The sequence below is a fragment of the Salinibacterium sp. ZJ450 genome, assembly GCF_011751885.2.
Taxonomy (GTDB): domain Bacteria; phylum Actinomycetota; class Actinomycetes; order Actinomycetales; family Microbacteriaceae; genus Ruicaihuangia.
Genome location: NZ_CP061771.1, coordinates 1,249,121 through 1,479,806, shown reverse-complemented (window position 1 = coordinate 1,479,806; position 230,686 = coordinate 1,249,121). Strand labels below are relative to the sequence as shown.

General features: G+C 64.6%; 210 protein-coding genes, 1 tRNA gene and 5 pseudogenes (2 of these 216 cut by a window edge). 89 read left to right on the top strand and 127 right to left on the bottom strand.

Features of this window, described 5'->3' with window-relative positions:
• Positions 1-229, top strand: partial view of an alpha/beta hydrolase gene (locus HCT51_RS07030; protein WP_166872531.1) — the 3' end only. It extends 932 nt beyond the left edge of the window; the window shows 229 of its 1,161 coding nt (coding positions 933-1,161); its start codon lies beyond the left edge, outside the window; the stop codon is at positions 227-229.
• A 30-nt stretch (positions 230-259) separates the two neighbouring features.
• Here the strand turns inward: HCT51_RS07030 and HCT51_RS07025 are convergent, their stop codons facing one another.
• Positions 260-1,315 carry a zinc-dependent alcohol dehydrogenase family protein gene (locus HCT51_RS07025; RefSeq protein WP_166872534.1) on the bottom strand — a complete coding sequence of 352 codons (1,056 nt, stop codon included), beginning with the start codon at positions 1,313-1,315 and terminating at the stop codon, positions 260-262.
• A 130-nt stretch (positions 1,316-1,445) separates the two neighbouring features.
• Between HCT51_RS07025 and HCT51_RS07020 the strand changes: the two genes are divergently transcribed.
• The gene (locus HCT51_RS07020; protein ID WP_166872537.1) at positions 1,446-1,739 is read left to right on the top strand and encodes a DUF503 domain-containing protein; all 294 of its coding nucleotides are present in this window, start codon (positions 1,446-1,448) and stop codon (positions 1,737-1,739) included.
• A gap of 42 nt (positions 1,740-1,781) precedes the next feature.
• Here the strand turns inward: HCT51_RS07020 and HCT51_RS07015 are convergent, their stop codons facing one another.
• The gene (locus tag HCT51_RS07015) at positions 1,782-2,675 is read right to left on the bottom strand and encodes a coiled-coil domain-containing protein (RefSeq protein ID WP_166872540.1); all 894 of its coding nucleotides are present in this window, start codon (positions 2,673-2,675) and stop codon (positions 1,782-1,784) included.
• Between the two features lie 586 nt (positions 2,676-3,261).
• On the opposite strand from HCT51_RS07015, the gene HCT51_RS07010 reads away from it, so the two are divergent.
• The gene (locus HCT51_RS07010) at positions 3,262-4,365 is read left to right on the top strand and encodes an NAD(P)-binding domain-containing protein (RefSeq protein WP_224760761.1); all 1,104 of its coding nucleotides are present in this window, start codon (positions 3,262-3,264) and stop codon (positions 4,363-4,365) included.
• 127 nt (positions 4,366-4,492) lie between these two features.
• Here the strand turns inward: HCT51_RS07010 and HCT51_RS07005 are convergent, their stop codons facing one another.
• Complete coding sequence (locus tag HCT51_RS07005; RefSeq protein ID WP_166872546.1) at positions 4,493-4,675, bottom strand: hypothetical protein; 183 nt, start codon at positions 4,673-4,675, stop codon at positions 4,493-4,495.
• A 134-nt stretch (positions 4,676-4,809) separates the two neighbouring features.
• Here HCT51_RS07005 and HCT51_RS07000 point away from each other — a divergent pair, with 134 nt between their 5' ends.
• On the top strand, positions 4,810-5,862 hold the full coding sequence (locus HCT51_RS07000) for an ATP-dependent DNA ligase (RefSeq protein ID WP_166872549.1): 1,053 nt from the start codon (positions 4,810-4,812) through the stop codon (positions 5,860-5,862).
• Positions 5,863-5,874: 12 nt separating this feature from the next.
• On the opposite strand, the gene HCT51_RS06995 is transcribed toward HCT51_RS07000, so the two are convergent.
• The 4 genes from HCT51_RS06995 to ligD form a co-directional block, all read right to left on the bottom strand.
• Positions 5,875-6,675, bottom strand: coding sequence for an ABC transporter permease (locus HCT51_RS06995; RefSeq protein WP_166872959.1), 801 nt, complete (start codon positions 6,673-6,675; stop codon positions 5,875-5,877).
• Between the two features lie 94 nt (positions 6,676-6,769).
• On the bottom strand, positions 6,770-7,738 hold the full coding sequence (locus HCT51_RS06990; protein WP_166872553.1) for an ABC transporter ATP-binding protein: 969 nt from the start codon (positions 7,736-7,738) through the stop codon (positions 6,770-6,772).
• Positions 7,735-8,766: a LolA family protein gene (locus HCT51_RS06985; RefSeq protein ID WP_166872556.1), complete on the bottom strand. Its 1,032-nt coding sequence runs from the start codon at positions 8,764-8,766 to the stop codon at positions 7,735-7,737. Before HCT51_RS06985 ends, HCT51_RS06990 begins: the two co-directional genes overlap by 4 nt.
• Before the next feature lie 98 nt (positions 8,767-8,864).
• On the bottom strand, positions 8,865-9,887 hold the full coding sequence (gene ligD, locus HCT51_RS06980; RefSeq protein WP_191413811.1) for a non-homologous end-joining DNA ligase: 1,023 nt from the start codon (positions 9,885-9,887) through the stop codon (positions 8,865-8,867).
• A gap of 103 nt (positions 9,888-9,990) precedes the next feature.
• Here ligD and HCT51_RS06975 point away from each other — a divergent pair, with 103 nt between their 5' ends.
• Positions 9,991-10,677, top strand: coding sequence for an SOS response-associated peptidase (locus tag HCT51_RS06975; RefSeq protein ID WP_166872559.1), 687 nt, complete (start codon positions 9,991-9,993; stop codon positions 10,675-10,677).
• Positions 10,678-10,686: 9 nt separating this feature from the next.
• On the opposite strand, the gene HCT51_RS06970 is transcribed toward HCT51_RS06975, so the two are convergent.
• The 6 genes from HCT51_RS06970 to HCT51_RS06945 all read right to left on the bottom strand — a co-directional run bounded on the left by HCT51_RS06970 (position 10,687) and on the right by HCT51_RS06945 (position 14,422).
• On the bottom strand, positions 10,687-10,977 hold the full coding sequence (locus tag HCT51_RS06970; protein WP_166872561.1) for a hypothetical protein: 291 nt from the start codon (positions 10,975-10,977) through the stop codon (positions 10,687-10,689).
• Between the two features lie 99 nt (positions 10,978-11,076).
• Entirely contained in the window at positions 11,077-11,505 is a 429-nt protein-coding gene (locus HCT51_RS06965; protein ID WP_166872564.1) for an NUDIX hydrolase, read from the bottom strand.
• 32 nt (positions 11,506-11,537) lie between these two features.
• Positions 11,538-12,233 carry a glycoside hydrolase family 25 domain-containing protein gene (locus HCT51_RS06960; protein ID WP_166872567.1) on the bottom strand — a complete coding sequence of 232 codons (696 nt, stop codon included), beginning with the start codon at positions 12,231-12,233 and terminating at the stop codon, positions 11,538-11,540.
• Positions 12,234-12,334: 101 nt separating this feature from the next.
• Entirely contained in the window at positions 12,335-12,862 is a 528-nt protein-coding gene (locus HCT51_RS06955) for a hypothetical protein (RefSeq protein ID WP_166872570.1), read from the bottom strand.
• Between the two features lie 73 nt (positions 12,863-12,935).
• Complete coding sequence (locus HCT51_RS06950; protein ID WP_166872575.1) at positions 12,936-13,733, bottom strand: ZIP family metal transporter; 798 nt, start codon at positions 13,731-13,733, stop codon at positions 12,936-12,938.
• 47 nt (positions 13,734-13,780) lie between these two features.
• Positions 13,781-14,422 (bottom strand): LON peptidase substrate-binding domain-containing protein, encoded by a 642-nt coding sequence (locus HCT51_RS06945; protein WP_166872578.1) that lies wholly within the window; start codon positions 14,420-14,422, stop codon positions 13,781-13,783.
• Positions 14,423-14,781: 359 nt separating this feature from the next.
• Here HCT51_RS06945 and HCT51_RS06940 point away from each other — a divergent pair, with 359 nt between their 5' ends.
• From HCT51_RS06940 to HCT51_RS06925, 4 genes are read left to right on the top strand one after another with little or no spacing between them, the layout of a single operon-like run.
• Positions 14,782-15,423, top strand: coding sequence for an ABC transporter permease (locus HCT51_RS06940; RefSeq protein WP_166872964.1), 642 nt, complete (start codon positions 14,782-14,784; stop codon positions 15,421-15,423).
• Positions 15,416-16,690, top strand: a complete 1,275-nt coding sequence (locus HCT51_RS06935) for an ABC transporter ATP-binding protein (protein ID WP_166872580.1) — start codon at positions 15,416-15,418, stop codon at positions 16,688-16,690. Before HCT51_RS06940 ends, HCT51_RS06935 begins: the two co-directional genes overlap by 8 nt.
• The gene (locus HCT51_RS06930) at positions 16,690-17,535 is read left to right on the top strand and encodes an ABC transporter permease (RefSeq protein WP_166872583.1); all 846 of its coding nucleotides are present in this window, start codon (positions 16,690-16,692) and stop codon (positions 17,533-17,535) included. The genes HCT51_RS06935 and HCT51_RS06930 overlap by 1 nt, the downstream gene beginning before the upstream one ends.
• A complete protein-coding gene (locus tag HCT51_RS06925; RefSeq protein ID WP_166872586.1) occupies positions 17,536-18,552 on the top strand; it encodes a glycine betaine ABC transporter substrate-binding protein in 1,017 nt (338 codons plus the stop codon).
• On the opposite strand, the gene HCT51_RS06920 is transcribed toward HCT51_RS06925, so the two are convergent.
• The gene (locus tag HCT51_RS06920; protein WP_166872589.1) at positions 18,536-18,898 is read right to left on the bottom strand and encodes an iron chaperone; all 363 of its coding nucleotides are present in this window, start codon (positions 18,896-18,898) and stop codon (positions 18,536-18,538) included. The genes HCT51_RS06925 and HCT51_RS06920 overlap by 17 nt on opposite strands.
• A gap of 194 nt (positions 18,899-19,092) precedes the next feature.
• Between HCT51_RS06920 and HCT51_RS06915 the strand changes: the two genes are divergently transcribed.
• The 4 genes from HCT51_RS06915 (at position 19,093) to HCT51_RS06900 (ending at position 22,812) form a co-directional block, all read left to right on the top strand.
• Positions 19,093-20,031: an ABC transporter ATP-binding protein gene (locus tag HCT51_RS06915; protein ID WP_166872590.1), complete on the top strand. Its 939-nt coding sequence runs from the start codon at positions 19,093-19,095 to the stop codon at positions 20,029-20,031.
• Positions 20,028-20,852: an ABC transporter permease gene (locus tag HCT51_RS06910; protein WP_166872593.1), complete on the top strand. Its 825-nt coding sequence runs from the start codon at positions 20,028-20,030 to the stop codon at positions 20,850-20,852. The genes HCT51_RS06915 and HCT51_RS06910 overlap by 4 nt, the downstream gene beginning before the upstream one ends.
• 62 nt (positions 20,853-20,914) lie before the next feature.
• Positions 20,915-22,123, top strand: a complete 1,209-nt coding sequence (locus tag HCT51_RS06905) for an ATP-binding protein (RefSeq protein WP_224760719.1) — start codon at positions 20,915-20,917, stop codon at positions 22,121-22,123.
• Positions 22,120-22,812, top strand: a complete 693-nt coding sequence (locus HCT51_RS06900) for a response regulator (RefSeq protein ID WP_166872596.1) — start codon at positions 22,120-22,122, stop codon at positions 22,810-22,812. Before HCT51_RS06905 ends, HCT51_RS06900 begins: the two co-directional genes overlap by 4 nt.
• Here the strand turns inward: HCT51_RS06900 and HCT51_RS06895 are convergent.
• Both HCT51_RS06895 and HCT51_RS06890 read right to left on the bottom strand, forming a co-directional pair.
• On the bottom strand, positions 22,796-23,524 hold the full coding sequence (locus HCT51_RS06895) for a response regulator transcription factor (protein ID WP_166872599.1): 729 nt from the start codon (positions 23,522-23,524) through the stop codon (positions 22,796-22,798). The two genes, HCT51_RS06900 and HCT51_RS06895, sit on opposite strands and share 17 nt — an antisense overlap.
• A 102-nt stretch (positions 23,525-23,626) precedes the next feature.
• Positions 23,627-25,786 carry a heavy metal translocating P-type ATPase gene (locus tag HCT51_RS06890; RefSeq protein WP_166872602.1) on the bottom strand — a complete coding sequence of 720 codons (2,160 nt, stop codon included), beginning with the start codon at positions 25,784-25,786 and terminating at the stop codon, positions 23,627-23,629.
• 66 nt (positions 25,787-25,852) lie between these two features.
• On the opposite strand from HCT51_RS06890, the gene HCT51_RS06885 reads away from it, so the two are divergent.
• The 3 genes from HCT51_RS06885 to HCT51_RS06875 are packed head-to-tail and all read left to right on the top strand — an operon-like array spanning position 25,853 to position 28,777.
• Positions 25,853-26,152 (top strand): metal-sensitive transcriptional regulator, encoded by a 300-nt coding sequence (locus tag HCT51_RS06885; protein ID WP_166872605.1) that lies wholly within the window; start codon positions 25,853-25,855, stop codon positions 26,150-26,152.
• Between the two features lie 37 nt (positions 26,153-26,189).
• On the top strand, positions 26,190-26,519 hold the full coding sequence (locus HCT51_RS06880; protein WP_224760718.1) for a heavy-metal-associated domain-containing protein: 330 nt from the start codon (positions 26,190-26,192) through the stop codon (positions 26,517-26,519).
• A 5-nt stretch (positions 26,520-26,524) separates the two neighbouring features.
• The gene (locus HCT51_RS06875; protein ID WP_166872607.1) at positions 26,525-28,777 is read left to right on the top strand and encodes a heavy metal translocating P-type ATPase; all 2,253 of its coding nucleotides are present in this window, start codon (positions 26,525-26,527) and stop codon (positions 28,775-28,777) included.
• A gap of 145 nt (positions 28,778-28,922) precedes the next feature.
• Here HCT51_RS06875 and HCT51_RS06870 read toward each other — a convergent pair whose 3' ends face one another.
• The 4 genes from HCT51_RS06870 to HCT51_RS06855 all read right to left on the bottom strand — a co-directional run bounded on the left by HCT51_RS06870 (position 28,923) and on the right by HCT51_RS06855 (position 32,413).
• Complete coding sequence (locus HCT51_RS06870) at positions 28,923-29,564, bottom strand: response regulator (RefSeq protein ID WP_255523554.1); 642 nt, start codon at positions 29,562-29,564, stop codon at positions 28,923-28,925.
• A 19-nt stretch (positions 29,565-29,583) separates the two neighbouring features.
• The gene (locus HCT51_RS06865; protein WP_166872615.1) at positions 29,584-30,864 is read right to left on the bottom strand and encodes a sensor histidine kinase; all 1,281 of its coding nucleotides are present in this window, start codon (positions 30,862-30,864) and stop codon (positions 29,584-29,586) included.
• A 78-nt stretch (positions 30,865-30,942) separates the two neighbouring features.
• A complete protein-coding gene (locus HCT51_RS06860) occupies positions 30,943-31,569 on the bottom strand; it encodes a DnaJ family domain-containing protein (protein ID WP_166872618.1) in 627 nt (208 codons plus the stop codon).
• A gap of 172 nt (positions 31,570-31,741) precedes the next feature.
• A complete protein-coding gene (locus HCT51_RS06855; protein ID WP_166872621.1) occupies positions 31,742-32,413 on the bottom strand; it encodes an NUDIX hydrolase in 672 nt (223 codons plus the stop codon).
• 68 nt (positions 32,414-32,481) lie between these two features.
• On the opposite strand from HCT51_RS06855, the gene HCT51_RS06850 reads away from it, so the two are divergent.
• On the top strand, positions 32,482-33,162 hold the full coding sequence (locus HCT51_RS06850; RefSeq protein WP_166872624.1) for a YdeI/OmpD-associated family protein: 681 nt from the start codon (positions 32,482-32,484) through the stop codon (positions 33,160-33,162).
• A gap of 51 nt (positions 33,163-33,213) precedes the next feature.
• Here the strand turns inward: HCT51_RS06850 and HCT51_RS06845 are convergent, their stop codons facing one another.
• A complete protein-coding gene (locus HCT51_RS06845; RefSeq protein ID WP_208322687.1) occupies positions 33,214-35,553 on the bottom strand; it encodes a glycoside hydrolase family 3 protein in 2,340 nt (779 codons plus the stop codon).
• 209 nt (positions 35,554-35,762) lie between these two features.
• Between HCT51_RS06845 and HCT51_RS06840 the strand changes: the two genes are divergently transcribed.
• Genes HCT51_RS06840 through HCT51_RS06830 form a run of 3 tightly spaced genes read left to right on the top strand, consistent with a single transcriptional unit; the run spans position 35,763 to position 39,588 of the window.
• Positions 35,763-36,149: a DUF2255 family protein gene (locus tag HCT51_RS06840; RefSeq protein ID WP_191413808.1), complete on the top strand. Its 387-nt coding sequence runs from the start codon at positions 35,763-35,765 to the stop codon at positions 36,147-36,149.
• Positions 36,150-36,177: 28 nt separating this feature from the next.
• Entirely contained in the window at positions 36,178-37,764 is a 1,587-nt protein-coding gene (locus HCT51_RS06835; RefSeq protein ID WP_166872630.1) for a Na+/H+ antiporter, read from the top strand.
• Positions 37,765-37,785: 21 nt separating this feature from the next.
• Complete coding sequence (locus tag HCT51_RS06830) at positions 37,786-39,588, top strand: DEAD/DEAH box helicase (protein ID WP_166872633.1); 1,803 nt, start codon at positions 37,786-37,788, stop codon at positions 39,586-39,588.
• 163 nt (positions 39,589-39,751) lie between these two features.
• Here HCT51_RS06830 and HCT51_RS06825 read toward each other — a convergent pair whose 3' ends face one another.
• The gene (locus tag HCT51_RS06825; protein ID WP_166872636.1) at positions 39,752-41,272 is read right to left on the bottom strand and encodes an HNH endonuclease; all 1,521 of its coding nucleotides are present in this window, start codon (positions 41,270-41,272) and stop codon (positions 39,752-39,754) included.
• A gap of 301 nt (positions 41,273-41,573) precedes the next feature.
• Between HCT51_RS06825 and HCT51_RS18965 the strand changes: the two are divergent.
• Positions 41,574-42,691, top strand: a pseudogene (locus tag HCT51_RS18965) (multidrug effflux MFS transporter).
• Here the strand turns inward: HCT51_RS18965 and HCT51_RS06815 are convergent.
• On the bottom strand, positions 42,657-45,350 hold the full coding sequence (locus HCT51_RS06815) for a PEP/pyruvate-binding domain-containing protein (RefSeq protein ID WP_166872639.1): 2,694 nt from the start codon (positions 45,348-45,350) through the stop codon (positions 42,657-42,659). The pseudogene HCT51_RS18965 and the gene HCT51_RS06815 overlap by 35 nt on opposite strands.
• A 113-nt stretch (positions 45,351-45,463) precedes the next feature.
• On the opposite strand from HCT51_RS06815, the gene HCT51_RS06810 reads away from it, so the two are divergent.
• The 3 genes from HCT51_RS06810 (at position 45,464) to HCT51_RS06800 (ending at position 46,740) form a co-directional block, all read left to right on the top strand.
• On the top strand, positions 45,464-45,967 hold the full coding sequence (locus HCT51_RS06810; protein WP_166872642.1) for a SixA phosphatase family protein: 504 nt from the start codon (positions 45,464-45,466) through the stop codon (positions 45,965-45,967).
• Between the two features lie 61 nt (positions 45,968-46,028).
• The gene (locus HCT51_RS06805; protein WP_166872645.1) at positions 46,029-46,439 is read left to right on the top strand and encodes a YybH family protein; all 411 of its coding nucleotides are present in this window, start codon (positions 46,029-46,031) and stop codon (positions 46,437-46,439) included.
• Between the two features lie 82 nt (positions 46,440-46,521).
• Positions 46,522-46,740, top strand: a complete 219-nt coding sequence (locus HCT51_RS06800; RefSeq protein ID WP_166872648.1) for a PLD nuclease N-terminal domain-containing protein — start codon at positions 46,522-46,524, stop codon at positions 46,738-46,740.
• Positions 46,741-46,793: 53 nt separating this feature from the next.
• On the opposite strand, the gene HCT51_RS06795 is transcribed toward HCT51_RS06800, so the two are convergent.
• The 3 genes from HCT51_RS06795 to HCT51_RS06785 form a co-directional block, all read right to left on the bottom strand.
• Positions 46,794-48,053, bottom strand: coding sequence for an MFS transporter (locus HCT51_RS06795; RefSeq protein WP_166872976.1), 1,260 nt, complete (start codon positions 48,051-48,053; stop codon positions 46,794-46,796).
• A 68-nt stretch (positions 48,054-48,121) separates the two neighbouring features.
• Complete coding sequence (locus HCT51_RS06790) at positions 48,122-49,297, bottom strand: NAD(P)/FAD-dependent oxidoreductase (RefSeq protein WP_166872651.1); 1,176 nt, start codon at positions 49,295-49,297, stop codon at positions 48,122-48,124.
• Positions 49,298-49,299: 2 nt separating this feature from the next.
• Positions 49,300-49,491, bottom strand: a complete 192-nt coding sequence (locus HCT51_RS06785) for a ferredoxin (RefSeq protein WP_166872654.1) — start codon at positions 49,489-49,491, stop codon at positions 49,300-49,302.
• A 168-nt stretch (positions 49,492-49,659) separates the two neighbouring features.
• Here HCT51_RS06785 and HCT51_RS06780 point away from each other — a divergent pair, with 168 nt between their 5' ends.
• The 4 genes from HCT51_RS06780 (at position 49,660) to HCT51_RS06765 (ending at position 52,800) form a co-directional block, all read left to right on the top strand.
• Entirely contained in the window at positions 49,660-50,142 is a 483-nt protein-coding gene (locus tag HCT51_RS06780; RefSeq protein WP_166872657.1) for an HtaA domain-containing protein, read from the top strand.
• Positions 50,135-51,067 carry a LysR family transcriptional regulator gene (locus HCT51_RS06775; RefSeq protein ID WP_166872979.1) on the top strand — a complete coding sequence of 311 codons (933 nt, stop codon included), beginning with the start codon at positions 50,135-50,137 and terminating at the stop codon, positions 51,065-51,067. Before HCT51_RS06780 ends, HCT51_RS06775 begins: the two co-directional genes overlap by 8 nt.
• Positions 51,068-51,209: 142 nt before the next feature.
• Positions 51,210-52,388 carry a cytochrome P450 gene (locus HCT51_RS06770; protein WP_166872660.1) on the top strand — a complete coding sequence of 393 codons (1,179 nt, stop codon included), beginning with the start codon at positions 51,210-51,212 and terminating at the stop codon, positions 52,386-52,388.
• 52 nt (positions 52,389-52,440) lie between these two features.
• Positions 52,441-52,800, top strand: a complete 360-nt coding sequence (locus tag HCT51_RS06765) for a hypothetical protein (RefSeq protein ID WP_166872663.1) — start codon at positions 52,441-52,443, stop codon at positions 52,798-52,800.
• A 24-nt stretch (positions 52,801-52,824) separates the two neighbouring features.
• Here HCT51_RS06765 and HCT51_RS06760 read toward each other — a convergent pair whose 3' ends face one another.
• Together HCT51_RS06760 and HCT51_RS06755 are read right to left on the bottom strand one after the other, a co-directional pair.
• Entirely contained in the window at positions 52,825-54,357 is a 1,533-nt protein-coding gene (locus HCT51_RS06760) for an MFS transporter (protein WP_166872666.1), read from the bottom strand.
• Positions 54,358-54,475: 118 nt separating this feature from the next.
• A complete protein-coding gene (locus HCT51_RS06755) occupies positions 54,476-55,123 on the bottom strand; it encodes a trimeric intracellular cation channel family protein (protein ID WP_166872669.1) in 648 nt (215 codons plus the stop codon).
• Between the two features lie 88 nt (positions 55,124-55,211).
• Between HCT51_RS06755 and HCT51_RS06750 the strand changes: the two genes are divergently transcribed.
• A complete protein-coding gene (locus tag HCT51_RS06750) occupies positions 55,212-56,447 on the top strand; it encodes an amidohydrolase (protein WP_166872671.1) in 1,236 nt (411 codons plus the stop codon).
• On the opposite strand, the gene HCT51_RS06745 is transcribed toward HCT51_RS06750, so the two are convergent.
• The 4 genes from HCT51_RS06745 to HCT51_RS06730 are packed head-to-tail and all read right to left on the bottom strand — an operon-like array spanning position 56,441 to position 60,240.
• Positions 56,441-57,196, bottom strand: a complete 756-nt coding sequence (locus HCT51_RS06745; RefSeq protein ID WP_166872674.1) for an iron ABC transporter ATP-binding protein — start codon at positions 57,194-57,196, stop codon at positions 56,441-56,443. The two genes, HCT51_RS06750 and HCT51_RS06745, sit on opposite strands and share 7 nt — an antisense overlap.
• Entirely contained in the window at positions 57,193-58,221 is a 1,029-nt protein-coding gene (locus HCT51_RS06740; protein ID WP_370626963.1) for an iron chelate uptake ABC transporter family permease subunit, read from the bottom strand. Before HCT51_RS06740 ends, HCT51_RS06745 begins: the two co-directional genes overlap by 4 nt.
• A 28-nt stretch (positions 58,222-58,249) precedes the next feature.
• Complete coding sequence (locus HCT51_RS06735) at positions 58,250-59,233, bottom strand: ABC transporter permease (protein ID WP_166872681.1); 984 nt, start codon at positions 59,231-59,233, stop codon at positions 58,250-58,252.
• A gap of 17 nt (positions 59,234-59,250) precedes the next feature.
• On the bottom strand, positions 59,251-60,240 hold the full coding sequence (locus HCT51_RS06730; protein ID WP_166872684.1) for a siderophore ABC transporter substrate-binding protein: 990 nt from the start codon (positions 60,238-60,240) through the stop codon (positions 59,251-59,253).
• 131 nt (positions 60,241-60,371) lie between these two features.
• Between HCT51_RS06730 and HCT51_RS06725 the strand changes: the two genes are divergently transcribed.
• Complete coding sequence (locus HCT51_RS06725; RefSeq protein ID WP_473964520.1) at positions 60,372-61,451, top strand: DNA polymerase IV; 1,080 nt, start codon at positions 60,372-60,374, stop codon at positions 61,449-61,451.
• Positions 61,452-61,490: 39 nt separating this feature from the next.
• The gene (locus HCT51_RS06720; RefSeq protein ID WP_166872687.1) at positions 61,491-61,946 is read left to right on the top strand and encodes a GNAT family N-acetyltransferase; all 456 of its coding nucleotides are present in this window, start codon (positions 61,491-61,493) and stop codon (positions 61,944-61,946) included.
• Here HCT51_RS06720 and HCT51_RS06715 read toward each other — a convergent pair.
• The 3 genes from HCT51_RS06715 to HCT51_RS06705 form a co-directional block, all read right to left on the bottom strand.
• A complete protein-coding gene (locus tag HCT51_RS06715; protein ID WP_166872690.1) occupies positions 61,939-64,503 on the bottom strand; it encodes an ATP-binding protein in 2,565 nt (854 codons plus the stop codon). The genes HCT51_RS06720 and HCT51_RS06715 overlap by 8 nt on opposite strands.
• 140 nt (positions 64,504-64,643) lie before the next feature.
• Positions 64,644-65,222 (bottom strand): LURP-one-related family protein, encoded by a 579-nt coding sequence (locus HCT51_RS06710; protein ID WP_166872985.1) that lies wholly within the window; start codon positions 65,220-65,222, stop codon positions 64,644-64,646.
• A 71-nt stretch (positions 65,223-65,293) separates the two neighbouring features.
• Positions 65,294-66,889 carry a metallophosphoesterase family protein gene (locus tag HCT51_RS06705; protein ID WP_166872694.1) on the bottom strand — a complete coding sequence of 532 codons (1,596 nt, stop codon included), beginning with the start codon at positions 66,887-66,889 and terminating at the stop codon, positions 65,294-65,296.
• A gap of 205 nt (positions 66,890-67,094) precedes the next feature.
• Between HCT51_RS06705 and HCT51_RS06700 the strand changes: the two genes are divergently transcribed.
• A complete protein-coding gene (locus HCT51_RS06700) occupies positions 67,095-69,221 on the top strand; it encodes an elongation factor G-like protein EF-G2 (RefSeq protein WP_166872698.1) in 2,127 nt (708 codons plus the stop codon).
• 55 nt (positions 69,222-69,276) lie between these two features.
• Here the strand turns inward: HCT51_RS06700 and HCT51_RS06695 are convergent, their stop codons facing one another.
• Positions 69,277-69,924 carry a response regulator gene (locus tag HCT51_RS06695; RefSeq protein ID WP_166872701.1) on the bottom strand — a complete coding sequence of 216 codons (648 nt, stop codon included), beginning with the start codon at positions 69,922-69,924 and terminating at the stop codon, positions 69,277-69,279.
• Positions 69,921-71,987 (bottom strand): sensor histidine kinase, encoded by a 2,067-nt coding sequence (locus tag HCT51_RS06690; protein WP_166872704.1) that lies wholly within the window; start codon positions 71,985-71,987, stop codon positions 69,921-69,923. The genes HCT51_RS06695 and HCT51_RS06690 overlap by 4 nt, the downstream gene beginning before the upstream one ends.
• Positions 71,988-72,097: 110 nt before the next feature.
• Between HCT51_RS06690 and HCT51_RS06685 the strand changes: the two genes are divergently transcribed.
• Together HCT51_RS06685 and HCT51_RS06680 are read left to right on the top strand one after the other, a co-directional pair.
• Complete coding sequence (locus tag HCT51_RS06685) at positions 72,098-72,532, top strand: hypothetical protein (protein ID WP_166872707.1); 435 nt, start codon at positions 72,098-72,100, stop codon at positions 72,530-72,532.
• 54 nt (positions 72,533-72,586) lie between these two features.
• Positions 72,587-73,438 (top strand): alpha/beta fold hydrolase, encoded by an 852-nt coding sequence (locus HCT51_RS06680; RefSeq protein WP_166872710.1) that lies wholly within the window; start codon positions 72,587-72,589, stop codon positions 73,436-73,438.
• Between the two features lie 18 nt (positions 73,439-73,456).
• Here HCT51_RS06680 and HCT51_RS06675 read toward each other — a convergent pair whose 3' ends face one another.
• Entirely contained in the window at positions 73,457-74,239 is a 783-nt protein-coding gene (locus tag HCT51_RS06675; RefSeq protein WP_224760715.1) for a thioesterase family protein, read from the bottom strand.
• Positions 74,240-74,317: 78 nt separating this feature from the next.
• On the opposite strand from HCT51_RS06675, the gene HCT51_RS06670 reads away from it, so the two are divergent.
• A complete protein-coding gene (locus tag HCT51_RS06670) occupies positions 74,318-75,268 on the top strand; it encodes an NAD(P)-dependent alcohol dehydrogenase (protein ID WP_166872713.1) in 951 nt (316 codons plus the stop codon).
• 36 nt (positions 75,269-75,304) lie between these two features.
• Positions 75,305-75,697, top strand: coding sequence for a VOC family protein (locus HCT51_RS06665; protein WP_166872716.1), 393 nt, complete (start codon positions 75,305-75,307; stop codon positions 75,695-75,697).
• Between the two features lie 50 nt (positions 75,698-75,747).
• Here the strand turns inward: HCT51_RS06665 and HCT51_RS06660 are convergent, their stop codons facing one another.
• Positions 75,748-76,464 (bottom strand): GyrI-like domain-containing protein, encoded by a 717-nt coding sequence (locus tag HCT51_RS06660; RefSeq protein ID WP_166872719.1) that lies wholly within the window; start codon positions 76,462-76,464, stop codon positions 75,748-75,750.
• Positions 76,465-76,471: 7 nt separating this feature from the next.
• Positions 76,472-76,585 (bottom strand): VOC family protein, encoded by a 114-nt coding sequence (locus HCT51_RS18960; RefSeq protein WP_370626953.1) that lies wholly within the window; start codon positions 76,583-76,585, stop codon positions 76,472-76,474.
• 83 nt (positions 76,586-76,668) lie between these two features.
• Here HCT51_RS18960 and HCT51_RS06655 point away from each other — a divergent pair, with 83 nt between their 5' ends.
• The 5 genes from HCT51_RS06655 to HCT51_RS06635 all read left to right on the top strand — a co-directional run bounded on the left by HCT51_RS06655 (position 76,669) and on the right by HCT51_RS06635 (position 79,987).
• Positions 76,669-76,959: a hypothetical protein gene (locus HCT51_RS06655; RefSeq protein WP_166872722.1), complete on the top strand. Its 291-nt coding sequence runs from the start codon at positions 76,669-76,671 to the stop codon at positions 76,957-76,959.
• Positions 76,960-77,060: 101 nt separating this feature from the next.
• The gene (locus HCT51_RS06650) at positions 77,061-77,672 is read left to right on the top strand and encodes a hypothetical protein (protein WP_166872725.1); all 612 of its coding nucleotides are present in this window, start codon (positions 77,061-77,063) and stop codon (positions 77,670-77,672) included.
• A complete protein-coding gene (locus HCT51_RS06645; RefSeq protein ID WP_166872728.1) occupies positions 77,669-78,529 on the top strand; it encodes a 3-hydroxyacyl-CoA dehydrogenase family protein in 861 nt (286 codons plus the stop codon). Before HCT51_RS06650 ends, HCT51_RS06645 begins: the two co-directional genes overlap by 4 nt.
• A 95-nt stretch (positions 78,530-78,624) precedes the next feature.
• Positions 78,625-79,179 carry a hypothetical protein gene (locus HCT51_RS06640; RefSeq protein WP_166872731.1) on the top strand — a complete coding sequence of 185 codons (555 nt, stop codon included), beginning with the start codon at positions 78,625-78,627 and terminating at the stop codon, positions 79,177-79,179.
• Positions 79,180-79,249: 70 nt separating this feature from the next.
• The gene (locus HCT51_RS06635; RefSeq protein WP_166872734.1) at positions 79,250-79,987 is read left to right on the top strand and encodes a hypothetical protein; all 738 of its coding nucleotides are present in this window, start codon (positions 79,250-79,252) and stop codon (positions 79,985-79,987) included.
• On the opposite strand, the gene HCT51_RS06630 is transcribed toward HCT51_RS06635, so the two are convergent.
• On the bottom strand, positions 79,988-80,605 hold the full coding sequence (locus HCT51_RS06630) for a dihydrofolate reductase family protein (RefSeq protein WP_166872737.1): 618 nt from the start codon (positions 80,603-80,605) through the stop codon (positions 79,988-79,990).
• Positions 80,606-80,715: 110 nt separating this feature from the next.
• Between HCT51_RS06630 and HCT51_RS06625 the strand changes: the two genes are divergently transcribed.
• Positions 80,716-80,940 carry a hypothetical protein gene (locus HCT51_RS06625; protein WP_166872740.1) on the top strand — a complete coding sequence of 75 codons (225 nt, stop codon included), beginning with the start codon at positions 80,716-80,718 and terminating at the stop codon, positions 80,938-80,940.
• An 80-nt stretch (positions 80,941-81,020) separates the two neighbouring features.
• Here the strand turns inward: HCT51_RS06625 and HCT51_RS06620 are convergent, their stop codons facing one another.
• On the bottom strand, positions 81,021-82,322 hold the full coding sequence (locus HCT51_RS06620) for a PucR family transcriptional regulator (protein ID WP_166872743.1): 1,302 nt from the start codon (positions 82,320-82,322) through the stop codon (positions 81,021-81,023).
• A 159-nt stretch (positions 82,323-82,481) separates the two neighbouring features.
• Here HCT51_RS06620 and HCT51_RS06615 point away from each other — a divergent pair, with 159 nt between their 5' ends.
• The 3 genes from HCT51_RS06615 (at position 82,482) to HCT51_RS06605 (ending at position 85,012) form a co-directional block, all read left to right on the top strand.
• Positions 82,482-83,087, top strand: a complete 606-nt coding sequence (locus HCT51_RS06615; RefSeq protein ID WP_166872746.1) for a DUF1269 domain-containing protein — start codon at positions 82,482-82,484, stop codon at positions 83,085-83,087.
• Between the two features lie 204 nt (positions 83,088-83,291).
• The gene (locus HCT51_RS06610) at positions 83,292-83,762 is read left to right on the top strand and encodes a hypothetical protein (protein WP_166872750.1); all 471 of its coding nucleotides are present in this window, start codon (positions 83,292-83,294) and stop codon (positions 83,760-83,762) included.
• Positions 83,763-83,791: 29 nt separating this feature from the next.
• Positions 83,792-85,012 carry an AI-2E family transporter gene (locus tag HCT51_RS06605; RefSeq protein ID WP_166872753.1) on the top strand — a complete coding sequence of 407 codons (1,221 nt, stop codon included), beginning with the start codon at positions 83,792-83,794 and terminating at the stop codon, positions 85,010-85,012.
• 318 nt (positions 85,013-85,330) lie between these two features.
• Here the strand turns inward: HCT51_RS06605 and HCT51_RS06600 are convergent, their stop codons facing one another.
• From HCT51_RS06600 to HCT51_RS06575, 6 genes are all read right to left on the bottom strand, one after another.
• A complete protein-coding gene (locus HCT51_RS06600; RefSeq protein ID WP_166872756.1) occupies positions 85,331-86,872 on the bottom strand; it encodes an MFS transporter in 1,542 nt (513 codons plus the stop codon).
• Positions 86,873-86,968: 96 nt separating this feature from the next.
• Complete coding sequence (locus HCT51_RS06595; protein ID WP_166872759.1) at positions 86,969-87,352, bottom strand: nuclear transport factor 2 family protein; 384 nt, start codon at positions 87,350-87,352, stop codon at positions 86,969-86,971.
• Positions 87,353-87,413: 61 nt separating this feature from the next.
• The gene (locus tag HCT51_RS06590; RefSeq protein ID WP_166872762.1) at positions 87,414-88,934 is read right to left on the bottom strand and encodes a deoxyguanosinetriphosphate triphosphohydrolase family protein; all 1,521 of its coding nucleotides are present in this window, start codon (positions 88,932-88,934) and stop codon (positions 87,414-87,416) included.
• Positions 88,915-89,415: a hypothetical protein gene (locus HCT51_RS06585; RefSeq protein WP_224760714.1), complete on the bottom strand. Its 501-nt coding sequence runs from the start codon at positions 89,413-89,415 to the stop codon at positions 88,915-88,917. Before HCT51_RS06585 ends, HCT51_RS06590 begins: the two co-directional genes overlap by 20 nt.
• Positions 89,416-89,431: 16 nt before the next feature.
• A complete protein-coding gene (locus tag HCT51_RS06580) occupies positions 89,432-90,361 on the bottom strand; it encodes an RNA polymerase sigma-70 factor (RefSeq protein WP_166872765.1) in 930 nt (309 codons plus the stop codon).
• Positions 90,358-91,290, bottom strand: coding sequence for an NAD-dependent epimerase/dehydratase family protein (locus tag HCT51_RS06575; protein WP_166872768.1), 933 nt, complete (start codon positions 91,288-91,290; stop codon positions 90,358-90,360). The genes HCT51_RS06580 and HCT51_RS06575 overlap by 4 nt, the downstream gene beginning before the upstream one ends.
• A 172-nt stretch (positions 91,291-91,462) precedes the next feature.
• Between HCT51_RS06575 and HCT51_RS06570 the strand changes: the two genes are divergently transcribed.
• Positions 91,463-92,230 (top strand): SDR family oxidoreductase, encoded by a 768-nt coding sequence (locus tag HCT51_RS06570; RefSeq protein WP_166872771.1) that lies wholly within the window; start codon positions 91,463-91,465, stop codon positions 92,228-92,230.
• Positions 92,231-92,265: 35 nt separating this feature from the next.
• Positions 92,266-92,400 carry a hypothetical protein gene (locus HCT51_RS18850; protein WP_255523550.1) on the top strand — a complete coding sequence of 45 codons (135 nt, stop codon included), beginning with the start codon at positions 92,266-92,268 and terminating at the stop codon, positions 92,398-92,400.
• Between the two features lie 67 nt (positions 92,401-92,467).
• Here the strand turns inward: HCT51_RS18850 and HCT51_RS06560 are convergent, their stop codons facing one another.
• Entirely contained in the window at positions 92,468-93,034 is a 567-nt protein-coding gene (locus HCT51_RS06560) for a dihydrofolate reductase family protein (protein WP_166872774.1), read from the bottom strand.
• Between HCT51_RS06560 and HCT51_RS06555 the strand changes: the two genes are divergently transcribed.
• A complete protein-coding gene (locus HCT51_RS06555) occupies positions 93,033-93,587 on the top strand; it encodes a VOC family protein (RefSeq protein ID WP_224760713.1) in 555 nt (184 codons plus the stop codon). The two genes, HCT51_RS06560 and HCT51_RS06555, sit on opposite strands and share 2 nt — an antisense overlap.
• 50 nt (positions 93,588-93,637) lie before the next feature.
• Here the strand turns inward: HCT51_RS06555 and HCT51_RS06550 are convergent, their stop codons facing one another.
• From HCT51_RS06550 to HCT51_RS06535, 4 genes are all read right to left on the bottom strand, one after another.
• Positions 93,638-94,084 carry an SRPBCC family protein gene (locus HCT51_RS06550; RefSeq protein WP_166872777.1) on the bottom strand — a complete coding sequence of 149 codons (447 nt, stop codon included), beginning with the start codon at positions 94,082-94,084 and terminating at the stop codon, positions 93,638-93,640.
• A 99-nt stretch (positions 94,085-94,183) separates the two neighbouring features.
• A complete protein-coding gene (locus HCT51_RS06545; RefSeq protein ID WP_166872780.1) occupies positions 94,184-95,035 on the bottom strand; it encodes a DUF6999 family protein in 852 nt (283 codons plus the stop codon).
• Between the two features lies 1 nt (position 95,036).
• Entirely contained in the window at positions 95,037-95,738 is a 702-nt protein-coding gene (locus tag HCT51_RS06540) for an iron-containing redox enzyme family protein (RefSeq protein ID WP_166872783.1), read from the bottom strand.
• A complete protein-coding gene (locus HCT51_RS06535; protein ID WP_166872786.1) occupies positions 95,735-96,874 on the bottom strand; it encodes a 3-oxoacyl-[acyl-carrier-protein] synthase III C-terminal domain-containing protein in 1,140 nt (379 codons plus the stop codon). The genes HCT51_RS06540 and HCT51_RS06535 overlap by 4 nt, the downstream gene beginning before the upstream one ends.
• 113 nt (positions 96,875-96,987) lie before the next feature.
• Between HCT51_RS06535 and HCT51_RS06530 the strand changes: the two genes are divergently transcribed.
• The 6 genes from HCT51_RS06530 (at position 96,988) to HCT51_RS06505 (ending at position 103,173) form a co-directional block, all read left to right on the top strand.
• Positions 96,988-97,410 carry a DUF1801 domain-containing protein gene (locus HCT51_RS06530; RefSeq protein ID WP_166872789.1) on the top strand — a complete coding sequence of 141 codons (423 nt, stop codon included), beginning with the start codon at positions 96,988-96,990 and terminating at the stop codon, positions 97,408-97,410.
• A 211-nt stretch (positions 97,411-97,621) separates the two neighbouring features.
• Positions 97,622-98,131, top strand: a complete 510-nt coding sequence (locus HCT51_RS06525; protein ID WP_166872792.1) for a methyltransferase family protein — start codon at positions 97,622-97,624, stop codon at positions 98,129-98,131.
• Between the two features lie 185 nt (positions 98,132-98,316).
• Positions 98,317-99,825 carry a PxKF domain-containing protein gene (locus HCT51_RS06520; protein WP_166872795.1) on the top strand — a complete coding sequence of 503 codons (1,509 nt, stop codon included), beginning with the start codon at positions 98,317-98,319 and terminating at the stop codon, positions 99,823-99,825.
• Positions 99,826-100,227: 402 nt separating this feature from the next.
• Positions 100,228-101,304 (top strand): aminopeptidase P family protein, encoded by a 1,077-nt coding sequence (locus HCT51_RS06515; RefSeq protein ID WP_166872798.1) that lies wholly within the window; start codon positions 100,228-100,230, stop codon positions 101,302-101,304.
• Between the two features lie 154 nt (positions 101,305-101,458).
• Positions 101,459-102,196 (top strand): collagen-like triple helix repeat-containing protein, encoded by a 738-nt coding sequence (locus HCT51_RS06510; protein ID WP_166872802.1) that lies wholly within the window; start codon positions 101,459-101,461, stop codon positions 102,194-102,196.
• A 251-nt stretch (positions 102,197-102,447) separates the two neighbouring features.
• Complete coding sequence (locus tag HCT51_RS06505; protein ID WP_166872807.1) at positions 102,448-103,173, top strand: NYN domain-containing protein; 726 nt, start codon at positions 102,448-102,450, stop codon at positions 103,171-103,173.
• Between the two features lie 77 nt (positions 103,174-103,250).
• Here the strand turns inward: HCT51_RS06505 and HCT51_RS06500 are convergent, their stop codons facing one another.
• The gene (locus tag HCT51_RS06500) at positions 103,251-103,754 is read right to left on the bottom strand and encodes a DUF1801 domain-containing protein (protein ID WP_166872813.1); all 504 of its coding nucleotides are present in this window, start codon (positions 103,752-103,754) and stop codon (positions 103,251-103,253) included.
• A 235-nt stretch (positions 103,755-103,989) separates the two neighbouring features.
• Between HCT51_RS06500 and HCT51_RS06495 the strand changes: the two genes are divergently transcribed.
• The gene (locus tag HCT51_RS06495) at positions 103,990-105,156 is read left to right on the top strand and encodes an IS481 family transposase (protein WP_191413787.1); all 1,167 of its coding nucleotides are present in this window, start codon (positions 103,990-103,992) and stop codon (positions 105,154-105,156) included.
• Between the two features lie 338 nt (positions 105,157-105,494).
• On the opposite strand, the gene HCT51_RS06490 is transcribed toward HCT51_RS06495, so the two are convergent.
• From HCT51_RS06490 to HCT51_RS06470, 5 genes are all read right to left on the bottom strand, one after another.
• Complete coding sequence (locus HCT51_RS06490; protein WP_166880916.1) at positions 105,495-107,909, bottom strand: hypothetical protein; 2,415 nt, start codon at positions 107,907-107,909, stop codon at positions 105,495-105,497.
• Between the two features lie 550 nt (positions 107,910-108,459).
• Entirely contained in the window at positions 108,460-109,146 is a 687-nt protein-coding gene (locus HCT51_RS06485) for a hypothetical protein (protein WP_166880919.1), read from the bottom strand.
• Between the two features lie 547 nt (positions 109,147-109,693).
• Positions 109,694-110,146 carry a hypothetical protein gene (locus HCT51_RS06480; RefSeq protein WP_166880921.1) on the bottom strand — a complete coding sequence of 151 codons (453 nt, stop codon included), beginning with the start codon at positions 110,144-110,146 and terminating at the stop codon, positions 109,694-109,696.
• Between the two features lie 433 nt (positions 110,147-110,579).
• Positions 110,580-110,930: a hypothetical protein gene (locus HCT51_RS06475; RefSeq protein WP_166880923.1), complete on the bottom strand. Its 351-nt coding sequence runs from the start codon at positions 110,928-110,930 to the stop codon at positions 110,580-110,582.
• Positions 110,931-111,306: 376 nt separating this feature from the next.
• Positions 111,307-114,957 carry a YobI family P-loop NTPase gene (locus HCT51_RS06470; protein ID WP_166880926.1) on the bottom strand — a complete coding sequence of 1,217 codons (3,651 nt, stop codon included), beginning with the start codon at positions 114,955-114,957 and terminating at the stop codon, positions 111,307-111,309.
• Between the two features lie 978 nt (positions 114,958-115,935).
• Here HCT51_RS06470 and HCT51_RS06465 point away from each other — a divergent pair.
• Complete coding sequence (locus HCT51_RS06465; protein WP_191413787.1) at positions 115,936-117,102, top strand: IS481 family transposase; 1,167 nt, start codon at positions 115,936-115,938, stop codon at positions 117,100-117,102.
• Between the two features lie 330 nt (positions 117,103-117,432).
• On the opposite strand, the gene HCT51_RS06460 is transcribed toward HCT51_RS06465, so the two are convergent.
• Positions 117,433-118,200, bottom strand: a complete 768-nt coding sequence (locus HCT51_RS06460) for an MBL fold metallo-hydrolase (protein ID WP_166880486.1) — start codon at positions 118,198-118,200, stop codon at positions 117,433-117,435.
• A 342-nt stretch (positions 118,201-118,542) separates the two neighbouring features.
• Between HCT51_RS06460 and HCT51_RS06455 the strand changes: the two genes are divergently transcribed.
• Entirely contained in the window at positions 118,543-119,328 is a 786-nt protein-coding gene (locus tag HCT51_RS06455; RefSeq protein ID WP_224760712.1) for an SDR family NAD(P)-dependent oxidoreductase, read from the top strand.
• A 28-nt stretch (positions 119,329-119,356) separates the two neighbouring features.
• Positions 119,357-120,823: an aldehyde dehydrogenase family protein gene (locus HCT51_RS06450; RefSeq protein ID WP_224760711.1), complete on the top strand. Its 1,467-nt coding sequence runs from the start codon at positions 119,357-119,359 to the stop codon at positions 120,821-120,823.
• Between the two features lie 201 nt (positions 120,824-121,024).
• Here HCT51_RS06450 and HCT51_RS06445 read toward each other — a convergent pair whose 3' ends face one another.
• Entirely contained in the window at positions 121,025-121,858 is an 834-nt protein-coding gene (locus HCT51_RS06445) for an IclR family transcriptional regulator (protein WP_191413805.1), read from the bottom strand.
• 72 nt (positions 121,859-121,930) lie between these two features.
• Here HCT51_RS06445 and HCT51_RS06440 point away from each other — a divergent pair, with 72 nt between their 5' ends.
• Genes HCT51_RS06440 through HCT51_RS06430 form a run of 3 tightly spaced genes read left to right on the top strand, consistent with a single transcriptional unit; the run spans position 121,931 to position 124,544 of the window.
• Positions 121,931-122,707: a CoA transferase subunit A gene (locus HCT51_RS06440; protein WP_166880492.1), complete on the top strand. Its 777-nt coding sequence runs from the start codon at positions 121,931-121,933 to the stop codon at positions 122,705-122,707.
• Between the two features lie 2 nt (positions 122,708-122,709).
• Positions 122,710-123,363 carry a CoA transferase subunit B gene (locus HCT51_RS06435; RefSeq protein WP_191413802.1) on the top strand — a complete coding sequence of 218 codons (654 nt, stop codon included), beginning with the start codon at positions 122,710-122,712 and terminating at the stop codon, positions 123,361-123,363.
• Complete coding sequence (locus HCT51_RS06430) at positions 123,360-124,544, top strand: acetyl-CoA C-acetyltransferase (protein ID WP_166880494.1); 1,185 nt, start codon at positions 123,360-123,362, stop codon at positions 124,542-124,544. The genes HCT51_RS06435 and HCT51_RS06430 overlap by 4 nt, the downstream gene beginning before the upstream one ends.
• A 6-nt stretch (positions 124,545-124,550) precedes the next feature.
• Here the strand turns inward: HCT51_RS06430 and HCT51_RS06425 are convergent, their stop codons facing one another.
• The 7 genes from HCT51_RS06425 to HCT51_RS06395 all read right to left on the bottom strand — a co-directional run bounded on the left by HCT51_RS06425 (position 124,551) and on the right by HCT51_RS06395 (position 132,261).
• Complete coding sequence (locus HCT51_RS06425) at positions 124,551-124,949, bottom strand: TIGR03618 family F420-dependent PPOX class oxidoreductase (protein WP_166880496.1); 399 nt, start codon at positions 124,947-124,949, stop codon at positions 124,551-124,553.
• A 185-nt stretch (positions 124,950-125,134) separates the two neighbouring features.
• Complete coding sequence (locus tag HCT51_RS06420) at positions 125,135-126,154, bottom strand: extracellular solute-binding protein (RefSeq protein ID WP_191413799.1); 1,020 nt, start codon at positions 126,152-126,154, stop codon at positions 125,135-125,137.
• 156 nt (positions 126,155-126,310) lie between these two features.
• On the bottom strand, positions 126,311-127,447 hold the full coding sequence (locus HCT51_RS06415) for an ABC transporter ATP-binding protein (RefSeq protein ID WP_166880501.1): 1,137 nt from the start codon (positions 127,445-127,447) through the stop codon (positions 126,311-126,313).
• Positions 127,448-127,451: 4 nt separating this feature from the next.
• Entirely contained in the window at positions 127,452-128,240 is a 789-nt protein-coding gene (locus HCT51_RS06410; protein WP_166880504.1) for an ABC transporter permease, read from the bottom strand.
• Positions 128,237-129,166, bottom strand: coding sequence for an ABC transporter permease (locus tag HCT51_RS18705; RefSeq protein ID WP_224760710.1), 930 nt, complete (start codon positions 129,164-129,166; stop codon positions 128,237-128,239). Before HCT51_RS18705 ends, HCT51_RS06410 begins: the two co-directional genes overlap by 4 nt.
• Positions 129,167-129,488: 322 nt before the next feature.
• Complete coding sequence (locus tag HCT51_RS06400; protein WP_166880506.1) at positions 129,489-130,544, bottom strand: phosphotriesterase family protein; 1,056 nt, start codon at positions 130,542-130,544, stop codon at positions 129,489-129,491.
• A 463-nt stretch (positions 130,545-131,007) separates the two neighbouring features.
• The gene (locus HCT51_RS06395; RefSeq protein WP_166880508.1) at positions 131,008-132,261 is read right to left on the bottom strand and encodes an MFS transporter; all 1,254 of its coding nucleotides are present in this window, start codon (positions 132,259-132,261) and stop codon (positions 131,008-131,010) included.
• A gap of 159 nt (positions 132,262-132,420) precedes the next feature.
• On the opposite strand from HCT51_RS06395, the gene HCT51_RS06390 reads away from it, so the two are divergent.
• Positions 132,421-133,173, top strand: a complete 753-nt coding sequence (locus HCT51_RS06390; protein ID WP_166880510.1) for an SDR family NAD(P)-dependent oxidoreductase — start codon at positions 132,421-132,423, stop codon at positions 133,171-133,173.
• Between the two features lie 23 nt (positions 133,174-133,196).
• On the opposite strand, the gene HCT51_RS18955 is transcribed toward HCT51_RS06390, so the two are convergent.
• Entirely contained in the window at positions 133,197-133,673 is a 477-nt protein-coding gene (locus HCT51_RS18955) for an NAD(P)H-dependent oxidoreductase (protein WP_166880512.1), read from the bottom strand.
• Between the two features lie 58 nt (positions 133,674-133,731).
• Here HCT51_RS18955 and HCT51_RS06380 point away from each other — a divergent pair, with 58 nt between their 5' ends.
• From HCT51_RS06380 to HCT51_RS06365, 4 genes are all read left to right on the top strand, one after another.
• On the top strand, positions 133,732-134,514 hold the full coding sequence (locus tag HCT51_RS06380) for an SDR family NAD(P)-dependent oxidoreductase (protein WP_166880514.1): 783 nt from the start codon (positions 133,732-133,734) through the stop codon (positions 134,512-134,514).
• Between the two features lie 22 nt (positions 134,515-134,536).
• Entirely contained in the window at positions 134,537-135,355 is an 819-nt protein-coding gene (locus HCT51_RS06375) for an enoyl-CoA hydratase-related protein (RefSeq protein ID WP_370626952.1), read from the top strand.
• 91 nt (positions 135,356-135,446) lie between these two features.
• Positions 135,447-136,763, top strand: coding sequence for an aspartate aminotransferase family protein (locus tag HCT51_RS06370; RefSeq protein WP_166880524.1), 1,317 nt, complete (start codon positions 135,447-135,449; stop codon positions 136,761-136,763).
• A 58-nt stretch (positions 136,764-136,821) separates the two neighbouring features.
• Positions 136,822-137,763 (top strand): phosphotransferase, encoded by a 942-nt coding sequence (locus HCT51_RS06365; protein ID WP_191413793.1) that lies wholly within the window; start codon positions 136,822-136,824, stop codon positions 137,761-137,763.
• A 62-nt stretch (positions 137,764-137,825) separates the two neighbouring features.
• Here the strand turns inward: HCT51_RS06365 and HCT51_RS06360 are convergent, their stop codons facing one another.
• The 7 genes from HCT51_RS06360 to HCT51_RS06330 all read right to left on the bottom strand — a co-directional run bounded on the left by HCT51_RS06360 (position 137,826) and on the right by HCT51_RS06330 (position 146,742).
• Positions 137,826-138,989: a sugar ABC transporter substrate-binding protein gene (locus HCT51_RS06360; RefSeq protein WP_166880529.1), complete on the bottom strand. Its 1,164-nt coding sequence runs from the start codon at positions 138,987-138,989 to the stop codon at positions 137,826-137,828.
• Positions 138,990-139,130: 141 nt separating this feature from the next.
• Positions 139,131-140,444, bottom strand: coding sequence for a flavin monoamine oxidase family protein (locus HCT51_RS06355; RefSeq protein ID WP_166880532.1), 1,314 nt, complete (start codon positions 140,442-140,444; stop codon positions 139,131-139,133).
• A gap of 136 nt (positions 140,445-140,580) precedes the next feature.
• Positions 140,581-142,125, bottom strand: a complete 1,545-nt coding sequence (locus tag HCT51_RS06350; RefSeq protein ID WP_166880535.1) for a class I adenylate-forming enzyme family protein — start codon at positions 142,123-142,125, stop codon at positions 140,581-140,583.
• A 20-nt stretch (positions 142,126-142,145) separates the two neighbouring features.
• Positions 142,146-143,315 (bottom strand): acyl-CoA dehydrogenase family protein, encoded by a 1,170-nt coding sequence (locus HCT51_RS06345; protein WP_166880538.1) that lies wholly within the window; start codon positions 143,313-143,315, stop codon positions 142,146-142,148.
• 190 nt (positions 143,316-143,505) lie between these two features.
• Complete coding sequence (locus HCT51_RS06340; protein WP_224760709.1) at positions 143,506-144,105, bottom strand: carboxymuconolactone decarboxylase family protein; 600 nt, start codon at positions 144,103-144,105, stop codon at positions 143,506-143,508.
• Complete coding sequence (locus HCT51_RS06335) at positions 144,102-145,160, bottom strand: ABC transporter permease (RefSeq protein ID WP_166880541.1); 1,059 nt, start codon at positions 145,158-145,160, stop codon at positions 144,102-144,104. The genes HCT51_RS06340 and HCT51_RS06335 overlap by 4 nt, the downstream gene beginning before the upstream one ends.
• Positions 145,153-146,742 carry a sugar ABC transporter ATP-binding protein gene (locus tag HCT51_RS06330; RefSeq protein WP_166880543.1) on the bottom strand — a complete coding sequence of 530 codons (1,590 nt, stop codon included), beginning with the start codon at positions 146,740-146,742 and terminating at the stop codon, positions 145,153-145,155. Before HCT51_RS06330 ends, HCT51_RS06335 begins: the two co-directional genes overlap by 8 nt.
• A 256-nt stretch (positions 146,743-146,998) precedes the next feature.
• Here HCT51_RS06330 and HCT51_RS06325 point away from each other — a divergent pair, with 256 nt between their 5' ends.
• The 5 genes from HCT51_RS06325 (at position 146,999) to HCT51_RS06305 (ending at position 154,430) form a co-directional block, all read left to right on the top strand.
• The gene (locus tag HCT51_RS06325; protein WP_224760708.1) at positions 146,999-148,552 is read left to right on the top strand and encodes an aldehyde dehydrogenase family protein; all 1,554 of its coding nucleotides are present in this window, start codon (positions 146,999-147,001) and stop codon (positions 148,550-148,552) included.
• A gap of 473 nt (positions 148,553-149,025) precedes the next feature.
• Entirely contained in the window at positions 149,026-150,180 is a 1,155-nt protein-coding gene (locus tag HCT51_RS06320) for a CaiB/BaiF CoA transferase family protein (protein ID WP_166880545.1), read from the top strand.
• A 14-nt stretch (positions 150,181-150,194) separates the two neighbouring features.
• Positions 150,195-151,373 carry an acyl-CoA dehydrogenase family protein gene (locus HCT51_RS06315; protein ID WP_166880645.1) on the top strand — a complete coding sequence of 393 codons (1,179 nt, stop codon included), beginning with the start codon at positions 150,195-150,197 and terminating at the stop codon, positions 151,371-151,373.
• Positions 151,374-151,893: 520 nt separating this feature from the next.
• A complete protein-coding gene (locus HCT51_RS06310) occupies positions 151,894-152,958 on the top strand; it encodes an extracellular solute-binding protein (RefSeq protein ID WP_166880549.1) in 1,065 nt (354 codons plus the stop codon).
• Positions 152,959-153,110: 152 nt separating this feature from the next.
• Positions 153,111-154,430 carry a flavin monoamine oxidase family protein gene (locus HCT51_RS06305; RefSeq protein ID WP_166880551.1) on the top strand — a complete coding sequence of 440 codons (1,320 nt, stop codon included), beginning with the start codon at positions 153,111-153,113 and terminating at the stop codon, positions 154,428-154,430.
• A gap of 515 nt (positions 154,431-154,945) precedes the next feature.
• Here the strand turns inward: HCT51_RS06305 and lhgO are convergent.
• A complete protein-coding gene (gene lhgO / locus HCT51_RS06300; RefSeq protein ID WP_224760707.1) occupies positions 154,946-156,151 on the bottom strand; it encodes an L-2-hydroxyglutarate oxidase in 1,206 nt (401 codons plus the stop codon).
• A 112-nt stretch (positions 156,152-156,263) separates the two neighbouring features.
• Positions 156,264-157,757, bottom strand: coding sequence for an APC family permease (locus tag HCT51_RS06295; protein WP_166880557.1), 1,494 nt, complete (start codon positions 157,755-157,757; stop codon positions 156,264-156,266).
• A 312-nt stretch (positions 157,758-158,069) separates the two neighbouring features.
• Here HCT51_RS06295 and HCT51_RS06290 point away from each other — a divergent pair, with 312 nt between their 5' ends.
• Positions 158,070-158,972, top strand: a complete 903-nt coding sequence (locus HCT51_RS06290) for an NAD(P)-binding domain-containing protein (RefSeq protein WP_166880559.1) — start codon at positions 158,070-158,072, stop codon at positions 158,970-158,972.
• A 46-nt stretch (positions 158,973-159,018) separates the two neighbouring features.
• On the opposite strand, the gene HCT51_RS06285 is transcribed toward HCT51_RS06290, so the two are convergent.
• The 3 genes from HCT51_RS06285 to HCT51_RS06275 are packed head-to-tail and all read right to left on the bottom strand — an operon-like array spanning position 159,019 to position 161,581.
• Positions 159,019-159,954 (bottom strand): amidohydrolase family protein, encoded by a 936-nt coding sequence (locus HCT51_RS06285; protein WP_166880562.1) that lies wholly within the window; start codon positions 159,952-159,954, stop codon positions 159,019-159,021.
• Positions 159,951-160,376 (bottom strand): Zn-ribbon domain-containing OB-fold protein, encoded by a 426-nt coding sequence (locus tag HCT51_RS06280; protein WP_166880564.1) that lies wholly within the window; start codon positions 160,374-160,376, stop codon positions 159,951-159,953. The genes HCT51_RS06285 and HCT51_RS06280 overlap by 4 nt, the downstream gene beginning before the upstream one ends.
• Positions 160,377-160,378: 2 nt before the next feature.
• Complete coding sequence (locus tag HCT51_RS06275; RefSeq protein WP_166880566.1) at positions 160,379-161,581, bottom strand: thiolase C-terminal domain-containing protein; 1,203 nt, start codon at positions 161,579-161,581, stop codon at positions 160,379-160,381.
• A 339-nt stretch (positions 161,582-161,920) separates the two neighbouring features.
• Here HCT51_RS06275 and gabT point away from each other — a divergent pair, with 339 nt between their 5' ends.
• Together gabT and HCT51_RS06265 are read left to right on the top strand one after the other, a co-directional pair.
• A complete protein-coding gene (gene gabT / locus HCT51_RS06270) occupies positions 161,921-163,288 on the top strand; it encodes a 4-aminobutyrate--2-oxoglutarate transaminase (RefSeq protein WP_166880568.1) in 1,368 nt (455 codons plus the stop codon).
• Between the two features lie 545 nt (positions 163,289-163,833).
• Positions 163,834-165,471 (top strand): PucR family transcriptional regulator, encoded by a 1,638-nt coding sequence (locus HCT51_RS06265; RefSeq protein ID WP_166880570.1) that lies wholly within the window; start codon positions 163,834-163,836, stop codon positions 165,469-165,471.
• Here the strand turns inward: HCT51_RS06265 and HCT51_RS06260 are convergent, their stop codons facing one another.
• From HCT51_RS06260 to HCT51_RS06210, 11 genes and pseudogenes are all read right to left on the bottom strand, one after another.
• Positions 165,472-167,052 carry a class I adenylate-forming enzyme family protein gene (locus HCT51_RS06260; protein ID WP_166880573.1) on the bottom strand — a complete coding sequence of 527 codons (1,581 nt, stop codon included), beginning with the start codon at positions 167,050-167,052 and terminating at the stop codon, positions 165,472-165,474.
• A 312-nt stretch (positions 167,053-167,364) separates the two neighbouring features.
• Positions 167,365-168,999: a hydantoinase B/oxoprolinase family protein gene (locus HCT51_RS06255; RefSeq protein ID WP_166880576.1), complete on the bottom strand. Its 1,635-nt coding sequence runs from the start codon at positions 168,997-168,999 to the stop codon at positions 167,365-167,367.
• Positions 168,996-171,074 (bottom strand): hydantoinase/oxoprolinase family protein, encoded by a 2,079-nt coding sequence (locus HCT51_RS06250; protein ID WP_166880578.1) that lies wholly within the window; start codon positions 171,072-171,074, stop codon positions 168,996-168,998. The genes HCT51_RS06255 and HCT51_RS06250 overlap by 4 nt, the downstream gene beginning before the upstream one ends.
• Before the next feature lie 61 nt (positions 171,075-171,135).
• Positions 171,136-172,749, bottom strand: coding sequence for a GMC family oxidoreductase (locus HCT51_RS06245; protein ID WP_224760706.1), 1,614 nt, complete (start codon positions 172,747-172,749; stop codon positions 171,136-171,138).
• Positions 172,746-173,111: a cupin domain-containing protein gene (locus tag HCT51_RS06240; protein WP_166880581.1), complete on the bottom strand. Its 366-nt coding sequence runs from the start codon at positions 173,109-173,111 to the stop codon at positions 172,746-172,748. The genes HCT51_RS06245 and HCT51_RS06240 overlap by 4 nt, the downstream gene beginning before the upstream one ends.
• 151 nt (positions 173,112-173,262) lie before the next feature.
• Positions 173,263-173,748 (bottom strand): gluconate 2-dehydrogenase subunit 3 family protein, encoded by a 486-nt coding sequence (locus HCT51_RS06235; RefSeq protein ID WP_166880583.1) that lies wholly within the window; start codon positions 173,746-173,748, stop codon positions 173,263-173,265.
• 59 nt (positions 173,749-173,807) lie between these two features.
• The gene (locus tag HCT51_RS06230; protein ID WP_166880585.1) at positions 173,808-174,581 is read right to left on the bottom strand and encodes an SDR family NAD(P)-dependent oxidoreductase; all 774 of its coding nucleotides are present in this window, start codon (positions 174,579-174,581) and stop codon (positions 173,808-173,810) included.
• 137 nt (positions 174,582-174,718) lie between these two features.
• Entirely contained in the window at positions 174,719-175,534 is an 816-nt protein-coding gene (locus HCT51_RS06225) for a nitrilase-related carbon-nitrogen hydrolase (protein WP_166880587.1), read from the bottom strand.
• Between the two features lie 71 nt (positions 175,535-175,605).
• Positions 175,606-175,905 carry a Dabb family protein gene (locus tag HCT51_RS06220; protein WP_166880589.1) on the bottom strand — a complete coding sequence of 100 codons (300 nt, stop codon included), beginning with the start codon at positions 175,903-175,905 and terminating at the stop codon, positions 175,606-175,608.
• Positions 175,906-176,255: 350 nt separating this feature from the next.
• Positions 176,256-176,600 (bottom strand): annotated as a pseudogene (locus HCT51_RS18950) (LLM class flavin-dependent oxidoreductase); the annotation flags it as partial.
• A 78-nt stretch (positions 176,601-176,678) separates the two neighbouring features.
• On the bottom strand, positions 176,679-177,740 hold the full coding sequence (locus tag HCT51_RS06210) for a polysaccharide deacetylase family protein (RefSeq protein ID WP_166880591.1): 1,062 nt from the start codon (positions 177,738-177,740) through the stop codon (positions 176,679-176,681).
• Between the two features lie 253 nt (positions 177,741-177,993).
• Between HCT51_RS06210 and HCT51_RS06205 the strand changes: the two genes are divergently transcribed.
• From HCT51_RS06205 to HCT51_RS18945, 3 genes and pseudogenes are all read left to right on the top strand, one after another.
• Positions 177,994-178,293 carry a Dabb family protein gene (locus HCT51_RS06205; protein ID WP_166880594.1) on the top strand — a complete coding sequence of 100 codons (300 nt, stop codon included), beginning with the start codon at positions 177,994-177,996 and terminating at the stop codon, positions 178,291-178,293.
• 129 nt (positions 178,294-178,422) lie between these two features.
• Positions 178,423-179,346: an NAD(P)-dependent oxidoreductase gene (locus tag HCT51_RS06200; RefSeq protein ID WP_166880596.1), complete on the top strand. Its 924-nt coding sequence runs from the start codon at positions 178,423-178,425 to the stop codon at positions 179,344-179,346.
• A 158-nt stretch (positions 179,347-179,504) separates the two neighbouring features.
• Positions 179,505-179,861: pseudogene (locus HCT51_RS18945) on the top strand (transposase family protein); the annotation flags it as partial.
• A 207-nt stretch (positions 179,862-180,068) separates the two neighbouring features.
• On the opposite strand, the gene HCT51_RS06195 reads toward HCT51_RS18945, so the two are convergent.
• The 5 genes from HCT51_RS06195 to HCT51_RS06175 form a co-directional block, all read right to left on the bottom strand.
• A complete protein-coding gene (locus HCT51_RS06195; RefSeq protein WP_166880598.1) occupies positions 180,069-180,851 on the bottom strand; it encodes an SDR family NAD(P)-dependent oxidoreductase in 783 nt (260 codons plus the stop codon).
• On the bottom strand, positions 180,848-182,383 hold the full coding sequence (locus HCT51_RS06190; RefSeq protein WP_166880601.1) for an APC family permease: 1,536 nt from the start codon (positions 182,381-182,383) through the stop codon (positions 180,848-180,850). Before HCT51_RS06190 ends, HCT51_RS06195 begins: the two co-directional genes overlap by 4 nt.
• A 224-nt stretch (positions 182,384-182,607) precedes the next feature.
• Complete coding sequence (locus tag HCT51_RS06185) at positions 182,608-183,717, bottom strand: cytochrome b/b6 domain-containing protein (protein WP_224760705.1); 1,110 nt, start codon at positions 183,715-183,717, stop codon at positions 182,608-182,610.
• 394 nt (positions 183,718-184,111) lie between these two features.
• Positions 184,112-185,098, bottom strand: a complete 987-nt coding sequence (locus tag HCT51_RS06180; protein ID WP_166880604.1) for an electron transfer flavoprotein subunit alpha/FixB family protein — start codon at positions 185,096-185,098, stop codon at positions 184,112-184,114.
• Positions 185,099-185,109: 11 nt separating this feature from the next.
• The gene (locus HCT51_RS06175) at positions 185,110-185,883 is read right to left on the bottom strand and encodes an electron transfer flavoprotein subunit beta/FixA family protein (RefSeq protein WP_166880607.1); all 774 of its coding nucleotides are present in this window, start codon (positions 185,881-185,883) and stop codon (positions 185,110-185,112) included.
• Between the two features lie 220 nt (positions 185,884-186,103).
• On the opposite strand from HCT51_RS06175, the gene HCT51_RS06170 reads away from it, so the two are divergent.
• Entirely contained in the window at positions 186,104-186,979 is an 876-nt protein-coding gene (locus tag HCT51_RS06170; RefSeq protein WP_191413790.1) for a 3-hydroxyacyl-CoA dehydrogenase family protein, read from the top strand.
• A gap of 37 nt (positions 186,980-187,016) precedes the next feature.
• Here the strand turns inward: HCT51_RS06170 and HCT51_RS06165 are convergent, their stop codons facing one another.
• The 3 genes and pseudogenes from HCT51_RS06165 to aceB all read right to left on the bottom strand — a co-directional run bounded on the left by HCT51_RS06165 (position 187,017) and on the right by aceB (position 191,284).
• A complete protein-coding gene (locus HCT51_RS06165) occupies positions 187,017-187,928 on the bottom strand; it encodes a LysR substrate-binding domain-containing protein (protein ID WP_166880609.1) in 912 nt (303 codons plus the stop codon).
• Between the two features lie 20 nt (positions 187,929-187,948).
• Positions 187,949-189,232, bottom strand: a pseudogene (locus HCT51_RS06160) (ATP-binding protein).
• Positions 189,233-189,613: 381 nt separating this feature from the next.
• Complete coding sequence (gene aceB, locus HCT51_RS06155; RefSeq protein WP_166880611.1) at positions 189,614-191,284, bottom strand: malate synthase A; 1,671 nt, start codon at positions 191,282-191,284, stop codon at positions 189,614-189,616.
• A gap of 170 nt (positions 191,285-191,454) precedes the next feature.
• On the opposite strand from aceB, the gene HCT51_RS06150 reads away from it, so the two are divergent.
• On the top strand, positions 191,455-192,936 hold the full coding sequence (locus HCT51_RS06150) for a helix-turn-helix transcriptional regulator (RefSeq protein WP_166880613.1): 1,482 nt from the start codon (positions 191,455-191,457) through the stop codon (positions 192,934-192,936).
• Positions 192,937-193,478: 542 nt separating this feature from the next.
• Positions 193,479-194,258 carry an SDR family NAD(P)-dependent oxidoreductase gene (locus HCT51_RS06145; protein ID WP_166880616.1) on the top strand — a complete coding sequence of 260 codons (780 nt, stop codon included), beginning with the start codon at positions 193,479-193,481 and terminating at the stop codon, positions 194,256-194,258.
• A 154-nt stretch (positions 194,259-194,412) separates the two neighbouring features.
• On the opposite strand, the gene HCT51_RS06140 is transcribed toward HCT51_RS06145, so the two are convergent.
• Positions 194,413-196,005, bottom strand: coding sequence for an isocitrate lyase (locus HCT51_RS06140; protein WP_166880618.1), 1,593 nt, complete (start codon positions 196,003-196,005; stop codon positions 194,413-194,415).
• Between the two features lie 189 nt (positions 196,006-196,194).
• On the opposite strand from HCT51_RS06140, the gene rraA reads away from it, so the two are divergent.
• Positions 196,195-196,671: a ribonuclease E activity regulator RraA gene (gene rraA / locus HCT51_RS06135; RefSeq protein WP_224760758.1), complete on the top strand. Its 477-nt coding sequence runs from the start codon at positions 196,195-196,197 to the stop codon at positions 196,669-196,671.
• 1,855 nt (positions 196,672-198,526) lie between these two features.
• Here rraA and HCT51_RS06130 read toward each other — a convergent pair.
• The 4 genes from HCT51_RS06130 to HCT51_RS06115 all read right to left on the bottom strand — a co-directional run bounded on the left by HCT51_RS06130 (position 198,527) and on the right by HCT51_RS06115 (position 206,396).
• Positions 198,527-198,913: a sulfate permease gene (locus HCT51_RS06130; RefSeq protein WP_166880620.1), complete on the bottom strand. Its 387-nt coding sequence runs from the start codon at positions 198,911-198,913 to the stop codon at positions 198,527-198,529.
• Positions 198,914-199,061: 148 nt separating this feature from the next.
• The gene (mobF, locus tag HCT51_RS06125; RefSeq protein ID WP_166880658.1) at positions 199,062-202,601 is read right to left on the bottom strand and encodes a MobF family relaxase; all 3,540 of its coding nucleotides are present in this window, start codon (positions 202,599-202,601) and stop codon (positions 199,062-199,064) included.
• A 622-nt stretch (positions 202,602-203,223) separates the two neighbouring features.
• Entirely contained in the window at positions 203,224-205,542 is a 2,319-nt protein-coding gene (locus HCT51_RS06120; protein ID WP_166880622.1) for a DEAD/DEAH box helicase, read from the bottom strand.
• On the bottom strand, positions 205,539-206,396 hold the full coding sequence (locus HCT51_RS06115; RefSeq protein WP_224760704.1) for a DNA methyltransferase: 858 nt from the start codon (positions 206,394-206,396) through the stop codon (positions 205,539-205,541). Before HCT51_RS06115 ends, HCT51_RS06120 begins: the two co-directional genes overlap by 4 nt.
• 128 nt (positions 206,397-206,524) lie before the next feature.
• On the opposite strand from HCT51_RS06115, the gene HCT51_RS06110 reads away from it, so the two are divergent.
• Both HCT51_RS06110 and HCT51_RS06105 read left to right on the top strand, forming a co-directional pair.
• A complete protein-coding gene (locus tag HCT51_RS06110) occupies positions 206,525-206,791 on the top strand; it encodes a single-stranded DNA-binding protein (RefSeq protein ID WP_166880625.1) in 267 nt (88 codons plus the stop codon).
• Positions 206,792-206,800: 9 nt separating this feature from the next.
• Positions 206,801-207,397 (top strand): hypothetical protein, encoded by a 597-nt coding sequence (locus HCT51_RS06105; RefSeq protein WP_166880628.1) that lies wholly within the window; start codon positions 206,801-206,803, stop codon positions 207,395-207,397.
• Between the two features lie 49 nt (positions 207,398-207,446).
• On the opposite strand, the gene HCT51_RS06100 is transcribed toward HCT51_RS06105, so the two are convergent.
• Together HCT51_RS06100 and HCT51_RS06095 are read right to left on the bottom strand one after the other, a co-directional pair.
• Positions 207,447-208,640 (bottom strand): tyrosine-type recombinase/integrase, encoded by a 1,194-nt coding sequence (locus HCT51_RS06100; protein WP_166880636.1) that lies wholly within the window; start codon positions 208,638-208,640, stop codon positions 207,447-207,449.
• 4 nt (positions 208,641-208,644) lie between these two features.
• On the bottom strand, positions 208,645-208,875 hold the full coding sequence (locus tag HCT51_RS06095) for a helix-turn-helix domain-containing protein (RefSeq protein ID WP_166880638.1): 231 nt from the start codon (positions 208,873-208,875) through the stop codon (positions 208,645-208,647).
• A gap of 252 nt (positions 208,876-209,127) precedes the next feature.
• On the opposite strand from HCT51_RS06095, the gene HCT51_RS06090 reads away from it, so the two are divergent.
• Entirely contained in the window at positions 209,128-210,294 is a 1,167-nt protein-coding gene (locus HCT51_RS06090; RefSeq protein ID WP_191413787.1) for an IS481 family transposase, read from the top strand.
• 55 nt (positions 210,295-210,349) lie between these two features.
• Here the strand turns inward: HCT51_RS06090 and HCT51_RS06085 are convergent.
• A tRNA-Pro gene (locus tag HCT51_RS06085) sits at positions 210,350-210,426 on the bottom strand.
• Between the two features lie 206 nt (positions 210,427-210,632).
• Between HCT51_RS06085 and HCT51_RS06080 the strand changes: the two genes are divergently transcribed.
• The 3 genes and pseudogenes from HCT51_RS06080 to HCT51_RS06070 form a co-directional block, all read left to right on the top strand.
• The gene (locus HCT51_RS06080) at positions 210,633-211,442 is read left to right on the top strand and encodes a phosphotransferase (RefSeq protein WP_166880861.1); all 810 of its coding nucleotides are present in this window, start codon (positions 210,633-210,635) and stop codon (positions 211,440-211,442) included.
• A 171-nt stretch (positions 211,443-211,613) separates the two neighbouring features.
• A complete protein-coding gene (locus HCT51_RS18700) occupies positions 211,614-211,889 on the top strand; it encodes a MerR family transcriptional regulator (RefSeq protein ID WP_224760703.1) in 276 nt (91 codons plus the stop codon).
• A 55-nt stretch (positions 211,890-211,944) separates the two neighbouring features.
• Positions 211,945-212,256, top strand: a pseudogene (locus HCT51_RS06070) (GNAT family N-acetyltransferase); the annotation flags it as partial.
• On the opposite strand, the gene HCT51_RS18845 reads toward HCT51_RS06070, so the two are convergent.
• A complete protein-coding gene (locus HCT51_RS18845; RefSeq protein ID WP_255523549.1) occupies positions 212,137-212,394 on the bottom strand; it encodes a hypothetical protein in 258 nt (85 codons plus the stop codon). The pseudogene HCT51_RS06070 and the gene HCT51_RS18845 overlap by 120 nt on opposite strands.
• Here HCT51_RS18845 and HCT51_RS06065 point away from each other — a divergent pair.
• Positions 212,393-212,983 carry a GNAT family N-acetyltransferase gene (locus HCT51_RS06065; protein ID WP_166880864.1) on the top strand — a complete coding sequence of 197 codons (591 nt, stop codon included), beginning with the start codon at positions 212,393-212,395 and terminating at the stop codon, positions 212,981-212,983. The genes HCT51_RS18845 and HCT51_RS06065 overlap by 2 nt on opposite strands.
• On the opposite strand, the gene HCT51_RS06060 is transcribed toward HCT51_RS06065, so the two are convergent.
• The gene (locus tag HCT51_RS06060) at positions 212,980-213,474 is read right to left on the bottom strand and encodes an NUDIX domain-containing protein (protein WP_166880866.1); all 495 of its coding nucleotides are present in this window, start codon (positions 213,472-213,474) and stop codon (positions 212,980-212,982) included. The two genes, HCT51_RS06065 and HCT51_RS06060, sit on opposite strands and share 4 nt — an antisense overlap.
• A gap of 41 nt (positions 213,475-213,515) precedes the next feature.
• Between HCT51_RS06060 and mgrA the strand changes: the two genes are divergently transcribed.
• Positions 213,516-214,544, top strand: coding sequence for an L-glyceraldehyde 3-phosphate reductase (gene mgrA / locus HCT51_RS06055; protein WP_166880869.1), 1,029 nt, complete (start codon positions 213,516-213,518; stop codon positions 214,542-214,544).
• Positions 214,545-214,549: 5 nt separating this feature from the next.
• Here the strand turns inward: mgrA and HCT51_RS06050 are convergent, their stop codons facing one another.
• The 17 genes from HCT51_RS06050 to HCT51_RS18695 form a co-directional block, all read right to left on the bottom strand.
• On the bottom strand, positions 214,550-215,869 hold the full coding sequence (locus HCT51_RS06050; RefSeq protein ID WP_166880871.1) for an FAD-binding oxidoreductase: 1,320 nt from the start codon (positions 215,867-215,869) through the stop codon (positions 214,550-214,552).
• 110 nt (positions 215,870-215,979) lie between these two features.
• A complete protein-coding gene (der, locus tag HCT51_RS06045; protein ID WP_166880873.1) occupies positions 215,980-217,488 on the bottom strand; it encodes a ribosome biogenesis GTPase Der in 1,509 nt (502 codons plus the stop codon).
• Between the two features lie 24 nt (positions 217,489-217,512).
• Complete coding sequence (cmk, locus tag HCT51_RS06040; RefSeq protein ID WP_166880876.1) at positions 217,513-218,196, bottom strand: (d)CMP kinase; 684 nt, start codon at positions 218,194-218,196, stop codon at positions 217,513-217,515.
• Entirely contained in the window at positions 218,193-219,284 is a 1,092-nt protein-coding gene (locus HCT51_RS06035; protein WP_166880879.1) for a prephenate dehydrogenase, read from the bottom strand. Before HCT51_RS06035 ends, cmk begins: the two co-directional genes overlap by 4 nt.
• Positions 219,281-220,054 carry a pseudouridine synthase gene (locus HCT51_RS06030; protein ID WP_166880881.1) on the bottom strand — a complete coding sequence of 258 codons (774 nt, stop codon included), beginning with the start codon at positions 220,052-220,054 and terminating at the stop codon, positions 219,281-219,283. Before HCT51_RS06030 ends, HCT51_RS06035 begins: the two co-directional genes overlap by 4 nt.
• On the bottom strand, positions 220,044-220,610 hold the full coding sequence (gene scpB / locus HCT51_RS06025; RefSeq protein ID WP_166880883.1) for an SMC-Scp complex subunit ScpB: 567 nt from the start codon (positions 220,608-220,610) through the stop codon (positions 220,044-220,046). The genes HCT51_RS06030 and scpB overlap by 11 nt, the downstream gene beginning before the upstream one ends.
• A complete protein-coding gene (locus tag HCT51_RS06020; RefSeq protein ID WP_224760702.1) occupies positions 220,600-221,427 on the bottom strand; it encodes a segregation and condensation protein A in 828 nt (275 codons plus the stop codon). The genes scpB and HCT51_RS06020 overlap by 11 nt, the downstream gene beginning before the upstream one ends.
• On the bottom strand, positions 221,411-222,316 hold the full coding sequence (locus HCT51_RS06015; RefSeq protein ID WP_166880885.1) for a ParA family protein: 906 nt from the start codon (positions 222,314-222,316) through the stop codon (positions 221,411-221,413). Before HCT51_RS06015 ends, HCT51_RS06020 begins: the two co-directional genes overlap by 17 nt.
• A 105-nt stretch (positions 222,317-222,421) precedes the next feature.
• The gene (xerD, locus tag HCT51_RS06010; RefSeq protein WP_166880887.1) at positions 222,422-223,348 is read right to left on the bottom strand and encodes a site-specific tyrosine recombinase XerD; all 927 of its coding nucleotides are present in this window, start codon (positions 223,346-223,348) and stop codon (positions 222,422-222,424) included.
• A complete protein-coding gene (locus tag HCT51_RS06005; protein ID WP_224760701.1) occupies positions 223,332-223,901 on the bottom strand; it encodes an NUDIX domain-containing protein in 570 nt (189 codons plus the stop codon). The genes xerD and HCT51_RS06005 overlap by 17 nt, the downstream gene beginning before the upstream one ends.
• Positions 223,894-225,588, bottom strand: coding sequence for a CTP synthase (locus tag HCT51_RS06000; protein WP_191413784.1), 1,695 nt, complete (start codon positions 225,586-225,588; stop codon positions 223,894-223,896). Before HCT51_RS06000 ends, HCT51_RS06005 begins: the two co-directional genes overlap by 8 nt.
• 54 nt (positions 225,589-225,642) lie before the next feature.
• Positions 225,643-227,358 carry a DNA repair protein RecN gene (gene recN / locus HCT51_RS05995; RefSeq protein WP_166880890.1) on the bottom strand — a complete coding sequence of 572 codons (1,716 nt, stop codon included), beginning with the start codon at positions 227,356-227,358 and terminating at the stop codon, positions 225,643-225,645.
• Positions 227,355-228,281, bottom strand: a complete 927-nt coding sequence (locus tag HCT51_RS05990) for an NAD kinase (protein WP_224760700.1) — start codon at positions 228,279-228,281, stop codon at positions 227,355-227,357. The genes recN and HCT51_RS05990 overlap by 4 nt, the downstream gene beginning before the upstream one ends.
• Positions 228,282-228,319: 38 nt before the next feature.
• Positions 228,320-229,114, bottom strand: a complete 795-nt coding sequence (locus HCT51_RS05985) for a TlyA family RNA methyltransferase (protein ID WP_166880902.1) — start codon at positions 229,112-229,114, stop codon at positions 228,320-228,322.
• On the bottom strand, positions 229,107-229,313 hold the full coding sequence (locus HCT51_RS05980) for a hypothetical protein (protein WP_166880859.1): 207 nt from the start codon (positions 229,311-229,313) through the stop codon (positions 229,107-229,109). The genes HCT51_RS05985 and HCT51_RS05980 overlap by 8 nt, the downstream gene beginning before the upstream one ends.
• Positions 229,314-229,369: 56 nt before the next feature.
• Positions 229,370-230,386 carry an HAD-IIA family hydrolase gene (locus tag HCT51_RS05975; protein ID WP_224760699.1) on the bottom strand — a complete coding sequence of 339 codons (1,017 nt, stop codon included), beginning with the start codon at positions 230,384-230,386 and terminating at the stop codon, positions 229,370-229,372.
• Positions 230,373-230,686, bottom strand: partial view of a tetratricopeptide repeat protein gene (locus tag HCT51_RS18695; RefSeq protein WP_224760698.1) — the final stretch only. Its footprint extends 409 nt past the window's final position; 314 of the gene's 723 nt are visible here — the last part of the coding sequence; its start codon lies beyond the right edge, outside the window — the gene reads right to left on this strand; the stop codon is at positions 230,373-230,375. Before HCT51_RS18695 ends, HCT51_RS05975 begins: the two co-directional genes overlap by 14 nt.

Sequence of the window (230,686 nt, the reverse complement as noted above, 5' to 3'; positions counted from 1 at the left end):
CGAATCACACGCCGACCTGCCGCCGGCCTACATCCTCACCGCAGAGTACGACCCGCTGCGCGGCGACGGGGCAGCGTACACTGCCGCGCTGCGGCGGGCCGACATCGACGCGAGCGCCGTGCAGTACCTGGGCGTGACGCATGACACCGCGATCTTCACCGCCGTGCTGCCAGCCGCGCGGCGCTGGCACCGCGACGTGGTCGAGATCCTGCGCTCGCTGCACGACTGACCGCGGCGCCGGTCGGTCAGTCGTTGATCATCAGGCGTTGATCATCACCTTGAGCGCCTTGGTCTCGGCCGCGCGGCCGAAGACGTCGTACGCCTCGAGGATGTCCTGCAACGCGAACGTGTGACTGATGAACGGGTCGGCGGCGATCTTGTTCTGTGCCACCAGCTTCAGCAGTGTGCCCAGCGTGTTGGTGTTCACCAGGCCCATGCTGATCGTGATGTTCGAGATCCAGAGGTTCTGCAGCGGCAACTCCACCGGCTTGCCGTGCACGCCCACGTTGGCGACGTGGCCGCCCGGGCGGGTGATGTCGAGGCACATCGTGAAGGTCTGCGGGATGCCGACTGCTTCGATCGCGACATCCACCCCCAGCCCATCGGTCAGGGCCAGCACCTGGTCTTTCCAATCGGCTGCGCTGGAGACCACGGCATCCGTGGCGCCGAACGCTTTCGCCTGCTCGGTACGGTTGGCGTCGATGTCGATCGCGATGATGCGGGATGCCCCGTACAGCCCGGCAGTGGCGATCGCGGCGAGCCCCACCGGTCCGGTGCCGATCACCGCAACCACGTCGCCGGCTTTCACCTGCCCATAGACCACGCCGATCTCATGGCCGGTGGGCAGGATGTCGGAGAGCAGCGCGCCATGCTGGGTGCTGACTCCGGCCGGCAGCGGGTAGACCGAGGTCTCGGCGTACGGCACGCGTACGTACTCGGCCTGGGTGCCGTCGATCAGGTGCCCGAAGATCCAGCCGATGCCGGATGCCCCTTCCTCGCCCAGACAGTGCGAGGCCATGCCCTGCTTGCAGTAGTCGCAGTGCCCGCAGGACGAGATGCAGGCCAGGATGACCTGATCGCCGACTTTCAGGCTTGTCACCGCGGAGCCCACCTCGGTGATGGTGCCGACGCCCTCATGGCCAAGGATCCTGCCGGGAGTGACCGCGGGAACGTCGCCCTTCAGGATGTGCAGGTCGGTTCCGCAGATGGTGGTGGTGTCGATTTTCACGATCACGTCGGTCGGCTGCTGGATGACCGGGTCGGGCACGTCTTCCCACGCCTTCTCGCCCGGTCCCTTGTACACGAGTGCCTTCACGGTGTCTCCTCTGCTCGGCTGAATCCCTGCTGCCGAGGGTAGGTTCGGCGTTCCCGCTTGGGAAGGGGCAGACGACGGGGTGCGGATGCCGGGGTGCGGATGCCGGGGTGCGAGTGGCACCCTGATCAGTATGTGGATCGGCTGGATCGAATTCGACGTGCTGCTCGGCGACGTGCGCTCGCTGAAGGAGAAGCGCGCGATCATTCGGCCGCTGGTCACCGAGCTGCGGCAGCGGTTCCAGGTTTCTGCCGCCGAGGTTGACCACCTCGACCTGCACCGTCGCGGTGGGGTCGGTGTGGCCGCGGCGTCGGCGGATGCCGCGCATCTGGTGGAGCTGCTCGACTCGATCGAACGATTCGTGGCCGGCCGGCCAGAGCTGGAGCTGCTCTCGGCCCACCGGCGGATGCTGACCTCGGAGGACTAACCGTGACGCTTGGCGGTCACGCCTGGCGGCGACACCTTGCGGTCATCCCAGTCGGTCAAGTGCCTTCCTGGCTTGCTCCTCGCGCCGTTTCGCGTCGCCCGCCCGGCGTTCAGCGGCCGCCCGGTCGCGCTCGGCGGAGCCCTGGCGGCGATCCAGGTCGGCGATTGCATCACGGATGTCGCTGAGCTCCTGCTCGAGCGGCTCCCGCCGCGAGCCGAGCTCGCCGAGCAGCCGGACCGCCTCGTCGAGCTGCTGCTGTGCCTCGGCGGCACGTTCGGTCGCGGCATCCGCCCGCTGCTGCGCCTCCACCCGCTTTCGCCGGTCGGCCGCCCGGTTGGGGGCGCGGTGGGCGGCGCGGTCGCGGTCGGTCTTCCGGCCGGCGCGGACCGGCGCGTCGTCGTCCTGCGGTTGGCGCAGGCCAGACAGGTCGACCGCTCCGGGAATCGCCACCGCCCCGGCGAGATCGGTCGGCTGCAGCGGCGAGGACAGTGCGGTGATCAGCAGGCCGGTGCGCACGGCGGCGGCCGCGGTGGCGTCCACCGTCGCCGTCTGCAAGGTCTGGGTCACGTCGTCGAGCACGGCGGCGCTTGCCCGGCTGCCGAGTTGTTCGGCGAGTTCGCTCGCCTGCCGACTCACCGACCTCAGCTGGGCCTGACGCTGTGTGGTCAGTTCGCGCATCGTCGGTGCGTCGAGTTGCTCCTGCGCCCTGTGCAGCGACTCCCCCAGCCGAAGGATCGCCGCCACGTCATCCGCGCGGTGGCGAACCAGCATGTTGACCAGCCACGCCGCCGTCGACGGTTTGCGCAGACGCTGGATCTCGGCGGCAAGCGTCTTGTCGCCGTGCGCGCGGGCCTCGGCCACCTGCTGCCCCCGGGCGGCGGTGAACTGGTCGGGGGTGAGCCCGTACAGCTCTGCGGCGATCGCGTCGAGTGGCATGCTCCTCCGACCGTCGAAACCGGCCGTACCGACGCGCGGCCGTACAGGCTCAGCCTAGCTAGGCCGATCGGGGTGCCGTCTCCGGAGATCCTTCGTTCCGGCGTGGTGCCGCTCCGGCGTGGTGAGGTCTGGCATGGTGAGGTCTGGCGTGGTGAGGTCTGGCATTCGGCCCTAAACCTGGCTCGCGAAGGACCAAAGAACAGACTTCACCCGGCGACGACGAGCGCCGCGACCGGACGCTCACCTTCGCCAGCATCCTGCTCACCTTGTGACGGCCCGCGCACGCTGAGGTCTGCGTTTTGGTTCTTAACCTGGCGCGCGAAGGGCCGAATGCCAGACCTCACCGTCTGCCCGGCGGCGGCACCGGCGCACGAGAATGCCTGACGGCGCAATTCAGGGCAGAGTGACGGATGCCGCGGCGAATCCATCGACGGGGATTGGCGAGCGCGACCCTTCACCGCCCCTCGGGGGAAGTTGCCGCCCCTGTTCGACGTTACAGCAGGGTGTGACCATCAGCACCGACCCTGCCACCAGCACCGCCTCCCCCAGCACAGCGTCCCCCAGCACTGACCTCCCGACCAGCAGCATCCCGGTACGCAGCGCGGACGTGGTGGTGATCGGGGCGGGCCAGGCCGGTCTGTCGGCGGCGTACCATCTGCGGCGCCGCGGCTTCAGGCCTGCCGACGGCTTCACGCCTGCCGACCCGGCAATTCCCGCCGACGCTCCCGGCAGTTACATCGTGCTCGACGCCGAGACGGGGCCCGGCGGCGCCTGGCAGCACCGCTGGCAGAGTCTCAGGATGGGCACCGTCAACGGCATCAATGACCTGCCCGGCATCCCGCAGGCGGAGGCCGACCCGAACGAGCCCAGTTCCGAGTTCTTGACCCGGTACTTCGGCAATTACGAGCAGCAGCTGGAACTGGCGATCGAACGGCCGGTGAAGGTATCCGCCGTTCGCCGCGACGACGATCCCGACGGGCTACTGAGGGTGGAGACATCCGGTGGCACCTGGTCGACCCGTGCGGTGATCAATGCCACCGGCACCTGGACCAAGCCGTTCTGGCCGATCTATCCCGGGCAGTTCGCCTTCACCGGCCGGCAGCTGCACGTGGCGGACTACGTATCGGCTAACGAGTTCGTCGGGCAGCATGTGCTCGTGGTGGGCGGCGGGATTTCCGCGGTGCAGTTGCTCGACGAGATCTCCCAGGTCACCACGACCGGGTGGTTCACCCGCCGGGAGCCGGAGTGGCGCGATTCCGAGTTCGACAAGCAGGCTGGACACGACGCGGTCGCGCTGGTCGAGGAGCGGGTACGGCAGGGGCTGCCACCGCAGAGTGTCGTCTCGGTCACCGGCCTGCTCTGGACACCGGCGTTGCGGGCCGCCGCCGCCCGCGGTGTTCTGCAGCGGCATCCGATGTTCACCGCCATCGAGCCAGACGGCGTGCGGATGTCGGATGGCGGGTTCCAGCCTGCCGATGTGATCCTCTGGGCCACCGGCTTCCGGGCGGCGCTCGACCACTTGGCGCCGCTGCACCTGCGGGCGCCCGGCGGCGGCATCGTGATGGACGGCACCCGGGTCGCCGCCGAGCCGCGGGTGCATCTGATCGGGTACGGGCCGTCTTCCTCGACCATCGGCGCCAACCGGGCCGGTCGCGCCGCGGTCACCGAGATTGTTCGGCTGCTCGGCTGACCCCGCGGCGTGCCGGCTGGCGGTCCGGGGCTGACGGTCCGGGGGCTGACGGTCCTGGGGCTGACAGTCTTGGCCTGGCGGCCCCGCGTCTGACAGCGGGCCTGGCGGCTACGCGGCAGGCCTGGGGCTACGCGGCGGAGTGCGCGCGCACGCTCGACACGGTGGCCGGCAGCTCCTCGTCGACGCCGACCCAGCCGCACGCGTCATCGGTGCACCCGATGATGGCAACGGGCTCGTCGATGCCCGGCCAGAACGCCAGGCCGGTGTTGATGGTGTCTTCGCCGCAGTCCGGGCAGTTCCTGATCTCCATGTGGGCAGAGTACGTCGCCCCTCCGACATGGCATCGATTGAGACCGGCGTGGCCGAACTGGCACAGGCGGTGTCGGGCGGGCAGTGTCGTGCCAACACTGTCGCGCGCACCCCTGTCTGCCCCAGAATCGACGCATGGACGTTTCGGCAGCATCCCCGGTCGCCCCCATGCTCGCAAAAGCGGTCGCCGCCGTGCCAGAGCAGGACAGCATCGACGGCGGCCTCAGTTACGAACCGAAGTGGGACGGCTTTCGCGGCATCGTCTATTTCGATGGCGAGAACGTGGAGATCGGCAGCCGCGGCTCCAAGATGCTCACCCGGTACTTTCCCGAGCTGGTCGCGGCGTTCGCCAGCCAGCTTCCCGGACCGTGCGTGCTCGACGGCGAGATCGTGGTGCGCGCCGGGCAACCGGGGCGGGAGAAGCTCGACTGGGAAGCGCTCTCGCAGCGCATTCACCCCGCCGACAGCCGGGTGCAGAAACTCGCCGATGAGACTCCGGCGATGTTCGTGGCGTTCGACCTGCTCGCCCTGGCGGACCAGAGCTACCTCGCGGTGCCGTTCGCCGAACGCCGAGCAGCACTCGAACGGCTGGCGGCCGGCCTCACCCACCCGGTCTATCTGTCCCAGGTCACCCGCGATGTCGAGCTGGCGCGGCAGTGGCTGGTTGAGTTCGAGGGGGCAGGCCTCGACGGGGTGGTGGCCAAGCCGCTGGCCGCCGCGTACTCCCCCGGCAAACGCGTGATGTTGAAGACCAAACACCATCGCACTGCGGATGTCGTGTTGCTCGGCTACCGCGTGCACACCAGCGGTCGCGGCGTCGGGTCACTGCTGCTGGGGCTCTACGACGACGGTGGGGTGCTGCGCAACGTCGGCGGCGCATCGGCGTTTAGCGACAAGCGGCGGCTGGAGCTCATCGACGAGCTGGCGCCGCTGGTGCTGCGCGACGACGCCGGCGACATGGTCACCGGCGCGACCGAGCGCAGCCGTTTCTCCTCGGCCAAGGATGTCTCATTCGTGCGGCTCGAGCCGAGCCGGGTGCTTGAGGTGCGCTACGACCAGATGGAGGGCATGCGGTTTCGGCACACCGCGCAGTTCGAGCGCTGGCGGCCCGACCGTGACCCGCGCTCCTGTACCTTCGAGCAGCTGGAGCGTCCGATCGCGTACGACCTGAGCGCGGTGCTGGTCTGAGCGCCGCACCGGTTAGGAGAGCACGTCTTTCGTGGTGAACCGGCCGTACGCGAGCGCACCGAACAGCACGAAGTAGCCCAGCTGCAGCAGGGCATTGTCGCCGAACGACTGCCAGGAGATCGGCTGCCGAAGTAGGTCGGCGAATCCGAGCCAGTAGTGGCTGAATAGCCACGGATGCAGCCACTCCAGTTGCGGGATCGAGTCGAGCACCTGCGACACCACCGACAGCACGATCGTGGCGGCCATCGCCCCGACCGGCACATCGGTCAGCGTCGAGATGAACAGGCCGATCGCCGACAGGCCGAGCAGCGACACGGTGACGTAGCCGGCGACGAGAAGCACCCTGACCAGGGATTCGCCGATCTCGATGGTGTCACCGGAGAGCAGCGTGACCGGGCCGATCGGGAACAGCGCCATCCCGCTCAGCACCCCGGCGATCGCCACGGCGAGAGTGGCGGTGACGCAGAACACCGCAGACGCCACGTACTTCACCACCAGCAGCCGCAGCCGTCCGGCGGGAGCGACCAGCAGGTAGCGCAGGGTGCCCTGGCTGGCTTCACCGGCGATGGTGTCGCCGGCCACCACCCCGACCGTCAACGGCAGGAACAGCGGGATCGAGACGATCAGCCCGGTGATCGCCACGAACAGGCCGTTCTGCGTGATCCGGTCCAGAAACGCCGGCCCACGCCCGGCGGCCGGGGTGCCGGTGGTCAGCCGCACAGCGACCGCGATCAGGATCGGAACCGCGGCGAGCGCGGCGAGCATTGCCCACGTGCGCCAGCGCCGATACAACACCGACACCTCTGAGGCCATCAGCGCCCACCCGGCGGCCGGCCGCGTGCGACGGGCCACGGTCGCCGCCTGCGCCGGGATGCTGGTCGCCGCCTGCTCGGCTGACGCCGCCTGTTCAGCTGACAACGTCGAACCCCTCCCCGGTCAGGGCAACGAACCGCTCCTCGAGGGTGGCGTTCTCCAGCAGGAACCCGCGCACCCGCACGCCGCGGTGCACCAGGGTCTCCACGATCTGCTCTGCCGCGACCTGCCGCCCGCCGAGCACGGCACGCACCTGATCTGATGGCGTGTCGCCGGTCGGAGCGGTCGGGAGCAGGCCGAGCTCCCGCAGTACCTGGCGCGCCAGCGCGACATCCGGAGTGCGCACCAGCACATGCGACTCCCCCACCCGTCGCAGCTCGTCGAGCGTGCCCTGGGCGACCAGGCGTCCCACGCTCATGATGGCCGCGTGGGTGCACATCTGCTCCACCTCCGAGAGCAGGTGGCTCGACACGAACACGGTGGTGCCGGCATCGGCGAGCGACCGGACCAGGCTGCGCACCTCGCGGGTGCCCTGCGGGTCCAGCCCGTTGGTCGGCTCGTCGAGCACCAAGAGTTCCCGCGGTGACAGCAGTGCCCCCGCGATGCCGAGGCGCTGCTTCATCCCGAGCGAATATGCCCGCACTCGCTTCGACCCGGCATGGCTGAGGCCGACCCGTTCCAGGGCGGTCTGCACGCGCGCTCGCCTGGTGGCGGCTGGCGCGTAGCGGTCGGCGGAGTCGAGGCGCATCAGGTTGGCCGCGCCGGACAGGAACGGGTAGAACGCCGGACCTTCCACCAGGGCGCCGACCCTGGGCAGCACCGCGGCGAGCGCGCGGGGCATCTGTTGGCCGAGCACTCGCATGTCTCCATCGGATGCCGCGGCGAGTCCCAGCAGCATCCGGATGGTGGTGGTCTTTCCCGAGCCGTTCGGTCCGAGGAATCCGAACACGGCGCCGCGCGGCACGGCCAGATCCACCTGGTCGACCGCGGCTCGGTTACCGAACCGCTTGGTCAGGTTGCTCGTCTCGATCGCCAGTTCCGCGACCGGGTGGGCGCCGCTCACCCGGCGGCCGCAGCCTGCAAGACCTCCGCAGGAACCGCCCCCACGAACACGCGCCCATCATGCGTGACCAGCACGTTCAGCAGGGAGGTGCTGAGCAGCTGCCCCTCGGCGACGGGGCTGGTCAGCTCCGCCCACACCGGCGAGTTCGTCAGTTCGGCCGGCGCCGTTCCGGCCGGGAACTCGAGGACGGTAGTCCAATCGCTGCCGCTGACCTGCGGCATCGGGTGCTCGGCGGGCGGGCCGGACTTCTCGGGCAGCGCGTGCTCCGTGACATCCGTCCCCTCCGGCGGGGTGAAGGCGAAGGTGTCGGCTGGCGGCGCTCCGATCGTCAGCGAGGTGAAGGCCACCTCGATGGCGGGATCGTCTTGGCCGTCTGCCTCGACCGTCACCGCGAGCGGCAGGCCGGTCTCGGCATCCACCGCGATGGAGATCTGCTCAACCAGGGTCTCGGAGGTGCGCGGGGTCAGCACCAGCTCGTACGCGTCGCGTCCGGCCACGCTGGTGTCCTCGCCCACCGTCACCTCGGTGCTCGGCGTGACGTGGTCGAGGAGCTTGTCAGCCAGGTCGGCCGGGGAGTAATCGCCGGCGTGATCCCCCGTTGCGTCCTTCTCGGGCACCGTCAGGTGCACCGCTGTGGCCTTCGAGGAGTCGTACAGCCAGACGTCCTGCCCGTTGACCACAACGTCGCGCTCGGCGAGCTGATCGAGCACCTGCACTCGGGCTTTGTCGTGGCCGTCGACGAAGATCCGCGCGGTGTGCGAACCGGTCAGGAAGTCAAGCGCCGACCCGACGTCGGCGCCACCGAACTTGTCCGCGCCAACCGGTAGCTCTGGCAGCCCGAGGTTAGTGGACTTCTCGACTGTTCCGCTGAAGCCATCCAGTGAGTGCCCGGCGACCAGCGCCAGCACCTCTCTCGGGGACTTGTCTGGCAAGTCGACATCCGGTGCCGCGGTGGCGGCGACCGTTCCGCCCGCGATGACCACCGCCGCAACAACGGCAGGCACCCAGCGCGCCCAAACACGAGTCATGGTGAGACCTCCCACGGTGGAGTTTGCTCTTCAGCCGAGGCTACGCCACCCCGACGCTGTTGGCACCGATCTAAGCTCACAGATCGGTGTGAAGACGATCACGCGTCCTTGCGCGCCCGGCTCGGCTGCACCCGCGACGGTTCACCCGGCATCTTCGGGTAATCGGGCGGGAACGGCAGCTCGCCGAGGCCAGCCGCGAGATCCCGCTCCCACCAGCCGAGCAACTGATCGATCGTGCCCGGATTCTCATGCATCCGCGCCCAGGGGTCGCCCGTGCTCTTCAGCCTGTCCGGCACGGTGAGGATGGTGAACTGCCGCGGGTCGGTGCTCTCCAGCTCATCCCACTCGATCGGGGTGGAGACCGGCGCGTGGCCGAGCGCCCGAGGGCTGTATGCGCCGGCCATGGTGCGGTCACGGTTGGCCTGGTTGAAATCGACGAACACGCGCTCGCCGCGTTCCTCCTTCCACCAGGCAGTCGTCACCTTGTCCGGCATCCGCCGTTCCAATTCTCGGGCGGCCGCGATCACCGCGTGCCGCACGTCGAGGAATTCACGGGTGGGCTCGATCGGCGCGAACACGTGCAGGCCACGGTTGCCTGAGGTCTTGATGAACGTGGTCAGCCCGACCTCGTCGAGCACCTTCCGCAGTTCCAGCGCCGCGGGAATCGCGTCGTCGAAGTCGGTGCCGGGCTGCGGGTCGAGGTCGATGCGCAGCTGGTCCGGGTTGTCGGAGTTCTCGGCGCGGGACGGCCAGGGGTGGAACACCACCGTGTTCATCTGCACCGCCCAGACGGCGGCGGCCGGCTCGTCGATCACCAGCTGCGGATGCGTCCGGGCGCTCGGGTAGACCACCATCACGGAGCGCACGAAGTCTGGCGCGCCCTTCGGCGGATTCTTCGAGAAGAACTGCTCACCGTCGATGCCGGCCGGAAACCGTTGCAGCGAGAGCGGCCGGTCGCCGTTGGCCGTGACGAACGCCTCGCCGACCTCGACGATGTAGCGGGCAAGATCGAGTTTCGTGATGCCCGGTTCCGGCCAAAGCACACGATTGGGGCTCGAAATTCGGATGTCGCGCTGCCCATGTGGCCCGTCAATGGGCAGGAGAACTGCGTCGGTTGCCATAGCGACAACCTTCCCAGCGGCGAGCGCCCCGTGGCAAGTGATGGCGCAGGCACGAGTGCGGGGGCCGATTGTGCCGCTGCCCGTGGCGGGCGAAGATGGGGGCATGTGCGGACGCTTTGTGGTCAGCGACACGACCGCCAACGAATTGGCCACCCTCATCGAGGGACTGGGCGACCTCCGGCCGAGCTACAACGTGGCGCCGACAGACGACGTGGCGGTGGTGCGCGAACGCCACGGGCAGCGGCAGATGCCCGGGGTGCGCTGGGGCTTCGTGCCCAGTTGGTACCCCGATCTGAGGAAGAAGCCGCAACCGATCAACGCCCGGATCGAGAACGTGGCGACGAGCGGCATGTTCCGCAAGGCATTTGCGCAAGCCCGCTGCCTCGTTCCCGCCGACGGGTACTACGAGTGGGTGCTCGAGCAGGACGGCGGTAAGCAGCCGTACTTCATCCACGACCCGGCCGGCGCGATCACCATGGCGGGAATCATCTCGGCCTGGCCTGATCCGGCGAAAGACGAGAACGATCCAGCCAAGTGGACGCTCAGCATGGCGATCATCACCCGCGATGCGCACGTCGCACCCGGTGAAGTGCACGACCGGATGCCGGTGTGCCTCACCCCGGAGAGCTACAACGACTGGCTCGGCGGTCACCTTGATGCCGAAGAACTGCTGAAACTGTTGGATCGCAGTTCGCTCGAGGTGGCGCACCGGCTGGAGGCGTATCAGGTGTCGAAGGACGCCAACTCGGTGAAGAACAACGGCCCGCACTTGATCGAACCGCTGCGCTGAGCAACCCACTCACCGGGTGAGTTTGCTGCGCAGAACCTCGAACTCTTCTGTCGAGAGGATATCCATGCCCATCTTCTCGCTCAGCTCGGAGCGGATCGGGTTGACGGCTTCCCTGCTGGATGTCATGGCATCGCGGGATTCCCACAGCGAGATCGTGAGCGCCGTGGTGGAGTCTGTTGCATTCAGAAAATAGACGCCGCGACATTCCGGTAGCGCGAGAACCTGGTCCATCGTCTCCTCCGGCATCGACGTCGCGGTGAAATCCGGACCGGTTTGATAGGTGCTGACTCGAGCGAACATTGCTCCTCCTTGTGGGACTGCAACTTGCTCTTTCAGTGAGAACCCACTTGCCCCAAAACGCAAGGGGCGTAGGGCTCTTCTCCCAGCTCGATCCGAGGGTCAGAGTCCGGCGGCCGGAAACACGTGCTCGGTGGTCAGCGGTGCAATGATCGCCGAACCGGTGTCGGACGGGTCGAACCACCTCGCCTCGGCGATCTCGGCGGCGGCCTGCACCGGCGAATCGGTCGTCACGGTGAACACCTCGCAGTCGACCGTCCAGCCGGGTTCGTTCGCCGCGGCCGCCGCGAACCGGCCCAGATAGCCCAGATCGGCCGGCGTGAGGCGCAGCGTCAACTCCTCCTCGAGCTCCCGCACGATCGCCTCGAGGGCGGTCTCGCCCGGCTCCACCTTGCCGCCCGGTTGCATGAACGCATCCGTTCCCCGCTTGCGGACAAGGAGTGCCCGGCCACGGCTGTCCAGGATGAGCGCGGCCGCGAGGGTGAAGACCCCGGTCGTCGCCCGCGCGGCCGTGCCGTCACCGTTCGTCATGGCTCCAGCGTAACGAAGCGGCCGCGGCCGGTTCAGCGTAGGAAGGTTGCGTCGAACGAGTTGAGGTCGACGTAGATGCCGTTCAGCTCGTGCTCGAACGCCTGCTGCACGCCGATGCGCATGGTGAGCGGCGTGTTCCATCCGCCGAAACGGTCGGGTTTCGGGGACTCGAAGTCGGCCTCCCAGGTGTCGTAGTCGATCGGGCCGGATGCGGCATCCCAGAGCGGGACATCAGTGAACGCGATCGAGTACTGCATTTCTTCCGGCCACATGCCTGATCCCGAATAGATGACGGGTCGCACGCCCATCCGCTTCACGCCATCGATCATCTCGCGGGTGACTTGCGCGCCTCCCGGCTCGACATCGATGGCAAAGAACTGCAACTGGCTCCGGTACGGGCCGGCGGCCACTATTCCCCCCTCCCAACAGCGAGGGTCACGGGTGTACACGGCGATCATCAACCCGGCGTTCAGCGCCATCTTCAGTTGCAACTGGGTTCGGTGCCACGGTTCGCAGGTGCCCCACGAGGTCGCATGCATCACGTACAGCCGGAACCCCGCGTCGTAGGCAGCCTGGAACCAGGCCGGATCCTCGATGGTGTTGGCCGAGTCGATGGCCTTCACGCTCGCGCGGTTCGGAGCGTGCGCGGCGGGGCCGGCCACAAGGGCGCCTGCGGTGAGCAGAACGCCGAGCACGCCGGAGAGGGCAGCCACAATGCGCGCTCTCACATCGGCCCCCTAAAACCCGGGTATCCGCCCGAAACCTTCCTGGTTCCGGATGAGATCTCCAGTCTTCCACCGAGCGGCAGATCTGCAAAGGGCAGACGGGACTAGTACGTGTCGCGTGACTCTTCGCTGAGGGTGGCGAGGTCGACCGTGATCAGGGTGCGCAGTCGCGACTGCTTCTCCCGCTCGTAGTCCGGGTCACGGCCGGGTTCCCCGGCGCGGGCGAGTTTGGCGACGATGGCGCTGCCGACCTCGTTCCAGGCCTGTTCGCGGGCCTGCTCGACCACCCCAGCCACCTTGTCGGTGTCGTCTGCGGCCTTCCGCAGCGCCTCGGCGAGTGACCGGTGGATGTCGATATACCGGTCTTCGGTTTGCTTGTAGGCGAAGCTGTCGTTCTGCTTCGCGAGCACCTCGAACTCATCTCTGGCGACGGCGGCAAGATCGATCGGGTCGTACTCGGTGTTGCGCTGGATCGCGTCCATGATGATGTGGTTCTTCACCTGCATCCGCACCGCGGTGGTCGCGATCAGCAGGCCTTCCTCCACAACCCGCTCGATGGGGGCAGGGGGAATGGCTTCCGCCGGCTCATAAGTGCCGACGTCGACCCGCTGTTTTCGCCGAAGGAATCGCACGCCTCAATTGTCTCGCTCCGCGCGCGAGGTCGGGGTGCCGCCGCACCGCGCGGGGTAAGAGATATGACGCGGTCTAGGCCAGGGACAGCACGAACGACAGCACAAACCCGGCCGCAGTGCTGAGGGCGACCGCCGGTCCTCCGTTCTCATACGCCTCGGGCATGATCGTGTCGGACAGGGCGGCGATCACGGCCCCAGCAGCAAACGCCAGCGGCAACGAAATCGTCTTCGGGTCAGTGTCCGCCAGGAGGCTCGCACCCACCACGACCGCGACCACCAACAGAACGAAGCAGGCGAACCAGAGCGCCATGATCTTGACGGTCGACCAGCCCTGGCTACGCATCGACGCGGCGCTGACCAGCCCCTCCGGAAAGTTGGCGACGAATATCGCGATCAGCAGCGCCAACCCGCCCGCGCCCCCTCCCTCGCTGAGCGATACTCCCAGCGCCAGGTTCTCCGGCACCCCGTCCAGAGTGGCGGCGGCGAGCAGGGCAAGCCCGGCGGCACCCTGCGTCGACGCAACGGTGGGCGCCCTTCCCAGGGCGGCGGCATCCGTGTCGAGCTTGGCGCTGCCATGGTATTCCGCGGCAGGCTTCGGGCGTGGCCCCGCTTGCGCCCACCGGTCGAGCAAAGCACTCAGCACGATGAACACTCCGGCGCCGACGAACAGGCCGATGGCGGCGCGCACAATTCCCCCGCGGTGGTACGCGTCTTCAAACAGCTCGAAGGTCAGCGCGGAGATCAGAGCGCCGGCCGCGAACGACAGCATCACCGCGAGCAACCGCTTGGGGAGTTGGAACCGCGCGCCGACGAACGCGCCCAGTAACAGGGCACCGGATGCCACCACACCGAACAGCAACGACGTTGCCATGCCGCCAGTATGGGACTGGGCGCCACGGCGCGGAAGATGGTTGACGGTCAGTCCGCGTCATCCGCCGGCGGCATATCCTCGTCCCAGGACATGGCGATCACCTCGGCGGCGTCGGTGGTCGCCTCGATGACGCCGCGCAGCAGCTGCTCGGTCGTTGCCGATTGCAACAGATGGATCTGATCGAGCGGGCCGACCGGTGCGATTCCGGCGAGCTGCCAGGACGAGTCGATCGGGTTCTCTGACAGTCCGACATCCGCGGGCCACGATTGTTCGGTGAACTCGCTGGCCTGGGCGAGCGTGCGACGCACCAGGCGTTCCGCCTCGTCGTGCAGCGGCTGCAGTTCATCTGACCACTCGAGCTCTGGCACGTCGCGCACCTCGGCCTGCGGGTGCGGGTCGTCGGCAAGCCACCTGGTCACCTCGATGCGACGTTCGCCCCTGGCCAGCAGCCCGACCGTGCCGTCGTCGGACCGCAGCTGGGTGATGCGCGCCACCGTGGCGATGCCGAACCGCTGCTCACCGCCGCCGGCTTCCGAGCCGCGCTCGATCAGCACAATGCCGAACTCCGGCCGCTCCGCCTGCAGCACCCGGGCCAGCATGACGAAGTACCGCTCCTCGAAGATGCGGAGCGCGGTGGGCATCGCCGGGAACAGCACCGACGCGAGGGGGAACATCGGCATCGTCGTCATGACAACCACTCTGCCCCCGGAAGGCGAAACGCGCCTGAGATTTATCACCGTGGATCCGGCATCCGGGCACCCCGGCGACGTGCCATCCCGAAACTGGATTGGGCGGATGCGGGTACAATTGCCCCGGACCCTCGCCCGCCCCGCGCCCGCGACCGCGTCTAAGCCTTGGCGAATAACGCCGTCGTTTGAGCAGTGATCTGTGACCGGAAACCTGCCAAACCACATCGACGGGATCGCCCATCAACTGAATTCGCGTTCAGACGACCACGAGAGTCGCCGATCCTTTGGGACGGACAGCGGAGCCGCCTGCTTCGCGTGCGACGCGATCGATCGATTAACCCGCGAAAGTGAGCTTGTTTGTGCTGGATTTCATATCGGACAGGCTCAACCAGATCCTGTTCGCGAGCTGGCAGCATTTCAGCCTGGTGGTGCAGTGTGTGATTCTCGCCACCATCATCGCGATGGTGCTCGCGGTGCTGGTGTACCGCAATAAGGGACTGGTGGCGGCGGCCAACTCGATCTCGGCGGTCGGGCTGACCATCCCCTCGTTCGCGCTGATCGGTCTGCTCATCGGTCCGTTCGGTTTCGGGGTGACTCAGGCCGTGATCGTGGTGGCGTTCTACGCCACGCTACCGATCCTGCGCAACGCCGTCGTCGGGCTGGCCAGCATCAAGCCCACCGTGATCGAGTCCGCTCGCGGCATCGGCATGAGCCGATTCCGCACGCTGCTACAGGTGGAGATTCCGATCGCTTGGCCGGTGGTGCTAGCCGGGGTGCGGATCTCCGCCCAGATGGTGATGGGCATCGCCGCCATCACGGCATACGCCCTCGGCCCCGGCCTCGGCGGCTTCATCTTCTCCGGTCTGTCCCGCCTGGGTGGCGCCAACTCCATCGAGTCCGTCGCCGTCGGCGTCATCGGCGTCGTCATTCTTGCGCTCATTCTTGATTTCCTACTGGTCGGCCTTGGCCGCCTGACAATCCCGCGAGGTATCCGTGTCTGAACCAACCGTCTCCCCTGCACCCCGCGCTGACGGCGTGACCGGTGCCAGCATCCTGCTCGACCAGGTGACCAAGCGTTACCCCGGCCAGCGCAAACCCGCGGTGGGCGGGCTGACCCTGGAGATTCCGGCCGGAAAGATGGTGATGTTCGTCGGGCCCTCCGGGTGCGGCAAGACCACCACGCTGAAGATGATCAACCGGCTGATCGAACCGACAGAGGGCCGCATCGTGATCAACGGTGAGGACGTCACGAAAATGGACGGCGACAAGCTCCGCCGCAAGATCGGCTACGTCATCCAGGCCGGCGGGCTGTTCCCGCACATCACGGTGGGCGCCAACATCGCGGTCGTTCCCAAGATGCTGGGCTGGGACAAGGCGCGCATCGCCGCCCGCGTGGATGAGCTGCTCGAACTGGTTTCGCTGGACCCCGCCGTGTACCGCAATCGTTTCCCGAAGGAGCTGTCTGGCGGTCAGCAGCAGCGCGTGGGTGTTGCCCGGGCGCTGGCCGCGGACCCGCCGGTGCTGCTGATGGATGAGCCGTTCGGCGCCGTCGACCCGATCACCCGGCTGCGGCTGCAGGACGAGCTGCTGCAGGTGCAATCGGAACTGCAGAAGACGATCGTCTGCGTGACGCACGACTTCGATGAGGCGGTGAAGCTCGGCGACTGGATCGCGATCTTCAACGAGGGCGCGCAGCTGGTGCAGTACGACACTCCGGAGCGCATCCTCGCTGAACCGGCCAGCGAGTTCGTGGAGAACTTCATCGGATCCGGCGCCGGACTCAAACAGCTGACCCTGTCCAGGGTCAGCGATGCGCCACTGGCAGACGCGGTGATCGGTCGTCCCGGCGAGGCGGCTAGCGTCGTGCTGGCGCGCGTCACGGCGGCCGGGCACGGCCACGCGGTGATCGTGGACGAGCGGCAGCGTCCGCTGCAGTGGCCGTCGCGCCGTCAGCTGGAGCGCCAGCAGATCATCAGCGGAGAGCTCGACCCGAAGCTGCCGGTCGTCGGCAACCGGGCAACGCTCAACGACGCCCTGGACACCATGCTGGTGTCCAGCGCCGGTGCCGCGCTCGTCACCGGACGCCGGGACGTCTTCGAGGGGGTCATCGACGTGAAGACGGTGATGGCCGCCATCACCAAGGCGCATGAGGCAGCGGCGATCGTGCCACAGGATGCCCCGGTAGGCATCAACACCGCCGCTATCCAGACAGTCGGGCTGACCGATGACACCGCCGCCGTGGTGTCCGAGCAGCGAGCCGAGCACTGATGGCTGAGAGAATCGGCGCCTCGTCGAACGATCCGGCTGTGGACCCACCAACGGTCGACACCGAATCCCTCGACGAAGAAACGCTCGCTGAGGCGGAAGCGGACCTCGAGAGCCAGGTTGCAGGCCGCTCCTGGAAGGCACTGTGGATCCAGCTCGGGGTCATCATTGCCCTGTTCGTCGTCGTGGTCGTGTGGCTGTCCCTGGCGGACCTCTCGCCCACCGAGCTCACCACTCTCTCCCCGGCCGCGCTCTGGGGATACACGGTAGAACACCTGCAACTGACCCTGGTCGCCACCCTGATTGTGCTGATCATCGCCGTGCCTCTCGGAATCGGGTTGACCCGGCGCCGGATGCGGAAGTTCAGCGGCCCGGTGCTCGCGATCGCGAATATCGGGCAGGCAGCACCGTCGATCGGCCTCATCGTGCTGCTGGCCTTCTGGATGGGATTCGGCTTCTGGGCCGCCGTGATCGCTCTCGTGCTCTACGGCGCGCTGCCCGTGTTGCGCAACACCATGGTGGGATTGCAGCACGTCGACCAGAGGCTGGTGGAAGCCGGACGTGGAATGGGGATGACCTCCCGCGCGGTGCTGCTCAAGGTGGAACTGCCGATGGCCGTTCCGATCATGCTCGCCGGCATCCGCACCGCTCTGGTGTTGATGGTGGGCACGGCCGCGCTCGCCGCATTCATCAACGGCGGCGGCCTCGGAGTGCTGATCACCACCGGCATCCAGCTGGCCCTACCGGCGGTGCTGATCACCGGATCAGTGCTCGTGGCGCTGTTGGCCTTGTTGATCGACTGGCTCGGACGGGTGGTAGAACACGTGGCCAAGCCGAAGGGACTGTAGATGCTCGACCGCCTGAAGCGGAACGGTGCGAAGAGCACTCGGCGCCTCGGCGTCGGTGTCGCGGCGCTGGCGATCGTCGGCACGCTCGCCGGATGCGGCCTGGAACCGGCGACCTCGTATGTGCCGGATGCCGCGCCCGGCAGCATCCGGCCGATTGAGGGAGCATCCGAGGCCGAGGTGACGGTCACCGGCCGCAACAACACCGAGGGCCTCATCCTCGGCAAGATGGCCGTACTGGCGGGGAAGGCCGCCGGGTTCACCGTGTCTGACCTGACCAACGTGCCGGGCAGCCAACCGACGCGAACCCTGATGCTGGAGGGCGACGCCGACATCATCTGGGAGTACACCGGAACCGCATGGCTGTCATTCCTCGGTCACACCGAGGGAATCCCGGATCAGGACGCCCAGTGGCAGGCGGTGCACGACGAAGACCTGCAGAACGGTCTGACCTGGGGCGCGAAGGCACCGCTGAACAACACCTACGCCCTCGCGGTCACCAATGAGACGGCGGCTGAGTACGGCCTTAGCACCCTGTCGGACATGGCCAAGGTCCCGGTCGACCAACGCACCTACTGCGTGGAGCCGGAGTTCAACTCCCGTCCAGACGGCTTCACACCGATGCTCGCGCACTACGGCCTCGATCGGGGCACCCCGGATGGCGTACCCGAAAGCAACATTGGGCTGTATGACGTCGGCGCGATCTACAGCGCCACCAACGCTGGGGAGTGCACGTTCGGCGAGGTCTTCGCCACCGACGGCCGCATCGACGCGCTCGGGCTTACCGTGCTGGCCGACGACCAGAAATTCTTCCCCGCCTATAACGTCGCGCCGGTGTTCAACACCGAAACGCTCGAGCAATTCCCTGAGCTGGCCGGCATCTTCGAACAGTTCTCCCCACTGCTCACCGATGAGGTGATGCGGTCGCTGAACCTGCGCGTGGACGTGGACGGCGAGGACCCCGCCGATGTGGCGTTCGACTGGATGGCCGAGAACGGATTCATCACCGCTGCCCCGTGAGCGCCGCGTCGATCTCCCGCAGCCGATCGAGCACAATGCGATCGAACACGGCATCCGGAATCGGCGCCTGATCGGTGAAGCGGATGCCGCCCTTGGTGGAGGCGAAGCCGGGGAGCTCGGTGATGGCGTGCGCGACGACGTCGGAGCTGAACGGGAAGAGCGAGTACCCGCTCTTGGTGGCCATCACGCTGAGCAGCGGCCGCCCACGATAGCGCAGCGCCGGCATCCCGTAGCTCATCCCCTGCTCGGCGTCGGGAACCAGCCGGACGGTGCGCTCGACGAATCGCTGGATCAGCGAGCGCGCCGGCTCATCGAGCCCCGCAATGTAATCGGTGACCTCGGCCATGGCAGCACTCTATGCCCGCGCACGTCACTGCCGCAGTGTCAGCCATCTGGCGCAGCGGGTACGACTTTTGGCGTACCCGCTGCCGGTGCCGCAATGACCTCTTGCGGCCGATCCGCCCGGCCCGTGCGCTTTCTACTGTCGAAGTATCAACCAAACCGACACCGGTTTGGACCTTCCAACAGATAGAGGACCACGTGATCGAGGCAATCCGCCTGACCAAGAGATACGGCGAGAAGACCGCCGTCGATGATGTGACGTTCACCGTTCACCCCGGTCGCGTTACCGGCTTTCTCGGCCCGAACGGCTCCGGCAAGTCGACCACCATGCGCATGATCGCCGGGCTGGACTACCCGACTTCCGGCAGCGTCACGCTGAACGGCAAGCCGTTCGCCGAGCACCGCGACCCGCTGCGCCAGGCCGGTATCCTGCTGGACGCCAAGGCCGTGCACACCGGCCGCAGCGCATACCACCACCTGCTCGCGCTCGCCGCGACCCACGGCATCCCCACCAGCCGGGTGCGCGAGGTCATCACCATGACCGGTCTCGACTCGGTGGCGCGCAAGCGGGTCGGCGGGTTCTCGCTCGGCATGGGGCAGCGCCTCGGCATCGCCGCCGCCCTGCTCGGCGACCCGAGCACGGTCATCCTGGACGAGCCGGTGAACGGACTCGACCCGGAAGGCGTGCTCTGGGTGCGCCACCTGCTGCGCCACCTCGCCAACGAGGGCCGCACCGTGCTGCTCTCCTCGCACCTGATGAGCGAGATGGCCATGACCGCAGACCACATCATCGTGCTCGGCCGTGGCCGGATCATCGCCGATGCCCCGGTCGGCGACGTCGTGGCGATGGCCAGCACCGCCACCGTGCGGGTGCGCACCCCTCAGCCCGACGCGCTGGTCAACGCGCTGCGAGGACCGGATGTCACGGTCACGCAGACCGCGGACGCGAACGTGCTCCAGGTCGCCGGCCTCGACGCCCCCGCAATCGGCGAGATCGCCGCGCGCAGTGGTGTGATCGTGCACGAACTCAGCACCGTCACGGCATCCCTCGAAGAGGCGTACATGTCTCTCACCCAAGATGACATCGAATACCGAACCAGCACGCCATCCGGCGCTACCCAGGAGACCCGCTCATGACCGCCATCAGCCCCGCACCCGTCCTCAGCTTCGGCCGCGTGGTGCGCAGCGAGTGGATCAAATTCCGCTCCCTCCGATCCCCCGCCTGGACACTGTCCATCGCCGCCGCGCTCGTCGTGGGCTTCGGCATCCTGCTCGCCATCGGCTTCACCGAGGCCGCCCGTCTGGGCGGCGCGGCCGAGGCGACCGCCGAGTTCGGCGTCAGCGGCGAGCTGGGTCTCGGCGTGTCAACCGCCACGATGGGCGTGTTCATCGCCCAGCTCGCGGTCGCCACGCTCGGCGTGCTCATCATCTCCGGCGAGTACAGCACGGGCATGATCCGCTCCACGCTGGTGGCCGTGCCGCGCCGCACCCCGATGCTCGCGGCGAAGGCCATCGTCTTCGCGGTCGTCGCCTTCATCGTTGGGGTAGCGACCACGCTGGCCACGTTCCTCGCCACCAACCCGATCCTCGCCACCGAGCAGCTCGAGTCCACCCTGACCGATCCCGAGGTGCTGCGCATCCTGCTCGGTAGCGGCCTGTACCTCGCCGCGATCGGCGTGCTGTCGATGGCCGTCGGTGCCATCATCCGCAGCACCGCCGGCGGAATCGGCACCATCGTCGCCATGCTGCTGATCGTGCCGATCATCCTGTCGATGCTCCCCTGGGAGTGGGCCTCCACCATGGCGACCTACCTTCCCGCGCAGGCCGGCGAGCAGATCATGATGGAAGCCACCGAGACCGCTACCCTTGGGCCGTGGCAAGGCTTCGGAGTTCTGCTCGTCTGGGTGGCGGCGGCGTTGACCGCAGCGGTGATCCTGCTCCGCAAGCGGGACGCGTGACCCTTTCTCCACCCCAGTTCCCGGGTGCCTCGCCGACGCGGCAGGCACCCGGGGATTTGCCGTTGCCGACACCGCCGGGCGCGATCCGGCGATTCTGGGCCCGCCACCCGCGGCTGGCCGACATCCTGCTCGCCCTGCACGTGGTGCCCGTCATGCTGACCACGGTCGTGATGGCCATTGTCGAACCGGGCAGATATCCGTGGCCGGAGGCCGTGCTGCAGGTGCTCCTGCTCGCGGTGGTTGGCATCGCGCTCCTGTACCGGCGCCGACATCCGGTCATCGTGGTCACGGTGATCGCCGCGATGACAGCGATCGCGAGTTGGCAGCAGGCCCAGGACTCCACCTCCCTCGGCCTGCTGATCGCGCTCTACTCGGTGGCCGTGTACGCCTCCAGCCGCGGCGCCTGGATCGCCTACGGGCTCAGCTTCGCCGGTGTCGTGCTGCCGTCATTCTTCTGGATCCCCTTGAACGACTGGGTGTCCTTTGCCATAGCGTTCGCGGTGCTCATGCTCATCGCGACCCTGATCGGCAGCAACGTGGGCAACCGCAGGCGGTACACCACTGCGCTGATCGACCGTGCCGAACAGCTCGCGCGCGAACGCGATGCGCAGGCGCAGCTGGCCAGCGCGGCTGAACGCTCGCGGATCGCCCGGGAGATGCACGACATCGTGGCGCACAGCCTCACGGTCGTCGTCGCGCTCGCGAACGGCGCCGAGGCGGCGGCCGATCGATCCCCCGACCAGGCGAAGCAGGCGATGCGCGAGGTACGGGATGTCGGCCGAAGCGCCCTCGCCGACATGCGTCGGCTGCTCGGCGTGCTGCGCGACGGTGAGGACGCGGCACCGGATGACGCGGCCTCGGCACTGCGCCCGCAGCCGGGCAACGAGGACCTGGCGAGCCTCGTCGACAGCTACCGGGCGGCGGGCGTGCCGGTGACGCTCACCCTCACCGGCGAGCCACCGAGCTCAGCCGGTCTGCAACTCACCGTGCACCGCATCGTGCAGGAATCCCTCACCAACGTGCTGCGCTATGCCCACGAACCCAGTAGGGTCAGCGTCGCCATCGTGTCGAGCAGTACTCAGGTTACGGTGGATGTGCGCGACAATGGCCACGGCGTGGGCGACAGTCCCGTCGAGGGCGCCGGCCAGGGGCTGATCGGCATGCGGGAACGCGTGGCGATCTACCGGGGCACCCTCGAGGTGGGACCCGGCCCCGCCGGGGGCTGGCATGTGCACGCGGTGCTGTTCGCTGATCCGGAGGAGACGACGTGACCGATCCCACGACCCCGCAACTGAGCGTGTTGCTCGTCGACGACCAGCCGCTGTTGCGCATGGGCTTCCGGCTCGTCATCGATGCCGAGCCCGATCTGCGGGTGGTCGGCGAGGCGGGCGACGGCGCCGACGCGGTGGCGGCGGTGCATGAGTTGCGGCCCGATGTGGTTCTGATGGATGTGCGGATGCCGGGAACCGACGGGATCGAGGCGACCCGCCGCATCGTCGAGGCGCTGCCGGAGACCCGGGTGATCATCCTCACCACGTTCGACCTCGATGATTACGCCTTCGCCGGCCTGCGCGCCGGGGCGAGCGGGTTCCTGCTGAAGGACGTGCTGCCGAGCGAGCTGCTGTCCTCGATCCGCACGGTCGCCGCCGGCGACGCGGCCCTCACCCCACGGATTGCGCATCGCATGCTGGAACTGTTCGCCCCGCACCTGCCGGTGAAGTCCACCGCGGCGGGCAACGGCGCCGACCCGCGGCTGTCCACCCTCACCCCTCGCGAGATCGACGTGCTGAGGGTGCTGGCGCGCGGGCACAGCAACGCCGAGATCGCGACGCAGCTGTTCCTGTCGGAGGCGACGGTGAAGACGCACATCGGCCGCATCCTGACCAAACTGGGCCTGCGCGATCGCGTGCAGGCGGTCGTGCTCGCCTTCGAAACCGCGTTGGTCACCCCGGGCGAGTAGGGCCTGCCCCGGCATCCGGCGCAGTCGCGGCATCCGGTGAATCCGCCGCGATCGTGTAGCCAGATCCGCGTCGGGTTTCGATGATGTCGCGCTCCCCCGCCGCCGTAAGTTTTTGCCGGATGTAGCGGATGTAGGTCTGCACGACGTTGCTGAAGCCCTCATAGTTTTGATCCCAGGCGTGGTCGATCAGGGCAGTCGAGCTCACGATGGTGCCGGCGTTGCGCATCAGGTACTCCAGGACCGCGTACTCCTTCGCGGTGAGGGTGATCTGCCGTCCACCGCGTTCGGCGCTCCTGGTGGCCGGGTTCAGCCGCACGCCCTGCGCCTGCAGGATCGGCGGGTCGGCGTGCGGGGCGCGGCGAAGCAGGGCACGCACCCTGGCCAGGAACTCGATCTCGTGAAACGGCTTCACCAAATAGTCGTCGGCTCCGGCATCCAGCACGCGCGCACGCCGTGACGGCGAGTGCAGGGTGGTCAGCATGAGAATCGGGATGTCGGTGTCGATTCCGCGAATCGCCTGGCAGAGGGCGGTCTCGGTGCCCTCATCCTCCGGAGCGACGTCGAGGATGACGAGGTCATGCACGCCCACCTGAAACGACAACAGTCTCGGGTCGTCGCCGTCGGCGGTATCCACCGCGTAACCGGCCTCCGCGAGTGATCGCGCCAGAAGATTCGCGATCCTCGTGTAATGCTCGACAACCAGAATTCTCACTGGCGTTCAGTCGCCCTGCCCGCAAACAAGCATGTCGGTCCGATTCGGTTCGCCACCCACTGTGAGCCGCGAGCCTGAAAATTCGCCGTGTTGCCCGCGCCGCTACTGCGCCGCGGCGCTCACCGGCTGCCGCTTGCCGCTCGCCTCGCGGGCGAGCGCCGTGCGGGTGGTCGCCTGCGGTCGCAGGTCGAGCCGGCGCAGCAGCTGCGCGTTCAGGGCCACGACGATCGTGGACAGCGACATCAGGATGGCGCCGACCGACATCGGCAGCACGAATCCGATCGGCGCGAGTACGCCGGCGGCGAGCGGCACCGAAATCAGGTTGTAGCCGGCCGCCCACCACAGGTTCTGCTTCATCTTGCGGTAGCTCGCCCGGGACAGCTCGATCACCGACAGCACCGATCGGGGGTCGGAGGAGGCGAGGATGACGCCGGCTGAGGCGATCGCGACATCCGTTCCCGCCCCGATGGCGATGCCGACATCGGCCTGCGCGAGAGCGGGAGCGTCATTGACACCGTCACCCACCATCGCAACTCGGCGCCCGCCGGCCTGGAGTTCGGCGACCTTCGCGGCCTTCTCCTCCGGCCGCACGCCTGCGAGCACGAGGTCGATGCCGAGGTCGGCGCCCACCTTATTCGCGACCGCCGCGGCGTCGCCGGTAATCATCACCACGTCGATGCCGAGGTGGTGCAGGGCGTTCACGGCCTCGCGGGACTCCTCCCGCACCTCGTCAGCGAGCTTCAGCGCGCCGATCACCCGTCCATCCGCGAAGACGTGCAGGATGATCGCGCCCTCGCGTGCCCACTCCTCGCTCTCGGCGAGCGGTTCGACACCGTGCCGGCCGAGCAGGTACGGCCCGCCGACGCTGATCCGCTGGCCGTCGATGGTCGCCACCACGCCCTCCGCCGGGGCGGACTGGAACGCCGTGGCGGCCGACAGGGCGAGCCCGCGGGCGTCGGCTGCGGCCAGGATAGCGCGGGCGAGTGGATGCTCGCTGTCGCTCTCGGCCGCGGCCGCGAGGGCGAGTACCTCGTCTTCGGTGCGGCCGTCGGTGGTGGCGACCGCTGAGACGATCGGCTCCCCCTTGGTCAGGGTGCCGGTCTTGTCGAACAGCACGGATGTCACGTTGCGCATGCTCTCAAGCGCGAGGCGGTCGGTGATGAGCACCCCTCCCTTGGCGGCCCGCTCGGTGGCGATGGAGACGACGAGGGGAATGGCCAGCCCGAGCGCGTGCGGGCAGGCGATCACGAGCACCGTCACGGTGCGCACGACCGCGTCATCGGGCAGGCCGAGCATCACCCAGACGATGGCGGTGATCACGGCGGAGCCGAGGGCGAACCAGAACAGCCAGCCGGCGGCCCTGTCGGCGATGCGCTGCGCCCGGGAGGTGGAGTTCTGGGCGTCCGCCACCATCCGTTGGATGCCGGCGAGGGCGGTGTCGTCTCCGACCGCCGAGATGCGGATGCGCAGGGCGGTGTCGGTGGAGACCGTGCCGGCGACCACGTGTGCGCCGGGTCCGCGGCTGACCGGGCGTGATTCACCGGTGACCATCGACTCATCGACATCCGCGGTTCCCTCGACGATGTCGCCGTCGGCGGGGATGCGCGCACCCGGTCGCACGATCACCAGGTCGCCGACACGCAGCGCCGAGGGTGCAACGGTGACGATCTGATCTCCCTCGATGCGCTCGGCCTCATCGGGGAGCAGGGCGGCCAGGGATTCCAGCGCGGACGACGTCTGTGCGAGCGATCGCATCTCGATCCAGTGGCCGAGCAGCATGATCACGATCAGCAGGGCGAGTTCCCACCAGAAGTCGAGCTCATGATCGAGCAGGCCGAGGCTGGCGCCCATCGAGGCGATGAATCCGACCGTGATCGCGGTGCCGATCAGCAGCATCATGCCGGGCTTCCTGGCCTTGAGCTCGCTGACGGCGCCGGTGAGGAAGGGGCGGCCGCCCCAGACGAAGATCACCGTGCCGAGGATCGGCGAGATCCATTCGACACCGGCGAAGTCGGGCAGCTGGTAGCCGACGATGCCCGCGAACATCGGGCTGAGAAGCACCACCGGGATCGCGATCACCAGCATGATCCAGAACAGCCTGCGGAACTGGGCGACGTGATCGCCGTGCCCGGCGTGGCCCTGGTGCCCCATGGCGCTGTGGTCCATGGCGCTGTGGTCCATCGCGCCGTGGTCCATGGTGCCGTGGTCCATCGTGCCGTGATCCATTTTGCTGTGGTCCATTCCCCCATGCGAGTCGCTCATATGCCTAAGATATACCCCATAGGGGTAATACCGATACCCCCGCCCGGTATATTCAGGAGGCCCGGAATGAACCACGACGTCACGCCCCACGGCTACGTGAACAACAAGGACGAGCTGCTCAAACGACTCCGTCGCGCCGAGGGCCAGGTCCGCGGCATCCAGCGCATGGTCGACGAAGACGTCTACTGCATCGACATCCTGACCCAGGTCTCCGCGGCCACCAAGGCGCTGGAGACCGTAGCTCTGCAGCTACTCGATGACCACCTAAGCCACTGCGTGGCTGCGGCCACCCGCGAGGGCGGAGACGTTGCCGACGCCAAGATCAAGGAAGCGTCGGCCGCCATCGCTCGGCTCGTCCGATCCTGACCACTCACCCATCACCCACCACACCAGGAGTACAGCAATGTGCGGAACCAATGCCTCGAACGACCTCGGCCTCACCGACAGGAACGGCGGCTGCGCCTGCGGTCACGGTCACTCCCCCGCCACGACTGCTGCGGCAGCGGGAAATGACCTGGTCACCACGAACCTTCCAGTGACCGGCATGACCTGCGGGCACTGCGTGTCGAGCGTGACCGAAGAACTCAGCTCGCTCGACGGAGTGGAGTCGGTCAGCGTGCAGCTGAACGTCGGCGGCGTCTCAACCGTGACGGTTGCCAGCACGATGCCGCTTGACCCAGCGGCCATCCGCGCTGCCGTCGATGTGGCCGGATACGCCCTGGCGCAGGCGTAATTCTCATGGCGGATCTCGTACTGGACATCGGGGGCATGACCTGCGCGTCGTGCGCGAATCGGGTTGAGCGCAAGCTGAACAAGCTCCCCGGGGTGCAGGCGACGGTGAACTATGCCACCGAGAAGGCCCGCGTCACCGTCCCCGACGAGGTCACGGTCGACCAGCTGGTCGCCACGGTCGAATCCGCCGGATACACCGCGGAGTTGCCACCACCGCCACGCGCCGAACCAGAGTCGGATGCCGCGGCCACGGTTCCGGACACGCTCGCGTCCCTCCGGCTGCGGCTGATCCTCTCAGCGGCACTGACCGTTCCGGTGGTCGCGCTCTCGATGATCCCCGCTCTGCAGTTCACCAACTGGCAGTGGCTGGCGCTCACTCTCGCCGCCCCGGTGGCGGTCTGGGGCGCGTGGCCGTTCCACCGGGCCGCGTGGGTAAACGCCCGCCACGGCGCCGCCACCATGGACACGCTGGTGAGCGTGGGGGTGCTCGCCGCGTTCGCGTGGTCGCTGTACGCGCTGTTCTTCGGAACGGCCGGCATGCCGGGGATGCAGATGACGTTCAGCCTGATCGCTGAACCGGGCTCCGGTGCCAGCGAGATCTACCTCGAGGTGGCAGCCGCCGTCACCGTGTTCATCCTCGGCGGCCGCTACATCGAGGCTCGCACCAAGCGCGAGTCCGGGGCGGCCCTGCGTGCCCTGCTTGAGCTCGGAGCTAAAGACGCCAGCGTGCTGCGCGACGGTGTCGAGGTGCGCGTGCCTGTCGCAGCCTTGGTGCCCGGCGACCAGTTCCTGGTTCGACCGGGCGAGAAGATCGCCGCTGACGGCCTCGTGCTGGAGGGTGCCTCGGCGGTGGATCTGAGCATGCTCACCGGTGAGTCGATGCCGGGTGAGGTGGGCGTCGGCGACCGAGTCGTCGGCTCCACCGTGAACGTCGGGGGCCGACTGGTCGTCGAGGTAACCAGGGTCGGTGCCGACACGGAGCTCGCGCGTCTGGCTCGCCTGGTTGAGGAGGCGCAGACCGGCAAGGCCGAGGCGCAGCGGCTCGCCGACCGGGTGTCGGCGGTCTTCGTACCGGTGGTGATCGGTTTGGCGCTGCTCACACTGCTCGGCTGGCTGCTCATCGACGGGTCGGTCGAGGCCGCGTTCACCGCAGCCGTCGCGACCTTGATCATCGCCTGCCCGTGCGCGCTCGGCCTCGCGACACCGACCGCCCTGCTGGTCGGTACCGGACGTGGCTCCCAATTGGGAATCCTGATCCGCGGCCCTCAGGTGCTGGAGTCCACGCGCAAGGTCGACACCATTGTGCTCGACAAGACCGGCACCGTCACCAGTGGACGGATGCAACTACTCGACGTGCTGACAACGGATGAGGCCGACCGGGCCACTGTCCTCATGCTGGCCGCAGCGGCGGAGCACGGCTCCGAGCATCCGATCGGTCGTGCCATCGTGGCGGCGGCTGAACTGGAGGGGCCCGTTCCGCCCGCAAGCTCCTTCGCTTCTGAGCAAGGCAATGGCGTCACCGCAACGGTCGGCGATCAGGCCGTGATCATCGGCCGGGCGTCATGGGTTGAAGCCCGGTGGGCGCTCGCCCTTCCGGACGGCTTGCGCTCGGCGGTTGACACGGCGGAGGCCGGTGCGGGCACGGCCGTGGTTGTGGGCTGGGACGGCGCCGTGCGTGGTGCCCTTGTGGTCGGCGACAGGGTGAAGCCCACCAGCGCGGAGGCGATTCGGCGTTTCCGCCGACTGGGGCTGGCCCCGGTGCTCCTCACCGGTGACAACAGTGGAGCCGCCCGGGCGGTCGCGACATCCGTTGGGATCACCGATGTGCGGGCCGAAGTCACCCCGGCCGGAAAGTTGGCGGCGATTCGCTCACTGCAGGCCGAAGGTCGAGTGGTGGCGATGGTCGGCGACGGGGTGAACGATGCCGCAGCGCTCGCGGCAGCCGACCTCGGCATCGCCATGGGGGCCGGAACCGACGCCGCGATCGCCGCGAGCGACCTCACGGTGATGAGCGGCGATCTGCTCTCCGTCGCCGACGCCATCCGCTTGTCACGACGCACCCTCGGCACCATCAAGGGAAACCTGTTTTGGGCGTTCGCCTACAACGTCGCCGCTATTCCGGTGGCGATGCTGGGGCTGCTGAACCCGCTGCTTGCCGGAGCCGCGATGGCGTTCTCGTCGGTGTTCGTGGTGACGAACAGCCTGCGGTTGCGCAGGTTCCGAGCGGAAGCGGTGGTTTCTCACGCCGCACGTCAGTGACGAGCTGTCATGCTTCACGTGATGCAGACAGCATGGCCTCGACGATGTCAGTCACATCGTGCTGCACAGTCGGTGGCAGAACTATTCCACTCGGATCAATAGAGCTGAATCCCACGCCCATCATTCCTCCCGGTCGGTCACGCTGTCAGAGCGCGACGAGGTTGTTCTCATACGCGAACACGACAACTTGCGCTCGGCTTCGCAGATTGAGCTTTTGGAGCACTCCCCTGACATGGCTTTTGACCGTGGCTTCGCTGATGTAGCCGGCATCGGCGATCTCCGCATTGGTCAACCCGCGGGCGAGGAGCAGAAACACCTCACGCTCCCGTTGCGTGAGCGGTTCGAGGACGTCCAGGTGACGGTCTCGTGGTGCAGGTCGGCCGAAGTCGTGCACGATCGCGAGGGTTTCTCTCACGTCGGGAATCGCATGCCCGCCGTGCACATCTCGAATGGTTCCGATCACCTGATCGGGCGTGGCGTCCTTGGTGAGGAAGGCGCTCGCCCCCGCTTGGAAGGCGTCGTAGACGGCGAGGTCGTGCTTGATGGTGGTGAGCACGATCACGCCGGGCGTTTCGTCCGCGTGCCCGCTGGCGCTGATTCGTCTCGTCGCGTCGAGGCCGTTCATGACCGGCATCCTCAAGTCCATCAGCATGATGTCTGGCCGTTCCTTGTCGTTCAAGGCGACGGCCGCCTCACCGTCGAGCGCAGTCCCCACACAGTCCATGCCGTCCTGAGCTTCAATCAGCATGCGCAAGCCAGCGGAGAACAAGGGCTGGTCGTCGACCACCGCGACGCGGATGCGGGCGTCAGACACGGGTGAGCTCCCTGAGGCGAGGCACCGAACCGGTCGCACTGACCTCATCGGTGGGCACGAACGCGGTAACGAGGAAGGTGTCATCCTCAGGCGAAGTCGCCGCGGTGAGCCAGCCTCCCGCCAGGTGTGCGCGTTCCTTCATGCCGTCGATCCCGATGCCGCGGCTGCGTGTCATCGACCCGTCTACCAGCGGCGTTTCGCCGTGAGAGGAGGCGTGAGAGGAGATAAGTATTGCGAGCCCCGGGCCCTGCCAGTCCAGGACTACCCTGACGGCGCCTGTGGGGCCACCATGTTTGAGCGCGTTGGTCACGCTCTCCTGCACGATTCGATAGACCGCCAACTCCTGCGATGGCGTCAGAACGCCCGGGTCGCCAACGACCCGCAACGACGCGTCCATTCCGATCTCGCGCATCCGCGCGATCAGCGGAGGGATGTCGCTGACATTCTGGTGTGAGGCAGCGACGTCGCCGTCATTGTGAATGCGCTCCACCAGCCGTCGCACCTCGACCAGAGCCGCCCGCCCCACCTCGGCGATGTTGTTCAGTGATTCGCCCGCCACATGCGGTTTGTCTGGCTGCAGTGCCAGCGCTCCCTGCGCCTGCGACACGATGACGGCAAGGGAATGTGCGAGAGCGTCGTGCACATCGCGGGAGATACGGGCGCGATCCTGAGCAAGCCGCAACTCGAAGTCGGTCTCAGCGAAACTCACCTCTCGGGCCCGCAGCGTCTCGCCAATCAGCCAGGTGCGACGGATGGCGGCGCATGCGAAGCCGATTCCCCAGGCCGCGACGTAGATTCCGAAGGCAGCGAGTGCCAGGGTGACCAGGTCTTCCCACTGCGAGCCCGGATAGCTCGGCTGCCCGATCCACGACGACCATTTGTACGGCTCAGCTGCCCTCGGCCTCACCATCGCGATGGCGACCTCTGCAGAGAACAGAGCGCCAAGGGGAAGCGCGGCATATCTCACGATGCCCTCGGGACGGTTGGCGACAATGAACGCGACGACGGCCGCCGCGAGGTAGGTAGGCCACGTCGTTGACCCGAGCGCGGTGAGCACTCCGAGAATCTGCAGCGCCGGCACCAGCAGGACGATTCCGACAGCCGCGTGAGGAAGGACTACCGAACACCCAATCGCGACGGCGAACAGGGCGAAGACAACCATGTTGCCAGCCAGATTCGACCTGCCTGCCTCGGCGATAACCCACAGCGTGAAGAAAATGGCGCCGCCGACCGGTGGCACCCACCAGCTCAAGCCCGTACGAGTGATCTTCATGTCGTCAGAATAGGTGGCTACAGGAGCCCGTCCCGGCGAACGCGAGCCGTTTTCATCCGAAAGGATGACGAGACAGCATTACCGGCCGCGTTTCGCCCTGCGGCGTTCTCGCCAGGTCATCGCGGCGCGGGCAGCCTGCTCGTGCTCTCGTTGCTCCTGGATGGCGCGCAGCCGGGCATCGCGACGCTCCCGCCACTTCGCGATCTCCTCGTCGATGTCGCGAATGGGCGTGACGACGGGTGGTCCTCCGAGCAACTGCCGGCGGGCGTCGATGACGCGTGTGTTGAAGTCCTCCAGGATGCCGCGGACGACGACATCCGATGTCTCCTGATCCAGCCGGTCGTCCAGGCGAGCGTTCTCGGTACGCAGTGTCAGCGCCGGCGGACCGAGTCCGGTGAGGTTTTCGCGCTCGATTTTCTGGCGCACCCACCAGTCGGGGTCGTACACCCGGTCGAGGTTCTTCAGCGGCTTGCCGGTGCCGGGAAGGTTGTCGAACTCGCCGCGGCGGATCGCCTGCTGGATGGCGGTCTCGGCGATCTGAGCACGTTGCGCCGCGGTCGGCGGGTCCAGCTTGGGCTTGTCAGCGTCTGCCTCATGCCCGTCTGCCTCATGCCCGTCCAGGTCTGGCCCGTCCGGCAGCAACCGGTCGACCACGTACCGCGCCGCGCGGAGCTGCGCGTCCTCCGGCGAGTCCTTCCCCGTCATGTTTCGAGCCTAGGTTTCCGCGACAGGCTTCGAAACGCAGCCGACCGCTTCAGTAACCACTCGGCAGGTAATAGCGAGCTCGGGAGGAAGATTTTGCCAGAAACCGTCCTTCCGAGCGCCCGAACTCCGACCGAGTTGTCGGGATTCAGCAGCTCCGTGGGCTGCCGCGGGCTCAGCTCAGGTCGACCGTGCGCTGCCGGTCCCACGGCACCGCCCAGTCCAGAGCGTCGAACATGCGGTCGAGGACCAGCGCGGTGAACCCCCACACGAGTACTTCGCCGACCTGGAACGCCGGCGAGCGGTACTCCCGGCCATCGCGATGAAACACCGCGGTCACCCGGTGGCCCGGATCCAGCAGGTCGGCCACCGGCATCCGGAACACGTCCACCGCCTCACGGTGGTCCACCGCGGCGACCTCTGACACCCGCGTCCACCATGCCAGCACCGGGGTCACCAGATTGTTGCTGACGGGCAGGCCCAGCTGGGGCAGCGTGCCGAGCACCTCCACACCGGTGGGGTCGAGGCCGGTCTCCTCGACGGCCTCACGCAGGGCCGTCGCGGTGATGTCACGATCGGATGCCTCGACTCCCCCTCCCGGGAAACCGATCTGGCCCGCGTGGTGCCCCATCGTGGCGGAGCGGCGTTGCAGCAGCACGTCGAGGTCACCGGCAACCGGCGCGCTGGATCCGGCGGGAGTCGAATCGAGCACGCCGAACAGCACGAGCACGGCAGCCTGCCGGGCATGAGCCGGGTCCAGGAGCGTACGGCTCGGGGCCGCCCAATCCACCCCGCGAGCGCCCAGCGCGAGCAGTTCGGCGCGCGCGTCGCGGGGGGAATGCATCATGCAGCCAGCCTATTCACTCGTGTGAGCGAGGTCGCCGTCCTGTCGGTGCCTGCTGGCAGACTTGCGCCATGACCAAGACGTTTGGCACGCCGGGCGGCACGCCCGAGCGGCCTGCCCTCTTCTTCTCGGGGCCGGTGGAGTTCCGTGCCTGGCTCGAGGTCAACCACGCCACCGAGACCGAATTGTGGATGGGCCTGTTCAAGAAACACGTGCCCGACCGCGGACTCACCTGGGAATCGGCGGTCCCCGAGGCGTTGTGCTTCGGCTGGATCGACTCGGTAAGCCAGCGCATCGACGATGACACGCGTCGCCAACGCTGGACTCCGCGCAAGCCTTCGAGCGTCTGGTCGAGCGTGAACATCGCGCTCGTCGAGCAGCTCACCGCCGAGGGGCGCATGCGCGAGGCCGGCCTCGCCGCGTTCGAGCGTCGGCGGGAAGACCGGTCCGGCGTGTACTCGCACGAGAATCCCATTCAGGATTTGCCGCCGGAGGCTGCGGCGCGGATGGCAGCGGATGTCGCGGCATCCGCCTTCTGGCACGCAGCGACGCCCACCTACCGACGGCAGGTGACCCACTGGGTGCTGTCCGCCAAGCAGGAGGCCACCCGCGAACGGCGGCTCACGCAGGTCATCGAAGACAGCGCGGCGGGTCGGCTGGTTGCCCCCATGCGTTTCGGTGAGACACCCAAGTGGGTGGCTCGGGCCGCGGAGGCTGCGCGAGAGGCACAAGGACCGCGGCCAGCACAGTGAAACGGCGGGCCACCGTCCGGTGGCCCGCCGCCTCAGTGGGGAGAAGAAGCGTTACTCCGCGTAGCTGAGACCGAAGCCGTAGCGGAAGAGCGCCCCGTCGTCGGTCTCGTCATAGCCCGGTGTGTCGCTGTTCTGCTGGATGATCGCCTCACGGGTTCCGGCCAACGCGAAGGGCATGCGGCCCTGCGGGTTGAACTCGCCGGAGACGACATCCATGAGCGCCGTCGTGCTGTTGCCGAAGTTGGCAAGGATCGCACCTGCGTCGAGCAGGCCGCTGGCCTCGTCGAGCACGAACGGCTGGCGGAAGTAGATGTCGAGAACGACGTTCTCGGCACCGACCTCGGCCATCACCTGCTGCACCTTGTCGAGGGAGGGGGTGACCTCCCACGACTGGGCGTCTGCCATGCCGCTGAAGTCGATGATGCTCGACTCCCACGGGAAGGAGCCACCGAAGCGCAGCCCGTTGTCGGTGCAGGCACCGCCGGTGTGGACACACGCGTCCGCAGCGCCGTACGGGCTCTGCCCGTCGAGGCCGTCGTAGCCCTCGATGACGCTCGGGTTGATGTGCTCGGGGTTGAGCCCCGTGGCCGGGCTGTTGCTAACGTAGGAGCCGGTGTTTACGTTCCGCGCGGTCATCGAGATCAGCGCGACGTCGGCGTCTGCGGCAGTGCGCTGCTCGGCCGGGTTGTTGCCATTGATGACGTCGTAGCCGGCGGCCGCAACCTGCGCGGCATCGACGTTGCCGAGCACGTACACGGTCTCGCCCCCGTCGAGCGGCAGGACGGTGTCACCGTTGATCTCCTGGTTCTGCAGCAGCACGGTGGACTTGCGCTGCATGTCGACGGCCGCCGCACGGTTCTCGTCGTTGCCGACGGTGGCCGTGGCGACTGCGGGGTCGACGTACGGGTCCTCGAACAGGCCCAGCTCGAACATCGGGGCGAGCAGCCGGTTCGCGGCGAGGTCAACGCGCGCCTCGCTCACGAGGCCGGCGTCGACCAGGTCGATGATCGTCTGCACCTGGTTGAAGCCGGAGAGCGTGTCTGTGCCGCCGTTGATCGCAGCGGCGACGCGCTCAGGGATAGTAGCGTCCTCGAGGCCCCACGCGCGGTCGTTGATGATGCCGGTGTCGGAGTTGACGTAACCCTTGAAGCCCATCTGGTCGCGCAGCAGCCCGTTCACGATTTGGTCGGAGAAGGCCATGCCGACCTCGTCATAGTCCACGCCTTCGTAGGTCACGTCCACCGGGACGCCGTAGTACGGCATGATCGAGGCCACACCTGCGTCGATGGCTGCCTGGAAGGGCTTGAGGTGGTAGCCGAAGGCATCCCCGGGGTAGACCTGCGCCTTGCCGAAGGCGTAGTGCGGGTCAAGGCCCAGTTCCTGCGGGCCGCCGCCCGGGAAGTGCTTCATCGTTAGCGCGACCGACGTGTCGGGGCTCAGTGAGTTGCCGTCCTTCCCGATCGGGCCCTGCAGGGTCTGGACGAGTTCGCCCATGATGTTCGCGCCCAGGTCGGCGTCCTCGGTGAATGTCTCATGCGTGCGGTACCAGCGCGGCTCGGTCGACAGGTCGGCCATGTAGCCGTACATGCCACGCAGGCCGATGGAGGCCCACTCCTCACCCATGACCTCGGAGAATTCCTCGATGACGGACATGTCGCCGTCGGTCGCCTCACCGGTTGCCTTGGCCTGCTCGCCCAGCGCGGCTGCGGCGAGGCCTGCTTCCTTCGGGAAGGCCGAGAAGGCGCCCGGGGCCTCGTTGATGCCGACCCTGGCCTGAGCGTCGATGTGGTTACGCGCGTTGGACTTGTACAACACCGGGATCCCGAGACGTGTGGCCTCGCTCAGCGCCTGGATGCTGTTAGTGAAGGTGGCGGCCTCTGCCGGCGTGATCGCGGGCGTGCCGGTGCAGGTGGCCTTGTCCTCGCTGGTCACCACGTTGCGGAAGATGAATCGGTGCATCTGCTGGTTGTTGATGAAGTCGATTCCGTTGGCAGGCACCGTGCCTCGCTGTCCGGTGGGCGAACAGGCCGCATTGACCGTGTCGATGAGCATGAGGCCGGCCTTCTCCTCGAGCGTCATCTGTTCGACGAGATCGGCGACTCGCGTCTCGACCGGCTTCCGCCAGTCCTCGTAGACATCAAGTGCGCCGTTGCCGTTCAGGTCCTTGAACTGGCGTCCGTTGACCTTGATGATCTGCTTGGCACGGGCCTCCAGCGTCGGGGGCTTTCCGTGGTTGCCCTGATTCGTGGCCGACGCGGCGACCGCGCGCTCGTTGTCTTGCTTGGGGGCGGCGGCGACGGCGCCGGCGCCCATGATGAGGGTCAGCGGCAAAGCGACGGCGAGGCCCACCAGGCCTCGCCGTCGCATCGCACGCGAATCTGATCTGGTCATGACAGTTCTCCCTTGAACGCATATCGGAGGCGCCGTGGCGCCTCCCCACTGCACCGACGACCGATTGCGGTCGCCGATACCCGGGCCACCCCGGTTGCCCCCCAGTTTGGGGGAGCCGCGGTCGCATCGAAAGCGGTTGCCGTCTGTTGTCGCCCTCTTCCCTCTGACACCGACGCGAGCGCACCATGGAAATACGGGAAGGAGCAACCGTGAGCGAATGGACCACCGATGAGCTCGACCGGATCGGCCGTGCAGAAGAGCTGAAGCTTGCCTCGCTCCGCCCCGATGGCTCGCTGCGCCCGTACGTCACCATGTGGGTGGTGCGCGCGGGCGACGACCTCTATGTGCGTTCCGCGTACGGCCCGGACAATCCCTGGTACGTGCGCGCGAGAGCCAGCGGAGCCGGCCGCATCCGTGCCGGCGGCGTCGAGCGTGACGTGAGCTTCGCGGACGCGGCTGGCGGGGTCCACCCGGCCATCGACGCTGCCTACCACGCCAAGTACGACCGTTATGGTGCGTCGACCGTGGGATCCATGGTCGGCGATCGGATCGCGCCGCTCACCATCCGCCTGCTGCCCAGAGCCCCGGCGGGCTAACGGACCCCATCCGGGCAGGGGATGACGGATGGTCGGCCTCGAACTTGTCGTACTGCTGGGCGTGGCGGTGCTGGTCAGCAGCGTGCTGGGGCGGCGACTTCGGATCGCCCCTCCGCTGCTTCTGCTGGCGAGTGGCGTGCTGCTCGGGTTCATCCCAGCCCTGCGCGACATCCACCTGCCCGGTGAAGTGGTGCTGCTGTTATTCCTCCCGGCGCTGCTCTACTGGGAGAGCCTGACGACGTCGCTTCGCGAGATCCGGGCGAACCTCCGAGGCATCATCCTGATGAGCACCGGGCTGGTGGTCGCCACCGCGGGGGCGGTGGCGGCCACCGCTCACGCGCTGGGCATGCCGTGGGGACCGGCGTGGGTGCTCGGCGCAGCCGTGGCGCCCACCGACGCGACCGCTGTGGGCGTGTTCGCCCGGTCGCTCACCCGCCGACCGACCACGGTGCTCAGAGCCGAAAGCCTCATCAACGACGGCACCGCCCTCGTGATCTACGGCGTCGCCGTGGGGGTCACGATGGGCGACGTCGAGCTCACCGCGTTGACCGTATCCGGCCTGTTGGCTCTCGCGTACGTCGGCGGCGTGCTCGCCGGCATCGTGACCGCATGGCTCGCGATCCAGGTGCGCCGGCGGCTGGATGACCGGATGCTGGAGAATGTCGTGTCCGTGCTGACGCCGTTCAGCGCGTTTCTGCTCGCGGAACTCGTGCACGCATCCGGCGTCCTGGCGGTGGTCGTGTGCGGCCTCATCCTGAGCCAGGCGGGGCCGCGGCTGGTGCGCGCCGACACTCGGCAGCAGTCGCAGGCGTTCTGGTCGTTGTCCACATTCCTGCTGAACGGCTCCCTGTTCGTTCTGGTCGGGTTGGAACTGCAGTCCGCGGTGCGCGGTGTGACCGCCGGTGACCTGATCGACGCGCTGATCGCCGTGGGTCTGGTGACCGCGGTGGTGGTTGCGGTGCGTTTCGCTTTCCTGTTCGGCACGACCTACCTGATCCGGCTGATCGACCGTCGCCCGCAGCAGCGGCTGCGCCGGGTCAGCAACCGTTCCCGTGTGGTCAGCGGGCTGGCAGGCTTTCGCGGTGCGGTGTCGCTGGCCGCCGCCCTGGCGATCCCCGCGGTTGACGAGCAGGGCCTACCGTTCCCCCAGCGCAACCTGATCATTTTCATCGTCTCCGGTGTCATAGTGGTCACCTTGGTCGTGCAGGGATTGCTGCTGCGGAGAGTCGTGACATGGGCGCGGCTGCCGCGCGATACCTCGGTGGATGAGGAACGCGAGTTCGCTGAGCGCAGGGCCACCGAGGAAGCCCTGGCAGCCATCCCAGAGGTTGCGTCGGGTCTCGGCATCGACTCCGAGGTCGTCGACCGGCTGCGTCAGGAGTATGAGGAACACCTGCGGGTTCTGCAGGCCCGCGGCGACGATGTCGACGATGAGCAAGCCCTGCGGCAGGACGAGCAGTACACCGCGTTGCGTCTCGCTCTCCTCGGGCGCAAGAGGGCGACCATCGTCAGGCTCCGTGACGAACGCCGCATCGACGACACCGTTCTCCGCCAGGTGCAGAGCAAACTCGATATCGAGGAAGTCCGACTGTCCAGACGGGACATCGACGAGTGAGCGACAGGCTACCGTTAGAGGATGACGCCTCCTGACACGACCGCGCAGACCGAGGCAGACACCACTGCCGACGCGGCGATAACCTTTTCTGATCTCGGCCTCTCCGATGCGGTGCTGAAAGCCATCCGCGATGTCGGCTACGAGACCCCCTCGGCCATCCAGGCCGCAACTATTCCTCCGCTCCTCGCTGGCCGCGACGTCGTCGGCCTCGCGCAGACCGGGACCGGCAAGACCGCCGCGTTCGCCCTGCCGATCCTGTCGCGTCTTGACGTGTCGCAGAAGAAGCCGCAGGCCCTCGTCCTCTCCCCCACCCGTGAGCTGGCGCTGCAGGTGTGTGAGGCGTTCGAGCAGTACGCCGCTCACATGCGCGGCGTGCACCTGCTGCCCGTGTACGGCGGACAGGCCTACGGCGTGCAGCTGTCGGCACTGCGCCGCGGCGTGCACGTGGTCGTCGGCACCCCCGGCCGCATCATGGACCACCTCGCCAAGGGCACCCTCGACCTGTCCGAGCTCAAGTACCTGGTGCTCGATGAGGCCGACGAGATGCTGAAGATGGGCTTCGCCGAGGATGTCGAGACGATCCTCGCCGACACCCCGGACGACAAGCAGGTCGCCCTGTTCTCCGCGACCATGCCAGCGCAGATCCGCCGGATCTCGAAGAAGTACCTGCACGACCCAGAAGAGATTACGGTCAAGGCGAAGACCACGACATCCGCCAACACGACGCAGCGCTATCTGATGGTGTCGTACCCGCAGAAGGTCGACGCGCTCACCCGCATCCTCGAGGTGGAGAACTTCGAGGGCATGATCGTGTTCGTCCGCACCAAGAACGAGACCGAGACTCTCGCCGAGAAGCTGCGGGCCCGCGGCTACTCCGCGGCGGCGATCAGCGGCGATGTGGCGCAGGCGCAGCGCGAGCGCACCGTCAACCAGCTGAAGACCGGCAAGCTCGACATCCTGGTGGCCACCGATGTAGCGGCGCGCGGTCTCGATGTCGACCGGATCAGTCACGTCGTGAACTACGACATCCCGATCGACACCGAATCCTACGTGCACCGCATCGGCCGCACCGGCCGGGCCGGGCGCAGCGGCGCCGCGATCAGCTTCGTGACCCCACGCGAGCGTCGCCTGCTCGTGGCCATCGAGAAGGCAACCCGGCAGCCGCTGACGCAGATGCAGTTGCCGAGCGTGGAAGACGTGAACGTCACCCGCTTGGCGCGGTTCGACGACGCGATCACCGAGGCGCTCAATAACGAAGATCGCATTGCCGTGTTCCGCGACATCGTCGGTCACTACGTGGCACATCACGACGTTCCCGAGGCGGATGTCGCTGCCGCGCTCGCCGTCGTCTCACAGGGCGACACCCCGCTGCTGCTCTCCCCGGAGGAAGAGCGAGCGCAGCGCTACGCCGAGCGCGAGGCCGGAGCCGAACGCGGCGGCCGCTCGGACCGTGGTGACCGGGGCGACCGCGGGGACCGGGCTGAGCGGGGCGAGCGCCCCGAGCGCCGACCGCGCTCGACCAAGCCGATGACGCCGTATCGGATCGAGGTCGGCAAGCGGCACCGGGTGGAGCCGCGACAGATCGTCGGAGCGCTCGCCAACGAGGGTGGCCTCAGCCGCGACGACTTCGGCGCCATCCAGATCCGCCCGGACTTCTCGATCGTGGAGCTTCCCGCCGACATGTCCGGCGATGTGCTCGACAAACTGCAGGACACCCGCATCAGCGGCAAGCTGATCGAGATCCGGCCGGATCGCCGGAGCGCCCCACGATTCGACGACCGCGGTAACCGCGGTGACCGGCCGGAGCGCAAGCCCCGCAGCTAGCTGACTGACCGTGTAGGGACGCAGACGAGCTTGGAGTTTGCGTCCCTGCACGTGTTTGTGACCATTAGTGGAACACGTGTTGTGACCGTTACCGGAACACGTACTTATGACCGCTACTTGAACACGTACCTGTGACCGTTACGGGAATACGTACTTGTGACCCTTACTCGAATCTGACGGGGGTGTCGGGGTAGTCGGTGGCGACGATGCCGTGTGGGCTGGTCCATTCCAGCACGCCGGGGCTGGTTTGTTTCACGGTCCAGCCGGGTAGGTGTTTCAGGGTGTGGCAGGGCGGACACAGACTGGATAGGTTGTCGGCTTTGGTTTTGCCGTGGTATTGCCAGTCGAGGGTGTGGTCGATCTCCGCGCGGGCGGCGCTGCGGTTGCAGATCGGGCAGCGACAGCGGCCGTCCCTAGCGCGCAGGAACCGGGCCAGCTGTTTGGAGGGCCGGTAGGTGTCGACGGCGAGGACCTGGTCGCTGACCGGGTGAGTGAGCACCCGGACCAGGGTGGGGGCGTCGGCGGCCAACCGGATCGCCTCCTGCAGGCCGATCGGGCCGGACCCGGCGATGGTGGCCGGTTCGTCGCTCTTGCCGAGCAGGGTGAGCACCGGGATCAGGATGGACACCTCGGCGCGGATGCCGACCCCGGCCTGGTGTGGAGCGTCCGGGCAACCGGAGGGCTGCCCGGTCAGGAACAGTTCGGTCGCCAGATCCGCCCGTACCTGGTCCAGGCTGCGCGGGTCGTCGGGGTTTGCCTTCTTGATGGCCTTGCCCTGTTGGGTGAGCCGGTCCCGGATCGCGACCGCGTGCACGGTGGCGATGGTGTGGATCACCTCGGACATTCCGTCGCCGATCTCTCCGATCCGCACCGACCGGTCGGCGACCGCCTTGGTGTGCCGGTCCTCGAAGGTGACCTCGCCGAGCTTTGCGGCGGCGACCTGCGTCAGTTTCCGCAGCCGTCCCGGGGTGATGTTCCCGGCCCGTTCCAGTACCGCGTGTTCGTAGCGGGCCCGCAGTTCCGGGTCGCCGATCACTTCGCCGCTTTCGACGATCACGCGGGCATGACCGATGCCGATGCTGCCGGTTTCCAGCGCGGTCACCGTTGCCGGGAACTTGTTGACCAGGGTTTCGGCGGTGTTGATCCGGGTTTGGAAGGTGCGGTCGGACAGGTGCGCGGCCATTGCCAGTTCGGCGGTCAGCGACCGGTAGACGATGGCCAGGTCCGGGCGGGGCCCGGCCTCGGTGATGGCCAACTGGACCAGGTTCGCCAGCGCCCGCGCCTGTTCGGCCTCCAGCGCGGCGCGGTCCTGTTCCAGTCGGGCCACGTGCTGGATGCCCGCCGCGATCGGATCGACAGGTTGCTCCTCGAACGGATCGGCAGGTAGCCGCTCAGGGCTCGGGTCTACCGGTCGCCGTTCCGCGCGCGGGTCGACCGACAGCCATGCCGCGAACGGGTCGACCGGGATGACCTCATCGAACAGATCGGGCGGCTGCGTTTCATCGATCGGGTCCAGGTACTGCATCTCTGCGAGCAGCGCCTGGATGATGGTGTCGTAGTCCTCCGCCGACAACGGATCGCGAGGCAACATCGCTTCCCAGTCCTCCGCCAACTGCGGATCCGGAGGCAAGTCGTCCCAGTCGGCGGCGTCCGGATCGCCCCGCTGGTCACTGGTTCTTTCCATGACCACAGGGTGAACCCCGCCACCGACATTCCAGAGGGCCCTGGGAATGCATTTCAGAGGCCCTGTGAACTAGCGATCCGGCGGCGTTCGGCGACGCGTCGCGTCGCATGGCAGGTGATGCGACGCCCCACTAATCTGAGATGCGCGGCGGGGCACCATCAGGCAGCGCAGCGTCTCGCCTGCCCTCTCGTCACCGGTGATCCAGGAGTACAGCATTCGTCGTCCACGTCTCGGCCCGATCGGTGGCAGTAACCGCATTCTGCTCATCGTGGCGCTGGGCATCCTGAGCGGTGTGAGCCCGATGGCCACCGACATGTACCTCGCCTCGATGCCGCGGCTGGTCTCCTATTTCGAGACGTCGGCCTCCGCGGTGCAGCTGACCCTGACCACATACATGGTGGGCATGGCGCTCGGTCAGTTCCTGCTCGGACCGGTCTCGGATGTGCTCGGCCGACGTCGGCTGATGATCGCCGGCAACGTGCTCTTCCTCATCACCTCCGCGGCCATCGTCTTCGCCCCGAGTATCGAGGTGGTGATCGCCATCCGTGGCGTCCAGGGCGTGGCGGGCGCCGCGGGAGTGGTGATCGCGCGTGCCGTCGTCTCCGACATCGCAACCGGCCGGGACGCGGCGAAACTGTTCTCGATCCTGGCAACCATCAGCTCGCTGGCGCCGGTTGTGGCGCCGCTGCTCGGCGGCGTGATCGCCACGGTCGCGCCCTGGCAGGTGGTCTTCTGGGCGCTGACGGGGTTCGGTCTGTTGATGCTCGCCTGCTCGGTGTTCGTGCTGCCCGAGACGCTTCCGGTCGAGCTGCGACACGGCGGCGGGGTGCGCTCGATGGCCGCATCCTCGTGGACGGTCATGCGCTCCCCGGGTTCATGGCGTACGCGCTGACCTACGGACTCGCATTCGGGTCACTGTTCGCCTACATCTCCGCATCGTCCTTCGTGGTGCAGAACGTGCTCGGCATCGCACCGCTGGGGTATGCGGTGATCTTCGCGGTGAACGCCGGCGGCATGATCACCGGCGCGCTCGTGAATGCCCGGTTGGTGAACCGGATCGACCCCGGCGCCATTTTGCGGATGGTGGTCGTGGTGGCCTGCCTGATCAACCTGGTGGGGCTCGGCCTGATCCTGGCCGGGATCACCGGATGGCCGACCCTGCTGCAGTTCTTCCTGTTCCAGTCATGCATGGGATTCATCAGCGGCAACGCCATCGCGTTGGCGCAAGGTCGTGCGCGGGGCCGAGCCGGCGCGGGCTCGGCCGTGATCGGGCTGGTGCAGTTCCTGTTCGGCGGCCTGGTGAGTCCGCTGACCGCACTCGCCGGCGAGCACTCCGCGGTACCGATGGCAGTGGTCATGGCCCTCTGCTCGACGCTCGCGGTGGTCACCGCGCTCGGCGCGCATCGCGAGCGACGGTAACCGTACCGGCGTCGCCATCGACCCTGATGACCTGACCGCTGGTGAGGCGTTGGGTTGCCACGCCGGTGCCGAGCACGGCGGGGATGCCGTACTCCCGGGCGACGATCGAGCTGTGACTGAGGGGGCCACCGACATCCGTCACCACAGCCGACGCCATCGCGAACAGCGACGTCCACGCGGGCGTGGTCATCCGGGCGACCAGCACCTCGCCCGGCTGCATCTGCCCGAACTCCTCCGGCCCGGCCAGCACCCGCGCCGGCGCGCTAACCTGCCCGGCACTCGCTCCCACCCCGCTGATCACCTCACCCTGCTGGTCTTGGGAGCCCGCGGGCATCCACCGCACCGACAGCCGCGACACCAGCCCCTTCTGCGGCAGCAGCTGCGGCGGGTTGGCGCGGCGCCTGCCACGCCAGAGCATCTTGCGCTTCTCGATGGCGTCAGCGCGCACCGGTCTCGGTGCCCCACTGATCGATACCGGCGGTGAGGCTGCGACATCCGTTTCTGGCCCGGCCACTCCCCCGCCGCTCGGATTCGCCAGCCCGAACGCGATCGCGCTGACCAGCTCGGTGCGACGCAGCCAGAACACGTCGGCGGGCGCGCCGATCACGCCGGAGCGAGCCAGCCGGCTGCCCAACTCGAGCAGCATCCGACGCATCAGCGGCCAGCCCAGCCCGATGTCAGCCAACGCGTCCTCCCGCATCGGCGCCGCCCGCTGCGCCCAGCGCATCAGCCGGCCAAATGCCGTGCGACGCACCCTGCCGAGCCTGCGGCGCATCACCCGGGTGTGCGCGGCGCGACGCGCTGCCGATGCCGCCTGACGCTGATGCGGGTCGACTCCCTGCCCGCTGAGGTAGAACCGCAGGGTGGCGAGCAGCGTCGACGGGTTGTCGGCGGGAACCGGGCTGGCGAAGTCCAGGTTGTAGACCGCATGGCCGAACCGGTCGAGGTGGCTGCGGAACCGGGTGTGCCACTGCTGCCACGCCTCGGCGTCCACCCCGGCGGGCGCCGCCCCGGATGCCAGCGCCTCGGCCAGGTCGGCTTCCGGCGCCGCCAGGATGGCGGAGGCCAGGCCGGGCTCGTCGCGGGTCCAGGCGGCGAGGTCCCAGAGCGATTCCTCGGCGCGGATCGGCTCACTCTCGTAGCCGAGCAGGAAGGTCAACGCGGGCGGGTCGCCCGGGCGGCGCACGAACCGCTCGTAGAAGGCCCGGAACAGTCCCTCGCTGGTGGCCGCAACCGGGATCACCGACTGCACCGCCGTGTAGTACGAGGTGCCGGCGTCGAGCAGCGCGAGCACCCCGTCAAGCAACCGCTGCGCGGGCATGGCCTGCACCGGCTCTGCCGCCCACTGCTCGACCACGTGCACGTAACGAGGGTGCGCCTGCTGCTGCCAGCCGGCCAGCCCCATCTCCGCGCCGCCGCGGAACAGCACCCCGAGCGCGGCGGGCGATTTGAGCAGCAACCCCCAGAAGAACGCCGGCCGGTAGTAGTAATAGGCGTACCCGTTGACGGTCGGCAGCCCGAGGTCTCCGCCACGCGGGCCTCCGCTCGCGAACACCCTCGACAGCAGCGATTCCAGCGACCGGGTCACCGAGCTGTCGATGAGGTCAGCGAACAGCGGCGACAGCGGATCGGGTAGCTGCTCCACGATGCTCGCCCGAAAGTACAGGCCGCGTCGCGCTGGCGTCCACGTGGTCGGCGTCTCGGCCGCGGGCTCCGGCAGGGCGGTGATCGGCCTGGCCTGGACCACCTGGAACTCGGCATCCGTCAGCGCCCATTCGATGTCCTGTGGGGCGCCGAAATGGTCGGCAATGCGGGTGCCGAGCTGGGCCAGCCGGGCCGCAGCGCGGTCGTCGAGCACGGGTTCGCGGCGGCGTGCGTCCGGCACCGGCTGCTCCCGGGTGCCTTCGTCGGCGAGCACGGTCATCACCTGTTTGTCTGCGGTCCGCCGCGACAGCACGGCGCCGGTGTCCGCGGCGATCACCAGGTCGTCGGGGGTGACCGATCCGCTGACCACCGACTCTCCCAGCCCCCACGCAGCGGAGATGACCACCTGGTCGCGACGTCCGCTGGTCGGGTTCGCCGTGAACATGACTCCGGATGCCGCGGACTCAACCATCTGCTGCACCACGACGGCCAGCGACACGGTGTCGGGAGCGATGCCTTCCCGTGCGCGGTAGGCCATGGCGCGGGCGGTCCACAGCGACGCCCAGCAGTTGACCACCGCGTCGGTCAGCGCCCGGATGCCGCGAATGTTGAGGTAGCTGTCTTGCTGGCCGGCGAAACTTGCCGTCGGCAAATCCTCGGCGGTCGCCGAGGAGCGCACCGCCACCGCGACATCCGCTCCGGTCAGCTCCTCGTACGCCTGGCGGAGCTCGGCCGCGATCGCCTCTGGCATGACACCGGCGGTGAAGAGGGCGCGGATTTCGGCGGACGCCGCAGCGAACGCCTGCGGTTCGGCGGTCGGCGCCACGACTGCCAACGCGCGGATGTCGGGTTCCAACGAGTTGGCATACACGAAGGCCTCGTACGCGTCGGTGGTCAGCACGAAACCGTCGGGCACCGCGAACCCGGCGCCCACCAGCTCACCGAGGTTGGCGCCCTTGCCACCGGCCAGCGCGACATCCGCTCGCCCCAACTCGCCGAATCGTGTGATGTACATGCCACCCATCCCTCGTCATTTTGAACCTAACCCGGCTCGCACCCGAGCGATAGGGACCACCGCACCCCGCAAACACCAGAGCGCTGGCGCGCTTCAGGGGGCACACTGGCAAGATGACGAAACATTCCGAGCGCACTCTGATTTTGTTGCGGCATGCCAAGTCCGACCGGTCGGGCAACGAACCGGATGTCGCGCGCCCGCTGGCCAAGCGCGGACAGCGGGAGGCTCCGGAGGCCGGGCGCTGGCTGGCCGAACAGGTCGACAGCATCGATCTGGCAATCGTCTCCCCCGCCACCAGGGCTCGCGACACCTGGGAGCTCGCCTCGGCAGAGTTCGACACCCCGCCGTCGGTCAGGTTCGACGAGCGCGTGTACGCGGCATCCGCCAAACAGCTGCTCGGGGTGGTGCGTGAGCTGCCCGACGACGTGCACACCATCGTCCTGGTCGGCCACAACCCGGCGATGGAGGAGCTCGCCTCCTTGCTCGCCGGGGACGACGTGTCCATGCCGACGTCAGCCCTCGCGGTGTTCCGGGTGCGGGCCTCGTGGGCGGCCCTCGATTCCGACGCGACGACTCTCACGGCGTCGGGCCGGGCGGACGGGTCAGCGCTGACTTGAGCGTGCTGACCTGAGCGTGCTGAGCTGAGCCATATCTCACCAACAACCGTGGAGGTGCAGCGTGAGTGACCGTGATGATTTTGTTCAGTGGGTTAATACCCATCTCAGGGATGCCGAAATCGCCATACACAACGGCGATGCGGCACCCCGGCGCGCGATCTGGTCTCGCCGCGATCCCGTCACAGTTCTGGGCGCGTGGAAGTCGGCGACTGGTCAGAGTGAGGTGAAAGCGCTCTTCGCCGATTTGGAAGCCAGTTTCTCTGACTGCACGTCGTACACGTTCGAGCTAGTGGCCGCTGACGTGATCGGGGACATGGCGTACACCGTCGGATATGAGCACACGCAGGCGTCGGTCAACCACGAACCGCGCGCGTACACGCTTCGCGCCACACAGGTGTACCGCCGCGAGGACGGCGAGTGGAAGGTAGTCCACCGGCACGCCGACACCGTTCCAGACACAGAGTCGTCGTAACGCTGCCGTCCGCGTTTTGGGTGTTGCTGGCGGTTCAGCGCCGGCGGTTCCGCGCGGACGCGTCTGCGCGCACAATGGGCGCATGACGAAAAAGATGACATGGAACGAGATGAGCCCGTCCCAGCAAACCGGCGTGCTCGTGACCGGCTCGATTCAACTGGCGCTCGCAGCCACGGCGTGGATTGACCTCGCCAAGCGTCCGGCGGAACGCGTGAACGGGCCGAAGGCCCTGTGGGCGGCGATCATCGGGATCAACTTCGTGGGCCCGATCGCCTGGTTCATCTGGGGTCGCCGCCGCTGAGCACACCGATCGAGCGCAGTGCGGTCGAGGCTCCGGATGTCGTCGGCCGAGGTTCAGTGCGGCGACGGCGTTTGGCGGGCTTGCGCCGTGTCTGCCTTGTCATGCTGGCGCCGGCTGGCGAAGAGCAACGGGACACCGATGAGCTCGACGATGCCGCCGATCACCAGGGATGCGCCGTAACCGCCGATGTCTGCGGCGCGGCCCAGCGCCGGTTGAATGAACACGCCGCCGAGGCTGCCGAACAGCGAGTCGAACGACAACACGGTCGCGCGCTGCTTGGAGGGGATCATGTCGTTGAGGTAGGCCTTCCGCACCGGCTCGGCAACGGCGAAGACGAAGCCCCACACCACCAGCAAGACGAGCGCGAGCCAGAACACGCTGTTGATTCCGAGTAGCACGAGCGTGGCGACGCTGGTGAGCGACGCGACGATCACCGTGGTCGTGCGCCTGGCGAACAGGCCGCGAATCCGGGCCGCCAGCACACCGCCGGCAACCTGCGCCAGGGACAGGATGGCGGCGGCCAGACCGGCGATGGAATAGGCGGATGGGTCGCCGTACAGCTCGAGCAGGTAGGGCTGCAGGGCGTAGAACGCGTAGATTCCCACCCCGGACGCGAACGGCGCGGCGAGAATCACGTAGCGCACCGAGCGGCGCTTCAGCCCGTGCTCGACGGACTGGGTCAGCACGGTGCGGGTGGCGGTCAGCGGTCCGGTCGAGCGATCCGGGGTGAAGCCCAGGTCCTTCATCACGACGAACGCGAACACGAACATGACGATGAGCACGCCGGCGCGAACCAGGAACGGAACGCCCAGGTTCGTCGCCTGGGCGATCACACCGCCCAGTACCGAGCCGGCGAACATGGCGATGCCGGTGACCACCAGCCCGCGGCCGAACACGGCCTCCAGATCGCCGGTGTACCCGGTAAAGGTGAGCGCGTCGACGAGCCAGGCCTCCACCGCGCCGGAGAAGAAGGTGAAGCCGAGGCCGAGCAGCACGGACACCAGCGCCCACCAGCCGAACGGGGCATGCCAGACCCACAGCATCCAGTACAGCGCCGTGGTGACCGACAGGGTGATCGTGCCGAGCAGGTACGACGCCTTCCGCCCCACCGTGTCGGCGACAACCCCGGTCGGGATCTCGAAGATCACCATGCCCACGGTGAAGAAGGCGTTCGCGGCGAACGCCTCGAAATTCGACAGTCCCGCGTCGAGCAGGAACAGGGTGTTGATGCCCCAGATGAAGGATGCCGCGAGCGTGTTGCCGAGCAGAAGGATCAGGTAGATGCGCTGCACGCGCCGCGCCGCCGGGTTCATCGCCCGGGACCGATCGGCACGCGGCATCTCGTCACATCAGCAATCATCGACCCGATCGGGGTGGATGGCTAGGCGGCAGGCGACACAGCCACGGGTTCGGGGTTGGCGAGGCGGCGCAGCTTGGGTATCGGGATCCGGTAGTTGATCGCGACCGCGGTTCCTGACCCGTCGTCGTGCGACCAGCGCATCAGCGCCGGGTTGCCGTGAGCATCGCCCTCGATGAGTTCGGGCTGCCCGGTCAGGGGCAGGTATCCGCTGGCCTTCAGGCTGAGTCCGAACTGCTCGGTCCAGAAGTACGGCTGAAGATCGAGCTCGGGGGCCTCCTCGCCTCGAATCAGCGTGTGCGCGACGGCCTTGCTCTGCTCGATGGCGCTGGTCCAGAGCGGAATACGACGGATGCCGCGTCTGGTCGGGAACGCGGCGACATCGCCGGCGGCGAAGATGTCGGGTCGCACTCGCCCTCGGGTGTCCACCTCGAGGGTTCCGTCCGTCAGCAGACCGCTCGTCGACAGCCACTCGATGTTCGGGGCGTCGCCGACCGCGCTGATTACGAGTTCGGCCGCGATGACCGAGCCGTCACCGAGCACGACCAGCGGGTGCCCGTCGGCGTCACGCAGTTCGACCGCGTGCGACGACGCCACTCTCAGTCCTGCCGCTTCGGCTGCGGCGACGAAGACCTCGGAGAGGTGACCGCCGAGCTGGGTGACGAGGGGCCGATCGCGGGAGACGAGGGTGACCGGGCAACCCGCGGCGAGGCATCCGGAAGCGATCTCCATGCCGAGGGCACCGCCGCCGAGCACCACGACCGACGGCTTTCCGGCAAGCCGGCGCCGCAGGGTGAGCGCGTCTTCGAGGGTGCGCAGCGTCAACTCTTCCACCCCGCCCGCGGTCCGACCCGTGTCGGCCAGGCGGCGAGCGCGCGAGCCTGTGGCGATGACGAGGGCGTCGTACGGCACATCGGAACCATCGTTCAGGAGCACCAGCTTGCGGGAGGCATCGAGCCCCGTGGCGCTCACGCCCAGCAGTTCGGTCGCCTGGTGAGTCGGGTCCGGTAACCGGTGCGACGTCATGTCGTCGGCGTCCAGAAGCGCGGCCTTCGACAGGGCGGGCCGGCTATACGGAGCATGATGCTCGTCACCGACGATGGTGAGTTCGCCGTCGAAGCCGGCGGCCCGCAACGAGTCGGCCGCTGTGAGACCGGCAATGCCGTTGCCGACGACGACCACACGACGCAGCTCAGACATGGTCAGGCGAGCCGGAGTGCGGCGACCGGGCAGATCCGCACGGCGGCCTGTGCGGCAGCGAGGTCAGCGTCGTCAATGGTCGCGACATCCAGAATCAGTTCGCCGTCATCGTCCAAGTGCATCAGTTTGGGCGCGGCCTCTTCGCACAGGCCGTGGCCCTCGCAGCGTGGTCGATCGAGGATGATGTGGTTCATGGTGTGCCTCCGCCGAGTTCTGGAGTGGCTACGGCGCCACCCTGGCTATAACCGAGTTTGATCGAGGCCATAACCTTCGTCAAATGAATCTCGGTTATCCTGTGCATGCACGAGATGAATCGACATTGGCGGCCGGTCCACGGCCGCCCTGAGAACTGCGGAGCGGCAATGACGCCACAACTGACATGGTCCATCAAGGACACCCTGCTGGCCTACATCGAGGCTCTCGACGATGGGGTGGTCGAAGCACTCGCTCCCGCATCCCGCGACGAGGCTGGCTTCTTGTTTCCCGTGGACGAGGCAGCCTCTGATTTCGACGCCAGCAACCTCACCGGCATCCTGCAATTCGTCGGCACCGTCAAGCTCACCGGTCACTGGGGCATGCTCGACGTGGAGCTGCGGGATCCCCGCATCGAGCTGACCGGCCAGAGCGGCACGCTGCTGGTGCGGGAGCGCGGGGGTCGCAACCCCGGCACGATGCTTCCGTTCGCCAGCCTGGAGCTGGATTCGGCGAGCGCGACCGATGCTCCAGGACATATCGACGCGGCGGCGTCGCTCACCGGCCACGGCCAATTGCTGCTGGGCGGTCAGTACCGCGTCGGCGAGCCACTCAGCCGTCTTCGCATCACCTTCCCGGCGAGTGATGAATAGCGGCGCATCCGCGACGGACGCGGAGCTTGCCCGACTGGCCTCGGTCAATCTCAACCTGCTGGTCCCCCTGATGGCGCTTCTCGAAGAGCGGTCGGTGACACAGGCCGCCGCGAAAGTCGGTCTGTCGCAGCCGGCCATGAGCCACGCCCTACGCCGGATGCGCACGCTGCTCGGTGACGAGCTCATCGTGCGGCAGGGAGCCACGATGGTGCTGACTCCCCGCGCGTCGGAACTCATCGCGCCGCTCCGTCAGGCGCTTCAGCAGACCGCGCGCATTGTCACGTCCTCGTCATTCGACCCTGCCGTCGACCGCCGGGTGATCACCGTCGCGTGCACCACCAGTACCTCGTTCGTCATCGGGAGCGCGCTTGCGCGCCTTATTGCCGAGCGGGCGCCGAACACGGAGCTTCGACTGAAAACCACGAACATGACCTCGCCCACCGTGTTCACCGACGACGGTGTCGACGTGGTGCTGCTCTCTCAGAAGTTCCCCACGCAGCTTGCCCGAGAACGCCTGTATGACGACCGCTGGGTGGTCCTTGCCCATTCCAGCGCGCCAGAAGGGGCCAGCGGCCTTGAATTGTTGACGACGCTGCCGCACGTCGCGTTCGATTCGTCGCCCCACCGCATCCGCCCGTATGAGGTGCTCGATGAGCAGGGCGTTCAGTACGGGGTGCGCGACCGCATCACCGACAACCTCATGGTCCCGCACCTGGTCGCGCATGCAGGCGGAGTTGCCGTGCACCGGTACCGGATCGCCGCCGCGTTCAGCAGCTACCTCGATCTGCGGGTCGAGGAGTTTCCCTTCCCGCTGCCGGAGCTGGGCGTCGACATGGTCTGGAATCCCTGGCTCGCTGACGATGATTTCCGAAGCTGGATGCGCGACATCCTGGTGGAAACCGCGGTATCTCTTCAGATCCGCTAACGGTTATTCATGCAGTGCATACTCCCCATGCTCAGGATTCACTTGCGCCATAGATGTTCGATCCCGTTTACTGAGGCTCGATAACCACTCGCGACGGCGCGGGCCGTCCCGCCGTCGCGAACCCCGAGCCGTGAGGTGCCCGATGACGACGGAAACGTTGGCTGCGTCCGATATTGACCTGTTCTCCGACGAGGTTCTACTGAACCCGTATCCCTTCTTCGCCGAGCTTCGCGAGCAGGCATCCGTGGTTCGCCTCGACACGAACGGGCTCTGGGCGCTGACCCGATACGAGCCGCTCCGCGACGCCCTCGGAAACTGGGCGGTGTTCTCCTCGAACGCCGTCGCCTTCAACGACGCGATGAACGGAGCCCTCGCCGGAACCTCGCTGGCGACCGACCCGCCGGCCCACACGGCACTTCGAGCCGCGCTGACCGAGAACCTCTCCCCCCGTGCGCTGCGCCGGCTGAAGGCCAGCATCGACGAGAAGGCCGACGCGCTGGTGGCGAGCCTGGTCGAACGAGGATCGTTCGACGCGATCGATGACCTCGCCAGGGAACTGCCGCGGCAGGTCGTGGCCGACCTGATCGGGGTGCAGGGCGACGCCCGCGACAACATCCTGCGCTGGGGTGAGGCGGCGTTCAACGTGCTCGGCCCGATGAACCAGCGAACCGCCGAAAACTTCCCCGTAGCCGGGGAGCTGTTCCAGTGGGCCAGCACCCTGCAGGGCAAGGACCTGACCGAGGGCAGCATGGGACGCGCCATCTTCGACGCCGGGGAACGCGGTGACATCCCGAAGGAGAGCTGCGGGCAGATCATCCACCAGTATGTTGCCGCCGGAATGGACACGACGGTTGCCGCGATCGGTAACGCCATCGCGCAGTTCGCGGCGCATCCCGATCAGTACCAGCTGGTGCGGGATGACCCGTCGCTGATCTCGTCGGCGTTCAACGAGGTCGTGCGGTACGAGGCACTGATGATCGCGCAGGGGCGACTCGTCAAGGAGGACATCGAGGTCGACGGAACGGTCATTCCGGCTGGCGCGCACGTGGCGCTGCTGTTCGGGTCGGGAAACCGCGACCCCCGCCACTATGAGGACCCGGATACGTTCCTGGTCAAGCGCAACCCGGTCGACCACCTGTCATTCGGCTACGGGGTGCACGCCTGCGCCGGGCAGGGCCTCGCCCGCCTGGAGGCGTTCGCGGTGATCGACGCGCTGGTGCGCCGGGTGCGGTTATTCAGCGTCGGGCAGCCGGAGCGCAAGATCAACAACTCCAGCCAGGGCCTGGACAAGCTTCCGGTGATCGAGCTCGAGGCCGCCTGACCCTTCTCGAGACAGGGATGGTCGCCCCGGGTGGGCGACTATCCTTGTCTGAATGATCAGCAGACGTGACGCGGCACTGCGTCTCGACATCCCGCTCGAGATGGCGACCCGTCATGGCCTTCCCACCAGGATGACCGAGGACGAGATCGCGGACCTCGACAAGAATCCCCCGCCCTGGCTGGCGCAGTCCCGCGCCAATCGCACCGGCAAGCCGGTCTGGGTGCAGCTCACCTGCGACATCTGCGGATACACCGAAGCTGCCCGCCCGAAGAAGTGGTGGCCAGAGTTCACCTACCTCAGTTGCGATGACCACGACCTGCTGGAGCTTCCTGAACCCGCCGCCGGGCTCGCCCGCGAGGAGGTCTACGGCATCGGTTCGCGTTTCGTCGGGATCGTGGACCGAACCCCGTAGGGCGGCGCGAAGCGGGAGGTGCGCTCAGTTGCCGATGGGCGGCGGCGCCGGAACCTCCGGATGGGCTTCTTCCTCGGCCTTGGTCCGGTGGCGAGGCACGGTGAGGATGACGGAAATGACGGCGACCATCACCATGAGCAGGTTGAACAGCAGTCCCACCGCCCCGCCGAAGCGCAGCCCCAGGTTCTCCTGATTGCCGACGAACAACCCCAGGCTCTGAACAAACTCCGGGTCCACAGACTGGGCTGCCACGTACAGCGCCGCGGAGATCGCCACACCGATGGCGTTTCCCAGCGAGGACGCCATCTTGTAGATACCCGCAGCAGCGCCCGCCTGGTCGGCCGGCACGTTGGCCAGCGCCGCGTCGGTGGACGGGGTGGCATAGAACCCGAGGCCGATGCCGAACAGGGTGAATCCGATGAAGGCCAGGATGACGTACTGCTCGACCAGCACGAACGTCATCGAACACATCAGGATGCCGAACCCGGTGATCAGGCAGCCCCAGATCATCGGCTTGCGCGGCCCGAGCCGTTGCAGCAGCTTCTCACCAACCCGGATGGTGGACAGGATTGCGATCAGGTAGCCGAGCGTCAACAGACCCGACTGCAGAGAAGAGAACCCGGCGGCGACCTGCACGAGTCCCAAGGCAACGATGAGCGTGCCCGCGGCACCGTTGAGCAGGAAGTTGGACACCGTCGCGCCGGTGAAGGTCAGGTTGCCGAACACCTTCAGATCCACAAACGAGTTGCTCTTGGTCGACTCCAGCTGGAAGAACAGGATGCCGAAGACCACGAATAGCACGAGCAACACGATGCCGGTGATGCTCAGCCAGCCGATGCTGGGCCCCTGTGAGATGTACACGTTCAGCGCCACCAGGGCGATGATGAAACAGATCAGCCCGGACCAGTCGAAGCGTTTGTGTTCCCCGCCGGGTGCGGCGGGCGCCTTGGATTCAGGTGTGCCGCGGAGCAAGAATATCGCCACGATCGAGAGCACGATCGAGATCCAGAAGATGGACCGCCAGCCGAGGAACGACGTGGCCATCAGACCGCCGAACAGCGCACAGAACCCGGAACCGCCCCACGACCCGATGGACCAGAAGGACAGGGCACGCTGACGCTGCTTGTCCTCGTAGAAGGCCTTGATCAACGCCAGGCTGGAAGGCATGACGCAGGCGGCCGACAGTCCCTGGACAGCGCGTCCGACCAACAACATGATCGAGGTGACGACGCCGCCATCGGCCGGGGTCAGGGCGATCAGCAGGGAGCCGATGATGCTCAGGACGATGCCGGCGTTGAGGATCTTGACGCGACCGATCCGGTCGGCGAGGCCGCCGGCGACCACGATGAAGATCCCGGAAAACAGTGAGGTCACGGCCACTGCAAGGTTTCCCACGGTGCGCTCAATGCCGAGCTCATCCTGTATCCCGGGGATGACGTTGAGCAGGGTCTGGGCGAATAGCCAGAAGTTGATAACCGCCAGAACGATTCCGAAAAGCCACCGATCGGTGGGCTTCCAGCCGGTTGCGGATTTCACTGCCGCCGTGTTGCTGCTCATGTCAGTTCGTCTCCCGTAGATCGTGACGAGACCAGCCCCCGGGTCGACTGTGGAGTCAGCATACGTCCGGCCCCGCCGCGGCGAAAGACGCAAGATCCGAGCAGAAACCACACGCCGATTACGAGTCGTTATGCCCCTTGTGCGGCTCCACGCCCGACGCGGCAAGGGGCACATGCCAGCGGAAGCGCAACCCGACGACCCGGAACGCGAACACCACAGCGGCCACGGCGAACCCGGTCCAGAAATTCAGCAGTCCCAGCGTCCAGAGCACCGCGGTCGCCGCCGCCCCGAGCATCGCCGGCACCGCATACAGGTCCCGCGGATTGAACAACTGAGGCACCCGGTTCGCCACCACGTCGCGCATCAGCCCACCGCCGACCCCCGTCGTCACGCCGAGCACCGCCGCCGACACGGGGTTCACACCCGCCTGCAAAGCGATGATGGTTCCGGTGGTGCAGAACAGGGCGAGCCCACCGGCATCGAACACCAGCAGTGCTCGGCGAAAGCGCTGGAAAGCATGAAGAAGAAAGAACACCACCAGTGCAGCGGCCACCGGCGGGATGAAATACACCGGTTCCGCGAAGGCGGTGGGCACCCGCCCCAGAATCGCGTCCCTCAGCACACCACCGCCGACTCCCGTAAGAGTTCCGAGCAGCAGCGAGCCGATGATGTCAAACCCTCGTTGGGCGGCCAGCAGGCAACCGGACACCGCGAAGAAGAATGTGCCGAACAGGTCTGGGACGAGGGCCCACACATCGGATTCCATGCCGTAACTGTACGGCGAGGCGCTCCCCCGCGGCCGGTGGACAGCATGCGGGGCCGGGCGTACGTTGGGACGGCGAGAAGGGCAGAACATGACGAACGCGCAGGACATCCTTCGACCCCTCGACCAGGAACTGGTCTGGCAGCGCGAGCTGTACAAGCAGTTGCACCGGCATCCCGAGCTCAGCTCGCAGGAAGAAGGCACCGCTTCGCAGATCGAGCAGAAGCTGACCGAGTTCGGCTACGCGGTACAGCGGATCGGCGGCACCGGTGTGGTGGGCGTGCTGTCCAACGGAGCCGGCAGCACCGTGTTGGCCAGAGCGGATGTCGATGCCCTGCCCGTCACGGAAAACACCGGGCTCGAATACGCCTCAACCGTCGCCGGGGTGATGCACGCGTGCGGGCATGACATGCACATCTCCTCCCTGCTGGGCGCCGCGAAGCTGATGGCGGATGGCCGGGCCGCCTGGTCCGGCACCTACATCGCGCTGTTCCAGCCCGCAGAGGAGACGGCAGCAGGATCCCAGGCGATGGTCGACGATGGACTGGTCACCAAGGTGCCGCGCCCCGACGTGGCATTCGCCCAGCACGTCATGCCGTCGGAGGCCGGCCGGATCGGAACCACCGCGGGCCCGGTCCTCTCCGCCGGCGACTCCCTCAAGATCACCGTGTACGGTCGCGGCGCGCACGGCTCCATGCCGCACCTCGCGATCGACCCGGTGGTGCTCGCCGCCTTAATCGTGCTGCGGCTGCAGACCATCGTCTCGCGCGAGACGCAGCCCGGCCAGTTCGCGGTGCTCACCGTTGGCGCATCCAACGCGGGTACCAAGTCGAACATCATCCCCGACCGGGCGGAGTTGCTGCTGAACCTGCGCACCTATGACACCGACCTGCGCACCCGGATGGTGGCATCGATCGAGCGGATCGTCAGGGGAGAATGCGCCGCAGCCGGCTCCCCCCAGGACCCCGACTTTGAGTTCTATGACCAGTACCCGCTCACCACAAACGACGCGGCCACCAACGAGCGGGTGACGGCGGCGTTCACGGAGCATTTCGGCGCTGATGCCGTCTTCCACGCGACGCCGATCACCGCCTCCGAGGACTTCAGTCGGATTCCGGATGCCTTCGGTGTGCCGTACACGTACTGGACCGTGGGCTCGGTCCCCTCTGAGAAGTACCGCCGCGCCGTCGCCGACGGCACGGTGTCGCGGGATATCCCCGCCAACCATTCACCGTTCTTCGCCCCGGCCATCGACCCGACGCTCGGCGTGGCCACCGCGGCTCACGTGGTTGCCGCCCTCGCCTATCTGAACAGTCCCGGTCAGTAGTAGACGGCGAGCGCGCCGTTCGGGCCATCGATGACCTGCACCGGGGTATCGAAAACCCGGGTGAGCACCTCGTCGGTCATGATCACGTCGGGAGTTCCGAACTCGACGACCCGACCGTCTTTCACCGCGCAGATGTGGTCGGCATAGCAACTGGCGAAGTTGATGTCGTGCATCACGATGATGATCGTGCGGCCGAGTTCTGCAGCGGCGGTACGCAGGTGCTGCATCATCTGCACGGAGTGCTTCATGTCGAGATTGTTGAGCGGCTCGTCGAGCAGCACGTACTCGGTGTCCTGGGTGAGCACCATGGCCACGTAGGCACGCTGCCGCTGGCCGCCGGAGAGCTCGTCGAGGTAGCGGTTCTCCAGCTCGGTGAGGTTTAGGAAGTCGATCGACCGGCTGATGATCTCCTCGTCGGCCTTGGTCAGCCGTCCCTTCGAGTAGGGGAAGCGCCCGAAGCCGACCAACTGCCGAACCGTCAGCCGGGTCACGTAATGGTTCTCCTGCCGCAGGATCGAGAGCACCTTGGCGAGGTCCTTCGACTTGGTGCCCGCGACGTCGTACCCGGCGACCTCGATCGCGCCCTCGTCCAGCCCGAGCAGACGCCCGATCATCAACAGCAGCGTGGACTTGCCGGCCCCGTTGGGTCCCACGAGAGCGGTGATGCCGCCGGCCGGGATCTGCAGGTCGACCGGGCCGATGGAGACCTCGTCGCTGTAGTTCTTTCGTACGCCGGTGAGCGTGATCACAAGCGCCCCTTTCTCAGAATCACGAAGAGGAAGACGCTGCCTCCGACGATCTCGATGATGATCGAGACCACTCCCTGCGCGTAGAAGATGTTCTTCATCACGAAGTAGGCCCCGGAGAGCACCACGAAACCGACCAGCACCGCGATCGGGAAGATATAGCGGTGGTCGTAGGTGTTCGCCGCCTGATACGCCAGCGTGGCGACGAGGAACCCGAGGAACGCCATCGGCCCGACCAGCGCCGTCGATACCGCCATCAGCACGGAGACGAGGAGCAGCACTCGCATGATCTCGAACCGGTGGTGCAGCCCGAGGTTCATGCTGGCATCCCGGCCGAGCGCGATGACGTTGAGACGTCTGGCGCTTGTCCAGAGCAGAACACCGGCCACGAGACACAGTGGGATGGCGACCGGCAGGTAGCTGGCATCCGCATTCGCCACCGATCCGAACATCTTCGCGGTGAGGATGTCGAACTCGCTGGGTGTCAGCAGACGTTGCATGAAGGTGGAGACTGCTCCGAGCCCGCCACCGACGATGATGCCGACGAGCAGCATGATCTGCAGATTGCCGTACTTGCCAGACAGCAGCCAGCCGTAGAGGGCCAGGGACAGCCCGACCATGATGGCGATTTGCAGCACGAACTGCGGGAGCCCCTGCAACGAGACCAGCCCGGTGACGCCGAGGAAGTACACCGCGCCGGTCTGCACCGCAACGTACAGCGACTCGAACCCCATGATCGACGGCGTGATGATGCGGTTGTTCGTCGCGGTCTGGAAGCCCACGGTGGCCAGCGCCTGACAGAAGGCGACGATGGCCATCACGATGACGGATGTCGCGCGCAGTTCGGCGATCCGCCAGAAGCCTTCGCTGCCCACCGGCATCGGGTTGTCCCAGGCCAGCAGACCGAACGCGAACCCGAGGGCAAGGACGAACAGCGCCGACAACACGATCCAGTAGCGGCGACGCACCCGCGACGACGCGAACGGACCGGCCCCGTGCCGACCGGCAGGCCGCTTCACCTGGGAGATCGCGGGCGCCCGCGTGTTGATCGTCGCGTCAGGCACGACGGCGCTGCCGCAACAGGAGAGCGACGAAGACGACGGCGCCGACCACTCCGAGGATGAGTGACACCGGGACTTCAAAGGGCATGATGATGGTTCGTCCGACCAGGTCGCAGACAGTGACAATGGCGATGCCCAGCAGACACACCCACGGCAGATTGCTGCGCAGGTCGTCGCCGCGGAACATGGACACGATGTTGGGCACGATGAGGCCGAGGAACGGCAGCGCCCCCACGACGACCGTGACCACGCCGGTGGCGACGGCGATGAGTCCGGTGCCGAGCAGGATGATCCGGTTGTAGTTCAGCCCGACGTTGGTCGACACCTCCTCGCCCAAGCCCGCCACGGTGAATCGGTCGGCTGCGATGAAGACGGCGATTCCGACAAGGGCCACAATCCACAGCGCCTCGTATTGGCCGCGCAGCACCGAGGTGAAGCTTCCCGCGAACCAGACTCCGAGGCTCTGCAGCATGTCGGTCTGCAGCGCGATGAACGTCGACACCGAACCGACGACCGCACCGAGCATGATCCCCACGATCGGCACGATCAGCGAGGAGCGCAGCGACACCCGGCGCAGGAAAAGGAAGAACACCATCGTTCCGATGAATGCGGCGACGATGGCGCCGGTCATCCGTGCGACGATGCTGGCGTCGGGCATGAGGATCATCACCGTGAGCAGTCCGAGGCCGGCCCACTCGGTGGTTCCGGTTGTCGTGGGCTCGACGAAGCGGTTCTGGGTGAGCAGCTGCATGACCAGACCAGACATCGCCATCGCGGCGCCCGCCAGCACCAGCGCGATGGTGCGCGGGATGCGGGTGATCGCGAACATCTCGCCGCCGTTGTCTGCCCCGAAGATGTCGTAGACACCCGTGAACAGGGACAGGACGAGGAGGACGCCAACGCCGAGAACCCCGAGAAGCAGCTTCCAGTCGAAGAGCCTCTCGGGCGAACGGGTGCGTTCAGCGGTGGTTACGGTCATTGACTAGAGGAGCGGATTCAGTTCTTCTGCTCGAGCGCGTCCGCGAGCGTGTTGAAGAATTCCGTGTAGGTCTGGATGCCCTCGTTGGTGTAGGTGTCGGCGGGCATGTAGACGATGTTCGCGTCCTTGACCGCGGTGACATTCTTCAGCGCCTCGGAGCTCTCGAGGATCTCGCTCGCCGGAGAGAACGCGGGGTCGCCGGCCGCAACTGCCGCGTCGCGGTCCATCACGATGATCCAGTCCGGGTTGGATTCGGCGATGGCCTCGACCGAGATGTCATCCCCCTGGTGGTCGTCGCTGCCCTCGGGGATTTCGAGCGCGGGTGCGAAGCCGAAGATGTCGAACATCGGGCCGATCGTGCGGCCATTGCTGGGCGCGACGTAGCCGATCTCCCCGCCGGAGGTGTTGACACCCATCACGGTCTGGCCGGATTCGTAGGCGGCCTTGACCCGCTCGATGGCGGCGTCGAGTTCGGCGTTCAGCTTCTCGGCCTCGTCCTGCTTGCCGAAGATCTCGCCGAGCACCGTGGTCTGTCGCTTGAGTTCGGCGTCGAGTGGCTCGCCTTCACGGGGGTCGAGCTCGAGGATGGTGGCGTCGGGCGCGAGGTTCGCAAAGTCTTCGTGGAACTGGGCGAAGCGCTGACCGTTGATGATGAGGTCGGGTTCGACGGCGACGACCGCTTCAAGGTCGGGCTCACGGTGGTTTCCGAGATCCACGATCGAGTCGTCCGTGGTGTACGCGATCGTGTCCGGCATCAGGCTCACGGCCGCGGCGCTGAGCTCGATGCCCCAGTCGGACAGCGTCTCGAACGTGCGGTTGTCGGTCGCGACGACCGACCGCGGCGGGGTGGCGATCGTGTGCGTGCCGGTGTTGTCCACGACTTCGACGGACGCGCTCTGACTGCTGTCCGGCGCGGTGGCGGCGGGTGCTGAACTCGACGCGCACGCGGTCAGAGTGAGCGCGAGCCCCACCACAAGGGCTGCAGAGCGAATGGATGTCGCGGTCATTGTGTCCTTTTCGAAAATCGCCGAGCCCCCGAACAGGTCGGACTTATGCAGTTAGGTAAGACTAACCTAATCATCCAGAGTGACAAATCAGCGTGCTTGGCCAAGCGGGATCCGGCGGTCAGACTGGTCGCGTGAACCAACGGCCGAATTCGTGGGTGCTGCACGTCGACCTCGATCAGTTCATCGCGGCCGTCGAGGTGCTGCGACATCCCGAGCTCGCGGGCAAGCCGCTGATCGTCGGCGGGCGGGGTGACCCGACCGAGCGGGCCGTGGTCTCGACCGCGTCGTACGAGGCGCGCGAGTTCGGTGTGGGCTCCGGGATGCCGCTGCGCATTGCCGCGCGCAAGGCGCCGGACGCCGTGATCCTGCCGGTCGACGCCGAGGCCTACCTCGCGGCATCCGATGAGGTGATGGCCACCCTGCGGGCGCAGCCGGGAGCCACCGTGCAGGTGCTGGGCTGGGATGAGGCGTTCATCGGCGTGCAGACCGCGGACCCGGAGGGCTATGCCCGGCAGCTGCAACAGGCGGTGCTCGACCGGACCCGGCTGCACTGCAGTGTCGGCATCGGCGACACGCTCGTCCGGGCCAAGGTGGCCACCGGGTTCGGCAAACCCGGCGGAGTGTTCCGGCTCACCGCCGACAACTGGCTGGAGGTGATGGGCTACCGGCCCACCATCGACCTATGGGGCGTCGGCACCAAGATTTCGCAGCGTCTGGCCCGGCACGGCATCAGCACGGTCGCCGAGCTGGCCGCCGCCGATCCGAACGGTCTGGTGGCCGAGTTCGGCCCCAGAATGGGCCCGTGGTACGCCCAGCTCGGCCGGGGCGAGGGCGCGTCGGTCGTCGATGACACCCCGTGGGTGGCGCGCGGTCACAGTCGCGAAACGACGTACCAGCAGGACCTCACGACGTCCGGGCAGATCGAGGACGCGGTGCGGGAACTCGTGGAGCGGGTGCTGCAGGATGTCGCGGCCGAGGGCCGCCCGGTCGTCGGGGTGACCCTCAAGGTGCGCTACGCCCCGTTCGTCACCAAGATCTTCACCAGGAAGATCGCTGAGACCTTCGACGGAGAGGTCGTGCTGACCCAAGCGCTGGAGCTCCTCGGCAAGACAGAACGGGACCGGCCCATCCGACTGCTGGGGTTCCGGGCGGAGATGACCATGCCGGACCAGGCCCGGGACGGACACACACCGACACGCAGCGGCTGGTGAGGTCGCGGCATCCGCAATGCCCGCTGTCAGAATGGCCGCATGCATCCTCAGGTTCAGGTCCGCGAGCTGACGGCCGACGACGCGTCCGTCGGCGCGCCGCTGTTCGCGCTCTACCGCGAGTTCTACGGGCAGCCGTACGACGAGGGCGTGGCGGAGCGATTCCTGCGCGCTCGTCTGGACGGTGCGCAGTCGGTGGTGCTGATCGCCGAGTTGGATGGCGACCCTGTCGGGCTCATCCAGCTCTACCCCGGATTCTCGTCGATCGCGGCGGCACCGTCCTGGCACCTGAACGACCTGTATGTGCTGGACTCGGCGCGGGGACACGGCGTGGCCACCGCGCTGATGGCGGAGGCGGAGCGACTGGCGCGTTCGGCGGGAGCGGTCGAGCTGGTTCTGGAGACCGCGCACACGAACACCGTCGCGCAACGCCTTTACGAGCGCGAGGGGTACCGGCGCGATGCGGAGTACATCACGTACGAGAAGCCGCTCACCTAGCGCCCAGAACCAGGTCTAGGGCGGCGCGGCGCGACAGGGCGCGGCCCCGCGCACGCGCCGCCTCGAACTCCGCGGCTCGGTCCGAAGCGAGCATCCGATCGACGAACGGCTGGTAGGTGATGTATGACCGCTGCTCAATCAGGCCGGTGCGTTGCCGCGCCGTCTCGGCCGCACCGAGCAGCACTCCGGCGCGGTCGACGTCGCTGAGCAGGATCGCGCAGGCAGCCAAGCCCTCGAACGCATACCCGACGCCGTCCTCGTTGCCAAGCCGCAGCGAGAGCTCCAGATGCCGCGCGAACACCTCGGGATGCGCCTCGCCGAGCGCCAGGCGCGCCCAGCCGGCGTTCGTGAGGGTGACGCTCTCGACAAAGGGGTCGCCGATCCGGATCGCGTGCTCGAGCACGGCAAGGAAGATGGTGAGTGCTTCGTCGGCCCGTCCTTGAAAGAGCAGCACGCTGCCGAGCGCGCCGCGGAACAGACCCTCGAACGACGCGTCACCGTGGGCGACCACCAGCTCGATCGCCTGCCGCTCGAGCTGCTCGGCGCGGTGGAGGTCGGGTGGCGACGCCGAGGTGCAGGCGAGGCTCAGCACGGTACGGGCGCACGCCTCGCCGAATGTCTCGCCGGCGGCATGGAACAGCGCGATGCTCTCCTCGACAGGCCCCTGATCGACCCGGCTGCCAGGTTGCAGCAACGCTACCCACGACGAAAAAGCGAGCGCGATCGCCCGGGTCCGGCCCGATAGCGGCACGCCAGCTTCGAGGATCTGCTCCATCCACCCTTTCGCCTCCGGGAGGAGGGTGCGGATCCACCAGTAGAGCAGGAGGCGCCACACCGCGTCGGCCACGATATCCACCTCGCCGAGAGAGATCAGATGGCGGTATCCGGCGCGCAGGTTATCCCGTTCCGCCTGCAGCCTCGCGAGGGCGGCCAGCTGCGTGGTCCCGCGCAGCAACGGCTCGGTCTCGACCGACAGCCGCGCGTAGTGGTCGGCATGCGCACGACGGATGACCGCGGCATCCGCGCCCAGTTCGAACCGGGCGGTGGCCACCTCACGCACCGGGGCGAGCATCGAAAAGAAAGGCATGCCGGCCTCGTCGTGCTGGCGCAGGAGGCTGCTGTCTACGAGCTCGAGGAGCGTTTCGAGCAGGTCGGCCGTCCATGACCCGACCGCTTCAATCGCCTCGACCGCCTCAAGACTGAAGTCGCCCGCGAATACGCCCAAGCGCACGAACAGGGCCCCGGCGTCGGCCCCCAGCAGGTCGATGCTCCACTGAACCGTGGTCTCAATTGTGCGTTGGCGTTCCGGCACGTCGCGAGCGGCGGTTGTTAAAAGGGGAAGCACACGATCGAGCTTCGCGAGCATCACGCCCGGCGTGAGCGCACGGACACGGGCGGCCGCGAGCTCGATTGCCAGCGGCACCCCCTCAAGCGCCCGGCAAATGCGCGCGACATCCTCAGCGTTCTCTGCGGTCAGCGTGAACCGTGGGTCGGCGGCCTGTGCGCGATCGCCGAACAGCCGGACCGCTGGTGCATCGAGGATCTCGTCCACGGATCCTTTCGCCGGATCTGAAGGGACGCCGAGGGGTTCGACATCGAAGACGTACTCACCGCGCACCCGCAGCCTGGCGCGGCTCGTCACCAGGAAGGTCGCGTCGGGCAGATCAGCGAGCAGTGCGGCGATGACCGGTGCGGCGGCCATGACCTGCTCGAAGTTATCCAGCACGATGAGGTCACGATGGCCGGCCCGCGCGTTGGCGATGAGATCGGCCAGGGGGCCATCGCTCATCTCGCGAACGCCGAGCGCCCGCGCGATCGCGGGCACCACTTCGTCAGCGTCGCGCATGTGTTCAAGCGCCACGAAGGCCACTCGATCGAACCGTTCCCGGGCGAGCCGCGCGACCTCGATGGCGAGGCGGCTCTTGCCGATTCCGCCGGGGCCCGCCAGCGTGATGAGCCGCCGCGCGCTGTCATCGAGCCACGCGAGCAGTTCGGCGACCTCGCGTTCTCGGCCGATGAGTTGCGTGTACGGCGCCGGAAGGCGGTCCGTCGCCGCGGTGTCTGCGGTGTCTGCGGGGCTTGCTGCTGGCGCGCGCGACCTGTCGAATCGCTCCGCCAGGAGCGTCGCCAGGTCAGCCTCGATCAGTTCCGCGAGTTCCTCTGCCGTCGAGAACGGCTTGTATGAGGCGGTGTCGTCGTGTTGGATCCGCTCGAGGAGCGCGTGGAGCCGCTCCTGCCGCTCCCCCGGCTGCTTCACATACAGCAGCTTCGGCATGTCTGCCCGCGCCATCCGATACTCGTCTTCGAGGCCGGACACGTCCTCGCCCGGCGCGATCCAGCCGTATTGCTGCCAGTAGACGCCGACGAACACGTCGCTCTGCTGGAGGTAGGCCCGGTACAGCTCCCGCGGTGGGTGCGGCCGCGCACCGAGTTCGAACATGACGGGCGCGAGGCGCAACCGTTCAATCGCGCCGCGGGCTGCGCGCCGCTCGGGTTCGAGTTCGCGCAGGGTCGAGCTGACGAACACGCGCAGCCGCTGGTCGGGTGTGCGAATCACGGGCGAATCGGCCGGGCCGTTCACGGTGGCTCCGGCCTCAGCACGCATCCAACGCGGCGCAGCATGCTGCCATTCTCGGATGCGGCAAGCGCCGCCGTCCATGGGGTGGCTCGGGCGTGCGTCGGGCTGGCGTAGCGCTGTTAGCGCGCCAGCAGGGCATCGAGCCCGACTGCCATGGCCGCGGCGAGTCGGAAGTCGAGACGCGGGTCGGCCACCTTGACCGTGTACCGGTCGCGCAGCGTGAACTGGCGCTCGCTTGACATGACGGTCGCGCCGGACTTCTTGTCGGTGAAGTCGAAGTGGAACGAGAACGGAAGGTCAACGAACCGGCGGATGATGCCGACCACCTGGTTGCGCTCCTGCCCGTACGCCTCGACGCCCGGCCCGACCAGGTGGAAGCTCGAGCGCAGCAGGCTGGCACCGAAGTCCTTCTGGAACCAGCCGAGCGGCTGGCCCGCGCCATCGGTCACGTCGTACACGGCGGCGAGATCCAGCGCCTGTCGGGCCTTGAATGAGAACACCGCCTGGGTGCGCGCCTCGTCGGCGTAGAAGGTGACCTGCTCCTTCATCGCCATGCGCTTTTGTTGGGCGATCGCCACCAGGCGGCCCTCGGAGCCGTCGGGATTCGCCTCGCGCACCTCGTACCGGTTCACCATCATGGTGATGCGCTGCTTGATGAAGAATTGGCCAAGGTGCTGGAGCGTTCCGCTCGGCGGCATGTCGGTCACGCGCCGATCCTAGCGGCGAAGTATGGCCGGGCCGAGGATTTCTCCCCCGCCCGGCCAGGTCATCAGTCGCGGGTCTTCTTGGGCGTCGGGAGATCGACGTGCTTGATCATCTCCCCGCGGACGAAGTCCCACGCCTCCACGCGAACGCGGTCCTCGTACACCTTCACCCGCAGGCCGGTTGAGTGGTCGCCCTCGAGCCGGTCGCCCTCGTGGTCACTGCCATCCGGAACCGTGTTGTACGTGATGGCGCCGGTGTTCACCACCGGGAAGCCGCGGGCGTTGTCTGTGCCTACGGCGCGGTAACGGCCCCACCAGTCCTCGAGCTCGAGCGACATGTGGGTGTGGCTGGTGAAGAAGACGACGTTGGAGTACTTTCCGACGACCTCGGCGAACGATTCGAGGTCGTAGTAGTCGTGCTGGTTCCACGCGCTGTAGCTTGACGAGACGGTGTCCGGCAGCACGTGGTGGTTGAAGACCAGCGCCGGCTTGCCCTGCTTTGCCCAGTACGCCAAACGGGTATCCAGCCACCCGAGCTGCTCGTCCGAGATCTTGACGTACGGCTCAACCCCACCGCGGTCGGCGTCGCTGTAGTACTCGGTGTTGACGAGGATGATCGGCACCCCGTCGACAACCTCCTCACGCCAGACCTTGTCCTGCCCGGTGAACTCGAGGTAGCGGTCGATGTATGTCTCCGACCCCTCCGCGCCCAGCATCTCGTGGTTGCCGATCGTGAAGTACGTGCGGCCGGAATCGTGCGGCACTTCATTCGTCGCTGCTTCGAACTCGTCGTACAGCGCCTCGGAGCCGAGGTCGACGTAGTCGCCGTTGACGACCATGGCGCCGGCCGGGTCCTGCATCTCGTTGAGCTGAGCCACTGCCGACTTGTACTGCGGGATGGCGCCCTGGATGTCGCTGATCACATCGACGACGGCGTAGGCCTCGCCCTCGACCTTCCCCATCGGTTCGGTCACCTCGACGTTGTCGATTGCCCAGAACCAGTCGTTCTGCGAGTCGTTGTATGACCAGCTGAAGCTCGCGGTGCGCGCGCCGTCTGGCACGTCGACGGTAAGCAGTTCATGCGAGCTCATCTTGTCTGCGGTGTACCGCGAAAGCTCCTGCGCGGGGCCCCCGTCGAAGGAGACGCTGACGGTAGCGTGCTGCGGGGCGGCGCCCTGGCGGTAGTGGGAGTCGAAGCGCAACTCCACGACATCCTGTTTCTTCACGTCGATCTGCGGCGACTGGAGCGCCGTGGTCATCCGGTCGTGCTCGGCCAGGCGCTGGTGGCGGCTCTCCGCCACAGCGAAGGTGCCGTGACCCCGGGTGAAGTAGTGGCGCTGTTCGGTGCCCACCGCCCAGGTCCAGTCACGGACGTTGGTGAAGGCCCAGCCCGCCCAGCGCTCTTCGCCGGTGCTGAACTCCGAATTGCGGATGCTCCAATCCTCTGGCGCATCGCGGGCAAAGCCGGTCGGCGTCTTGACTGACTCGAAGTCCTCACTCCACAGCGTGGTGCGGGTCAGCTCCACGGCATCCTTACCCAGCTTGTCGGTCTGGCCTGCTGGCTCTGCGTTTGCGGCAGAGATGTTCGCCGACGCCAGCCCGACAAGAGCGAGGACGGAGGCTGCCGCGATAGTTCGTGATCGTGTTCTGGTGGGTTTCATGCTTTCCTCCGGTTCCGAGTTTTCCTTGCCTTACCAACGTATGCACGAGGGATGGCCCCAACACGTCCGCCGGGTGGCCGCCCGGTTACGTGACGGCAAACCCCCACATCGGGGGACATCACGTCGCCCTTGCTGTGGGGTCGTGTCAGGGTGTCAAATCGACTCATACGATGCGGGATCACGCATGCGACGTCGGGAGTTCCTCATGTCGGCTAAAGGCGCGAATGGTTCGTCGAAAAGCTCGGGCCGAAGCAGTCCCGAGCGTCGTCGAGCCGATGCGGGGATGGGAACGCCCGTCGATCACCCCGAGAGCATCCGCAACATCGCGCTGGTCGGTCGCTCGGGGGCGGGCAAGACGATGCTCGCCGAAGCTCTGCTCGCCGCCACGGGCGCGATAAACCGGATGGGTTCGATCGTGGACGGCACGACGGTGAGCGACTCAGACCCGTCGGAGATCCATCAGCAACGCTCGGTGTCGCTCGCCGTGCTGCCGCTGACCGTTGACGACGTCACGGTGAACCTGCTGGATACGCCGGGCTACGCCGATTTCATCGGCGACCTGCGCGCCGGGTTGCGCGCGGCGGATGCGGCGCTGTTCGTGGTGTCAGCCGTTGACGGGGTCGACGTGGCAACCACCGCGCTGTGGTCGGAATGCGAACGGGTCGGGATGCCGCGGGCCGTCGTGATCAGCAGGATCGACCATCCCCGGGCTCACTATGAGGCCGTCCTGGCAGCCTGCCAGGAGGCCTTCGGCACCGCGGTGCTGCCGCTCTACCTCCCGATTCGCACCGACGGCGCGATCACCGGATTGCTCGGATTACTGTCCGGCACGGTGCCCGAGGGCGAACATGCCGACGCCGAGGCGGCACGCGGAGCGCTCATCGAGGGCATCATCGCCGAGAGCGAGGATGAAACGTTGATGGACCGCTACCTCGGCGGGGAAGAGATCGGCCTCGACATCCTGATCAGTGATCTGGAAACCGCCGTCGCCGGCGGTTCGTTCTTTCCGGTGCTGGCCGCCTCCGCGGAGGCAGGCGTGGGGATCGCGGAATTGCTGGAGATTATGACGCGGGCGTTCCCGTCGCCGCTGGAGCGTGCGCTGCCCCGGGTGACGGATCTTGACGGCAACCCGGCGGGGCCGCTGACCTGTGATCCCGCGGGGCCGCTCGTCGGCGAGGTGGTGCGCACCACCATCGATTCGTTCCTCGGCAGGGTCTGCCTGGTGCGGGTGTTCTCCGGCACCCTGAGCGAGAACCGAACGGTGCACATCGCCGGGCACGGGCTGTCCGATCGCGGTCACCAGGATCACGACAGCGACGAACGGGTCACCCACCTGCAGTCTCCGCTCGGCGCTAGCCTGCGACCGGTGCCGTACAGCGTGGCGGGTGACATCTGTGCGCTCACCAAACTGGTCAGCGCCGAAACTGGCGACACCGTGTCCGATCGGGAGTCGCCGCTGCTGGTGGAGACCTGGGAGATGCCCGAACCACTGATGCCGGTTGCGGTGCAGGCGGCGGCGCACGGCGATGAAGACGCCCTGGCCAGGAGCCTGGGCAAGGTCGCCGCGGTCGATCCCACGCTCCGCGTCGAACGGAATTCTGAGACACATCAGCTGGTGCTGTGGTGCATGGGCGAGGCGCACGCCGAGGTGGTGCTGGACCGGCTGCGCGCCCAGGGCGTCAAGCTGCGCACGGTGGAGGTGATCACGCCACTGCGGGAGACGTTTGCCGCGGCATCCGCTGCCCGTGGCCGGTACGTCAAGCAATCCGGCGGTCATGGTCAATTTGCCATCTGCGACATCGAGGTCGAACCGCTCGAGCGCGGTGCGGGCTTCGAGTTCGTCGACAAGGTCGTCGGCGGGGTGGTTCCCGGGCAGTACATCGGGTCGGTCGAGAAGGGTGTGCGGGAGCAGATGCAGAAGGGCGTCTCCGCAGGATTTCCCGTCGTGGACATCCGGGTCAGGCTCGTTGGCGGCAAGGCACACAGCGTGGACTCTTCGGATGCCGCGTTCCAGGCTGCCGGGGCGCTGGCACTGCGCGAGGCGGCGTCGGGCACCCGCATCCAGCTGCTGGAACCGGTCTCTGCCGTCACCATCAGCGTGCCGGACGACTATGTGGGGGCAGTGATGACCGATTTGTCGACTCGGCGGGGCCGCATGACCGGAACGACGTCGTCGGGCGAGGAGCGCACGGAGATCAATGCCGAGATTCCGGATGACGAGCTCAAGCGGTACACGATCGAGCTCCGCGCCCTGACCGCGGGTACCGGGCAGTTCCGCCGCACCTACCTGCGGCACGAACCGGCGCCGGCCAGCGCCGCCGTGCACGCCTGAGCGCGGCTGAGCGCGTCGGAGCGCGCCGGCGGTTGCGCTGCGCCAGAAACGCAGGTTACCCGGCACCCAGGCCAGCATCGCGGGCCCGCGCGACCGCCTCGGCGCGGCCGGCGACGTGCAGCTTCGCGAAGACGTTAGACACGTGGTTCCGCACCGTCTTGTCGCTGACGAACAGGCGGCGGGCGACCTCAGCGTTGGTGAGCCCGCGAGCGACCAGGTCGAGCACCTCATGCTCGCGCGCGGTGAGCGCCGAGAACGGTCCGGCATCGGCCCGTGAGTTGCCTCCGGCGAAGAATGACAGCACCCGCTCGGCGATCGCCGGCGAGAACACCACCTCGCCGCGTGAGGCGGCCGCGAGCGATCGTTCGATCTCGGCGCGGTCGGCGCCCTTCAGCAGGTATCCGCGCGCACCGGCGCGCAACGCCGCGAAGATGGAGTCGTCTCCCTCGAGCATCGTCAGCACGAGCACCGCGATGCCGGGCGCCGCCTCGGTGATCTGCCGGGTGGCCTCCACCCCGCTCAGCAGCGGCAGGTTCAAGTCCATGATGACGACATCCGGCTGCAGCTCGTTGGCAAGCCGTACCGCCTCGACGCCGTCCGCCGCCTCACCCACCACCTCGGTGCCGGGCATGGTCGCGATCACGGTCACGAGTCCCTCCCGGTACAGCGGATGGTCGTCGACCACCAGCACGCGCGCGGTCATGCGAGGCGCCCTGCGGGTTGAGTGTCCGCGAGCCGGTCAACCGGGAGTCGCGTGGGCACTGGCCGCTCGGCGGGAACCTGCGTGGCCAGCGGAATCCGGGCGCTCAGCCGGGTGCCCAGTGCACTCGTCGCCAGGCAGAGCTCACCGCCGAGTTCCTCGGCGCGCAGTCGCATCGAGGTGAGGCCCAGCCCGGGCACCGGCTCGGCGGGCAGTCCGCGCCCGTCGTCGAAGACCTCGATCTCGAGGTTGCCGCCCGCCACCGCCAGCCGCACCTGCACGGAAGATCCGCCGGCATGACGCACCGCGTTTGTCACCGCCTCGGCGACGATCCGGTAGGCGGCCACATCAAGGGCTGCCGACAGCCCGGCCAGGTCCGGGACATCCGCGGTCACCGGCACAGCGGGGGTCGACATGCGCGCCGCGAGCTCGTGCACGGATGCCGCGAGGCCGAACTCGTCGAGGGTGGGCGGGCGCAGCTCATGCACCAATGCGCGCACGTCGCCGACTGCCTGGTTCAGTCGCGGCGCGAGGCGCGCGATCAGGGCGGCCGCAGCATCCGGATCATCCACGGCAAGCTTCAGCGCGGCTTCCGCCTGCAGTGCGACTGCGGCGAGCGCGGGTCCGATGTCGTCGTGGAGGTCGCGCCGCAGCTGTCGCCGCTCCTCCTCCCGGGCGACGACGACCGCCTCGCGCGCCCGCTGCACCTCGTGCGCGAGCAACACGGTGTGCGCCGCGACGCCGGCCTGCGTCGCCAGTCGCGCGAGCACGAGGTGATCGGAGGCATCCAGCCCGCCGGGGCGGTGCACCATCAGTTCACCGGTGGGCAGGCCGCCGTAAGTGAGCGACACCCGGGCGACGCCGGTCGCGACATCCGTCTCGATGGAATCTCCGAACACCGCTGTGTTTCCGAAAACCGCCGTGGTGCCGTCGACGAGAACCAGCCGGGCACCGGATGCGCGCAGCGACCGGGTGACCTGCTCGACGACGGCGGGCAGCACCCGGGTCGACAGCTCTTGCGGGTCGGATGCCGCGGCCAACCGGTCCCCCAGGCGGGCCAGCGCCACATGCGGTTCCTCGACATCCCCATGCACCCGCAGGTTGACCCAACGCTGCAGGCGAGCGTGCAGCGGCAAGGCGACCAGCGCCGCCAGTGCCGTCGCGACCACCGGGGCGCCGGTCCAGTCGCCGAGGATGCTGCCGAGCAGCCACACACTCGTCAGGTAGACGACGATCACCGCAGCCGACAGTGCGGCATAGGTGATCGAGCGGGAGATGACGACATCGATCTCCCACAGCCCGTGGCGGAGCACCGCGATGCCCAGGGCGATCGGCACCGGCAGCATGGCCAGACCGGCGATCACCTCGGTGGGTCCGGCGGGGAACGCGCGGGCAAGGCCCGCGAGCACTAACGTGCCGGCGGCGCCGAGCAGCAGCCATTTGAGCTGCTGCCGGGCCAGGCCGCCGGAGCGGCGCCAGCGGGCCGCGAGCGAGGCGATCGCCAGGGCCGTGGAGACGAGGAGCAGCACTCCGACACCGATCACCGTCACCGGATGGGTGGCCAGCGACATCCCGATCGGGTTCACCAGCTCGCGCAGCTCCAGCGGGAAGTCCTGCTGGTCGTATGGCGTGATGGCCCAGACGGTCGACGCGACGACCAGCGTGGCGACGGAGAGCCACAACGCCGGGCGCCACCGCGGCGAGGTGACCTCACCACGCGGCAGCACGTGCGGCAGCACCGAGAGGATGGCAACGTAAGCGACCACCCACAGCCAGGAGCCGATCCAGAGCGCGAAGCCGGCGAGCGGAACAGCACCGAGCCACGCCCACTCCATCGCCAACAGGGCGAGCCCCGAGGACGCTCCGATGGCGGCCGTGACCCGGCGGATCCACACCGCGTCGCTGCGGCGCAGCACCACCGACACGGCGCCATAGGCGATCGCTGTCGCCAGCCCCATGAACCAGAAGGAGGGCGTGTGCACCCGATCTGCGGCCGCGTTGACCGCATGGAGCAGCCCGCCGAGTATCCCGGTGACGACGGCGACAAGGCCTCCTACGGCTCCCATCCGCCCAGTATGGCGGCGATCAGGCGCATCGGCACGGGACAGGAAGTCCCAATCGAAGACGGGACGGGTGCCCCTCGCCGCTGGGACAGGTCCACCGCCAGCGTTATGCCATGACAACTCAGACCAACTCAGAAGTCCTGTCCCCCGAGCGCCGGACGGCAACGCGCCGTCCGCCGGCTACTGTGATCGTCGCCTCCGTTCTCACCGTCCTGCTCGCCTCGGTGGGCACCTACGGTGCGATCTACTTCTCCGGCCTCGACGGGTACGGTCCGGTGGATGCCACGTTCCTGTCCATGTACGGCTACTTGTCCCTGATCGGGATTGTGTCGGTGATCGCGCAGTTTAGGGGCAGCGGCATCGGCCAGGCCGGCGTGATCGCCTGGGGAATCTTCATGGCGCTATTCACCCTGGTGAAGCTGGTCACCATCCAGGAGACCGAGGCGATCAGTTTCGGCGTGGTCGCGCTCATCGTGGTTGCTCTGGAGCTCTCTCCCCCGACGCGACGCTTTGTCCGTTCGCGACAGGCACGGGCCGCTCGCTCCTGATCACATGACACCATCGGGATAGGAAGGCCCAGATATACACCAAGGGGTGTCACGATGACCGGGATGGCTGCTGTGCTGCACGACGGCTCCACGATTGACGTGGTGGCGGTGGGCGACGGCCGGGCGGTGCTGCTGCCGATCCGAACCGTCCCGTACGACTCGGCGACCGCGGAGACGATGCGGGCCTGGGGCGCCGATCCGGATGCCGGCCCGACCGTGATCGCCGGCCTCCGTGACGCGGGCTTCCGGGTGATCGCGGCCGATCTGGAAGGCCACCGGATGGCGCATCCCGCCGCCAAGACGTTGACGCCAGAGTCGCTGAGCCAGGACCTGCTGGCGATTGCGGATGCCGCGGACGTTGACCGTTTCGCGTACGCCGGCTACTCCTGGCTGGCGTTGTGCGGGCTGCAGCTCGCTATCCGCACCGATCGACTGTGGGCACTGGCGATGGGCGGGTATCCGCCGATGGGTGGACCGTACCGCGAGATGCTGGCCGTGACTCGCGCCGCGCACGCCGAGTCGACCGCGCCCCAGTCAACCGCGCCCGGCAGCCCCGTCGACGTCGAGCCGGGCGACTGGGATTCCGCTCAGGTGACGACGACTCCTTCACAGACCCGTCAGTTCGTCACCTTGTACGAAGCACTGCAGGACTTCGATGACGCCCGGGCGGCGCGTGAGCTGACGATCCCCCGCCTCGCCTATGCGGGCGCCGGCGACGAGATCTCCTACAGCCCGCGGTGGGGTGGCGTCACCGTGCGTATCGCTCCCCCACTCCGCGAGCATCAGGCCGAGCTGGAAGCGGCCGGCTGGACCATACGGCTCCTTCCCGGCCGCGACCACATCGGCGCGATGCGCAGCGACGTGACCCTGCCACTGCTGACAACGTGGTTGAGATCCGTCGCCTAAGACAGCCGAACGCTGCTGTCAGGACTGCCGGATCGTGAGGATCTGCTCGGCTCGCCCGACCGGACCGCGCGCGTCGTGCAGCACGGTGGAGGTGAGTCCGATGCCGTCCGGGCCGAAGCTGACCGAGTTCGCCAACCCGAGCCACTGGCCGGCCGGCTCCCGATACAAGTGCACCTGCAGGTCGACGTTCGGGAACAGGTAGTCACCCGGCCCCGGCTTCACCCTGCTGGCGATCCCATTGCTCGTGTCGACCATGCCGATCAGGCGGGCGACATCCGAGTACGACGCGTTGCCGACCAACGGATGCGCGGTGCGCAACCACACTCGTCCGCGACCGGTCGCGTGGCCGGGCGCCGGACGCGCGTCGATCGACCGGATGTAGCCGCCCGGCCACTCGGACAGATCCAGCGGTTCCGCAAACTCGTCGGGTCCCGGCATCCGCTCGTCTTCGATTGCCGCGACCGCAGTCGTGTCGGAGCGCTGCAGTCGCCAGGCCGTCGCCCGCACCGCCGTGCGACCGTCCGACACCAGTTCGGCCTGCAGCAGCTCGATCGTGCGACCGGGGCGCAGCATCGTGGTGCGCACCTCGAACTCGCCGTCGGGAATCAGCCCCAGGATGTCGAAACTGATCCGCGCCATCCGCAACTCTGGCCGCGGCTGGAACTGCTCGAGGCAGTGCGTGAGGATGCCCGACACCGGTGCCATGTGCTGCTCATGCGCATTCCATGCCCCTTGAGCGTGCACCGTGGACTCGAAACGGCCATTCCCGCGCGCAAAGTAGTAGGGCTCAGGACTGGTCACGCTGCACAGCCTAGCCACCGGCCCCTATGCTGATCGCGTGTCCCGGTGCCCTCGCTCCGCCGTTCGGAGCCAACCCGCATGAGAGCCGTCGTCTATGACCGCTATGGGCCGCCCGATGTGCTGAGGGTCGAGGAGATTCCGGTGCCGGTGCCGCGGGCGAATCAAGTGCTGGTACAGGTGGCCGCGACATCCGTCAACCTGTCGGATTGGGAGGGGCTGACCGGAAGTCCGGGGTATGCGCGAATGGGCGGTTTTCGCGCACCGCGGCGTCGGGTGCTTGGCTCCGATATCGCCGGACGGGTCACCGCGGTCGGCGCTGGCGTCACCCGGTTCCGCGTCGGCGATGAGGTGTACGGCGACAACCTGAGCCTCATGGGCGGCTTCGCCGAGTACGCGGTCGCACCGGAAGCCTCGCTCGCGCACAAACCTCAGCAGTTGACGTTCGCGGAGGCGTCGACCCTGCCGCAGGCGGGCGCGATCGCCCTGCAGGGAACCGCCCGCGCTCGCCGCGGGCAGCGCGTGCTCATCAACGGGGCGGGTGGCGGAGCGGGTTCGTTCGCGATCCAGCTGGCCAAGCTCGCCGGGGCGCACGTAACCGGCGTCGACAACGCGCGCAAGCTCGACTTCATGCGCCAGCTCGGCGCCGACGAGGTGGTCGACTATCGCCGTGAGGACTTCACCCGGCTGGAACCGTATGACCTCGTGCTCGATCTCGTCGCGCACCGATCCGTGTTCGCCTACCGCAGGGCGTTGGCGCCCGGCGGCCGATACCGCTGCGTCGGTGGAACCGTGCGGACGCTGCTGCGAGTTGTGACGGTCGGCGCCGCGGTTGGCTGGCTCACCGGCCGTTCGCTGGGGGTTCTCCTCGTGAAGGCGGGGCCGGCGCACTTCGAGCCCGTCGCCGAGCGCTGCGTCGCCGGCGACCTGCGCATCCACCTTGACCGCACCTTCTCGCTCGAGGAGGTGCCCCAGGCTCTCGCCTACGTCGGCGAAGGTCGTGCGCTCGGCAAGGTGGTCGTCACCCCCTGAAGTCGTCACCCCCTGAAACAACCGTGAGGAGTTCCCATGCGCGCCAGAATCAACGTGACAAGCGTCTTCGTCGATGACCAGGCGAAGGCTCTCGCCTTCTACACCGAAAAGCTCGGGTTCGTGCTCAAGAACGATGTGCCGGTGGGGCAATTCCGCTGGCTCACCGTGGTCGGCGCTGACGATCCGGATGGGGTCGAGCTGCTACTCGAGCCGGATGACCACCCCGCGGCCAAGGCTTACAAACGTGCGCTCGTGCAGGACGGCATCCCCGCCGCCTCGTTCGCGGTGGACGACGTCGCCGCCGCCCACCGTGAACTCGAAGCGCAGGGCGTTACCTTCACCCAGCCACCGACCCCGATGGGCCCCGTGGTCACCGCGGTGCTCGACGACACCTGCGGCAACCTCATCCAGCTGGCGAGTCCCGCGTGAGCATGGCCGGGTAACGCTGAAGCCGGTCACGCACCCCGTGGGCAGTACAGCTAGGCCAGCGGGAACACGATTCGGGTGCGCCAGGTCGCGGGGTCTGGGTTCGCGTCCGGTCCCGTGAGGTAGTCCTCCCACATCGGCTCGGCGGGAGTGAGCTTCTGGTCCTGCATCCACGCGGTGACCTTGGCGTAGGTCTCGGTCATCGAGTCATAGCTTCCGATGTGGATGATTGCGACCGCCGGGCCAGCCGGCAGCTCCTCCACCTCAAGTCCGGGTGACCGTGCGACTGCGCCCGCCACCGGGAACCCCGCAAGCACGTCGAACCCGTGCTCCGGATCGCCTCGATACACCGCGACCGGCGGCCCGGCCACCTCAGCACCCTGTTCCTGCAGCGCCGAATACGCCTTGTCGAATGCGCGGCCGAAAAACTCCGGCATGTCCTCGGGCATCACCATCTCGCGAACTCCGAGCACCGTGCGCGGGGTGACGCTGATGCGTTCGATGTCCATGCCGCTCTCGTCCGACGCGGCCCCGCCCGTTTCCTGGAACAGACCTATGACGTTGCCTTCGGGGTCGCGGAACCGGGCCATCCATCCAATGGTGGGGATCGCCTGTTTCTCGGTGAGCGTCTCGCCGCCGGCCGCACGAATCTTCGTCAGTGCTTCGTCGATGTCCGGAACACCCACGTAGACGAGCACACCGTCGGGCGCTTCCGAGCGAGGCGTGAGCGCCCCCTCCGCTCCCGGTCCGGCTGGAGCCCCGGTGGTCATCGTCCAACTAGTCCACAGGACCCCACTTGCTCACGGTCCAGCCGCAGACCTCGGCGTAGAACCGGCTGGCGCGGTCAGAGTCATCGATCGGGATCTCGAAGTGCATCACACGGCTGGTCATGCTCGAATGATAGGAACGCCGGCAACATGAATCCAGTGCCAAGAGTCCCCGGTGCCGGTACCGGGCTGACCGAAGGGTGGACGATGACGTCGAATGATTCACCAACGCAGTCTGGGGGTAACGAAAGCGTTGGGGAGATCTCATGGTCCGATGCTGCCGTCCTCGTCGGGGTGCTCGGGCATCTTCAGGTGATCGTCGATCAGGACGATCCAGCCTTGATCGACCCGCTCCTGAGGCGCCTCCGACGCGACCTCGTGCGATACGGCCTTGTCCAGTCGGATGCGCGGGATGACCTAGTCACCGGCATCGACCAGCTCATCGTGCGGATTCGAAAGCGCGCACTGCATGAGCAATGGCCAGAGCACGATTCCTGACGAACGGACGCATCCCTCATGCTCGTGCAACACTGTGACGAGTGAGGGAGGGTTCGATGCGTTCTTCTGAGCCGAAACCGGGGAATCCGTGGCCGCACGACATGGTCATCACCATCGAGAACGCGCCGCACATGCTCCACGAGCTTCTCTGGATCCGCGAGGCGTGGAACCTGCGGGTGACGGGAGCGGATCTGCCACCGCTCCTGACCAACACTCCCGCACCCGCGGACGCCGATCGTCCAGCCTCCGTTGCTGAGTGGCGCGACGGCTGGGCCGAGCTCTGGCGAGAGTGCCTGGCCCATGCGGGAGAAGTTCACGACCCGTTGATGTTCGATCGGCTTACGCAGAGCGCTATCGGGTCCGATGACCGGACGACATTGCTCGGGAAGCTGCGCGGGCCGTCGTGGCGCGACCGGTTCGGCGATGAGGCACTCACAGAGGCTTTCGACGACTGGAATCGCGCGCAATTCGAAACACTGACGTCAGGGCTGCCACTGCCCTATGACGAGTCACCCGAGCGAAAGTCGCTCGACGTGCTCATCACCGCGTGGCGCGGGGGGTTGACGAAGCTGGTTCTCATTCCCTGTCGCGGGACGTTCACGCGGCCGATCGGGCAGTCATCTCTCTTGCTCACGGACGAGACCCGTAACGACCCGATCCGGTACTCCGAGGCGCTCCGAAGCGTCGGATCTGCTACGAAAGAGTCGAGATGACCACTCTCCCGTCATTGGTCGGCGTGATCGGCGGAGGCCGGATGGGTGCCGGGATCGCTCAGGTATTCGCGCAGGCGGGAGCCTCCGTCATCGTGATCGAGCGCGACGCTGCCGCCGTAGATCAGGCACGCGCTCGCCTCGATGATGGGGTTTCGAAGGCAGCTGCGCGCGATTCAGCGGTGGACGCCGGCGCCGTTCTCGGTCGACTGGTTGTCAGCGCCGACTATGAAACGTTGGCGACGGCGGGGCTGGTGGTCGAGGCTGTTCCGGAGGTGTTCTCGCTGAAAGTCGAGGCGCTAGGGAAAGCGGAGCAGATCGTCGGGGAGTCCTCGTGGCTTGCGACGAATACGTCGTCCCTGTCGGTCACGGGGCTGGCTGATCGACTCCAGCGACCCGCCCGCCTCTGCGGCCTGCACTTCTTCAATCCCGTGCCTGGCTCAGCGCTCGTGGAGATCGTCCTGACCGGTAGCACTGAGCCAGAGCTGCGACTACAGGCCACGACCTGGGTCGAGGCTCTAGGCAAGACTCCTATCGTCGTCAAAGACGCGCCGGGTTTTGCGAGCTCCCGGCTGGGTGTGGCGATCGCCCTGGAGGCGATGCGGATGCTCGAGGAGGGAGTGGCGAGCGCGGAAGACATCGACACGGCGATGGTGCTCGGCTATCGGCATGCGACCGGACCGCTGCGCACCTCGGACCTGGTGGGACTGGATGTGCGCCTCGGGATCGCCGAGTACCTGCACGAAGCCCTGGGCGAACGGTTCGCTCCCCCGCAGATCCTGCGCGACAAGGTCGCCGCAGGCGAACTCGGACGCAAGACCGGTCGCGGGTTCTTCGACTATTCCGCCGATCCGCGGTAGTGAACGCCATGCGCGATGAGAGCAGAAACCCGTTTCTTCCACCTTCTGAGCCTCGCATCAGGGTCCGGCTCATAGCCGGGTTAACGCTAGGTGTCGTGGCCCTTGCCGCAGCGATCACGTTTGCCGTGATTGCGCTTGCCCCACCCGCCGATCCAACACCCAGCGGGCCCGCAACCGCGCTCCCTGACGTTGCCGCGGAGCAACTGGCCTTACCGCCGATCGGCGTCGAGATCTACGACTGGTTGAACGGGTTGCAGATGTCCCTCGATGGTGACGCCCGCTATGGAACCGTTGCGATCTCAGAAGATCGGGAAACCGTGACAATCACCTGGCATGGCGAACCCAGCGACGAACTCGCCGCCATCATCGACGAAGCGCCAGACACCATTACCGTTGCCCTTCAGCACGCGGAGTTCCTACCCGGAGAACTCAACGCGCTCGTCGTGCGAACCCCGGGGCTGATCCCGGACTTCCAAGTGGCGATGGCCGGCATGGAGAACGACGGCTCAGGGATATGGGTCGGCATCGTGGAACTCCCCGATGGAAACAGCCTGGCCGACGTCGGCACCGCATTCGCCGAGGCACTCGGACGCCCCGACGTGCCTGTGCGCGTCGAGCTGTCTGGTGCGGTTATGCCCATCAACGGCTGACAGGCGCCAACTCCACTGTTGTGTCCCAGGTTCCATCGCTGATTTTCGACGTTGCCGCTAGTGTGAGCGCATGTCGGCCATTGAAGCTTCCGATCACCGTACGCGCCCCGTTCGTTTCCGATGGACTTCGGTCAGTGTGTCACTCATCGTGGCCGGACTGTTTCTCGGGTCCGCTGTACTGCAGCTCGTGGCCTCGCTCCAGCGGTGGGGAGGCTCGTGGATGCGCGACGGTTTATCGATCGAAGACCATCTCTTTGATTACTCTTTTCCTTCGGCTCCGTGGGAGCCCATCGGCACGGCGGCTGAGCTCTTTGGTGTTGGCACCCTGCTCCTGGCGTTCGGCGTCTTGGTGATGCCACTCGGCGTCTTGGCTGAGACGCGTGCCGACTCACGTCGCGGTCTGGCCGGCTTCGTGGTCGTGGTCGAGGTCGTGCTTGCCTTCCTTGTCGCCGGATCGTTCGGCGTCCACGGAGCGCATGCCCTCGTCTCGGGGCTGACCGGCACTCCTTCTCCGCTGCAACACTCATCGGCGCTGGGCTTAGTCGGGCTCGTCGGTCTGATCGCCCTCATTTTGCTGTGGGGGCGCAAGTCGCAGGCGGCGGCGGTGGCCTGCGTGTTCCTGATCGGCTCTACTGGGCTGGGCCACATCTTGGCTACCTATGTGATCGCGCCTCTCATCGCCGGCATATCGCACGACACGACCCCGTGGAGCGAGACGGTCGTTGCGGCGTCGACGGCCGCGGCGGGGGTCGCGATGCTCATCGCGGCCGGGGCGACGGTTCGTCGCAGGGCGCCACGCGCGGCCTGACTACATCTGCGAGATGTCGATGCCCGTGACGGGCTTGCCGGCCCGCTCGTACACGAGCCAGCTCGCGCCCTTCGGGAAACCCTGCGGCGGCTGCGCCAGCCTGAACGCCGCCGGCACGCCGGTGCCGTCGGCGAAGAGCCGCTTGCCCGAGCCGAACGTCACCGGGTAGAGGAAGAGGTTCAGCCGGTCAACCAGGTCGGCCTCAAGGAGTGACCGCACCAGGTTGCCGCTGCCGATCACGTGGATCTCATCGAATCGGTCCTTCAGCGCGCGCACGTCTGTCGCGACATCCGAAAGCGCAGTCGTGCCCTCCCACGCCGGGTCAGTCAGCGAGTGCGACACGACGAACTTCGGCAGCGCGTTGAAGGTCGACGCGATCGGGTCATCGTCGCCCTGATTCGGCCAGTAGGACGCGAAGATGTCGTAGGTCTTGCGGCCGAGCAGCAGCGCGTCCATGCGCTGGATGCCGGCGCCGATCGCCTCGCCCGATTCCGTGTCGAAGTATGGGGCCTGCCAGCCGCCGAATTCGAAGCCGCCCTCGCGGTCCTCGTCGGGGCCGCCGGGCGCCTGGTAGACCCCGTCGAGGGTGATGAACAGGTCAACCGAGAGGATTCCCACGATTGGCTCCTTCCGTCGTTCCCCCAATCTCTCGTGGCGTCATCGCGACGTCAACCACTGGCTTTTGGCGTTGAGGCGCATTATGGGTCGGCTATCGGTACCCTCGCACTATGGCCTCAGTCGATGATGATGATGTGCCCACAGCGGATGCTCGTGTCCTTCAGCCGGAACAGCCGGAAGGTCCGCTTCAGGCTTACCTGCCGAATCTGGATAAGATCTCGCGGTCGTCGTTCCGGAAGGGAACGGTCAGCCGACGCCGCATCAATCGTGCGCTCGGCACGCTCGGCCTCGTGATTGTTGTGATTGCGCTACTCATCCTCGGCAGCACATTCTGAGCCTGCCGTTCCGTCGGACCTAAGCCGCCGACCTGAGAGCAACCACCGTCGTCGATCGGACTTGGCCATGATCTTGCCGGTTAAGCACCGAACTCGTGGCGCCCGGTGGATGGATCTTCGGGACGCCGTGTGAAGAGTTCCGCGAGCACCAGCGCTGCCTGGGTCTCGGCCGGGCGTTCGGCGACGCCGTGTCCCAGGACGGCCTGAATCCGGTCGAGCCGGTTGATCAGCGTATTGCGGTGCAGAAAGAGCCGTTCAGCTGCCGGAGCGATGCGCATCCGCGTGTCGAAAAATGTCCGGAGTGTGTTGCGCAGGTCGGCCATTTCTGGGCTGTCCGTGGCGAGATCACGAAGCTCATGCTCGACAAACCAGCGGGCGCGTTCCTCGTCCCGGCTCAGGACGATCGCTAACGCAGCGTCGCCGTAGGAGACTCCGCCGTTGTCGCCCAGACTGCCGGCCAGCCGCAGCGCATCGGACGCTTCCAGAAAGGTTCGCCGAAATCCGTCGGGCCCCGGGTGTGGTTCGCCAATGCCAACGAGCAGTGGTGCCGGCACGCGTAGATCCTCGACTCGTGGTGTGCGCGCCGGGCGATCTGTGGTCACCCAGAGGTGAACCGTCCCAGCGCTCGTTTCATATCGCAGCATTCGTTCGCTGCCGACTACCCGAGCAAACAAGTGCACGAGGCCATCCAAGACTCGCCGTTCGACCGTGCCTCCCGGAGGTACTCCGATGGCACAACTTAGATGCCAGCCGATCAGCGGGATCCGCAGCAGCTGTGTGACCGCTTCGACATCCACGGGCTCTGCCGTCACCAGCAATTCAATCGCGCTCCGAATGCGAACCTGCTCAGCCAGGTAAACACGCCGGCGCTCCTCGACGATCGCATCGGTTGCTGCGCCGATCCACGCATCCATCGTTCCGGTAACCGATGTCGCCAAGGCCGGGACGACGCCGATGCCATCTGGACGCACGCCTAGGGCGGCATCTATCAGGAGCGACAGCCACTCACGCTGCATGCTCCGCAATGCTTGGGTGATATCCGACAACGGGATACCCCGCGCAACGATGTCTTCGGCGAGATCACGATCGATCGCCCCCGTGTCTACTGGCAGCCTGTCCTGGTCCGCGAGGCGGAGCAAGGTGGCGGTGAGAACGTGCCGGGTAAACGTTCGAATGATCGGCCACGGTGCGAGCGAGTCGTGAATCTGCCCGTGCAGTGCGGTGAGGGACTGTTCCACGGCGCCGGCCACCCACCGGGTTGCACCGTCTCCCAATCGGGATCGTAGTTGCTCGGCCTCGTCCACTGCCAGCGAAGCCGGTCCGAGGTCACCGTCCCAATCGAGCGTGGCGATGACCTTCGCCAGCGAGTCTGCGGTCGACACACGGTCAGCCTAGCCGCAGGAGTGCAGAGTGCACATGGTTGCGTCGAGGGCCGCGACAGAGCGCACGATGACCCGAATACCGATCCACGGGAGGGTTGATGAGTCGCGGAAAGCCGCGCAAATCCAAACAAAAAACCAACGTGATCTGGAGGTCACACTATGTCCGAACACAATGTTATCGCCGTCCCCTTCGAGGACCGCAGCAGCGCGTACCAGGCGCTCAGCGAGCTCAAGGGCGCCGGTCTGGAGGGGCGAGTCGAGGTGCTCGCCGCGAGCATCGTCACCCGTGACGAGCAGGGCCGACTCGACGCCCCTGAGGGAGGCGACACCTTGGGTGGCGCCGCCACTTTGGGAGGCAGCCTGATTGGGAGCATGATCGGCGTCATCGGCGGCCCGATCGGGATGCTGTTCGGGTGGACCGGAGGCCTGATGGTTGGAGGGGCCTTCGACATCCGTCGTGCGGATGCATCCGACAGCGTGCTCGAAGAGATCAGCCACTACATCCCCCTGGGCGGCACGGCCGTCGTCGCGGAGGTCAACGAGTACGCCGCCGAGGTCGTGGACAAGCTGATGACTGAGCAGGGCGGGACCGTGTATCGGCGTCCCGCCGAGGTGGTGCTCACCGAGCTCGAGGCCGCAGAGGACGCCTACCGGAAGGCGCAGAAGGAAGCCGACCGGGCAGCGCGCGAACAGTGGAAGGCGGAGCGCCGCCAGAACGCCGAGGAGCGCAAGGCGGCCCTCAAGGAGAAGCTCGACATCCACTAAGGCGCCCGGCCGATCGGGGCACCGAGCGCGTTCCGACGCGCACGGTCGCCCCGATCGCCGCTCCTTGGGGCCATCGGCGAGCAGTTGCTCTGTTGGCTCACGACAACCGAAACCAAACCGAACGGATTCGCAATCATGGAAACCGAACGACGAGTGCTCGTAACCGGCGGCCTAACCGATGGACACGGCATACGAGCGGCGCGGATGACGCAGCAAGTCCGGGAGGCGCTGTACGCGTCCATCACTGGCGTCGCCACTCTGTTGGTCATGATCCCGTTGTCTGAGGCGTTCACCGGACGATCCGCCGCGAGCAGCCTTGTCGGCACCATGGGCGGACTGTTTGCCGCGAGCCTTGTCGCCGAAACGATCGCGCACGCCAGCGAGCGCGGAGGAGCAACGCGGCGTAGCACGATGCGCCGCATCCTTGTAGCGTCGATCCGCGCTCTCGAAATCACCGTCGTGCCCGCCGTTCTTCTGCTGCTCAGCGACACCGGCATCTGGAGTCTGAGGACGGGGCTGACTCTCTCGATTGCGGCTCTCACCCTCACCCAGCTCCTGCTCGTTCTCTGGGGCTTGCGCGGGAGCGCCACCACGAAGGGGCAGAAAGTGGGCTACCTGCTGCTCCAGCTGGCCGCCGTCGGCGGAGTCGTCCTGCTCAAGGTCGCCGTCCATTAGCCCACCCATCCAACGAACGAAGGAGCAGCATGCGATCCCGAAGTAGGTACCTGGACCGACCCACGACCGAAATAGTCCAAAGCGGGCAGCAGGATCACGCGAATTTGGAGACTTCCGGCTCCGCGCCCGCCAACACGCCTCGGGCATCCCGTTCGCGGCTTTGGAGCGACGGTCTTGGGCGCGCCGGGACCCGCGGAGCGCAGATACTCCTCGTCGGCACGGTCGTCGTGGCACTGGTCTGGCTACTCAGCCGCCTGTCGATCGTCACGATCCCTCTTGTGCTGGCGCTCATTTTCGCAGCCGCGTTCACACCGTGGATGGAGTGGACGCGACGACACAGCGTCCCGCCCGCCCTTGGCGCCGCGCTCACACTCTTGTTCCTCCTCGCGGTGATCACCGGCGCTCTCGTCTTCGTCGTGGGATCCGTCAGCGACGAATGGCGCGAGCTCACGGTCAAGGCCGAGGATGGCTTCCAGCGCGTTCTGGCCTGGGTGCAGACTCTGCCGTTCTCACCGGACCAGCGTCAATTGAAGGACTTTGGCGAGCAGATCAGCGGTTTCGTCACGAGCGCCGAGTTCGGATCCGGAGCACTCGGCGGAATCGGCGCCGTTAGCGAAGTCAGCGCGAGTCTCGGGATGATGGCAATCATCCTCTTCTTCCTACTCAAAGACGGCCCGCAGATGTGGGAGTTCCTCGTCCGACCCTTCGAGGGAATCGCCTACGACCGCGCAGAGCGAATCAGGCGCAAGACGGACAATGTCTTCGGTGGCTACATCCGCAGCACCGCCGCCGCTGCACTGTTCGACGCCGTGGGAATCTTCATCGGTTTAGCCATTCTGCAGGTCCCCCTCGCGGTACCGCTCGCGATTCTCACGCTCCTACTCGCCTTCATCCCAATTATCGGCGCTGTGAGCGGGGGTGTTGTCGCCGCCTTGGTTGCCCTTGTCAGCAACGGACCGCTCAACGCGGCACTCGTCGTGCTGGCCGTTATCATCGTCAATCAGCTCGAAGGGAACGTCCTGAAGCCGATCCTGATGGCCAGGACCGTCAGCCTCCATGCATTGGTCGTGCTCGTCGTCATCGCCGCGGGCACGGCCGTCGGCGGAATCATAGGAGCCCTACTCGCCGTCCCGGTTACTGCCGCCGCCTGGGGCGTCGTGCAAGTGTGGGACGGCGACAACGTCCCGGCACGCTGGGCACGCCCGAAGACGCGCGATCGGCCAGCACCCCGCTCGGGCGAAACGCAGTGACCCGTTGCTGCCCATTTAGGTCCGGCATCTGGCCTGCGAGCGAAGGAGACACGATTCAGGCTGCGCTGAGCTGTGGCGCCCATCAATGGCGAACCCGGCAGCGGCGATCCCGACAACAGTTAGAGCGTCTGCAAGAAACTAGTCCCGCTCCGAAGGTGGCGACTCCGCTGATGATTGCCACACGTCGTTTGAACGGGCTGGTCTTGGTCCAAGGATCGTGACGGCGGTCAGGTGAACTGCTCCCCTGGAGTTGGACTGAGAAATTCAGTTCCATCTCTCGGGGAGCAGTTCAGCGAGGAGGGGCCTTCACGTTGCAGGTTAGAGGTGGCCGGCTTCGCCTTCGACGGTTTCCTCGAGCACCGTCTCGAAGTCGTGGCGCTTAGGCTCGCGCACCGCGATGATGACCAGGGCGGCAACAACCGTGCAGAGGGCCGCGGCGACCCATAGCCCGATCTGCATGCCGTCGATGAAGGCCCCGTTAACGCTCGGGAATCCTTCGAAGACCACTCCGGCGGATGCCGCTTCGACCGCGTCTGCGGGAAGTGTGGTCGCCCCCACGGCGGGGATCACCTGGGCGGCGACGATCGCGGACAGAACGGCGGTGCCGATGGCGCCGCCAACCTGGATGCAGGTGGTCTGGAAACCGCTGGCCACGCCGGCAAGGTGCACCGGCGCGCCGCCGACGATGAGGTCCGCGCCCGACGGGATGGCGAAGCCGGAACCGAACGCAATGATCACGAACGGGATGGCCATCAGCCAGTAGGACGTGTCAACGTCGACCAGCGTCAGCATCGCGAGTCCGATCGCCATCAGGCCGAGACCCATGGCGGCGACCTTGCGGGGGCCGATCTTCGAGGTGAGCAGCGCGCCGATGGGTGCGGACGGGATCGCGAAAGCGCTCATCGGCAGCATCATCAGCCCCGCCGTGGCGGTGCCGTTGCCGAGCGAGTTCATCAGGAACAGGGTCAACAGGAACGTGACGCCGAGGATCGCGAAGAAGTTCGCCAGGAAGACGAGGCCACCGACGCTGACGCCGGCCGTTTTGAAGAGGCCCAGCGGGATGAGCGGGTTCGCCACGCGGCTCTCGACGATCACGAACAGCGCAAACAGCACGACGGCGGCGGCGAAAACACCGATGGTCGCAGCACTCCCCCAGCCCCAGCTCTGAGCCTGAACCACTGCGAAGACGACGGCGAACAGCGCGCCGGCCAGCAGGATGATGCCGAGGATGTCGATGCCGCCATCCTTCTCGACAGCCGTCTCACGGATGACCATGGCGGCCATGACGACGCCGAGGATCGCGATGGGGACATTGATATAGAAGACCCACTCCCAGCCCAGACTCTGCACCAACAGACCACTCACGAGCGGGCCGCCGGCGATGGACACCGAGGACACGCCACCCCAGATGCCCACAGCCATGCCGAACTTCTCACGCGGGAAGGTAGACCGGAGCAGAGCAATCGTCTGCGGCATCAGCAGTGCCGCGCTCACACCCTGCAGAGCACGGAAGACGAGCACGCCTTCGATGCTTCCAACAAGGCCGATCGCGACGCTGGTGATGCCGAAGAGGATGACACCAAGGATGTACATCTTCTTGCTGCCGAAGCGGTCACCGAGCTTGCCTGCCGGAATGAGGCAGACGGCTAGCGCGAGCAGGTAGGCGTTGATGATCCACTGCAGCTCGCCGAAGGTGGCGCCGAGATCTGCCTGGATGGCCGGGTTGGCGATGTGCACGACGGTGGAGTCGAGCCCGACCATGAACAGGCCGAAGCACACGGCGATCAGGGTGAGCGCGGGATTGCCCTTGCGCGTTGAGGGCGGAACGTCAGTTCCGGGACGGGTGGAAACGGAGGCCACAGGCAGCTTCTTTCAACAATCAGAACAATATGATTGCATAATCATAATTGACTGATGAGATGCGCAATGCCAACCCTGCTCGGCGAGTGCGGGCGACTAGTCGCGTTGTGGCACGACTGAGCCGTGCGCCGCGACGATGGTCCAGGCAGCCCCTTGTTTGTGCCAAGTGCGGGTGTAGGCAAGCTGGGCGTCAAGTGGTTCGCCACCGACCTTGCCCGCAAGGTGAAGCGTCACGCGGGTGATCCCCACCGAGTCGAACACTTGCACGTCGCGCTGCAACTCGTGCACCTCGGTAAAGACAAGCGAACCTGACCGGTGTGCCGCCATATCTGCCGCTTTGTCGATCGTCAGCCCATCCGGCCCGAGAAAACGCACGTGGTCGTGGAGTAGGCCATCCAATTCGTCGATGTCGTTTCGCCGAAGGGCATCCTGAAAGCGCGATTCGGCTGCACCGAGGGCAACGATCTCATGGTCAGTCACGCGCCAACAGTATCGGCCGTTCCCCACGACTGCTCCATAGTCGCCATTGTCGTGCCGTCGATTACAAACTCTTCCCGATGTCCCAGAGTCGGTCCGGGCGACCATCGATAGCCTCGGAGACGGCCATCGCCTGTCCATCAGACAGCGACGCGACATAGTCGAGCACGCCCCGGCCCGTTCCAAGCCGGCGCTCATCGCCCGGGAGGATCGGTGGCGTGCCGTCGTCGGGCGGGCTGCGACGTAGCTGGTCATACCCGTCCGTGGCGATCTCGACGAGCTCCTTGAGCCTGAGCGGTACCCGGTACTGGTCGTGCGGATCCTCAAACCAGGCCATCAGACCTTTCACCGCGCGCACGAGCACTCTGCTCAGCCCTCGCTGATACATCGCGATGTCTGACCGATTGAGCACGAAGTGCCTGTGCACGAACTTCAGTACCTCGACCTCGTGCCATGCCAGCCGATCCAGGGTGACAAGACCCGTCCGAGGATTGTCGGCTGGCGCGAGCACGACGGAGCCCTGCAAATGACGAATCCAACGGCTGGTGAACGACGAGAGTGCCCGCTCGGATGCGATCGAGCCGTCGAATGCCTCGGCCAGCAGCCCGCTGACGAGATCGTCGGCGACGTTGTTCACCGCATCCACGAAGGCATCATCGTCGGCGATCCACGGGTCGTCCCGCCGCAGCTTCCTCCGCAACAACTCGAGCGCGCTCCCGGATCGGGCGCGTCGGGCGAGCAGCTGACCCTCGTACATGGCGCCGAACTCCGCGGCATGACTGATCCATTCCCGGAACTCGCGCGCGACCGCCCAATGGCTGAGCAGCCCGGCACGGTGGAAATCGTCGATGTCGTGAATCGAGTAGGCGATGTCGTCTGCAATGTCCATCACCGAACCCTCCAGAGACTGTTGCAACGGCAACACACCACGCGAGGCCGTGCGCGCGTCCGCAAGATCGGAGGCGTCGAGGTAATACGCCGAGTACTTCCGCACGCTCAGTTCTCCATCGATCCACCGGAGCCCCGGGGGGAGCGCTCCCGCATCCAGTTCGGAGATGTCGACGGCCGGGGTCCAGGGGTACTTCGCCACCGCGGAACGGGTCGCCGCGGTAAGGTTCAGCCCCCTCGATGGCCCGTGGCACACGTCAAGTGTGGCGAGGATGCGGTACGTCTGGGCGTTGCCCTCGAAGCCGTCGAGCAAGCCGAGCGACTCCCGCGCCAGCCGGTCGAGCACGTCCTCCCCCAGATGGCCGAACGGCGGATGACCCAGGTCGTGCGCGCTCGCGGCGGCCTGCGCGACCACGGTATCGCACACATACTCCGGCGGAAGAGTGGGCGATGATTTGAGAAGCGCGCCCACCTTGACCGCGACCGAGCGGGCAACCGCCGTCACCTTCAAGGAGTGCGTGAGACGGTTGTGCACCAGAGGTCCGGCACTGGTCTGGCCGACCACTTGGGTCACTGCCGAGAGCCTGGCGTAGTACGGCGAAAAGCGGATACGTTCCAGGTCGCGACGGAAGGGTGTGTCACCGTCGATCTGCTGCGAATCGAACGTCTCGATTTCCCTACGATGTGTCCGCGTCATCAAGCTCCTCCGACAACAGCTTGGCAGCACGTGCGACCTCGCGTAAGTCGAGTCGACGGGTCTTTCTCTCGATGGCCCGCAGGATGTGACGGGTCGCGAGTCGGTGACAACCCGTGCCGATCACCGCAAGGCGGTACATACGGCCGTAGAGGCCGGGAACGGCCGCGCACGACTGGGCGCGCAGCAGTGTGGGACCTTTCGGTGTTCCGGAGAGCACGAACGTGAGGGCATAACGGGAGAACCGGTGCCGACCGATCAGCCTCATGAGTTCGGAAGGCACTGCGGCGTCCACCGCGAAGCCGGAGCGCGGCTCGGTGCCGAGTATCCACGCCAGTGGATGGCGGTCGCGGAGGTTCAAGGACGACTCGACATGGCTCCGCAACGCGGCCCACACCAAGGCCCGTGAGGCGTCGATTCTGATCATGTGCTCGTCCACGAAGGGCAAGCGGCCACCGCCGTCCCTAGCCACGTCTTGAATCATCGTCCCTTCCTGCGGTCTACGGTTCACCCGTGGAACGTCGGGCCTGGTTCGCCTCGCGCATAACCGCCCAGGCGTCCGCGACCGGACCCAGATGTCCGAGCTTGTCTGGGTTGAGCACCGCGCGGATCGTCTGGATCCGCCCGTCGAGGATGTCGAGCGCCAAGGCGTTGAGGACCTTGCCGTCCCGGTCACGGAAGATCGCGCCCGGCTGACCGTTTAGCTCGTGCAGTTCCACGACGACGCCGATCCGGGCGAACGGCGGAACGATCGCGGCCAGCACCCGGGCCACGTTATCGGCGCCGAAGACGCCCTTGCCCCAGAGTGGGGCCTTGCCGCCGCTGTCGCCGACCATCTGAACGTCAGCGGTGAGGAGCTCCCGCAGCCCGTCGACCTCCCCTTTTCTGAAGGCGTCAAAGAATCGCTCGGCGAGTTCTTCTCGCTCCCGACGGTCGGTCTCAAACCGAGATCGTCCGGCGTCCATGTGGCGGCGCGCCCGCACCGCGAGCTGGCGGCACGCCGCCTCCGACCGCCCCACCGCCGACGCAACCTCCGGAAAGCTGAAGCCGAACACCTCCCGCAGCACGAAGACCGCCCTCTCCAGTGGGCTCAGCCGCTCAAGCAGCAGCAGGGCCGCCATCGATACCGAGTCGGCCAGCTCCGCCGAGCGCTCAGGGTCCTCATACGGGTCGGTCAGCAACGGCTCGGGGAACCACGAACCGACGTACTCCTCCCGCCGGACGCGGGCCGACCGCAGCACATCGATCGAGATGCGGGTCACCACAGCACACAGGAACGCCTTGGTCGAAATGGGTTGAGTCGGGCTGGCCTGGTAGCGCAGCCAGGTCTCTTGGACTGCGTCGTCGGCCTCGCTCACGCTGCTCAGGATCCGGTAGGCGATCGAGAACAGCAGCGGCCGCAGGTCCTGGAACTCCTCGGCCCGGATCACGCGAGCTCCTCCTTAAAGCCTTGACGCCAGGAGGGGTAGCGCAGTTTCCAGCCGAGTTCCCGCTTGGCCTTGGCGTTGGAGAAGCCGCGCCCGTCGGTCATCATCGTCGTCGCCACTTCCCCGGCCAGCGGCCGGGCCAGCCAGGCGGGCACGCGCATGGGCCGCTTCGCTCCCGCGCACGCGGCCAGGTAGGGCAGCCACTCGCTGGCCGGGGCCGGTTCGTCGTCGACAATGTTGAACACGCCCCTCGCCTGCTGCTCCACAGCCAGCAGGGTACCGCTCGCCGCGTCGTCCAGATGCACCCACGAGCAGTAGCCGGTGCCGCCCCCGACGATCGGGAACTGCCGCTTGCGCACGGGCTCGACCAGGCCATCGGTGGCGCCGGGCCCGTAGAACCAGCCGTAGCGCAGCACCGCACCGCCGGCCTTGACGACCGCGTCCTCAACGTGACCGAGAGCAGCCATCCCAGGCTCCGCCGGCGTCCCCGTCATCGGGTCCACCGAGTCCTGCTCAGTCTTCACCCAGCCGCCCTCCCGGATGCCGTTCCAGGCGGCGTAACTCTGCGCGACGAAATGCTCGACGCCTGTCGCCTCGGCGGCGGCCAACAGGTGGTCCGTCCCCTCGGTACGCAGCCGGTTGGTACCGGCGAACCACCGATCCATGTGTTTCATATCCGACTTGCCGGCGTGTGCCACGGAGATCGCGGTCATCTGATGCACGATCACGTCCGGCCGGGCGGCCGCCACCGCCTCACCGACCGACGCCGCATCCAATCCGTCCATCACGACGCCCCCAGCTCCCATTTGCTCCAGCAGACCCAGCTTCGCCGCGCTCGTCGTCGTAGCCGTCACCTCGTGTCCACTCTCTATCAGTCGCGGCACCAGCCGCCGCCCCAGAACTCCGGTCCCACCTGCCACGAATACTCGCATGACGATCACCTTCCTGATCAGAATCTGCCTTCGAAAGACAAGACGAGGCAGCCCGACCCTCTGTGACATGTCTGCCTGCATGTCACAGAGGGGCGGACTGTCTCGTCTCAGGTTTCACAGGCAGGAAGACACGTTCTGAGAAGAACACACCATCCCATCGAAGGAGCTAGTCGTGAGCGAGTACACCACACACCACAAGATCGCGTTGATTACCGGGGCAAACAAAGGGATCGGCCGTGCAGCTGCCGAACAACTCGCCGCGCTGGGAATGACGGTCCTGATCGGCGCCAGAGACCCTCGGCGCGGCGAGGAGACCGCTGCTGCGCTGCGCGCCGTAGGCAGCGACGCGTACGCGGTCACCCTGGACGTCACCGACCCGACCACCGTTCAGGAGGCCGCGAATCAGGTCGAGCAGCGCTTCGGCCACCTCGACGTGCTAATCAACAACGCCGGCATCACGGGCTCCGGGCAAGTCTCACCTGAAGACGCCTACGATCAGATCCCTAGCTCCGTCGATCTCGACATGGTCCGGGTGGTGTTCGAGACCAACGTCTTCGGGGTGATCGCGGTGACCAACGCCATGCTGCCGCTGCTGCGGCGGTCACCGGCGCCGCGCATCGTGAACGTCAGCAGTCACGCCGCATCGCTGACCATTTTCAGCGACCCGGACGGCCCCATGGCAACACTGCTACCGTCGGCCGCGTATTCGCCGTCCAAGACCGCGCTGACAGCACTGACAGTGCAGTACGCCAATGAGCTGCGGAAGGATGGCATCCTCGTTAACGCCGCCGCCCCCGGCTACGTCGACACGGAGAGCAACAACCACAGCGGTTACCTTTCGGTCGCGCAGGGCGCCACGGTATTGGTACGCCTGGCCACGCTCGGCGCGGACGGACCGACGGCCGGGTTCTTCAGCGAAGACGGCCCGGTGCCCTGGTGATGGTGCCGCTGATAACCCTGCAAGGAGAAACCCTCATGAACCTGGCTCTATGGATCGTTGCCGGACTGCTTGCCGCCGAGTTCAAGTTCATGGTGGCGGACCTGGTCTATCTCGCTCTGGCCGCCTTCGTGGCGTGGGGCCGCTTCGGACCCGAGGCGTTCAGCGGCTGACCTGATAGCTGACTGCTGTCGCCGATGCCGCCGACAGTCAACAGAAGGGTAACGCGCGCTTCTACGGTTACTTCTTGATCTCGTAGCGCAGGAGTACCACGCCGTTTTCGAACGGGGTGGCCTCGAGCAGCTTCAGGTCTTGCTGATCCTCGAACATGCGCGTTCCCTTGCCGCGTGACACTGGGCAGACCCGCATCTGGACTTCGTCGACGACGCCGGCGTCCAGCAGGGAGCGCATGAGTGTCAAGCTCCCCCACAGCCAGATGTCCTTGCCGCTCTGCTCCTTGAGCTCCCGGATGGTGGCGGCCGGGTCGCGCGTCACGGTGGCGGCGGAAAAATCGCCCCAGGGGGCGTCATCCAGCTTCGATGAGGCGACGAACTTGGTGAGATTGTTGAGCTTCTCGCCGTACTCGCCCTGCTCGTCGGCGGACGGCCAGTAGTCCTTGGACTGGGCGTAGGTATTCGCGCCGAGAATCATCGTGTCGACCGAGTCGATGAATCCCATCACGCTTGCCTTGAACGCACTGGTGTCGGTCTCGGAGAAGGGCTCCCCTGACACGAAGCTGAGCCCGCCGTCCTCCTCCGCTGCGATGTTGTCGACGGTAACCCACTGCTGGACTATGAGTTTTCGCATGGCGCCAACCGTAGCCCGCTGGCGCGCGGTCGACGAGCCCCAGCTCGTAGTGCTGGTCGGGGCCGGCGCGGTGTTCGTCAGTGGCGAGAATCCTCGGTCGCCTACACTGCGTGGCATGACGATCTACCGGATGGATCACGTCGGCGTTGTCGTCGAGGATCTCGCGGCTGCTATCGCGTTCTTTGTCGAACTGGGCCTGGAACTGGAGGGCGAGGCAGCAGTCGAGGGTGAATGGGTGGACCAGCTCCTTGGGCTGGACGGCGTCCGAGCGGACATCGCCGTCGTGCGGACGCCGGACGGTCACAGCCGAGTCGAGCTGTCGACGTTCCACACGCCGGTGGCCACCCGTAATGCGCCGAGGGCGCCGATGAACACCCCGGGCATCCCTCGCATCACGTTCGTCGTCGACGTCCTCGACGACGTCCTCGACCGCCTACGCACCCACGGCGCCGCACTCGTGGGCGAGGTGGCGCAGTACGGGAACATCTACCGGTATTGCTACGTCCGCGGCCCCGACGGCATCATCATCGGGCTGGTCGAGGAGCTCAGCTGAACGACGCTCCGAGCATCGGCATCACCGTGTCCGGCCCCTCAACGGGACTCCTAGCGCGATTCGCAGACCCGCTTCAGGTCGACCAGGTCCTGGTGCAGTGCCTTCTTCGCGGCACCGGCGAACAGCACGCCGATGATGCTTGCAGCGCGGGCGCCCATTGAGATCGGAATGCCCTCGAAGGTCATGTCGACGCGGGTGCCACTGCGCTCGGCTGTGAAACGGTACTCGCTGCGATAGTGGGTGCCGCGGGACTCCGCCTCGGCCACGTAGGACGCATCCTGCTCATACCCGGTGACCCACATCTCCTCGGTCGCCTCCTTGCCGAACATCGTGCGGGTTTCCCGCCATCTGGTGCCCACGTTGAGCTGCGCGGGACCGGCGAGCACCTCGAGCTCCGTGATGGCGCCGATGTTGGCCGCGGCATTCTCGAGGTCGCAGAAGACCTCGAATACCCGTGCACGGTCGGCGTCGATGTTGATGCTGTCCTGGATTTTCATGCACTCCCCTGTGGCGGTCCGCCCATCCCCGCGGGGTAAGGCTGTGCCAACCGTAGCTTGCACGGCAAGCGTTCGGCCGCATTTCACACAGCGAACGCGTCAGTCGAATTCGACGCTGGTCTGGCGCGGATAGGCTCCGCCGGCCAGCTTCACGAGGCGGGCGTGTGCGTATTCGCACACGAGCGCATGACGATAAACCATCTGCGGCACATCCACGTTGGAGTCCATCCAGAGGCTCAGTCCCCCGACCTTCCAGTGCCGGAAGGTGTCGTCGTCGCAGACGAGCGCGAGGATCTCGAGCAACGAGTCGTCGAACCGGATGGAGTGCACCGCGCGGCGGTACTCCTCGACCGTGAGCGCCATCGAGAAAGGGATGTTCATGAAGCACAGGGCCGTCTGGATGTCGAGGCGGAGCAGCCGGCGGCGCTGGCGTTCGGCGTCGAGTGGCGGGATGTCGAGCTGGGTGAAGTTAAGCGTCGCCGGTCGCGTTAGCGGCGTCGCATCGAGGGCGATGAGCACGTCGTAGACGTTGATGTCGTGCTCGACGACGGCGTGGTCGCCGAGCCCGGCGAGGGCCTCGGGTCGCAGCGTGACAGGCTCCATCGCGACCGGTGTGTTGCGGATGATGAAGTTGACGAGGTTGGTTTCGATGACGAAGTGCCGGATGAGCAGGTCGACGGCATCGGGCGAGACGAACCGCCGCAGGAACCACACGCACAACCAGTCCATCGTGCCCAGCGACATCCACCGGAACGGGAGCACGCGCTTGACGATCGAGATGAGCGCGACTAAGACGCGGGAGAACACGCGCGCGATCGGGTAGAGCCACCGCCGGGACAGGCGCCGCTGGTCGTCGATGATCTGCCGCACCACAGCGCGGTCGAGGGGCACGGAGGGATCGGCGTACACCGCCTCCCACATGCTGGGGTCGGAGCGCACGAACTCCGCCACGTCAGCGGTCCAGCTCTTCTAGCTGCAGCGCGTAGAGCCGGGCGACCACCTGCGCGCAGCGGACGATCTCGTCGGCTGCCGCGTCATTGATCATCCCGGAGGTCAGGATCGCCTCGAGGTTGCCGGTGTGCTCGCCGTCCGCCTCTTGGTGGTACTGCATGAAGTGCACCTGATTGTCGGCGAGCCCGAGCACCTCCTGGAATCTGGCGGCCCACCCCCAGGCGCGCTTCGCGCCAAGCCCTTCGATGATGAACATCGCGCCGAGCAGCCCGACCGGGTTCGGCCGGTCCGCGTAGTGGAACATGTACCCGGAGAGTGCTTCGGAGCCGATGTTCTTGCGGCCGCTGCGCAGTTCATCGAGGGAGCCCCCGATCGCGACATAGTCGCGTTCGAGCATGAGGTAGTCGCGGTGCTCCTCCTCGGCGTGGCGGATCGCCGCCGCCCGCAGCTCGAAGTGGTCGATGTCGAAGCTTGATGCAGCCCGGGAGATCCACGGCGACCCATCGACGACCTGCTGGCGCAGGTTGAAGAGCAGCCGCCTGTAGTCATCGATGGTCACCGTGCCGTCGGCGAGCCGGCTCAGCACGGGCACGTGCGCGAGGCGCTCTTCGAGCTCGATCCACACGTCGGCAAGCCGGTCGGAAAGACTCTCCCCGCCCGCGGTCGGCATGGTGGCGGGGGCGGTCGTCGTGTTGGTCGTCATGTCGATGCTCCTTGTTGAACGGGTGGGGCGACCACGGTGAGGTGGGCGAAAGCGAACGAGAATCGTCCCGACTCGGGGACTGCCAACAGCACCGTCTCGCCGGGGGCGAATCGGCCCGTGCGCCAGGCCTCTTCGAGGGCGATGAAGATGCTCGCTGACCCGGTGTTGCCGCGGGTCTCGAGGTTCGAGAACCAACGGTCGGTGTCAAGCGTTGGGATGCGGCGGCGCAGCGCATCGAACGCGACATCCCGGAACATGTTCGTGCTGTAGTGGCATATGACGTGGTCGAGGTGTTTGACGTCGACGAGTCCGATGTCAACAAGTTCCTCGAACTGCCGAATTCCGGCCTCGGCGAGCTCGTCCAGCATTCTCACGTCCTGCCGCAGCACGAACATGCCCCTTGCCTCGGCGTCGGCGACGCCGACATCCTGCCAGGTATTGCCGACGGTCGACTCGGCACCGTCCATGCCGGAACGCATGCACACGTCATGCTCATGCGCGAGGGAGACCTGCCGCACCCAGTCGACGCGCAGCGATGGCTTGCTCGGGTGCGGCTGGAATTCAACGACGACGGCACCAGCACCGTCGGACAGCATCCAGCGGAGGAAGTGGGAGTCCATACCGGCGCGGATGCCATCGAAACGACGCTGCCGCAGACTGCGGCTCGGCAATTCCGAGCCGACGACCGCGGCGCGAGCATGGTCGCCGAGCCGGATCTTACTCACGGCCGCATCGAGTGCAGCAAGACTGGATGCGCACACGCCCGACGCGGACAACAGCTGCATCGGTCCGCCGCCGAGACGACCGTGCACCATCGACGCGAAGCCTGGCACGAGCACGTCGCCCATCGTGGTCGCGCACGCCAGCATTCGCACGTCGGCCGCGTCGATCCCCCGATCGTCGAACGCCGCGCGGAGAGCCTTGACGGCGAGTTCCTCATTGAGCTCGGTGGGCTCGCCGTGCTGGTCGAGCGCGTAGTGCCGCTGCCGGATGCCGTTCGAGTCGAGGATTCGGCGGCGGATGCGCTCGGTGACCGGATCGGTGCCGCCGAGCCGTGCGGCGATCCCATCGTTGTCAACCGGATCTCCCGGAAGGTACCGGCCGAAACCCGTGAGATACGCCGTCGCAGTGCCCATGGTGACGACACTAAGCGCAGGGTCAGGTTCAGTGAGGGATATTCGCTGTCGCGGCGCGCCCTTTCGCTGCCGCAGTACGCTGGACTATCCAGCACGATCGCGAGGAGACCCCTATGGCAGCGAAGCAGCCCGCGATGTCGCCGTCGGACCTGCCGGTCGCGGAGGTGCTCGACCGCGCCACGGGCCCTCGGCGTGCCGAGGCCGACGAACTACTCGCGATGCTCGGCGAGATCAGCGGCGAGCAGCCGGTCGTGTGGGCGGGCCGCATCATCGGTTTCGGAGAGTTCGAGTACCGCTACGAGAGCGGGCGCGGCGGCCTCTCTCCCCTGCTCGCCTTCGCGCCGGGCCCGACGAAGCACACGTTCTACCTCGTCAACGATTTCTCGGAGCGCTGGCCCGACCTCGTAGCAAGGCTCGGCAAACACCGTGCGAGCAAGGTCTGCCTCTACCTCACTCGGTTGATGGGAGTGGATCGCAGCGCGCTGCGCATGCTGCTGGAGCACTCGCTCGCCGAGACGCGGTCGCAGGTGCGCTGACGCCGAACGCTTAAGGCCGGCGCAGGAACGGTCCCGGTACGGTGATCGGGAACCTCGATGGCCGACATCCGCTCACCTTAGCGGAGACGTCGAGAGGCCTGTCAAGCGAGCAGCGGGGCGGTTCTCGCCGGATATGACGACTCGGATGCGCGCATTCCTGGAAAGCTACGCCTCCTCGCGTGCTCGGACGAATCGGGCTAGCCTGACGCGCATGGCCCAGGCAGCCTCGCCCGCGCGCGCCTGGATTGGGACGATCGTCTTCCTGCTCCTCGCGCCCGGCGTCGTCGCGGGCCTCATCCCCTGGCTCATCTCGGGTTGGCGGTGGCACGATTGGGGCGGCGCGGCCTGGGTCGTCGTGCCAATCGCCTGGATCGCGATCGCTGTCGGGGTGGCCTTCCTCCTGCACGCCTTTGCGCTGTTCGCCCTGCACGGCGGAACGCCCGCTCCGGTTGCTCCGACCGAGACGCTCGTCGTGACGGGGGTCTACCGGTTCGTGCGCAACCCGATGTACCTCGCGGTGCTCGTGATCATCCTCGGCCAGGCGTTGTTGTTCGGCAGCTGGTGGCTCCTGCTCTACGCCGCTATCGCTCTCGCCGCGGTCGTCGCGTTCGTGAAGGGCTACGAGGAGCCGACCCTCACTCGTACCTACGGCGAGCAGTACCTCGACTACCGCCGGAACGTCCCGGGGTGGTGGCCGCGGCTCACGCCGTGGCGGGCGTGAGGGCGCTCCCGAAAAGGGTCCATCCCGTCCGGCCCGGCCATGCTCGCTGGCGCATTTCTCCCACTCGCCCTGCGCCTTAAAGCACTTTTAATAACGGGATTCGGGTGCAAAACCACATCCCGAGCAATACAGTCATCGCATGGCAGCCCACCCGAGGGCTGCCCATTAGGCCCGAAGGGGAAAACATGACCCGAATCTGGAAGCGGACCGGCACGGTAACCTCCATCACCCTCCTAACCACTCTCGCCGTTGTCGTCAGCGGCGGCATTGCGCACGCGGACAACATTCAAGACACGATCGCGGACACCGGCACTGGCATCACGCTGGTCGCCGGAGCCGACACCGGCGCCAGCGCTGGTGTCCGCCTGATCGGAAACAACTCGGGCGGCGACGCGGATCCTGGGTGCAACATCGATCAGGGCGAAGCGCCACTCGTTCTCGACATCGTGACTCCCGCCGGCGTCACCGCCAACCCCGACCCGCTGTCGATCACCGCGTGCGGCATCGAGTTCCCGGTGACCTTCACTGCCAGCAGCAGCGCCCTGAGCGGCAACGCAACCGTCAGCATCATCTCCGGCCCGGCCGGATCCGGCAGCTACCTCAATCAGGTCCTCATCCCTATCACCGTCACCCAGCCGACGCCCACCAACACGAAGCCATCCGTCGCGGTGACTGGCGTTGTAGACGGCGCAAGCTACGAAATCGGTGCCGTTCCCGACGCGACCTGCGCTGTGACGGATGCCGAAGACGGCGCCAGCTCGACTGCAGCGGTGCTCAGCGGAACCCTGTTTCACGGTCTCGGTGCGCTGGTCGCCACGTGCGACGCCACTGACACCGGCGGGCTTTCGGCCGACAGGGCCTCGGCCACATTCACAATCGTGGACACCGGAGTCCCGACGATCGAGCACGTGCTGGTTCCTGCCGCACCGAACGGTGACAATGACTGGTACACCACCGACGTTGCAGTCAACTTCTCCTGCGCCGACACGGGTTCCGGCATCGCCAGCTGCGTCGGCGACACTACCCTCGGCGAGGGAGCCGAGCAGTCGGTAACCGGTACGGCCACGGACTGGGCCGGCAACATGCAAACAGACACCGTCACCGGCATCAATGTCGATAAGACGGCGCCAGCAGTTGAGCTGGTTGGCGGGCCGGGTGCCAGCTATTACTTCGGAGACGACAGTGCCGCGCCGACCTGCGACGCGTCCGATGCTCTCTCCGGCCTGGCATCCTGCGTGATCACCGGAGGTGGCAGCACCGTCGGCAACCATTCGTACCTCGCAACCGCAACCGACAACGCTGGCAACACGAGCACCGCAACGCTCGACTACACCGTCCTCGCTTGGACCCCGACCGGTTTCTACTCCCCGGTCGACATGGGCTCAGTGTGGAACACCGTGAAGGGAGGCAGCACGGTGCCGCTGAAATTCGAAGTCTTTGCCGGCACCACCGAGCTGACCAGCACGTCAGCGGTGGACACATTCCGGGCTACCCCGGTCGCCTGCCCCGGGGCCGCGGCCGCGTCCGATGCGATCGAATTCATCTCCACCGGCGGCACCAGCCTTCGCTACGACCCCACGGCCGGCAAGTTCATCCAGAACTGGTCGACGCCCAAGAAGCCTGGCGCATGCTTCACCGTGGTTATGACGACCGACGACGGGTCCAGCATCTCCGCCAACTTCATCCTGAAGTAGCGGCTACTCCTCCCGGAGCAGCCGGAAGGCGCTCTCGCGGACCTTCGCACCAGTTCGCGAAGGACCGCGGAGTGCACTTAGCCATGACCACTCGAGACGGAAGGTGTACCGCAGTTCCCTGCGCCCGAGCGACGGACACGAGCATGTGCGTTACCCGGCGGGAGTCCCGTCCAAATACTGGCCGGTGGTCGGGGATGACACGAGGCAAGGGCCGCGCCAATCGGCGAGGCGTGGCAACCGACGGCATGTTCGCATGGAGTACGACAGTTGTACGTTGCGTTAAGACTTCTCAGGGCTCGCGCGCGGTGCGATCCTGAGAGGGCAGCACAGGGAGGCGCGCGATGAAGCCACAGATGCGATCGGAACCCCATTAGGTTCACGAGCGACGACTACGCGGCCCGGATGGCTCGTGTGGTCGACGACGCGGTCGGGGCGGGACTTGACGGCGTCATTGTGACGCCAGGGCCGGACCTGTTGTGGCTCACGGGCTACCAGCCCACCGCCATCACCGAGCGGCTGACGATGTTGGTTCTCGGCCCCAACGTGCGCCCGACGCTGCTCGTGCCCGTATTGGAGAGGCCCGATGCGGAAGCGGCCGAAGGCTCACCTGGCGTGGCGATCGTCGACTGGGTCGATGGGACGGACCCCTACCAGGCGGCTTCTCGCTTGCTGCAGCGGGACGGGCGGTTCGGGCTCTCCGACTCGGCATGGGCGATGCATCTGCTCGGGCTGCAGGCGGCGCTGCCCGATACCCGCTACCGGGCGTTCAGCCAAAGCCTTCCCATGATGCGCGCGGTCAAGGACGCCAACGAGCTCGGCCGCCTCGCGATGGCGGGCGCCGCCGCGGACGCGACGTACGGCGAGATCGTGAAGCTGCGATTCGCCGGTCGACGCGAGACAGAGGTGGCTGCAGACCTGGCCCGGCTGTTGCGGGAGTTCGGGCATGAGCAGGTTGACTTCACGGTCGTCGGCTCGGGGCCCAACGGCGCTAACCCTCATCATGAGGCAGGCGATCGGGTGATTGAGCAGGGTGATGCGGTGGTGCTGGACTTCGGCGGTCTCATGTACGGCTACGGGTCGGATACGACGCGCACGGTGTGCGTCGGCGAGCCGTCGGCGCAGGTGCGGGAGGTCCACGAGGTGGTGAGACGGGCGCAGCAGGCGGCGTTCGAAGCGGTTCGTCCGGGTGTGCCGTGCCAGGAAATCGACCGGGTCGCCAGGGCTGTGATCACCGAGGCAGGGTATGGCGAGCAGTTCATCCACCGCACTGGTCACGGAATCGGTGTGACGACTCACGAGCCGCCGTACATGGTCGAGGGTGAGGAGCAGCGTCTCCGGCCCGGGATGTGCTTCTCAATTGAGCCGGGAATCTACCTCGCCGGACGCTTCGGTGTGCGTATCGAGGACATCGTCACGGTCACCGACAGCGGCGGTGAGCGGTTCAACAACACCGACCACGCCCTCCGGATCGTCGAGTAGTCGGCGCGTTTCGCCGCGATTCGCAGAACGGGCCCATTTCCTCGCGGACGGGGCCTGTTCTGTACGCGGTCCGCAGCACTAGCATGAGCGCGACGCGCTCTCCCTCTGTGCGCACACGGGTCCAGTGCGAGCGCGAGACGTGGAGGGCTACGACATGACTGACGACGCCAACCCGCAGGGCACACCTCCCGCATCGCCCACCCCGCCGGACCCGGCATCCGATGCGACCGCGACGACGACAGAGACACAGTCCAAGAAGAAGCCGGCGGGTGTGACGCAAGGGATGCTCATCTGGGTGGGCATCGCGGTCGTCGTGCTGTCGTTCGTCGCGGCGTTCCTCGGGTCCTGGCTCGCGCGGTCGGTCGACTCGAACGAGGCGGTCGCGACGCCAACGCCGACGCCGACCTCCGCCGAGATCGACGCGGCCGCTTTCGAGGAGGCGATCAAGGAGATCCTCCCGGCCGGGTCCGCGGTTCGAGCCGGCACCGGCGTGCCCGAGTCGGGCAAGGGCTACGAGGGCGACGTCTACATCGACATCTCCAACTCCAACGTCTACCTCTTCCAGGACGGCGACTGGACGCAGGTCGGGAACATCCGCACCTCGGCCGCCGAGAACCTGACGGGCACAACCGGCCCCGCTGGCGAGACCGGAGCGACCGGTGACACGGGCGCCACAGGTGAGACCGGCGCACCCGGTGCGCCCGGCACGCAGGTGCTGCTCGGCGTCGGCGAGCCGGATCCGAAGACGTGCACGACCGACGGCGACATCTACATCGACACCACGCCGGTGTCGTTCTACGAATGCGACGCCGGCGACTGGACGCTCTTCGGCCCCCCGACCGACGGCGCCACGCCGACGCCCGAGCCCACCGAGCCGCCCGCCGAGGGCTGACCCACCGACCCGTCCGTCGGCTCCCCGACTGCCGGGGCGCCGGTCTCGACGTCTCCGGACACCCGAGTGGCGGCATGTCCAATCGACATTCCCGAAGTGGCGCTGTGCGGGTTGACCGAGGGTTTCGTGGTCTAACGGCCGAAGCACACCACTACCCGTGCCAACGCTGCAACGACGATGTGAGGGCGAAACCCGCTGAATCCCTAAGCGGGCAGGACCAATTGTTGGGCGCTGACTGGCATGCTTGTCGCATGGCGCAGCCGAACGACCTCCTCGCCGTCCTTGTCGACGCTGACAATGTGCCGCCATCAAAGATCGGTGCAGTCCTTGCCGAGGTCGCACGATTCGGCACTGCCTCGGTCAAGCGGGTCTACGGCGACTGGACCAAGCCGAACTTGGGCAGTTGGAAACCTGTTGCGAGCGAGCACGTGATTCAGCCGATGCAGCAATTTGCCAACACGATCGGCAAGAACGCGACCGACAGCGCACTGATCATCGATGCCCTCTACACGCGTCGATTCCACGGGTTCTGCATCGTGTCATCCGACAGTGACTTCACCCGTCTGGCATCCCGCATTCGCGAGGAAGGCGTCACCGTCTATGGGTTCGGAGAGCGGAAGACGCCCGAAGCGTTCCGCAACGCGTGCGATCGATTCACATACCTCGACGTGCTCGACGAGCCGGCAGCGGAGAGCACCTCTGCAGCGCTTACGCGCGTTCTGCCCCCGAAACTGCGTAGCGACACCAGACTTGTCGCCGGGCTGCGGACGAGTGTCACCACCGCATCGGGAGAAGACGGATGGGCGAACCTTTCTGCTGTGGGCCAGCTGATGCGGAAGCAACATCCCGACTTCGACTCACGAAACTGGGGGTTCGAAAAACTCTCCGACCTGGTTCGAGCGACGGAACTCTTCCTCATCGAGACCCGCCCCGCCGGGGGGTTGCAGGTACAGAACAGAAAGAAGAACGGCGACTGATCATGGTCGCAACCGGGGCGAGCAGGAGAGCTACAGTCGATCCTCCTTCTCGCGGGCTAATGACGACTGCACACGTTTCAGCGGTTACTCACGTTTCTTGCCCCGATACCTGGTACGGACGTGACTTGTGTCATCCATACCGCGATCTGGCGTTCGTCGAGGTCGTCCACGGACTCGAGCTCCACGCCCCGCGTCGACTTGCCCATCCCCACCGGCGTCACCGGCGGTACCGGCTCGAGCGCTGTGCCATTGACGAACATGAGCTTGACGTGGCCGGCGAAGCCGCCGCAGCTGAAGCACCACCCGTCGCCGACTCCGTAGTACGCCATGCCCCACTTCACGGATCGCTGGAGATCGGGCAGCGTCTTGGCTGCCAGCGCATCCACCGCTTCGGCGATGCCGCGTTGCGGCTGCGGCAGGCTGGCGATGTATGCGAAGACCGGCTTGTCGCCGACCGCCGCTTTCGCGGGGCTTGCCCTGCCTGTCATGGCTTCCGGCAGCGCCCAGGCCGCGTCGCCGGGTGCCGCGGAGCGCGTGGCCGGTTTCTGGACTTCGCTCTTGCCGATCTCCCTGCTGTCCACGGCGACATTTTAGTCCTCGCTGGTCGCGAGAGCATGTGCGACGACCGGCCTGCTGGCACTGATCCCCCCTTCGGAACCCCGCAAACGACGAAACGCTCCCGAGTTTCCTCAGGAGCGTTTTCGTTTCGGGAGTTCTTAGACCAGTACTTAGAACAACCCATTGGTCGGGCTGACAGTGCCTGGTTTCAGGACATAGTTCATCTATGTCTCAAGACATCGTTCACACTTCTCGGATGTGACGAAAAACCGAATCATCGTGACCAGTGTCGTTCTCGAGGGCCGGTCAAAGGCCGACGTCGCCCGCGACTACGGCGTCTCCTCCCGATGGGTGCACACCCTGGTGCGGCGATACCTCGAGGGAGGCTGGGACGCCATCGAGCCACGCTCCCGCCGGCCCAAAAGGAGCCCAACCAAGACCAAGCCGGAGATCGAAGCGGAGATCCTCCGACTGCGCCGGGAGCTCACCGCGCAAGGCCATGACGCCGGCCCACACACCATCCACTTCCACCTGAGCACCCGATTCGACACCGTTCCCTCGGTCGCCACGATCTGGCGAATCCTGGACCGCCACGACCTCATCACTCCGCAACCCCGGAAGCGCCCGCGCTCCTCATACACTCGGTTCCAGGCCGAACTGCCCAATGAGACCTGGCAATCCGACTTCACCCACTGGCACCTGGCCGACTCCACCGGAGTGGAGATCCTGACCTTCCTCGACGACCACTCCCGACTCGCCCTCTCGGTCACCGCCAACCGCGTCACCACCGGCCAGATCGTGGTCGCCGACTTCCGCCGAAACGTTGAAGAATACGGGCCGCCCGCCTCCACCCTGACCGACAACGGGCTGGTGTTCACCACCCGCGTCCGCGGCGGCAAGAACGCCTTCGAGAACGACCTGCGCCTGCTCGGCATCACCCAGAAGAACGGCCGACCCAACCACCCGCAAACCCAGGGCAAGGTCGAGCGGTTCCAACAGACGATGAAGAACTGGCTCGCCAAACAGCCGCCCGCCAGCACCCTCACCGAGCTGCAACACCACCTCGACCAGTTCCGGGACTACTACAACACCCAGCGCCCGCACCGCTCACTGGACCGGAAAACACCCGCCCAGGCCTACGCCGCACTCGGCAAAGCCGGCCCCTCCGGCACCGTCGACGGGCACTGGCGGATCCGCGAAGACCGCGTAGACGCGACCGGCTCAATCACCCTGCGTTACAACTCCAAGCTGCACCACATCGGAATCGGCCGCGCCCACAAACACACCCGCGTCAAGGTCCTCGTCCACGACCGACACATCCGAGTCATCGCCACCACAACCGGACAGCTGCTCCGCGAACTGATCCTCGACCCCACCCGCGACTACCAACCCCAGAAACAACAAAACCCCCACTCCGGAGAGTGAGGGTTTTGTGAACCATGTCTTGCGACATCTATGAACGATGTCCTGCGACATGACATTGGTCGGGCTGACAGGATTTGAACCTGCGACCCCCTGGAGGATCCGGTCGATTTCCGGTCTCCGCCGGTCGTCTCGGGAACTCACGGATTCCCTTGTGTTTACATGGAACCGGGCGGTTCGCTTGGTCCGAGTGTAGCCGGTCGGCAGCGGTCCGTGGCGGGTGATTGAGGTGGGTTTTGGATGGTGGGATGTGGGTATTTCGTCAGCAGTTATGCCCGGCCTGACTCGCGCGAAGTTAGTGTGATGCTCGCGGCAAGGCGTCGAAGCCGGAAGCCGAGGTATTACGTCGGGTTCGAGAGCATCTCTAGGCAGATTCTGGCTGCACCTTGGGTGACGTAGTTCCCCTCGGAAGAAGCCAGAACGTTGATCTGAGCGACCAACGGCTCCAGTTCATTGTTGAGCAATCGTGCGCTTCGTTGCACGGCATGAAGCACAGCCAAGGGAACCTTGATCCCGTCGCTCTTCAGCAGGTTGACGATTCGCGAATAGACAGCGTCTGTGAGTTCACTCGATGTCGAGAGAGATCGGACCAGCGCGTGGCCGGCAGCTGCACGTACGGACGGGTCAGGGTCGTGAGAGAGCTGAAGGAGGAGAACGTGCCCCCAAGTGGCGTCGGCTTCAGAGATGCTCAACGGGATTGTCTTGGCCGCCTGAATTCGGTCCTTGACGCCTGCTGTGGCAAGGCGAAGCACTGTCTCAAGGAGGTCGCTCCTCGGAGCCGCACCAAGCGCGGCCGACAAGCGAACGGCTTCACCGAAGACCTCCGATTCGGACTGTGTGAACATGCCTTCGCGGCGTTCCGAAGCGATCAGTAGGTGGATGTCCTCACGCAACTTCGTAGCGACAGCCGAGGGTAGCCGTGTGACATTCTCTGCGAGACGCTCAACCGCGAGGTCCTTCAGGCCAGCGTCCACTTTGCTATTCAGAAGGTGACGCAAAATTTCGTCCCACAGATGATCGCTCGGGAAACGTAGTGCGAACGCAACGGCGACGTTAGCGTTCTGATAGCCGCCTACAGACATCATGCCGTTGGAAGCGTGCTCTGCTTCCTGCCGCAGGAGAGTGCCGAGGTAGCTTGCGAGCGCGGGAATCGTATCTCCGGCTTCGTCGTCGGGAAGGCCTTCGTCAGCAAGGTGTGCGGCCCTCTCGACGCCTAGGTCAGCCGGTATCGGTCGGACAGCACCGCGAACGTTCTCGTCAACAGCGTCCAGGAGTACGCTCGTCTCGAAATCGCGCTCGATAGCCTCCGCCAAGTGCGACCACTGACCGGTCACTTCAGACTCAACCTCCTGCCAATCCAAGGAGGACACGAGTCGCGCGAGGGTGTTCGCGATCGGCTGGCTGAGCGATGCTTGGTTAGCGATGTAACGATAGGCCAGGGAAGCGATCTCGTTGTGGCGGGTGCTGGCGGGAACAAGCCTGGATATTGTCTTCCAAAGCCGCTCCCATGAGCTCCAACTCATCTGCCTTTGCAGTTGCGGCGTGTCCGCGAAAAGCAATGCCGCTGAGATTGCTTGGTCCTTCTGCTGTGGAGAAAGGAAGTCAGACGCACCCTCGAGGACGAGTAGATCCTGTTCGGTGCACCATCTAGCGCTATTGACCCGGTTCGTGACGATCAGAGCGTCGTCCACGAGGGAAATCGATGGTCCTTGCGCCCGGATCCACGTGATCGCGGCTTGCAGAGCCTTCGTCGCTCGACCCTGACGAAGGAGACGCACCGCCTCGCGTACACGCTCTGGGCTATCGCCCCGCTCAAGAATGAGCACCTTCCCAAGCTTCTCGCGCTCCCCACGCATGAAGCCCAGGTGCCCTGAGAGCTCAGCGAGGGTCAGCGATCGATAGCCAGCACCGTCGGCAGCGATCCGTCCAAAGTGCCGTGTGTTGGAGTCGGCTTCAACTCGTCGTTCGAATGCGTCCCTCAGCACGATCTCGTCACGATCAGCAGAACGGAGATGCATCCGCATATCGATCCAGCTCGTGCGTCCACGCACGACGCGGACCCAGGTGTGGCCTCCGATTTGCTCAAGATTCGACTTGAGTGACAGAGCATGGCTGCCGACCGAGCGCACGAGGTCTCGCTGCACGGTAGAGGCGCCCCAGCTGATTCCACCTGAGACTGCAAACTCTTGCAGGCTCGAGTCCTTCAACGTCGGAAGCCACTCGATCGTCTGCCGGACTCGATCTCGTGCTTCCTCAAACTTGCAGCTCTCTGTAAGTCGAGCGCTTAACTGCATGAAGACGGAGGCGATAATGAGGCGCTGGCTTGCCGTGTACTCGGACGGATCGCCATCAGCACCGCCAAGCTCTTCCACGAGAGCAGCAAGTGCATTCACCGCTTCGCTATGTTTCTCCAACTCACACAGCGCCACGCTTCCAAACAAGACGGCGGCCGCGCGAGCCCCTGGTGGCAAATCCCGCGCTTCAGAGAGCTCCAGCAGTCTGTCCGCCGACGCCGCCTGCGTATCGACGCCTAACGAGCCCCGAGCACTGGCAACGAGCAAGTCTCTCCAGTTTGAGATCGAACTCGCTTCCGGCTGAATGTTGTATCCCTCGCTTCGGTCTCTCATCTCAGTAACAAGAGCGAGTGCCGCGGCCCCGGAAACCTCGTCATCTCGAAAGTTCGGGTGCGGTGAGACGGTCCACGGTGCGAGCGCCGCAACGAGCCACTCAACCTCCCAGTTTTCTGACGAGATCATAGGTCGCTGCTTTCGTAAGGAGGGCGGGGAGAATAGCCGGGGTTTGTCACATCTGAACTCTCTGCGAGTGGCAAGTCATCTGGAGGTCGCGGAGTTACTCCTTGCCGACGCGTATGGAGGCGGACGAGAGTCTTGCGCACCTCGTCGTCAAGATCCTCCGGACGCAGCACTCGAAGAGAGGCCGCCTTCACCCCGCATGGGATGCACTGAACATTCACAATGTCAACGACGTCAGAAGCCTGTACCTTCGCGTTCTTGGAGTTTCGACCAATCACGATGACGTAGACATGAGCTAACCGTCCAGCATTGCTTGAGACGTAGTTCTCAAGGGCTCGGTCTGTGACCATACGTTGATGATGACCGGGAGGGTAAAGAACAAAGACAATATCTACATCAGCAGTGGTGTTACCGGACCATAGAAAGTAAGGGCCATACTCTTCGCAGAGTTCGCGCACCAGGAGGTCGAAACGTTCCTCCCACCTGGCAGTGTCTTCGACTTGCGCGAGGAAATGAGTGTCGAGCACGATGGCGGCAGAACTCATCGGCGGCCTCACCCCCCAATCGCCACGGAGGACTTATCGAGGTAGAGGGTCGCTCCAGCAGAGTTTCCGCACTCGGCGGCTGAAACAATAACCGGCAGCAGCGCGACGCTCGACGTTCGATCGCGGTCCCGAACCTCGCCCGTGAAAATTCGTCCAAGGCCGGGGCAGCTAGCGAGATCCCGAGACGTCTCAAGTTCGAGCGTTACTAGTCTGCTCGAATCGCTCAGGAAGGTGGCAACGATCAAAGCTGCGACCAAGACAATCGCCGCAAACGAGCCAGACCAGAGGCCCCAACTAAGCGTTCGAATTATCCCGTTCTTGATGGCTGCGGCATCCTCGATGAGGTCGTCGTACGTTAGAGGAAGATCGCGATCTCGTGGCGACTTGGTGCGTATTCTCCACACCTCAAGTGCGTGCAGGAAGTTTGCTGACGCTTTGTCGCCAGCTTGGTAGGAACTAGCTGAACTAGCAGCCAGGCTGAAGGCCGTTGCGAAAATCAGGAGTGTGATGGCAATCAGCCCGAGAACTTGCGCCGGTTTAGGAATTGCCTCCGCCGGAGCAAGGATGAGTCCCGCGGCCAGCGCACCAGCTGCGGCCGCACACAACGTGGCGACCGCCCGTGCGCGCGACCGGTACTTTTCATTCGAGTCGACAGCAACTTCAAGCCGATGTGCTAAGTCGCCGTGCTCCGACAAATCTTCCCCCTGAACCGCAAAGGGCTCAAGTGGCGCCCGTCACCTCGTCCTCGGATGCGAAGACAAGCTCAGTTTACCAACGCCTCACAAAGTAAGGGTAGGCGTGGATAGGGAGCGAGCAAGTCGGGCCTAGCAGACTAGCTTGCTGCCGACTCCTGCCGCCCATCACTCGCGAATCAGGTAGTGGAGCGACTCGTCTGCGCTGTCAGGCGCATGGAACGACCGAATCCAGAGTCGCGGTGTGATTTCGTGTCGTGCTCGCCTGACGTCTCCGAGCAAGGGGTCACCGCGATCAGTGAGCAGTTTCCGAAGCAAGGGCGCGATGCCAAGCAGCTCGGACCGACTCCGAGAGGCTGGGTCCTTGCTGCAGTCGCGCAGATCAGCGATCTGTCTCCAGGAACAGCCTCACGCCCATCTTTCAGTCGCGGTGCTGGGTTATCGTTCGTCTTCTAAAAGAGCACCATCGAGCAATCCTGTGACCGAGGCGTCCGCTTGTCGCAGTGACTCGCGCTACGGCTCGCGATCGACCTCTCGTCATGATCGATTGCTAGCCGGGCGCCGTGACGGGCGTCTCGAGGCTGTATCCGCCACCGGAGAGTCGGTTCACGAGGGTGACGAGGTCATAGACAAGATCGAGGACCGGTGGGTGGGCGTGATCCGGAGCGTCCTCGTGTTCGAGCTTGGCGAGCAGGACGGGCATGAGTGCCTCGGCGAGTTCGACCTTGCTGACTTGCTGCTGGATGCGGTCGAAGACCACTTTGATGTCGAGCTTTCGTTCCCGGGCGTACTCGATGTCTGTGCGCAATCGAGGCGACCAGTCCGCCTCGGAACATTCCGCGTCGGGGTTCGCTCGAAACACCGCCCTGATCGCTGTCTCAAGTTCTTCGTCGGTGAAGTTCGCGAGCTCGTACTTTTGGTCTCCCCAGATATGCAGCTGTATGAGAATTTCGAGTTCATGCTCGGTGAGCGTGCCCCCTTGCGCAGCGACTTCTTGACGCACGATCTCGCGTAGCTCGCGGAGGTGTCATCATCTGCTCGATAGAGCGGGACGAGTAGCCGGAGCTGGTGAAGCTGCTCCAGATCATCAATGGATACGCGCTGATCCCACTTGCTCCTGGCCTCATCTCGAAACTGCCCAGAAGACAACAGCGGAACCTGAGAAAAGGCGAAGGAGACATCGAGTAGTGGCAAGGTAGACGGAGTCGTCTGAGCGTCAGTTGGCATTGCGCCGCCTCGCCTCTGCTCTTAACGTCTTGTTCAAACGCAACGACTTCAAAAAGCGCCACCAGTCGCCAACAGCGCCTCCCCAGCCGGCGCCAAACCGGCTATCCCGTCCCGGACCAAGAAGGTCAAACACCTGAGAACGGACGAACATCTTTGTGAGCACCCGTTGCCCCGCCGGACGGATCAGCCGCCCGCACAATTCGCCCGACCTAAGTGACGGTAAGAAGCTCAACGATCGCAATGTATGCGCCAGTCAGGGCCCCGACCGACAGCAGCGCCCACCCAGAGGCCGCTCTGTCATATGCATCTGAGAGCTGAAGCTCCGCCTTGCTGAGTACTTGGAGCAGCTCTTTACTCATGGTCTTCAGTCGGCGACGACGCTCTACACGGTTCCACCAGGGCACCTCCGCCAACACCGACTTGCTCTCCCGCCGCGCAAGCTCGTTGTAATCAGCGAGGAACCCACTCATCGCGGTCAAGGAGGATCTGGCAGAGGTTACCATCTGCCAGATTGTTCCCGTAGCGGTCAACAATGCAGCCACGGCGACGAATAGGTCCATGCAACTCATGTTGGCGGCGTGCGCCGACATTCAGCGACATATGATGGACGACTGCAGCACCCCAGTCCGAGGGATGCCGTTGCCGGAGTGCCTGTCCCTCTTGTTAGCGCTCTGTATCCGAGGGTGCCGAGTGGCGGATGGTCTGAGTTTAAAAGCTGCCGCGTGACTATCGAATCGAGCGGTGCGGTGAATGCCGGTGAATGTCCCCGACTCGGGAGCGTCCGACTTCAACATGCTCCTACGGTGGCTGCGAGCCGTAGCAGCGATGCGGCCGCCGTTGCAGCAGAGGCCGCGAGCAACTATCCGACACTGGCCGCCAAGAGGAAGAAGCGCCCCGCACGCCCATGCGCTCTGTGCAGGTGAGCGCGAGGGACGATCACTTCACCTTGTGCTTCTTGTTCACCTTGATCGGGTCATCCGTGCGACTGAACGTGTTCACGATCCCTCGCCGTTCGAGGTCGTCGAGCAGGGCGAGGACGGCCGGCGTATTCTGCACGGACGGCTTATCCCAGCCAACGTAGGTCAGCTGCTTGTAAGACCCTCCGAGCGAACGAAGAATGTCGAACAGCCGTTCATCAGACAGATTTAGCAAGTGTGACGTCAAGAGTGGGGCGACGCCGCGCCAGTCGACACCTGTTGCCGCCATGCGCTCAATGACATCCACTCCGACAACCTTGCCGTTCGTGATTGCAAGGTTGGCCAACTCCGCCAGACCGGCACGGTCGGCTGTAGGCGCGAACTCCACAGCGCGGGTGATGATCACGTCCTTGACTGACCAGTCCACGTCGGAGCTGAGAAGCAGAGCGGCTAAATCGTTGCCGACGAAAATTGGCGTGATGAGGTTGGCCGCGCCGCTGGAGGCTTTGAGCACGTTCTGACGGGTGTTCCAGTTCGTGTTTTCAACGCGCGCGAAGGTCGCCGCTCCGTCTTCGATGATGCCGAGGCGAAGCAGGTGTAGGAACAGGTCGCCGTGCTCCGGAGTAATCGAGTCGACATCTATGTAGGAGGTGACGCCGAGACTCTTCACGAGTTCGGCGCGAAGCTTCGACGAGAGGACGGTTCGAGCTTCGAGGATGACGAGTGCAAGTCGAACGCGCTCAGGCTGTTCGCGCGAGTCTCCGGTTGTGATCTTCGAATCGCGAGCCAATACCTCGGCGAGATCGGAGTCGAGCGAGCCTACTTTCTCGATGTACGTCGCCACGTTCCCGAACGTTGAAGGAAAGCGCGTGTGGCGCGCTAGCATCGGCCAACTACCCTCGGGCACCTTTGCTATATCGGGGATCCGACTGGCGTTGGACGCCTTCGACACGATCTCCTCGAGGTAGTCGCCATCCGACTCAAGAACATCCTCAACGGTCTGTGCGAATCCGTTCTCGTCGTCGTTGGTTGTTGCCTCGGCCCCGACCGCCGCCAGGTAGCTGCCGAGGTCCGAGAGGACATAGTTGTACACGTTGTTGTCGGCGTCCCGCATCGAGTCCAACGCGAGGCTAACATCAGCGCCGAGCGCGACTTCGAGGTTGGTTCCACTTAGTTCGTACAGGTCTCGGGCAACGAAAGCCTTCTGCACCGCCTTCCCGAGCGGCGACAAGTCAGCGACCTTGGCTGCTGCGGTCTGGAAGACCTGCGCCACGCGGTTCGCGGCCGCTAGAGTCAGTCGCTCTTTGAGTACGCCAAACGCGGCATGATGGTTTCGGAGGAACGCCGCCGATGCCTCGTCGAGCTCGTACTTTCGTCCGTCGACCAATCCGCGGAGTGCCTCGCCGAGAAGCTCGATGCGTGTCTCCTCGTCAAGTTCAGCCTCGTTGCCGAGATAGCTGAGTACTCTGCGGGAGCGCATCGCGAGTCGGCGGGCAAAGAGTGCTCGCTGCATACCACTGGCGAGGTACGCCTGCAGGAACCGCCTGGCATCCTCGTCGAAGCGCGCGAGCGAGGTGATCATGATGTCTGCCTGACCCGCGTTAGTCTTCAGCACTCGGTCGAGGATCGCGATGTTGAAGAGTGCCGGCTCACCGAGCGACTGGGCGCCGCGCTCCCGGATTACTGCGTCGACATCGTCCTCCGACAGCGCGAACTGCTCGTCCATGAGGTCGCGCTCGACATGATGAATGATGAAGTTCGTCGCCGCAGGGCTCACCCGGTCACCGTGGAACGTCGAGGTGTACAGCGTGAAGTTACGGTTGATGTAGCCCGCACGGATGAGGCTGAACGCGAGGCCACGGGATAACAGCGTCTCGGCCACAGACTCCAGCGGTTGCTCGACCTCGTCGTGTTCGACGAGGAACTCGGGATGCCTCATGAGCGTGCCCATGTCCGCACCGTGGAGCAGCTTGAGCTGTTCGCGCTTCTCAGTCAGTGCCGCTTCGTGCGTCTTGCGGTCGGCCTCGGTCCACTCGTCTGCTGATAGGCGGTCGTCGAGCGCCTTCTGGAGGGAAGCTCGAGTGAAGGACATCGCCTGACCGCTGTAATTGTGATTGCGCCAGGTGATTGTCACGCTGTCCGGCGCCTCGGCGACCTGTTTCCAAAAAGCAACGGACGTCAAGTCATCCACGGACTTCGAGGTCCCGTTGAACGCGTAGTGCTCATTATTTTGGGAGAAACCCACCGTGCGGGCGGTCGCACTGATATGAGCAAGCAGTGCATCGCCCAGGCGCTGGGCGCGCACGCGAGCCCCGGCGGTTCGCGTGTGATTGAGTTCAGCCGCTCGAATCTCTTGTTCAAGGCGGCGAATATTCGCGGTGACGAGTTCGCGGCTGCGCGCATACAGCACATCGAGCCTGCTCTGTCCGAGGCGGATCGCCTCGAAGTCGGAAAGGTGAGTGCTCTTATACAGCATCATCGCGAAGAGGTCAGTCTCGGTGAGCCTGAGCTTCTCGCCATCACCCGAGAAGATACGGCTTCGAAAGACGATGAACTCGTTGCGCACATTCTTCAGCAAGCGCATGTCCGGAACGAACCGCCCTGCGAGATCGATCAAGTCGTTCGATACGTCGTGCTCAATGTCACGAAGGATCTGGGCGGTCAGGTTGCGAGCGCTGCGGTGAGTAATGAAAGGCACGACGGGAATAACCAGGTCGAAGAACTTGGTGCGATTGGCTCGCAAGATCTCTGCCTGCGCCGGATCAGCGATGACAGGCGCCGTCGCGTCCGTCTTTCGCCCCTCCAACTCCAGACCGATTCGGTCGAAGATGCTGTCCTTGATGGCGTACACAAACCGGATCGAACGGTTGATTTGGGGTGACGCATTCAGCAGCGTATTCAGCGACCGCAGAGTCTCGAATATGTGCGAGTCGTTGAATCGATCGATGTCCTCGAAAATGACGATGTCTTGATCCGAAGTCTCGAAGAAATAGACGATCTCGTCGAGATACTGGTCGAAGTAGGACACCGACTTCTCATCGAGCGTGACTGCCGCCGGCCCGGCGGAGAGTTGCCTAATCTGCAACCTGCCATGCAGCATTTGTCCGACCAAGAACGCGCCGCCGGTGACCAATGCGAGCAGGATCGGGTATATCCAAAGCTCTGGGTTCCAGAGCGGAGTGAGCACTGTCGCGATCGTCGTCGCCCATCCCGCGACCATGAACACGAGGGTGACGACTAACCCCAGTAGAAAAGCCAGCGCGAGCTCGCGCTTCCACTTGAAGCGCTCGATGCGTCGGAATCGCGAACCCGGAGCCTTGTCCGGTTCTTCTCGGTACAGAAGCTGTTTGACGATCTCCTGCTGGATGCGGTTCGTCGGCGTCGTAGCCTGCACCGGCACCGACTCATCGAGCATCGACGCTTCTATCGGCGCCAGCGTCGAGAGCGACAGCTCAACGACCTTGTCCTTCTTCAACACGGAGACGCGCTGCAAGATGCTGCTCTTGCCGACCCCGAAGTTGCCGGAAAGGGCGATATTGTGGATCGTTGGATTGTCCAGAGCTGTGATGATCGCGTCGGCATATCCCGAGTGCTCCGCCTCGAGGTATTCGGGGGTCAGTGGAATGAGATTCCACTTCTCCGAGGTGTCCCCGGGCTCCTCACCCTTCATGTCGAGCTCCCACCGATGTACTCATTCGCGGCTCCTCGCTTCAACGCAGGGAAAAACAGCGAACGCTGCGATGGCTGCGTTTGCCGCAGACGCCGAGAAGGCCCACCATGCCGTCTGGTCAGCAGTGGTGTCCCTGCCCAGTTCCACCACCCCGCGTCAATCACGTCGGAAGACTATCGGAGACGTGCGACAAACGTGATTCTCCGTCGTTTCGGTGACGTTCTCCCGGAGGGATGCCAATCGTTCCCTAGGTTCGTCACCGTACTTCGCAGCTCCGCGGCTCCCGGGCCAGAACGTCGCGAGGATTGTCCCCGACTCGGAAGCATTCGGTCCCAGCCGGTCACTACCGGTCCCTACGGTGGTTACACCCTTCGTCGCATCGGAATTGAGCGATTCCCGCGCTCCTCGCAGAAACTTCTTGACGTATTTCAAGTTTTGCGCCGCTTCACGCCATTCGCCTCACCGGCAGCTAAGTCGATGTCGAACACCGCCTATAGGCTCCGAGAAGACGCTCGGGAGGATGAATCTGGAGATCAACTGGTTGGAGCTGATCTGCAGGGCGCTGGGACGCGCCCGGCATCCTCTGGAATGCCATCCTCGTCAACCTCGCGGCTCATTGGTGGTTCGGGCCTCTGGTGGGCTTGCTCATCGTTGCGGCCAGCTGAAAGGGCGTCACAAAAACTCATCGCGTATATCGCGCGCGCGTTCGTGCACACGCACGGGTCATCCTGATCCTGCGAGGCCGGAGACGCTCTCGTGCACCGACCGGTGACATCTGAGTGAGCGCCTCGTGCCGATAACCCCTCGTATGTCCCCTCCTCGGCACGAACTCATGGCTTGGCCCGGGCGACCAGCGTGCTGTTCAGAGATAACGCCCGAGACGACATAGTCGGTCGGGCATTGCGGTAACGGCTGGCAGTGCCTGGTTTCAGGACATAGTTCATCTATGTCTCAAGACATCGTTCACACTTCTCGGATGTGACGAAAAACCGAATCATCGTGACCAGTGTCGTTCTCGAGGGCCGGTCAAAGGCCGACGTCGCCCGCGACTACGGCGTCTCCTCCCGATGGGTGCACACCCTGGTGCGGCGATACCTCGAGGGAGGCTGGGACGCCATCGAGCCACGCTCCCGCCGGCCCAAAAGGAGCCCAACCAAGACCAAGCCGGAGATCGAAGCGGAGATCCTCCGACTGCGCCGGGAGCTCACCGCGCAAGGCCATGACGCCGGCCCACACACCATCCACTTCCACCTGAGCACCCGATTCGACACCGTTCCCTCGGTCGCCACGATCTGGCGAATCCTGGACCGCCACGACCTCATCACTCCGCAACCCCGGAAGCGCCCGCGCTCCTCATACACTCGGTTCCAGGCCGAACTGCCCAATGAGACCTGGCAATCCGACTTCACCCACTGGCACCTGGCCGACTCCACCGGAGTGGAGATCCTGACCTTCCTCGACGACCACTCCCGACTCGCCCTCTCGGTCACCGCCAACCGCGTCACCACCGGCCAGATCGTGGTCGCCGACTTCCGCCGAAACGTTGAAGAATACGGGCCGCCCGCCTCCACCCTGACCGACAACGGGCTGGTGTTCACCACCCGCGTCCGCGGCGGCAAGAACGCCTTCGAGAACGACCTGCGCCTGCTCGGCATCACCCAGAAGAACGGCCGACCCAACCACCCGCAAACCCAGGGCAAGGTCGAGCGGTTCCAACAGACGATGAAGAACTGGCTCGCCAAACAGCCGCCCGCCAGCACCCTCACCGAGCTGCAACACCACCTCGACCAGTTCCGGGACTACTACAACACCCAGCGCCCGCACCGCTCACTGGACCGGAAAACACCCGCCCAGGCCTACGCCGCACTCGGCAAAGCCGGCCCCTCCGGCACCGTCGACGGGCACTGGCGGATCCGCGAAGACCGCGTAGACGCGACCGGCTCAATCACCCTGCGTTACAACTCCAAGCTGCACCACATCGGAATCGGCCGCGCCCACAAACACACCCGCGTCAAGGTCCTCGTCCACGACCGACACATCCGAGTCATCGCCACCACAACCGGACAGCTGCTCCGCGAACTGATCCTCGACCCCACCCGCGACTACCAACCCCAGAAACAACAAAACCCCCACTCCGGAGAGTGAGGGTTTTGTGAACCATGTCTTGCGACATCTATGAACGATGTCCTGCGACATGACACGGTAACGGCTGGCAGGATTTGAGCCTGCGACCCCTTGAAGGCTCAGAGTGAATCTTGACCTCACCGAATGTTTCGTGCACTCGCGGATTCTCTTGTGTCTGCAAGAGAACCGGGCGGTTCGCTGCAACTACGCGAACTACGAGCTGACCGCCGGGCATCTTGGCGGTGCCGTGGACGATGCGCGACGCAGGTCCCTCGCGAGGTAGTCGGTGAACGGTCAGGGGCGCCGCTGAGGCCCGACGCAATCTACAAATGGCGGCTGGTCACGATTCAGCTATGCGCGCGCAGACAGCAGACCCTGCGCTTTCAGATGTTTCAGGTAGGCGGCTGTCATCATCAGGACGGCTCCCCGCCGTGCGTGCACCAGGTCTCCGTACAGGCGAGATGCAACCAATTCGATGGTGGCAGTATCCGTCTGGGCCGGCAAGCCAAGCTCGCAGAGCGCTTGCTCCATCTCGGCGAGCCGCGCCATCCGATGCCGGATCTGCGACGCCGCCAAATCGGCGACATCGAGGGTGAGTGGCCCGTGACCGGGAAGAACCATTCGATGTCCCTCCCTTTCGAGCAGCGCGAGTGATCGGAGGTACTCCGACAGGGACCCGTCGGTCTCGTCGATAACGGTGCTGCCCGTTCCGAGCAGGGTGTCCCCGGTGAGGACCGCACCGCCGCCGTGGGATCGCTCCTCGACTACGAAACAGGCTGAGTCAGCGGTGTGACCGGGTGTCGCTATGACACGGATGTCGCAGCCGCCGGCGCGGATCGTTTCGCCGTCACAAAGCGCCTCTCCCGCGCGTGTGTGCATGGCGCTCATCGCGCGGATCGGAGCGCCGGTCTCCCAAGCCAGCGCAGGCGCGGCCTCACTGTGATCGTGGTGATGGTGGGTGAGCAGAATAAGTTCGACCGGTCCACCCGCGCGCAGCGCGCGTCGATGGACAGGTCCGTGCGGACCTGGGTCCACAACGACTGATCCGGCCGCGCCAGGCCCGCGTATGACGTAGGAATTGGTACCGTCCAACGTCCAATAGCTGGGATTCGGTGCCACGACGCGCGTGATAAGGCTCGTTACCCGACTGGATGCCGTCACCACGCCGAACTCTCACCAGGCGCCTCGTCGGACGCTGCGCCGCGCACGATCTTGCGCAGCATCTTCATGCCGCCCCTCAAGCTGCCCGGCGCCACCCGTGCCTTGCGAACAGCCATGCGATGCCTCCAAAACGGATCCTGTCTCCCACCACACCAATCCGCGGTGCATTACACAATTGCGTTTCGTACAACGTTCTGAGGCAGTCTTTGCAAAAGGAGAGAGGCCCCTCGGTTCATGTTGTGGATATCGTTTTCGCACGTCCCGCCGTCGAGTGATGGCATCGAGAGAAGAGGACCACGCGTGACGACCATCGCAGAGCCGCAGACGAGCACCTCATGGCTGGCACTTGAGAACAGACCTATCCTGGTCGTGGGTGCGGGGGGACTCGGCGCGGCGATCGCACACGCCCTACGAAGCAACGGCGCGCGTGTCGCCTTGCTGGACCGCAGCGCGGAACGCCTGGAGCAGGTGGCCGAGGAACAGGCCGATCTGCCGGGCGAACTGTTGCAGCTCGACGTCGACCTCGCGATTGCCGCTGACGGTCGGAGCGCAGTTTACGAGGCGCACCGACGCCTCGGAGGCTTGCAGGGCTTCGTCCACGCCGTCGGCGTCAACGATCGCCGCCCGGTTCTCGACATGGATGACGACGATTGGGCGCGACTCATCGACACCAACCTGTCCACGGCTTTCTGGACCGGTCAGGCGGCCGGGCGAGTGATGTGCGAGGCAGGCTCCGGCCGCCTCGTCTTCCTCTCCTCGGTCGCAGGTCTCCTCGCCCACGCGAACCACAGTGTTTACGCGGCGTCCAAGGGCGGCCTCAACCAGCTGATGCGGTCAATGGCTCGCGAGTGGGCTCCGCACGGCGTGCAGGCCAATGCGGTCGCCCCCGGCTACGTCGAGACCGCCCTCACGTCAGCCCACCTCGGGAAGGACGACAACCGCGCGCAGTTGGAATCGCTGGTCCCCGCCCGACGCCTGGGCTCCCCCGACGAGGTGGCCGACCTCGTCTCCTTCCTGCTCTCGCCGCGAGCGGGTTTCATCACCGGCCAAGTCGTCTACGTCGACGGCGGCCGGACCCTGGTCTGATTAGACACAAAAAACGAAGGATTGAGCCATGACCATGACCACGACCACGACCACGACCATGCACAGCAACCACATCGCCGGCCGTTGGGTCGACGGTTCCGACTCGACGTCGAACATCAACCCGTCGGACACCGACGACATCATCGGTCACTACGCGCGTGCCGACGCGGGACAAGTCACTGACGCCATCGGCGCCGCGGCCGAGGCTTTCAAGGGCTGGTCGACCACGACCGGGCAGGAGCGTGCCGACATCCTCGACACCGCGGGGTCCGAGATGCGCGCCCGGCAGGGAGAGCTCGCCGATTTGCTGGCTCGGGAAGAAGGCAAGACGATCACGGAGGCGCGCGGCGAGGTCGATCGCACCATACGGATCATCCGTTACCACGCGGCGCAGGCGCTCATGCCGGCTGGTGAGGTCGTCCACTCCATCCGTCCCGGTGTGAAGATCGACGTCGTCCGCGAACCCGTCGGTGTGGTCGGTGTCATCACGCCCTGGAACTTCCCGCTCGCGATCCCGGCATGGAAGATCATCCCCGCCCTCGCCTATGGCAACACCGTGGTCTTCAAACCGGCGGATCTCGTCCCTGCCAGCGCCTGGCACCTAGTGGACATCCTGGTGCGCGCGGGACTGCCCGACGGGGTTCTCAACCTCACGATGGGGCGAGGCAGCGTGGTGGGTGATGCGATCGCGCGCGACCCCCGCGTGTCGGCGCTGTCGTTCACCGGCTCGGTTGCGACCGGCGCGCACGTGCTGGAGGCCGCGCAGAGCCACCAGGCGCGCGTGCAACTGGAGATGGGCGGCAAGAACCCTCTAATCATCAGCGACGACGCCGACCTCGACGTCGCCGTCTCGGTCGCCGTCGACGGCAGCTTCGGCTCCACCGGTCAGCGATGCACCGCCGCCGAGCGCTTCATCGTCGACGAGCGGATCCACGACGCATTCGTGGAGGCCCTAGCGGCTCGGATGTCGAAGGTAGTGGTGGGCGACGCCCGTGATCCTCGCACGCAGATGGGACCGGTCGTCGATGCCCGACAGCTCGAGCAGAACCAGGCTGCGCTGCGGCGAGCCGAGGCGGACGCGGGTGAGGTGATCGGCGGAGAGCTCGTCGAGGCACCCCGCCCCGGCTTCTACATGCGCCCCGCCGCGGTCGTCGGTACGAAGCAGACGGACTGGATCAACGTCGAGGAAGTGTTCGGGCCCGTCGTGTCGATTGTGAAGAGCCGCGACCACGACGAGGCAGTGGCCCTCGCGAACGACACCGAGTTCGGCCTTTCGTCCGGCATCGTCACGACCTCACTGGCCAAGGCGGCTGATTTCCAGCGTAGATCCAAGGCAGGAATGGTGATGGTGAACGTTCCGACGGCGGGCGTCGACTACCACGTGCCGTTCGGCGGTCGAGCCCGCAGCTCGTTTGGGACGCGCGAGCAGGGCACTTATGCACGGGAGTTCTACACCACGGTGAAGACAACCTATGTGGGCGCCGGAACGGTCTGAGCCTACGGCCACACGTGCCGACCGTGTGATGACTGTTGATCACACGGTCGACACTTCGTTGCACTGCACCCGGCGCAGGCGTTTTCCGCCGTTGACGGAGTGCGGAACCTTGCGATCGAAGTGGATGCCGTCCGTCTCCCGATCTCGGCGATCAACCGAGCGGGCATCGCCTTTACCAAGGAAGTGGGGACTCGATCGCAGCTAACGCGCTGCCGCGATCCGCGAACTCAAGGTGTGGGCGTGTGCTAGAAGTAACTTCCCAAGCATCGGCAAACGGTCCGCCCGGAAGCGGGACTCCACACCCGTGATGCTGAGTGCCCAGTCCGGGCTGCCGTTCCTCGTGAAGACAGCAGCACCGAGTCCGTGACTGCCTTCAACGATGAGTCCGGGGTTCACCGAGTAGCCACGATCTTGAGTCTCCTGGAGTCGCTCGCGTAGCCGGTTCTCGGCGTGTTGGCCTCCCCATTCGGCACTGAGTTCGGGATGCCGTTCAAAGTATGCGTCCACATCATGAGCTGGAAGAAACGCAAGGACGGCGAGGCCCGCTGAGGCTACGCCGAGCGGAAATCTAACTCCCTCTGAGAGCACGAACGACCGGATGGGGAAGCTGCCGTCCTCTCGGACCAGGCAGATCATCTCGTCCCCTCGCCGCGCCGACAAGAACGCGCTCTCCTCTGTCCGCACGGCAAGAGAACGCACGACGTCTCCCGCGAGTGCAGTGATGTCATAGCGTGCCGCGGCAACAGTGCCCATTAGGTACAGTTCGGGGCCGGGCATCCAGGTCCCTGTCCGCTCGTCCTGATCAACCAGACCTTCGTGGCGAAGCGCGGTGAGCAAGCGATGGGCCGTTGGCCGGGTGAGCCCGCCGTGTCGAGCTAACTGCACCGTTGTCGCCCCGGTGGTTCCCGCCGCTGTCACAGCACGAAGCAGCCCGGCGGCGCGGGCAATGGACTGCGCTCCCGGCACGCTGCGTCGTCTGTCCACGCTGTGGACTCTATTTGGCAAGCTATCCACATTGCAAGCATTTGCGTGCATCCTCCACGACCTCCGGCAAGGATAGGCAAGCCGACGGTATAGACGGTGAGGAAGCAAAGGAGCAACCATTCGATGATGGACAAGACAGTGGCCAGCGCGGCTGAGGCGGTGGCGGACATCGCGAGCGGGTCCTCGATCGCCGTCGGCGGTTTCGGGTTGTGCGGCAACCCGATGACTTTGATCGAAGCGTTGCTCGAGAAAGGCAGCGACGACCTGTCGATCGTCAGCAATAACTGCGGCGTCGACGATTGGGGACTCGGTGTGCTGCTGGCCAACCGCCGGATCCGCAAAATGACCTCGTCCTACGTGGGTGAGAACAAGGAGTTCGAACGCCAGTTCCTCTCCGGTGAACTCGAGGTCGAACTGACCCCGCAAGGCACACTGGCCGAGAAACTGCGGGCAGGCGGCTCAGGCATTGCCGCCTTCTTCACCCAGACCGGCGTCGGCACCCAGGTCGCCGAGGGCGGACTTCCTCGTCGCTACGACCGTTCAGGCGGCGTCGCGATCGCCTCCCCACCCAAGGACGTCCGCAACTTCCCGGTGCGCGGCGAGGAGAAGCCCTTCGTGCTCGAGGAAGCCATTGCCACCGATTTCGCGATCGTCCATGCCGAACGCGGTGACCGGCACGGCAACCTCGTCTTCAACAAGTCGGCGCGGAACTTCTCGCCGCTGGCGGCGATGGCCGGCCGGATCTGCATCGCTCAGGTCGAAGAGCTCGTCGAACCCGGCGAGATCGACCCGGACGCCGTTCACCTGCCCGGCGTTTTCGTGCACCGGGTCGTGCTCGTCGGTCCGGACATCGAGAAGCGCATCGAACGTCGAACAGTTCGCTCAACGGAAGGCAACTGACCATGGCACTCACCCGCAACGAAATGGCCGCACGGGCAGCGCTGGAGCTCGCTGACGGCGCCTACGTCAACCTCGGCATCGGCCTGCCCACGCTCGTGCCCAACTATGTGCCTGAATGCGTGACCGTGACCCTGCAGTCGGAGAACGGCATCCTCGGTGTCGGTCCGTACCCGACCGAAGACGCCGTCGACCCCGACCTCATCAACGCGGGGAAGGAGACGGTGACGACCCTGCCCGGAACCGCTTTCTTCGATTCGGCGCTGAGTTTCGCGATGATCCGCGGCGGCAAAATCGATGCGGCGATCCTCGGGGCGATGCAGGTCTCAGCCACCGGCGACCTCGCCAACTGGATGATCCCCGGCAAGGTCGTGAAGGGCCCAGGCGGCGCGATGGACCTCGTCCACGGCGCCGGCCGGGTGATCGTGCTGATGGAACACGTCGCCAAAGACGGGTCGGCCAAGATCGTGGACGAATGCTCGCTCCCGCTGACCGGCCGCGCCGTCGTTGACCGCATCATCACCGACCTCGCCGTCATCGACGTCACCCCGGACGGCCTCGTGCTCGTGGAACTGGCACCGGGCGTCACGGTCGACGAGGTCGTCGCCGCAACCGAACCAAAACTCATTTTCTCTGAAGCACTGAAGGTGGAAGCATGAATTCATCCGACATTGTCATCGTTGCTGCGGCACGGACACCCCAAGGGCGTTTGAAGGGCCAACTGTCGCAGTTCAGCGCCGTCGAACTCGGGACCTTCGCCATCCGCGGTGCGCTCGAGCAAGGAGGGATCGCCCCGAATGCAGTCGACGCAGTGCTTATGGGCCAGGTTTTGTCGGCTGGCTCCGGGCAGAATGCCGCCCGCCAGGCGGCGCTCGGCGCGGGTATCGGTTGGGACGTGCATGCTGCGACGGTCAATAAGGTTTGCCTTTCCGGCCTCACGGCGATCATTGATGCGGCTCGTATGATTCGCTGCGGCGACGCCAGCACTGTGATCGCCGCAGGGATGGAATCAATGTCGCAGGCGCCCCACCTGATGGTGGGCTCGCGAGACGGCTGGACATACGGCTCGATCGAAGTACTCGACCACGTCGCGCACGACGGTCTCACCGACGCACACGACCGCGAGAGCATGGGCGCGTCGACCGAACGGAACAACATACGGTTCGAGGTGACCCGGGGGGAACAGGATGCGGCGGCCGTACGTTCCCACCATCGCGCCGCAGCCGCGTGGGAGTCCGGCGTCTTCGATGCAGAAGTCGTGCCAGTCATAGTTCCGCAGCGTCGTGGAGAACCCATCGCGGTAACCCGCGACGAGGGTGTCCGCCCGGAAACGACCGGCGAGTCGCTAGCCCAGTTGCGCCCAGCCTTCGCACCAGGTGGCTCCCTTACGGCCGGCAACTCCTCGCAAATTTCCGACGGTGCCTCCGCAGTCGTGCTGACCACTCGCGCAAACGCCGAAGTGAAAAACTGGACAGTTCTTGCCACGCTCGGGGCACACGGCCAGGTTGCGGGACCGGACAATTCGCTTCACGCTCAGCCGGCACGCGCCATCGAGGCGGCGTGTGCGAAACAAGGAGTCGTCCCCAGCGGCCTGGACTTCGTTGAAATCAACGAGGCATTCGGTGCTGTCGTGGTGCATTCGCAGCGCGAGCTGGGCCTCTCAGACGACCAGGTCAACGTTCACGGCGGCGCGATGGCAATCGGTCATCCGCTCGGCGCGTCGGGTAACCGCGTCGTGGTGCACGCAGTACATGAACTCGTACGACGAGGGAGCGGGACGGCTGCTGTCGGAGTCTGTGGTGGGGGCGGCCAGGGAGACGCGCTTATCCTGACGCGCTGACTCTAGCTACTTGGCCGAGTGATCGCGCGCCCAACTCCTTTCAGGCTTCACCAGGTAGACAACGATGCCCGAACGCCGTGAATAGGGCTCGCCTGTGTAGCGTTCGGCGATCCGATCGACAATTGGCAACGCTTCTTCCCCGTCGATGCGGGCGATGGCGCAGCCCCGAACGAACGCCATGTCCAAGGGGTTCTGGGGATTGGTGACGGAGAACGCGACTCGGGGGTCAGCGATGAGGTTGTCGTCTTTCTGGGAGCCGGTCTCCATGAAAAACGCCAGGGTATCCCCTTCGACACCCACCCACACCGGGACGGAGTGGGGCGACCCGTCAAGCATGAGCGTCGCCACATGCGCAATCGCGTCGCGCTCGAAGTACGGGCGAACATCGGTCCAGCTGGTAGCCATCCTTGCTCCTTTGTCTTGCTGATTCAGAAGACGCTCCGAGCCATCCCTGGAACCGGCAGGCAAGCCCTCACGAGGCGTCCACCCTCGTTACCTGACGGGGCATGGAGAGGGACTGTCTGACGGCCCCTGCCGACCCCAGTAGGTCAAGGATTCACAGGAGCCGTCAGGATGTTGTTCTACGGCGCTCAACCGGTGGTGATCCGGGTCCATTCTTCGAAGGCTTCGTCGGCGTGGTCAGTCCAGTATTCGATCGGGTAGAGGAAAGTTTGCTGGATCTCCTCTTCGTGCAGCGTCGGCAGAAACTCCTTGTACACCGGATTGACCGCCGGCGGCTCGCCGAGCGTAGTCGGCCCGTAGGGAAGCACCTCGTAGAAAGGATTCTGCCCCTTGGAAGTCGCTAAGTGCTGCAGGAACGCCCATTGTGCCTCAGGTGCTTTCGATCCTTTAGTGGCGTAAACGCCATCCCAAGCGAGATGGATTTTGTCCCAGAGAACGCCGATGTTCGCCCCGTTCTCGGCCGCCTTCGCCGCCCGACCCAGGTAGCAGAGACACATGCCGAAGTCACCCGACTCGAGCGAGGCCTGCTGCTGCACGTGATCTGCCTGGGGTACGGCATCATCTCCCAATTGGTCAAAAATGCTTTCGACACGACTCCAGTCGATTGGAATCACGTCCTCCGCCGCGACCCCGTCCGTCACGAGCAACGGCTCCACGGTGCCCCCCGGGTAGCTATAGAATATTCGTTTGCCCGGGAACTCTTCGGTGTTCATGAAGTCCTCGACCTTCGTCGGGGGGTTGTCGCCATAGAGTTCCTTGTTATAGACGACACCCACAGCCATGACCGAAACAGGCACTATGCAGTCGTCGGTGACGTAATCGGGGTTGACCTCGCTCATGTCGAACTCCGGGGGACGCTTCTCGAATAGAGTGCCACACTGGCTGCCGCCGACGGCGGCATCGATCTCGACCACATCCCACGTCGTGCGTCCGCCATCGACCATCGTCTTGATCTTCGCCGGATCGGTCGGGCTGTCCGTGGCGATCTGGACTCCCGTGTCGTCAGAGAACGGCTCGATCCAACCTGTCTTGGCCGCCTCAAGCGCCGCGCCCCCGTAGTTGACGAAGACGAGCCGCTGACTACTCAGGTCACCACCATCAGCGTTGCTCGTGTCTCCGGCTGCGCTGCATGCGGTTACGAGCAGCAAACAGGAGGCTGCTACTGCTGCCCTGTATATCTTTTTCAACGGAACTCCTATCGAGGGTGTTGATCTTTTTCTGGTTTCGGCACAGTTTTCGCAAGTAGCTTCAACGCAGGGGTACTTTGCGGCGGTAGGCGACGCATGAACGTGGCGCCCACGGTCTCATAGCGGAGAAAGGACGGCCGTCTCTTCGGGAACCGCTCTTTGCGCATCACGGACGCCCTCGCAACCAACCACTGCGCCGGCATCGTGTGCCCAGCTGACTGCGACTCTTTCGCCTACGGTGTGATCATGCTCGGAAAGGAGTTGGTCTACGAGCAATTTCCTTCCGTCAGATTCCAGAACAAGCCGGCGTCGTCCGCCGAGATAGACGGTTTCTGTGACGTAAGCTTCCAGCACGTTGAACGCTGAAGAGACCTGCTGCTCCGTCGGCCGGGCGATCAGATGTTCCGGTCGCAGCACTAAGGCCACGCGTGAGCCATCGGACAGGGGCGAGTCCGGGACGATGATCTTGCGGCCCTGCGATGTGAGGCATCGATCGAGTCCGTCAGTACTGAGCACACCCTCGAATACGTTGGAATCACCGAGGAACTTCGCGGCGAATAGTGTGACAGGGCGCTCGTATAGGTCGCGTGAGTGGGCTACCTGCTCGATGCGACCCTCGTTGAAGACAGCGATTCGGTCGGACATTGCCAACGCTTCCTCTTGATCGTGGGTAACAAACACGAAGGTCACCCCGAGCTCGCGGTGAATGCGTTTGATCTCGATCTGAAGATCCTCACGCAAGCGCTTGTCGAGTGCCCCGAGCGGCTCGTCGAGCAGAAGAAGTTTTGGGCCGAACACCAGCGCTCGCGCCAGGGCTACGCGTTGCTGCTGGCCCCCTGAAAGTTGTCGTGGGTACCGCCCGGACAGGTGCGCCAGTCCGACAACCTCGAGCACTGCCCCGACCTTCTGAGTGATCTCCCTTCTCGACAGACCCCGCTGCTTCAGCGGAAAGGCCACGTTGGCGTCGACCTTCATATGCGGAAAGAGCGCGTAGTTCTGGAAGACGACTCCAATATCGCGGCGGTGGGTGGGAATTCCGTTTAAAGGCACGCCGCCCATCCCCACCGTTCCAGCGTCAGGGTTGTCAAAACCTGCGATGATATTGAGGGTGGTGGTCTTGCCGGACCCGCTAGGGCCGAGAAGAGTCATGAACTCACCGGGCGCGATACTGAGATCGACGCCGTCAAGCGCGACATTGTTTCCGTAGCGCTTCGTGAGGCTTTTTATCTCTAGGCCGACTCCGTGTTCCGCCATGAACTCACTGCCTTTCTTTCTTGATTCCCAATACGGCGAACAGAAGCAGTACGAGGGTCGTAGTGCCGAGCAACACGGTGGATGCTGCCGCGATGGTTGGGTCAATCTCTGCGGTAACGCTTCTGTAGATCTGGATCGGCAACGTTCGGGTGAAGGGACCCGCGAGGAAGAGCGACACGATCGCTTCGTCGAACGAGGTGAGGAACGCAAAAAGGGCACCCGTTAACACACCGCGTGATATCAGAGGCAGGGTTATACGGAAGAACGCGATTCCCGGGCTTGCGCCCAGGCTCGCCGCGGCGCGAAGCAATTGACCGTCAAATGTCTGTAGCGCTGCCGAGACAGTGACGACAACAAACGGTATGGCCAGCACTGTGTGCGCAAGAACAAATCCGGGCAGCGTCTGAGTGAGCCCCAAACGTAAGAACACGTAGAAGATGCCGATCGCGAAGATCACCCCGGGAACGATCATCGGTGAAATGAGAATCGCTCGAGCAGGTGCGCGCCATCGGCCGCGTCCGTTGGCCAGTGCAAGGGCGGCCATCGTGCCAAGAGCGGTGGCCAGAACAGTAGTGATTGCTGCGATCTGGAGTGAAAAGACAGTCGCTTCATACCACGCAGGGTTGGTGAAAAAATTCTCGTACCATCGGGTCGACCATCCACGGGGTGGGAATGTCAGGCTCGGCCGGTCAGTGAAGCTGACTGGAACCACAATGAGTGTAGGCAGGAGCAGTAGCAGGCCGACTATGACGGAGTAGCCAACCAGCACCGAACGTGCGGCTGTTCGTTTCATAAAGCGTCCCTCTCAACGCCTAACACTCTTCTGTAGCGATGAATCGCGACCTGCACGAGTCCGAGCAAGAGCAACGTTGCGGTCAGCAATATCAGAGCCATGGCGCCTCCGCGACCAAACGCGAGTAGCTGATTGACCTGCGTGACGATCTGCTGCGAAATCAAACTGTTGCCGGGGCTGCCTAGTAGCGCCGGGGTGAAGTAGAACCCCAGCATGAGAATAAATACCGTCAGACACCCCGCCAGAATCCCGGGCATGGCAAGGGGAAGGTATACCCGCACAAAAGCAACCCGCGGTTTGGCGCCGAGACTTTCGGCAGCGAGCAGCAGCCGACGGTCGATGCCGGAAATCGTCGCGTAGAGCGGGAGGACCAGGAAGGGCAGAAGAACCTGCGTGGCTCCGATCGTCACGCCCGTCATATTTCCCAGTAGTCGAGGTCCCTCGACTCCAAAAGCGCTCAACGCCGCCTTCACCGGCCCCGTGTCCTGGAGCAGAATCACCCAGGCGTAGGTCCGGACCACAACGTTTGACCAGAACGGTAACAGCACCGCGGCAAGCATCAGCATTCGCGCACGAGGACTAACAAGGGTCATCAGGTAGGCGAAGGGGAAACCCAGGACGAGACAGAGCACCGTCACCCATGCGCTCACCAACAGGGTGCGTCCGAGAATCGCGAGCTGGGTGCTGTTGGCAAGGAACCATTCGTAATTGGCGAACCACGGTGAACCGGGTTCCACGAAGTCAACGAAGCTCAGGTGAATTGTCTCGGCAAGTGGGTACAAGAACGCGAATGTGATGAAACCCAACGGCGCGACGATCAGCCAGACTACCGACCGAGTTCGTCGGCGGAGGGGCTCTCGGTCTTCCGCAGCCGTAGCGGGACCGCGACGCAGTTGTGCGTTCGAGTGTTCTCTGATCGCGCTCACGGGCTTCTCCTCACATCAGCGTGTCGGGTGAGCCAACCGTAGTTCTGAATCCCAGCCGCCGGACTTGGGAGAACGCCAAGTACCCCTCGTGATCATTGGGCCGTCTCCATGGGCAGTGCGGCCGTGCTGACTCACGGCTAAAGGATCTTGCGGCGGACGAGAGCCACCTACTCTGCGGCACTCGCATGCGCTGGGCGGTGCCAGCGCGCCCAGCCAACACGAAGAGGACGCCTCGAGACGCCAAAGAGCGCCTCGCTGAAGCACGCGCGCAGATCCCAATTTCACAGGACCTTCCCAATGGTCGTCCTGCGGATGTACGCCGCTATGCTTTCAAGGCGAGGACCTCGGCGGGGTTCACCATGCAGATTTGGTGCACTTGCTCCTGTGACATTCCACTCTTCAATGCTCGCGGAAGAACACTCTCAAGAATGTGCTGGAACCCCTCGCCCCCATACTTCGCCGTCTGCGACTTCAAGGCGAGATCCTGGCTGATGAGTATGCGCTCGAGATGGCCAGCCTCGATTAGAGCGAGGAGGAGGTCGATGCGCTGAGCATCACTGAACTGCCAAACCTCACCATAGAACGCCATGGCTTGCTCGCTCCCGAACAGATCATAAGCGACGTACGCGCCAGTACTTGCCAACTCCAGTGCGGACCTGACGGTCATGGAATGGATATCCATGTGGGACATGATTGTCCGGTCGACCGCGCCGCCAACGTCAGCCACGATCTCGAGCGCGTACATTGCCACGTCAAAACTGACAGCATGCAGCTGCAGCGCGAGACCCGTCTGTCGTTGAGCTTTGACCGCTGCACGCAGGACCCGCTCCTCATGCTCATGGAGAGTGTGGCTGAGGCCCACCTCACCCAAAACGCCAGTCCTGATGCCGGTGCCGTCGACTCCGATCTCTGCATCTCGCACGAAAACTTCAGCAATGTCATCTTCGTCGCTGTCGGCGATCCATTTCGGATGCACTGGCCGGGTATAAGCTCCACCGCCCATCACAATATGGACACCAGTCGCCCGCGAAACCTGAGCCAGACCGACGGGGTCACGGCCGAGCCCGATTGAACTGGAGTCAACGAGGGTCCCCCCACCCCATTCCTTGTACGCCATCACCTCATCGATCGCCTCCGAGACGTCAAATCGCGAGAGGTTGTCTCGGCATACGAACGGGTGACGACGGATATCGACGTTGTTGCTCAACGAAACCTTCGCGTTGACGAAACGCAGAGCACTGTCTGGCACCTGCTGCTCGGGTGTTGCGTCCATCAATACGTCAACGAAGACGTGCTCATGCGGCTGGACATGGCCGAGTTGATCCGCAGGAACATCGCCGAGCACCGTTCGCACCATACGATTCGTCAGTTCTGTCACGTTCACTCGCTCTCGGTCTGGACGTTATTGCCTTCAGATTCCGGAAGGTGTAGCCACGGTGATAGGGACACTTCGCCTCGCTCGACCCGCACTGTATGATCTGGAGTCCTCGAGCACGCCGCACCATTCCAACTCTGTTGCTAAGCAACCGCCTCGGGAGCCTCTCAACATTCGCGTCTTTCAATCTTTGTGTCGCGCTGCTTTCCCTTGACTTGGGGGAAAAACGATTCTTTGAGCCTTCCTTCCCCCAACTTCCAAGCGGTCGCCTCGTGTTCAAGGCGTCTCCCCCGGCGCGGTGGAATTCGACAAGACAGTCACGTCTTGTGCGTCGCTGGCGGCTCAGATGGCGTCGGCAGGTGAATCAAGTGAGTTCAGCTGGCGCGTGTGCGCAGCATTCATCGCGACGCCCTTCCAGGTGTCGAATTCGCCTAGGTAAACGCCGTCCTACAGCGCACTGCGTTGGCTATTTGACGGTCACTCGTTCGCTACTGGGTAGCGGTTTGGCCGCACCAGCGGCCACACCTGATGCCGCCACCAACGCTACGACAATAAAAAGCGTTTCGAGCAAGCCGAGATGTTCGCTTACGACTCCCAGAACCGGCGGCCCCGCCAGCAGTGAGATGTATCCGATCGTTGCTGTAGCGCTCACGCGGGCCGCTGCCTTCGCCGGGTCATCGCCAGCCGCGGAAAGGCCGAGCGGAAAGCCGAGCGAGGCACCAACTCCCCACAACACCGCCCCAACGAACACAAGGGGAAGATTTGGGGCAAGGATGAATAGCAGAATGCCACCGGCCGCGCATCCCGCCATCACGCGCAGCACCAGGACCCGCCCGAACCGGTCCACCAGTGGACCGCCCAACATTCGGACGATCATCATCGACACGGAGAACACCGTTAGCGCGGCCGCGCCGGCAGCCGGTCCCCCGTTATGGTCTTCGCTCACACCGAGCGCAAGCCAATCGTTCGCGCCGCCCTCAGCGAAAGCCATCCCGAGCACCACGATGCCGAGAGCGTAAGTACGCGGTTCTCGCCAAGCCGAGACATCCCTGGCCAGGGGCTCGCCTTGACCAGGGCGAGCCGTATGAGCCGTTTCACGGGCCAGGGTATCGTCGGTCGCGGGCCGTGGCGGCACATTGGCGATCGCAGTGAACGCGATGACGAGGATCATCAGCGACATCGCAAGGCAGTGCCAGAACACGCTGATGTGTTGGGCGGCTGCGGCTACTCCGAAAGCCGCGCCGATAACAGTACCAACGCTGAAAAACGAATGAAAGAGCGGCAGAAGCGTCTTGCCGGACTTGACTTCGATCGCGCCGCCATCGACGTTCATCATGATGTCAAGACATGCATTGCCGAACCCGAACAGCACAAGCCCGGCCACTACCAGCCAGACCAGGGGGAAAATGGACGTACCCAAGCCGATAACGAAAAGGCCGAGGGACACCATCAGCATCATCGCCCGCATACCCGCGCGAGTGCCGAACTTCGCGATAAGGGTCGAACTGACCAACAAACCTACGATCGACGCCACCCCCATGCACAAAATCAACAGGCCAATTCCGGCATTGTCGATGCCCAAATCCGCCTTAATCGCCGGTATGCGCGAGGCCCAGGTCAACCAACTCAGTCCGCTCGCCGCGAAGATCGCAAAGACGGCGTAGCGCCACCGGACGTATTGGCGGCGAGTCAGGGAAGGGCCGCTTCCTGGAGAATACATCGTCTGAATCTACCGGCGCCGCTGGGCACACCGACGGCTCGCGCTCAAGCTGGGGACTGGAAGATCACCAAAATGCCCGCCTCCACCTTGCTGCGAGAACAAGACGACGTTGTCTAATCTTCAAGGAACCGCACCGCCCAGAAGATGAAGAGGTTTGATGTGACCGGACGCAATGTTGTCGTGACGGGAGCTGGGTCCGGAATCGGACGGGCCACCGCGAAACTATTCGCAGAAAACGGAGACCGGGTTTCCTGTTGGGACATACAGCAGTCGACCGCCGACGAAACTGTCGCTGCGATTCGGGAGCAGGGTGGCGAGGCCGAGGCGATCCAATGCGATGTGTCGAATGAGCGGCACGTCGTCAGCGCTTTCGAGAGGGTTGATGCCCTGTGGGGCGGGCTGGACGTTCTCTTCGTCAATGCCGGAGTCGAGGGGCCGCTAAAACGGATCGCCGATGTGAGCCTCAGCGAGTTCAATCAGGTGATCGGTATCAACCTCGTGGGTGCCTTCTTGATCTCTAAGCACGGAGTACCACTCCTGCAGAAGAACGGCGGCGGCGCAATCGTCATGACCGCGTCCGTCCTTGCCCACGTGTCCACCCCCGACTGGGGCGCCTACGGCGTTTCGAAGGCAGGCCTACGGGCGCTCGCGCGATCGCTGGCCATAGAACATGCACAGGACGGAATTCGCGTGAACTGTGTCGCCCCGGACGGGGTGAGCACCGAGCTGATGCACCGTGGTCTCCTGACAACCGGTCTCGAGGAAGACGTCGCTACAGAGTACGAGGCGACGCTGTCGACGCCGGAGCAGGTGGCCGACGTCGTGTACTTCCTGGCCGGCCCCGGAGCCGCACTGATCAGCGGCTCGTCTCTCCTCCTCGACCGGGGCTTGATCTCCCGACGCCCCAGCTAAGGCCGTTAGGGCTTGTTGGCGCACTACATCCTCGATGGCAGCACATGCTTCGATAGCGAGATCTCGGGCGCGGCTGAGCGTCTGATCCGGGTGCCCACCAGCGTCCCACATCCAATTCCACGTCGAGGCGCGGGCTCTGGTGAAATGCCGTGTCGGATCTGCGTCTCGATCGCGGATTGGTAGCCATGGCGTGAATAGAGCGGCTCAGCCCCACCGGCGAGCGGAACCACATGAACGGTCAGCCCAGCAAGTGCGGACCGCCGATTCGCTGCTCGGGGAATCCCCCATGACCAACCGCCTGTCATGACTCGATCGATCCAGCCCTTCAGTTGCGCCGGCATGGACCACCAGTAGACAGGGAACACTATGAAGAGGTCGTCGGTCTGCGCCAGGATTCGCTGCTGAGCCAGGACGTCTGCCGGTGGCTGTAAGTGGCACGGAGTTGCTTCTTGTTCCGTCCAAGTCCGCTGCCCGCTCTTTGCACATTGTCGTACGCGCACTGGCAGTCAGCCGAAATAGTCTGGTCGCAATCCGGTGTTGAACGAGAGGTTGTGCGTCATGCAAGACGAAAAGCGAACTGTGATCGTCACGGGAGGCGGGTCCGGGATAGGACGTGCGATAGCCCAGCGATTCGGGCGGAGTGGCGACACCGTTTATGTCTGGGACATTGACGAAAGTCGGGCACGTAGCGCGCTCGTGGATGGCGCCGACATGCATGCCGAAGTGGTCGATGTTCGCGACTACGATCGAGTTCTTTCGGCGGTGAAGGCGGTCCAGTCCGCGACGAGCAATCTCGACGTCGTGGTTCATAGCGCTGGTGTGTTCGACGGATATGCGGGGATCGACGATACAACTCCCGAGCTGTGGAACCGAGTGATCGAGCTGAACCTTACCGGAGCCTTCCACGTCGCCAGGTCCGCTGGGCTGCAAATGCGGGATGCTGGAAAAGGCGGGCGGATCATTGTCGTCAGTTCGATCGGAGGGGTGCGCGCTTCGCTTGATGGACTGGCGTACGTCACCAGCAAGGCGGGTCTCGACCACATGGTGCGTCGGCTGGCCTTCGAGCTGGGCCGGGACGATATCACCGTCAACGCTGTGTCGCCTGGATCGATCACGACAGACCTGGGTCGCACGTCGAAAGAGATCCTGGGCGATGCCGTGAAGATGGGCGGTGGCATCCGGCTTGCCATGCCGGCAGAAGCCATGAAATTCGCGCTTCCGGCGGGGCGCAGCGGAACCGTCGACGAAGTAGCCGCGCTGGTGGAATTCCTGGCCGGTCACGAATCTGCCTATATCAACGGGCAGGCCATCGCCATTGACGGCGGGTGGACCGCGGGCTGATCCCCGCCAGCGCAGTGCAATCGTGATTTCTGAAAGAGAAGATGAAGGGAGCCAGGTGTCTAGTTCCGTCGTAGTGACGACTCACGGGAGGGTGGCTACGTTGACTCTCAATAGGCCCCACGCACTCAACGCTTTAGATAGACAGCTGATGCGCGAAGTGGTCGAAGCTGCGACGTCACTCGATCGTGACCGGGGGGGGGGGGGGGGGGGGGTGGCCGCGATGGTCTTCATGGGATCAGAGCGATCCTTCGCCGCTGGAGCTGACATCGCTGAGATGTCGTCGCTTTCCCATGTAGACGCACACACGGACGATCTCTTCTCAGAGTGGGATACTTTCGCCGCCATCCGCACTCCGATGATCGCAGCGGTTGCTGGCTACGCTTTGGGAGGCGGATGCGAGTTGGCGATGATGTGTGATCTCATCATCGCCGCGGATTCCGCGCAATTCGGGCAGCCGGAGATCGGCCTTGGGTTAACGCCCGCGCTCGGCGGGTCACAGCGACTAACCCGGGCGATCGGCAAGTACAAGGCGATGGACCTGATCCTTACTGGCCGCACGATCGGAGCAGACGAAGCCGAGAGGATTGGGCTGGTTTCACGCGTTGTACCGAGCGAACAGCTGCCGGAGGAAGCGATGCGCATCGCAGAATCAATCGCCGCGCGTTCGGTTCCCGTCCTCTATGCCGCGAAAGAACTCGTGAACACCGCTCTGGACGTCACGCTCCAGCAGGGGGTTCGATTCGAACGTCGGGTATTTCGCTCTGGGTTCGGCTTCGCGGATAGCGCGGAAGGAATGAGCGCGTTCCTGCCACGTCGTGACCCCGACTTCACCGACCAATAGCGACCACTACCCCTTTTGGCCGGGCGGTGCGGGGGCGGTCGGAACCCGCGGCACTCCTCGGAATGAGCGCCAAGACGAACGAGGCTCTGACATGAAGATTGACCATCTGGCGGCCGACAAGCACGCGCTGGAGCAAAGAACGAAGGTTCTTCCCAGCACCTATCGGCTCTTCTACGAACGGCCAGTCATTGTCGACCACGCCAAAGGCGCCTGGCTCTGGGAGCGCGACGGATCGAGACTCTTGGACGCGTACAACAACGTGCCGGTCGTCGGTCACAGCAACTCTGAGGTAGCCGCGCAGGTGGGGGCCGCGCTGCAACGAATCAACACCCACACACGATATGTCGAGCCGTCGATCGCCAAGTATGCCGAAAAACTGCTGGACGATTTCCCGCCGTCGATGGATCGTGTGATTTTCACCTCATCGGGCAGTGAAGCCAACGACCTTGCGCTTCAGGTCGCAAGGGTCCTCACCGGCCGACGGGGCGTCGTAGTCACGTCGAACGCTTATCACGGCACGACGGCGGCGCTTGCCGCGCTCTCTCCGAGCTTGTCCACTCATTGGAAGGACGAACAGTCGATCTTCGTCGACGTCCCGAGCGGTCTTGCTGGCACGGCAGAGTTCGGCCCGGCACTTGCGGAACGGGTCGCCGCCGCTATCACTGAGCTGGAGTCGCGCGGTGTGGGATTCGCCGCGCTGCTCTTTGATTCGGTGCTGTCCAGCGACGGCATATTCACCGACCCTGTCGGTTTCCTCCAACCCGTTCGAGACGTTGTCTCACGCGCAGGCGGACTGTACATCGCAGATGAGGTGCAATCGGGCTTTTGTAGAACCGGAACCGCGATGTGGGGCTTCGAACGACACGGCATCGTGCCGGACCTAGCGGTGCTGGGCAAACCGATGGGAAACGGGCTGCCGATCGCTGCGCTGGTTGGCGGTCACACCCTGCTGGACACGTACGGTGACTCGTTCCGGTACTTCAACACTTTCGGCGGTAACACAGCATGTGTTGCCGCGGCAAGCGCGGTCCTCCAGATCATCCACCGTGACCGACTCGGGGAACGATCCGAAAGAATCGGCACTCGCATCCGTCGGGCGCTAAACGACGAAGTCGCTCGGCTGAAGCTCCCGTTTCGGGTCCGCGGATCGGGGATGCTCATCGGCGTAGATACCTCGCCAATCGCGGACTTCCCCGGTCCCCCATCCGTTGGCGCCCTCGCGCACCACCTCATGAATGATCTCCGCGAGCACGGCGTGCTCGTAGGAACCACCGGAGTGGAGAACAACGTGCTCAAGATTCGTCCACCGTTGGTTTTGAACGACCGCCAAGCATCGCTGCTCATTGAGCAAATCTCGGGGGCTTTCGGCAGGCTATGCACGAACGGCGATGATACAAATGTTCACTGAGCATGATGCCCTGCTCGTTGCCCAGGTATCTTCGGAACGCTTCGGTCGACGATTCTCGGTGATCCGAGCGATCGTCGGTGAGACCTATCTCAACGTGGCCTTGACGGATGACGCGGGACGCAAATACATCGCCAAGCTTGCACCCCTCAGCGTCGACCCCTTGGCCCTGGAGTGGCAGGGGCTTCTCGTCGATCGAGTAGCGGCCGCCAGGCTCGAGTTCGCAACGCCCCGTCTCGTACGGACGACGAACGGCGAGACGACAACGCGAATCACCGATGGGAGCGCTCAGGGCACCCTCCGACTCTTCACTTGGGTCGAGGGCATCCTCATGTCCGACGTGCCGCGCTACTCGGATCACTTCCTTAACAGCCTCGGCCGGCTCTCAGCCCGACTCACCCAGGCTTTGGAAGGGGTGGGCGCCGGAGGTAGCGGAGAACACTTCTGGTCGCTCGCTCGAACCCACGTCTCGCTTAGCGAGGTGCTTGATGGCTTGCCTCTCGGGGTTGAAGCCAGTCTTATTGGCGAAGTCAGCGAGTTTCACAAGCGTCATGTTGTGGCGCTCCTGGACGAGCTGCCGAGGAGCGTCGTCCACCAGGACCTCAATCCCTACAACGTCCTCGCCGACCCGTTCGACAATGACTTGGTGATAGGCGTTATCGATTTCGACGACGCTGAGGAGACTATTCGTGTTGCGGACATTGCCATCGCAGCGGGGTACGCCATGGTCGACCACCGCGATCCTGTTGGTGCGCTGATCGCAACGGTGAACGGATACCAGACGGTCTTGCCGCTCACCCCTTCGGAGCGGTCATCGATCCTGGCACTTTCGCTCCTGAGGTTGTGTCTGAGCTGGGCGACGTGGAGTCGCCGCGCGAACGGTGACAGAAACTCTTACGCGGCGGTGCGAATGGGTTCGACGTGGCCGGTTCTCCAGCGGGTCATCGCCCTTGGGTTGGAAAACGCTCAGCTCCGGGTTCTCAAGGAAACCCACCTCGTGTGAGAGAAGATCACAGCAACCACGAGAACAGGCGGGGACTACAGCCCCCGCCTGTTCCTGGGTAATCAACGCCCGTCGAGCCAGATGGAATAGAAGACTGAGCGGAAATCGCCCAGGCTCTTGTACCCACCCGTTTCCGGCACGTTGTGCTCCGTGTCGAAGAGCACGATGGGTGGTCCAACCACCCCGGGCGCTTCGCCCTGCATGAGCCGGCTCACGACGTCGATAGAAGCGAAGACCTCCCAATCGACGTCATATCCGAAGCCAGCATGCTGGCCCTCGCCGTTCCGAACCAGTTCCATGTTCGCAGGATCTCCATTCCCCGCAACGACCTGGATTTCGTCACTCCGGTCGGAGTTCATCACCGCACTTGCCACACCATAATTGATGAGCTCGTCGTATGCGGCAACGATGTAGTCGGCGGACGGATACCGCACCAAGGCCTGGACCGTCTTATCCTGAATTTCCGGGCCGAAGTCTTCGACGCCGATTGGGATCACCTCGACGATCTCGCACCCCGCGCACTCAGCAAGGCGAGTCTCGAAGCCCTCCTGGAATGCCGCTGTCTCCCGGAAGTCAGGGACCGGCAATTCTATGACCTGGGCGGTGCCTCCAGAGTTCGCGATGACCCAGTCCGCCTGAGCGGCTCCCCGCCGCAAGAAGTTCTCGCGAGGTGTGGAGGCCCCGGGGTAGGACGGAACCCCGTCGAACATTGACTCTGCACCAGCATCGACCTCGCTACAATCGACCGACGAGAACGCAACGATCGTAATCCCTGCCTCACGCAACTGCTGGAGCGGACTCTCATTTCCTGGGCAATCCATGCCGAAAAGCAGAATTGCGTCAGCGCCCCAGGAGATTGCTTGGCGCATGCCCTCTTGCTGAGTATCGGGATCGAATTTGCTATCAAAGATACGCACGTCCCAGCCGAGCTTCTCCGTTACTTCCTCCACTACTTTCGCGCTTCGGGCGCCCGTCGCAGAACCCAGGGCGGTGACAAAGAACAACCGAACGTCTTCCGCCGCCGGTGGTCCATCCGACGGAGGTACCGCAGAAGCAGCCTCATACGCTGCTTCGACAGCCAGGCGCGACTGCTCAACTATTTCCGGGTCAGTTTCAGCGCTGGTGGTTGTTGTCGCCTCCGTGCCGGAGCAACCGCTGAGCAGCAGGGCAGACGCGCCAAGGACGACGCCCACCCGGAGCGCAGCCCATCTCGACAAGATATTCATATATCGCCATCTTCCTCATTGAAGTAGCGCACCGGGCGCAATGCGCGCCCGGTGCCTGGTGTCGCCGCACACAGCGACGTTTTCGGGTCATCAGAAGTGACGACGAATATCCCTCGAACTCCTCAAGCGGGGCCGAGCGAGTCAGCCGACGGGAACGCCCTGTCGACTCGTGACGATCTGCTCGGCAGCAGCTTTGCCGCTGGAGATGCAACCGACCATTCGTCCTGTCCACCGCTTGTCCACGTCCGCTCCAGCGAACCGCAGCCGACCTTCTGGCTTATCCAGGTCGCCGAAGTAGTTGGTGAGGAAGCCAGGACGCGAAACCATCCACGTCCCCTGCGAAAACTCCGAGTCCAGCCAGTTCTCGTAGAACGTTTCCAGAACTTCCGCCTCTGGCGCGAGCTTACGCAGCTCACGTTGAACCGCCTCGATGTCATCCACATTCAGCTGCGTGTGCTCGGTCATCGCGAAGATCAGGGTCTCACCGTTGTCCAGCGTCGCATGGTGGAGGAGCATCTTGAACGCCAGTTCGTGCGAGATGCTGTAAATCCCCACCGGGACGTTCCTCACGCGCATCCACAGCTTGTGCTGCTTGCCCACGTGCTTCTCCTGTGCGGCGGCCGTCTTCGCCGGGCAGAGAGCCGGGGTGAACTCGACGTCGGACCACGTGTTCAACGGCGTAGCCCACACGACATCGTCGGCTGTGAACACCTCTCCCGACCGAGACGTGAGCTGGACCCCGTTGGCGTCCTGCTCGACTCGGACAATGGGCGTGTTCAATTTGATTACGAGGCCCGGTGAATCATCGATGATTGCCTGGCGATAGAGCTTGGACCCGCCTTCGATTTCGTGTGACACACCGGCGTACCACGACCAGGGGCTGTTGTTCATGCCCGCGATATAAGGACCAATGATGTCTGCGGCGGAAATATTGTGGGTCAGATTTCCCCCGTAGATTTCCACCCATGCGGTCGCGTACTCCCAGGTCTCGCGCGGAAGCTCGATGCCAGCGAGCCACTCGCTGAAGGGAATGTCGAGGTCTTTTACGTCATCGACCCAGTTGTCCTTCTCGAAATCGATTCGGTGAGATTCGTGTATTGCGCGGTATGCGACCCGAATAAGGTCCTCGACCTGGTCGAATGGAAACGCTTCTTCGTAGGTCTTGCCGTTCAAGCGAGTACGAAATGCCACCTGATCCTTTGTGTATCGGATAGGCAGGTTGTATTTCGTGAATTCCTCCCGAGCGAGCGGTTCACGGTCCGGGTCCCAGTAGGTGCCACCCGTCTCGATGGGCTGTCCTGCGAAGTCGGCCGTGTTTGTACGTCCTCCAAGCCTGTCGCGTGCCTCGACGAGCAGCGTCCTCAGACCCGCCTGACTCAGTTCCCGCGCCGCGATCAGGCCGGCCAAGCCGCCGCCGACGACAATCGAATCGTAGTGATCCACCGATTGATTCATTGCGTACACCTCTCTGTATATGCGGTCAATCCGGTACCGCTCCCGCGGGCCCGCAAACTGTCCTGAATTTATCGCCGAAGGGCCCAACCGGGACCTAGTAGAAAGACCAATTCGCCGGGGAGTCCATGGTGTCGTGTCAGACGGGCTGTGACTCGCTCGCGGAAAGCTTCAGGGCGAGCGCCGCCACGGCGCGCCTGTTGAGCTTCCCGTTCCCGCCACTCGGCAACGGGATGTCGACGAAGAACAGCGTCGGAATTTTGTACACCGCCAACCGGTCTCTGAGTTGAGCGCTCAGTTTCGCTGAGTTGGTTGGAGTGCCATCCGTAGATACAAATGCGACGACGGCCTCACCATACGACTGGTCCGGGATGGAGACGACGGTCGCGTCCACGACACCGTCGAGCCCGATGAGGGCGGCTTCAACCTCGGGCGGTGCGATGTTCGCTCCACCACGAATGATCATGTCATTCAAGCGCCCCACGACGAAGTAGTAACCGTCCTGATCCCTCCGGAGCAGGTCGCCGCTGCGAACCCAGCCGTCGCGGGTCAAACGCTCACTGGTGAGATCCGGATGCTTGTAGTACTCCAGCATTCGCCCAGGGCAGGTGAACTGTGCCTCCCCTATCTCGCCCTCCGGCACGGGGCGACCGTCCGAGTCGACCAGTCGGATCTGCGCACCGGGAACGAGCTGACCGCATGTCTCGCGTGGAGCTTCGCTGTCTACCTCTGGCATCGTGGCAAGCACCGGAAACGCCTCGGTGGCCGCATACCCTTCCCAGATTCGGGAGCCGATTAACCGTTCGAACTCGTCGGTCACCAGGCGGTTAATCGGTTCCGCACCGGTATAGCAGTGGCGAAGGGTACTCAAATTGGATGGCTTCTCGCGATAGACCTCGAGCAATTTTACAAACATCGTGTTGGATCCCGAAAAGAGCGTGATCTTCGACCGCTCGATCTCGTTGAGGACATGTACCGGATTGAATTTTGGAAGAAGGACGACCGTCGCGCCGGCTGCGAGGAGCGCGCTGGTTGTGGTGGAAAGTCCATACACCCAGGAGAGCGGTAGGGCGATGAGCGCCCTATCCTCCGCCCGGTAGTCGAACACCTTCGCGTACGAGCGTGCGCTCCACAATTCGGCACCATGACTGCGCAAGACGGGCTTCGGCGTCGAGGTGCTACCGGACGTGTACGAGATCAGGACTGGCCAGTCTGCGGGAAGATCAACGATGGCGGCGTTGCCGACACTCGCCACAATGTCATCGAAACTGGTCCATCGACGTCCACTGCTCTCCCCCACCACCACCACCTTGGCTGGAAGCTCTGGAATCGTCCGCGCGAACCGCTCGAAGTCGTTCGCGAGGTCAGCGGAGACGAAAGCAATCGCCGGCTCGGCATTCGTGGCGACGTAGGACAATTCTTCGCGCTGAAAGCTCGGGTGAGCGGGCGCGAACACAGCGCCTATTCGGGCTGTACCCAAATATGTCGCGAGGAATTCGATACTGTTCGTGGAGTAGAAGAGTACGGAGTCTCGCGGCTTCACACCTTGCCCGATGAGCCACGCGCCAATCTTTGCCGCGAGGGTATCGAGTTCGAGGTAGGTCACCTCGCGGCTCCCAAGCACAAGGGCCAGGCGGTCCGGTGCTCCCTTCGTCTTCTCGGCGACGAGCTCTGCGATGTTCAATTCGGGTCCCCTTCGGTCCGTCAGTATGAGCGGGGCAGACGTAGCCCGGCCTGCGCAACGCTATTAAGCAGCATGTGCGGGGTCACTGGCGACAGGCGTAGCACTCGCATCTCTCGCGCGTAGCGCTCAACTTGCCCCTCGCGCGTGTAGCCCATCCCACCCAATGTCTGTATGGCCGTATCGGTCGCCAACCAGCCTGCTTCGACTGCTAGGAAGTAGGCCACATTTCCCTCCGTGCGTAGCGAAACGCCGTCGTCATAAGCGTCCATGGCGTGCATCAGATACGACCATGCGGAGTCAAGGCGAACCGATGCCAGGGCGAGCGGGTGACTGATCGCCTGGTTGGCTCCGATAGGTCTCTCGAACACGACGCGGTCTGTCGCGTACTTGACGGCGTGCCTTAGCGCGGCGCGTCCGATGCCAATCGCTTCTGCGGACATAACGAGGCGCTCTCGGTTGAGCGCATCGACGATGTAGCGGAATCCCTGTCCCGGCTCACCGATGAGACGCTCGGCGGGAACCGGTGCATCCTCGAAAAACACCTCGCAGCTGTTGATCGCGTTCATGCCGTGCTTCTCAATGGGCCGGATATCGACGCCAGGTACGTCCTTCAAATCGACGAGGAACAAACTCAAGCCCGAAAAGCGGGACGACTCGTCGGCAGGAGCTGTGCGGACCAGAACCAGAGCAACATCTGCGACATCCGCCTGAGTGATGTAAATTTTCTGACCATTGAGCACGTAGCCATCAGCGGTCGGCGTGGCCGTCGTCGAGATCTTAGAAGTGTCCAATCCCGCGTTCGGCTCCGTCACCGCAAACGCGATCTTGAGGTCACCGGCTGCAATACCCGGAAGTACAGCGTTTTTGAGATCGTCGCTACCGAACTTCACGATGGGCTCGGCGGCGAACATAGGGTTGTGTGTGACGACACAGCCCACCTCAGCGGCGCCGGAAGCACCGATCTCGTGGAGCATCACGGCGCCCTGGCGAGTGCCCTGGCCCCCGCCCCCGAATTCCTCCGGGATCGTCAACCCGAGCCACCCCCCTTTCGCCATGGAGTCAAAGAACTCATTCGGGTAGGTCTTGGTCCGCTCGCATTCAGACCAATACGCATCGTCGAACGGCTTGCACTGGTCGCGGACCGCGCTGGCAATCTCGGCGTCAATATCATCTAGTTGGAAGATCGTCATTCCGTTGGCAGCTTTCTCTCTTGGCCCGGGTAAGGGCCAGTTTGTACGCTGGCGCCAGAGCAGGGCATAGTCTCGGCTTCAACGTTTGGCAGCGGTTTTTGGGGATCCTCCGACTCGCGGCCGGAGTGAATTGATCGCGCGGCCCCACGGAAGCGATTCGGCCCGGCCAGCACGCCAGCGCTTCGCTCCGCTAGACGCGGAAGACCCGCAGTTGAGTGGCCAAGAGCGAGTAGTAGCCGACGACGGTGGTCACCTCGAAGATGACGGCTTCTCCGAGTGTCTCCGCGGCCGCAGCATAGGACTCGTCGTCGAGATCGCCAGTCCTCAATAGCTGTGTGGCGAGGTGCGCGATTGCCGATTCGTACGCATCCGCGCTACGCGGCTCTCGCCCCTGCGCGATATCTTCGAGATCGCCCTCTGTGAGTCCGATACGCCGACCAACCGCTTCGTGGGCGTAGATTTCGAAAGCGCTGCCATGATGATGCGCCACTAGGAGGATCGTTATCTCCCGAGCACGGTCGCTCAGACCGCCTCTGAACCGAAGCGCCGCCCCGAGGCATTGGAGCGCGTCGCCGATACCAGGGACCAACAGCATCGCGTCGAACGGACCCTCCAGCCCGCCGTCGGCGTTCGTCAGCGGAAACGCCGACTCACTACTTCGTGATCCTTTCGCGATCTTGTCAAAGAGGTCGCGCTGGGCCGGTGTCATGTTCGCCGGGAGCGTCCGGCTCTTTCTCGCCTGTCCGGTGCCTCGCATGCTGCTGCTGTGACGCTTTCTCGACTCGGTCATGCCCTCGCTCCGTCCCGCCTGCGACGGATCACGACCGCCACAGCCACACCGAGAATCAACGCGGCACCGTTCGAGTAGTCGGAAACGTATGCCGGCGCTCCAGCGAGGCTCAACCCATTGTTGAGAACCGCCAGGAAGTAGATCGCTACGATGGTGCCCCACACGTTGTAGCGCCCAGGTTTCACGGCCGCCGCGCTAAGAAATGCCGCCGCTATGGCGGGCATGAGGAACACGGTCGCAATCTTGGGGCTCGCGCCGCCGGCTCTCGTGACATAGAGGATGCCCCCAATCGCGGCGAGCACGCCACAAGCAACAAATGCGATTGCTTTCATTCGCTTGATGTCGATACCGACGAGCTTCGCGGCAGCGGGGTTCGACCCAGACGCATAGAGCTGTCGGCCGAAAGGGGTGTGCTCCAGGAAGAAATATGCGATCGCCGCCACTCCGATGAGGATCATGAAGATGATCGGGATTCCGAACAGATTGCCGTTGCCAACCGTTGTGAACGCGGGCGGGATCTTGCTCGTAAGTGCTAATCCGCCTGTGACGTGGGTCAGAATGCCGACGAGGATCGTCGAGGAACCCAGCGTCGCTATGATCCCGGTGATCCCCACGACGTTCACGATGCCAACGTTGAAAAGGCCGATGAGCAGGCCTGTCACCAGCCCTCCCAGCACCGCAACGCCGACCGGGACACCGGAGGAAACCATCATCGTTACGAGCACGGCCGAGAGCGCCGCATTGGACCCGACGGAAAGATCAAACTCTTGAGTGATCAGCGGCAACAGCACGCCGATAGAGACAATGCCGACAACCGCCTGCCCTGACAGAAGAATCCCGATGTTCTCCATTGTGAAGAACATGTCGGACGTTCGCGGCCAGAGGCTGAAGAAGACGGCAAATGCTATCGTCAACAGCAGAAGCGCGTTGGCCTCCAAAATCTTCGTGAATCCGTGCCGAGTGGACTTCCCGGCCTGTGGCGGCTTGGGGACGTCACTAACCACCGGATCCGTGGGCACAAGATTCGTTGTGCTGACCGCGTTCACGTCAACCATGGATGTTCTCCTTCGCAAAGACCTTCTGATACAAGTCCTCCTCGTCGATAGGGCCGCTAGGCACTTCGTCGACGACTCGTCCTTCATGGATTACGACAACCCTGTCGCTCACGTGCGCTAGCTCTTCGAAATCACAAGAGACGAAGAGGACGGCCAGCCCCTCCCGCGTAGCGTGATCGATGAGGCGGTGGATTTCCGCGCGGGCTCCAACGTCAATGCCTTGGGTGGGCTCGTCCAACAGAAGGACGGCAGGCAGACGCTGCATCCACCGGGCGATCATCACCTTCTGCTGGTTGCCGCCTGACAATGCCGAGATCGGCACTTCCGCGGAGGGTGCCTTCACCCCGAAGGAGGAAAGCAACTCGCTCGCCGCATGACGTTCGGAAGCACCACTGACGAAAAAAAGACCACGCTGGTGAGCGCTCAAATGAGCAACCGAAAGATTTTGTATCAGGTCCAGGTCGCCGAAGATTGCCTCCGCCGATCGGTCTTCCGGCACGAGCGCGATACCAGCCTGCATCGCCTGCCAGGGATGGCCGGGCGGGACGTCGACACCGCGCACCGTGAGTTTGTCGCCGCCGCGGGGCAAAGCCCCGAAGATTCGCTTCAGCAGATTGCTTCGCCCGGACGACAACAAGCCGGCGACGCCCACGCATTCGCCGGCGCGGAGCACGAGCGGTAGGGAACCGTCGTCCGGCACATAGCTGAGCACGGTACCGGATCGGTTATTGACGGAGCGCGCCTCGTGCGCAGAAGCGGAAGCCCCTGTGATTGCCTGGACAAGCTTGTCTTGGCTCAAATCATCTCGACCCAGGCGAGCTACCACCTGTCCATCGCGGAGCACCGTCGCCTCGTCGCAAACTTGTTCCACCTCGACGAGGCGGTGCGTCACCAAGAGTATCGACAGACCGGACGCAGCGAGCTGGCGGATCGATGTGAGGAGAAACTCAACCTCGTTCTTAGGCAGCGAAGCCGTCGGTTCATCAAGAACGAGAACGCCCCCGGACGCCCCGTCGACGTCTTGCATCGCTCGGGTGATCGCGACCATCATCTGCACTGCCGGGCTGAGATTCTCCATGAGGTCATCCGGTTGAGCAGGAATGTTGAATCGCTTGAGTATCTCACCGACCTTTCGCCGCTGCGCGCGCCAGTCGATCTGCTGTAGCGCCCCCCGAGAGAAATGTCCATCGATTCCGATATTCTCGGCGACGCTGAGATCTGCGAATGTCGTGTTCTGTTGATGCACGAAGCGGAACAGACGCGAAGTCGCCAGTTCGGGCGTCTGTGATGTCGCGTCCCATTGCCCCTGCGGAGACCGGAAGGTTCCTCCATCTGCGGTCACGACTCCGGCTAAGCATTTTATGAGCGTGGACTTGCCAGATCCGTTGCCGCCAAGGAGCGCGTGGACCGTTCCACGTCGCACCCTGAGCGAAACGTTTGAAAGCGCGTGGTTTGCGTCATACGATTTCGAGACCTGCTCTACCTCTACGGCGATATCCGAGCCTGAGGCGCGTTGGAGGCCACCGGTGGTCGCTGGGTCGTCCTTCGTCCGAGCACCAGTTCGTCTGCTCACAAGATCCATGTCGCTCCCTTCACCATTGAACGGTCAGCGTCGATTCGCCAGAATGTACGGCTTGCCCCTCCCGCCCAAGCCGGTGGAGGACCGCAGATCGACCGATTCTCAGCGTGCGGAATTGGAAACCCACACAGGACCGGCACAGCGAGCCGGCCGCTTCTGGCCCACTGTCGCAGACACGCTCCGCCTGTGTGCTCGTGATAAATGAGTAAAGTCGCGCCCGGACTTGTTGTTTCACACATCGTGCTCGGCGAGTTGAGGTGTGAGCATTGAGCAAAATATCGATGCTGGCGATCATCAGACCTCCGGACGGATGGCGTCAGATTTGCTGCGAGGAGAATGCTTCATGTTCAACCACCCAGAAACGGTTTATGCCAAGAATTTCATCGGCGGCAGCTTCCGCGAATCGCAGACCGGCGATCGGGAGCAGAATAGAAGCCCGGTGACAGGCGAGATTCTGGGTTCGTACTCCCTTTCCTCGCCCAGTGATGTCGACAACGCCGTTGCCGCGGCACGCTCTGCCCAACCGTCGTGGGCCGCCCTCTCCGTCTTTCAGCGGGTGGAGGCACTCCAGCGCGTTCATGACATCGTCCGGGCGAGACGCGAAGCGCTCGCAAGCCTTCTCACTCTCGAACAAGGCAAAGTGTACGAAACGGAGGCCTTAGCTGAGATCGATGAAGTTCTCGCCATGTTCAACGTCTCCATGGAGGCCGCGAAGGCCCTCGAGGGATCGATGCCTGCCTCCATGGACGCCAACAAACGCGTACTCGTTTACCGCGTGGCGAGGGGCGTCGCAGTCTCAATCCAGCCCTGGAATTACCCGCTGACGATGATGGCCGCCAACCTCTTCCCTGCACTCGTGACAGGAAACGCCGTGTTGTCGGTGCCCGCACCTGCAACGGCGCTTGTTGCCTCCGAGCTCGCTCGATGCTTTGTCGACGCGGACCTGCCGCCCGGCGTCTTCAACTTCGTGTCGGGCCTCGGTAGCGTCGTGGGTGCTGCGGCGGCCGGTCATCCAGGTGTCGATGCTGTGGCGTTCACGGGTTCTGCCGCCACCGGCAAAGCAGTCGCCCTTGCTTCCGCCGGAAAGTCGCAATTGCTCGAGCTCGGCGGGAATGGACCGACCGTGGTGCTGGATGACGCAGATCTGGATCTGGTGATTCCGGAGCTGCTGTCGTCATCCTTCCTGGTGGCGGGCCAGGCATGCACGGGCGCTGAGTGGGTACTCACCCAGCGCGGGATCCATGACGAACTCGTCGAGCGACTCACCGCCGCGGTCGAGGAACACATCATTCTCGGCGATCCCCGCGACGCGGTGACCCGAATGGGTCCGCTCAACAACCAAGGCGTGTGGGACAAGGTCCAGCAGCACATCACTGGGGCAGTGAACAACGGAGCCTCCGTGCGCACCGGTGGCCGCGCCCGCGCGGGCCTCGCCACAAGCCTGTATTTTGAACCCACCGTGCTTTCGGGTGTCACCTCGCTGATGGAGATCGCCAGGGAAGAAACGTTCGGCCCAGTCATTCCCGTGCAGACAATCGCTGACGAGGGAGAGGCCCTGGCGGCCATGGCCAGGTCAGAGTACGGTCTGGCGGCTGCGGTGTTCACGCGCGATCTCGAGCGCGGACTCCGGTTTGCCGAGGCCGCCCCCACCGGCAACGTGAACATCAACCTGGGCAGCACATGGACGGAACCGCACCTCCCGTTCGGCGGCGGTTCCGGCAAGAGCAGTGGGATCGGACGTTCACAGGGGCGCTATCCGCTCATCAACACGTTCACCGAAACAAAGACGGTCATCTTCCAACTCAGTCGTTGAGGCGACTGCCCTGGTTGACTGGAACGCGGGCTGAGTGATTTCCGAGCTGTATGGAAATCACTCAGTCTGAGCCATTCCCGGGCTAGCGACATCGCCCCGGCACGCAAGTTCTTCTTGCCGCGCGGTGATCTCTTTCGAGACGCATCCGTGCATCCCTGGTTTCTCAGCGCGCATCTGCGTCCCTTACGCATGCCGCGTCCGCGTTCTTTGGTCCGCGCGCGGCTCGTCACCATGACGGTGGCGTGGCGCGAAGCTTGTTCAATACCGTGAGGGTATTGATGGTCGTCAAAACTGGTACTTCAGAACAACGCTGAGGTGCGCGAAGCTTGCTCAAGAGACCAACGTAGGCCACAAGCTGCGCTAGAGCCTCTCGATCAACAGGGCGCCTTGCCCACAGGTTTACGAACCTCAGCATCTCGGCGGAATCCGTACCCGCGGACGCCAAGTCGCACCACTGGAAGGGTGGACCCGTCATGACTCTGCCGTTGACAGGCGTACTCGTCGCCGATTTCAGCCGGGTCCTTGCCGGACCGCTCGCTTCGGCATCTTTGGCTGACCTGGGCGCTCGCGTGGTCAAGGTTGAGCGCCCTCACGCCGGTGACGACACTCGTGCGTGGGGTCCTCCGTGGACTTCCAACAGCGCGGCCTATTTCGAAAGCGCCAACCGTGGCAAGGAGTCTGTCGTCTTGGACCTCGAGGATCCCGACGATCTAGCCGTGGCTCACGAACTCGCCCGGCGAGCCGACGTACTCATCGAAAACTTCCGCCCCGGCGCCCTCGATAAGCGCGGTCTCGGTTACGAGCAAGTTCGAAAGACAAATCATGGGCTGGTGTACTGCTCAGTCTCGGGGTTCGGCCGCGACAAGGGAGCCCATCTACCGGGTTACGATTTCCTGGTCCAAGCCGTGGGCGGCCTGATGTCCATCACTGGTGACGCCGACGAGAACGGCGGGCAGCCAATGAAGGCCGGGGTTGCGCTGGTCGATGTTCTCACCGCAAAGGACGCGACCATCGGCATTCTCGCGGCACTTCACGTGCGCGGTGAGACCGGACGAGGTCAGCGCGTCGAGGTGAATCTGCTGTCCAGCCTGCTCGCGGCTCTCGTCAACCAGGCCTCGTCTTACTTGGCCACCGGCGAGTCTCCTGGGCGCCTCGGGAACGCACATCCTTCCATCGCTCCCTACGAACTGCTGCCAAGCTCTGACGGGCAGCTGGCCGTCGCGTGCGGGAACAACGGTCAGTTTCGCAAGCTCGCGGCTACGCTCGGCGATGAGTCGATTGCAGACGATGAACGTTTCGGGACTAATGCAGCCCGGGTGGAGAATCGCGCCGCCCTCATCGAGGTGCTCGGTGTCCTGTTGGTTCACGGCACAGCAGACTCTTGGGTTCAACGGTTGTCTGCCGCCGGGGTTCCGGCGGGCAGGGTCGGGAGCATAGCGGATGGGATCGCCTTGGCGACCAGGCTTGGGCTGGAACCGTTGGTGGAAGTCAGCGCAGGACAACCGGCTCAAGTCCGGAACCCGGTGACGTACTCGGAGACGCCGATTACCACCTACACCGCCCCGCCCCGCTTAGGCCAACACAACGACGAGGTCCGTCGCTGGTTACAGGAGAAGGAACAACAGTGAGTCACATCGACCCCATGACGCTGCCCGCGCCCGACCCCACCGACCCGGCAGGCTTGGACGCCCTGCTGACCGAGGACGAGAAGGCAGTCCGAACGGCCGTTCGTCAGATGCTCGACGTGTCCGCCGAGCCTTACATCGCGGAGTGGTTCGAGAAAGGCGAGATCCCGAACATCCGCGAGCTCACGAAGGAACTTGGATCCCTCGGCGTTCTCGGTATGCACCTTGAAGGATACGGATGTGCCGGCATGTCCGCGACGGAGTATGGCCTCGCCTGCCTTGAGCTCGAAGCTACCGACTCCGGTCTGCGCTCACTGGTGTCGGTGCAGGGGTCACTCGCGATGTTCGCTATCTGGCGCTGGGGCTCGGAGGAGCAGAAACAGGAGTGGCTCCCCCAGATGGCCGCCGGTGATGCGATCGGTTGTTTCGGGCTCACCGAGCCTGATGTCGGCTCCGACCCCGCCAACCTGCAAACTCGCGCCCGCCGGGACGGCTCGGACTGGGTGCTGAACGGCCGGAAGATGTGGATTTCCAATGCGCCATATGCGGATGTTGCGGTCGTTTGGGCAGCGACGGACGAAGGCATCCGCGGGTTCGTCGTCCCAGCCGACACCCCTGGCTTCTCCGCGCCCGAAATCAAGCACAAGATGTCACTACGTGCGTCGGCAACCGGCGAGCTCGTTCTCGACGACGTCCGCTTGCCAGCCTCAGCCATGCTGCCTGAAGCTCGCGGTTTGAAGGGCCCCCTCGCGTGCTTGAACGAAGCGCGATTTGGCATTGTCTGGGGCTCGCTTGGTGCTGCACGATCGAGTCTCGAGGTTGCCCGGCGATACTCTCAGGAACGCATCCAGTTCGGCAAGCCAATCGGCGCCTTCCAGCTGACGCAGCAGAAGCTTGCGGATATGTCCCTTGAGTACACCAAGGGGTACCTCCTGGCCGTCCACCTCGGCCGCCGCAAGGACGCCGGCCTGCTCCGCCCTGAGCAGGTCAGCATCGGCAAACTCAACAACGTCCGCGAAGCGATCGAGATCTGCCGCACGGCCCGCACGATCCTCGGGGCCAACGGGATCTCGCTGGAGTATCCCGTGATTCGCCACCAGAACAACCTCGAATCTGTGTTGACCTACGAGGGCACCGTCGAAATGCACACGCTGGTGCTCGGGCAGCTCCTCACCGGTCACGCAGCTTTCCGCTGATAAAGGGCTCTCAACACGGTGGACCGGGCTCGCAGTCTTTCGATTGATTCGCTGGGTCAACCGGTCAACCAATCGCGCGGCACAACGGTCATCGGGGCAGAAGGAGATGCTCAACGACTGTCAAGAACTCAACGCCGGCATGGCACGTTCGTGATTATCCCCAGTCACCGCATCAGCCCCGCTGGATATGGTGATTGCGCCGTCACCGCTCGATGGCGCAACTTACCGGCATAGACGCCGTGAGCTTTTCGAAGACGACTCGGTCAGTCGAGAAGCGGCCAACCGTATGGAGACGCAATGGCTCAGACCGATCCATCGGAAGCAGACGGTGTCATAACTGCGGCGGGCGTCGCCGGCCTCGGCGTGACTCGCGAAGGCGAAGCCAACGGCGCAATTGTAGACAGCTCACTTCGTCCTCAACAGACCAGTGTCCGCTGAACGAGCCCCCTGCCCCGGAGAGACCGGGCATCGTTGTGGACGGTTGACCGGCCACGACGAACATCAACGGAATTGGAGCAACATGTACACACGCAATCTCGCGGTAACTGCGGCGGCTATGGTCTGTCTGCTGACTCTCGCTTCATGTTCTGCCGACAGTGGTGGCTCGACCGCGGAGGGTGAGACGGATGGCGGGCAGCTGGTCTTCGTCAATTACGGTGGCGAATCACTGAAGGCCGCGGAGGCCGGTTGGATCGATCCCTTCTCAAAGGCGACGGGTTTTGACGTCGTGACTGACAGCCCGAGCGACTTCGCCAAGATTCGAACAATGGTTGAAGGTGGCCGTACCACTTGGGACGTTGTGGAAATCGATACGGCGGTTGGCGGAGGACAGTGCGGTGTGCTCTTCGAGGAGCGGCCTGCCGACCTCGACCTGAGCGAGGTGAACCCTGCCTACATCACCGACGAGTGCATGGTGCCGATCATGGTGCAGGCAGTCGGCGTGGTCTACAACAAAAAGCTTTATGGGGATACCCCGCCGACGCGACCAGAAGACTTCTTGGACATGGAGAAGTACCCCGGTAAGCGGATTGCATTCAACTACCCAGCGGGAACATTGGAGCCAATGCTCATGGCCGATGGCGTGGCTCCTGAGGATGTCGTTCCCATCCAATGGGATCACGTTGAAGGGATCTTCGACCGCCTTGGAGACGATCTCATTCTGATGTCTCAGCACACCCAGGTGGTAGCTGCGCTCGAGGCTGGAGACTTTGGGATGTGCCTTTGCTACCTCGGCAGGGCTGCTACGGCAGCAGAGAACGGCGCCGATATCGCTGTCCTTTGGGACAAGCTGTACGTGGCAGCCGGCGGAGCCTATGCGGTCAAGGGGTCCAGCAACCCGGACGCGCAATGGGCGTTCCTCCAGCACCTCGCCACTTCAGAGGGGCAGAATCCGTTCTACGAGATGATGCCGTACGGCCCCACCACGACGGGCGAGCCGCCCGCCGTCAAGGACGTATATAAGGAATTCATGCCGTCCTTTCATGAGGACAAAATCCGGGTTACCTATCCTTATGACGTGCCCTACTGGTCTGAAAACATCGACCAGGCGATGAACGAGTGGACGAGGGTTACCAGCGGAGGCTGACCTCCACGCCCTCTCGGCAGATCGGCACCGCCCGCACTGTTGGGTTATCCCCCACGACGTCCCGTGAACGCTGGTTTGACGCCAAGAGCCCGCGACAGCGACACGACCTAAATTTGCCATGAGTAGCATTCATCGATCTGGGAGGAAGCAGCATGTCCGAAACATCAGCAGGCAGACTTGACGCCGACGTTATCGTCATCGGCGCAGGAATCGCAGGCCTCATCGCGGCTCGCGAGCTGCGCGAGGCGGGCCGCGACGTGCTCGTCGTAGAGGCACGCGACCGGGTCGGAGGCCGAGTCAAGTCGTCCACGTTCGCCGGGGTCGCCATCGACGAGGGCGGAAACGCCTTCTCGCCGACCTTCCAGCCGCACATGACGGCGGAGATGGACCGGTACGGGATTGAGACGATAAAGATCACCGGTGATGCTAGCGGCTTCCGTACCCGCGGGGCGGGCAAGCTGTTCGTCGGCGCGGGCCCCGTACCCGTGGAAGAGTACGCGAGCCTCGAGCGGGCGCTTTACCACCTCCGCGAGGGAGTCGAACGCGTGCGTCTCGACATTCCGTTCGACGAGCAGGATATCCGGGATCTTGACGTCTCGTTCGCGGACTACTTCGCACCACTGAATCTTCCGCCGGCCACCTTGGACTTCGTCAATTCTTGGGCGGTTCACTGCAACTGCAACGACCCCAAGGATCTCTCCATCTTGCATATGATGCGGTGGTTCGCCGGCTTCGGCAACAGCATCTGGAACTACTACGGGGGTGCGGCCGACACGAAGCCGCGCCGCGCCCAGGCGTACATCGACGCCCTTGCCAAGGACGCAGGCGAGCGCGTGCACCTGAACACAGTGGTTCAGCGGATCGAGCAAATCGACACGCATGTTGAGGTGACCACACGGGACGGCCGTCTGCTCACTGCCGAGCAGATCGTCATGGCCACCCCGCTCAACACCTGGCGAGACATCGAATTCTCTCCGGCCCTGAGTGAGGGCAAGCAGACCGTCGTCAATGAGGGCCAGCTCGGTGGGGGTCACAAGTTCTTCGTGCAGGCACGTAATGTGCCGACTTTCGGATTCGCCTCATCGTACGAGCTGGGGATCGGGGTCCTACTACCGATGGGCACCCAGGCCGATGGCACGTCGGTACTCGTCGGGTTCCTCGATGCCGACAGGCTCGACGTCACCGACAAGGCAGCGATCCAAAAGGCGATCGATGGCCTCTTCCCCGGCGCTGAGGTCGTGGCCGTCGAGTCATACGACTGGGTCCAGGATGAGTTCGCGCGCGGCAGCCTCGTCGCCTTCCGTCCCGGCCAGCTCACACGACTCGACAGCGCGACGCGCAGCGCCGAGGGCCGGGTGGTGTTTGCAACATCGGAGATTTCGCAGACGTGGTCCGGATGGATCGAAGGCGCGATCGAGACGGCGCTTGCGGCCGTGCGCGAGCTGGAATCCGCGCGTTCCGTAACGGTGTAAGCAAAAATTTTCGGCGGCCGGGCAGCCTGATCCTGGCCGCCGAGAACCCACCCTACTGTGGTAATCACGGCGGGCCGCTCGCCCAGCTCAGCAGGGGAAGTCTCACCCTGAGACGCCACAGCTCGAGTGCCACATCGCGCCACAGGTCCGCGCCCGCAATGACGACACCCAGGTGATAACTATGCTGTGCATAGCCTTTCTTAGACTTTCAGTGCCGGCGAAGACCTAGGGGCACCGTGTGAGTGACTATGGGTGCTGGCGGCTCCTGCACGAGCAGCGTTACAGTCGGCCGGCTACCAACCAGACGAGCGAGGACCGCCGGCATCCCCACACGACCAGTTCGGCACCTCAACGAGGCGGCAAGCCAATCTATGGATGCTGACGGTCCGCGACTTAATCGACCGGCCTATCCCGGGTGAACACGGGTCAATCCTGTTCACACCACTTAAGTCGTGACGAAACGTGCTCCGTCATCCTGGCTCCCGACGCGGCTTGATGCGGCCAGGCAGGCAGCTTCATACGGCGAGGGTAGATAGGTAGTGGTCAAGGACGTAATCGGCGATCGCGATGGATGACGTCGCCGCCGGTGACGGCGCATTGCGCAGCAACGTCACAGGCCCGATTTGATCCACGGCGAAGTCATCGATGAGCGATCCGTCCCGACCCCAGGCCTGCGCCCGGACACCAGCGGCGGACCGTTCATACAGGTCCTGCATCCGCAAGTCAGGAATAAAGCGTTGTGCCCGTCGGTGGTAGAGCGGCTTGAGGAGCGAACCGGAGATCTCGCTCACACCCATGCGCCAGTGCTCGCGTGCCAGGGTTGGTGCGCCCGGCCAGCGGAGCGACTCCCACGTGTCCCGCACCGAAATGTTGCGCCACCCGTAACCCTCGCGGGCCAGGGCGGGAACGGCGTTCGGGCCGACCTGCACGTCGTTGTAGATTCCCCGAGTGAAGTGGATGCCGAGGAACGGAAAGCGCGGGTCCGGAACCGGATAGATCATTCCGCGCACCAGATCCGTTCGGTCCGAAGCCAGCGACCAGTACTCGCCACGGAAAGGCAGTATTTTCGGCGAAGGATCGGCGCCGATCATGCGCGCGACAACATCGGACTGCAGCCCCGCGCACGCGATCACCCGGTCGAAAACGCGCTCATCAACCTGAGTGGTGACTACGACGCGCGAGCCGTCGAGCCGGAGTCCAGTTACCTGGTGACCGAACAGTACCTCCCCGCCCCCTGAACGCACATCATTTGACATGGCCTCAGTGATCGCCGAGTAGTCCACAACAGCTGTGTGGGGCGAGTGGACGGCAGCAATGCCAGCGACATTAGGCTCAATCTCGCGAAGCTGCTCGGTCCCTTCGATGCGAGAAAGGTCGGGGACCCGATTCTGATGCGAACGGCGCTCGATCTCTGCGAGTGCAGGTAGCTCGTTCTCGTTGAGGGCAACGACAAGCTTACCGATCTCACGGTACGGCAGACGCTTCTGCGTGCAGTACTCATACAGGAGGGAGCGCCCGGCCTGGCACAACAGAGCTTTGAGCGAACGGGGCGCGTAGTACAAGCCGGCATGGACAACGCCTGAGTTGTGTCCAGTTTGATGAGTGGCAACGCGCTCCTCCTTCTCAAGAACTGTGACCTCACCTATGCCTCTGGCAACGAGTGCGCGGGCGATGGCAATACCGACTATCCCACCGCCGATTACGCCAATAGCCTCGCTCACGCGCGGAGCCCAAACGTTCGAGTCATGAATCATCTCTCTGGCTGTACGCCGGTCTGCATGAGTGCCGCCTGTCCATGCCGCTCTTGACCGAACGGCGCGGTGAGCGTCTCGATCAGATGTTCTCTGGGACTTCCTGGCGGCCGATCCGCACGAAAATATCACGCCGGCGAACCGATAAATACGTCGCGTAGGCAGCTCCGACGATGAACGCTGCCCAGATGATCACCTGCAGCATCACACCGAAAGCATCGTTTTCGCCCACAAGAACGCTGAGGTTACTGCTGACATAGAAGATGACTGCGGCGAATGTGCCCGCGGTGACCAGTGAAGTGCCGATGTAAACCGCCCGCCGGGCCGCTGGAACGCCGCGCTTCCTCGAGAAGTAGAACACAACAGAGACACTGCCGAGCAGGAACAAGACGAGGAACCCGTATGTGCCAGTTCCGCTCAGGAGGGCGAGGAGCTGATTGGGATCTCCGCCGATAACGGCGGTCACCACAACGATGGCAAAGAGAATGCCCCCGACGGCCACCGACGCCGTCGCGGGTGAGCCGGTGCGCCTATTAGCCCGGCCCAAGAAGTCCGGAAGCACACCGTCCACACCCATGTTGAACATGTAACGGCTCAACAGATTGTTTCCGGCGAGCAGCGAGGCCAAGATGCCAGTCTGGATGAAAATGGCACAGACCTTGTAGAGCGCGGCACTGAGATAATCCGAGAAAAGGACCGCGAATGCGCCTGATGAGTCGGCGCTGATGTCTTCGAGGGCGGTCGACGCCCCGAAACCGACGATGATTGCCCAGACTGTAAAGCAGTACATCACGGCGATGATTACGATGATGGAGTAGGTGGCGCGCGGAACCGACTTCACTGGATCACGCATCTCCTCGTAGTACAGAGCCGGGCTCTCAAAGCCCGAGAATTGTGAAAGCACAAACAAGAAGCCCAGCGCCACAGAGCCTGAGAGCAGACCCGACAGCGAGAACGACGCGCCAGCGCCGTCATAGTTGGCGGGCCCAGCATTGAGCAGAACCACGAGGTCAAACGCCAGAACGAAGAGGATCTCGACAATCAGGATGGCACTCAATAGCTTCGCGCTAAGGGAGATGTTGAAGTAGGCGGCCACGGTCGCCAGGACAATAAACAGGAGGGCGAACCAGTACCAGGCAATCTCGGGGCCGCCCATTGCATCACTGACTACAAAACTGAGTGATATGCCGCCGAAAATCGCAAGACCGACCTCGGCGAAGAGGTACGTAACGATCGCCACGTAGCCGGCGCCGAGACCGACCAGCCTGCCTAGGCCCGCCGTGATATAGGCATAGAGACCACCGGGCCGAGCGAGGTCCTTCACCATGGCGAGGAAACCAACTGCGAAGAGCGCAGCCACGACACCCACAGTGAGATACATGAAGGGAGCTCCGACGCCGTTACCGAAGGCGACGACAAGCGCGAGATATCCCGCGGCCGCTGTGAGGGGAGACATACACGCCAAGGTGATGAACACAACACTCGGCGTTCCGATCGAGCCGCGCAGGCCTCGCTCGCTCTCTCTGCCGGTCGTCGCGGCATCCGTCAGAGGAGCCGTGGGAACTACGTCGGTCATGGGTTCTCCAGTTCTACCGCGCCCAGTTGAACGGCCAAACGGCTCTGCGTCGACTGCCGAATGACGAGCACACCGCACATGCGGCCCGACGTCTTCGTCTCGTTCGCCTAGCTGGCCGTGTCAGCGCGAATCCCTGGGAAGCTCATCGCGATCCTGTTGGACAGGACTGACACCTTCGATGACCATAGGCGCGTATGGGATGGGCCGTGGATAGGGAAAGTGCTAATTGGTGCCTGGTCCTTTCGGATAACATCCAACGGCACCGTAGAGGCCGGACCGGGATACGCGGAAGTTGTGGCATACGTTCGTTTCATGGGAACAGACGTCGCGGTGATCGGCTTGGGAAATCTGGGGGCGGGGCTGGTTCGTGCGCTCACCGCGGCCGGTCTTTCCGTCACGGTATGGAACCGAACCCCCGGGCGGCTCGATGGCCTCGCGCCACTAAAAATCCGTTTCGCGGAATCGGCGGTTGACGCGGCCTCTTCGTCCGAGACGATCATAATGGCGGTCTCCGACTACGACGCCGCCCGCCATCTTCTGGACGAGATCGGTGGCGCCAATCTGTCCGGCCGCCTCATCCTTCAATGGATGGGCGGAACGCCGGACGAGGCGCGCGCACTCGGTGATCGCCTCGCCAACTACCGCGCACGTGTCGTCGACGTCCTTCTGCTCTCATACCCCAGCGATCTCGAATCGTCGGCAGTTGTCTACGTCGCAGGTGCCAGCGAGGATGTAGCTCTGGCTGCCAGTCTGGTTTTCAGTCGCACGCAATGGATTTGGACGAACGTGGGACAAGACCTAGGACGAGCGAAAGCGATGGGACACATCCTTGAGCCCATGATCGACCATGCTGTGGAGGGGTTCCTCATCGGTGCCGCCCTGGCTGAACACGAGGGCATGGGGATGCTGGAGTACTTCGAGGCAAGCCGCACGGCCATCGGTGTGGCCGCTCAAACGCTCGAAGGCACGGCAGCCCTCATCGATTCCGGCACATACATCAGCGGCCAGATGACGCTGACCCTCTGGTCCGCGGGCCTCGACCGACAGATCGCCCACGCAGAGAAATACGGCATCGACGTGACCACACTGCGACACATCAGGGCCCAGATGGACCAGCGAATAGCCGCAGGATTCGGGAACGAGGACATCGCCGGACTACACGCCGTAATCCGTGGGTCGAGTGCGTTCGGCACCGAAAAAACTACTGCGGATTGACCGGTTCGAATCGCGTTCACACCAAGCAATGAGGCCGCATACTCATCTATTGCAAGCCGAGATCTTCTGCCGCGACCCCGCCCAGGAGGGAGGACAGCTGCTCCGCACTAATGGACCCACCCAGAGTGCGTGCGTGGTCGGGCAGCCGCTGGTATTTGCCAACCACTGTGTCGAGGAATGATTCACCTCGCACCTTACTCCCCGACACATGATCCGTCCCGAACATGAGACGGCTCCAACCCACAGCGTCAGCCGCCTCCAAGATCTTCCGTGCGAAATCCAACTCCGCAGCCGGATCAGAGTCGTCCCAGAGCCATACCGACATCTCTAGGCGCACGCGCGGACCGGCGCCCGCCACCTCGAGAGCTTCAGCCCAACTAGTCGGCGCGCCGGCGTGGCCGAGCCACACCCGCAGTGCAGGGAACGCCCGAACGACATCCAGCAACAGGATCGGGTCAGACAAGGCCGTGTTCATCAGCGGCAAAGGATCCCCCGTGTGGAACAGGACGGGCGCGTCGTATTCCACCGCCAGCGCGTAGATCTCCATTGCTTCGTCTGAGGAGGGGTGCCATCCACACCCCGGGTAGAGCTTCAAGCCGCGAATGCCTCGCTCGAACCAATCTCTAACGGTGCCGGTCGCGTCCTGACGGCGAGGATCGATGCCGCCGAAAGGGATGAGCCGACCCGGAAACTGTCGGGCGAGCCGCAAGGTCTGATCCACGGCGTGCGATATCGGACGCCCAGTCGTGAAGCCTGGCCCCCAGTCGATTGGGAGTAAAACGCTTGCATCGACCCCGGCCCGATTCATGCGGGTGATCATCCGGTGGGCATCCGGGTCGATGAGCCCGGATTCGATACGGTCGCGAATCTGCTCCGGCCGCCGCCCGGGGGCTCGCCCGGCCCAATCCTGAGCGACCCAATCCCACCATTCCTCTGGCCAGTGACCGATGTCGAGAAGGTGGGTGTGCGTGTCGATGATCACGGCGCGGACACCCGGAACAACGGTATTGCCTGGCCGTCGTCAGTCCGCGAAAAAATCACCTCGACTTTAGTGCCGAACGTGACCGCCTCGGGGTCGCCGCCGACCACATTGGAGACGACTTTCACGCCGCCTTCGAGCTCGATGAGAGCGACCACGTACGGAGTCTTGTCCGCGTAGTTTGGGGAGTTATTCCGGTAGACCACTGAGTAGGTCCACACAGTGCCATCGCCGCTAGACGCGAAGTCTTCCACATTGTCAGACATGCAGTTCGCACAGAGTGCACGATAGTGATACTGCGTCATACCGCAATCGGGGCAGCGCTGAAGCAGGAAGACACCATCATTGGCGGCATCCCAGAAGGGCGCCGTCTCGGGCGAACGGACGGGCACGAGGCCCGTCCAGGTCAAAGTATCGGTAACCACGATCAAACTCCTAACAGGTGAGCGGCCGAACCTCGGCGGGCGAGAAAAGCAGCTCCGGTTGCGGTACACAGTGCCACCTTGGCACCCTCGACTTGCCGTCCGGTGGCCTCTTCGCGCAGCTGACGAACTGCTTCGACGAACAGGAAGATCCCCCGGCGACCCGGATGGTTCGATGACAATCCGCCACCATCAGGATTCGTTGGAAGCGACCCTCCATCGAGACGGAGATTGCCGTCCGCTGCGAACGCACCGCCCTCGCCGACCTTGCAGAATCCCGCACCTTCGAGGTCGATCGGAACGTTCAAGGTGAAGGCGTCATAGATCATCGCGGTGTCGACGTCTTTAGGCCCCAACCCAGCCATCCCGTAGGCCTGATCACAGGCGCGCTTCACCATCTCGCGGCTCTCCGCCGCCCAGTCGGTGTGGCCTCCGCCGTGACCCATGTAGCTTTCGCCGAAACCAAGAATCCTGACCGGCTTCTTTTTCGTGTCGGGGATGAGGTCGGGGTGCACCAATACGAGCGCTGCGCCGCCGTCCGAGATCACGCAGCAGTCGTTGCGACGCAGGGGTGACGCGATCATCGGCGAGTTGAGCACGTCGTCGATCGTGATCGGGTCCCTGTACATCGCATCTGGATTCAGGGCGGCGTGCTCGCGCATCGTGACGGCCACCGACGCAAGTTGTTCTGAGGTCAGTCCGTAATCGCGCATGTAGCGATTAGCCACCATACCCATGAACGAGATTACGGTTGTCCCGTAGATCTGCTCGAAGGAGTCGGGCGTCGGGAGCAGCTCCTGGATGCTCAACTGGTTGTACCCGACCGTTCCGACGTTGATCTTCCGAGACCTGGTATTCGCTCCATAAGAGATGAGAGCGCACTTCGCCATACCCGACTGGATCGCGAGCACCGCCCGGTTGACGTAATAGCCGAACGAAGCGCCACCGACGTCGGTTTCATCGATGAAGTTCGGCTTGATACCGAGGTAATCGGCCATCATCACGGATGCGCAGCCTGCGAGATATCCTCCTTCGGACGCCGTCGAGGCCGTGAAGAAGGCATCGACGTCGGCTGGAGTGAGGCCGGCATCATCGAGCGCGCCTTTCGCGGATTCCGCGTTGATCTGCCACTCGCTCTTGTCTGGCGCGAATCGAGTGGGATGCTCGTATGCGCCGGCGATGGCTACGCCACCGGGAATCGCCATCATGTAGATAACCTCTCTCTTGTCGGCGCCAGCACCGGAGGTGGGCGACGTCGCTTGCAGTACGAGGGGACATTTGTTTCGAAGCAGACTGCGTGCTGAACTCACCTCAGCAATCACAACTTGCTCGGCACACCTGCACCCTTCTGCACTTATTGTGTCGTCACCCTTACGGCGTCACCATCGTGGATCACACAACATCGGCGCGCGGACATCGGAAAGTGCACGCACCAAGCTGCGTCGGGACGTGGCTAGGCTCCGAAAGAAAGCGACACACGCCGCACAGCACCGACGCGACTGATCCGGTCGTCTGCTGTTTGAACACAGCCAAAAGGAGATCGCTCAATGAGCCAGCCCACGCAACAGCGAATCGTGAAGACAGCGATTCCAGGCCCTGCATCGCTGGAGTTGCATGGCAGGCGCGAAACCTCGTTCTCATCGAGCTTCAGCGTCACCGTCCCCCTCTACATTGATCGCGCCGGCGGAGGTATCCTCGTCGATGTCGACGGAAACCACTTGATTGATCTCGCCGCCGGAATTGCGGTGACGAGTGTGGGCGCGTCCCACCCCCGCGTCGTCGAAGCCGTCAAGGAACAGGTCGACCGCTTCACTCACACAGGATTCCTTGTCACACAGTACGAGGCAGCCCTGGGTGTAGCCGAACGCTTGAACGCGCTCACACCTGGCGACTTCCCGAAGCGCACGGCATTGTTCAGCACCGGCGCGGAAGCCATCGAGAACGTCGTCAAGATCAGCCGTGTTTACACGGGCCGCGACGCCATCGTCGTCCTCGGCCACGCTTACCACGGACGCACACTACTGACCATGACCATGACATCGAAGAACGTCCCCTATAAAGAGGGATTCGGTCCATTCGCTCCGGAGATCTACCGTGTGCCGTCCCCGTACCCATACCGATGGACAGGGCGCGGTGAAGACATCGCCCAGGAAGCCTTTGACCAGTTGGCTGAGCAGGTGCGGACACAGATTGGAGCGCATAACGTCGCGGCCATCATCGTCGAACCCATCCAAGGTGAGGGCGGCTTCATCGTTCCACCGGAGGGCTACCTCACCAAGGTCGCGAAGTTCGCTCGAGAGAACGGAATCGTTTTCGTGGCCGACGAGATTCAGACCGGTCTCGGGCGGACGGGCGATATGTTCGCAGTTAATCACGAAGGCGTCGTGCCCGATTTGATCGCCACCGCGAAGGCACTCGCTGGCGGACTGCCGCTGTCCGCAGTTACCGGTCGAGCGGAGATAATGAACGCCGTTCCCGCTGGAGGACTCGGAGGCACCTACTCCGGTAACCCCCTGGCCGCCGCAGCAGCGGTTGCCGCCTTGGACGTAATCGTGGAAGAGGATCTACCCGCCAGGGCACGAGAGATCGAATCGATCGTGAAGCCGCGCCTCGAGGCGCTAGCCAAAGAAGGATCGCGTATTGGTGAAGTGCGCGGCCGCGGGGCGATGATCGCTGCAGAGTTCGTGGTCCCCGGGACAACAGAACCAGACCCCGATGCGGTGAAGAAAATCGCCGCATACGCGATCGAACGCGGAGTGCTCATTCTCGTGGCAGGGACCTTCGGAAACGTGATCAGGCTGCTGCCTCCTCTCGTGATCGGGGACGAGTTGCTCAACGACGCGCTCGACGTGCTCGAGGAAGCAGTGAGGGACCTAGATGTTCTTCCCACGGAGGTTGTGCGCAGCGTGGCGTGACCGGATGAGGTGAGGACCTCCGATATCGATATGGGTAACCACACCTAATCGAGCCACGGAGGTCCTCGTGTCATACGTTACCCACGCGCGTGACGCGCTGAACCCGGCTGGCCCGCCTGAAACTGGTCAAGCTCGTGTTCGACGACTGCTGGGCGCAGGCCCGCGCCGCCGAACGGCTGCAAGTGACCCCGCGCGTGAGAGCTGCACTAAGGTCCGCTGCACACCGCTCAGCCGCCGACTCGGTCCCAGACAGAACAGGCCCCCGGGGAAATCGGTTGAACCGGTTGGCCTAGCGGCCTCAGAACAAGACGTCACAATCGCTCGAACACATCGAACACGTTGAGGTCGACGCGCCACGTTGCGAGCAGTTCGCGCGGCAAGTAGTGTTCCGGTAGCGTAAGCACATGCGACCATCGGTGGTTGGTCTCGCTGATGGACCCGCGATTCAACATCGCTGCCGATCCTGCGTTTCCAGCCACAGCCGACGCATGATTCTCAATGTCGAGGGTTTGCGCCTGGAAGTCCAGGCAGGATAGGGGTCTACCGTGAACAGTGGGGACTACACGCTGGGCGATCTGCTCAACGAGCCACATCTAGGACTCGAACTGCTGACGGGAAGTCACGATGTGCTGGCGACGAGCGTCACCGGCGCCCACACGATCGAGCTAGAGCATCCAGCGAAGTGGCTCGATCGCGGCTGGATGATGCTCACCATGGGTGTGCGGTTGCGCAATAAGCCTCCGGCCCAGCGAGCGCTCATTACTGAGCTGCGTGACCTTGGTGCGAGTTGCCTTGGATTCGGAACGGGGCTCGCCTTCAAGAGTGTCCCCCCTGCGCTCCTCGATGAGGCATCGCGTCAGAACTTTCCCATAGTGCTCGTGCCGGAGCAGACACAGTTCCGGGAAGTGACGCGCGCGGTCTTCCACTCAACGCTCAGCATTGAGTCGACGAGCTTCCGACGGCTGACGTCAATCCAGCAGAATCTCATCCGCGCTTTCGCGGACCCAGACCCGCTTGAGTCTTTGGTGCAGCGGCTCGGGCGGGTCGTGCACTCCACAGTTGCGGTCCTGTCCGTCGACGGACGAGTCGATTTGGCAAGCGGCGCGATCCCTGTGTCCGACATCGCAGCACAACTCGACGATTTCGAAAGTCTTCCGCTGGCTCAATTCGACGCGGCGGGTTGGCAGGTCATCGCTGCACCCGTTTCAACGAAGCGCGGAAGTTCGGCGCGCTGGCTGGTAGTTGCGTCGCGCGGCGGAACGGTCGCGCGGGAACTGGCACGCGCGGCGGTACAAGTGACGGCTCCTCTGATCGACGCCATTCTTCGCTTGAACGTGACCGACCAGGGCCAAAACAGAGCCGTGCGCAAGGCCATACTTGACTCCGCTTTGGAGGGAACGAGCGACGAAACAGAACTGCGTATGCTCGACGCCAAGTTCGCCGAACTCGGGATCAATTTCGCATCGGAGTTCCGCACCGTCGTACTGAGACAACGCCCGGGCGGTCTAAATGGCCGAGTCGTGCCATCACCCGATGCCGTCGTAAGCTGGCTCTACACTCAGCTCGAAGTCCCCGGCGTGAGCTACCTCTTGTCCCAGCGTCGGTCGGAGATTGTACTGATACTTGAGACTAACGCCGCCTTGGACGACCTCGTGTTTGAGGTATCGCACAAGTGGCCAGCACTCACGGTCGGAGTCGGCCGCCCTCTCCTTTCGGTGAGGGATGTCCAAACCTCCCACCGGGACGCACAGGTAGCCGCGCAACATGCCACCATCCAGGCCGATAGGCCGGTCTTGTGTTTCGATGGTCTCGACATGGTGACACAACTCCTCGCGGAAGTACCCTTCGAACGGTTCCAGACGGCGGCGGCGCCGCTCGCGTCCGTTTTGGCGGATAATCCCATACAACTCGAAGCACTGCGCGCTTACTTCGCAGCCAATAGGGACGTGAAAGTCGCGGCAGATTCCATTTTCTTACACCCCAATACATTGCGTTACCGGCTGGAGCGACTCGAGCAGGCCTTGGGGCGTTCGCTGCGCGAACCATCCGTGACGGCGTCGCTATATTGCGTGCTCACTATGATGTCCGACGTTTTGCCTGCAGCAGGGTCGACGTACGGACAGACGGCGGAGGAATGGACGGCGTCACCTTCCCTGACCGGGCTAAGCCTCGAGGCAGGTTAGCTACTCGACCACTCTGAGGCGTGGGCGTCCGCTGCGCATAGCGCCGAGCGCGGATGGCGGTGCGTGCTCGCTGAGTATCATCGCCTGGTATCGGATTGACGCCCTGTCGCGCTTTTGATTCCTCCGCACAGGCAGCTGGTCAACAAAATGAATCTCGCTGGGCAACTTGAACCGCGCGATTCGATCGGCCAGGTGTGCGTAGACATCATCAACACTGACGATGCAGTCGGGCTCGAGACGCACGAACGCCACGATACTTTGGCCGAACTCGTCGTCCGGGATGCCGACGACCGCTGATTCACGGACGCCAGGTAAACCTGCCAGCGCCGACTCCACCTCGGCGGGGGCGATCTTGGCGCCGTCGCGGATGATCACGTCGACAGAGCGGCCAACCACGTAGTAGTACCCATGATCGTCCTCGTATAGCAGATCCCCAGTGTGGAACCAACCGTCCACCAGCCGTTCCGCTGTGAGTTCAGGCTCACCCCAGTATCCGAGCATGACACCCGCGCCCCCGACCCAGCCCTCGCCCACCTCACCGACTTCAACATCTTCGCCATTCTCATTCACGATCCGGAGCCGCGCCCCGTCCACGAGACGGCCGGCGGATCCAGCCGGAGCGTCAGGGTCACGTACCGGATCGACTGCGAGTACCGGCGCCACTTCAGTCGTTGCGTATGCTTCAATCAAACGGTGCCCGAGACGTCTTTCGACAGCGCCGACAACCTCCGCATTGATGGGCTCGCCCCCCCGGTAAAGATGGCGGAGAGAACTGAGATCATAGGCGCTCTCATCGACCGCTCCGAGGAGAGCCCCATACATCGACATGGTGCCCGCAAATAGGGTGATGCCTGTTGATTCGATCTCCTCCAGCACCCTACGGGCCGCGAACTCACGATGCAGCACAACCGACGCCCCACCAGAGAGCAACGCCTGCGACAGAGTGGACAGTCCCCACACCCAGGACAGCGGTAATGCGATTAGCGCGCGATCACCTGGACGGAAATCCAAGACGCTCCAGTAGGCTCGCGCATTCCAGATTTCGTGCCCGTGAGATCTTGTTACCGGATGAGGGCGGTCGGTGGTGCCGGATGTGTAGCAGACGAGCACGGGGGTATCTTCCGCCACGGCGAGGACGCCCGCGGCCGCTTCCCCCCAGCCCAAACCACTATACGGAAGCATGTCCTTCCGGTCGCCTCCCAAAACGATCCGGGCGCCCGGAAGCCATGGCGCCCCGTAGCGCTCCAGGCGTTTCCATAATCGTTTCTCTGCCACCACTACCGCGGGAGCGGCGTTCCTGAGCACATACTCGAGTTCCGCCCCCTGAAACGATGGATGAACAGGAGTGAAGATAGCGCCGAGGCGCGCCGATGCGAGATATAGAACGAGGTACTCGATGCGGTTTTCCGCGAATAACATGACACGATCGCCAGCTGTGACGCCCATTGCTCGCAGTCCCGCTGCGACTCGATCGCTCTCGCTCGCCAGGTCGTGATAGCTCATCGACTCCCCCTGCATTTGAATCGCGATAGCGTCACCCGCGTTGGCAGACTGCGAGAGCGCGAGATCTGCCAGGTTCATCCCGCCATCCCCGGGAAGCAAGGAAAGCCGGGGCTGTTTCTTTGGTGTGAGTTCCCCTGCTGCGCCGGCAAGACGCTAGTCGCAGAAAGAGCACTCACGCCCAAGATCAGTGTGGGCCTGCGAGTGTTCTGCATAATCGCCTCCTTCTCCCCTGCAGTCCGGCAAACGAAGTGAACTTCATCATCGTCCGCGGCAGCGAGCTTTCACCCTCTCACCTGGGAACTCCTGATCAAAATAAACCACGCCGAACCTGCTTCCCGGGAGATGGCAACGGCACGCTTCCGTGCGCTACAGAGACGACGGGAGTATGCCTCATACCATGACATCTTCACGCTGTGGGGATGGTTCAGTTACGGTTTCGCGCTCAGGCGAACCGTAGCCGCCGCCGCCTGCGGTGGTCACTGACAGTACGTCGCCTTTGTAAAGCCTCACGGACAACTTTCCCGTGAGCACATCAACACCTCCACCGTTGGCGCGGAAGATCTTGAACGAGGCCGCCGCTCCCCTGCCCCCGCCTTCGCGTCCACTTGCGCGACCGATCTCCGCGGTCTGATCGATGTAGCAGATCCCGTCGGCTCGTTCAGCGAGCAATCGGAAGTCTCGGCGTAACCCCATACCGCCCGAATACTTTCCCTCTCCGCCGGAGCCCTCGGCCAATTCGCTTCGTTCGATGACCCAGGGGAACTCCGATTCACAAATCTCGATGGGTACCATTGCACAGTTTCCCGTGTAGCTGTCGACTGCGTGGTCGCCCGGGGCATCCGGTCGCGCTCCGCCGCCGCCCCCGAAGTAATCCGTGAAGATGATGGAGCGCCCAGTTCTTGGATCCGTGGTCTGTAGGTAGAAGGCGGCCGAGCAAACCGAGCTGGCGGACACTGCCAGCTCCCTACGTAGATTGCCAAGCGCTTCGACCGCCACGCTGGCGAGTCGCTGCTGTGCCATGAATCGGGCCACGGTCGGGGCAGGGAAGATCGGGTTGAGGAGCGAGCCTTCGGGCGCGCGAACCTCGATGTGGCGTGTGAGACCTTCGTTCATCGGCAGGTCAGTGAACTCACGTACAGCGTAGTGGAGCGCCGCCAGGGTGCTCGCGTACGGTACATTCAGGCCGACATCCATCTGCGGGTCCGTACCGGTGAGGTCCATGACCAGCGTTCCATCGTGTGCATGCGTCGCAACTGTAATGCGCCGCGGTTCTGGACTGTGCGGACCGCCATTGTCCAAGTACCCTTCCGCAGCGGCGGCGCCGTCACTCTCCCAGGACTCGAAGATGATCCTGGCGCGCGCCGCTGTGGTGTCCAGGAGATTCTGCATTGCATCGCGAACGGTATCTGCGCCGAACCGCTGCGACAACTCTGCGAGCTGTACCGCTCCCATCTGACATGCGGCAAGTTGAGCGTCGAGGTCGCCCAGCATCGCGCGTGGGTCCCGTACGTTCGCCTTGATGAACCGGAACAACGATTCATTGCGCTTCCCGGCGTCGACGAGAAGGATTCCCGGGAAGATAAGGCCTTCCTGGTAGATTTCCGTCGTCTCGGGGTGCTCAGTACCGACGAAACGGCCACCGATGTCAATGTGATGCGCGATCGCTCCTGTATATCCAACGAGCGTTTCACCAAGATACGCCGGCGCGAAGATCTGAATATCGGGAGTGTGAGAACCGCCGAGGTACGGGTGATTCGCGATCATGGCGTCGCCCGGCTTCAGCGGACCGTTCTCCGCAATCAAGATACGCAACGACGACTGCATGACGCCCAGCATGGAGGGATTTTGTTCCGACGCGGATACCAGGTCGCCTTTGCTGTCGAGCAATGCAGTGTTGAAATCATGTTCCTCGCGGATCACCGGTGAGAACGAGGATCTGTACTCAATGATGGCCATCTCGTCCGCGATCGATTTGAAAGCGTTGTTCAGGATCTCCTGTGTGAATGCATCGATTTTCGTGTTCATGCGTCGACCGCCTTACGTGTGCGCTCCAACAAAAGGTTGCCATCTTCGATGGGGGTTGCCTTCCACCCGTCTTCAAGCAGGATTGTCGTGTCCTCCTGCTGGAAGATGGCTGGGCCACTGATCTGTCCGTTCACGGCTTCTCGGTGCATCACCGGTACATCACGCCAGCTGCCGCCAAGGAACACTCGAGCGAGGTCTGACTTATGATCGTCCCCGGACGACATCGATCCGCCTAGCGACGCGATGGGATGCGCGTCGGCGCGGCCGGTTGCACGCAGACTCACGATTTCCATCTCTGGATGAGCCGGCACATAGCCGTACGCCGCCCGGTGGGCGCCAGCCAGTGCCTCTGCCAGCCGCTCGAGTGTTTCGCTGCTTATATCGTCTCGCTGTAGCGGGACAGTGAGGCTGTACCCCTGGCCTTCGTACCGCATGTCTGCTTCGAAGGTCACCTCCGTATCGGCATGCCCGGCGCGAAGCAGTAGTCCGTTGGCCGTGGCCTCGAGCGAGTCAAGCACACCGGTCAGCTCATCGAGTGAAACCTCATCAAGGCGCCGGGGCCACCCTTGGCGGACATCGTGTCGTACCGCGCTTACCAGAAGGCCGATCGCGCTCGCAACTCCCGGGTACCGAGGAATGAGCACCTTGGTCATATGTAATTCGTCGGCAACGGCGCAGGCATGCAGACTGCCCGCCCCGCCAAAGGCTGCCAGTGTGAACTGGCGCGGGTCAAGACCACGGGCCACGCTCACGAGCCGCGCCGCCCGACTCATGTTCGCGTTCACGACCCGGAGAATCCCGCTCGCAGCCTCCTCCACCGAAATTCCCAGGGGGTCGGCGACGTTCTTGCGAATAGCCTCCCTCGCCCTTTCGCGGTCGAGCTGAACGCTGCCCCCAAGCTTCCGATCTGGTGAAAGGTTGCCCAACACAACATGAGCGTCGGTGACAGTGGCCTGAACGCCGCCAAGCCCATATGCTGCCGGTCCCGGACGTGAGCCGGCACTCTCCGGGCCAACGCTGAGCTGACCTTGAGAGTCAACCGATGCGATAGATCCGCCCCCCGCTCCGATGGACAGCAGGTCGACCTGCGGCAGATTGATGGGTTGTCCAGCGGCCTCGCCCTCATACCGAAACGCCGGAATGCCATCGGTCACAAGTGATACATCGATCGTCGTCCCGCCCATGTCGAAGGTGAGCAAATCCCTTTCGCCACAAATCATCCCGATGCGGGCCAGTCCCATGACTCCGGCCGCCGGGCCGGATTCAGCGAGCGACAGGGGCCTTTCTGCGGCTATCTCACCGGTTGTTAAGCCACCGTTGGACTGCATGAGATATAGCGGCGTTTCGACGTCGGCTGACTGCAGCCCCGTCGCGATGTCGTCGATGTAGCCCCCAACGAGTGGGAGCAGCGCCGCGTTGAGCACTGTGGTGCTTGCGCGTACATACTCGCGTATTTCAGGGGCGATTTCTGATGAGATTGAAATGGGAACGCCAGGAATTTCTTCTTCTAGGATGCGAGCAATCTCGCGCTCGTGACTGCTGTCGACAAACGAAAAGAGCATACAAATTGCGATTGCCTCCACGGCAGAATCCCGCAGCCGCGATGCGACCTCGCGTACCTCGTCCAAGTCGAGCGGAGCAAGCTCCGCACCCTGAGCGTCGATTCGAGCACTGACCCCGAAACACCGATCGCGGGGAACAACCGCTAGCGAGTTGGGTAGCCGCAATCCATATGTGTGGTCGCGCTGCTGTGTGCCAATCTCAAGCATGTCAGTGAATCCGGCATTCGTGACAAACCCAACTCGCGCCAAGGTGTTTTCGACCAAAGCGTTGGTCGCCGTGGTCGTCCCGTGGCTGAGAAATTCGATCGATGATGCGGTCGTTCCCGCCCGATCGCTGACGGTGTGCAACGCTTCTAGAAAGCCAGCCGCCCGGTCTTCCGTCCGTGTAAGGACTTTTGCGATCTGCAAGCGGCCGTCGACAGCGATGAACGCGTCAGTGAACGTACCTCCGATGTCGATGCCGACTCGGGCTTGCTCGTTATTCGGCGCCATTGCCTCCCTCTCTTTGTGCATTATTGATCCTCTGAGCCGCTCTGAAAGCCACGGAGGCTCTCCTGTTCGCCACGCGCTGTGCTCATGCGGCTACTCGCTGGTTTCGTGCGGTCGCCACCATGTGCTCTGCCGCGCGCTGTGCGAACGCCATGATCGTTGCGGTGGGGTTCGTCTGTCCCGACGTCACGAAGACAGAACCGTCGACGACGAAGAGGTTCTTGACGTCGTGCGCGCGGCCGAAAGGGTCCACGACAGACGAAGTCGCGTCTGTGCCCATGCGCGCAGTTCCGAGAAGGTGCCAACCGACGTCTGCCCCCGCTTCGACGCGACGTATCTTTCGTGCACCCGCGGCACGATGCAGGTCTTCTGCCCGCGATGCAAAGTAGTCAAGCGCTTTCTCCGTGTCCGGCGCCGGCTGCCAGGTGACCTTTGGTGCGGGAATACCGTCGTTGTCGGTCAGGAAGGGATCGATGGTGACTCGATTATCAACATTGGGGAGATCATCCATCGACGCTGCGATCTCGAACGCTTTCCCGGTCGCATTCGCAATATTGTGAAAGTGCGCGCCGTACCTTTGGCTCAGCGGACGGTCATCCGATCTTCCCCATGTCTCGACGGGACCGTCGATGGGCATCACCGTCAGACGGGCGCCTCCCCAGAAGCCTCGGGAAACGTCGCGCTCAGCGAATTGTGACGACGTTACGGGCTCGCCGTATGGGCCCAGAGTCGTCTGAAGGTCCTCATCGTATTCCCCATACACGACAGTCAACGGGTGCATTTGCAGTCGCCGTCCGACGAGGTCGCTGGAGTTGGCGAGCCCATTGGGGTGTGCAGCGCTATCGGAAAGGAGCATGAGTCGTGAAGTTCCGACTCCATTGGCAGCGAGCACGACGACGTGGGCGCGCTGGTGGTGCACGGTCCCATCGCGATCGATCCACTCCGCGCCTGTCGCAAGACCCGATGCGTCGGTTGTCACTCGACGTACCCGCGCTCCCGTGATGAGCTCGGCTCCAGCAGCCAGGGCGTCCGGCCAGATTGTGATGTCGACGGATGACTTCGCGCCTTCGGGGCAGCCTGTCATGCAGGTCGCACGGCGTTTGCAAGCGCCCTGATGCCGATACGGCCTCGACGCGATTGCGTTATATCCCGGCCACCAGTGCCAACCAAGTTCGTTGAAGGCCATGGCGGCTCGTCGGCCCATCTCTCCGATCGGTAGCGCCGGATTCGGCGCCGGCGTCATCGAAGGATAAGCCGGGTCACCCGGGTGCGCGGAAACGCCGTTGAGGTCCTCGACCTTGTCGTAATACGGGGCCAGATCCCAATAGCTGATCGGCCAGTCGTCGGCGACTCCGTCAAGCGTGCGGAGTCGGAAGTCCGACGGCAGTAACCGTGTCCATTCCGCAGCGTAGTGAACGGTGCTTCCGCCAACCGCGTTGAACATGACCGGATGAATGGGCGTATCACTGACTTCGACCGGATAGTCTTCCGGGCGCTGACGATGGTTAGGGTTATAGTTCCACGTTGTGCCAGACAGCAGCTCACGCTCGAGCTTGTCGCTCGCATACTCCTCTGCACCGATCCACCTGCCCTGCTCAAGGCACACGACAGAGAATCCCGCCTGCGCCATGGTTCTCGCCACAATGGCACCCGAGGCGCCCGCACCGACGATGAGTACGTCAGCGACCTCGCCGCTCACAGGTCAACACCGGCGGAGTTGACGATTACGAAGTAGTCTTCCAGGTCCTCGCGAACATCGAAGACGCACACCGCGTCCTGGGCAATATTCATCACGTCGCCCGGCCGACAATCAACCGATGATCCGTCGTCGGCGGTGACTATGACGTGCCCTTTCCGGACCAACGTCGACTCGTGTCCCAGCTGCTGGAACGAGAACTTTCCGATTGTCGAGCGGAAGATTCCTGCAACAACGGTCCCGTCCTCACTCCGCCACGTCACAGTGCTGGCCTGCTGAGGATTCCCCTCGAGAATGCTGTCGGCTTCGACGTCGTATTGTTCCGGCACGACCTCGTCAGCGCGGAACTTAGTGATCTTCGGCATGAGCCCTCCTGTGGGCAGGTAACGAATTTTGGTCTCTATCAAATCTGTGACGTCCGTCGAAGCGGTCTCGCCTGGCGTGACAATCAGTCTTACTGCGGGGTTGGGCACCGGCCATAGTCAGCTTTGCGAACTGGCTCACGGAGACTAGGAATTACCCCAAGCTGCCGGCATCGGCGAGCTGTCCGGTCAAGCGACGCGCGTCTGGCGTGTCGCGCCAGATCGGCCCGCGAGCCAGGACCGGCGCGAGGATGTCGCCTTCCTCGAGGTAGTACTCCGATTCGCCCTCAGCAATGGGCACGGCGACCTGCCCGCGATAGCCGATGCTCCGGCGCGCGACGCGCGACATGAAGTAGCAGGCGATGATGAGCTCAACCACGGGTTCGAGCACCTCCGCTTCTACGTTCTCCAGAACGTCGGCGGACTCTGCGCGTTCCATATGGGCGAGCACCGTGGTGAGCATACCGATCCTGTCTGGTCGCACGCGAAGCGCTCGATCGATGTATGTTGTGTGTACACCCACCTCGGAAGCCGACGGCTTTTGTCCGTCAGCCGGCACGATTCGGTCGGCAAGGTCGGCGATTCGAGCCCTGACCCCGTCGGTGAGAAACTCTTCGACGGACTTTGGCACCTCAGCCATGGTGTCTCCTTCTGTTGCATCGGTTGGTTGTTTCAGCCGCCGCACGGCAGGCATCCTTCTCAAAGTGATGTATTGATATAGACGCTTCCGAGCGCTCCCCCGTCGACGACGACTTCGTTGCCTGTCATGCCGCTTGCATCGTCTGAGACGACGAACGCAACCGCGCCGGCGATCTCCTGCGCTTGAAGTAGGCGCTTCATCGGCACCCGTTTAAAGTCGGTTCGCAGCTTGTGCAGCAAGTCAGCATCGAGATGCTCGACGACCAGTTCTGTCGCTACCCATCCAGGGGTCACGGTTACCGCGCGCACGCCGAAAGGAGCAAGTTCGGTGGCAATGTCGCGCGTGATGCTGTGCAGTCCAGACTTCGCGGCGGAGTAGTTTGTCATTCGATCGGCACCGTGTGCACTAACCGATGAGATGTTCACAACCACTCCGCCGCCGGTGTCAACCATCTTTCGAGCGGCCGTCTGGGCAACGAGGAAGGGACCGGTGAGGTTGCTGTGGATGATCCTGTCCCATTGCTGCCTGGTCATGTCAAGAAAGGGTGCGCTGTCGGCGATGGCCGCGTTATTTACGAGGATGTCAATCCGCCCGTTTTCGGCCACGATGCCATCGATGACGCGCTCAATATCCTCGATCACCGTCATGTCTCCGGTGATGCTCCGGACCTGGAGCGTCTCCGCTCGGAATTGGGCTGTTGCGGTCTCCAGCCGCGCAGAGTTCCGTCCGACAATCGTGACGCGTGCGCCCTCCTTCGCCAGCCGTGACGCGATCGCTTTCCCGATTCCACGGCTCCCGCCAGTGACCAGCGCTGTACGACCTTCGAGTCTCACGTTTTACTCCTTTGGTATCCAGATGACCGGCGTCTGGGCGTCTCGCAAACGTAACGCCCGCTGACGCCCCGGAGCCGAACGCGACTTTGGAATATGTATGAGGTTCTCGGACGCATTTCGTCCGCAGACCGCGGCGCCTACCCGCCGTAATAAGTCAGGCACCGCTGTGCCCGCACAGGTAACGTGCGGCGAGCGCGCTCAGTTCGCGCACCGATGATCTCCGCGCTGGCCCATTGCGCCGATGACTCATCCAACTGAGCCCGCACCACCCCGAGCGGGTCGACGAGCAAGCTCCGCCCAATGACGTCCGTACCCGTCGAACTCGCCCCGGCGACCCACACCTGATTTTCAATTGCTCGAGCCCGAATGTTGATCTCCCAGTGCTCCTCCTTATGCGGGCCACTTGGCCATGCAGCACTGAGCGCCAAAACCTCGCATCCTTCACTTGCGACCCGATAAGAGCGCTCGGGGAACCGAATCTCATAGCAATTGACCAGACCGACGCGAACATCTTTGACCATCAGGGTAGCCACCGCTCCATCGCCCGCTTGAGCCTCGTCCGACTCAAGGTACCCCCAAGCGTCATACAGGTGAGTCTTGCGGTGGGTAGCGACGACACCAGCGCCGGGCGATGCAGCGACCAAGGTGTTGTACGGCTTCTCGACCGCGTTGTCGCTTTTCTCATACATGCCGGCGACGACCGTCACTCCGAAGTCGTCAGCGATGTTCACGAGTTCGGACCCCAGCGGCCCATCGAGCGACTGCGCGCGCGTCGCGTTTTCCTGCGCACTGGATCCCCATCCCGTCATGGATAGCTCGGGGAAAACGAGCAGGTCCACCCCCGAACGACTTGCACGACCAGTCAGATCGCGAATCTGCTGCATGTTATCCCGCGCGTCCGATACCGGCTCGAATTGCGCGACGCCGACAATCAGGTGCGATGATGCGTCCATTGAAAATGCCTCCATTGTTAGTACACGGGTGGGCCTACACGTTTTGTGTGGCGCATCCAGGGATCCAGCGTTCAGTTAATGTGGAAATCAATCCACGTCGATTCCGCGACCGCGTGGTGGACCTCGTCGATCAGCGTTAACTGCTCCGGGTGATTCAGGTAGTCGTTGAGGTCGTCGAGACTCTCTACGTCGATAGTCATTGCATAATCAAAAGAGCCAGACTTCGCTTCATCCGTATCGCCCATGTCCTTCCCTATCGACCACGCGATAAGTCGGGGAACCAGCAAGGTCAGTTCCGACATCTTGTCGAGCACCCACTCGGGGTCATGCTCAGCTTTAACGTTCCAAAGGAACAGGTGTCGAATTGCCATCTGTAAATCCCCTCATCGTGTGGCGTCGGACTTCCCGACGCCTTCCCCGTCAACAAGTTGTCGAACGACTTCGCTCGATGGAAATACTCCCCAGTACTCGACCATCATCCCGTCCTCAAAACGAAGGAGATTAACGAACGGTACGTCGACCGCGCGGCCTGTCGGAAGGAACTCCAAGAAACTCCCCGAGATGGGTGCCCCGGAAGTGCGCAATAACGGCGAGGGTCGAATTTGTACGAGCGAGCGTCGGCATGGCGTACTCAAACGGCCGGTTGTCGACGAACTCGTCTCGGATCCAGCCGACCTCTTGCGCAAAGTGGTGGAGCGGCGTGCCGTGAGCAAGCCATCCATCAGCGATTCGCCCTGCACGACGCGCGGCGGCCTCGACGAACCAGCCCAACCAAATCGGAGGTCCTCCTGGGCGGGCCGGCTTCGGGGCGCCACCCGATTCCAAGACCGAGGAGTAGACGCCCGTGGGAGATGAGGTCGACGGTCGCAGCTTCCTCGGCGAGGAGAACCGGTGAATGCAACGGAGCTTGCATGATCCCGGTGCCGAGCTGGATCTTTTTCGTCCTTGCAACCATCGCACCGAGAACCGGCAAAGGGGCCGGCATCCAGCTGTCGTCCCAGAAATGATGTTCGGCCACCCAGAGCGAATCGAAGCCCAGTTCGTCCGTCTCTTGTGCAAGCGTCCGCCCTCTTCGTACACGTCCTCATCGGAGCGTGAATCGCCGGGATAGCGCTGACAGGTGTGATCAGTCCGTAGCCAAACTTCATCGGATAGCGTTTTTCCCGGCCGTTGCTTCGCTGCGCGGGCTGTCCTGCAGCGGGAACGGTCGAGGCACCAAAGGCGATGACGACGCAAGCCACGCGTCGACCGTATTTGCGCTCCTCCAACGCGTGGCGAAGTCGGCCATCTTCTCGAAGCGCACCCCGGGACGCGATGCCATGTGCTCAATGAGAGAATCAAGCATCATGATGCGCGAACCTCGCCCTATCACCTCGGGGTGCATGCAAAGGATAAAGACCCCTCCCGGCTCCTTCTCCCACGCGTAGTCGAACTCTGCCTGCCAGACCTCGCGCACGGCCGATGGCGCATTGAGAGTCATGGCTTGCCCGGCGTAGTACTCGAAGTGCACCCAGTCATCGAGAGCCCATGCGAACGGCAGCTCCACGATCCCTGTTGTCGTTCCGAACAAATACGGCTCGGTCGCCGACAGGAGGTCCCCTTGACGTAAGTAATACGGCTGAAAATCCGAGGCGCTGAGACCGGAGTCGTACGCGATGCCGTTCTCGGCGAGAACTTGAATCGTCTCAGGGGTATAGCCAATACCGGGCGCGCGATAGCCGACTGGTCGAATCCCGGCCACTCTCTCTAAGGCATCAATGCCTCGAGCGAAGAATTCGCGCTGCCGGTCAAGGTCGAACGTCCCGGGTGTTTCGTGGACCCAGCCGTGATGGCCGACCTCGTGCCCTCGGCCGAGGATGTCCTCCACATGGCGGGGGTAGGCGAGTGCAGTATGACCCGGTACGAAAAAGGTCGCAGATACGCCGTGCTTGTCGAGGAGGTCCAATATGCGCGGCACAGCCACCGCGGCGAACTCTCCGCGGGAAACGTCCGCAATACTACGAGAGTCGTCCGCGAGCCAGCCGCTAGGACCATCAAAATCAAAAGACAAGCAGACCGTTAACGCGGCTCCCGCCCGCTGAGCCGACTCTTTTTCCATACCGCACCCCTCCACATGGAAGCACAAGTGGCTGCCGGTCAACTTCGTTGTGATGGCCCGGGAACGACCTCGTCCGCCACCTTTTTCATCCTCGAATTTAGTTTTCAACGTACCCGCGCTCCTCCCTGGGTTGGTTTGGGAAGAGACCTAAGGCGCGTGGGCTCATTAGTCGTCGTCCCAAACCGCGTCACGTTGAAGCTGGCCCGCTCGTCTTTGTAGCATGCACGAAACATCCAGCGTGTCTTCGTGGGTTCTCAGTGAAGGCGCCGGTGGCGCATCGCACCGCCTTGGTGGGAAAGTGGCGTTGCATAATGACCCGATTGACCACCGTTCGGGTGAAGGTTGAGAAAGGGAAATCAACATGGCTATCCGTCAACTATTCCTCTGGAGCGTCAAAGACGGCCACGATGCTGAGCGTGTGCTGGAGCAAATGTCGCACCTCAATCGGCAGATTCCCCGACTGATCGACTGGTCCATCGGAAAGCATATTGGTGTTCAGGAGAACGCCACGATTGGCAAGTTCGACTACGGCATGACGATCGACGTGGAAAGTTATGACGACCTCAACAGTTATCTGAACGACCCCGATCAGGTGGCCCTGGTGGACGAGATTTACGAGTCGCTCAGGGATTCAGCGTGGGTCGACCTCTCGATTGGTTGACCGATCGGTCGCACCCTTGCCGAGCGACAGCGTGTGGCTGACGGTGGGCCTGTCGACCTTGAGCACCCGATACACATTGCCACCGAAAGCCGTGGAGTTTCTCTCACCCGAACCCGTAAGGAAACAGAAATGACCGAATCAAAACACCTGCCGCAGGAAACAGCTATGACCGAGTCAAAGCGCGTGTCTGTGATAGGCCTTGGTCTAATGGGGAGTGCGATCGCTCGCAGCTTGATCCGCTCGGGTTATGAGGTGACCGTTTGGAATCGCACCCACAGCAAGTCCGAAAGCGTCGCCGGGGATGGTGCTACAGCAACCCGCGACCTGGCGGAGGCTATTTCTGCCAGTCCGGTCTCGTTCTGGTGCCTCCTGGACTGCCAGATGGTGACAGAACTGATGGATGAGCCCGCTGTCCGTAGCGCGCTCGCTGGCAAGACGGTAGTCAACAGCGTTACCGGGGGGCCCGACGATGTGGCGCGCGTTGCGGAGTCCGCCGCGAAAGGCAACGCCTCATTCATCGACGCGAAGATCAACTTCTTCCCCGCGCAGGCCGGTGACGAAGACGCAGAAATGTTGTCCTCCGGCGACAACGCAGCCTTCCTGGCAAACGAGAAACTGCTGCGAAACATCGCCGGCGACTGTCGCTTCCTGAGCAACGAGGTGACGGCTGCATCCGTGCTCTGCGCGGCGGTGTGGACTGTTGACTTTGCGGAACGCTGCGCTTACATGGAAGCCGCGGCGTTAGTCACTGCCTACGGCTTGTCCCTCGAAGACTTCAGGCTCTCCGCCTCGCTTCGAACGGCTCAATTCGAGAAGCAGAACCAGGCGCTCAGTGATCGATTCGCGAGAGGCGACTTCGACGGCGATCAGGCGACTGTCGACATTTATGCCGACGGAGTCAACCCGATGCTCGGCGCTTACCGGAAAGTAGGGCTGGACGCGCACATGCTTGAAGCTACCGGCAGGTACTCGAAAGAAGCTCAGCGCGCTGGATTCGGGCTCAAAGACATTTCAGTCATCTACCACCTACTCACGCGTGAAGAGGGTCAGTAGGGACTAGGTGTAGTGCTCACGGCTGTGTCACAGGCCGTGAGCAGTGTTTGTCTGTTCCCGGCACGGCAACCGGTGGGTGCCGCGCTTTGCCTCGGTCCTATCGGCCTCAATGACCGAAACCTACTCCCCATTGGGGCTACCAACGCATTCGCCCGCGTCGGTATCGAGCCGAGGCTCTCCGAGTTTGCTGGCTCGATGGTCCCAACCAAGAATTTCGCCTTACGGACAAGCACGGAGCGGGAAAGTCGGGTGCTCACCGCTCGGAACGAGCTGAGGGCGGGGCCACTGCGCATCCGGAGGTTACCACGGTGCCGACGCGAACTCTTCCCGCATCCTGGTTCGGCACCCGATCGCTCGCCTGGCGTGATGTGATCTGTTGACTGGCCAGCTAATCCGCGCCTCGCGATCTATACCGAGCCGATGAACGGGAACATCTCGGCGAGTTGATCCATGTCGATGCGAAGAAGCTGGGCCGAATCCCGGACGGAGACGGTTGGCGCGCACGGTTGCGCAGCGCGGCGCGGTACGAGGGCTCGGCTACATCGCATCGGAGGGACTCCAACCAGCGGGAGTGCCAACCAACGTGCTGACTTAGTACAACTAGTCAGCTTCTTGCAGCCTTACCAGCGCGCATTGGCGATACTAAGACCCCGCGGCGTAAGGCCTACCTGGAGACGCCCGACGGTAATCGCTACGTTGCAGGTAAGCCTCTCGTCGCCGCTTCAGTCCGTCGGTTCGTACGCGCCGGCTAGCATTCCGCCGTCGACGGCGAATAGGGAACCAGTTACGTAGCTTGCCTCGGGAGAGGAGAGGTAAGCGACAGCGTGCGCGACTTCCACAGGTTCCGCACGACGCCCGATAGGAATAGCGGCGTCGGTGGCGGCGAGCTCTTGCTCTGACAAACCCTCGAGAAGGCGCGCGGACATCGGTGTTTGGATGAAGCCCGGTAGCACAGCATTGATGCGGATGCCATCGCGCGCGTGGTCCAACGCCATTGACTTCACCAGGCCGACCACTCCGTGCTTCGCCGCGCTGTAGGCGGACCACCCATTTGCGCCTGTGAGGGAGGTGGTAGAACCGACGGCAGTGAAACTCCCCCGGGATACCCGCAAGTGGGGAAGGCTTACTTTCGCCGCGATGAAGGTGCCGACCAGCGCAATATCGAGGACCCGCCGGAAATCCGTCAGCGGGGTGTCCTCGACGATACCAACGTGCTCGATTCCGGCGGAGGTGACGACCGTGTCCAAGCCCCCCCATAGGTTGACAAGCTTTGCGACGGCCCCCTCCACCGCGGCCTGGTCGGTCACGTCCGCCGTAACCGTCAGGACATCGATTCCCTGATCGGAAAGGACGGCTGCGGTTGCAGCCAGCCCGTCTTCGTGGATGTCCAACAAGCAAACCTTGGCGCCACGGCGTCCGAGCACCGAAGCGCATGCCTGGCCGATGCCCGAGGCACCGCCTGTGATAAGCGCGATTTCATTGCCAACACGCGATTTCACGTTCATAGCTGCACATCTTCCTTCGGTTTGTCCTCTAGCGACTCATCAGGTGAAACATCTGATCCGTCGGCGGTCACAAAGCCCATCCGTCCGATGTGCTGGAAAACATCTGGCCGCTTGACTGCCAGGTAACTTGCGAACACTATTCCCCCGACAAAAGCAGCGTACAGAATCACCTGCAGACCGATAATCACTGCTGGCATATCTCCAACAATCACATCGAGGTTGTTGGCAACGTAGAGGACCATGATGCCGAAGAACACTGCGGATACAGCAGCGGATGCGAGTATGGCAACCTGACGACCGCGACGCGGCTCACGGTTGCGTATGAAATAGACAAAGATCGCAACCGACGCCAATGAAAAGATAATGAGTAAGCCGAAGGTGCCGAACCCGGCCGACAGCGCCAAGACAATGTTGGGGTCAATATTGGCGACCACAGCGGCCGCAAGCCCGACCACGTAAACGGAATTGACGAGGACCGACGCCCGGGCGGGTGACCCGTGGCGTGCGCTCGCGACACCGAAATATGCGGGCGCTACCCGATCGACGCTGAGCGAATACACATACCGGGAAAGCATGTTGGCGATGGAAACGGCGCACGCGAAGGCGGCGGTGAGGACAAGCACGGAGGCGAAACTCGCGAAGGTGCTTCCAAGGTGGACTGCTAAAGCAGCGATGAAGGATCCGGCCGGGTCCGCCGAAATCACAGCAAGCGCATCGGATTCCCCAATACTGACGATCATCATCCAGCAGGTGAACCCCAGGAAGACGGCAAGCACGCCCGCGATGATGTACGTGGCGCGCGAAATCGAGCGTTGCGGATCTCTCGCCTCTTCGTAGTACAGAGCCGCGCCCTCAAAACCCATGAACATCGTGACCGAGAACAGGAACCCCAACGCGAGAGATCCACTGGTAAGTGCTTCGACAGTGAAGGGAACGGTCGTTATTCCCTCAGGACCACCTTGGAACGCGACAACGAAATCGAATATCAAAACGATAAGGAATTCGATGACAACGATCACGGCAACGAACCGCAGGCTGATCGTGATGTTCAGGTAGACGGTAATAGCTGATGCGGCGAGGAGCACGGCGGCGAAAATCCACCATGCGATTGCTGGGCCGCCCAGTTCGGACACGAGGGTCGAGGCAGACATCCCTCCAAATACGTATAGGCCCATCATCGCAAAGAGGTAAGTAGTGACAGTGACGAAGGCGCCGCCCAGCCCGACGCGCTTGCCCAGTCCGGCTGTGATGTAGGCATAGAAGGCGCCCGGCCGAGCCACGCGTCGGATGATACCTACATAGCCGACCGAGAAGATCAGGATCACCAAGCCCGTAAGCAGCAACATGAACGGTGCCCCGAGACCGTTCCCGTACGCGATCACCAACGGCATATACCCGGCGACACCGGTTAGCGGCGTCATACCGGCCATAACGATGAACACGAGGCTCAGGACGCCTAAATGGCCCCGGAGCTTGGTTCCGCCTCGACGGGATCTATCGACTGGTTCGAGCATTTCGGTACGCTTGGACATCAATTCCTCCATCAGGTGACACCCACGGGGTGACGAACGCCTGCACTCGCGACGTGGTTCCTGGCTGTCCGAGGCTTGAACTCATCATGGTTGACGAGCCGATGTCGCTCAGTTGGAATTCGTCCGAAACGTGCAGCACCTGTGTGGTATCTGTACATCCACGGATGGACCGCGGCGATCGGTTCAGCGCCGAGGCGCTCCAACCGGATAGATCAATTCGGCGCTTAACGCCCGACCTTGCCGAAAAGCTTCGCAATGGGGGCCAGGACGAGAGGGCGGGCCGCAGTCCAGCCGATCAAGATGACTACCAAAGAGGCGAAGAAGATCAAGAAGCCCGACCAATTCGCCGCAAACGCGTTTGGATCGACGGAGCCTTGTACGGCATACATGTGGTTGAGATTTCGCAGTGCACCGGTCGCGAACACGAGCGCCACGTGCACGATGATGAACGTGACAAAGTACAACATGACGGGAAAGTGGACCGCGCGGGCCCACTCGATCGGGTATAGCCGGTTGAGCGTCTTGGCGTTCTTCGGCCATATGCCAGACATCCTGACCCCGGTGATCGCCGCAAGCGGCGCCGCAATGAAGATCGTCGTGAAATAGGCGAGCACTTGGAGGCTGTTGTAGTTCACCCACCCGTTCTCGGTCGGCCAGTCGAGTGACACGTACTGCAGTGCTGCGGACAGGGCGTTGGGAATGACCTCCCAGCCGGTGGGAACAACCCGCATCCATTGCCCAGTGGCGAACAGCAATACGACGAAGATGAGCCCATTGGTGAGCCAGAGAATGTCCAGAGCCTGGTGGAACCAGACGTTGAGGCTGACTTTTCCCCCGCCCTTGGGCCTTTTCGGGGTCCAGAACACCGTCGGGCGTTTCTCGGTGCGGACCTGAAGTCCACTGCGAATGATCAGCACCATCAGGAACACGTTGAAGAAGTGTTGCCAGCCCAGCCACGCCGGGATCCCGACCGGCGCGCCCTCCGGGAGGTGCGTCTCGCCGGGGAACGCTACGAGAAAGTCCTGCATGAAAGCAAGGCCGCGCAACCAGACAGCGAGCAAAACGACCGACACGAATGCAAGGAGAAAACCAAGACCGCCGGCTGTCCACTGCAGAAGCGTGAACCGTCCATACTTTTTCAGCTCTCTACTCGAGACAGGACCGGGCTGCGCCGACGTGTCACGTGCCGCAGTTTGCTGGATCGGCTGGTGGTCGGATTCGACAGCAGCGATGGGGGCGACGGATGCTGCTGGCTCGCGCGCATGGTCGACTGCGGCTGACGTCTGGACTGCGGTCGGACGTGGCAGTCCCCGGCGTCCGGCTTTGGGCTCCACCGCTTCTGCGCGAGCGACGTCAGCCGGTAGGGTTCCAGCGGAGCCGGCACCATCGGCCTGGCCTGACGGACGCGTGCCACCGCGAGTCGCCGATTGAACACTTGACGCACCGGATGCTGGTGACTCACCGGGTCGGCGAGGCAGGCCTCGACGGCCCGGTGTCGTTGCCGACGGCGGTGTAGTCACAGCCCCGGAGCTGACCGTGGCCCTTGGAGATACCGCCAGCGTGGTGTCCTCCCCGACTTGAGCCAGGCGATCCACGGATTCTGCTGCAACGGAGACCGTGGCATTCGTTGTTCGTTCTTCCCGCACCGGGGGCCAAGCATCCTCTCCTGGGAATCGGGGCAAGCCACGTCGCATCGCAGCCACGGATACTCCTCTGTTGCTCTTGCTACTACTTCTTACGTGCTTCGATCGCGCCGATCAGTTGCGGCACCACCGCGAAGAGGTCACCCACAATCCCGAAGTCGGCTACATCGAAGATCGGCGCGTCGGGATCCTTGTTGATCGCCACGATGGTTTTCGCGGTCTGCATGCCGGCGCGGTGCTGGATTGCGCCAGAGATTCCGATCGCGACATAAAGTTGTGGCGACACGGACACACCTGTCTGACCGACCTGGAGCTTATGCGGCACGTATCCCGCGTCGACCGCGGCGCGCGAGGCTCCGACAGCGGCGCCCAGCGTATCTGCGAGCTGTTCGACGATCCGGAATTTTTCCACCGAGCCGAGTCCACGTCCGCCGGAGACCACCTTGGCGGCTCCCCGTAACTCAGGTCGGGACGACATCTCCCTGACCTCGTCACGGCCGGTGATCGTCGCCGCTGGGGCTCCGCTCGGATCGACCTCGAGCCGCTCGGACGTGGCCTGCTGCGCCTGGGCGCGTGCCTCGATGGACCCCTGGCGCACAGTGATCACCAGCGCACCTGTGGTCGCCGCGGAGTCGACGTTGTATGCACCGCCGTAGACAGAGTGGTGTGCCACAATGCCCTCTTCGTCCCGGGAAACTCCGACCGCGTCATAGGCGAGCGCCGACCCGGTGCGTACTGCAAAGCGAGCGGCTACGTCTCGACCCGTGATGGAGTTCGATACCAGGATCGCCGCCGGTGCGACCGTGGTCACCGCCGCGGTGAGGGCGTCCACGGCTGGCACTGTCAGCGCTGTGGCAAGGTCGGCCGGCTCGGCAATCAGCACATGGGCGGCACCCAGTGCGGCAGCCTCCGAAGCAGCGGCCTCACCCTGCCCGGGGGCGGTGATAACGAGGGCCACCGGCGTGCCGACTCCAGCGGCAGCACCCAGTAAGCCTGCGGCGCTTTTTGCCACAGCGCCCTCGGGGGACGTCTCGAGGAAAACGAGAATCGAATCAGCAGCAAAATCAGTCATTGTCGCGCTCCTTACACCAGTCGGTTCTGCGCGAGGAAGTCGGCCAACTTCTCGGCCGCGTCTCCCTCGTCGATGATCTTCACGCCAGCCGCCCTCGCTGGCCGCTCCCCCACAGCGAGAACGATTGAGCGCGCCCGTGACTCGTCATCAGGATTGATCCCCAGGTCCGCCAAGCTGTATGCCTCTATCGGCTTCTTCTTGGCTGCCATAATCCCCTTGAAGTTGGGAAGGCGTGCGTCAGGCAACGCTTCGGTGATCGAGATGATGCCCGGCAGCGAAACAGTCACATCCTCAGTGCCGTATTCCACTGTTCGACGACCGGTGACCTCGGCGCCGATGTCGATCGTGTTGAGCCCCGTCGCGCCAGGCAGATTCAGGAGCTCTGCGACCATAGCGGGAACAATTCCGCCGACACCGTCGGTTGACAGGTTGCCAGCGATCACCAGGTCGAATCCCGTGAGATGCGCTGCCGCGGCGATCACCTGGGCCGTCAGGCCGGCGTCAGCACCCAACAGCCCATCGTCGAGCACATGAACCGCCCTTGTCGCCCCCATCGCCAACGCCTTGCGGAGCGTGGTGGGCACGGTGTCGGGACCGACCGACAGCGCAACGATCTCCGTCTCGGGATTCTTATCGGCATGGCTGAGTGCGACCTCGAGAGCACGTTCGCTAATCTCATCTAGCACCGATTCGCTGGCGGCCCGGTCGGCCAGGCCCGTCTCCAGATTCAGTTTGCGGTCTCCGTAGGTGTCGGGCACTTCCTTGACCAAAACGATGATTTTCAAGATGTACTCCTCAGCTCGCTCGTTGGTTTCGGCAGTGGGTTACGGCATGGGCATCTATTACGGTCCGTCCCTGCACGTGTCACACTGACACCGATTGACGATGATCTGAAGTACCGAAACTGACGCTCGACAATACCGAATCAGTATTGTTCGAACTTCTGCAACCGGAATAACGAGAGCGAGACCACACTTGGAGCACAAAGCTTCCGAGGAGTCAAAAATGTCAATGCGCGCTGCCGCCGACCGGGTTGTCGTAGTAGGAGCGGGAACGATGGGAACACAGATAGGTGCGGTATTCGCACTTGGCGGGTTCGATGTCGCCGTGTGCGATGTGAGTGTCGAAGCACTTGCGAGATCTGAAGAAGAAGCCGGTCGAAGGATCGCCCGCCTCGTAGAGAAAGCAGCTCTCACGGTCGAGGAAGCTGAGGGGGCCCTCAGCCGGCTCAGGTGGACGGGCGACATGAATGAGGCGGCGAGCTCTGCGGATTTCGTGCTGGAGGCAGCAACGGAACAATTGGACGTGAAACGGCGCATCTTCGCTGAGTTGGATGAAGCAGCACCGGCCCACACAATCTTCGCTACCAACTCCTCGACGATTCCATCGTCACAGATCGCCGAAGCGTCGGGTCGAGCGGATCGCGTCTGCAACGTTCACTTTTTCAACCCGGCGCTCATGATGAAATGCGTCGAGGTGGTACCGAATCCCGTCACCTCCATGCAGACGATGACGGCTGTTTTGGGCATGGTGGAACGAATCGGCAAGCATCCGGTCCAGCTTTCGACGGAGGTACCGGGATTCATCGCCAATCGCTTGATGATGGCACTCCAGGACGAAGCCATCGCCCTCCACGAACAAGGCGTTGCGAGTCTGGAGGATATCGACGCCACCGCCCGCCTCGCGCTCGGCCACCCCATGGGCCCGTTCGAATTGATGGATCTTGTGGGCCTCGACGTGATCACATTCATGCACGAGGCGATCGCTGCTCTAACGGAAGATCCAGTCGACCCGCCCGCCGTTTCGCTGGCCGCGCTTGTCGACGTCGGGGATCTCGGCAAGAAATCCGGACGCGGGTGGTACAGCTACGACACGCCTTGAGGCTGTCGCGTCAAGCGGGCGTGGCGCACGTGGTTTCTTAGTCCTCTTCGGAGGAAGCGGAGCCGGGATACACTGCCTCCGAGATTTCGACCACAGCCGACAATGCAGGATTATCATCTGCCCTCCGCCAGGCGAGGCGCACGTCGACCGATCCTAGGCCCGGGGTGATGGGTCGAAAAACGACGGCATGCACCGGCACATTCTCGCGCACACCAGAGAAGGTCAAGGCAATTCCTACCCCGGCGTCCACAAGGAGGAGTTGAGTGGCTGAGTCAACGGCAGTCTGAACGATTCGCGGAACAAACCTGCCGCGCATGCCCAATAGGTGGAGACGGTTCGAGAGCGTGGCACCGCTTCCACCTGGCAAGACAATCCAAGGCTCATTTGCGATGTCTTCCATAGACACGGCCTCTTTCTGCGCCAGAGCATGATTGTCCGGAAGGGCAACCCAGAGTTCCTCCGAAGCCACCACCCGGGACTCCACATCGCGGGGTAGTGAGTCCCAGCGACCGACGACCGCATCCAATGCGCCGGCTCTCAATCCTTCCAGTCCAGGGTGTGAAAGTTGGGAGCCATATAACTCAAGGGTCAGGCCCGGGCGATCGGTGCGGACGCGACGTGCAAGGGCGCTAACAACCGCATTGACGGACGCCCCTGCAAAGCCGAGACGGACTCTGCCTGTCTCGCCTTGTTGGACCCGGCGGACCAGCTCGATCATGCGCTCCGACCGCATAACGAGGTCCCGGGCAGGCTCGACCAGCGATTCGCCGACGGCTGTCAGTGTGACATTCCGGGGATTCCGCTCGAAGAGCACAGCCCCCAGTTCATCCTCTAAGGCACGTATCAGTCTGCTTAGTGGAGGCTGCGCCATGTGGAGTCGCGCGGCCGCGCGGCCGAAGTGCAGATCCTCCGCCACGGCCAGAAAGGCCTTAGCCTTGTGCACTTCCATGTTTGAACAGTACCCCTGAATCAGAGCCGGGCAATCGAGTCGATGTCTTCAAGGAACTGCACAGCCACCTCAGGCGAGACTGTCGCGCGCGTTTCGGCTATCGCGTCGAGGTAGTCCGACAGCTGGGGTCCGCTCGATTCGTCGTGTGGTTCCCCGGAGAACAGGGCTTCCTCCAAAGCGGATTGGGAGGCCTTGCGAGCAGCATATTCAATATCGGCCGGCGAGAATCCGTCGGAACGTTCGACGAGCGATGCGAGGTTGATACGGTCGCGCGTCGACTCGGGCAAATAGCGCTACCAGATCGAGGCTCGGGCCTGCGCATCCGGCAGACCGATCGGCATGACGTAGTCGAAGCGGCCGTGTCGAAGGAAGGCGGTGTCGAGGGTGCGGATGAAATTCGTCGCACAAACCAACAAGCGATTTGGCTGGTCTCGAAAGGCCGGAATGATTTTCAGCAGTTCGTTCGTTACGCCCTGCATGGCCGACGGGGGTTCTCCGCCTCGCTGCACCGCGATTTCCTCGACTTCGTCGATGAACACGACCGCGTGCTCGAGTTCATCAATCTTCAGGAACGTCTGTCGCAACGCGCCGGCGAGCCCGGCTGCGTCTGCCGCGAGGCGAGACGGGAAGACCTCAACGAACGACCACTCCAGTCGTGACGCGATCGCCTTGGCGAACGTGGTCTTTCCTGTGCCGGGAGGACCGAAGAGAACCACGGCGCTCGGTGGTACTACGCCATACTGCGAAGCGAGATCGGCGTTGGCTAGTGGCATTACGAGTCGGCGCTCGAGCAACTCCTTTTCGGCCTGCATCCCGCCGATTTCGTCCCAGAGACCGCGCGGCAGGAGCCGGCCGCCGAGCTCAGAAAGCGTATCAAGTTCCTTCCGCTGGACCGGCAGTTGCCGCTCAAAATAGCGAAGGTTCTTCTTGGCCACGAAGCCCTGGTCGCTGAAGGCGTTGACTCGCATAGCGGAGTCAGGGAGCAGCACGGACAGCTTCTGGAGTCCGAGGCTTGCCATCCTGCGCTCGAGCGCCGCAAGCATGGTCTTGCCGACCCCTCGGTCTTGCCAGTCGCGTTGCGTGGCGACGAAGACGATCCAGCCCTGCGCGTGCGCAGCCCGGCCGACGGCCGCGCCGATCACCCTTTCGTCGTGAACAGCCACGACCGCGTGATCTTCCTGGCAGGACGCAATAACCTCCGACAGGCCATAGACCGGCTCCCCATTGGCGCGGGTCTCTTCCCAGAGCCGCAGAACTGCGTCGATGTCTTCGGGGTGGAAGTCTCGCACATGGAAATTCGCCATGGCTAACAGTGGCACAGGGCGTAAGTTGAGCGACGCCAAGAGAACCTGCTCCTCATTGTCGCTTTTACACGATCGTCTAATTGCTCAGTGCGTAACGTGTCGACCCTGTGTGCGGCCGTAAGGGACTCGCGAAGGATTAGCGGCTCCAGCGCCACAGCTGTGAGTGACACGACGGCTCGCGGTACAAGGGCCATCCGCCGGTCGCCCCGGTCCGCTCCCGTGGACGACGCTAATTCGAGGCGCCTCGGGAGGTGATCGTGTTGATGGCACGGCGGGGCTTTCGAGCACGACTGTCTGCCGCGCTCGTTGGGGAGCGCGGCAGGTGGCGTCGCCGACCGGAAATAGCTTCCCAGTCGGCAGAGCCTGGTGTGCGGCGGATGGCTACGCCAGGTCGACGAGGAACCTTGAGTACGCGCCCACCGTGAGGAACGTCGGGAACTCGTCCCTCAGCGCCACGTCACGGAAGACATCCGCGGCGTCATCGAACCGGTCGTCGTCGAAACGCTCGACGGTGGCGAGCAGGTCGGTGAGGATTCGCTCGACCCGGTCGCGGGTGATCGGGGCGCCGTCGTCGGTGCGGACGTCCTGGTGGATCCACTGCCAGATCTGCGAGCGGCTGATCTCTGCCGTCGCGGCATCCTCCATCAGGTTGTCGATGGCCGCGGCACCGATGCCGCGGAGCCAGGATTCGAGATAGCGGACGCCGATCGAGACGTTGTCGCGGAGCCCGGCATCCGTCACGGCGCGGCCGATGTGCACGTCGAGCAGCTGTGCGGCGGTCACCTCGACGTCGTCGCGCTGGCGGTCGATCTGGTTCGGCCGGTCGCCGAGCACCGCATCGAATTCCGCGCGGGCCGTGTCGATGAGGTCGGGGTGGGCCACCCAGGTGCCGTCGAAGCCGTCGCCGGCCTCGCGCTTCTTGTCGGCGGACACCTTCTCGATCGCGCGAGCGGTGACAGCCGGGTCACGGCGGTTCGGGATGAACGCGCTCATCCCGCCGATCGCGTGTGCGCCCCGCTTGTGGCAGGTCTTCACGAGCAGCTCGGTGTACGCCCGCATGAACGGCACCGTCATGGTGACCTCACTGCGGTCGGGCAGAATGAAGCGCGCGCCGCGGCCGCGGTAGTTTTTGATGATCGAGAAGATGTAGTCCCAGCGGCCGGCGTTCAGCCCGGCGCAGTGGTCACGCAGTTCGTAGAGGATCTCTTCCATCTGAAACGCTGCCGGCAGCGTTTCGATAAGAACCGTGGCGCGAATGGTTCCGATGGGGATGCCGGCGCGCCGCTCGGAGAACGAGAACACGTCATCCCAGAGCCGGGCTTCTTCGCTGGATTCGAGCTTGGCGATATAGAAGTACGGTCCGCGGCCGGAGTCGATCAGCGCCTGTGTGTTGTGGAAGAAGTACAGTCCGAAATCGACGAGACTGCCGGATGCCGCCATGGCGACGCCGGCGGGATCGACGAATCTGAGGTGTTTCTCGACGAGGTGCCAGCCGCGCGGCCTCATCACGATCGTCGGCGTCTCACCCTTGGTGAGTTTGTATTCCTTGCCCTCGGGGCTGGTGAAGTCAATCTGGCGACGGATCGCGTCGAACAACGAGACCTGGCCTCCGATCACGTTCGCCCAGGTCGGGCTGGTGGCGTCTTCCTGGTCGGCGAGCCACACCTTCGCCCCCGAGTTGAGGGCGTTGATCGTCATCTTGCGGTCGGTCGGTCCGGTGATCTCGACCCGGCGGTCTTCGAGACCGGGCCCGGCCCCGGCCACCCGCCAGGAAGCATCCGCCCGGATCGACGCGGTGTCGTCGCGGAACTTCGGGTCGCGGCCGTTGCCGATCTCGAAGCGGCGGCGCATCCGGTCGGCGAGCCGGTCGTGACGGCGGCCGGCGAACCGCTGGTGCAGATCGGCGAGGAACTCGAGCGCCGCCGGGGTGAGGATCTCGTCGAAACGCTCATGCAGCCGACCGACAACCTCGATGCGAGGGCCGGCGGGCAGCCGGGTGGGGACGGGCAACGTGGTCGGTGCCGTGCTGTGCTCGGCGAGCAGCGTGTTCATAATCTAAGTCCTTTGAATAATTTCGTTGGTCGAGTAGGCCGCCTTTGGGGGTGCGGTCGGGTCCTAAAGCGAGTCTGTGGGAGTCGCAAGTGCTTCTGATGGGAAAAGATCAAGGAAGATGACCGATTCTTCTGCTTACTGGAAGGAGAGGGGAATGCCACGATTGCACCATGACCAGCACCGCAGCTCATTCCCGCCTCGCGATCTCTGAGTTCGATGAGGGTGAGGTCGACGCACTCACGCTCGGTTGGCGCATCCGTCAATTGCGGGTAGCCCGAGGAATGACGCTCGACCAATTAGGCGCCGCGATAGACCGCGCCGCGTCCCAGGTTTCCATGATCGAGAACGGCAAACGGGAACCTCGGCTGTCGATGCTCCGGCAAATCGCCGCAGCGCTCGGCACAACAACCGAGGACCTCCTCAGCGACGAAGCGCCGTCTGAACGCGCTGCCCTGGAGATCGCCGTGGAGCGGGCGCAGCGCGGACCGGTATTCTCAGCCCTCGGCATCCCCCCACTGAGGGTGTCGAAGGCGCACAGCGATGAGACGCTTCGGGCGATTCTTGCACTGCATTCGGAGGTCGAGCGGCTGCACCGTGAACGGGCGGCAACGCCGGAGGAGGCTCGGCGCGCCAACGCTCAACTCCGCGCGACGATGCGGGCACGGGACAACTACTTCCCCGAACTAGAGGCGGAGGCCACCAAGCTCCTTGCCGCCGTCGGCCACTCGGGCGGGCCGGTGTCGCAACAGCTCGTCGGCGACATGGCGAACCACCTCGGCTTCACCCTCCATTACGTCGGCGATCTGCCCCACTCGACCCGGTCGGTGACCGACTCGAGGAACGGCCGGATATACCTGCCGACCCAGCAGTCGGCATCCCGTGACTCGCGCTCGCCCGTGGTGCAAGCGTTCGCCAGCCACGTGCTCGGCCACCAGGAACCCTCCAACTACGCCGATTTCCTGCGCCAGCGCGTCGAAACCAACTACCTCACGGCGGCGATTCTGCTGCCTGAGGCCGACGCCGTCCGGTTCCTCACCGAAGCCAAGAACTTCCGTCGCATCTCGATGGAGGACCTCCGCGACGCCTTCGCTGTCTCGTACGAGACGGCTGCGCACCGATTCACCAACCTCGCCACCGCGCGTTTCGGCATCCCCGTGCACTTCTCGAAGGTGCACGAGTCCGGCACGATCGTGAAGGCCTACTCCAACGACGGCGTAAAGCACCCGACGGATGCCCTCGGCGCGGTCGAGGGGACGACCGTCTGCCGCAAGTGGACGGCGTTCACCGTGTTCGCGGCGGAAGACCGGTTCAGCCCCTGGTACCAGTACACCGACAACCCCAACGGCACGTACTGGTGCACGTCCCGGATCGAGAAGGCCAAGGAGGGTGACTACTCGGTGACGGTCGGGGTGCCGTTCGAGCACGTGAAGTGGTTCCGTGGCCGTGAGACGACGAATCGGTCCCTCTCGAGCTGCCCGGACGACGGCTGCTGCAAAAGCGCTCCAAGCGCACTTTCGGAGAAGTGGGCCGGCCACTCCTGGCCGGCGGCCAGGACGCCGACCAGCTTGCTCGCCGCGCTCCCGACCGGCACATTCCCGGGCGTGAACGAGGTCGAGGTTTATTCCTTCCTCGAGGCTCACGAGCCAGCCTAAATATCAACGCGCCGGGACAAACCTGAGCAGCCAGAGGGATGACACCCCGATACGCGCTCAGTTCGTTTGTTACCGGCGACGGGGGTTCCGACACCGTTACCATGATGGACTTCGGGGTTTCCGAGCGTGGGACGCAGTCTTGCCGTGCCGCCATGCCCGGCGCAAGTTGCGCTTGATGGCTAATAGAAGGTACGGGGCTCCCATCACGGCGGATGAGTTGGCTTCCTAATCTGGCCGGGTACATTTTGGTTTATCCACGATGGCGGACCCCGGAGCCGTGCAGCCACTATGGAGTTCGGCGGTGACCGGGACAGGTTGCATTCCCCGCTGAGAAGGATGGGCAAGATCGATTGGGCACTGCAACATCCCGTCACGACCGCTCTAACCGTCGTTGACGGTACCCGTATTGCTTATCGCACCTTGGAGTGCCGGGATCCGGATTCGACTCGGCTCCTGCAGGGGAATTTCGGCTGCCTCAGAGAACCGCTGAATTCAAGACGTGGGGAATTCTCCACGTTCACAGGGCCGTAGTGGAGGACACCGTGTCACGAGTTGGGCAGAGTCAGGAGCAGCGGGTCGCTATCGTCACCGGTGGCGGCACGGGCATCGGGGCCGCCACTGCGCGCAAGCTCGCGGTGGACGGGTACGAGGTCGTCGTGACTGGTCGGCGAGCCGCGGCCATCGAGGAGGTCGCCGAGTCGATCGGCGGTCGGGCGATCGTCGCGGACGCCTCGCGCGCCGACGAGGCTCGCGCGACCATCGACACCGTCCTCGAAGCCTTCGGACGGCTGGATCTCCTCGTACTGAACCACGGAGTCCTGCAGTCCGTCCCGTTCCTCGAGACGACCGACGAGCTCTGGGAGGAAACCCTTGCTGTCAACCTCTCGGGAGCCTTCTATCTCAGTCGCGCAGCTCTTCCGTCGCTGATCGAGAGCCGTGGCGCAATCGTCGCGGTCGCATCAATCTCTGCGCTGCAGGTTTGGCCTGAATCGAGCGCCTACTGCGCGTCCAAGGCCGGCCTGGCCATGCTCATGCGGACGATTGCGTATGAGCATGGAGAGAGCGTCCGTGCGAACACGGTCAACCCTGGCACCGTCGCCACGCCAATGGTCGAGCGGGACGTCGCGGAGCTCGCCCGGCAGCAGGGCATCACTTCGAGCGACGAAGCATGGCTCGGGCTGACGGCGACCGTCCCGCAACGGCGACCAGCACAGCCATCCGAGATCGCGGAGGCGATCGCTTGGTTGGGGTCGCCCGCTGCTTCCTACGTCAACGGCGCGACGCTCGAAGTCGATGGCGGGCTAAGCATCGTCGGTGCATAGCCGACGACCTGCCGGCCTCGAGCGCATGTCCGGCAAGCTCTGCCTCAAAACGAGAGCAAACTCCGTGATCAACGCGGCGGTTAGCTGGCACTTACACAGCGATGCCGGCCTCCCCTGGGGGAGACCGGCATCGTTTGGTGCAGGAGAACGAGTCCTAGAACTGGTTCATCGTGTTGTTCTCGCCGCCGGCTTTGAGGGCCGAGTCGCCGGCGAAGTACTCCTTGTGGTTGTCACCGATGTCGGATCCGGCCATGTTCTGGTGCTTCACCGTGGCGATTCCCTCGCGGATCTCGCGGCGCTGCACGCCCTTGACGTAGGCGAGCATGCCCTGGTCGGCGAAGTAGCCCTTGGCCAGGTCATCCGTCGACTGTGCGGCCGTGTGGTAGGTGGGCAGCGTGATCAGGTGGTGGAAGATACCGGCCTGTGCCGAGCTGTCGCTCTGGAACGTGCGGATGTTCTCGTCGGCAACTTGCGCCAGCTTGGTGTCGTCGTACTCGACGCTCATAAGCTTGCTGTGGTCGTATGCCGAGACGTCCTTACCCTCTTCGACGAAGGCGTCGTAGGCCTGCTGGCGGAAGCTGGCGGTCCAGTTGAACGACGGGCTGTTGTTGTAGACCAGCTTGGCGTTCGGGATGACCTTGCGAACCTCGTTCATCATGCCGGCGATCTGGCCGATGTGCGGCTTCTCCGTCTCGATCCAGAGCAGGTCGGCACCGTTCTGCAGCGACGTGATGCTGTCGAGCACGCAACGCTCCGCACCGGTTCCCTCTCGGAACTGGAAGAGGTTGCTGGGGAGGCGCTTCGGGCGCACGAGCTTGCCGTCGCGCTTGATGACGACGTCGCCGTCGCTTAGCCCGGACTCGGGGATCTCTTCGACGTCGAGGAACGAGTTGTACTGGTCACCGAGGTCGCCGGGCGTGCGGCTCACGGCGAGCTTCTGCGTGAGGCCGGCGCCGAGCGAGTCGGTGCGCGAGACGATCACGCCGTTGTCGATGCCGAGCTCGAGGAACGCGTAGCGCACCGCGTTGATCTTGGCGATGAAGTCCTCGTGGGGAACGGTGACCTTGCCGTCCTGGTGGCCACACTGCTTCTCGTCCGAGACCTGGTTCTCGATCTGGAGCGCGCAGGCGCCCGCCTCGATCATCTTCTTGGCCAGCAGGTACGTGGCCTCCGGGTTGCCGAAACCGGCGTCGATGTCGGCGATGATCGGCACGATGTGGGTCTCGTAGTTGTCGATTTGCGCCTGGATGAGCTCGACCGAGGTCTCGTCGCCTGCCGCACGCGCGGCATCCAGCTGTGTGAAGAGCAGGTCGAGTTCACGGGCGTCGGCCTGTCGGAGGAATGTGTAGAGCTCCTCGATGAGGGCCGGAACGGCCGTCTTCTCGTGCATGGACTGGTCGGGGAGCGGTCCGAACTCCGACCGCAGCGCGGCAACCATCCAGCCGGAGAGGTACAGGTAGCGCTTGTTGGTGGTCTTCAGGTGCTTCTTGATCGAGATGAGCTTCTGCTGGCCGATGAAGCCGTGCCAGACGCCAAGCGACTGGGTGTAAACGGAGGAATCGGCGTCGTACTCCGCCATGTCTTTGCGCATGATGTCCGCGGTGTACTGGGCGATCTGGAGGCCGGTGCGGAAGCGGTTCTGGGCGCGCATGCGGGCGACCGACTCGGGGTTGATCGCATCCCAGCTGCTGCCGGTTTCCTGCTTCAGCGCTTCGATCGCGTCGATGTCGTCTTGGTAGGCGGTCATGTCTCTTCCTTTGTTATGAGTGGTTCTGTGCAGCGTGGTGCCGGGAGTGTTGTGTAATGCCACTCTGAACGAAGAACACCCGGTCTTCAGGCGATTTCAGGGCAGAAGTTGTGTGATTCTTCTGGTGCGCAGAAGAAGAGGATTTGCGACCCTGTCGTTACGCCCGCTCACATTTAGAATCGCTGGATGATGTCAAACATGACAACGACGACTGCGGACCTGTACGACGAACTGGGCGATGACATCCAGTCACTGCCGATTCAATTTCAACTTTTTGGCGCTCGATCGAAATTCGAGGGACTGATCCGGACGGTGAAGTGCTTCGAAGACAATGCGGTTCTCAAGTCCGTCTTGTCGACGCCCGGCAACGGAGGCGTGCTTGTCGTTGACGGTGACGGGTCGCTCGAGCGGGCACTGATAGGTGACATGATCGCTCAGATCGCGGCGGACAACGGATGGGCCGGTGTGGTGATCAATGGCGCGATCCGCGACCGTGTCGCGATCTCGAACATTTCGATCGGCGTTAAAGCTTTGGGCACCAACCCGCGCAAGAGCGCGAAGGCCGGCGAGGGCGAGACCGATATCGTCTTGGCTTTTGGTGGCGTGACATTCCGGCCAGGCGCAAGACTCTTCAGCGACGAGGACGGAGTTCTCGTCGAGTACTGACCAACGCGGTAGTACGCCCGACGTGGAAACGAAATGCCCCTCAGCGACCCTTCGAGGTGACAGGTAGCTTCGGTGCAGCAAATCTCCGGAGCTCGATCGAGTCACAGCTTCCTCGAGCGCGTCGCGCTGAGCGTCCCGTTGAATCATCGAGCCATTACCGGTGGCGCCAGCAGGTCGAGAATTGCGGCTGTTGCGGGGTTGGGCGCACTCGACCGCTCGATGTAGTGCTTCTTGGTGATTTGTGTTCCGGAATGACCGAGCATTTCCGCGGTATCCGTGTTCTCCATCGAGTTCGAGGAAGAGAACGACCGCGTAGGGCTGGTTGTACCGGTCGACCATGTGCCAGAGGCCGGGTCGGATCTCGGCGGCGGCGAGAATCGGATGCCATATCGGTGTCGGGCTCTTCGATGCACGAGCGCGCGCGTCGATGGCGTCCTGCCGGCTGTGCTGCATGGCCATGAGTGCTCCTGTGGTGCTTGGAGCAGCCCGGCCACTGCGTTGCGTCGATTCTAACGACTGAGCCACAGTCGCTTCGAGAGGAGCAAAACTGATTTGTACCCCCTTATGCTCGTCAGAGCGCCTGCCCCTGTAGGCGTTTGGCACGTCATCCCTGTCACCCGGTAGAGATATGAGTGGATCGTGCTCGCTTCGCCTCCAGGGCGCATTCGGGTTGTACCCCGGAGGCGAAGCACACTCGAATCACGCTGACCGGGAGAGGACTACTCGTGAATCTCTCCTGCCCAAGTTGCGGAGCATCGGTTATGGCAGTTCGGAATCCCTACTTCGGTACTGGCCTTGCCGTCCACGAGTTCCTGCTCGACTGTCGCCGATGCACGACAGTTAGCTTGATCGCCGGGCACCGGGAGAAACCCGCACTCGTGGAAACCCCGCCGCCCGCCTCAATGATTCGACGCTGGTGGAACAGGCTCGTCCAGAGGTAGGGGTGGCGTCATCCCCACCTTCGGGTGGCGGGGACGACGCGGGGCGCCCGAGGGCGGAGAGCGCCAAGCTTCGAGCACAGGGACGGGACACTGGGCGAGCGACCCCCATTCCGAGGGTGTACAGATCGGTAGTGCGCGGCGCGAAGAGTACCGGCTGCGTGTCCTCGGGAAGTTGGTCGCCAACCAGTAGTCTCCGCCCCCCTCGGCAGGGCTGCCACACGGCATCGAGGGCACTACGAATAGGGACACCCGTCTGTGCCCTCGATGTCGAGCGACTGGAGGCGCGTGGCGCAGTTCGGACTCTGCAACACGTCCTCAAGGTCGTCGCTCATGCGCGCGATGCGACGCCCGGGCGATAGCGACCCGCCATTCGCTCGGTAGAGTACGTGCCCGAGCTGTGTCAGATGCCTGCTCGGCGCCGCACACCCTCGACGACGAGTCGAAGCACCAAGCCAGGCAATCCCAGGTTTCTTGCGCGACTGGCGGCAGTCGACATCGGCGGCTGGGATGTGGTGACCCAGTGGCTTCGTTCGGCGTATTGGCGGACGTCGCATGCCCTTTTGAACGCGTCCTATTTTGTTGACTGACTGTTCCTGACTGATCGTTCACCTATCCGTACGCTGACGGCATGGGTAGAAACAGAACATTCGTCGAAACAGAGGTTATCGAGCAGTGCACTCGCATCTTCCGAAGTTTTAGATATGAGGGCACATCAATAGACGACCTCGTCCAGGAAGCGCGGGGTGTTCCTTCTGGCGCTCAAGCAGAGCGCGCCGCCGGGTTCGCCAACCGATGAAGCCACGGATCTTTTCGGCCGAGGTCATGCGAGAGCCAGCCATGCCGATGTCATCATGCACAAAAGGCTATGGGCAACCGCCGACACGCCGCGGCAGCCTCCACCGGAGTGACCCGCGTCAGCCGCTGATTGAGCGTGTCAATGGCCCCATCTGACGATTCGGCTGGTAGCCCACGAGGTCCCGCTCGTATGCCTTCCGCGCCTGGTGCTCGACCTGCCGCGCCCGCAGGAGCAGCACGAGGGTGATCGGCCCGTTCGCGATGAACTTCAGGGCGTTCCAGACGAAGAGCAGAACAAGCAGATGGACCCAGCCGGGGCCGCCACCGGCAACCCAGGCCGAGCAGAGCCACGCCGCGACAAGATATGGGACTGCAAGGAGTATGCCGGGCACGCCCCACTTGAGGCCGCGGCGCATGCGAAGCGCATTGAGCAGGATGTTCGTCGGCATGTTGCGCCAGAAAAAGATGCTAACGCGGACGCTAAATACCCAGAGCAGTCGGAACATGATCCGCACTCTCGTGAACGCGTGTCACTCCGCCGAGGAGATAGCCCGTGGATGAGCGCCCGGAGGCTGTCGCGTACGACCAAAAGATTTGTGACCGCTACCTCGACATTCAGGGTACGCCTCTCCCGCGACGCTCGGAAGAGCGGCGCTACAGGCTCGGTGGCGGCGCCCCTGCGACCGTGCACGCCTGCCACTCCCCCGCGGCTGTGTCCGTAGCGACTCTGCGTGCACGCTCCAGTGCTGCCCGAACGCAGATCATGTCACCCCGCTGTGCCGTGGTGACCGCGTTTCCCAACGCCGACTCATCCGCGATTCCATGCCGGTCGCGGTAAGCGGCGACGATGCGAACCTCACGTCGCCATTCTTGCGCGTGCTGCGGATCGTTCGGCGCGCCGCCGAGTTCGGAGAGCCACGGCGCTCCCCCGCGCACCGCCTCATCGACGAGCGCATCGGCCCGCTGCTCAATGAGGTCGCGGCGCTCGCACAAGGCGATATGCATGTCACCGGCCATCGGGCCGACGGCAGGCGTTATCAGCCCGGCGATCGGCCGCAGCGGCTTGCGGACTCGCCCTGCACCGCGCGCATCGGAAATCGCGCGCGCCACTCTTTCGTGGAGCACTGCGGCGATGTCGTCCGCAGCGCTGACACCGCGCGCCGCCGCGAGTCGCGGCAGCAACCGGTCGACGTCGTAGCCGTCGGCCTCGGCTCGCCGCAGCTCCGCGCCGAGCGCACTGAACGCCGTCGAAGCGATCGCCGCGGCAGCCTCGTCGGCAGCCAGCCCGGATGCGAGCAGAAGCGCCGCCCACCGCTCTTGCTGCGCGGCGCCCGCTATCGTCTCGTACTCAGCGGCGAGCTGCGCGACCGATCCCCAGGAATCCTGCTCCGTGGCAATGGTCTGGTGGGCCGACAGCTCCGCTCCGACGTGCTGGAGCACCCCGTACAGCACGGAGCGCGCGTTTGCCTCGGCCTGGTCAGCGGGATGCCGCGTGCTGTGATCCTCATCAGGTCGACTAACCGAGACGTAGGCTTTGTTCCCCTGGCGTCCACGCGTCATGGAGACGTAGAGGTTCTCGCGCGTCGTACCCGGCTCGATGAGCGCGTGCGCGGTGTCCGTGGTGATGCCCTGTGCGCGGTAGGCAGTGACCGCGTACCCGAGTTCGACGTTTTCGGCGACGTACTCGGCGGGGAGCACGATCGCGCCGCCCCAGCGCCGCCCGACGCGGCGAACCATCATCGCGCCGTCCGCCTTCACCGCCGAGACGAGCCAGCGGTCGCCGTTGCGCACCCACTCGCGTCCTGCCCGCAGGGTGCGTTCGTTCCGCCGCGTCAACACCATGTCCCCGACGGATGCCGCGGTTCCATCGTGCAGGGCAACTTCGGCGCCCGCATCGACGTCGCCGACGAGCACGAGGTCGGCGCGAGCCCGCTGGTTGAGCGCGGTCACCGCGCCGCCGGTTTCGGCGATGAGGATGGAGGCGAGTCCGGCGGAACGATCTTGTCGCCAGCCGGCGTACGCTGCATCCGCCATCTGCTCGGCCTCGCCGCCTACGACGCGGCTGTGAGCTTCGTAGGCGTGAATGGCGGTTGGCCGCCCATGCCGAAGTTCGAGCGACGCGGACTTCTCCCAGTCGTGGACGAAACGGTGCACGTCGGCCAGCTCGGGCACATCCTCGCGACTGGAGACGAGCATGGCGAATGCCCCGCCCGCGTCGACGGATTGCAGTTGCGCCCAGTCTCCGACCAGCAGAACCTTCGCGCCCGCGCGGGCGGCGATCTGAGTGAGCCGGTCGAGCGAAAGCGTTCCGGCGAGCGACGCCTCGTCGACGATGACAAGCTGGCCGGTGGTGAAGGCGATGCCGTGGTCGCGGAAGTTCTGCCACCACTTCGCTGTGTTCTCGGTCGATATGCCGAGATCTTCGGCGAGCGCCTGCGCGGCGGTGGCGGAGGGTGCAAGACCCACGACCGAGCCTTCCCCATGCTGCGACTCCCACGCGCGGCGCAGCTCGTTCATCGCCGTCGTCTTGCCCGCACCGGCCGGGCCGACGAGCAAGTCAAGCGCGCGGCCGGAGGCTGCGATGGATTCGAGCGCCGCGCGCTGGTCCGCGCCGAGGGCACCGGCACGGTTGCCGCGCGTGTGTGCGGCGCGTGCAAGAGCCGCGGAGCTGATCACGGGGCCACACGTGTCGCGCGAGAACGCGAGCAACCGGTCTTCGGCTTCGAGCAGCGCGGTGGCAGTGTAGCGTGCGGAGTTCCGTGGCCGGAAGACGCTTGTGCCGTCGCTGCGCTGGAACACCGCGGGACTTGTTGCAGGCTCGGGAGGCGTGAGGCGCAGCGACGCCCGCTCGGCGGCATCCGCGATCATTCCGACGATCGCCTCGCGATCTTCGGTTGCTGCGAAACGCCAGCCCATCGTCTGGCGAGCGGCCTCGGCGTAGAGGTTCCAGCGTCCCCACGTCGTGCGCTTCTCGCCGACAACCGTGACTACGACCTTACCGACCCCCGCGATCACGTCGAGCGGCACGTCATCCGCCCGCAGCAACGCGGGGGCCTCGACGCGTACCGCCTCGCGCGCCCACACGGTCGCATCGCGCCGGAGAAGATGGCTGGCGCGGGTACGCCAGTCGTGCGTCAGCGCGGTGAGCGGTCGCATCTCCTTGTCGGGCCGGGTCGTCAGGGTCGCCTGCTGACGCAGCCGGATGATCGTTGTTTTCGAGGGCGCGTGCCCGTGCGTGGCAACATAGTCGGCGATCAGCCGATCTTTCTCGATGTCGATGTGCTGGGAGCGCGACGAGAACTCGGCGACAAGTGCCTCCGGCACCGTCGCGATCGACCAGACCGGGTTGCGGTCGCCATCGCGCTCCCGCCGCTCCCAGGTGACGCCGAGTGTACGCGTCAGATGGTCGGCGAAGACCGAGTTGTGCAGCTCCGAGAGAGCGACGGTCGCTGCGTGCAAGGGTCGACCGTCAAGCGAGCGCCACCGGCCATCGAAAGCGGTCTGCACTTTGTTGCTCACGACGACGTGCGTGTGCAACTGCGGATCACCGGCGCGCGAGTCGAAGTGGTCGAACCCGACGGCGATGAGACCGGTGACATCGACCTGCGCAACCGCTCCGTCGCGGGAGGTTGCGCCCGAGCGGGTGGCTGCGAGCTCGCGCTCTATGAACGCAACCACCTCTGCAACGGCCGCGTGATGCGCGTCGGCGATGATGGCCTGGGTATCGGCATCTGCGACCGCCCAGAGCACGGATGCCGACTTAGGCAGCGAGAACGTGAAATCATACCCGGCGACCGCCCGACGCAGCCCACGCTCCGCTTCCTCGGCTTCGATCGCCACGGTCGCTTCGGCGCGCTGAACGATGCCGAGGCCCGGAGCGAGCGCCGCGAGACGCTCGGCGATCCGATCAGCGACGCTCGCGTATGACGGGTACGCACGCCCGAGCGGTTCGCCGGTCACCGGGTCGAGCCCCAGCCCCAGAAGCAACTGGAGCTGAGCTTCCGATACCTGCGCCCCCTTCGTGATCTCCCCATGGCCGAGGGACGACAGCCCGCCGCCGAGCCAGCGACCGGGCGGCGTTCCAGCCTCGGCGTAGTAGCGCGTCAAAGGCAAGGAGAGCGGCCGATCGCCGTCCGCCGCTGCGACGGTGCGGAGCAGGTACTTGTACCCGTCGCCGGCGCTCATCACGCGCATCGAAACCGACACTGGGCGCCGCCTCTCCTCTGCCAGAGAGGTGGGCACCCGAGCCCGCGGCAGCGGCCCCCTTGATCTGCAAGACGTGTGTCAGCTCGATGGGCTCTGGCCAGGCGATTCCTGGGCGACCGCCACCTATGAATTGGACCCAGTCGAAGGCCGGGTAGTCTTCGACCTCATGAAGGCAACTAACAACGGCCCGATACCTTGATTCTCGCAGCTGCCGGAACGGCGTTAGCCCTCGTCTGATCTTGTGTCGTCAATTCTGTCCGCTAAGGTCGCGGCTGGGCTCAAGTACTTTCCCCACGGGCGATTCGAACCGATCCTGCTGTCGAGACCGCGGCGGCCAATCTGTCCACGAGATCGATCAGTGTTGCCACCAGCTCGCTGAAGTCGTCGCTTCTACCCACTACTGTCTGGGGCGATTCGATGTTCGGAGCAGACGACCCGCGCCGCGCTTAGGTCAGACTGCGCCAGTCACGTGCTATCTCGACGGAGTTAGCGGGCCAGAGTTGTGAACGACGGTGTTGCGTTCACCGATACGACTCGCGCGTCTTTGATCCCGGCCTTCTGGGACGCCAGGAGGTGCGATCCGCCATGGGCTGGTCCGTCAGGCGCACGGTCAATCGCGTAGCGAATCATCGCTCAGGTACTTCACGACATCTGCGAGCTCCTGATAGTGAACCGGTACGAGGTTTCCGTCGCTTCCAAGTCCCCAAGCGGTCGCGCCGTCGGAGCCCCTCTTCTCAAGTTTCCCGTTGTATTGCCCGAGTGAAACGAACTGAATATCCAGCCGAGGGCCCACACCGGGATAGCGCGTATTAAGCAGCTTCCTCTTGGCTGTTTCGTGAACGAGGTGCTGGCCCTTCGTGTCAATGCACACCACCCGATTCGCAGTCCAAAGGAGGAAATCGGGGTAGAACTTCTGTGTTGGTCCAGGCGTCACCAAGTCGATCCCGTAACCAAGCCGATCGGGGTTCCGTGCCCAACGCAGACCACTTTCGTCCAGAGCGAGCGCGAACCGCGTTTCCTCACTGTTCAGACCTGCGTAGCCCCGGTGCACCGAGTTGTTGTACTCGACGATCTCATCGCGCCGGGCAAGGACCGTCCCTGCCTTGTAAGGGTTGTCCTTACGCTGACTGATGCGGGAGCCCTTCGTGAAGTCGTCGACGACATTAGTCGCAAGCTCGCAAATCGTGTAGTAAGCCGGGCTACCCATATCGACAACCGCATCAAGCTTTGGGTCAGCCCAGTTGATGGTTCCGATTACGCTCTTGAACTGTCTCTGCAGTTCCCTTTGGAATATATAACGGACAGACGCCGAACTGGACTGCTCGATGGTCTGCCATTCTTCGGTCTCAGCGCTCGATCCCACTTTTTGCTTTACCGTGCGGTGAGCGCCAGTCCCCCGCGTGTTCACAGTGTCGAGACGGAAATCTGGTGTGTTCTCCATCCGTCGCTGAATAAGCGGAATCGCCTGCCTGGAATCAATACCGGTCAGCGGCACGTAGAGATCAACTAGCGGTGGGTAGCTTTCAAGCGCGGTTCGCCGATCCGACGATGTGATGATCTTGATTCCACCAGGGTCAGAACCTAGCTCCCGTTCGACCTCGCTGATTACGCCGGAAAATACCTCATTCTTGTCAACCCGAACGTAAAAGTGTGCGGTGTTCAGAAGTTCCGATGAATAGTGCGTGGCACCAGGTTGGCGGAGTACTCGACCGATGATTTGAGTGACTTGGACGGTCGAACCCATGCTCTTATCGATGTAGGCGAAGTAGACCGAAGGGTCGTCCCACCCCTCCTGAAGCCGAAGATTGAAGATGACGTGCTGGTAGCTACCTTCTGAGAAGGACGCATAGTCGCCGTCGCCGCCCTGAAAGAGAACAAACTCCTCAGGTAGTGGGTACTCGCGATCTACATTCAAGTTTGCGTAAACCGCGATCTGACTGGGGTCAACGCCACATTTCTCAGTGAGGTAGCGCCAAATCTTTACCGGCGGCGCTTGACGCTGGTCGAAGGGTTGCCTTGGGTCATCCATCTCGCCCGGGTTATCCGCAACGACGTTTGTGTCGCTCACATAGATAGCCTTCGGACGGAACTCCAACGCGAGTTCTTGGGCCTCTCGCTCAGTTTCCCGAAGCGAAGCAACAAGAGCGCTTACCGCTTCTTCCATCGGTGAGTTGTAGCCCTCGAGCACGATTTGAGGCTTGACCAGTTCGGAGTCAACGACATCCTTGGTGACGACTCGGGTAACAAGTTCATCGTCGGTGAATTCGTGGGCTCGAAGCACGTCGAGTTCGCGGTCGAGCCTTGCAGGGTACCTGAGCGTCGCTGATGCTGGCAGGAACACGTCTGGCTCGAGGTCAAGCAGCAAGTCGATCTGAAGATCCGAAAGATTCTGGCTCTCGTCGTACACGACAATGAGTGGTCTGCGTCGGCGCTGATGGTCCAAGCGTTCCATCAGCGCTGTCCACGTCGACTGTTCCATAGTGTCGATGTTGCTCTTATAGATTCGGAGGTTGCCGTCCTCGCGATCGCGCTGGGCGAAAGTCCCAACAGTCGCGCAGTACATGAGCGCGGTCTCGATGCCTCCGACGTCATCCGGGGAGTACTCAGACAGCCAGGCCACAGGCATCTCGAGCAAGTGATGATATTTGCCACCGTGGGCAAGATTTCGATAACTCTGTTCGACAACGGCACTCCTCATCGAGAGCCACAGAACGATCGGCGGGGTTGGCATCTCAGAGGCAATTCGAGAAACCGCAGCTGCAAGAATCGCCGTCTTGCCAGCACCCGTCAGGGCTGAGAGTGCTTGGAAAAAGGGAACCTGATGTTTGCTCTTGTTTCGTCCTCCGAAGACAGGGTCTTCCAGGTACAACCGGACGCGCTCCGATATCTGAGCTACTGCAATCTCCTGGAACCGAAACAGACTAATCATCGTTCCACCTCGGTATAGGCCTCAGTCCGGACGTCTAAGCCGAAGTCAGCGAGGATGCGGTCTGGAATCTGATAGAAATGCACGCCGGGCGTAGAAAACAAGTTGTAGCGCCCGTAAACGTGGTACTTCGGCTTCAGCTCGGCGTTGTTCCCTTCAGCGACGCAGGCCTCATAGACGTCTTCGTCGAAGTCGGCATTGTTCTCTGATCCACCCCAAACAAGGTAGAAGCCCTCGTCCTCGGAGTTCCTGGCGACGAGATAGCGATTCTCCGGGCCACCCACACGCTCCAAGTTCGGCCCTCGACGCCTTGATGAGTCAAAGTAGGACGACACGACAATGTCGACCATTTCTTCTCGCTCCATTTGAAGGAGCGCCGGCGCATCAATATTCTTCGTCAGCTGTCGAAACTCGAAGCCACCCTCGACTGGTTTTCCCTTGCCATTGGACCAGTCTCCGCTGACTACTTTGGCCAGACGCTGCGCAGTGAGGGTTCGGGCATACGAATCGCCGCGCTCCGGTCGTCCCTGCTCCATCAGGATGAAACGACGATCGGCGCCTTCGGACTCGTTCAGCGCGAGAACCGCGTGTCCCGTCGTTCCGGACCCGGCGAAAGGATCAACGACGGTTCCAGTTGGAGGACACCACAGCTGGATGATCTTTTGCATGAGCTTGAGCGGCTTTACCGTATCGAATCCGTGTCCACGGCCAACTACGGCATTCAGTTCGCGTAGCCCAACTTCGCTGGTACCAGATTCCGCATGCGCCCAGGACATGACGCCGAGCTCCAACTCCGCGACATCATCATCGGAGGCCCAAAACGTTGTTGGCACCACTCCCTTCGCTACATCTTCCAAGTAGGTCTTTGCCCGGAGCTCCCCGTGCCCTGCACGACCTGCCTGATCGTTGCGCCAGAAGGCAAGAGCATTACGATCGCAATTCAGACGGCACGTTCACGCAGGGAGAGACCACTTACCACGACCTCGTGATGTATCGGCGGAGTGCGGAGCGCGCCTTCGCGCAGCTCGCCAAGGGCGACAACTTCGTCGCCGAGGGTTACGTGCACCCATACTCCTACGAGCGCGACGCCCAGACCATCACCGGCGAGGAGTTCGTCGCCAAGCGCCTCGGACATGACGCCGCGCGGTCGATCTACACGGTCGACCGCAGCCGCAGCCAGAGTGCAGGGGCCGAGCAGCCTGCACCCGATCCCGCGCCCTCGGCCAAGCCGAGCCGCCCGATCACATTGTGAGGCGCGGCGATGACCCTCGACGATGACGCACTCTCCATTCCCGGCTTTGACTTCGAGCCACCGCTGGCCGATGAGCCTGAGCCTGAGCCGATGGCCGCACCCAACGGCGAAGACGATGCGCAGGCCCCGGAGTTCCCTCGACCGATCAACTGGAACCTGCTCTCCGCCGAGGAAGCGCAGGTCGAGTGGCTGGAGCTGAACGCCTGGGTGAACTGGCTGCGGCACACCTACGGGCTCGGCGCGGGCGTTATCCCACCGCTTTGGCATCGGCATCCCGAGCTCATCTGGGAGTTGTCGGCGCTGCGACAGCACTGGCTGAGCGCGTACGACCCGAAGCAGCACGGATCAGCACCGATCGGCTGGCACCGCGACTTCGCTGACGCACGGCAGCGGCTGCACGACTGGGTTGCCGCCTGCGGCACCCGTCTCGACCGCGACCGACCGACACGGCAGACCGCTTGGCCCGGCGAAGATCCCGTTCCGACGCTCGAGGAATTCGCGATCACCAACCGTGACGACGACTTCGTGCACTTCGTGCACGACGACGTCGCGCGGCGCCGCACGGCGGAGGATGCCTTCTACTCGCAGCTCACTGTGGATCACTAAGTCACATTTCAGCGGGCTTAAAGCACCCGGGCTTGTTACTGTGCGTTCGTTACTCTTCCGACAACTTTTCTTTCGCCAGAACCCGATCGAGCAGCTCCGCGGTGATGGGACTGACCATCTCGTTCCGCCGGATGTAGTGCTGGATCGTGATCTTCGGATCCGTATGACCGAGCAATTCGGCGGCGAGATCGACGCCCGCCAGCTCATTGATGACGGTCGCAACCGTGCGGCGGAACAAGTGCGGGGTGACCCCGGTGATGCCTGCAAAGCCCATGACACGCCGCAATTGGCGGCGAACGTTGTTCGTCGACAGAGGGGTGCCTTCGCGGCTGCAGAACAGCAAGGCGTCGGGGGATGAATCCTCCGACCGGGCCAGACGTCGGCGCACCGCTTCGGCTGTAAACGAAGGGATTGCCACCGTCCGCCGAGACTTGGCCGTCTTGGGGTGGTCCTGCCGCATGGTGGGTTCGTCTCGTCGGCTGACGATCGTTCCGGCAAGGCGGATGGACGGCGGCGCGCCGGTGATGTCGATGTCGCGGCGTCGGATGGCCAGGACCTCGCCGATGCGGGCGGAGGTGCCGAGCATGACCTCCACGATCGCGCTGAGCTGCCCGTCGGGCTTCGGACCGGACGGCGAGCGGCCCGCTTCCCAGTACGCGATGGCCAGGCGAATCGCGTTGACCTCGACCGGGGTCAGCGCATCAGGTGTGTGCGCTGGCCGGTGGAGCCGGGACACGTGATCCATCGGGTTGCGCGGCAGCACCTCGTGGCGTACTGCAAGCCCGAGCGCCAAGCGCAGCACGACGCGGGCCTGCTTGGCGCGGTTGTAGCTTTGCTTCGCGAGCTGCTTGAGGAAGTGGTCGCAACGGGCGACGCCGATCTCGCGCAAAGTAAGGCTGCGGAAGGCGGGCATCACAAGCGTGCGCATGTTGCGCTCGTAGAGCAGCCGCGTCGTCCTGGAGAGACGGTCTTCCAGATCGAGGTCTTCCAGCCAGTAGGCGACGAGATCCCCGAAGAGGCTGTCCGGGGTAAGGATCGAGGAAGACGGCTGGAAGAGCGTGCGGTCCGCGAGTTTCGACTTCAGCGTTCGTTCCGCGCTCTTCTGCGTATCGCCGGTGGCCTGGACAAGCCTGGTCTTGCCGTCCCAGTCGCGGTAGCGGGCGCGTGCCGTCAGCTTGCCGCCCGACGTGCGCTGGAAGTTGATCTCGCCGAACGTGCCGATGGTCAGGCGCGGGCGGCTCATCGGGTCACCGTCCTGCTACCTCGGGCGGATCCACTTCGCGCTGCTGCTCGATCCATGTCCGCACATCGGAGACGGCGAACTTGAGATGCTTGCCGAAGCGGTAGGCGCGCGGGCCGAGACCGCGCGTGCGCCAGTCGTAGACCGTTGAGACCGGCACACCCAGATACGCCGCCAGCTCGGTCACGTCGAGCAGGGGCTCGAGCCCCCAGTGGTTCGATGCGGTGTCGGCGTCCATATCGACTAGGTACGACGAGCCCACCGCAGAGACCAGAGACAACTGGAACCGACGCCGGGCTACCAGACCGTGGTGCCGCCGAAGCGCCGCGAAGGGGGGTTTTTGATGAGGTTTTCGATGACTGGATCAAATCTCACAACCTAGAAAGTCCCGGAAACCCTTGAGTTTCCGGGACCTTTGGTCGGGCTGACAGTGCCTGGTTTCAGGACATAGTTCATCTATGTCTCAAGACATCGTTCACACTTCTCGGATGTGACGAAAAACCGAATCATCGTGACCAGTGTCGTTCTCGAGGGCCGGTCAAAGGCCGACGTCGCCCGCGACTACGGCGTCTCCTCCCGATGGGTGCACACCCTGGTGCGGCGATACCTCGAGGGAGGCTGGGACGCCATCGAGCCACGCTCCCGCCGGCCCAAAAGGAGCCCAACCAAGACCAAGCCGGAGATCGAAGCGGAGATCCTCCGACTGCGCCGGGAGCTCACCGCGCAAGGCCATGACGCCGGCCCACACACCATCCACTTCCACCTGAGCACCCGATTCGACACCGTTCCCTCGGTCGCCACGATCTGGCGAATCCTGGACCGCCACGACCTCATCACTCCGCAACCCCGGAAGCGCCCGCGCTCCTCATACACTCGGTTCCAGGCCGAACTGCCCAATGAGACCTGGCAATCCGACTTCACCCACTGGCACCTGGCCGACTCCACCGGAGTGGAGATCCTGACCTTCCTCGACGACCACTCCCGACTCGCCCTCTCGGTCACCGCCAACCGCGTCACCACCGGCCAGATCGTGGTCGCCGACTTCCGCCGAAACGTTGAAGAATACGGGCCGCCCGCCTCCACCCTGACCGACAACGGGCTGGTGTTCACCACCCGCGTCCGCGGCGGCAAGAACGCCTTCGAGAACGACCTGCGCCTGCTCGGCATCACCCAGAAGAACGGCCGACCCAACCACCCGCAAACCCAGGGCAAGGTCGAGCGGTTCCAACAGACGATGAAGAACTGGCTCGCCAAACAGCCGCCCGCCAGCACCCTCACCGAGCTGCAACACCACCTCGACCAGTTCCGGGACTACTACAACACCCAGCGCCCGCACCGCTCACTGGACCGGAAAACACCCGCCCAGGCCTACGCCGCACTCGGCAAAGCCGGCCCCTCCGGCACCGTCGACGGGCACTGGCGGATCCGCGAAGACCGCGTAGACGCGACCGGCTCAATCACCCTGCGTTACAACTCCAAGCTGCACCACATCGGAATCGGCCGCGCCCACAAACACACCCGCGTCAAGGTCCTCGTCCACGACCGACACATCCGAGTCATCGCCACCACAACCGGACAGCTGCTCCGCGAACTGATCCTCGACCCCACCCGCGACTACCAACCCCAGAAACAACAAAACCCCCACTCCGGAGAGTGAGGGTTTTGTGAACCATGTCTTGCGACATCTATGAACGATGTCCTGCGACATGACATGGTCGGGCTGACAGGATTTGAACCTGCGACCCCCTGACCCCCAGTCAGGTGCGCTACCAAGCTGCGCTACAGCCCGCTACCGCGAACGGCAACCTGTCAATAGTAGCGCAGAGCCGAGGGCACTTTGTCACGAGCGTCGCGTGACAAGTGCCGCGTGATGGTGACGTATGCCGCGAGCGAAACCGCGGCCGACTGGAAAGTCGGGGTGGAAACCGCCGTGGTTGTCATGCTCAAATCAAACCAGCAGCCATCGACATTCCGAGGGACGAGAAGGGCGACCAAGTGGATCGACCACCGCCGACCGTCCTCGACGCTTTCGGCGCGAGCACTTCGCCGGTGCCCTTCCTCAGCGGTCACGGCAGAACCTGGCGCTCCGGCGCCCTGGTTCTCAAGCCGCTCGACATGTCGCCCGAGGAACTCGAGTGGCAGGAGTCCGTGCTGATCGATCTCGACGGGGCTGCGGATGTCCGCGTCGCGCCCCCGCTCCGGGCACGCGACGGACGGCTCATCGTGGACGGATGGACCGCGTACCCATACCTGCCGGGCGCTCCCTCATCTGGACTCTGGCCAGAGATCATGGCCGCCGGTCATTCCCTGCACCGACACCTTCAGCACCACTACCGGCCGTCGCTCCTCAATCGACGTGATGACTCGTGGGCGCGGGCTGATCGCGTCGCGTGGGATGAAGACCAGCTCGCCGAGTCCGCAGCACTCCCGCATCTGGCCGCTTTGCTCGCCTCCCGCCAGCCGGTGGCGTTGGCCGCGCAGCTCATCCACGGCGATCTCACCGACAACGTGCTGCTCGCGCCGAATCTCCCACCGGCGATAATCGATTTCTCGCCGTACTGGCGGCCGGCCGCCTACGCGTCGGCCGTAGTGGTTGCCGATGCCGTGGTGTTCCGCGGCGCCGACACCGCCTTGATGACGCAGACCGCCGCCGAAGAGGGCTCGGACTTTCCGCAGCTCCTCATCCGCGCACTGATCTTCCGGGCCGTCGCCGACCACCTGCTGGCGCCGGAGAAGGCGCCCGTCTGGGCCGATATGTTCGCGCCAGCGGTACAAGTCGCGACCCGGCTAGCTGGGAGCGCGTGAGACGCGCACGCTGTGCCGTGCCCACCGTGCAAGCAAAGGGTTGCGGGTCAGCGGCTCGCGTCCGAAAAGGTCGTGTTCTGCCCGGAAATGATGCGCCGATCACCGTCCGCGCGAACCCACACGTAGCTTGGTCGGCCGAGCTGGCGAGGCGACAAGGGTGTTCCGTCGGCGGTGAGGTACTCCTGGTCCACGCTGGTGAGGGCGACATCCGGGGTGATGAACCGGATGTGCTGTATGTCGTATCGGACGGAACCGGATGTGCTGTATGTCGTATCGGACGGAACCGTCTGCGCTGCTGCCGGGGAGCACGTTGCCGCCCTTCGCGACAATCTGGCGAACTGCATCGGATGCGGATGCCTGTCGCTCACGGCGTGCCCATACACCAACCCCGGCGACGTGCTCGGCGACGAGGGCCCGGGGGCGCGTCGCCTGCTCACCGAGCTATGAAGCAAGTGGCGGTGGGGACGTCGGTCACGCGAGCGCGACCGTACGATCGATAGTTGTGAACTATGAGCTGAGCGACCACCCCGACCGAATCGATGTTGACACGGTGTGGGAGTTCCTCTCCACCGAGGCGTACTGGGGCCGCTCCCGCAGCAGGGACGACGTTGAGCGCCAGGTTGAGGGCGCATGGCGAGTCGTGGGCGCGTACGAAGCGGGCACCAACGCTCTCGTCGGTTTCGCCCGTGCCGTGTCAGACGGCGTGGGATTTGCCTACCTCGCCGACGTCTTCGTGCTGCCGGCGCACCGCGGCAACGAACTGGGCAAGCGCATCGTGTCGGCGATGATCGACGAGGGACCGGGAGCCAACTTCCGCTGGACGCTCTTCACCGGCGACGCACACGACCTGTACCGCCAATTCGGCTTCACCGAACCCGACACCACCGCCATGGTGCGCCCGGCCCGAACCCCCTGCTGGGCTGTCGGCGGCCTGCCCTATCGTGATGGGCATGACAACGGATGTCGCACTCCGCACCGTCTCGGTGGCCGAAGTTCCCTGGGACGACGTGCGCGCTGTATTCGGCACCCGCGGCGACCCCGCCTCGTGCTGGTGCCAGTGGTTCAAGATGCCGAACGCGGAATTCAAAACGATGACCAAGGATGCCGCGAGCGCCAGGTTGCGCGAGCAGGTGACCCGTCAGCCGGCGCCCGGCGTGATCGCCTACCTCGGCGACGAGGCCGTCGGCTGGTGCGCGGTGGAGCCCCGTCCGAACTACAGCCGGCTGCTGCGCTCGAAAATCGTGCAGGCTGGCAGCCCGGAACCGATGGATGACGCCTCGGTCTGGGCGGTCACCTGCTTCGTGGTGCGCGTGGGGTTTCGCCGGCGGGGCATCGGCGGCGCGCTGCTTGACGCGGTGATCGAGCAGGCGCGGGCCGGCGGCGCTCGGCTGTTGGAGGGGTACCCGGTGGATGTTGCGCAACGCCAGGGTGCGCCATCCGCTGAGCTCTATGTCGGAACGGTGACCCTGTTCCAGCGTGCCGGGTTCACCGTGACGGCTCGACCAAAACCCGATCGGGCGGTGATGACCATGAAGCTCTAGTTGCCGTCCAGCTGATCGCGCAGGGCTGGCCAGGAACGTTCGAATCCCGGATGCAGCGGGAGGGCGTCCACGTCGGAGATCGGCACCCAGCGCAGTTCCGCGCTCTCCGGGTCACTGATCACCGGCTCAAACGCGCGCACGGCCTCGGCGACGACGGTGGTGTACGACCAGAAGCCGAGATCGAACACCGACGTACTGATCAGTTTCAGCGCATCGGAGGGGACTCCGGCTTCCTCGAGCGCTTCGCGCAGTGCGCCGTCGATGGCGCTCTCGCCGTCCTTGAGCGCACCGCCGGGTAGCCCCCAGGTGCCGCCGAAGTGGCTCCACTGCACACGGTGCTGCATCAGGATGCCGAGCTCACGGTGCCACGCCAGTAGGCCGGCTGCGCCGAAGCGTCCCCAGAAGCGGCGGCCGTCCGGGCCTTCCACCCAAGCATCGCCGCTGTCGCGGACCGGGTACCCGGGCGGTCCTGGTGCGGTGCTATCAGACATTCGCCAAGGATAGCGGGGCGGGCTGATCGTAAGGTGGTCGAATGACCTACTCTGCGGCATCCGATCGCTACGACCAGATGGAGTACCGGCACACCGGGCGCAGCGGGCTCAAGCTGCCCGCCCTGTCGCTCGGCCTGTGGCAGAACTTCGGAGACGACAAGCCGGGCGAGGTGCAGCGTGCGATCCTGCGCCGCGCGTTCGACCGCGGAGTGACGCATTTCGACCTGGCCAATAACTACGGTCCGCCATACGGCCAGGCGGAACTCAACTTCGGTCAGGCGCTGCGCACCGACTTCGCGCCGTACCGCGACGAGCTGATCATCTCGACCAAGGCGGGCTGGGACATGTGGGCCGGGCCGTACGGACAGGGCGGCGGGTCCCGCAAGTACGTGCTGTCCAGCCTGGACCAGTCGCTGCAGCGGCTCAACCTCGACTACGTCGACATCTTCTACAGTCACCGATTCGACCCGGACACGCCGATCGAAGAGACCATGATGGCGCTCGATCAGGCGGTGCGCTCCGGTCGCGCACTGTATGTCGGGATCTCCTCGTACTCGGCGGCGAAGACCCGCGAGGCCGCCACCATCGCCCGGGAGCTCGGCACGCCGCTGCTGATCCACCAGCCGTCGTACTCCATGCTGAACCGCTGGATCGAGCCCGACCTGCTCGATGAGCTGTCGACGCAGGGCATGGGATGCATCGTCTTCACCGCGCTCGCGCAAGGGCTGTTGACCGGCAAGTACCTGGCCGGCGTGCCCTCCGACTCGCGCGGGTCGCGGCCCGGCACGCTGAAGCCGGAACACCTCGACGAGGCGATCCTGACGCGAGTGCGCGGGCTGAACGAGATCGCCGAGGCGCGCGGTCAGCAGCTCGCCCAGCTGGCGCTGCAGTGGGCGCTGCGGGATCCGCGGGTGACCTCGGCGGTGATCGGCGCATCGTCGGTGGAGCAGCTCGACATGAACCTCGACGCCCTGAACGGGCCGCCGCTGTCGACCGATGAGCTGGCGGCAATCGACCGGTTCGCGGTCGACTCGGGTATCAACCTGTGGGCGGAGCAGACCGCGGAGTAGGCGTGTTACGTGGGCTGCACGTTGTGGTTGCGCGAGAACAGGTTCTGCGGGTCCCAGTCGCGCTTTACTGCCGCCAGTCGTGCGCGAATTTCGGGCGGATACACCTTCTTGGCGAATGAGGGCTCGACCGATACCGAGAAGTTGCCGTAGATGCCATGCCCACGCGCTTCAATCGCGTCCCACTGCTGCTCGACGACGTCCCGAGCCGGAGCGCCGGGCATGCCGGGGATGTCGAACACTCCGGCCATCACGAAGAACTCCGCGTCGCGAGCGGGGAACGCCGAGTCCGCCTGGGCGACGTCACTGAAGGCGCCCCCGAGCGTCCGCAAGAACAGCACCGACATCGGATACGCCTCACGGAACCCCGCGAGATCGTCGATGAGCGCATCATCCAGTTCGCGCACCAGGGTGTTGCCGCCGATGAAACCTGGCATCGGGGCATCCGGGTCGGCGGGCGGTGCCTCGAGCAGGATGTCGCGGTAGGGCCGCACTCCGATGTCGGTCACCTTCATTCCGTCCACTGTCCTGAGCGGAGCCAGCGTTCGCCGGGCGTGCTCGGCGTCGTCCCCGATCACGCACGCGCTGATCGTCACGCCCGCTGGTGCGCTCGGGTCGATCGGCGGCACATCCATGTAGGTGGCCGTGACATCGCGCGGCGCTTCACGCATCAGATCACGCAGCGCGCGCAAGGCAGCGCGCGGGTCGCCGTCGACTTCGAACGTCGCGAACACGACCGCGGGAAGCGGATGCGCGGCGAAGTCGAACCGGGTGACGATGCCGAAGTTTCCGCCGCCTCCGCGCAGTGCCCAGAACAGCTCCGGATGCGACCGCGCCGACACTTCGAGGATGTCGCCGGTAGCGGTGACGAGCTGCACGCCGACCAATTGGTCGGCGGCGAGTCCCCAGGCTCGCACCATCCAGCCGATGCCGCCACCGAGGGTGAGACCGCCGACACCAACCGACGCGGTGTCGCCCGCGCTGATGCCGAGGTCGTGCTCGGCGAGGGCGCTCGCCACGGCACCCCACGTGGCGCCGCCACCGAGGTGCGCGGTCGTGCCGGTGATCGTGATGTCATCGAGCGGGCTGAGATCGACGAGCACCCCGCCGGGAACGCTCCCCCACGCGCTGTGGCCGCCGCCGCGGACCGCGATGGGCAGCCCGGAGCGCACGGCGTGCTGGACGGCGGCCGCGACATCCGACACCGATCTCGCCCGCACGATCATGTCGGGCTCGGTCGGGCCGGCGTGTGAGTGCCGGGCGGTCTCCCAGTCGTCATCGCCGGGGGTGATGACCTCGGCGAGTGAACGCAATTCCTCGAGCATCATGGGCGTCAGATTACGCGCCGACAGGGGCGCTGTCTGCCCGTTGACGGAGCGGGTTTCGAGACGCTCGCTGGCGCTCGCTCCTCAACCTGGGGTGAGGAGCGAGCACGCGGTTAGGCGCGCTTGCGCTTCTCCCGCACTCGCATGTTGACGACGATCGGGGTGCCCTCGAAGCCGTAGATCTCGCGCAGGCGGCGCGTGATGAACCGGCGGTAGCCGGGGTCGAGGAATCCGGTGGTGAACAGCACGAATGTCGGCGGACGCGATGCCGCCTGGGTGCCGAACAAGATGCGCGGCTGCTTGCCACCGCGCAACGGGTGCGGGTGCTCGGCGACGAGCTCGGAGAGCAGCGCGTTGAACTTGCCGGTGGGGATGCGGGTGTCCCACGACTCGAGCGCGACCTCGAGGGCGGGGACCAGCTTCTCCATGTGACGGCCGGTGCGTGCCGAGATGTTGACGCGCGGCGCCCACGACACGTGCGAGAGGTCCTGTTCGATCTCCCGTTCGAGCAGGTGGCGACGCTCGTCGTCGAGCAGGTCCCACTTGTTGAAGGCGAGCACCAGGGCACGGCCGGACTCGAGCACCAGGTCGATGATGCGCACGTCCTGCACGCTGATCGGCTGGCTCACGTCGAGCATGACGACCGCCACTTCGGCCTTCTCCAGCGCGGTGGTGGTGCGCAGTGACGCGTAGAAGTCGGCGCCCTGCGCCAGGTGCACGCGGCGACGGATGCCGGCGGTGTCGACGAAGCGCCAGACCTTGCCGCCGATCTCCACCTGCTCGTCCACCGGGTCGCGGGTGGTTCCGGCGAGCTCGTTGACGACAACGCGCTCTTCACCGGCGGCCTTGTTCAGCAGGCTGGACTTGCCCACGTTCGGGCGTCCGAGGATGGCGACGCGACGGGGTCCGCCCACCTCTTCCTTGGCGACGGCTGACACCTTGGGCAGCACGGTGAGCAGGTGGTCGAGCAGGTCGGCCACTCCCCTGCCGTGCAGGGCGGACACCGGCCAGGGCTCGCCGAGTCCGAGGTTCCAGAGCACCGAGGCATCCGCTTCTTGACGGATATCATCGACCTTGTTGGCGGCGACGATGACGGGCTTGTTGGTGGCGCGCAGCATGCGCACCACGTGCTCGTCGGTGTCGGTGATGCCGACGTTCACGTCAACGACGAACAGCACGGCGTCGGCGAGGTCGACGGCGATCTCGGCCTGCGCGGCGACGGAGGCGTTGATGCCCTTGGCGTCGGGCTCCCAGCCGCCGGTGTCGACGAGGGTGAAGCGACGGTCGTTCCACTCCCCCTTGTACGACACCCGGTCGCGGGTGACACCGGGGGTGTCTTCGACCACGGCCTCGCGGCGGCCGAGGATGCGGTTGACCAGCGCCGACTTGCCCACGTTCGGGCGGCCGACAATCGCCAGCACCGGCAGGGCCGGCAGGTAGGTGATGGCATCCGGGTCTTCGGTGGCCGTGTCGAGGATGTCGATGTCTTCGTCATCGAGCTCGTAGTCGGCAAGGCCCGCGCGCAGCGCGTTGGCGCGTTGCGCCGCCTCCGACTCATCGAGGGCCGCGAGCCGATCAGCGAGGTGCTGGTCGAACTCGGGGAAGTCGTCGTTCTCTGCCATGGGGAATCCTTGTTCGTGGGCGCTTTAGGTTGTGCGAGCAGCGACCAGCTCGGTGACCGCGTGCACGGTCTGATCGAAGTCGAGGTGGGTGGAGTCAATGGTGACTACGCCATCCGCTGCGTTCATGAAGTCGACCACCTGGGAGTCCTGGCGGTCTCGCTTCTGCAGCTGTTCGGCGGTCTTCTGCAACGACTCGCCGACGAGTTCTGCCGAACGCCTCGCCATTCTAACTTCCTCATCGGCTGTAAGAAGAATCCGCACCGGAGCATCGGGGCAGACGACGGTGGTGATGTCGCGACCTTCGACGATGATTCCGGGACGATCGGATGCCACGATGACCGCCCTGAACAGCGAGGTGAGCTGTGCGCGCACCTGCGGGATGCGAGCGATCGCACTCACCGCGGCCGACACCCGGGGCTCCCGAATCGCGTCAGTGACGTCGTCGCCACCCACCCGCACGAAGTACTGATCCGGGTCGGTGCCAATCTCGTAGATGAACCGGTCCAGTGCCACGATCACAGAATCGGGGTGCTGGATGTCGATGCCCTGGTCAAGGCACCACCAGGCCAGCGCTCGGTATGCGGCCCCGGTGTCCTGGTAGGCGTAGCCGAGTTCGCGGGCCGCCGACTTGCTGACCGACGACTTGCCGCTGCCGGCCGGGCCGTCCACGGCGACGACGATACGGTGTGCTGTGCTGCCCGATCTCATGCGAATGCTCCCGCGATCTTCCAGCCCCGCAACTCGAGTTCGTCGACGAGGCGCTGTTCCACTTCGGGCAGCACCGAGATCTCGGCGAGTCCGATCTGTGCGCCCGGCGAGTGCTCGAGGCGCAGGTCTTCCATGTTCACGCCCACCTCACCGATGTCGGTGAGCAGCTGGGCGAGCTGGCCTGGCTTGTCGGCGACCATGACGACCAGTTGGCTGTACCGGCGGTCCTGGCCGTGCTTGCCCGGCACCCGGGCGACTCCGGTGTTGCCGGCCGCGATCGCCTCGGCGATGATCCGGCGGGCACCGGATGCCTCGGGGTCGTCGAGCGCGTCGATCACGGCGTCGAGGTCGGTGCGCAGCTTCTTCAGCACGTCCGCGGTCGGGCCGGCGTTGGCGCCGAGGATCTGCACCCAGAGCGACGGGTCGCCGGCGGCGATGCGGGTGACGTCGCGGAGTCCCTGACCGGCCAGCCCGATCGCGCCGCTGGTGCCGTCGATGAGGCGCGCAGCCATCATCGATGCGACGACCTGCGGCACGTGGGAGACCAGGGCGACGCTCTGGTCGTGTTCCTCCGCGGTCATCTCGATCGGCACCGCGCCCAGGTCGAGGATCATGTCCTCGATCGGGGCGGCGCGCTTGTACGTGATGTCGTCGTGCCCGGCGATCACCCAGGGCCGGCCGATGAACAGGTCGGCGCGGGCAGCGATCGGGCCGCCGCGCTCCCGCCCGGCCATCGGGTGGGTGCCGATGTACCGGCTGAGGTCGGCGCCGAGCTCGCGCAACTGCTGCAATGGCGCAGACTTCACGCTCGCGACATCCGTCACCAACGCGTCAGGGTATGCCGCCAGCTCCGTCGCGACCACGGTCGCGGTGACATCCGGCGGAACGCAGACGATCACGAGGCCAGGGGCGTCGCCCGCGGCCGGCGGCCGACCGGCGCCGTAGTCGATGGCCAGCTGAACCGATGACGGTGACACGTCGTCGAGGATCACGTCAACGCCGTGTTCCCGGAGGCCCAGGCCGATGCTGGTGCCGAGCAGGCCGCTGCCGACGATGCGGACTTGTTCGGTTAGGCGCCTCGTGCTCACTCGGGGGGTCCTTCTGTCGGGGTGTTCTCTGCGCGCGCGATGGTGAGCAGCTGGCCGAGTTCCACCTTAGTAAGGTCGCGCAGCTGCCCGACGGGCAGGGTACCGAGGTGCAGCGGGCCGAACTGGCGGCGCACCAGCTCCAGGACCGGGTGACCGACGGCATCCATCATCCGGCGGACGATGCGGTTGCGTCCGGAGTGCAGGGTGATCTCCACCATGCTCTGCCCGCGCGAGGGCTTGCCGATGATGCGCGCCTTGTCGGCGGCGATCGGGCCGTCGTCCACCTCGATGCCGGCGATCAGTTTCTTCAGGGTGGTGGGGGTGATCTCACCCTCGACCTTGGCAATGTAGGTCTTCATCACCCCGAACGACGGATGCGCCAGCACGTTGGCGAGTTCGCCGTCGTTGGTGAGCAGCAGCAGCCCGCTGGTGTCGGAGTCGAGCCGGCCGACGTTGAACAGCCGTTCCTCGTACCGGTTAGTGAAGGTGGTCAGGTCGGGGCGGCCGTGCTCGTCTTTCAGCGTGCTGACCACGCCGACCGGCTTGTTCAGCATCACGTACCGCCGGGAGGTGTCCAGCTGGATGGCGGTGCCGTCGAGGGTCACCCGGTCGACCAGCGGGTCGATGCGGCGTCCCGGCTCGGTGATGGTCTCCCCGTTGACGGCGACGCGTCCCGCGGCGATGTACTGCTCGCAGACGCGGCGGGAGGCGACCCCGGCCGCGGCCATTACTTTCTGGAGGCGTTCTCCGGTGGGTTCGTCAAAGGTCATCGAAGCCGTCCGATCCGTCGGTGAGCAGCGGCGAAATCGGCGGCAGCTCCTCGATCGAGTTGATGCCGAGCTGGCTGAGCAGCAGGGCGGTGGTTGCGTAGTGGATGGCGCCGGTCTCACTGTCGGTGAACGCCTCGGTGATGAGGCCGCGGCCGAGCAGGGTGCGCACCACGGAGTCTACGTTGACCGCTCGGATCGAGGCGACCTGGCCGCGACTGATCGGCTGCTTGTATGCGATCACCGCGAGGGTCTCGAGGGCGGCCTGCGACAGCTTGGTGGGGTTCTGGGTGAGCACGAAGTCACGCACGATGTCATCGTGCTCGTCGCGCACGTAGATCCGCCAGCCGCCGCCGACCTCGCGCAGCTGGAAGCCGCGCCGGATGCCGCCGTCCTCACCGTCGAAGTCGGAGACCAGGCGAGCAACCGCCGCGCGCACGAGGGCCACCGGCGCGCTGAGGGCGGTGGCGAGGTTCACGATGCTCTGCGGCTCGTCGGAGACCATCAGGATCGCCTCGAGGCGACGCTCCAACTCCAGCGGTTGTTCGTTAGCTTCCATAGTCGGCTCCCAGGTTGGCGAGGCTCTCCTCCGACCAGGATTCCGCGGTCCAGCGGATGGTCAGCTCACCGAGCGGTTCGAGTTGGTCGAATGAGATTGACGCGTGCCGGTACAGCTCCAGGATGGCGAGGAACCGGGCGATGATCACGCCCTTCTGCTCGGCCCCGGCGATCAACTGACGAAACGTCATCGGTTCGCCGCGGCGCAGCATCGCGACCACGTGGGCCGCCTGTTCCCGGATGCTGACCAGCGGCGCGTGCAGGTGGTCAAGGCCCACGGTGGGGATCTCGCGCGGGGTGAACGCCAGGGTGGCGACCGCGGCGAAATCGGCGGCGGAGAGGGTCCACACCAGTTCCGGGGTCTGCTTGCGGTACTTCTCCTCGAGTCGCACCGCCCGGAAGTGCCGGGTCGATTCTGTGCCGAATCGGCCGTCGAACCACTGCGCGGCTTCCTTGAACGCGCGGTACTGCAGCAGCCGGGCGAACAACAGGTCGCGGGCCTCGAGCAGCGCGACATCCTCGGCATCCACCAACTCACCTTGCGGAAGCAGTCCGGCGATCTTCAGGTCGAGCAGGGTCGCCGCGACCACCAGAAACTCGCTGGCGGTGTCGAGTTCCTTCTCGGTGTCGAGGCCGCGCAGATAGCTGATGAACTCGTCGGTCACCCGGCTGAGCGACACCTCGGTGATGTCCATCTCATGCTTCGAGATCAGCGAGAGCAGAAGGTCGAAGGGTCCGCTGAAGTTGTTCAGCGTGAGTGAGAACCCCGCCGGTTCGGCCGGCTCCAGCGCGACCGTGCGCTCAGGCGGCAGCGCCACGGAAGATCAACTCTCTGGCGAGCTGACGGTACGCTTCCGCCGCCGGGTGCTCCGGGGCGAAGTGGGTGATCGGCAAGGCGGCGACGGATGCGTCGGGGAACTTGACGGTGCGACCGATCACGGTCTCGAGCACCTTGTCATCGAACCGGTCGACGACGCGCTCGAGCACCTCACGCGAATGCAGGGTGCGGGAATCGAACATGGTGGCCACGATGCCGTCGAGGGTGATCGCCGGGTTCAGCCGGTCCTTGACCTTCTCGACGGTCTCGATCAGCAGGGCGACGCCGCGCAGCGCAAAGAACTCGCACTCCAGCGGGATCAGCACACCGTGCGCCGCGGTGAGCGCGTTCACGGTGAGCAGGCCGAGTGAGGGCTGGCAGTCGATCAGGATGATGTCGTAGTCGCCGGAGACCTGGCGCAGCACGCGGGCGAGGATCTGCTCGCGGGCCACCTCGTTGACCAGGTGCACCTCAGCGGCCGACAGGTCGATGTTCGCCGGGATCACGTCGAGGCCGGGCACGCTGGTCTGCACGATGGCGGACTTGGCGTCTTTAACGCTGCCGAGCAGGAGGTCGTAGATGGTGATGACGTCGTGGGTCTGCACACCGAGGCCCGCGGACAGGGCGCCCTGCGGGTCAAAGTCGATGGCGAGCACCTTGCGGCCGTAATCGGCGAACGCGGCTCCGACGCTGATGGTGGTGGTGGTCTTGCCCACGCCACCCTTCTGGTTGCAGAGGGCGATGATGCGGGCGGGGCCGTGGTTCTTCAGCGGCTGCGGAACCGGGAATGCGCGGGCGGGGCGACCGGTGGGACCGTTGACCGGTGCCGACGCGGGCGCTTCTGTCGACACTGCGCCGGGGCGTTCCGCTAGATCCCGCTTCACTGTCATGCCGAAAATTGTATCGGTCGGGCGCTGTGTACCCCGTCGCCACACGCGGCAGCGGCTCAGGTCACCTCGACCATCGGTTGAAGGTTGTGCGTGCTGGGAGGCCTGTTAGCGCGCCCGCGGATGCGCCGTTGTGTACATGTCGCGGAGGGTGTCTGCGGTCACCAGGGTGTAGATCTGGGTGGTTGCCACACTGGAATGCCCGAGCAGTTCCTGCACCACGCGCACGTCGGCGCCGCCCTCCAGCAGGTGCGTGGCGAACGAGTGCCGGAAAGTGTGCGGCGAGATCTCCAGCTCGAGCTTCGCCTTCTCGGCGGCGGCCCGGATGATCAGCCAGGCGTTCTGCCGTGATACCCGCTGCCCGCGGATGCCGAGGAAGAGTGCGGGGGTGGCCTTGCCGCGGACCGACAGGATGGGCCTGGCCCGCACCAGGTAGGCGTCAATTGCGGCCCGTGCGTAGCTGCCGAGCGGCACGATGCGCTGCTTGTTGCCCTTGCCGAGCAGCCGCACCACGTCACCGTCGACGACGTCGTCGACGTTCAGGCCGACCGCCTCCGAGACACGGGCGCCGGTGGCGTACAGCAGCTCGAGCAGCGCCTTGTCCCGGAGCGCTTGCATGTCGTCGCCGTCCACGGCGGCCAGCAGGGCAGACATCTGCTCGACCGTGATCGCCTTCGGTAGGCGCTCGGGCAGTTTCGGCGGCTTCGCCCGCGCCGCGACATCCTCGCTCACCAGCTCCTCGTCGAGCAGGAAGCGGTGGAAGCCGCGGATGGTCGACAGCATCCTGGCCAGCGAGGATGCGGTCAGCGGCGTCTCGGCGCGGGTGCGCAGCTGCTGCGTGAATCCGGTGATGTGGGCGGCGGTGATCGCGGTCGGCGCCATCACCCCATCGGCGGCAAGGAACGCGGAATATGCGGCGAGGTCGCGGCGGTATGCGGCGACGGTGTTCGTCGCCCGTCCGCGTTCGATCGCCAGGTGGCGGAGGTAGCGGTCCACCTCTACCGATAGCGGGGTCGGGTCAGCGCTGCTTGGCATGGGCGGTCAGCACCGCGATCTGCAGGATGGCGTTGCGCAGCCGACCGTCGAGCACGGCCTGAACCGCGTCATCCAGCGGCACCCACCTGGTGACGATGTGCGCTTCCTCCGCCTCCCGGTCGAACGTCTCGTGCGCGTCGCTGACCCCGGTGGCGAGATACACCGTGATGGCCTCGTCGCTGCCGCCCGGGCTTGGCGCGAACTCGGCCAGCACCGACCAGTGCGCCGCGACCAGGTCGACCTCCTCGGCGAGCTCACGCTGCGCGGCGACCAGCAGCGATTCCCCGTCGACGTCGAGCAGACCGGCCGGCAGCTCCCACTCGCGGGAACGAATCGGATGCCGGTACTGCTGAATCAGCAGCACCCGATCCTCGTCGTCGACGGCGAGCACCGCGACCGCGCCGGGGTGGCGCATGAACTCGCGGGTGATCTCCCCGTCGCCGTACTGGAACCGTTCACTCTGGATGTCCCACACCTTGCCGTGGAACACGCGCGAGCTGTCGAGCACCGTCACCGGCGTGGGTTCATCGGCGAGAGCCGGAACCTCAGGCACTGGCGCCCTCGGCGACCTCGGGAACCTCGAACAGCCGGCTGGCCTGCTGCCGTTCGATCGCGGCCTGCACCAGGCCGCGGAACAGCGGGTGCGCCCGGTTCGGACGCGAGCGCAGCTCGGGGTGCGCCTGGGTGGCCACGTAGAACGGGTGCACGTCGCGCGGCAGCTCGATGTACTCGACCAGGCTGCCATCAGGCGAGGTGCCAGAGAACTGCAGGCCGGCGTCGGCGATCTGCTGGCGGTAGGCGTTGTTGACCTCGTAGCGGTGACGGTGCCGTTCCGTGGCGGTGTCGGCGCCGTACAGTTCGGCGACGATCGAGCCGGGGGTGAGCGCGGCTTCGTACTGGCCGAGGCGCATGGTGCCGCCGAGGTCTCCGGCGGCGATGATGTCAACCTGCTCGGCCATGGTCGCGATCACCGGGAACTCGGTCTCGGGGTCGAACTCGGTGGACGAGGCGCCTGGCAGGTCCGCGGCATCCCGCGCATATTCGATCACCATGCACTGCAGGCCGAGGCACAGGCCGAGGGTCGGGATCTCGTTCTCGCGGGCGAACTTGAGCGCGCCGAGCTTGCCCTCGATGCCGCGCACGCCGAAGCCTCCGGGCACGCAGATGCCGTCGAGGTCGGACAGGTTCTTCGCGGCGCCCTCCGGCGTCTCGCAGGTGTCGGAGGCGATCCAGCGCAGGTTCACCTTGGTCTGGTGGGCGAAGCCGCCGGCGCGCAACGCCTCCGAGACCGACAGGTAGGCGTCGGGCAGGTCGATGTACTTACCGACCAGACCGATCGTGACCTCGTCCTTGGGGTCGTGCACCGCGTCGAGAACCTTCTGCCAGCCGTCCCACACCACCGGGCCGGCGGTCAGGTCGAGCTGGTCGATGATGTAGGCGTCCAGACCCTGCTCACGCAGCACGCTCGGGATGTCGTAGACGCTCTTCAGATCCGGGGTGTTCACCACCGCGTTCTCCTCGACGTCGCACATCAGCGCGATCTTGCGCTTGTTGGACTCGGTGACCGGACGGTCGCTGCGCAGCACCAACGCGTCGGGCTGGATACCGATCGAGCGCAACGTCGCAACGGAGTGCTGCGTCGGCTTGGTCTTCTGCTCCCCCGAGGCACCCATGAACGGCACCAGGGACACGTGCACAAAGAAGACGTTCTTGCGGCCGAGTTCGTGGCGCACCTGACGGGCGGCCTCCAGGAACGGCTGGCTCTCGATGTCGCCGACGGTGCCGCCCACCTCGGTGATGATCACGTCGGGCTGCGGCGTCTCGGTGGCCTGCAACCGCATGCGGCGCTTGATCTCGTCGGTGATGTGCGGGATGACCTGCACGGTGTCGCCGAGGTACTCGCCGCGGCGTTCCTTGGCGATCACCTGCGAGTAAATCTGGCCGGTGGTCACGTTCGCCGCCTGGCTCAGGTTGATGTCGAGGAACCGCTCGTAGTGCCCGATGTCGAGATCGGTCTCTGCGCCATCATCGGTGACGAAGACCTCACCGTGCTGGAACGGGTTCATCGTTCCGGGATCCACATTCAGGTAGGGATCCAGTTTCTGCATGACCACGCGGAGTCCGCGAGCGGTGAGCAGGTTTCCGAGACTGGCGGCCGTGAGCCCCTTACCGAGGGACGAAACGACACCACCGGTGACGAAAATGTGTTTAGTAGTTACCGCGCCTTGATTATCCACCACGGGGTTACATCGTATCCCACACCGCTGGCATTGACGGCTGCGAAACGCGCCGGGTCAGCCGCGCGCCGCGGCGCCGGCGAGTCCGAGCAGTTCCCGGGCGTGCGCCAGCCCACTCTCGGAATCGGACAATCCGCTCAGCAGCCGCGCCATTTCTTCGATCCGCTGCTCACCCTCCAGCTGCTGCACGCTCGACGCGGTAACCGCGCCGTCGCTGTCTTTCACCACGCGCAGATGGTTCGATGCAAACGCGGCGACCTGGGCCAGGTGGGTGACAACGATCACCTGGGAATTCTGGGCGAGCCTCGCCAGCCGCTTGCCGATCTCGATGGCGCTGGCCCCACCCACACCGGCATCCACCTCGTCGAAAATGAACGTGGGAACCGGATCGGCGGAGGCGATGACCACCTCAATGGCCAGCATCACCCGGGACAGTTCGCCCCCAGATGCGCCCTTGCCGAGCGGCCGCGGGTCGGCCCCAGCGTGCGGCTGCAGCTGGATCGACACCTGGTCCTTGCCGGTCAGCGAGTAATCCTCCCGGTCAGATACCTCGACCACGAGCCGCGCGTCGGGCATCGCCAGCGCCGCCAGCTCCTCGGTGACCTGCACCGCGAGTCGTTCCGCCGCCGCGCGCCGTGCCGCGCTCACCTGGGCGGCGTGCTGCTGCAGCAGTTCGAGGTCGTCGTCGACCTCGACGCGCAGCGTGTCGATGCGGTCGCTGTCGTTGTCCAGTTCGAGCAGCCGCGCGCTGCCGGTGTCGAGAAAGTCGATCACGTCATCGAGGGTCGGGCCGTACTTGCGGATCAACCCGGCCAGTTCGGCACGACGCTCCTGCACGCTCTCAAGCTGGCGGGTGGCGTCAGTGTCGAGGCCGTCGAGGTAGCCGGACAGTTGCACCGAGACATCCGACAGCTGGAAGGATGCCGCGGCCAGAGCCTCGGCGATCGGCGCGAGTTCCGGGTCGTGGGCGACCACCTTGTCGAGAGCGCGGCGGGCGTCTTCGATCAGCGCCAGCGCGTCACGGCCCTCGTCGCTGGGGTCGGCCGAGACGCTGTTGTGGGCCTGCACGGCGGCCACTCGCAGGTCTTCGAGGTTGGTGAGCCGGTCGGCCTGCTCGCCGAGCGCCACGTCCTCACCACGCTCGGGCGTCGCCGCCTCGATCTCGGCGATGCCGACCCGCAGTTGCTCGGCCTCGCGGGCACGCTGGTCTCGTTCCGTGATCAGCGCGTCGAGCTCGCCCTGGTTCGCCTGCCAGCGGCGGTACACCTGCTGATAGTCGCCCAGGACGGCCTGCAGATCTGCACCGGCGAAGCGGTCGAGGGCCTCGCGCTGCGCGGTCGCTGAACGCAGCCGCAGCTGGTCGGACTGCCCGTGCACCACCACCAGGTGCTCCCCCAGTTCGGTGAGCACTCCGGCGGGCGCGGAGCGTCCGCCGACCGCGGCGCGGCTCCGGCCCTCCTCGGAGATCGACCGGGTGAGCAGCAGCTCGGCCAGGCCCGCCCCGAAGGGTTCGACGTCGCCGCCGGCATCCCGCACCCGGTCGACGACCGGTCCGACATCCGGAACCTGCCAGTGTCCTTCGACGGTGGCCTGTCCGCTGCCGGCCCGCACGATGGAGCTGTCCGCACGGTCGCCGAGCAGCAGGCCGAGAGCGGTCACCACCATGGTCTTACCCGCACCGGTCTCACCGGTGAGGGCGGTGAATCCGGGGCCGAGCGGCAGGCGGGCCTCGCCGATCACCCCCAGGTTGCGGATCACGATCTCTTCGATCACTCGGCAACACCCTTATTCGTGCGGGGCCCGCGCCACCCGTGAATCGGCAGATTGAACTTGCCGACCAGGCGATCAGTGAACGGTCCAGGGTTCAGGCGAGCCAGCCGAACCGGGGTGGACGACCGACGTACGACCACACGTGCACCGCTGGGGAGGTCGAAGGTGCGTCGTCCATCGCACCACATCACGCCGGTGGTGTGGGTGCGGCTCAGCACCTCGACGGCGAGGGTGGAATCCGGTCCGACCACGAGCGGGCGGGAGAACAGCGCGTGGGCGTTCAGCGGAACGAGCAGCAAGGCGTCAAGGCTCGGCCACACGATCGGTCCCCCGGCTGAGAATGAGTATGCGGTGGACCCCGTCGGCGTCGACATGACCACGCCGTCGCAGCCGAAGCTCGACAGTGGTCTGCCGTCGACTTCGATGACCACCTCGAGCATTTTCTCGGGGCTGGCCTTCTCGACGGTGACCTCGTTGAGCGCCCAACTCTCGTAGACGACTTCGGAGTTCACCTTGGCGCGCACCCAGAGGGTCATGCGCTCTTCGACGAGGTAGTCGCGAGCGAGGGCGCGTTCCACCGTTGTTGTGAGGTCTTTGCGTTCGCTTTCGGCGAGGAAGCCGACGTGGCCGAGGTTGACGCCGAGCAGAGGGGCGGTGCAGTCGCGGATCATCTCGGCGGCGCGCAAGATGGTGCCATCCCCACCGAGCACGATGACCAGTTCCAGCTCGCCGACCTCGACGGTGCCGCCGAGCACCAGCGTGGATTCGAGGTCGGGGGCGACGGCGATCATTTCCTGCCGCTCGTCAAGGCTCAGCACGGGGATGGCGCCGGCAGACACCAGCTGGCGGCATACGGCGACCGCGGCCTCGAGCGAATCCTCGCGGCCGGTGTGTGCGACGACGAGGATGTATCGCTCAGCTGTCACGGGCACCATCCTTCTCTGGGTCGTCGGGTCGGCACGGGCTACACCATCGCAGCAACGCGCTCGTTCCATTCTGTCGGATTACTGCCGTGAACCCCGTTCAGCCAGACCAGGTATTCCCGGTTTCCGGCACCACCGGCGATCGGCGACGGCAGCAGACCCGCGGTGCCGAGTCCGAGGTCCCAGGCAGACCAGAGCACGCCGCTGATGGCGTCCTGGCGCAGGCCGACACTCCTGACGATGCCTTCCTTGATGCCGGTTCGTCCGACCTCGAACTGCGGTTTGATCAGCAGCACGAAGTCGGCGTCGGCGCCGCAGGTGTCCACCAGGGCCGGCAGCACCAGGCCGAGTGAGATGAAGGAGAGATCGCCGACCACCAGGTCGGGCTTTTCCGAGATGCCGGATGCCTCGGCCAGGGCTTCCGCGGTCATGAACCGGGCGTTGAAGCCTTCGACAACGCTCACCCGTGGGTCGGCGGCGAGTTCGGGCACCAGCTGAGCGTGACCGACATCGAGCGCGATCACCTGTCGCGCGCCGCGTTCCAGCAGCACCTGGGTGAAACCGCCGGTCGATGCCCCGACATCCAGCGCCAGCCGCCCGGCGACCGGCAGGGCGAAGCCGTCGAGGGCGGCGATCAGTTTGTGCGCGGCGCGGCTGACGTAGTGGTCGCTCTCGGCGACCTCGATGTTCTGTTCGTCGTCGACCTTCGCGGCGGCCTTCAGCGCCGGCTCGCCATCGACGGTCACCAGCCCGTCGGCGATCAGTTTCGCCGCGTGGGTGCGTGATCGGGCGAGTCCCCTGGCCGCCAGCGCGGCATCGAGCCGCTGCTCAGCCATGGAGGCGGGCGGTGTCCCGGTTTGTGGAGTCGGCGCGCAACGAATCGGCGCGCAGTGAATCAGCGCTGTCGAGCGCCGCCTTCAGCTCGTCGTGCAGCTGCAGGAACGCGGCCGCCCGTGCCTCAAGCGGCTGGTCCTCGATCAGGCTGAGGCGCGAGAGCAGCTCTTCGGTGTTCTCCTGGGTGGGCTCATCGGTCACCCGCCAAGGGTATCCCGGCGGGGCCGAGTTCCCCGACGGATGACCGCTGCGGCGGGCTACTTGCGCGGCCGTGGAATGCCCAGCCGGTCGAACAGCTCGCCGGGCACGTCGATGCCGTAGATCGCCAGTCCGGAGTTCCAGATCGCCCGGCTGGCGGCCCGCAGCAAATCGAGGCTCGACCCGCCCTCGCGCAGCACCTCAAGCCGGTTCCCGCGCATCACCACCACGGAGTCCCGCACGGTGACCGTGCCGTCGTCCGCGACATCCGCTACCGGGTATGGGTCGTGCAGCTCGCGTAGATCCTCGACGATGTAGGTGGGGCGGTCCTCCGCGGTCGCGGCCAGCACCTGCTTGGCGCCGTCGATGCCGGTGAGCACCAGCACGGAGTCCATGCCGACCCTGTTCGCACCACGGATGTCGGTGTCCAGCCGGTCGCCGATGAACAGCGGCTTCTCGGCGCCGAAGCGTTCGACGGCGGCGTGGAAGATGGGGGTCTCCGGCTTACCGGCGGTGACCGGCATCCGGCCCACGGCCGTGTGCACGGCCGACACCAGCGTGCCGTTGCCGGGGGCGACGCCACGCTCCTGCGGAATCGTCCAGTCGGTGTTCGTCGACACCCATGGGATTCCGCCGTGCAGGGCATACGACGCCTCGGCGAGCTGAGTCCAGCCCACCTCGGGTGAGAAGCCCTGGATGACCGCGGCCGGGTCGTCCTCGGCCGATCGGGTCACGATGAAGCCGGCCTTCTCGACCTCGTCCACCAGTCCCTCACCGCCGACCACCAACACCGTGGCGCCGGACGGCACCAGCTCGGCCAGCAGTTTCACCGCGGCCTGCGGTGAGGTGACCACGTCGTCCGCGGTAACGCTCAGGCCGAGGTTGGTGAGGTGCGCCGCCACGGATGCCGCGGTGCGCGCCGCATTGTTGGTGATGTAGCCGACACGCCCGGTCTCGGCCACGCGGTTGAGGCTCTCGATGGCGTGCGGGATCGGCCGCGGGCCCTTATACACGACGCCGTCGAGGTCGGCGAGGACCAGGTCGACCCCGGCGAGCGGCGTGCTACTCGTCGTCACTGTCTTTTGCGGGCTCAGCGTCTCCTGCGAGGTCGCTGTCTTCGGCGAGGTCGCTGCCTTCTGCGACGTCGCTGCCTTCGGCGACGTCGCTGTCTTCGGCGAAGTCAGCGTCTCCTCCGAGGTCACTGTCTCCTTCTGCAAGGTCGATCTCCTCTTCAGAAATTTCAATGACATCTTCCTCTTCTGGATTCTCTGCCTGGCCCAGCGCTTCGCTGGCCCGCTCGGAACGCTGCAGCCACTCCTGTGCTTCTTCGTCGCGGCCGAGCTCCTCGAGCACCGTGGCGTACGCGTCGAACAGCG

Coding starts and splice junctions, on each gene's coding strand:
- HCT51_RS06130 (WP_166880620.1), bottom strand. CDS start 198,913: ATGTTCCGACTGCTCTGGGTATTTAGCGTCCGCGTTAGCATCTTTTTC.
- HCT51_RS06605 (WP_166872753.1), top strand. CDS start 83,792: ATGCGATCCCGAAGTAGGTACCTGGACCGACCCACGACCGAAATAGTC.
- HCT51_RS06220 (WP_166880589.1), bottom strand. CDS start 175,905: ATGGCAATTCGACACCTGTTCCTTTGGAACGTTAAAGCTGAGCATGAC.
- HCT51_RS06880 (WP_224760718.1), top strand. CDS start 26,190: ATGTGCGGAACCAATGCCTCGAACGACCTCGGCCTCACCGACAGGAAC.
- HCT51_RS06860 (WP_166872618.1), bottom strand. CDS start 31,569: ATGACGGGGAAGGACTCGCCGGAGGACGCGCAGCTCCGCGCGGCGCGG.
- HCT51_RS06875 (WP_166872607.1), top strand. CDS start 26,525: ATGGCGGATCTCGTACTGGACATCGGGGGCATGACCTGCGCGTCGTGC.
- HCT51_RS06525 (WP_166872792.1), top strand. CDS start 97,622: ATGGCCCAGGCAGCCTCGCCCGCGCGCGCCTGGATTGGGACGATCGTC.
- HCT51_RS06920 (WP_166872589.1), bottom strand. CDS start 18,898: ATGGCCGAGGTCACCGATTACATTGCGGGGCTCGATGAGCCGGCGCGC.
- HCT51_RS06535 (WP_166872786.1), bottom strand. CDS start 96,874: ATGGGCACTGCGACGGCGTATCTCACGGGTTTCGGCCGGTACCTTCCG.
- HCT51_RS06015 (WP_166880885.1), bottom strand. CDS start 222,316: ATGACAGTGAAGCGGGATCTAGCGGAACGCCCCGGCGCAGTGTCGACA.
- HCT51_RS06445 (WP_191413805.1), bottom strand. CDS start 121,858: ATGCACGCAAATGCTTGCAATGTGGATAGCTTGCCAAATAGAGTCCAC.
- HCT51_RS06965 (WP_166872564.1), bottom strand. CDS start 11,505: ATGACGAACGGTGACGGCACGGCCGCGCGGGCGACGACCGGGGTCTTC.
- HCT51_RS06670 (WP_166872713.1), top strand. CDS start 74,318: ATGAGAGCCGTCGTCTATGACCGCTATGGGCCGCCCGATGTGCTGAGG.
- HCT51_RS06315 (WP_166880645.1), top strand. CDS start 150,195: ATGACGCTGCCCGCGCCCGACCCCACCGACCCGGCAGGCTTGGACGCC.
- HCT51_RS06345 (WP_166880538.1), bottom strand. CDS start 143,315: ATGACGATCTTCCAACTAGATGATATTGACGCCGAGATTGCCAGCGCG.
- HCT51_RS06770 (WP_166872660.1), top strand. CDS start 51,210: ATGACGACGGAAACGTTGGCTGCGTCCGATATTGACCTGTTCTCCGAC.
- HCT51_RS06825 (WP_166872636.1), bottom strand. CDS start 41,272: ATGGAAAGAACCAGTGACCAGCGGGGCGATCCGGACGCCGCCGACTGG.
- HCT51_RS06785 (WP_166872654.1), bottom strand. CDS start 49,491: ATGAACCACATCATCCTCGATCGACCACGCTGCGAGGGCCACGGCCTG.
- mgrA (WP_166880869.1), top strand. CDS start 213,516: ATGACCTACTCTGCGGCATCCGATCGCTACGACCAGATGGAGTACCGG.
- aceB (WP_166880611.1), bottom strand. CDS start 191,284: ATGAACACGCTGCTCGCCGAGCACAGCACGGCACCGACCACGTTGCCC.
- HCT51_RS06235 (WP_166880583.1), bottom strand. CDS start 173,748: ATGGCTGAGGTGCCAAAGTCCGTCGAAGAGTTTCTCACCGACGGGGTC.
- HCT51_RS06370 (WP_166880524.1), top strand. CDS start 135,447: ATGAAGATTGACCATCTGGCGGCCGACAAGCACGCGCTGGAGCAAAGA.
- HCT51_RS06470 (WP_166880926.1), bottom strand. CDS start 114,957: ATGAAGGGTGAGGAGCCCGGGGACACCTCGGAGAAGTGGAATCTCATT.
- HCT51_RS06690 (WP_166872704.1), bottom strand. CDS start 71,987: ATGGGAGCCGTAGGAGGCCTTGTCGCCGTCGTCACCGGGATACTCGGC.
- scpB (WP_166880883.1), bottom strand. CDS start 220,610: ATGGAAGCTAACGAACAACCGCTGGAGTTGGAGCGTCGCCTCGAGGCG.
- HCT51_RS06065 (WP_166880864.1), top strand. CDS start 212,393: ATGACAACGGATGTCGCACTCCGCACCGTCTCGGTGGCCGAAGTTCCC.
- HCT51_RS06610 (WP_166872750.1), top strand. CDS start 83,292: ATGACGCAGCAAGTCCGGGAGGCGCTGTACGCGTCCATCACTGGCGTC.
- HCT51_RS06760 (WP_166872666.1), bottom strand. CDS start 54,357: ATGAGCAGCAACACGGCGGCAGTGAAATCCGCAACCGGCTGGAAGCCC.
- xerD (WP_166880887.1), bottom strand. CDS start 223,348: ATGCCAAGCAGCGCTGACCCGACCCCGCTATCGGTAGAGGTGGACCGC.
- rraA (WP_224760758.1), top strand. CDS start 196,195: ATGTCAAACATGACAACGACGACTGCGGACCTGTACGACGAACTGGGC.
- HCT51_RS06850 (WP_166872624.1), top strand. CDS start 32,482: ATGACCAAGACGTTTGGCACGCCGGGCGGCACGCCCGAGCGGCCTGCC.
- HCT51_RS06060 (WP_166880866.1), bottom strand. CDS start 213,474: ATGTCTGATAGCACCGCACCAGGACCGCCCGGGTACCCGGTCCGCGAC.
- HCT51_RS06195 (WP_166880598.1), bottom strand. CDS start 180,851: ATGAACGTGAAATCGCGTGTTGGCAATGAAATCGCGCTTATCACAGGC.
- HCT51_RS06730 (WP_166872684.1), bottom strand. CDS start 60,240: ATGACCGCGACATCCATTCGCTCTGCAGCCCTTGTGGTGGGGCTCGCG.
- HCT51_RS06240 (WP_166880581.1), bottom strand. CDS start 173,111: ATGCCGAAGATCACTAAGTTCCGCGCTGACGAGGTCGTGCCGGAACAA.
- HCT51_RS07015 (WP_166872540.1), bottom strand. CDS start 2,675: ATGCCACTCGACGCGATCGCCGCAGAGCTGTACGGGCTCACCCCCGAC.
- HCT51_RS06505 (WP_166872807.1), top strand. CDS start 102,448: ATGGCGCAGCCGAACGACCTCCTCGCCGTCCTTGTCGACGCTGACAAT.
- HCT51_RS18850 (WP_255523550.1), top strand. CDS start 92,266: ATGAACCTGGCTCTATGGATCGTTGCCGGACTGCTTGCCGCCGAGTTC.
- HCT51_RS06305 (WP_166880551.1), top strand. CDS start 153,111: ATGTCCGAAACATCAGCAGGCAGACTTGACGCCGACGTTATCGTCATC.
- HCT51_RS06150 (WP_166880613.1), top strand. CDS start 191,455: ATGACCAGCACCGCAGCTCATTCCCGCCTCGCGATCTCTGAGTTCGAT.
- HCT51_RS06810 (WP_166872642.1), top strand. CDS start 45,464: ATGACGAAACATTCCGAGCGCACTCTGATTTTGTTGCGGCATGCCAAG.
- HCT51_RS06645 (WP_166872728.1), top strand. CDS start 77,669: ATGACCACTCTCCCGTCATTGGTCGGCGTGATCGGCGGAGGCCGGATG.
- HCT51_RS06755 (WP_166872669.1), bottom strand. CDS start 55,123: ATGGAATCCGATGTGTGGGCCCTCGTCCCAGACCTGTTCGGCACATTC.
- HCT51_RS06735 (WP_166872681.1), bottom strand. CDS start 59,233: ATGACCGTAACCACCGCTGAACGCACCCGTTCGCCCGAGAGGCTCTTC.
- HCT51_RS06540 (WP_166872783.1), bottom strand. CDS start 95,738: ATGACGACCAACACGACGACCGCCCCCGCCACCATGCCGACCGCGGGC.
- HCT51_RS06410 (WP_166880504.1), bottom strand. CDS start 128,240: ATGAAACGAACAGCCGCACGTTCGGTGCTGGTTGGCTACTCCGTCATA.
- HCT51_RS06985 (WP_166872556.1), bottom strand. CDS start 8,766: ATGACTCGTGTTTGGGCGCGCTGGGTGCCTGCCGTTGTTGCGGCGGTG.
- HCT51_RS06355 (WP_166880532.1), bottom strand. CDS start 140,444: ATGAATCAATCGGTGGATCACTACGATTCGATTGTCGTCGGCGGCGGC.
- HCT51_RS06655 (WP_166872722.1), top strand. CDS start 76,669: ATGACGTCGAATGATTCACCAACGCAGTCTGGGGGTAACGAAAGCGTT.
- mobF (WP_166880658.1), bottom strand. CDS start 202,601: ATGCGCGTGATGAGCGCCGGCGACGGGTACAAGTACCTGCTCCGCACC.
- HCT51_RS06830 (WP_166872633.1), top strand. CDS start 37,786: ATGACGCCTCCTGACACGACCGCGCAGACCGAGGCAGACACCACTGCC.
- HCT51_RS06320 (WP_166880545.1), top strand. CDS start 149,026: ATGACTCTGCCGTTGACAGGCGTACTCGTCGCCGATTTCAGCCGGGTC.
- HCT51_RS06510 (WP_166872802.1), top strand. CDS start 101,459: ATGACTGACGACGCCAACCCGCAGGGCACACCTCCCGCATCGCCCACC.
- HCT51_RS06250 (WP_166880578.1), bottom strand. CDS start 171,074: ATGCACAAAGAGAGGGAGGCAATGGCGCCGAATAACGAGCAAGCCCGA.
- HCT51_RS06750 (WP_166872671.1), top strand. CDS start 55,212: ATGACGAACGCGCAGGACATCCTTCGACCCCTCGACCAGGAACTGGTC.
- HCT51_RS06335 (WP_166880541.1), bottom strand. CDS start 145,160: ATGGTTGACGTGAACGCGGTCAGCACAACGAATCTTGTGCCCACGGAT.
- HCT51_RS06380 (WP_166880514.1), top strand. CDS start 133,732: ATGCAAGACGAAAAGCGAACTGTGATCGTCACGGGAGGCGGGTCCGGG.
- cmk (WP_166880876.1), bottom strand. CDS start 218,196: ATGAGATCGGGCAGCACAGCACACCGTATCGTCGTCGCCGTGGACGGC.
- HCT51_RS06435 (WP_191413802.1), top strand. CDS start 122,710: ATGGCACTCACCCGCAACGAAATGGCCGCACGGGCAGCGCTGGAGCTC.
- HCT51_RS06200 (WP_166880596.1), top strand. CDS start 178,423: ATGACCGAATCAAAACACCTGCCGCAGGAAACAGCTATGACCGAGTCA.
- HCT51_RS06520 (WP_166872795.1), top strand. CDS start 98,317: ATGACCCGAATCTGGAAGCGGACCGGCACGGTAACCTCCATCACCCTC.
- HCT51_RS06105 (WP_166880628.1), top strand. CDS start 206,801: ATGACCCTCGACGATGACGCACTCTCCATTCCCGGCTTTGACTTCGAG.
- HCT51_RS06575 (WP_166872768.1), bottom strand. CDS start 91,290: ATGCGAGTATTCGTGGCAGGTGGGACCGGAGTTCTGGGGCGGCGGCTG.
- HCT51_RS06275 (WP_166880566.1), bottom strand. CDS start 161,581: ATGATGGCGATTCCCGGTGGCGTAGCCATCGCCGGCGCATACGAGCAT.
- HCT51_RS06590 (WP_166872762.1), bottom strand. CDS start 88,934: ATGACGCGGACACATCGTAGGGAAATCGAGACGTTCGATTCGCAGCAG.
- HCT51_RS06710 (WP_166872985.1), bottom strand. CDS start 65,222: ATGCCGCCGAGCGGAACGCTCCAGCACCTTGGCCAATTCTTCATCAAG.
- HCT51_RS06685 (WP_166872707.1), top strand. CDS start 72,098: ATGACAACTCAGACCAACTCAGAAGTCCTGTCCCCCGAGCGCCGGACG.
- HCT51_RS06415 (WP_166880501.1), bottom strand. CDS start 127,447: ATGGCGGAACACGGAGTCGGCCTAGAGATAAAAAGCCTCACGAAGCGC.
- HCT51_RS06205 (WP_166880594.1), top strand. CDS start 177,994: ATGGCTATCCGTCAACTATTCCTCTGGAGCGTCAAAGACGGCCACGAT.
- HCT51_RS06970 (WP_166872561.1), bottom strand. CDS start 10,977: ATGTTCGCTCGAGTCAGCACCTATCAAACCGGTCCGGATTTCACCGCG.
- HCT51_RS06225 (WP_166880587.1), bottom strand. CDS start 175,534: ATGGACGCATCATCGCACCTGATTGTCGGCGTCGCGCAATTCGAGCCG.
- HCT51_RS06290 (WP_166880559.1), top strand. CDS start 158,070: ATGGGAACAGACGTCGCGGTGATCGGCTTGGGAAATCTGGGGGCGGGG.
- HCT51_RS07000 (WP_166872549.1), top strand. CDS start 4,810: ATGGACGTTTCGGCAGCATCCCCGGTCGCCCCCATGCTCGCAAAAGCG.
- HCT51_RS06660 (WP_166872719.1), bottom strand. CDS start 76,464: ATGACCACCGGGGCTCCAGCCGGACCGGGAGCGGAGGGGGCGCTCACG.
- gabT (WP_166880568.1), top strand. CDS start 161,921: ATGAGCCAGCCCACGCAACAGCGAATCGTGAAGACAGCGATTCCAGGC.
- HCT51_RS06255 (WP_166880576.1), bottom strand. CDS start 168,999: ATGAACACGAAAATCGATGCATTCACACAGGAGATCCTGAACAACGCT.
- HCT51_RS05985 (WP_166880902.1), bottom strand. CDS start 229,114: ATGGCTGAGCAGCGGCTCGATGCCGCGCTGGCGGCCAGGGGACTCGCC.
- HCT51_RS06925 (WP_166872586.1), top strand. CDS start 17,536: ATGCTCGACCGCCTGAAGCGGAACGGTGCGAAGAGCACTCGGCGCCTC.
- HCT51_RS06765 (WP_166872663.1), top strand. CDS start 52,441: ATGATCAGCAGACGTGACGCGGCACTGCGTCTCGACATCCCGCTCGAG.
- HCT51_RS06515 (WP_166872798.1), top strand. CDS start 100,228: ATGGCTCGTGTGGTCGACGACGCGGTCGGGGCGGGACTTGACGGCGTC.
- HCT51_RS06340 (WP_224760709.1), bottom strand. CDS start 144,105: ATGACCGAGTCGAGAAAGCGTCACAGCAGCAGCATGCGAGGCACCGGA.
- HCT51_RS06475 (WP_166880923.1), bottom strand. CDS start 110,930: ATGGACCTATTCGTCGCCGTGGCTGCATTGTTGACCGCTACGGGAACA.
- HCT51_RS06775 (WP_166872979.1), top strand. CDS start 50,135: ATGAATAGCGGCGCATCCGCGACGGACGCGGAGCTTGCCCGACTGGCC.
- HCT51_RS06650 (WP_166872725.1), top strand. CDS start 77,061: ATGGTCATCACCATCGAGAACGCGCCGCACATGCTCCACGAGCTTCTC.
- HCT51_RS06395 (WP_166880508.1), bottom strand. CDS start 132,261: ATGTATTCTCCAGGAAGCGGCCCTTCCCTGACTCGCCGCCAATACGTC.
- HCT51_RS06890 (WP_166872602.1), bottom strand. CDS start 25,786: ATGAGCGACTCGCATGGGGGAATGGACCACAGCAAAATGGATCACGGC.
- HCT51_RS06995 (WP_166872959.1), bottom strand. CDS start 6,675: ATGGCCTCAGAGGTGTCGGTGTTGTATCGGCGCTGGCGCACGTGGGCA.
- HCT51_RS06310 (WP_166880549.1), top strand. CDS start 151,894: ATGTACACACGCAATCTCGCGGTAACTGCGGCGGCTATGGTCTGTCTG.
- HCT51_RS06865 (WP_166872615.1), bottom strand. CDS start 30,864: ATGAAGATCACTCGTACGGGCTTGAGCTGGTGGGTGCCACCGGTCGGC.
- HCT51_RS06815 (WP_166872639.1), bottom strand. CDS start 45,350: ATGTACATCACACGATTCGGCGAGTTGGGGCGAGCGGATGTCGCGCTG.
- HCT51_RS06100 (WP_166880636.1), bottom strand. CDS start 208,640: ATGAGCCGCCCGCGCCTGACCATCGGCACGTTCGGCGAGATCAACTTC.
- HCT51_RS06330 (WP_166880543.1), bottom strand. CDS start 146,742: ATGGATCTTGTGAGCAGACGAACTGGTGCTCGGACGAAGGACGACCCA.
- HCT51_RS06140 (WP_166880618.1), bottom strand. CDS start 196,005: ATGACCGCCTACCAAGACGACATCGACGCGATCGAAGCGCTGAAGCAG.
- HCT51_RS06910 (WP_166872593.1), top strand. CDS start 20,028: ATGACCGCCATCAGCCCCGCACCCGTCCTCAGCTTCGGCCGCGTGGTG.
- HCT51_RS06120 (WP_166880622.1), bottom strand. CDS start 205,542: ATGATTAGTCTGTTTCGGTTCCAGGAGATTGCAGTAGCTCAGATATCG.
- HCT51_RS06800 (WP_166872648.1), top strand. CDS start 46,522: ATGACGAAAAAGATGACATGGAACGAGATGAGCCCGTCCCAGCAAACC.
- HCT51_RS06635 (WP_166872734.1), top strand. CDS start 79,250: ATGTCGGCCATTGAAGCTTCCGATCACCGTACGCGCCCCGTTCGTTTC.
- HCT51_RS06700 (WP_166872698.1), top strand. CDS start 67,095: ATGTCGGCTAAAGGCGCGAATGGTTCGTCGAAAAGCTCGGGCCGAAGC.
- der (WP_166880873.1), bottom strand. CDS start 217,488: ATGGCAGAGAACGACGACTTCCCCGAGTTCGACCAGCACCTCGCTGAT.
- HCT51_RS06530 (WP_166872789.1), top strand. CDS start 96,988: ATGGCAGCGAAGCAGCCCGCGATGTCGCCGTCGGACCTGCCGGTCGCG.
- HCT51_RS06720 (WP_166872687.1), top strand. CDS start 61,491: ATGCATCCTCAGGTTCAGGTCCGCGAGCTGACGGCCGACGACGCGTCC.
- ligD (WP_191413811.1), bottom strand. CDS start 9,887: ATGGCAACCGACGCAGTTCTCCTGCCCATTGACGGGCCACATGGGCAG.
- HCT51_RS06680 (WP_166872710.1), top strand. CDS start 72,587: ATGACCGGGATGGCTGCTGTGCTGCACGACGGCTCCACGATTGACGTG.
- HCT51_RS06050 (WP_166880871.1), bottom strand. CDS start 215,869: ATGATGCTCGAGGAATTGCGTTCACTCGCCGAGGTCATCACCCCCGGC.
- HCT51_RS06095 (WP_166880638.1), bottom strand. CDS start 208,875: ATGGACGCCGACACCGCATCGAACCACTGGGGGCTCGAGCCCCTGCTC.
- HCT51_RS06780 (WP_166872657.1), top strand. CDS start 49,660: ATGACGCCACAACTGACATGGTCCATCAAGGACACCCTGCTGGCCTAC.
- HCT51_RS06030 (WP_166880881.1), bottom strand. CDS start 220,054: ATGACCTTTGACGAACCCACCGGAGAACGCCTCCAGAAAGTAATGGCC.
- HCT51_RS07005 (WP_166872546.1), bottom strand. CDS start 4,675: ATGGAGATCAGGAACTGCCCGGACTGCGGCGAAGACACCATCAACACC.
- HCT51_RS06615 (WP_166872746.1), top strand. CDS start 82,482: ATGTCCGAACACAATGTTATCGCCGTCCCCTTCGAGGACCGCAGCAGC.
- HCT51_RS06190 (WP_166880601.1), bottom strand. CDS start 182,383: ATGTCCAAGCGTACCGAAATGCTCGAACCAGTCGATAGATCCCGTCGA.
- HCT51_RS06855 (WP_166872621.1), bottom strand. CDS start 32,413: ATGATGCATTCCCCCCGCGACGCGCGCGCCGAACTGCTCGCGCTGGGC.
- HCT51_RS06550 (WP_166872777.1), bottom strand. CDS start 94,084: ATGAAAATCCAGGACAGCATCAACATCGACGCCGACCGTGCACGGGTA.
- HCT51_RS07020 (WP_166872537.1), top strand. CDS start 1,446: ATGTGGATCGGCTGGATCGAATTCGACGTGCTGCTCGGCGACGTGCGC.
- HCT51_RS06180 (WP_166880604.1), bottom strand. CDS start 185,098: ATGACTGATTTTGCTGCTGATTCGATTCTCGTTTTCCTCGAGACGTCC.
- HCT51_RS06930 (WP_166872583.1), top strand. CDS start 16,690: ATGGCTGAGAGAATCGGCGCCTCGTCGAACGATCCGGCTGTGGACCCA.
- HCT51_RS06430 (WP_166880494.1), top strand. CDS start 123,360: ATGAATTCATCCGACATTGTCATCGTTGCTGCGGCACGGACACCCCAA.
- HCT51_RS06705 (WP_166872694.1), bottom strand. CDS start 66,889: ATGAAACCCACCAGAACACGATCACGAACTATCGCGGCAGCCTCCGTC.
- HCT51_RS06425 (WP_166880496.1), bottom strand. CDS start 124,949: ATGGCTACCAGCTGGACCGATGTTCGCCCGTACTTCGAGCGCGACGCG.
- HCT51_RS06165 (WP_166880609.1), bottom strand. CDS start 187,928: ATGGAAGTGCACAAGGCTAAGGCCTTTCTGGCCGTGGCGGAGGATCTG.
- HCT51_RS06625 (WP_166872740.1), top strand. CDS start 80,716: ATGGCCTCAGTCGATGATGATGATGTGCCCACAGCGGATGCTCGTGTC.
- HCT51_RS06450 (WP_224760711.1), top strand. CDS start 119,357: ATGACCATGACCACGACCACGACCACGACCATGCACAGCAACCACATC.
- HCT51_RS06560 (WP_166872774.1), bottom strand. CDS start 93,034: ATGCGAAAACTCATAGTCCAGCAGTGGGTTACCGTCGACAACATCGCA.
- HCT51_RS06790 (WP_166872651.1), bottom strand. CDS start 49,297: ATGTCTGAGCTGCGTCGTGTGGTCGTCGTCGGCAACGGCATTGCCGGT.
- HCT51_RS06835 (WP_166872630.1), top strand. CDS start 36,178: ATGGTCGGCCTCGAACTTGTCGTACTGCTGGGCGTGGCGGTGCTGGTC.
- HCT51_RS06950 (WP_166872575.1), bottom strand. CDS start 13,733: ATGGCAACGTCGTTGCTGTTCGGTGTGGTGGCATCCGGTGCCCTGTTA.
- HCT51_RS06845 (WP_208322687.1), bottom strand. CDS start 35,553: ATGACCAGATCAGATTCGCGTGCGATGCGACGGCGAGGCCTGGTGGGC.
- HCT51_RS18960 (WP_370626953.1), bottom strand. CDS start 76,585: ATGACCAGCCGTGTGATGCACTTCGAGATCCCGATCGATGACTCTGAC.
- HCT51_RS06665 (WP_166872716.1), top strand. CDS start 75,305: ATGCGCGCCAGAATCAACGTGACAAGCGTCTTCGTCGATGACCAGGCG.
- HCT51_RS06490 (WP_166880916.1), bottom strand. CDS start 107,909: ATGATCTCGTCAGAAAACTGGGAGGTTGAGTGGCTCGTTGCGGCGCTC.
- HCT51_RS06585 (WP_224760714.1), bottom strand. CDS start 89,415: ATGATTCAAGACGTGGCTAGGGACGGCGGTGGCCGCTTGCCCTTCGTG.
- HCT51_RS06975 (WP_166872559.1), top strand. CDS start 9,991: ATGTGCGGACGCTTTGTGGTCAGCGACACGACCGCCAACGAATTGGCC.
- HCT51_RS06440 (WP_166880492.1), top strand. CDS start 121,931: ATGATGGACAAGACAGTGGCCAGCGCGGCTGAGGCGGTGGCGGACATC.
- HCT51_RS06555 (WP_224760713.1), top strand. CDS start 93,033: ATGGCGCCAACCGTAGCCCGCTGGCGCGCGGTCGACGAGCCCCAGCTC.
- HCT51_RS06885 (WP_166872605.1), top strand. CDS start 25,853: ATGAACCACGACGTCACGCCCCACGGCTACGTGAACAACAAGGACGAG.
- HCT51_RS06795 (WP_166872976.1), bottom strand. CDS start 48,053: ATGAACCCGGCGGCGCGGCGCGTGCAGCGCATCTACCTGATCCTTCTG.
- HCT51_RS06695 (WP_166872701.1), bottom strand. CDS start 69,924: ATGACCGCGCGCGTGCTGGTGGTCGACGACCATCCGCTGTACCGGGAG.
- HCT51_RS06170 (WP_191413790.1), top strand. CDS start 186,104: ATGTCAATGCGCGCTGCCGCCGACCGGGTTGTCGTAGTAGGAGCGGGA.
- HCT51_RS18845 (WP_255523549.1), bottom strand. CDS start 212,394: ATGCCCATCACGATAGGGCAGGCCGCCGACAGCCCAGCAGGGGGTTCG.
- HCT51_RS06360 (WP_166880529.1), bottom strand. CDS start 138,989: ATGAATATCTTGTCGAGATGGGCTGCGCTCCGGGTGGGCGTCGTCCTT.
- HCT51_RS06260 (WP_166880573.1), bottom strand. CDS start 167,052: ATGAACCTGGCAGATCTCGCGCTCTCGCAGTCTGCCAACGCGGGTGAC.
- HCT51_RS06295 (WP_166880557.1), bottom strand. CDS start 157,757: ATGACCGACGTAGTTCCCACGGCTCCTCTGACGGATGCCGCGACGACC.
- HCT51_RS06945 (WP_166872578.1), bottom strand. CDS start 14,422: ATGACGACGATGCCGATGTTCCCCCTCGCGTCGGTGCTGTTCCCGGCG.